The sequence below is a fragment of the Streptomyces endophytica genome (assembly GCF_026153355.1).
Lineage (GTDB): Bacteria > Actinomycetota > Actinomycetes > Streptomycetales > Streptomycetaceae > Streptomyces > Streptomyces endophytica.
This window is the reverse complement of record NZ_CP110636.1, coordinates 2,872,232-3,102,917: the sequence shown is the minus strand read 5'-3', so window position 1 is coordinate 3,102,917 and position 230,686 is coordinate 2,872,232. Positions and strand designations below refer to the sequence as shown.

Sequence of the window (230,686 nt, the reverse complement as noted above, 5' to 3'; positions counted from 1 at the left end):
ACGCAACGGCAAGGGCACCGCCCACGGCAGCAGCGGCAGCAGTCCCACAAACGCTCCCGCCTGACGAACAGAATGCTGGTCGCCGCGGCCGCGCTCCTGCTGGGCGGCGGCGGCCTCGCAGCGGTCGCGACCACGGCGCTGGCCGGCGGCTCCGACTCGGAGCCGGCAGCCGGCCACCAGCACACCGTCCTGGCCAGCACGATCTCCTGTCCGGACGTGGGGATACGGCTCCGCCAGGTCCCGCACAGCGCCCAGCTCCAGGTCTCCAAGGGCCTGGCCACGCTCGACCGGCAGGTGCACGACGCCTACCACCGGATGATGGAGGGCAGCGGCAGCACCGTCCTCACCCAGCTCAAGCAGCAGCGGCAGCGGACCATCAACACGATGATCACCGCGATCGCCCGGGACGCCAAACGGCCGTCGTACCTGTGGAAGATGAGCGGCTGCACCATGAAGCCCGCCGACGAGGGGGCGGGCACCGGCGGCCACGACTCGACGAAGTCCACCCAGGACGGCTGGTACCAGGGCCAGCAGCCCCCGCAGCCCCAGGACGGCGGCCAGCAGCAGAGCCAGCAGCCGGGTCAGGACGGTGGCCAGCAGCAGAGCCAGCAACCCGGTCAGGACGGCGGCCAGCAGCAGGGCCAGAACGGTGACCAGCAGGGCCGGCCCGGCGGGCCCTCCCCCGACGACTTCGTCGACATCACCGCCGTCCAGCCGAACGCCGGGAACCCGCCGTTCGCCGCGCCCCAGGGCGGCAACGCCACGACCGGCACCTTCACCACCGAGTGCGGCCGCAACGAGGAGGGCCACTTCAACCCCGACAACGTCATCGTCACGCCGGGCGTCAGCAACGGCGCCCACCACACCCACGACTACGTCGGCAACAAGACCACCGACGCCTTCTCCAGCAACGACTCCCTCGCCGCCTCCGACACCACCTGCACCAACGGCGACCAGTCCACCTACTACTGGCCGGTGCTGCGCAAGCTCGACGGGAACGCCGAGCAGAAGCCGGGAGCCGCCCAGGACGCCAACGTCGGCTCGGTGCTGACCCCGGCCACGGTGACCCTCACCTACCGCGGCAGCCAGGCCGGCCAGGTCCAGGCCATGCCCCGCTTCCTGCGCATCATCACCGGCGACGCGAAGGCGTTCACCAACGGCACGAAGAACGCCAACGCCTCCTGGTCCTGCACCGGTTTCGAGGACCGCCAGCTGAAGGACAAGTACCCGCTCTGCCCCAACGGCTCGCAGGTCGTCCGCACCTTCGCGTTCCAGAACTGCTGGGACGGTCAGAACATCGACAGCGGCAACCACCGCGACCACGTGGCGTTCTCCGACCAGAACGGCAACTGCCCCAACAACTTCCGGGCGATCCCGCAGCTGGTCGAGCGGATCACCTACGACGTCCCGCAGGGCGCCAGCTTCGCCGTCGACAGCTTCCCCGAGCAGCTGCACAAACCCGTCACCGACCACGGCGACTTCATCAACGTGCTCTCGGACGACTTGATGAACAAGGCGGTCTCCTGCATCAACAGCGGCCGCAAGTGCCAATGATCCCCTGATGCACCAGGGCCCCGGGGCGGCTGTCCGCCCCGGGGCCCTCGCACGCGGGCCGGCCGCCCTCGGGGCCGGAACCGCGGTCATCGGTGCGTGGGATCACTCACCCCGCACGGCCGGACGGCACGTTCCGCTGGTCGTCCGCCCGGTCCACGGAGTCCATGAACGCCAGCATCCGCTCGTTGACCAGGTCCGCGTGATCGATCTGCGGCCCGTGACCGGTCGCGGAGACGATCTCGGCGCGGGCCCCGGGAATCACCCGCGGCACCCGCTCGACCTGCCGCTTCGGGTGCAGCAGCAGGCTCCGCTTGCCGAGCACCAGATACAACGGGGTGCGGATGGTGCGGAGTTCGTCCTCGGACAGCGGCAGCGGGGCCGGGCGGCGGATGCGGAAGGCACGGACGCCCGCCCGGATCATCGTGCGCAGTTCCGGCACGATGAGGACCGGCTGCTCCAGCCACTTCGCCAGCATCGGACGCAACGCCCGCGGCGCCGAGGTCGCGAAGAGGCTGATGAAGATCCAGACGAAGAAGCGCAGCCCCACCTTCTCCAGGCCGCCCGGGTCCAGCGGCGTGACCGAGGCGAGCCGGCCGGGCGCGCGGTGCGCCTGGTTCAGGACCAGCCACCCGCCGTACGAGGATCCGACCAGGTGCACCCGGTCCAGACCGATCGCGGCCAGCGTCTCGTCCAGCCACCGCGCGGCGTCCTCGGGCCGGTGCAGGGGTTCGCGGTGCACGCTGCGGCCCGCGTCGCCCGGGGTGTCGATCGCGTAGACCGTCCGCTCGGCGCTGAGCGCGGGGGTGTTCGGGTACCACATCGCGGAGCAGCTGCCCGATCCGTGCACCAGGACGACGGGCGTGCGCCGCGCCGCGGCGGGGTCCGCCGGGCCGTACCGGTAGACGTGCGTGGTGCCGTACCCGGTCTCCACGTCGAACTCTTCACGGAGGGGCGCACCGAGGGCGTAGACCGCATCACAGGCCGCGAAGTAGCGGTCGCGCAGGGTGTCGTTCACATAGCGGCCGACATCGGCCCGGCTACGGGTCGTGGACGGGGACACGGTCACCTCCGGGGGTGTCTGATTTTCGTGATACGACCGTACCACGTTGTTGATACGGCGGTATCATCAAAATCGATCCCCGGGCCCCCGCCCGGTCACGGAACCCACGAGCGGAGACAACACCCCATGCCCAAGCGCGTGGACCACGCAGAACGCCGCACCCAGATCGCCGAGGCCCTCGTCCGGGTCGCCGGGCGGCGCGGTCTGCACGCCGTCGGCATGCGGGACGTGGCCGCGGAGGCCGGCGTCTCCCTGCGGCTGGTGCAGTACTACTTCGAGACCAAGGAGAAGCTGTTGCTCCACGGACTGGAGCACCTGGCCGCCCGCTTCGGCGAACGCGTCGCCGCCCGGGCCGGCTCCACCGGCGCACCCGCAGGCCCGCGCGCCACCGCGGAATCCCTGCTCCTGGCGTCCCTCCCCACCGACGAGGAGAGCCGCACCTTCCACCTCGTCTACACCTCGTACGCGGTGCTGTCCGTGACCGAACCGGCCCTCGCCGCCCAGCCGTTCCTCCAGCGGCCCGGCGCCGCCGAGGACGCCCTGACCGACCTGCTCCGCCAGGCGCAGGCCGCCGGCCTCACCCGCCCCGGCCTCGACGCCCGCACCGAAGCGATCACCCTCCTCGCCCTCGCCGCCGGCCTCGGCACCAGCATCCTGGTGGGCCACCGCACCCCCGACGCGGCCACCGCGGTCCTCCGGCACCAACTGGACCGGGTCTTCGAGGGGAGGAGCGGGGCTGACGGAGGCGACGCATCCCGGGTGGTCGGCGCGCCCCGGCAAGTACGGCGGCCCCGCCCCGGATACCGGGACGGGGCCGCACCCGACGGCGGGCAGCCGTCGTCAGATCAGCGGACGCACCAGGCGGTGCCGCTCACAACCCTTGCGCTCACAACCCTTGCGCTCACAACCCGTTGACCCGGGCCTCCCGGGCCACGCCGAGTGGTCGTATCGAGGAGGCGACGGCGCGGCGCGGCGGCCGGCGCGGGCGCGGTAGGAGCGGACGTGGGCCATCAGGCGGCGGCTGCGAAGGGCCATTTCGAGTTCGAAGCGGGTGCGCGGGTCACGGAGGACCGGGCCGAAGAGCTTCTCGATCTGACGGAGGCGGTAACGGACCGTCTGCGGGTGGACATGCAGGAGTTTCGCCGCCTCCGGGGCGCCGCCGCCCTCCAGCCAGGCGAGCAGGGTGACTTCCAGGCGTTCGCTCTGACGGGGGGTCAGCTCCTCCAGCGGGCCGAGCCAGCGGGAGGTGAGGGCGTCGGCGAGGGACTCGTCCTGGAGGAGGAGCAGGGCGGAGAGGTGGTCGTCGACGAAGGCGGGGCGGGCCTCCGGACCGACCCGGCCGGGACCCAGCGTGAGGAGGTAGCGGGCCCAGCGGAGCGAGGAGGCGGTGTCGGTCGCCGGTACGGCGTGGCCGACCGCGGCGGCGCGGCCCTTGAGGGCGGCCTCCAGCCGGGCCCGGGTCTGGGTGGCCGGGTCGGGCACGAAGAGACAGGTGTAGCCGTCGACGGTGCCGATGAGCGCGTGGCCCAGTGCGGCGGCGAGTTGCGGCGCCTCGGCGGGCGTGGCGAGGACGACGGCCTGGAGGGTGTCCGGGACCGGCCAGCCGGCCGCGCGGGCCAGGTCGCCCACCCCCTCCTCGGGGGTCTCTCGTTGGCCGGCGAGCACCTCGAACAGATCCTGGCGGGCCCGGGCCACCGGCATCGGCGTAACGACCGACGACAGGGCCGGACGTTTACTTTCCGACTCTTTTTGGTAACCCAGAACTGTCAGCAGCGCCTGTTCCAGGGCCCATTGGGCCTCTTCTACAGGGGTATCGCCGAGAAGTGCCGCCAATGCGGGAAATCCGCGTTGCAACTCCGCGACGACCTCCTCGGCGAGGCCCGGGAGTGCATTTCTCACTACCCGGGTCCACTCGCCTCGGGTCGCGACCAGATGCGGTTCAGGAGATCACACATCAGCTACCTCGATCCTGGCGGGGATGGGGGTTGGACTGGGGAAGGGCGCCCCCGTGCGCCTGACTGGGCATCATCCGGAGTCCCCCGGCGCGATCGCGACGCCGCTGCAGGAATTTGTCACAGCGCGATAAACCTTACGAAAGCCTGAACGCGCTCGTAGATGCTTTTGCACATCCGGTTTAACGGCCCTGTGTATCCACCCGGTTACGGAATGTTTAGTGTTACCGGGGTCACCCGCACAAAAGCCCCGCAATAGCTTCGGGCAAATACCCCGCCGACGGAATTTCACCGGAATTCGCGTCCCGCACCCGTGCCCCGACACCGGGAGGTCCGATGTCCGCACCGCGTTTGCAGACCCGTCAGAGCCGCCGCGCCGCACACCGCGCCCGGCCCTCGCCGGACCGCATGCGCGCCCGGCGGCCCCCGAAAGAACCCGGGCCGCCGGGCCGTCGTACGCCCGGCGGCCCCGCCCCGACCGCCCTGCTGCGCCCGGCACTTCCGGCCGCGCTGCTGCTCTTCATCGCCGTCACCCTGCACTCCGGCGCGATGGACACCCTGATGCGCTTCCTGGACTTCGGCGCGGGGGTCCTCGCGCTGGTCTCGCTGTCGGTGACGGTCCTCTGGGGCCTCGCGGCCACCGACCGCATGGTGCTGCAGACCGGCCACCGGCTGCTCGCCCAGGCCGTGCACCGCGGCACCGGTGTCGCCGGACTCGGCTTCCTCGGCCTGCACATCTGGGTCAAGATCGCCGAGGGCCACACCACAGGGGTGTCCGCCGCGGTGCCCTTCACCGACGGCGCCCGCCCGGGGCTCATCGGCCTGGGGACGCTCGCCGCCTACGTGTTCGTCGCCGTCGCGGTGACCGGCGCGGTGCGCGGTGCGTTCACCGGCATCGCGGCCTCCCGCTGGTGGCGGGCGCTGCACATGAGCGCGTACCTGGCGTGGGGGCTGGCGCTGGTACACGGCCTGAAGTCGGGCCGTGCCGCGGCCGGCTGGGCGCTGGCCGGATACGCCATCTGTCTCGCCGCGGTGGCCGTACGACTGGCCCTGCGGCTGCGCGATGCCCGCAACAACTCAGGAGAACTCCCATGACCGCCCCCGCCCCCACCCGTCTGCTGCCGGCGCTGCCCGCGCCGGAGCCCGTACCGACGCTGGCGTCGTTCGGCCCTCCGCGGCTGCTGGCCGGGCTCGACGAGATGCCGCGCATGGACCGGGTGGCGCATCTGGCCCGGCACGGCAGCCTGCCGCAGCTCACCGCGCCGGAACTGGTGGCCCTCGCCGAGGACATCGACCTGCGCGGCCGCGGCGGCGCCGGCTTCCCGTTCGCCCGCAAGGTGTCCGCGGTGCTGGACGGGATGCGGCGCGCCGAGGGCAAGGCCGCGGTGGTCGTCAACGGCAGTGAGGGCGAGCCCAGTTGCCTCAAGGACACCGCGCTGCTGCTGCACGCCCCGCATCTGGTGCTGGACGGCGCGCTGCTGGCCGCCGACGCGCTCGGCGCCCAGGAGGTCGCCCTGGGGGTGACCCGCACGGACGTGGAGGACTCGGTGCGGCGGGCGATCGCCGAACGGGGCCCGGTGCGGCCGGCCTTACGGGTCACCCTGCTGACCGAGCGGTTCGTCACCGGCGAGGGCAGCGCGATGACCAACGGGCTGGGCGGCGGCCCCGGACTGCCCTCCGGCCGCAAGATCCGCTCCAGCGAGCGCGGGCTGAACGGGGTGCCGACGCTGCTGTCGAACACCGAGACCTACGCCCAACTCGCCGTGGCGGCCCGGCTCGGCGCCCTCGGCTACCGGACCGCGGGCCTGCCCACCGAGCCGGGCACCCTGCTGCTGACCGTCGCCGGCAACCGGGTGGTGGAGGTCCCCTACGGCGTGCCGCTGGCCCGGGTCCTGGCGCTGTGCGGAATGGACCAGGGTCAGGGCGTGCTGATCGGCGGCTACCACGGCACGTTCGTCTCCCCCACGGACGCGCTCACCGTGACGCTGTCCCGGGACTCGCTGGCCGAGTGCGGCGCCGTCCTGGGCGCGGGCGCGGTGCTGCCGCTGCCCTACGACACCTGTCCGGCCGGGGAGACGGTACGGGTCGCGCAGTGGATGGCCGCCGAGTCCGCCGGGCAGTGCGGTCCGTGCGTCCTGGGCCTGCCGGCCCTCGCCGACCAGCTCGACCTGGCCGTACGGGGCGGCGGCGAGGCCGCCCTGGAAGCCGTGCAGGGCCGTATGCGGGCGGTCGAGAAGCGCGGCGCATGCAGCCACCCGGACGGCACCTCGCGGTTCGTGGCCTCGGCCCTCGCCGCCTTCCCCGAGGAGTTCGAGCGCCACGCGCGGGGGTTCGGGTGCGGCCGCCCGGTGACCGGAGCGCTGCCGGTCACCGGGCACCGGCCGGCGCCCGCCGCGCTGCCCGCGCCGGTGCCCGCCCCGGCCAAGCCCGCCGCCCCGCCGCAGGAACGGCTGCTGGTCGACTGGACGCTGTGCCGCGGCCACGGCCTGTGCGCGGACGTCGTGCCGGGCGTCATCAAGCTCGGTCCGGACGGCTACCCGGAGCGGGCCAACATGCCGCTGCCGGCCCGGATGCGGCGCCGGGCACAGCTCGCGGTACGCCGCTGCCCGGCCCTCGCCCTGCGCGTCCAGGGCGGCAACTGACCGTTCCAGCACGGTTTTTGGCCGACGGAGAAAAACTTCGCGCGGCTTGAACGCCGGACGCCCCCGAGGCCGTATCCCCGGGCGACGGCAACCGACCGGCAAGCAACGCACCACCTCACCCATCGACTTCGCCCAACGGCATTGGAGACACCATGATCACTCGACGTCGTGCGGGACTCGCGGCCGCCGCGGTCGCCACCCTGGCGCTCACCGCCGCCTGCGGCAGCAGCGACAACCAGAGCGCCGGAACGACCACCACCGACAACGTCCAGCCCGCCGGCCAGGGCACCAGCGCCTACGGCTACGGCTCCTCCGGCTCCGGACAGGGCAGCGACGGCTACGGCGGGCAGGCGGGCGGGGACAGCGGCAAGCCCGCGGCGACCGGGCCCAGCGCCGGGACGCTGGCACTGCACCAGGACGCCAAGCTCGGCCCGGTCGTCACCGACTCCAAGGGCATGACGCTCTACCGCTTCGACAAGGACACCGCCGAGCCGCCGAAGTCCAACTGCTCCGGCTCCTGCGCCACCACCTGGCCCCCGGTGCCGGCCGACGGCTCCTCGGCCCCCGCGGGCATCGCCAAGAGCGCACTGGGCTCGGTCACCCGCGCCGACGGCACCAAACAGCTGACCATCGGCGGCTGGCCCGCCTACCGCTACGTCAAGGACACCAAGGCCGGCGACACCAAGGGCCAGGGCGTGGGCGGCACCTGGAACGCGCTGACCGCCGAGGGCAAGAAGGCGGTCGCCCAGGAGCCCACGGACGTCTCGGTGCTCAACCAGCCCGAGCTCGGCCAGATCCTCGTCGACGGCAACGGCATGACCCTCTACCGCTTCAACAAGGACAGCGCCTGGCCGATGAAGTTCGGCTGCAACGACGCCTGCCTGGACACCTGGAAGCCCGCCAAGCCCGCCGACCGCTCCAAGCTGAAGGGCATCGCCCCCAAGCTCATCTCCACCGTCACCCGCCCCGACGGCATCCGCCAGCTGGCCGTCGACTGCTGGCCCGTCTACACCTTCACCGGCGACAAGCAGCCCGGTGACATCAACGGCCAGGGCAAGATGGGCCTGTGGTTCGCGGTCTCCAAGGACGGCAAGAAGCTCACGACGACGCCCTGACCGGTTCGGCCTCCCCCTCCGGGAACTCGTCGTCCACCGCCAGCACCTCGGCGTCCGGCCGGTCGTCCGCCTCCCGCGGCCCGAGCCAGGTGACCGCCAGCGCCACCGCCAGATTCACCGCGAGCCCGACGAGCCCCGCATTCATCCCCCACACCGGGTCGTGTCCCCCGAAGACCAGGACACAGACCAGAGCGAACCCCGCCACCAGGCCGCTCACCGCGGCGAGCCACGTCAGCCGCCGCCACACCAGCCCCAGCAGCAACATCGGCACGAGCTGCGCCATGCCCTCGTACGAGATCAGCGACAGCCGGACCAGGGTGTTCGGGGCGGTGTACGTCAGCACCAGGGCCAGCGCACCGGCCGCCACCACGACCACCTGCGACCACAGCTTCTGCCGGGTCGCCAGGCGCGGTACCGCGCCCAGCACGCTCCTCCCCCACATCGTGCCGATGACCAGCATGAACACGGCCATCGGCACGATGGAGGAGAGCGCCGCGGCCACCCCGATCAGGCCCACGGCCCAGGCCGGAAGGGAGTCCACCACCAGCTTGAACAACGCCAGATTGGAATCCGCGCCGGTCAGCCCCGGCACCACGAACAGCGCCGCCAGCCCCAGCAGCATCGGCACGAACAACAGCACGTTGTAGAACGGCAGATACATCGCGTTGCGGCGCAGCGCCTCGGCGTTGCGGGCACCGAGGTAGCCGGCCACGGTCGTCGGGAAGATCACGACGGTGAGGGAGTTGACGACGGTGGTGGTGACGAACCAGACCTGCCCCAGCCCGCCCGAGGCGTGCCCCGGGAACGTCAGCCACTGCGCCTTCTCGGCGGTGACCCGGTGCAGGAACTCCCCGTAACCGCCGAAGTAGTGCAGCGGCACGTACACCACGAGGAAGCCGAGAGTGGCGATGACGAGAACGTCCTTGAGCACCGACACCCAGGCGCTGCCGCGCAGCCCGCTGACCACGACGAACCCGCAGGTCACCGCGAACCCCAGGAAATACGCCCAGTTGAGGCTGATCGTCCCGTACGAGATGGTCGAGACGACCACGCCCATGCCGGTGATCTGCAGCTGGATGTACGGCAGCAGGCACACCGTCGCCAGGACCGCGACCGCGGCGCCCAGCCAGGGACGGCGGTAGCGGTGGGCGACGATGTCGGTGATCCCGACGAGACCGTGCCGGCGGGCGTAGGCCCACAGCATCGGCCCGACGACGTACCCGAGCGCGTAGCCGCAGGACATGTACGCCACCACATAGAGCACCGGCGCACCGAAGTTGTAGCCCCAGCCGGCCGCGCCGAGGTAGCTGAAGCTGGTGTAGCTCTCGCCGGCCATCAGCACCCAGATGAAGACGGTGCCGAGACTGCGGCCGCCCACGGACCACTCGGCGAGCCCGCCGCCGGAACCCCGGCCCCGGACGGCCAGCAGCCCGAGTACGACGGTGACGACCATGAACCCGCCGAACAGGGCGGTGGAAACGGTCGCGTTCACAGGCCCTCACCACCCCGGCCCCGCGCCCGGTCACCGCGCCGCGCCAGCCACACGGCCAGCGGGGTGGCGAGGGTCGCCACCAGCATCCAGAAGAACAGGAACGGCAGCCCCAGCACGGTCGGCGCCACACGGTTCGCCGCCGGCAGCACCGCGAGAAAAAGGACGTAGGGCATCAGCAGCCACAGGAGTGCGGGGCGGCGCGGTCTCTGTCTCACGGAGTCATTGTCGCTCCCACGTACTTGGCCGTCCCGCCGTGGTGGTTTCTCGCCGTTGCGCGCTTTGCGGCGCCCCGCACGTACCTGTCTGCGGCGCCGCGGGTCGTCTCGCCGTTGCGCCTGCGGCGGGCTGGGTTGTGGTGGTGCGGTGACGGACCTCCGGGGCCGGTTGTGTGGACTGCTGACGCTTTACGTCCACACAACCGGCCCCTCCGGCCCGTCCCCTCCCGTGAAGGGGGAAGAAAACGACGGTGGGGGTGCACGTAATGCCCACCCGCGCCCAGCCAACAGACAACGCACGCCCCCAACCAGCTCTTACCTCCCACTCACGGGAGGGGCTGGACCGGAGGACGAAGTCTGGAGGGCCGGCACCGCACCCGAAAACACCACGCCCGCCGCCAGGCGCAACGGCGAGACGACCCGCGGCGAGAGAGACGGGTACGTACGGGGCGCCGCAAAGCGCGCAACGGCGAACAAGCCCCGCGGCGGGACGGCCAAGTACGTGGGAAGTCACCCAAGCGCATGCGACACCGTATAGATCGCCAGCCCCGCCAGCGCTCCCACCACCGTGCCGTTGATGCGGATGAATTGGAGGTCGCGGCCGATGTGGGCCTCGATCTTGCGGGATGTGTGGGTGGCGTCCCAGCCGGCCACCGTGTCGGTGATCAGGGACGTGATCTCGTGCTGGTACGTCGTCACGACGTAGACCGCCGCGCCCTCCAGCCAGCCGTCCACCTTGGCCTGCAGCCGCTCCTCGTCGGACAGTCGGCGGCCCAGGGAGAGCAGTGCGGCCCGTACCCGGAGCCGGAGTTCGCTGTGTTCGTCCTCCGCGGCGGCGACGATCATCGCGCGGACCGCGGCCCAGGCGGAGGCGATCAGGTCCTGGACCTCGCCGCGGCCGAGGACCTCGGACTTCAGGTGCTCGACCCGGGTCCTGGTGTCCGGGTCGGTCTGCAGGTCGTCCGCGAAGTCCCGCAGGAAGCGGTCGATGGCGGCGCGGGCGGGGTGCTCGGCATGTCCCGCATCTCGGTGACGAAGCGCAGCAGTTCCTTGTAGACCCGGTCGCCCACCTTGCGGTCGACGAACCGGGGCGTCCATCCGGGGCGCCGCCGGAGACCGCCGCCATGACGGAGTCGCCGTGTTCGACGAGCCAGTCGTGGGCGCGGGCGACGACCAGGTCCACCACCCGCCGGTGGCCGCCCTCGGCGACGACCTTCTCCAGCATGGTGCCGAGACCGGGCGCGATCTCCTGGGCGTCCGCGCGGCGGGTGATCGCCTCGCCGACCACCGCCTGGACGTCGGAGTCGCGCAGTACAGTCAGCGCGCCGCGCAGCGCGGTGGAGAGTTCGGCGGTGACCCGGTCCGCGTTCCGCGGCTCGGCGAGCCAGCCGCCGAGGCGGCGGCCGATGCCCACGGACCGCAGCCGGCGGCGGACGACCTCGGCGGAGAGAAAGTTCTCACCGACGAAGTCCCCCAGACTCTGTCCGAGTTGGTCCTTTTTCGTGGGGATGATGGCGGTGTGCGGGATCGGTAGTCCCATGGGCCGTTTGAACAGTGCGGTGACCGCGAACCAGTCGGCCAGCGCACCGACCATGCCGGCCTCCGCGGCCGCCGCGACGAACCCGGTCCAGCCGCCCGCACCCGTGCGGCCGGCCCACGTCGCCAGCGCGTAGACCACCGCGACGGCCAGCAGCAGACCGGTGGCCAGCGCCTTCATCCGGCGTACGGCGTGCCGCCGCTCCTCGTCGGCGGCACCGTAGACGAAGCCGCCGGCCGGCGCCACCGGGCCGCGCGGCGCCACGTCCCCCGCCGACGCCCTGTCCGTTCTCGTGCGTTCCATCCGCTTCACCGCTCCCGCCGTGCCCCCCACCACTCCCACGGCCTATGCTGCGCCGCGGGTCCGGCCACCGGTCCGGCCGTATGTCCCACTGTGACCTACTCCTGGAGCCAACCACGAGTTCCCGGCACCCGCCGGGACCGGCACCGAGCGGGGCGCCGGGCGGCTCCCAGGAGGTCCGTGGGATCATGGGGGACCGACCGGACGCCAACGGTGCCGCTGCCCACCCGCTGCCCTTGCCCGCCCGGAGCCTGGAGCTCCGCTTTCCCCAGGAGACCCCTCCCGCATGAAGAAAAGTGTGGGTTACGCCCTGCTCGCCGGCCTGGCGGCAGTGGTGGCGCTGATCTCGGCCGCGATATTCGCCGGCTTCGGCGGTACGGACGGCGGACCGGACAGCTCCCCGCACAAACCGCGCGATCCCGCCGCACCGGCGGTTTCCGGGCAGTGGGTCGGCACCTGGTCGGCGGCCGCGGCGGCGGCCGAGCCCGGCACGCTGGACGGCTACGCGGGGATGTCGATACGCAACGTCGTGCACACCAGCGTCGGCGGCTCCGGCGTCCGCATCCAGCTCTCCAACCTCTACGGCACCCGGCCGCTGGTGGTCAGCCACGCCTCGGTGGCCCTGGCCGCGGCCCCCAGCGACCCCACCGCCGCGGACGGCACGATGCGCCGGCTGTCCTTCGGCGGCAAACCCGCGGTGACCATCCCCGCGGGCGGCGCGGTCACCAGCGACCCGACCCGGCTGAAGGTCCCCGGCGACGCGGACCTCCTGGTCACCACGTACTCCCCCTCCCCGTCCGGCCCGGCCACCTACCACCCGTACGCCCGCCAGACCTCCTACCTGGCGCGCGGCGACCGCGCCGAGGACGGCACCGGCGCCGCCTACACCGAGCAGAGCCCCTACTGGCGCTATCTGACCGGGGTCGACGTGTGGAGCACCGAGGCGCAGGGCTCGGTGGTCGCCATCGGCGACTCGATCACCGACGGCATCACGTCCACGGCCGGCGCCAACCACCGCTGGACGGACTTCCTGGCCGCCCGGCTGCGCAACGAGCCCGGCGCACCCCGCTACGGCGTCCTCAACCAGGGCATCAGCGGCAACCGCCTGCTGGTCAACGGCAGCCGCTTCTCGCCGAACAACGGCCCCAGCGTGCTGTCCCGCCTCGACCGCGACGCGCTCTCCCGCACCGGCGTGAAGGCGGTGATCGTCGAGATCGGCCTGAACGACCTGTTCAAGTCCCCACGCCAGCTCGACCCGCAGAAGATCGTCGCCGGCATGCGGCAGATCGTCCGGGACGCGCACTCCCGCGGCCTGCGGGTCACCGGCTCCACCCTTACGCCGTTCGGCGGGCACCGCGGTTACTCCGCCCAGCTGAACTCGGTCCGCGAACGGGTCAACCACATCATCCGCTCCGGCACCGTCTACGACGAGGTCGTCGACTTCGACAAGGCCCTCCGCGACCCCGCCGCCCCGGTCCGCCTCCGCCCCGTCTACGACTCCGGCGACCACCTCCACCCGAGCGACGAGGGCTACCGCGCCATGGCCCGCACGGTCGACCTCGACCTCCTCAGGCAGTCCGCCCCGGCGTCGCTGTAACACCTGTTCCGGCACGATGCGCCGTCCGGGTGGTCACCTCTCCGCCGGGCGGGCCCTGAAGGGCGGCCGGCTCAGCCGAGTTCCTTGCGGTGGGCGCGGTCCTCGGACTTCAGGCGGCGGCGTTCCTCCTTCAGGCGGCGCTTTTCGGAGGCGGGCAGTTTGCGTTCGACGCCGACGCCGCCCATCAGCGCCAGGCCCCGGACGATCACCCGCGGGCGCCGGGGTCGCCGGGGACACCGTCCTCGTGGGAGTCGAAGCCGCCCATGATGCCCAGCCCCCGCACGTCGACCTCGACGCCCGGCGGCACGACGACGTTCACGCCGCCCATGAACGCCCAGCAGTCGATCACGATCTCCGACGCGGCGAAGTCGGCCTCGCGCAGGTCGATCTCCCCGCCGCCCATGCAGCAGACCGCGGTGAAGCGGCGGCCGATCGTCCAGCGGCCCTTGCGCTGGAAGCCGCCCAGGACCGCCAGGCCCTTCGTCGAGCCGCGGGCGTCGCCGACGATCCGGCCGGCCCAGGAGCCCACCGCGGCGGTGTCCTTGTGCAGCGACACGGGGGCCGGATGTGCGGGGGCGGATGCCGTCGCGGCCGGCAGGTCGGCGGTGAGCGGCGCCAACTCCCCGTACGTACGGGCCAGATAGGCGGCTTCCAGCCGTTCGTCGAACTCCGCCATCTCCAGCCGCCCCTCCGCGAGGGCGTCCCGCAGGATCTCGGCGACCCGGTCACGGTCGGCGTCGGAGGCACGCAACTCGGCGGCGGAGGCCCGCGGCACCGGGAGGTCGTCAGTCATACGGACAGGGTAAGTGGCGGTGGCGGGCGGCGGGCCGGTACGTATCCCTCCCGTCCCGCCTCGCCTCCTCACGCCGGGGCGCCCTGGCCGTCCGGCGTGCGGCGGCCGGGCTCGGCGCCGGTCGCGCCGCGGGCGTACAGCTCGGCGATCAGCGACTCGACGTCCGGTTCGCGCAAGGACAGGTCCACCAGCGGATAGCGCTCGGCGACCGCGGTGACCAGCGGCGCGGCGCTCTGCGCCGCCGGGAACACCAGCCACTGCCGGGGCCCCTCCACCCGGACCGTTCGGGCGCCGGGAACGCCCTCGATGGGCGGCAGTTCGCGTTCCAGGTCGACCACGAGGGTGCGCTCGCCGTCGGCCGCCGCGCGCAGCCCGTCCAGCGCGCCGTCGTAGACCAGCCGGCCGTGGTCGATGACCATCACCCGGCGGCACAGCTGCTCGATGTCGGTCAGGTCGTGGGTGGTGAGCAGGACCGTGGTGCCCCGCTCGGCGTTCACCTCGCGGACGAACTCCCGCACCTTCGCCTTGCTGACGACGTCGAGCCCGATGGTCGGCTCGTCGAGGTAGAGCACCTCCGGGTCGTGCAGCAGGGCCGCCGCGATGTCGCCGCGCATCCGCTGCCCGAGGGAGAGCTGCCGCACGGGTACGGCCAGCAGCGGGGCCAGGTCGAGCAGTTCGACGCAGCGCGCCAGGTTGGCGCGGTAGACGGCGTCGGGGATGCGGTACATCCGCCGCACCAGCTCGTAGGAGTCCGCGAGCGGCAGGTCCCACCACAGGGTGGTGCGCTGGCCGAAGACCACCCCGATCCGGCGGGCGAGCCGGGTCCGTTCACGGGCGGGGTCGAGCCCGGCGATCCGCAGCCGGCCGCCGCTGGGCACCAGGATGCCGGTCAGCATCTTGATGGTGGTGGACTTGCCGGCGCCGTTCGGGCCGATGTAGCCGACCATCTCGCCGCGCGGCACCTGGAAGGTGATGCCGTCGACGGCCCGCACCTCCTCGCGCACCCGGCGCAGCCGGCCCGCCTTGCGCCGTACCGTGAAGACCTTTTCGATGCCGCGGACGTCGATCAGCGGCTCCGGGCCGGTGCCGGCGGGATCCGTCATCCTGGGCTTCCTTTCGGGGAGTTGGGTCGTACGGGGAACGTGGCCGACGTGCCGTCAGCTGCCGGTGCTGCGGTAGCCGCGCAGGCCGTAGCGCCAGGCCAGCGCCGCGCCCGCGCACATCAGGACGGCCACGGCGGGGCCGAGGAAGTCCACCCAGCCGGGCAGGCCGAGCGGGTCGGGGCGGCCCAGCAGGCGCAGGGCGGGCAGCCAGTTGACGAAGGCCAGCGGGACGACGAAGGTGACGCCGCGCACCAGGTCCTTGGCGAACACCGTCGGCGGGTACTGCAGCAGCGCGTTGCCGCCGTAGGTGAAGGAGTTCTGCACCTCGGCCGCGTCCTGCGCCCAAAACTGGAAGGCGGCGCCGGTGGTGAAGACCGCCCCGAAGATCGCCGTACCGCAGACCGCCATCAGCACCACCAGCAGCACCCGCCCCACCGTCCAGTCCACCTCCAGCCGGGTCACCGACCAGCCGAGCACCAGCAGCGCCTGGGAGATCCGGCCCAGCCGGCGCAGCGCGAACCGGTCGGCGGCGACCTGCGCGAACACCGGGGCGGGGCGCAGCAGCAGGACGTCGAGGGTGCCGTCGCGCACCCGCCGGCCCAGCCGGTCCATGCTGCCCAGCAGCAGGTCGGCGAGGCCCAGCGAGAGCCCGGACGTGCCGTACAGGAAGGCCACTTCGGGCAGCGAGAAGCCGCCCAGCGCGTCGATCCGCGAGAACATCAGCAGGATCGCGACGAAGTCCAGTGCGCAGGCGGCGAAGTTGCCGACCGCCATCATCACGAACGAGGCCCGGTAGGCGAGCGTCGAGCGCACCCACATCCGCACGATCAGCCCGTACGCGTACAGCCCTGGGCCGCGGCCGCCCGCCACCCGTCCCGGGCCGGGATCCGCCCGCCGTCGTCAGCCACCGTGCACCACCACCCGGCGGGTCGCCGCGGACTGCACCAGCCGCCCCAGCGCCAGCAGCCGCCCCCCCACGCCGCCTGGAACACCAGCCCGCGCAGCAGCGCGCCGCCGCTGCGCGCGCCGATCAGCACATCGGCCGGCACCTGGAGGATCGCCGCCCACGGCAGCAGCTGGACCACCTCCCCGAATCCGCCGGGGAAGACCCGCAGCGGCAGCAGCATCCCGGAGAAGAACATGCAGGCCAGCCCGCTGATCAGGGACAGCCCCGAGCCGTCCAGCAGCCAGAACGACGCCAGCGCCACCAGATAGCGCAGCCCGAAGCTGACCACGATCCCCAGCAGCACCGACAGCAGGAACCAGCCCCAGGTCAGCGCGTCCCCGGGCAGCGCCAGCGGGAAGACCAGCGCGCCCACCGCCATCGGCACCACCCCGCGGCCGATCAGCTGCATCCCGGCCCGGCCCAGGTCCGCGGCCAGCCACCACAGCTGCAGGTCCGCCGGCCGGTACAGGTCCACCGCGACGTCACCGGTGCGGATCCGCTCCTGCAGCTCCTCCAGGCCACCGCCGCCCATCAGCGCGGCCGCCGCCAGCAGCGCCTGCGCGACCCAGACGAAGGTCAGCGCCTGCGCCTGGCCGTAGCCGCCCAGATGCGGCCGCTCGGCCCACAGCGCGACGAAGGTGTACGCCACGATGAAGCCGAAGACGGTGTTGGTGAACACCCCGGCCGCCGTCGCGACCCGATAGGTGGCGTACCGCCGGAAGCTGCCGGCCGCCACCGCCATGCACCACACGCATCCTCACCCGGCCCGTTCTCGTTCCCGTTCGGACGGCAAAGCACCGGAGCCTAGGTCGTGGGCGCGGCGGGCACCATCGAATTACCACCCGTCCGGGTGAGCCATGGGCGCCATTCGGCCGGTCCGGTGGCGGGAACAGGTGCGCGCCAACCCCGCTGAACGGGACACATGATGCGAAAGTTTCCCCACGGGCAACAGGTGCTTTTCCGGCGTACGGTGCACATCCCCCGACACGAGACCGTTCCGCCGCGGTACAACCCTCGGCGGTGGCCGAGGAGTCCATACCGACATGAGCGGACATCGCACAGTCTGGCGGCGGGCGCTGCCCAGCTGGCGCACGGTACTCGGCACCGTGCTGGGCTTCCTGCTGCTCGTCATCGGCGCACTGATCGCCGGCTACCTGCTCGTCGACATCCCGCCCGCCAACAGCGCCGCCAAGGCCCAGAGCAACGTCTACCTCTACTCCGACGGCTCCGAACTGGCCCGTGACGGTGACGTCAACCGGCAGAACGTGACGCTCGGCCAGGTGCCCAGGTCCGTCCAGCAGGCCGTGCTGGCCGCCGAGGACCGCGACTTCTACTCCGAGTCCGCCGTCGACCCGGCCGCCATGCTGCGGGCCGCCTGGAACACCCTCACCGGCAAGGGCAAGCAGTCCGGCTCCACCATCACCCAGCAGTACGTCAAGAACTACTACCTCGCCCAGGAGCAGACCCTCACCCGCAAGGCCAAGGAGTTCTTCATCGCCGTCAAACTGGACCGGCGGGTCAGCAAGGACAACATCCTCGAGGGCTACCTCAACTCCAGCTACTACGGCCGCAACGCCTACGGCATCCAGGCCGCCGCCCAGGCCTACTACGGCGTCGACTCGGCCAAGCTCACCACCGCCCAGGGCGCCTACCTCGCCGCGCTCCTCAACGCCCCCAGCGTCTACGACGTCACCGCCCACCCCGCCAACACCCCACGCGCGCTGGCCCGCTGGAACTACGTCCTGGACGGCATGGTCAAGCAGAAGTGGCTCGCCCCCGGCGAACGCGCCACGATGCGCTTCCCGGTGCCCCGGCCCGCCCGCACCTCGCCCGGACTGACCGGCCAGCGCGGCTACCTCGTCGAAGCGGTCAAGGACTACCTCACCGACCACCACATCCTCGACGAGGACACCCTGCGCGCCGGCGGCTACCGCATCACCACCACCCTCAACAGACGGCGCCAGAACGCCTTCGTGCGCGCGGTCGACACCCGCCTGATGGACCGGCTCGACGACTCCCGCCCCACCGACGGCTACGTCCGCGCCGGCGGCGCCTCCATCGACGTCCGCACCGGCCGGGTCGTCGCCCTCTACGGCGGCATCGACTACGCCAAGCAGTACGTCAACAGCGCCACCCGCCGCGACTACCAGGTCGGCTCCACCTTCAAGCCGCTCGTCTTCGCCTCCGCCGTGCAGCACCACGCCACCACCCAGGACGGCGACCCGATCACCCCGAACACCGTCTACGACGGCGACAACAAGCGGATGACCGTCAGCCACGGCCACGCCACCGGATTCGCGCCCGCCAACGAGGACGACCGCTCCTACGGGCCGATCACCGTCACCGAGGCCACCGACAAGTCCGTCAACGCCGTCTACGCCCAGATGGGCGTCGACGTCGGCCCGGACAAGGTCAAGGACACCGCCGTCGACCTGGGCATCCCCGCCGACGCCCCCGGCCTCGCCGCCTCCCGCGGCGCGATCGCCCTGGGCACCGCCACCCCCAGCGTCCTGGACATGACCCAGGCGTACACCACCCTCGCCCGGCACGGCGAACGCCGCCCGTACACCCTCATCGGCAAGATCACCAAGGGCGAGGAGGAGATCGAGCTGCCCGACCGCGAGACGACCACGGCGATCCCGCGCGAGGCCGCCGACACCACCACCTCCATCCTGCGCAGCGTCGTCGACGGCGGCACCGGCACCGCCGCCCAGGCCGCCGGACGCCCCGCGGCCGGCAAGACCGGCACCGCCGAGCAGGACAAGGCGGCCTGGTTCGCCGGCTACACCCCCGACCTGGCCACCGTCGTCGCCGTCCTCGGCCAGCACCCGGAGACCGCCGCACAGGAGCCGCTGTACGGCGCCGCCGGCCTGGACCGGGTCAACGGCGGCGACTTCCCCGCCCAGATCTGGGCCGACTACACCGCGGCCGCCCTGCGCGGCCGCCCGGTCCACGACTTCGACCTCCAGCTCGCGGACGGCGCCGAGCCCGCACCGTCGACGGAGCCCTCCGACAGCGAGTCGCCGTCCCCCAGCGACTCCGCCCCGCCCTCCCCCGGGCCGTCCGACTCCCCGACCCGGCCCGCCCCGACCACCGGCCCGCCGACCCCGCCGACCACCCGGCCGCCCTCCCCCACCTTCCCGACCCCGACACCGCCGACCACCGAGCCCACGGCGGAGTTCCCCACCGCGGGCCCGGACGGCGACGCACTGAGCCGGCGGCTGCGCGCCCGATGGGGCATGTGACGCAGGCCGGGAGCCGAGGAAGGGGGCAGGTCAGGTCAGTGGCCGGACGTCGCCTTCAGACCGACCACGGCCACCAGCAGCAGACAGATGAAGAAGATCCGGGCCGCCGTGGCGGGCTCACCGAGCACCACCATCCCGACCACCGCGGCACCGGCCGCCCCGATGCCGACCCACACCCCGTAGGCCGTACCGATCGGCAGGCTCCGGGCCGCGTACGACAGCAGCAGCATGCTGACGACGATGCCCGCACCGGTGAACAGGCTCGGCCACAGCCGGGTGAACCCCTCGGTGAACTTCATCCCGATCGACCAGCCGACCTCCAGCAGACCGGCGACCACGAGCAGGACCCACGCCATGACGGCACCTCCGTGAACCTCAGCTTCAACAGGGGTGCGTCGTCTTGTCCTGACCCGGTACGGCGCGTCTCGTCGGGTCCTTCGAGGCTAGCAAAACGGGCAGACCCGGGCAGCGGAACGGGCGGTGACCCCGGTCACCGCCCGCACTCGTCCTGCGTACCCGCCGCCACCGGCTACAGATACAGCCCCGTCGCGTCGTCCGCGCCCTCCAGCCGCTCCGCGGCCACCGCGTGCAGATCCCGCTCGCGCATCAGCACGTACGCCACACCGCGCACCTCGACCTCGGCCCGGTCCTCCGGGTCGTACAGCACCCGGTCGCCCACCTCGACGGTCCGCACGTTCTGCCCCACGGCGACGACCTCGGCCCAGGCCAGGCGCCGGCCGACCGCCGCGGTCGCGGGAATGACGATGCCCCCCGACGAGCGGCGCTCGCCCTCGGGGATGTCCGTCCGGACCAGCACACGGTCGTGCAGCATCCGGATCGGCAGCTTGTCGTGGGTGTCCTTGGTGTTATTCGGGCTCACGCCATGACCGTACCTGGCCCGGCGCCCCGATCACGCACCGCAGCCCGCATCGGCCCGGCCACCGACCCCCCGCGCCGCGGCTCGACCGCGCCGCTCAGCCGCGCCGACCGGCCCGCCGCTCAGCCGCGCCGCCTGGCCCGCAGCGTCAGCAGCCCCACCACGGCCACCCCGACCAACGCCACCGGAACGATCCGCTCCAGCCGCGGCGCCCCGTCCTCCGACACCAACTGCCCCCGCACGTCCGCGAGCGCACGGTGGGTGACCACATACGCCCGGCCCGCCGTACGGTCCACCGCCGACATCGCCTTCGCCTTCGCCTCACCCATGATCGTCTTCGGGTGCAGCCGCACACCGATCTCGTCGAGCGTGACGGCGAGCTCCTGCCGCCTGCGGACGATGTCCGCCTCGATCTGCGCCGGGGTCCTGGCCTCCGCCACCGCGCTGCCTCCGTCGTCTCGCGCCATTCGATGATGGACAGTCTGTCAGCTCACACCCGCGCGCGCCCCACAGCACCCCCGTTTCGCGCGCCCTGCAGGCCCCACACGCCCCGGCTGTCGGTCCCGGTGGCTAATGTCGAAGGCGTACCGATCCCGCTGACACCGCCGTACGAGGAGAGCCATGAGCGAGCGACTGCAGCCCGGCGACACCGCCCCCGCCTTCACCCTGCCCGACGCGGACGGCAAGCAGGTCTCGCTCGCCGACCACAAGGGCCGCAAGGTCATCGTCTACTTCTACCCCGCCGCCCTCACCCCCGGCTGCACCAAGCAGGCCTGCGACTTCACCGACAACCTCGACTTCCTCACCGGCCACAGCTACGACGTCATCGGCATCTCCCCCGACAAGCCGGAGAAGCTCGCCAAGTTCCGCGAGAAGGAAGACCTCAAGGTCACCCTCCTCGGCGACCCCGACAAGACCGTCCTGGAGAGCTACGGCGCCTTCGGCGAGAAGAAGCTCTACGGCAAGACCGTCACCGGCGTCATCCGCTCCACCGTCATCCTCGACGAGGACGGCAAGGTCGAACGCGCCCTCTACAACGTCAAGGCCACCGGCCACGTCGCCAAGATCATCAAGGACCTCGGGCTGTAACCCCTCACGGGCCAGGGGCAGGCACCGCCAGCCCCACCGCCGCCCGGTCCGGCAGCTCCAGCACGGCCTCGGCGCCGCCCTCCGCGGCGGCGCCGAAGTCCAGCCGCGCCCCCAGCACCTCCGCCTGACCCGCCGCGATCGTCAGCCCCAGACCGTGCCCGGTCCCCCGCTCCGGCGCCGCCGTACGGAACCGCCGCGGCCCCTCCGCACACAACTCCGCCGGATAACCCGGCCCGTGATCCCGCACCACGATCCGCGACCCGGCCACCACCACCTCGATCGGCGGCTTCCCGTGCTTGGCCGCGTTCGCCAGCAGATTCACCAGCACCCGCTCCACCCGCCGCCGATCCGTCTCCACGATCCGCGGCTCCCCCTCCACGGACACCGACACCTCGTCCACCCCACGCTGCCGCGCCGCCCGCTTCACGATCCCCCGCACCAACGACGGCAGCTCACACGCGTCGAGATCCGCCCGCTCCACCCCCGCGTCCAGCCGCGACACCTCCAGCAGATCCTCCACCAGCCGCCGCATCGCCTGCGCCCGGTCCCGGACCATCTCCACCGCCCGCGGCTGCGGCAACAACTCCGCCGCCGCCACCAGACCCGCCACCGGCGTCCGCAACTCATGCGCCACATCCGCCGTGAACTCCCGCTCGGCCTCCACCCGCGCCGCCAACGACGTCGCCATGTGATGCACGCTCCGGCCCAGCTCCGCCACCTCGTCCCGGCCGTTGCTCGCCAGCGCATCCGCATCCGGCGGCTCCCCCGCCGCGATCCGCCGCGCCGCCGCCGCACTGAGCCGCAACCGCCGCGACAACCGCTGCGCCACGAACCACGACACCACCGCCATCAACGCGACCGTGCCACACCCCGCGATCAACAACGCCCGGTCCAACGCCACCTGCGCCGGATCGTCATCCGGATACGCCGCCGACACCGACAACGACCGCGCCGGCCGGCCCCCCGCACCGTCACCGACCCCCGTCGCCGCCCACACCCGCGGATCCTCACCACCACTGACGTACGTCCCCGAACGGTTCTTGAACACCGCCTCCCGCAACGGCCCCGGCAACGTCGCGTCATCCAGCTGCGCACCCAGCGCCAGCGTCCCGTCCCGCTCATAGATCTGCAGCGCCGAACTCAGCCGGTCGTCCTGATACGACCGCGCCGAACGCTCCCGCTCCGCATCCGCTATGTGGTGCACGGCAAACCCGAGCACCACCACAGCCAGCGCCGTCATGCACGAAATGGCCAGAGCGATCCGGCCTCGAATCCCCATCACGCGAGGTTGTACATCTCCGTCGTGTCCCCGAGCGGCGTCGACCCCTCGTACGTCACCTCAAGCCCCGTGAACGCCAACCCGCCGTCCACCGGCTTCGGGTTGTACAGCCGGAACGTCGCCGGAAAACCCGAATCCGTCCCCACACCGGCGGCGGTCTTCTCCACCTGCACCACACCCACCCCCAGCGCATCCCGCGCCCCGTACTTCTTCCACGTGATCGCGGTCGCCACCATCCCCGCGTCCGCACACGTCAACGTGATCACCTGCGGCTTCACCTCGGGCTCCCCGATACCGCAGTCCCGCACCCCCGGCAGACCCCCCGACTGCTTGGCGTCCTCCTTGACGTCCTGCACCGCCGCCGTCTTCGGCGCCGCGTCCACCGCCGACGCCCGGTCCGACACCTGGCCGAACCACACCCCACCCGCCGCCAGCACCGTCACCACGACAAAGGCCACCAGCGCGGTACGCCCCGCACCCAGCGGGACCCTTCGCGGTCCGTCATCACGATCTCCTCCCGGGGACCACACCCCGAACCCCACCAGCAAACACGACTGCCACGCCCGACGCCGCCACTCTCCCGCCCCCGCCACACAGGCTGATTGCCCGAATACTGCGGTCACCGCGCGGCTGTGTACCAGTCCTGTAACAAGCACCGCCGCACCCCTGGCGCACCCCCGATGATCCGCCCCATCCACCCCGGACGGCCCACCCACACGTGACGTACGTCGCTTCATCCCACCAGAGTGGTTTGATCCGCGCTCCACTGCGCAGGCGCACCTGTCGTATCCGTCGCACCCCGCCGCGCCCCCGCGCGCCGACCGACCGAGAGGACCGCCTCGTGCCGACCGGTAGCACAGAAGCCGAACGCGCTCCCGACCAGGACCGGGAAGCGCTCAAGCGCCACCGGTGGCTCTTCCGTGCCGTCGCGCGGCGAAGAAATCCCCGGCTCCGGCGCACCGACATCACCGTCACCGACGAGCGCGTCGTCAAGCGCGCGGTGAAGGCCGCCGCCCTCGGCAACGCCATGGAGTGGTTCGACTTCGGGATCTACAGCTACCTCGCGGTCACCATCGGCAAGGTCTTCTTCCCCGGCGGCAGCGACACCACCAGCCTGCTGTCGTCCTTCGCCACCTTCGCCGTCGCCTTCCTCGTACGGCCCCTCGGCGGCGCCTACTTCGGCCCGCTCGGCGACCGCATCGGCCGCAAGAAGGTCCTCGCCCTCACCATGATCATGATGGCCCTGGGCACCTTCTGCATCGGCCTGATCCCCTCCTACGACACCATCGGCTTCTGGTCCCCGGCCCTGCTCATCCTCTTCCGCCTCATCCAGGGCTTCTCCACCGGCGGCGAATACGGCGGCGCCTCGACCTTCATCGCCGAATACGCCCCCGACAAGAAGCGCGGCTTCTTCGGCAGCTTCCTCGAACTCGGCACCCTCATCGGCTACACCGGCGCCGCCGGCATCGTCCTGCTCCTCACCACCCTGCTCGGCGACGACGCGATGAACTCCTGGGCCTGGCGCCTGCCCTTCCTCATCGCCGGCCCGCTCGGCCTGGTCGGCCTCTACCTGCGGGTCAAGCTCGACGAAACCCCCGCCTTCCAGAAATTCGAGGCGTCCCTCACCCACAGCGCCACCGGCTCCGTCGTCGAGGCCGAAGCGGAGTTCTCCCACCTCTCCGAGAACGCCCCGAAGAAGAAGCTGGGCGAGATCTTCGCCCAGCAGTGGCCCACCCTCATCCTCTGCATCGCACTGGTCGGCGCGTACAACATCACCGACTACATGCTGCTCTCCTACATGCCGACCTACCTGACGGACACCCTCCACTACGAGGAGTCCCACGGCCTGCTCATCCTGCTCGGCACGATGATCGCCCTGATGTGCGTCATCTCCTCGGTCGGCAAACTCAACGACCGCTACGGCCGCAAGCCCCTCCTGATGGCCGGCATGCTCGGCTTCTTCCTCCTGGCCATCCCGGCCTTCCTGCTGGTCAAACAGGGCACGATCCTCACGGTCTGCCTCGGCATGGCCCTCCTCGGCCTCTCCCTGGTCTGCCTCCTGGGCACCATGTCCGCGGCCCTCCCCGCCCTGTTCCCCACCAACGTCCGCTACGGCTCCCTCTCCATCGGCTACAACCTCGCGGTCTCCCTCTTCGGCGGCACCACCCCGCTCGTCATCACCGCCCTGATGGACGCCTTCGGCAACAACGTGATGGTCCCCGCCTACTACACGATGGGCGCCGCCCTCGTCGGCGTCATCGCCGTCGCCTGCATGAAGGAAACCGCCCAGCAGCCCCTCGACGGCTCCCCACCCTCGGTAGCCACCAAGGAAGAGGCCGTCGAACTCATCACCGCCCAAACCCAGGAACCCCGCTTCTGACCCCTGCTGACCGCTGCGCATTCCCCTCCTGACCCTGCGTAACCGCCTCGGCGTTCGATCGTTGTTCTGTTCGAGCGAGCACCGGGGCGGTTCCGGTGCGGGAGGGGATGGCGTCATGCCGGTAAGTCCGTACACCAGGGAGCGACTGGAGGCCGCGGCATCGTCGTCGCGGACGCTGTCGGAGGCGTTGGGGAAGTTGGGGGTGGAGGCGAAGGGGGCGAAGCGGAACTACCTCCGGGAGCGGATGAAGAAGCTGGGGGTCGACACGTCGCACTTCGAGCGGGAGGGGGTCAAGTGGACGAAGGAAGTCCTGCACGAAGCGGTCGCCGCCTCCTCGAACATGTGCGAAGTCCTGCGCCGTCTCGGACTTGAGGTCGTCGGCGGTCACCACACGCACATCAGCCGCCGGATCAAGGCGTACGGGATCGACACCTCGCACTTCCAATTCCCCACCCAGCGCGGCAAGCAACGGCGCCGCCGGACGCCTGAGACCCTGCTCGTCGAGCAGCCGGCCGCACAGGCTCGGCGCATTCCGAGTGACCGTCTCAAGTGGGCGATGAAGGCCCTGGGCGTCCCTGAGCGATGTGCGGGCTGCGGTAGGGAAGCAGTCTGGCGAGGACGCCCGCTGCCTCTTGAGGTCGACCACATCGACGGCAATTGGCGGGACAACCGGATCGGGAACCTGCGGTTCCTCTGCCCCAACTGCCATTCCACAACGGACAATTACCGAGGACGTGGAAAGGGTCGCACCGGAGGTGCTGCCGCATGAGCAGCCATGTGGAGTACACCCGCGAACGGCTGGCGGAGGCGGCCGCTCACTGTTCCGACATCGACGAGGTCATCACCTTCTTAGGTACCCGGCCTTACGGGTCCCTCCGTCGCTACCTGCTGAGGCGATTCGCTCATTTCGACATCGACATCGCCCACTTCCGCCCCTATGGGCGGTCCGCCCGACCCACACCTGAGGAGTTGCGCGTTGCGGTCGCCGAGTCGGTGTCCATCGCCGCGGTGCTACGCCGCCTGGGGCGGCCGGACACCGGTGCACAACGAGCTCACTTGCGCAGATGGGTCGCCGACGACCAACTGACGACTGAGCACTTCCTGGGGCAAGGGCATCAGCGCGGAAAACCGGGCGCGACTCCCCTCAAAGGTCCCGAAGAGATCTTGGTTGCGCACGACCGGAGGCACCGAACGCGAACCCGTCTGCTACGTCGTGCGCTCCGCGAGGTCGGCGTACCCGAGAAGTGCGCCGACTGCGGTGTCGCTCCTGAGTGGCTCGGAAAGCCGATGACGCTGGAAGTCGATCACATCAACGGGGACTGGCACGACGACCGTCGCGAGAACCTGCGATTGCTGTGCCCGAACTGCCACGCCGTCACTACCACCTGGTGCCGAGGCGGTCCACGACGGACCTAATGATGGAGGTCTCCCTACGGACATGCGGCTCCGCCCAGTAAAGTAGCCCGCAGCACATGCGCCCGTACGCCAACGGCTGAGCGGCGATCTTTAGGTGGTCGTGTCTGTCGGTTCGAATCCGACCGGGCGCACAGGTTGGACAGGCCCCGCACCTTCGATTCATAGGTGCGGGGCCTGCTCCGTTAAGTCAGCCCAACAACTCCCGCACCACCGGAACCAGCGCCCGGAACGCCTTCCCCCGGTGGCTGATGGCGTTCTTCTCGTCGGGGGTGAGTTCGGCGCAGGTCCGGTCCTCGCCGAGGGGCTGGAGGATGGGGTCGTAGCCGAAGCCGCCGGTGCCGGTGGGGGTGTGGCGGAGGGTGCCTTCGAGCGTGCCCTCGACGACGCGTTCGGTGCCGTCCGGGAGGGCGAGGGCCGCGGCGCAGGCGAAGTGGGCGGCGCGGTGTTCGTCGGCGATGTCGGCGAGTTGGGCGAGCAGGAGGTCGAGGTTGGCCTGATCGTCGCCGTGCTTGCCGGACCAGCGGGCGGAGAGGATGCCCGGGGCGCCGCCGAGGACGTCGACGCAGAGGCCGGAGTCGTCGGCGACGGCCGGGTGGCCGGTGGCCTGGGCCAGGGCGTGCGCCTTGAGGAGGGCGTTCTCGGCGAACGTGACGCCGGTTTCCTTGACGTCCGGGATCTCGGGATAGGCGTCGGCGCCGACGAGTTCGACGTCGAGGCCGGCCGCGTCCAGGATGGCGTGCAGTTCGCGGATCTTGCCGTCGTTGCGGGTGGCGAGGATCAGGCGTCGGGAGGTCGCGGGGCGTCCGCCGGTTTCTGGCTGCATGGGCCGATTATCCCGGGCGCGGTACCGGGAGGTGCCCCGGGCCTGGTACTGGTACCGGGAGGTGCCCCGGGCGGGGCACCACCGCCGTACGCCGGTCGACCCGCCGGTCAGCCCGGGGTGCAGATCTTGGTCATCTGGCTCGTGCCGTCGACGATCGGCTGGATGTCGGGGGCCTTGTTGTTCTCGATGTCCTTGCGGGCGTTCTTGATGCCGGTGTTGGTCTTGTCGATGGCCTTGGACAGTTCGGGGTCGTTGGCCTCGCTGCTGAGCTTGCGCAGGTTGCTGTCGATGTTGTCGAGGGCCTGCTGGGTCTTCTTCGGGTCGACGAGGGCGTTGTCCGCGGCCTGCTGGAGTTTGTCGACGGCGTTGACGACGGAGGTGGCGGTCTTGGCGCAGTCCACGGCCTTCTGGACGGCTCCGCAGGAGGAGAGGAGCGGGACGGTGAGGGTGGCGGCGGCTAACGCGGCGAGGGCGACGGGGGCGGGGCGGCGGAGGGTGCGGGGGGCCATGGGGTGCGTTTCCTTCCTCGGCGGGGCATGGGCCGGGGCGGGCGCCCCGGGTCATGTACAGGCAAAGGAGGAAACGCGGGGTGGGGGCTTTTTGGTTGCCCGGTGGCCTGGTGGCGGCGTGATCCGGCCGGCGGACGGCGGGGCGGGGGCGCGATCCGGCCACGGGTCGCGCCCCCGCCCCCGCGGGGCCCCGGCAGGAACCCCGCTCACCACACCTCTCGCGTCAGAGCGTCCGCGTCAGAGCGTCCGCGTCAGAGCCCCCCACGTCAGAGCCCCCGCGTCAGAGCGTCCGCTCCAGCGCCGTCCGCTGGATGGTGTCGAGTTCGGTGCAGCCGCTGACCGCGAGGTCGAGGAGGGCGTTGAGTTCGTCGCGGGCGAAGGGGGTGGCCTCGGCGGTGCCCTGGACCTCGACGAAGCGGCCGTCGCCGGTGCAGACGACGTTCATGTCGGTCTCGGCGCGGACGTCTTCCTCGTAGCAGAGGTCGAGGAGCGGGGTGCCGTCGACGATGCCGACGCTGACCGCGGAGACGGTGCCGGTGAGCGGCTTGCGGCCGTGCTTGACGAGCTTCTTGTGCTGGGCCCAGGTGATGGCGTCGGCCAGCGCGACGTAGGCGCCGGTGATCGCCGCGGTGCGGGTGCCGCCGTCGGCCTGGAGGACGTCGCAGTCGAGGACGATGGTGTTCTCGCCGAGGGCCTTGTAGTCGATGACGGCGCGCAGGGAGCGGCCGATGAGGCGGCTGATCTCGTGGGTGCGGCCGCCGATCTTGCCGCGGACGGATTCCCGGTCGCCGCGGGTGTTGGTGGAGCGGGGCAGCATCGAGTACTCGGCGGTGACCCAGCCCTCGCCGGTGCCCTTGCGCCAGCGGGGTACGCCTTCGGTGACGGAGGCGGTGCAGAAGACTTTGGTGTCGCCGAAGGCGATGAGGACGGAGCCTTCGGCGTGCTTGCTCCAGCCGCGTTCGATGGTGACGGGGCGGAGCTGTTCGGGGGTGCGGCCGTCGATGCGAGACATGGCGTAGACCCTATCGGGGAATGGCGAAGGCCCCGTTCCGGGCGGTGGGACGTCCGGGTGCGGGGCCTTGGGAGGGTGAGCGGGGCGCGGTCGGGGCCGGCCCGGCGGGCTCAGGTCCTCACATCATGTCTTCGATTTCGGCGGCGATGGGGTCGGCGTCGGTGCCGATGACGACCTGGATCGCGGTGCCCATCTTGACGACGCCGTGGGCGCCGGCGGCCTTGAGGGCGGCCTCGTCGACGAGGGAGGCGTCGGAGACCTCGGTGCGGAGGCGGGTGATGCAGCCTTCGACCTCTTCGATGTTGTCGAGTCCGCCGAGGCCGGCGACGATCTTCTCAGCCTTGCTGGCCATGTCCACTCCTGCTTGTCTCGGCCGCCGGCGATTCCGCCGTGCGGTTTTCACACCGTAACGCACGTTCAGCCCAACTATGTGGGCGTTTGACCGCTGTCTGACGAAGGATGGCGATCACCGGGTGGGCGATCACCGGGACAGAGATCACGCGACGGCGGGCGCGCGTTCGGCGCTCACCGTCAAGTGGTCTACACCACCAGTATGCGGTACGCAGCGGGCCGGCCGTCGACGGGGCGGCTGCCGGGAGGACGGCGCGGATGAGTGCGGACGCAGCGACGGCGGAGCCGAGGAGGAACCGGGCGTCGGACCTCTTCCAGGGGCTGCAGAAGATGGGGCGGAGTCTGCAGCTGCCGATCGCGGTCCTGCCCGCGGCGGGGATCCTCAACCGCCTCGGGCAGCCGGACGTGTTCGGCGCGAAGGGACTGGGCTGGGACGCGGTCTCCAAGGTCATGATGGGCGCGGGCAGCGCCCTCCTCGACGGCGCCCTCGGGCTCCCCCTTCTCTTCTGTGTGGGCGTGGCCATCGGCATGGCCAAGAAGTCCGACGGCTCCACCGCTCTTGCCGCCCTCGCCGGCTTCCTCGTCTACTACGGCGTCCTGCGGCAGTTCCCCAAGGTCTGCGCCGGCGGCGCGAAGTCCGTGCCCGGGGTCGGCTGTGTGGCCCCGGACGCGACGGCCACGGCGTTCACGTACCAGAATCCCGGCGTGTTCGGCGGCATCGTCATCGGGCTGCTCGCCGCCTTCTTCTGGGCCCGCTACCACCGCACCAGGCTCGTCGACTGGCTCGGCTTCTTCAACGGCCGCCGACTGGTCCCGATCATCATGGCCTTCGTGGCGATCGCCTTCGCCGCGCTGTGCCTGTGGGTCTGGCCGCCGATCGGAGACGCGCTGGAGAGCTTCAGCCGATGGCTCAGCGACCTCGGCTCCTGGGGCGCGGGCGTCTTCGGCGTGGCGAACAGAGCGCTGCTGGTGATCGGGCTGCACCAGTTCCTCAACGTGCCCATCTGGTTCCAGTTCGGCAGCTACACCAAGCCGGACGGCACGGTGGTGCACGGCGACATCAATATGTTCCTGGCGGGCGACCCGAACGCCGGCCAGTTCACCTCGGGCTTCTTCCCGATCATGATGTTCGCGCTCCCGGCGGCCGCCCTGGCGATCACGCACTGCGCCAAGCCGCACCGCCGCAAGGAGGTCGGCGGACTGATGCTCTCCGTGGCACTGACCTCGTTCGTCACCGGCATCACCGAGCCGATCGAGTACTCGTTCCTTTTCATCGCACCGCTTCTGTACGCGGCCCATGCGCTGCTCACCGGTGCCTCCATGGCGGTGACCTGGGCGCTGGGGGTGCACGACGGCTTCAGTTTCTCGGCCGGTCTGATCGATTACGTCATCAACTGGGGGCTGGCGACGAAACCCTGGTTGATCATTCCGATCGGCCTGTGCTTCGCCGCCGTCTACTACCTCATCTTCCGTTTCGTGATCACGAAGTTCGACCTCCGGACACCGGGGCGCGAGCCGGACGAGGTGGGGGACGCGATGGAGCGGGAGAACGTGAAGTAGCGGCGGGCGCGTTCGGCGCGCGGGGCCTCGGAAAGGGCCCGTGGGGCCGTGAGCAGGGCGTTTCGGGGGCCGGTCGCCCTGTGGTCCACACCACTTGGAAGAATGGATTCCTTTATCCCCTGGCTACATGCTAAGAATGGTCTAAACCACCGGTGGTGTAGACCAAGGTGTAGACCAACCAGCGGGCCTCCCCCCTTCGTGTGCCCGCTTCACCAGGAGGAATCCGATGAGTTCGGCCACCGCCGCGAAGGCGGCCCCCGCGAAGAAGCGGGGCTCCGGCCTGTTCCAGGGCCTGCAGAAGATCGGCCGCAGCCTCCAGCTGCCGATCGCCGTACTGCCCGCCGCGGGCATCCTCAACCGCCTCGGCCAGCCGGACGTCTTCGGCGAGAAGGGCCTGGGCTGGATCGACGTCAGCAAGGTCTTCGCCGCGGCCGGTGGCGCGGTCTTCGACAACCTGCCGCTGCTGTTCTGCATAGGCGTGGCCATCGGCTTCGCGAAGAAGTCCGACGGCTCCACCGCGCTCGCCGCCCTGGTCGGCTTCCTGGTCTACAGCAACGTCCTCAAGGCGTTCCCGGTCACCGAGGGCCACATCGAGAAGGGCAAGTGGGTCGAGCCGGTCGTCAACAACCCCGGCGTCCTCGGCGGCATCGTCATGGGCCTGCTCGCCGCGGTCCTCTGGCAGCGCTACCACCGCAAGCAGCTGAAGGAATGGCTGGGCTTCTTCAACGGCCGCCGGCTCGTCCCGATCATCATGGCGTTCGTCGGCACCGCCGTCGGCGTGCTCTTCCTCCTCGTCTGGGAGCCGGTCGGCAGCGCCATCGCCGGCTTCGGCGAGTGGATGACCGGGCTCGGCGCGGCCGGTGCCGGCCTCTTCGGCCTGATCAACCGGGCGCTGCTGCCGATCGGCATGCACCAGTTCGTCAACACCGTCTCGTGGTTCCAGCTCGGTGACTTCACCGACGCCGCGGGCAAGGTCGCGCACGGCGACATCGGCCGCTTCTTCGCCGGCGACCCGTCCGCCGGCCAGTTCATGTCCGGCTTCTTCCCGATCATGATGTTCGGCCTGCCGGCCGCCGCCCTCGCCATCGCGCACGCCGCCCGCCCCGAGCGCCGCAAGGCCGTGCTGGGCATGATGATCTCGCTCGCGCTGACCTCGTTCGTCTGCGGCATCACCGAGCCGATCGAGTTCTCGTTCATGTTCATCGCCCCGGTGCTGTACGCCATCCACGCGGTGCTGACCGCCGTCTCGATGGCGCTGACCTGGGCCCTGGGCGTGCATGACGGCTTCACCTTCTCGGCCGGCTTCATCGACTACGCGATCAACTGGAACCTCGCCACCAAGCCCTGGATGATCATCCCGATCGGTCTGGCCTTCGCGGTGGTCTACTACGTGCTGTTCCGCTTCGCGATCACCAAGTTCAACCTGACCACCCCGGGCCGGGAGCCCGAGGAGGAGGTCGAGGACCTGACGAAGGCGTAGCCGCCGCGCCCACGGGCGTCCGGCCCCGCCACGCGAAGGCCCCGGAACCAGCTGTGGTTCCGGGGCCTTCGCGTGTGCGGCGTGAGCCGGTCCGCCCGCTCAGATCTCGTAGGCCGTGCCCGCCCGGGCGACCTCGACCGGCCCGTCGTAGACCTTCTGCGCGTCGCGGACGCTGATCTCCGGGTCGGTCCACGGCGGGATGTGGGTGAGCACCAGCCGGCCGACGCCCGCCCGCCGGGCGTGCTCGCCGGCCTCCCGGCCGTTGAGGTGCAGGTCCGGGATGTCTTCCTTGCCGTAGGTGAACGACGCCTCGCACAGGAAGAGGTCACTGCCCGCCGCCAGGGAGTCCAGCGCCTCGCACGGCCCGGTGTCGCCGGAGTACGTCAGCGACCGGCCGTCGTGCTCGATGCGGAAGCCGAACGCCTCCACCGGGTGGCTGACCCGCTCGGCGTGGATGGTGAACGGCCCGACGGTGAACGTGCCGGGCGTCAGCGTGCGGAAGTCGAAGACCTCGCTCATCGCGCCGTCGTGCGGCACGTCGGCGTGCGCGGCCGTGAGCCGCCGCTCGGTGCCGGCCGGCCCGTAGACCGGCATCGGGTCGCAGCGGCCGCCGTCCGGGCGGTAGTAGCGCACCACGAAATAGCCGCACAGGTCGATGCAGTGATCGGCGTGCAGATGCGACAGGAGCACGGCGTCCAGGTCGTACAGGCCGGAGTGGCGCTGCAGCTCGCCCAGGGCGCCGTTACCCATGTCGAGGAGCAGCCTGAAGCCGTCGGCCTCCAGGAGGTAGCTCGAACAGGCCGATTCCGTCGAAGGGAACGACCCCGAGCATCCGACGACAGTGAGCTTCATACGGGGGTGAACCTCCGTGGGCGGGGGCGGCGGCCGGCGGTCCGTGCGGGTACTCCCGGCGGGGCCTTTGCCGGGTGCTGCCGGGTCTTGGGCGTTCTGTGCGGTGCCCACGAGCGTAAGGCGCAAAAGGTCCGGTGGCTCCTCCGGCGGGGCGAGCTGTGGGCGGAATCACCAGTCCGGGCTGACGGCCCGCACGGCCGTGCGACGCCCGCCACGAGAGCCCCGTCGCCGGCCGTACGACGCCCCGCCCCGGCACGCCGTTACCGGCGCGTACGCCGTGCGCTGCCGGGCCCGCCCCAGCCCCCGCTGGAGCGGCCCGGCGCCGGGGTCCCGCTACGCCCAGAGCTGCCCGTGCAGCGTGGCGATCGCCGCCTCGGTGGACTCGGCGGTGTAGACGCCGGTCGAGAGGTACTTCCAGCCGCCGTCGGCGACGACGAAGACGATGTCGGCGGCCTGCCCGGCGCGGACCGCCTTCCGGCCGACGCCGATCGCGGCGTGCAGCGCCGCGCCCGTCGAGATGCCGGCGAAGATCCCTTCCTCGGCGAGGAGTTCGCGGGTGCGGCGGACCGCGTCCTCGGAGCCGACCGAGAAGCGGGTGGTGAGCACCGACTCGTCGTACAGCTCGGGGATGAAGCCCTCGTCGAGGTTGCGCAGGCCGTAGACCACGTCGTCGTAGCGCGGTTCGGCGGCCACGATCTGGACGCCGGGGACGTGCTCGCGCAGATAGCGGCCGACGCCCATCAGGGTGCCGGTGGTGCCCAGGCCGGCCACGAAGTGGGTGACCGAGGGCAGATCGGCGAGGATCTCGGGGCCGGTGGTGGCGTAGTGCGCACCGGCGTTGTCGGGGTTGCCGTACTGGTAGAGCATCACCCAGTCCGGGTGCTCGGCGGCGAGCTCCTTGGCGACCCGGACGGCCGTGTTGGAGCCGCCGGCCGCGGGCGAGGAGATGATCTCGGCGCCCCACATGGCGAGCAGCTCGCGCCGCTCGGAGGAGGTGTTCTCCGGCATGACGCACACGATGCGGTAGCCCTTGAGCTTGGCCGCCATGGCGAGCGAGATGCCGGTGTTGCCGCTGGTGGGCTCCAGGATCGTGCAGCCGGGGGTGAGCCGGCCGTCCTTCTCGGCCTGCTCGATCATGTGCAGGGCCGGGCGGTCCTTGACCGAGCCCGTGGGGTTGCGGTCCTCCAGCTTCGCCCAGATGCGGACGTCCTCGGAGGGCGAGAGGCGCGGGAGGCGGACGAGAGGGGTGTTCCCGACCGCCGCCAGCGGGGAGTCGTACCGCACGCTCAGACCATTCCGCCGGCGACGGCCGGCAGGATCGTCACGCTGTCGCCGTCGGCCAGCTTGGTGGAGATGCCTTCGAGGAAGCGCACGTCCTCGTCGTTCAGGTAGACGTTCACGAAGCGGCGCAGCTGCTCGCCCTCGACGAGGCGCTCGCGGATGCCCGCGTGCCGGCTGTCGAGGTCGGCGAAGAGGTCGGCGAGGGTGTCGCCGGTGCCCTCGACGGCCTTCTGGCCGTCGGTGTAGGTGCGCAGGATGGTCGGGATTCGGACCTCGATGGCCATGGGAGAGCTCCTGGGGAGTCGGTGCGGTGGCGGGTGCGGTGCGTCCCGTCGCACGGCGGCGGATCAGCCGGGTGGGCGGCGGGTGACGCGGGAAGTGCGGAAGTGCGGGTGCCGGCGGCGCGCGCCGCGCGCCCGGGCGGGCCGGGTCAGCCGGCGGCGCAGCGCGGACAGATGGCGCTGGACAGGCGGCACAGATCGACGTGCAGCCGTGCGGCTCCGCAGCCGAACGCGCCCAGCAGGGCCGATGCGGAGCGACGCGTGGCGAGCGGAGCGAGCAGCAGCATGCCCGGCCTCTTCTCGCTCACGTCGTGGTCAACCATGCGGGCATCGTATCGATTCCCGGTCCGGGTATTGGAACCACGTCCCATCATGCGGACGGTTGGTGTACGCCAGTTGGGACGCGATCTTCCCGGGCCGCCGCACGGCCCGGTGCGCGCACCCGTACCGGCCCTCCCACCGGGCCGGGAGGAACAGGTCAGGAGTGCCGGGTCAGGAATACCGGGCCGGGAGAACCCGGTCAGGAGTACTCCGCCACGATCTCGACCTCTTCCTCGGTGACCGTGCCGTCGACGATCCGGAACGAGCGGAACTGGAAGGGCCCGGCGTCGTCGGTGTCGGCGGTGGAGACCAGCACGTAGTGGGCGCCGGGCTCGTTGGCGTACGAGATGTCGGTGCGCGAGGGGTAGGCCTCGGTGGCGGTGTGCGAGTGGTAGACGATCACCGGCTCCTCGTCCCGGTCATCCATCTCGCGGTAGAGCTTGAGCAGGTCCGAGGAGTCGAACTCGTAGAACGTGGGCGAACGGGCGGCGTTCAGCATCGGGATGAACCGCTCGGGGCGGCCACTGCCGGCCGGGCCCGCGACCACGCCGCAGGCCTCGTCGGGGTGGTCCTGGCGGGCGTGCTCGACGATCTGGTCGTAGAGGGCCTTGGTGAGGGTCAGCATGGCGCCAGAATAGACACGCGGGCCGGTGCGTACCGAAGAGTGGTACGCACCGGCCCGCATGCTGGACAGCCGGTCCTGGCGGCCGTCCGGCGGCGCCGGACGCCCGGTCGGTCAGCCCTGGTTCGCCGGGGCCTCGACGGCGTCGGCGGCGTCAGCGGCGGCGGCGTTCTTGCGCTGGATGCACAGGTAGCCCACGCCCATGATGAGCGCCCACACGGGAGCCGCGTACAGCGAGATCCGGGCGTCCGGGTCGACGCCCATCATCACGATCACCATGGCGATGAAGGCCAGCGCGAACACCGAGGTGTACGGGCTGCCGGGGGCCTTGAACTCGGACTGCGGGAGCTCGCCGCGGTTCGCCTTGGCCCGGTAGCGCAGCTGGGAGAGCAGGATGACGATCCAGGCCCACATACCGGAGATGGTGGCGAAGGAGACGACGTAGTTGAACGCGTCGCCGGGCCACTGGTAGTTGATCCAGACGCCGGCCAGCATCATCGCGACGGAGACGCCGGTGCCCCAGGTGGGCAGGCCGTTCTTGCTGAGCTTGGTGAAGAACTTCGGGCCCTGGCCGTTCAGCGCCAGGTCGCGCAGCATCCGGCCGGTGGAGTACATGCCGGAGTTGGCCGAGGAGAGCGCGGCGGTCAGCACGACGAAGTTGACGATGCCGGCGCCGGCGGGCAGGCCGATCTGCTGGAAGGCGGCGACGAACGGGCTCACGCCCGGCTTGAAGGCCGTCCAGCTGACCACGGACAGGATGATGATCAGCGCACCGATGTAGAAGAGGCCGATCCGCCACGGCACGGTGTTGATCGCCTTGGGCAGGACCTTCTTCGGGTTCGTCGCCTCACCGGCGGTGACGCCGACGAGTTCGACGGCCAGGAAGGCGAACATCACGATCTGGAGCGTCATCAGCGTGCCGCCGATGCCTTGGGGAAGAACCCGCCGTGGGACCAGAGAAGGGTGAACGAGGCGGTGTCACCGGCGTCGGAGAAACCGAGGGTGATCACGCCGATGCCGATCAGGATCATGCCGATGATCGCGGTGACCTTGACCATCGAGAACCAGAATTCGAGCTCACCGAAGAGCTTCACCGAGATCAGGTTGATGCCGAAGAGCGCGACGGTGAAGACCAGGGCCGAAACCCATTGCGGTATGCCCTTGTTCCAATACTGGACATAGGTGGCCGCGGCGGTGACCTCGGTAATTCCGGTGACGACCCAGAAAAGCCAGTACGTCCAGCCGGTCACAAAGCCGATGAACGGGCCGAGGAATTCCCGGCCGTATTCCGAGAAAGACCCGGAAACGGGCCGGTACATGAGCAGTTCGCCCAGGGCCCGCATGATGAAAAAGATGACCAGACCGACGATGGCGTAGGCGAGGATGATGCTCGGCCCGGCCATCGAAATAGCCTTGCCCGCTCCCAGGAACAGGCCCGTACCGATGGCGCCACCAATGGCGATCATCTGGATCTGCCGGTTGCCCAGACCCCGCTGGTAGCCCTCTTCGGGAGCCTTTCCAGCTGCCTCGTTGCCGTCGTGCTGCTTGTCGACCTGCACAGAGGTCATGAGTGGTGCGCCTTTCTCCATACCGACCCGGTCTGTCCGGATCGGGTCCCGATCCCCCCGGATGGAGTCCTGCACGCCGACGGTCGGCCGGCTCAGCGCTCCCGCGGCGACAAGGATGGCGTCACGCGCGGCAGGTCGTGAACATTTATCACGGCGTTACGTTGATCGCCTAGGGATGAGATACGTCACACCACGGGCAAATTGGGACAAGAGGTGCGAATGTCAGCGCACTGCACGGCCTGGTGTGACGCGATCGTTATCCGGATTTGAGCCTCCGCTGAGCGAACACTGCTCCCCCAGCACACCCGGATCCGTCGGGCGATATGCCCGACTCCCTCCCCTTCGGGCGGCCATCCACCTGCCGCCCGCCCCCGACGCGTGGCCGAATCCGGCACCACGCACCCTCACGGGCCGGTCCGCCCGCTCTCGGCAACCGGGCTCCCGGCCCCCCGCAAGGAGATTTCAGGCCGTCAGCGACTCGACGAGCGTCTCCTGAAGCCCGCCCAGCCACAGGTACGCCATCACCATCGGCTTGCGCGGATCACTGTCCGGCAGCCGCAGCAGCTCGCCGCCGTCCTCCTCGTCCGTGACCTCCAGGCGCGTGCCGATGGCCAGCCTGAGGTCGTTGAGGGCGCCCAGCCACTGCCGGCACTCGTCGGCGGTCAGCCGCAGCACCGCCGGATCACCACCGGACGGCGAGAGGGTGTCCAGCGCCCGGATCAGCGCAAGGGCGTCGGTCCGCTTACGGGCCCGCAGATCGTTCTCCGTATAGCGACGGAACTCCGCGGCGGCGGCGCGCACGTCGTCGTCCGGGACCAGGTCCGGGCCGCCGTAGGCATCGGGGAAGAGCCGGGCCAGGACCGGGTCGGCGGGCGGCTCACTGGGGCCGTCGTTGAACACCGACGCCAGCAGGTCCTCCCCCTCGTCGCCGGCGGGCTGCTCACCCGGCCCGATCAGCTCCATCAGCTGTACGGCGAGGCTGCGCAGGATGGAGATCTCGACCTCGTCGAGCGGTACCGCCGCGCCGCCGTCGGGCAGCGGCTCGAAGTGTCCGGTCATCGGCGGTCCTGCTGCAGGGTCGCCCACAGGCCGTAGCCGTGCATGGCCTGCACGTCCCGTTCCATTTCCTCGCGACTGCCGCTGGAGACGACCGCGCGGCCCTTGTGATGGACGTCGAGCATCAGCTGGTGCGCCTTGTCCTTGGAGTAACCGAAGTACGTCTGGAAGACATAGGAGACGTAGCTCATGAGGTTGACGGGGTCGTTGTGGACGATCGTGACCCACGGGACGTCCGGCTCGGGCACCTCGAAGGGGGCCTCGCTCGACTCGGGACGCTCGATCTCGACCGGCACACTGAGCGTGCAGTGATGCGGCCGGAGCGTGATCGTGGGTGACGGGTGGGCGCTCACACGCCCCATGCTGCCACCCGGGGGCCTGCCATGCACAAATGCCCCTCACCTGGGCCGTGTCGGGGAGAGCCGGGGAGACTCGGGGAGAAGGGGCCGGGCCGGGGCGGGAGCCGAGATCGGGCCGGCACGGGCGTCGGGGTCAGGGTCGGAGCGGGAGCCGAGATCGGGCCGGCACCGGCGTCGGGGTCAGGGCCGGGGCAGGAGCCGGGATGGGGCCGGTACGGGGGTCGGGGTCAGGGCCGGCGCGAGAGCCTAGATCGGGCCGGGTTGGGGTCAGCGGGGGAGTCGAAGCCGGGCCCGTACGCGGGCCGGATCGGCACCTCACCCACTATCGTCAAAGTGACGAGTATTGGGGGTAGCATCTCCTTCATGAACACAGCAGACCTGGGGCTGCCGGTGGCCGTGCCGTCGACTGCGCTCTTCACCGACCAGTACGAACTCACCATGCTGCAGGCCGCGTTGCGGTCCGGCACCGCGGACCGGCGCGCCGTCTTCGAGGTCTTCACCCGCCGGCTTCCCGAGGGCCGCCGCTACGGCGTGGTGGCCGGCACCGGCCGGGTGCTCGACGCGGTGGAGAACTTCCGCTTCGACGACACGATCCTCGACTTCCTGCGCCAGCGCGGCATCCTCGACGAGCCGACGCTGGCCTGGCTGGCCGACTACCGCTTCCGCGGCGACATCTGGGGCTACCCCGAGGGCGAGACCTACTTCCCCGGCTCGCCGGTCATGCGCGTCGAGGGCACCTTCGCCGAGGCCGTCCTCCTGGAGACGGTCATCCTCTCGATCCTCAACCACGACTCCGCGGTGGCCGCGGCCGCCTCCCGGATGGCGGTCGCCGCCGGCGACCGCCCCCTGATGGAGATGGGCGCCCGCCGCACCCACGAACTCTCCGCCGTCGCCGCGTCGCGCGCCGCCTACGTCGGCGGCTTCCACGTCACCTCCGACCTGGCCGCCGGCTTCCGCTACAACATCCCACCGTCGGCACCAGCGCGCACGCCTTCACCCTCCTCCACGACACCGAGCGCGACGCCTTCACCGCCCAGGTGCAGACCCTCGGCAGCGGCACCACCCTGCTCGTGGACACCTTCGACGTCGCGGAGGCGGTGCGCACCGCAGTCGAGGTGGCCGGCCCGGACCTGGGCGCCGTCCGCATCGACTCCGGCGACCTGCTGCTGATCGCCCACCGGGTGCGCCAGCAGCTGGACGAGCTGGGCGCCGAGAAGACCAGGATCGTGGTCACCAGCGACCTGGACGAGTACGCCATCGCCTCGCTGGCCGCCGCCCCGGTGGACGCGTACGGCGTCGGCACCCAGCTGGTCACCGGCAGCGGACACCCGACCTGCTCGATGGTCTACAAGCTGGTCGCCCGCGCTGACAGCAACGCCCCGGGCGCCCCGCTGCGGCCGGTCGCGAAGAAGTCGATGGGCGCCAAGTTCTCGGTCGGCGGCCGCAAATGGGCCGCCCGCCGGCTCGACGAGTACGGCGCCGCGGAGGCCGAGGTCATCGGCACGGGGCCGGTCCCGGCGGAACTGGCGGACCACCAGTTGCAGGTGCCGCTGGTGACCGGGGGCGAGGTCGTGGCCCGCGAGCCGCTGGACGCCGCCCGCGACCGCCACATCGCCGCCCGCGCCCGCCTGCCCCTGTCGGCCACCCAGCTGTCACGCGGCGAGCCGGTACTGCCGACGGAGTTCGTGTGACCCGTTGCGTATGACCCGTTGCGCGTGACCTGTTGCGTGTCACCCGTTACGTGTCACCCGTTGCCCATGACCTGTTGCGTGTGACCCGTTGACCTGGGACGCGGTCGCGTGATCTGAGAGGCGGTCGCGTCGGCCTGTACTGCTGACCTCGACTGACCTCGACTGACCTCGGCTGACCTCGGCCCGGCCGCCTGTTGGCCTCTTCCATAGCCGCCGCCTGTCGGCCTCTTCTGCATCCGGCCTGTTGAGGGGGTCTGCTGAGGGGCCCGTGGAGGGGTCTCGCTTGATGCCCGCGGCGGGGGCTCTCTTGATGGGGCGCCTGGTCTTGCTTGGGCCGGGCGGGCCTCCTTCTTTTCCGGCAACGATTACGGAGCGTGATTTGTTTCTCGTAAGATATCACAGTGTGTAGCTGCCCGAGGGTGGGATGGTGGGGCACTCCCGGAAATGCCCGGCAGTGGCTACCCTCGGTCACACCACCGCTCCGCGCTCCGCGCCCTCTTACCGATTCCCAGCCGGAAGGCACGCACCATGCACCGGGCATTGATCGTCGTTGACGTGCAGAACGACTTCTGCGAGGGCGGCAGCCTCGCGGTGGCGGGAGGTGCGGATGTCGCGGCGGCCATCACCGATCTGATCGCCGAGACCGCCGGCAGCTGCTACCGCCACGTCGTGGCCACCCGGGACCACCACATCGACCCGGGCGACCACTTCTCCGACCACCCGGACTACGAGCACTCCTGGCCGGTGCACTGCGTGGCCGGCACGGAGGGCAGCGGCTTCCACCCGAACTTCGCCCCGGCCATCGCCTCCGGCGCGATCGACGCGGTCTTCGACAAGGGCGCGCACTCCGCCGCGTACAGCGGCTTCGAGGGTGCCGACGAGAACGGCACCGGGCTCGGCGACTGGCTGCGGGCGCACGACGTCACCGAGGTGGACGTGGTCGGCATCGCGACCGATCACTGCGTACGGCGGACCGCACTTGACGCGGTGGGGGCCGGGCTGCGTACGCACGTGCTGCTGGACCTGACCGCGGGGGTGGCCGCCCGTACGACCGAGCGGGCGCTGGAGGAGCTGCGGGCGGCCGGCGCGGAGCTGACGGGCAAGCCGGTCGTTCTGGGCGGCTGAGCGCCGGCCGGCGGCGGCCCGGGCGGCCGAGCGGGCCGCCGGCCGGACCCAACGGACCGGACGCCGGACGCCGGAAGCCGGAGAAGAGCAGGCCGGACGCCGGACCGGAAGCCGGAGAAGAGCGGGCCGGACGCCGGACCGGAAGCCGGGGAAAAGCGAGCCGGACGCCGGACCGGAAGCCGGAGAAGAGCGGGCCGGACGCCGGACCGCGCGGACCGGACGCCGGGCGCCGGACCGCGCGGACCGGGTTCCGGGACGCTGTACGCCCGACGCGCACCCCGCCGCGGCCCCACCCGGCCCGCGCGTCCGCGCTGGCCCCGCTCCCCTGCGCCTCAGGCCGCCGAGGCCGGTCTGTCCTCGTTTCCCGTGGGCAGGGGGCCCGTATCGGGAGTCGTGTGCGGTGCGCGGGTCGGGTGGACCGGGCGGGGGCGCCAGAGGGCGCGTATGGGGTGCCAGGACTCGGTGTCGTCGTCGGGGGTCTCGCGCCAGACGAGGCCGTCGGGGTGGTGCAGGACGGCCGTGACCTCGTCCGGGGTGGGCGGCTCGGTGTTGCCGCGGAGGTAGACCGCGCGCAGGCCGAGGTTGCGCAGCCTGGTCAGGGCGCGCTGGCGGTTCACGGCGTGCACCAGGACCCGGACCCGGCAGCCGCACTCGTACGGGCCGGAGCGCGGGCCGTGGGCCGGTCTGGGCAGGGACAGGGCGACCACCACGCTTCCGCCGGGAAGCCTGGTGAAACCGCCACCGGACATGTGCATATCTCCCCCGTGAGACTTGGCGTCAACAAGGAACTGTAGGACGCATCTAAACGCTAATCGGCCGCCGCCCGCTAGGGGGCGACGGCCGATCGGGCGTTGACCTGCTGGTTTTATCTTTTATTTACCGGCAGGGGCGACCTTGATCGTCACCGTGGAGCCGTCCCAGGCCTCCTTGGTGATCTTGATCCGGGTGTTGGTGTCAGGAACGATCACACCGCCGGTCGGGTTCGTCTTGTCGTAGTAGACGCCGTGCCGGTCGTCGAAGAGCGTGACGCCCTTCTTCGAGCTGATCTTGACCGGTGCGCCGTCCTTGTGGAGGGTCAGCGCGTCGGTCCGGAACCGGGTGAAGGTCGAGTCGTAGGACTGGAAGCGGTTGCGCATCAGCGTGCCGTCGGCCCAGTGCTCGGCCGTCGGGTGCGCGTCGACCGGGAGGATCAGGCCGTGGCCCGGGTGCTGGCCGACGTTGTTGTCCGCCTGCGAGGTGTCCCACAGCCAGATCAGCACGCCGTTCTGGAAGGGGAAGTGCTCCACCCAGGTCGGCTTGGCCGTCCGCCAGCCGAAGTTGTACGGGCCGACCTTGAGGGTCTTGTCGTACGACACGTACTGGCGGTTCTCGGCGATGTAGTACTGCGGGTAGTCCTTCGTGAAGGACCCGCCGATGCGCGAGAAGCCCTTGCTGGTCCAGCCGTTGTCGTCGCCCTCGGCGTTGTCGCTGAACAGCGGCGTGCCGTCGGCGACCACGCTGATGCTGTCGGCCGCGAAGCCCTTCTGGGCGGCGCCGCCGTCGGTCTGGTAGCGGAAGCGCAGGTCGATCTTCTTGCCGGCGTAGGCGTCCAGCGGGTAGACGAGGTCCTGGTAGGCGGCGACGGTGCCGGTCAGGGCGGGCTTGTCGCTGCCGTCACGCGGGATGGCCTTGCCGCCCGCGGTGCCGTCCAGGGCGGTCCAGTTGGCGCCGCCGTCCGTGGAGACCTCGGCGTAGAGGAAGTCGTAGTCCTTCTCGATGTCCCACCAGCCCTTGAGGTTCAGGGAGGCCTTCGCCTTGCCGGTGAGGTCCACGGAGCGGGTGAGGGTGTTCTTCAGGTCGTCGCCCATGCCGCTCCACCACTGCTTGGAGCCTTCGGCGGGCGGGACGATGTCGGTCTTGACGGCCTTGGCGGGCAGTTCGACGACCACCGCCTGCTTGTCCTTGGTGTTGTACTCGGCGACGCCCAGCTTGTGGCTGGACTTCGTCGCGGCCTTCGCCTTGGCGTAGTTGAGCCAGCCCAGCTGCAGCTTGTCCCAGGCGCTCATGTCGCCGGGCAGGTCGCCGATGGCGTCCTTGCCGGTGCCGAGCCAGGAGCCGCCCGACATCAGCGACCAGAAGTCGACGGAGGACTCGCCGGTGCCGGTGGTGTCGTACTCGTCCGGCAGGCCCAGGTCGTGGCCGTATTCGTGGGCGAAGACGCCGAGGCCGCCGTTCTCCGGCTGCATGGTGTAGTCGCCGACCCAGATGCCGGTGTCGCCGATCTGCGTGCCGCCGGCCTTGTTGGCCGCGGGACCGGTCTTGCCGGCGTCGCTGCCGTACGCGTACCAGCGGTGCGCCCAGATCGCGTTGGTCTTCTGGACGCCGCCGCCGGCGGACTCGTCCTCACCGGCGTGCACGATCTGGAAGTGGTCGATGTAGCCGTCGGGCTCGTTGAAGTTGCCGTCGCCGTCGTGGTCGTAGCGGTCCCACTGGTCGTACTTGGCGAGGTCGGCCTTGATCTGGGCGTCGGTGCGGCCCTTGGCCTTCTGGTCCTTGGCCCACTGGTTGACGCCGTCGCGGATCAGGTCCCAGGCGTTGGCGCAGTTGGTCTGGCCGCAGTAGTTGGAGCCGTAACGGGCCTCGTTCCAGTCGACCTTGACCCAGTCGGAGACCTCGCCGTCGACGGAGTAGCGGCCCGAGGACTGCTTCTCGTAGTACTTGGCGAGCGACTGCTTCTTCTTGTCGTGCGAGAAGTACAGGTCCTGGAAGTGCTTCTGGTTGTAGTCCTTCTGCCAGGCCGTGCTGTTGTCCTTGGCACGGTCCGGCTGGGCTATCTGGTTGTGCGCGGGGCCGGGGTCGCCGCCGTACTTCTTGATCGGGGGCTTGGGGCCGTCGCCGTCCGGGTCGAACATCGTGGTGTTGTCGACCTTGTCGCCGAAGTCCACGAGGATGGTGAAGATCTTGTCGGTCTTCTGCCGGGCCAGCTCGACGTACTTGCTGCGGCCGAGCTTGACGACCTTCGAGCCGCCCCGGTCGGTGGCCTTGGCCTTGCCGGAGATGACCTGCTGGAGCGCCTCCTTGCGGGCGGTCTCCTGCCGGTCGCTGTAGGGACCCTTGAGGTCGTGGTCCACGTTGCGCTCGGGCGCCGGGTCCTGGTGCCGGGCGACGGGCGACGGGCCCTGTGCGTCGGCCATCGCCACCCCGGAAGACAAAGCGGCCGCCCCGATCACGGCGATCGCCGTGGCCAAGGCGGCCGGTCTGAACGGTCTTCTCTGGTCTCTCACTTGGAGCGGTCCTCCCCTTCGAACACGGTCACTGTTCGAGGGCATTCGACCGGAAGTACGGGGGAAAAGACAGGTCTTGACTTGGTCACGTCAGCGACGTACGTTAACCGGTCCGCCGATTTCGGGTATCGGACAGCTGTCCGCATGGTGAACACGCCGGTCGGGCAGCGAAGTTGGGGACAGAGCGGAAGAACCGGGTCCGGATAACCGGCGCAGAAGCCGGGCGTATATGCCTGCCGGGCATGCGCCCCCTTTGTCAACAGCCAGGACGCTCCCGCACATACGTTCACGCGCTTGCCGTGTGCGCCCCCTGTGCCTCCGCGCGGTGGGTTAGGTCACGCTTACTTGCCGTTCCGCTCGGGCAGTAAGGACCGTAGGCTCGTGTGATGGCGCGCCCTTGACCGACACTTCCTGCCGACCCTCCGAGGACGGATTCCGCCATGCCTCGTCCTACCGCAACCCAGCTCGCCTACGGTTCGGCCACCGTCTTTCTCTCCACCCTCGCGATGCTGCTGCTCTCGCAGACGCAGACCGGGATCGGGGTCGCGGTCATCGCCATCGCCGGACTCGGGCTCGGCCTGCTGGTCGCCATGACGGCGCCGATGCCCGGAGTGTCCCGGGTCGTCCGCCGGCACGTCGTACGGGCCAAGTCGCCCGCCGCGCCGGCCCCTTTGAGGGCCGTGCCGTCGCCGTACGACCGGGTGCCGCGGCCGCGGCTGACCGAGACGGCCGGCGCGCCGGAGGCCCGGGTCGGCGAACACTCACGCTGAACGCCGAACACCGAGCCCGGAGCGCCGAGCGCTGAACGACGAGCGCTGAACGACGCGCTCGGAGTTACCGCGGCTCCGTGGAGACCACCACCGTTTTCGCCGCCTTGTCGTGCAGGCACTGCTGGTACGGCTTGTCCCATGTGCACCACAGGACGTTGACCAGCCAGAAGATGAAGCCGCAGCACGGCACGATCTCCGGCAGGGTGTAGACGGCGGCGCGGATCCAGGCCGCCTGGCCGGTCGGGATCGAGCCGTTCGCGAGCATCGCCACGCGGATCTTCATCGCCATCTTGCCGACGGTCTGGCCCCGGTTGGCGAGCATCAGCCCTTCGTAGATCAGATACGCGAGCATGGTCACGCCCGACACCGTCGACTGCCGGCCGGCCTCGACGCTGCTGGTGCTGAAGTAGTCCACCCCGCCGACGATCACGGTCATGATGATGGACACCGGGACGCCGATGAGGATCGCGTCGATGATGCGCGCGACCAGCCGGCGGCCGCGGTTCGCCAGCGGCGGCATACCGGCCAACGGATCGGCGCCGTACCCGCTGCCGTAGGGGTCACCGTAGGGGCCGCCGCCGTACGGGGGCCCACCGTACGGCGGCGTCCCACCGGGAGGCGTGCCGCCAGGCGGCGGGGGCCCACCCGGGGGCGTGCCGCCTGGAGGCGGGGGCCCACCCGGGGGCGTGCCGCCCGGCGGTGGGGTTCCGCCCGGCGGTGGGGTTCCGCCTTCGCCGCCGCCCGTGCCGCCGCCCTGCGGTGCGTTGTTACGGGGGGAGCCGTTGCCGGGCTGGTCGGTGCTCATGGCCCGAGTCGACCGCTTGTCGCCGCCGGCCGCATCCGGCGAAGTCCGTTCGGGGGACGGATTCCGGTCGGGCGGATCAGTCACGGCCCGGGCGGCGGGCGGATCGGTCGCGGCCCGGGCGGGGGCGGATCAGTCGGCGGCGACGAACGTCCGGGCCAGCTTGTCGTGCCAGCACTGCCGCCACGGCCGGTCGAACACGCACCAGACGACGTTCACCACGCCGATGGCGAGGACGCCGAGCAGGCTGTAGCAGAACCAGCGCTTGAGCGCGGCGGCGAGCATCGGGCTGTCATGGCTCTCGATGTCCAGCACCCGTACGCCGCACAGCTTCTTGCCCAGCGTGCGGCCCCACTTGAGGACCGGCAGCGCCTCGTAGAGCGCACCGCCGATGAGCAGGACGGCGAGGATCGTGGCGAAGACCGGGGCGGTGGTGCCGTCGATCAGATAGACCGTCACCTGACGGCCGGACTGCCGGGCCGCCTCGACCTTGGCGTCGATGTGGTCGGTGACGGTGCCCCACATCGGGACCGCGACGGCGGCGGTGACGGCGCCCAGCACGAGGGTGTCGATCAGCCGGGCGGCGAGCCGGCGGCCGAGTCCGGCCGGGTGACCCTGTGCGGCCTGGGCGGCCGCGAAGAAGGGGTCCGCGGCGCTCGGCGGCTTCCAGGGGATGACGCCCTCGGCGCCGGCGCCCTGGGCGGGCCCGGAGGCCGGAGGCGCGGCGGCGGGGGGCGTGGACGGGGTGGGCGCGGCGGCGTGCTGCGCCGGGAAACCGGCCGGGGGCTGCTGCCCGCCGGGGGCCGGCTGAGCCTGCTGCGGGGCCGGGTGCTGCGGTGCGGGGCTCTGCTGGGCCGGGGTCTGCTGGGCCGGGGTCTGCTGGGCCGGGGCGCCGACGGACGGCAGCGACTGCGGGGCGCCGCCGGGCGTCGGGGAGGCGTTGCGGCCGCCGCCCGCGACGCGGATCGCCATGGTCTCGTTGCCCTTGGCGGGCGCGGCGGCGCCGGGGCGTACCGCGCGGATCGCCGTGGTGCCCTGGTCGCCGGATTTCCCGCGGCGGGCGGCCGGGTTGACGGCGCGGATGGCGACCGTCCCGTCGGACGGGGCGCCGGGTGCGGGCGTCGCGGAGGAGGGCGTGCCGGGCACGTCGCCCGACGCGGGGTCGGCGGCGGGCTGTTCGTCGCGCTGCGGGGGCACCGAGCCCCAGGAGGCGGCGCCGGACGGGGTGCCGGCGGGGGCCTGGTCGGGGGCGCCCCAGGAGATGCGGCGGTCGGTCTCGTTGCCGAAGCCGCTCTGCCGGGAGGCGTCGGCCTGCCAGGCGGAGGCCGGTTCCGGGCTGGTGCCGTGCAGCCGGGCCGGGTCGTCCCAGCCCGCGGCGGCGGGCCGGGCCTCGACCTCGCCGCTGCGGCGCACCACGGGCAGCCCGGCGTCGCCGGCGGCCGGCTCGTCCTCGTCGAGGAAGACCGGGCCGGTCTCCTCGACGGCGGGGGTGGTCGGCGGGGCGGCGCCGGGCGGCGGCGCGGGCATCGCCTCGCCCTCGGCGGGGGCGGGGCGGCTGGTGCCCGGCACCCATGCGGCACCGTTCCAGTACCGGATGTAGCCGGGGATGGACGGGTCCGGGTAGAAGCCTGGCGTGGGGCTGCCGCCGGCGGATCCTGAGGTAGGGGCGCTCATGTCCGAAGTCCCGTATCTGTACTCGGCCTGGTGGGTGTGGGGTGCAGTCTGCCGCAACGCGGCGTCCACATCTATCAGACCCCGGGGCACGACGGTGCCCGTGCCCGCCTCCGACCACCTGGAAGAGGCCCGGGAAAAAAGTTGTACGAAGTCGTGTAAGAGTCCGGCACTTGGTGCCTCTCTCCTGGTGCGGGCCCGCTCCCAGGGCGTCCGCGGAGACGGGATCGGAGAGGCGGACCTCATGCACACCGTGGTGGAACGAGAACTGGAACTGGGCCTGGTGCTGTCCCCGGAGCGCAGCGTTCCGGTGCCGGCGCGGCTGACGTACCGGACGAATGACCCCTACGCCGTCCATGTCACCTTCCATGTCGGTTCGGACGCGCCGGTGACCTGGACGTTCGCCCGTGAGCTGCTCGTGGAGGGCGTGTTCCGGCCGTGCGGTGAGGGTGATGTGCGGGCGTGGCCGGTGAAGGTGGACGGCCGGAGCCTGGTGTGCATGGCGCTGGACTCGCCGGACGGGGAGGCGCTGCTGGAGGCGCCGGCGACGGCGGTCTCGGCGTGGCTGGAGCGCACGCTGCGGGTGGTGCCGCCCGGGGCGGAGCAGGGGTATCTGGGCCTGGACAAAGGGCTGAGCGAGCTGTTCGCGATGGCCTCCCGGGACGAACCGCGGCCGGGCGGCGAGTCGTCCGGCTGGTCACCGGACGACTCGCCGGAGCCGGGGGCGTAGCGGCCGGGCGGGGGACGGGGAAGGCCCTCCCCCGGCAGGCCGGTCGGTCAGCCGCGGTAGGTCTCCAGCAGCCGCAGCCACACCTCGCTGATGGTCGGGTAGGCGGGGACCGCGTGCCAGAGCCGCTCGATGGGGACCTCGCCGGCCACTGCGACGGTTGCCGAGTGCAGCAGTTCGCTGACGCCGGGGCCGACGAAGGTGGCCCCGAGCAGCACTTCACGGTCCAGGTCGACGATCATGCGGGCGCGGCCGCGGTAGCCGTCGGCGTACAGGAAGGCGCCGGCGACCGCGCCGAGGTCCTGGTCGACCACCTGGAAGCGGTGCCCGGCGCGTTCGGCCGCGGCGGCGGTCAGGCCGACGGAGGCGGCTTCGGGGTCGGTGAAGACGACCTGGGGTACGGCGCGGGTGTCCGCGGTGGCGGCGTGCGCGCCCCAGGGGTCGGATTCCAGGATGGGGACGCCGCGGGCGCGGGCGGCGATGGCGGCGCCGGCGATCCTGGCCTGGTATTTGCCCTGGTGGGTCAGGAGGGCGCGGTGGTTGACGTCGCCGACGCCGTAGAGCCAGCCGCCGGTCACGCCGGAGACCCGGCAGGTGTCGTCGACGTCGAGCCAGGAGCCGGGCGCCAGGCCGACCGTTTCGAGGCCGATGTCGGCGGTGCGCGGGGCGCGTCCGGTGGCGATGAGCAGTTCGTCGGCGACGATGTCGTCCCGGCCGGCGCCGCCCGGTCCGCCGGGGCCGCCGGGGGCGTCGAGGACGACGGTGACCGGGCCGCCGGGGATCTCCCGGCGGACCTCGCGGACCTCGGTGCCGGTGCGCAGGTCGACGCCGGCCTCGGTGAGTGCGGCGGCGACGAGCTGGCCGGCGAACGGTTCCATGCGGGGCAGCAGTCCGTCGCCGCGGACCAGGAGGGTGACCGAGGCGCCCAGGGCGCGCCAGGCGGTGGCCATCTCGACGCCGACGACGCCGCCGCCGACCACGACGAGGTGGCCGGGTACGGCCTGGGAGCTGGTGGCGGCGCGGCTGGTCCAGGGGCGGGCCTCGGCGAGGCCGGGGACGGGCGGGAGGACCGGGCGGCTGCCGGTGCAGACGGCGACCGCGTGCCGGGCGGTGAGGGTGCGTTCCCCGTCGTCGACGACGACGCGGCGGGGTCCGGCGAGCCGGCCGTGGCCGCGGACGAGGTCGATGCCGGCCGAGTCGAGCCAGCGGACCTGTCCGTCGTCCTTCCAGTGGGCGGCGACGGCGTCCCGGTGGGTGAGGACGGCGGGGGCGTCCAGGGAGCCGTCGGCGGCGCCTTGGAGGCCGGGGACGCGGCGGGCGTCGGAGCGGGCGGTGACCGGGCGGAGCAGGGCCTTGCTGGGCATGCAGGCCCAGTAGGAGCATTCGCCGCCGACCAGTTCGCTCTCGACGATGACGGCGCTCAGGCCGGCGGCGTGGGCGCGGTCGGCGAGGTTCTCGCCGGTGGGTCCGGCGCCGAGCACGATGACGTCGTAGGCCTCGTCGGCGGCCGGGGTCGTGGGGGTCGCTGCCATCGGCTCTCGCTCCCTGTGGTGGGCGGGGCGGCCCGGCGGGCCGCGGGAAGGGCCGCGGGGCCGGGTCCCTTCTGGCCATCCTCTGCCCGCGGGGCCGTCCCCGCATCCGCCGCGGTGACGTCTCCGTACGCCCGCCGGTCCGGCACCGTGTAGGCCCGCCGGCCGGTCGGCGCGTCCGTGCGGCGGGCCGTCACCTGGCGGGCGCGCCGGCCGGTCGGCGCGCCGGTCCCGCCGTCACGGGGTCCGGCGTTCGACCGCTTCCTTGGCCTCGGCGAGTCCGGAGCCGGTCAGCTCGCGGTGGAGCTTGATCGCCTGGATCTTCTTGCCCTGCGCCAGCAGTGCGTCGATCTCGGCGAACCGGGCGTCCTGCGGCTCCTCGATGCCGGCGTGCGCGAGGAGCAGATCCACCTTCTGCTCCAGCCGGACGAGTCGCCGCTCCACCATTTTGGAGCGGCGGTCGGTGGAGGAGGACACGACGGCGAGGGCGAGGACGACGAGGGCTATACCGGGAAGCAGGTTTTCCATGGCGGAAACTCTACGGTCGGGGGCGGCATGGGCACGACAGGGGCGCAACCCCCTTGCCGGTCAGAACAGTTTGCCGGGGTTGAGAATGCCCTGGGGGTCGAAGACCTGCTTGATGTCGCGGTGCAACTCCATTGCCACCGGGCCGAGTTCGCGGGCCAGCCAGTCCTTCTTCAGCAGGCCGACGCCGTGTTCGCCGGTGATGGTGCCGCCCAGGCGCAGGCCGAGCGCCATGATCTCGTCGAAGGAGGCCCGGGCGCGCCGTTCCTCGTCGGGGTCGGCCGGGTCGAAGCAGACCAGGGGGTGGGTGTTGCCGTCGCCGGCGTGGGCGCAGACCGCGATGGTCAGGCCGTACGTGTCGGCGATGGCGGTGGCGCCCTCCAGCATGGCGGCGAGCTGGGTGCGGGGGACGCACACGTCGTCGATGAGCATGGCGGGCTTGAGGCGTTCCAGGGCGGTGAAGGCGAGCCGGCGGGCCTGCAGCAGCAGGTCGGACTCGGCGGCGTCCTCGGCGGGCACGACCTGGGTGGCGCCGGCCGCCTCGCACAGCGCGCCGACGGCGGCGAGGTCGGCGGACGGGTCGGGGGTGTCGAAGGCGGCCAGCAGCAGCACCTCGGTGGACTCGGGCAGGCCCATCTGCGCCAGGTCGTTGACGGCGCGGACGCTGGTGCGGTCCATCAGTTCCAGCAGGGAGGGGGCGTGGCCGCGGGCCATGATCTCGCAGACGGCCCGTCCGGCGTCCGCCACGGACCCGAACTCGGCGACCAGGGCGAGCTGTTGGGGCGGGTTGGGCTTCAGGGCGAGGGTGGCGCGGACGACGACGCCGAGGCTGCCCTCGGAGCCGACGAAGAGCCGGGTGAGGTCGTAGCCGGCCACGCCCTTGGCGGTGCGGCGGCCGGTGGTCAGGAGGCGGCCGTCGGCGAGGACGACGTCGAGCCCGAGGACGTACTCGGCGGTGACGCCGTACTTGACGCAGCACAGGCCGCCGGCGGCGGTGCCGATGTTGCCGCCGATCGTGCACATCTCCCAACTGGAGGGGTCCGGCGGGTAGTAGAGGCCGTGTTCGTTGACCGCGCGGGAGAGGACGGCGTTGATGACGCCGGGTTCGACCACGGCGAGCCGGTCGGCGGGGTTGATCTCCAGGATGCGGTCCATCTTCACCAGGGACAGCACGATGCAGCCGTCGGTGGCGTTGGCGGCGCCGGACACCCCGGTGCGCGCGCCCTGGGGGACGACCGGGACACCGAGGGCGGTGGCCGTCCGCATCACGTGCTGGACCTGCTCGACGGTGCGCGGCAGGACGACGGCGGCGGGCTTGCCCGACGCGCAGAAGTTGGCCATGTCGCGGGCGTAGGAGCCGGTGACATCGGGGTCGGTGAGGACGGCGTCGGCGGGGAGCCCGGCGCGCAGGTGTCCGATGAGGTCCATGCGGTAAGCCTCGCATCCGTGGGCCGTACACGGAAGATCGTGTACGGCCCACGGGGCGGCGGGACGGGCGGCGCGCAGCGCTGTCTTCTGGGGGTGGAGGTCGGGAGGCGGGCGGGCGGGCCGCCGGTCAGAGGTTGCCGCGCTTGGCCTGTTCGCGCTCGATGGCCTCGAAGAGGGCCTTGAAGTTGCCCTTGCCGAAGCCGAGGGAGCCGTGCCGTTCGATCATCTCGAAGAAGACGGTCGGGCGGTCCTGGACGGGCTTGGTGAAGATCTGCAGCAGGTAGCCGTCCTCGTCGCGGTCGGCGAGGATCCTCAGTTCGCGCAGTTCCTCGATCGGCACGCGGGTGTCGCCGACCCACTCGCCCAGGGTGTCGTAGTAGGAGTCCGGCACGTCGAGGAATTCGACGCCGGCGGCGCGCATCTGCCGGACGGTGCCGACGATGTCGTTGGTGGCCAGCGCGATGTGCTGGACGCCGGGGCCGCCGTAGAACTCCAGGTACTCGTCGATCTGGGACTTCTTCTTGGCGATGGCCGGTTCGTTGATCGGGAACTTGACCTTCTTGGTGCCGTCGGCGACGACCTTGGACATCAGGGCGGAGTATTCGGTGGCGATGTCGTCGCCGACGAACTCCTTCATGTTGGTGAAGCCCATGACCTTGTTGTAGAAGCCGACCCACTCGTTCATCCGGCCGAGCTCGACGTTGCCGACGCAGTGGTCGACCGCCTGGAAGAACCGTTTCTTCGGGGGCTCGACGACCGGGCCGGCGGTGACGTACCCGGGCAGGTAGGGGCCGTCGTAGCCGGTGCGCTCGACGAGGGTGTGCCGGGTCTCGCCGTAGGTGGCGATGGCCGCGAGGACGACGATGCCGTGCTCGTCCTTGAGCTCGTAGGGCTCTTCGAGGCCCTTGGCGCCGTGTGCGACGGCGTACTCGTAGGCGGCCCGGGCGTCGGGGACCTCGATGGCGAGGTCGACGACGCCGTCGCCGTGGGCGGCGACGTGGTCGGCGAGGAAGCGGCCCCGTTCCGTGACGGGCTTGACGACGGAGGTGAACACGAACCGGGCGCCGCCGGATTCGAGCACGTAACTCGCGGTCTCGCGGCTGCCGTTCTCCGGTCCGGAGTAGGCGACGCGCTTCATGCCGAAGGCGGTGGAGTAGTAGTGCGCGGCCTGCTTGGCGTTCCCTACGGCGAAGACGACCGCGTCCATCCCCTTGACCGGGAAGGGGTCCGCCTGCCGAGCCGAGCTGGGGGTGAGGGGCTGGGTGTGCATCGTGGTGTCTGCCATGGCCGCAGAGTCCCTCCGATCCACAAGATGCGCAATAGTTTGTGGAACCATTGGGCACTCTGTACAGCAAGCGCGCGACCGAGCCGGGCTATCTGTACATGATGACCATCGAAAACGAGGGAGTGAACATTGGCGATCGATCATCTTGACGGGGCACTGCTGGAGCTGCTCGCCATAGAGCCGCGGATCGGGGTGCTGGAGGCGTCCCGGCGGCTGGGCGTGGCGCGCGGGACGGTGCAGGCCCGGCTCGACCGGCTTCAGTCGAATGGAGTGATCCGCGGCTTCGGGCCCGAGGTGGACCCGGCGGCCCTCGGCTATCCGGTCACCGCGTTCGCGACCCTGGAGATCAAACAGGGCCAAGGAAATGACGTACGGGCCCACTTGACCACCGTTCCCGAGGTGCTGGAGCTGCATACAACGACGGGACACGGGGACATGCTCTGCAGGCTCGTCGCTCGCTCCAACGCCGATCTGCAGCGGGTGATCGACCTGGTTGTGGGCTTTGATGGCATTGTGCGGGCTTCGACGGCAATCGTGATGGAAAATCCGGTTCCGTTGCGGATCATCCCGCTGGTGAAACAGGCATCGGGAGACTGACCGAGCGAGGAGACCGACGGTGAGCTTCTGGGAGTACGTCGGCACCCGGCACGCCCAGCTGCTGACGGATGCGTATCAGCACGCCAGCGCGGTGTTCCAGTGCATGGTGATCGCCACCCTGATCGGCGTGTTCCTCGGCGTGGTGACCTACCGCAGCGAATGGGCGGGGTCGCTCGCCACGACCACCACCGCCACCGTCCTGACCATCCCGTCGCTGGCCCTGATCGGTCTGCTGATCCCGATCGTCGGCCTGGGCGTCGCCCCGACCGTGATCGCGCTGACCCTGTACGGGCTGCTGCCGGTGGTCCGCAACGCCATCGTGGGGCTGCGCGGGGTGGATCCGGCGCTGGTGGACGCGGCCAAGGGCATCGGGATGTCGCGGGCGGCCCGGCTGTTCCGGGTCGAACTACCGCTGGCCTGGCCGCCGATCCTCACCGGCATCCGGGTCGCCACACAGATGCTGATGGGCATCGCCGCGATCGCCGCGTTCGCCTCCGGCCCCGGCCTGGGCAACGAGATCTTCCGCGGGATCGCGTCACTGGGCAGCGCCAACTCGCTCAACCAGGTACTGGCCGGCACGGTCGGCATCGCCGTGCTCGCGCTCCTCTTCGACGCCGCGTACGTCCTGATCGGACGCCTGACCATCTCCAGGGGGATCCGTGCCTGAGACGACCGACCAGCCGGCGGCACCCGCCTCCGGCGCGAACATCCGGCTGGAGAACCTCACCAAGACCTACCCGGGCAACCCCACCCCGGCGGTGGAGGACGTCTCCATGGAGATCAAGGCCGGCGAGACGGTGATCTTCGTGGGGCCGTCCGGCTGCGGCAAGTCCACCACCCTGAAGATGATCAACCGGCTGATCGAGCCGACCTCGGGCCGGATCCGGATCGGCGACGAGGACGTCACCGACATCGACCCGGTCAAACTGCGCCGCAAGGTCGGCTACGCCATCCAGGCGTCCGGCCTGTTCCCGCACATGACCGTCGCCCAGAACATCGCCCTGGTCCCGAAGATGATCGGCTGGTCCAAGAGCCGGACCAAAAGCCGGGTCGAGGAGATGCTCGACCTGGTCGGGCTGGACCCCGGCGAATTCCACGACCGCTACCCGCGCCAGCTCTCCGGCGGGCAGCAGCAGCGGGTCGGGGTGGCCCGGGCGCTGGCCGCCGACCCGCCCGTGCTGCTGATGGACGAGCCGTTCGGCGCGGTCGACCCGATCACCCGCGACCACCTCCAGGACGAGCTGATCCGGCTCCAGCACGAACTGCACAAGACCATCTGCTTCGTCACCCACGACTTCGACGAGGCCATCAAGCTCGGCGACCGCATCGCGGTGCTCCGGGAGCGCTCGCACATCGCGCAGTTCGACACCCCGGAGGCGATCCTCACCAACCCGGCGGACGACTTCGTGTCCGGGTTCGTCGGCGCCGGTGCCGCCCTGAAACGCCTCAACCTCACCCGGGTACGGGACGTGGGCGTGGTGGACTTCCCCACCGCCGGGATCGACGACCCACTGGAGTCGATCTTCGACCGGCTGCGGGCCGGCGCGCACAACGAACTGCTGCTGCTGGACCGCAACCGCCGCCCGTACAAATGGCTGCGCCGCAGCGACCTCGCCCGCGCCAAGGAGACCCTGGCGCGGGCCGGCACCCTGGTCACCGACACCGTCACCCGGGACGCGACGCTGCGGGACGCCCTGGAGGCGGTGCTCACCGACAACGCGGGCCGGGTCGCGGTCACCGGGCGGCGCGGCGAGTACATCGGCGTGGTCGACATGGAGACGCTGATGAACAACGTCCACGAACTGCTGGAGGCCGACCGCCTGGAGGCCGTCGAGCACCAGCACGAGCTCCGGGAACAGCGCGCCCACCTCACCCAGCGCGAGCAGGAGGGCCTGGACGAGGCCGGGGGGAGCAGGGCATGAGCACCCCCGACGGCCCCGGCGGAGCCCGCGACGGCAGCCGGCCGCGGCCCGCGGGCAGCGGCCCGGCGCCCGGCGGGCGCGGGGCGAGCGACCACGAGGCGTTCGCGCTCCGCGACAACGTCGAGATGGAGCAGCGGGAGCTGGCCGCCGGTGAGGCGCCCACCCCGTCCGCGGCCCGCGGCGGGCGGCGGATCAGCTGGCAGAAGTGGACGTTCATGCCGGCGTTCCTGTTCTTCGCGCTGCTCGCCACCTGGCTGTGGTTCCGCGGCGCGCAGCTGGACTCGATCGCCCATCAGGCGGTGGACGACGGCAAGGTGTGGCTGGCGCTGCGCCAGCACATCGTGCTCACCGCCGTGTCCACGTTCTTCGTGCTGATCATCGCGATCCCGCTGGGCATCGCGCTGACCCGGTCGCGGCTGCGCCGGGCCACCCCGTTCGCGATGGCGGTCGCCAACCTCGGGCAGGCCGTCCCGGCGCTGGGTCTGCTGATCCTGCTGGTCATCTGGCTGGGCATCGGCGCCCGTTCGGCGATCGTCGGCATGGTGATCTACGCGGTCCTGCCGGTGCTGGCCAACACCATCGCCGGGCTGCGCGGCATCGAGCCGACGCTGACCGAGGCGGCCCGCGGCATCGGCATGTCCCCCACCGGCGTGCTGACGAAGGTGGAGCTGCCGCTGGCCGTGCCGCTGATCCTGGCCGGGGTGCGGACCGCTCTGGTGCTGAACGTGGGCACCGCGACGCTGGCCACGTTCGGCGGAGGCGGCGGCCTGGGCGATCTGATCTCGGCGGGCATCGTCACCCAGCGGATGCCGGTGCTGGTGCTCGGCTCGGTGCTGACGGTGGCGCTGGCACTGCTCGTCGAATGGCTGGCGTCGCTCGCCGAGCTGCTGCTGCGGCCGCGCGGGCTGGAGGTGGCCACATGAGGCGTACGCCCCGCTTCCGCCGCCCGGGACCGCGCCGGGCGGTGGCCGCCGCGCTGCTGGCCGGGCTGTTCGCCGCCGGCTGCGGCCTGGTCAGCGGCAGTGCGATGACCGACAACGTCCGGCCGGGCCCGAACGCCGGCTACCCCGACCGGCCGCTGACCGGGGCGCAGCTGACGGTGACGTCGAAGGAGTTCACCGAGCAGATCGTGCTCGGCCAGATCATGGGCCTGGTCTTCCAGGCCGCCGGCGCCAAGGTCATCGACAAGACCAGCATCCAGGGATCCATCGGCGCCCGGGAGGCCGTGAAGTCCGGCACCGCGGACGCCGCGTACGAGTACACCGGCACCGGCTGGATCACCTACCTCGGCCACACCAAACCGGTCGTCGACCCGCAGGAGCAGTGGCGGGTGGTCCGCGACGAGGACCGGAAGAACGGCCTGGTCTGGCTGCCGCCGTCGAAGCTGAACAACACGTACGCGCTGGCGCTCAACCCCGCCAACCAGAAGAAGCTGGGCGTGCACACCCTCTCGGACGTCGCCGCGCTGTCCCACAAGAACCCGGGCGCGGTGACCCTGTGCGTGGAGAACGAGTTCGCCACCCGCAACGACGGCCTGCCGGGCATGGCCCGCGCGTACGGCATGCAGGTGCCGTCCGGCAACGTCCGCAAGATGACCGGCGGTGTCGTCTACACCGAGACGAAGAAGGGCACCTGCGCGCTGGGCGAGGTCTTCACCACCGACGGCCGGATCAAGGCGATGAACCTGCAGGTCCTCGCCGACGACAAGCACTTCTTCCCGAACTACAACGTCGCGCCGGAGATCAACGCGGCCTCCCTGAAGAAGTACCCGGCGATGGCCGAGGTCCTCGCCCCGGTCACCCGCGCGCTGAACAACACCGTCGCCCAGGAACTGAACCGCAAGGTGGACGTCGACGGCGAGGACCCCCACCAGGTGGCGAAGGTCTGGCTGCTGCGGGAGGGGTTCATCAGGGAGGGGTAGACCGCGGCCGGGTAGTGGGGGGCTCGCCACGGTAGTGGGGGCCTCGCCACGGCGGTGGGGGGCCGCGCCACGGCGGTGGGGGCCGCGCCCCGGCCGTGGGAAATGCCCTCTCCCCCACCCCACCAGGCCGGGAATACCCCTCCCCGCCCTCCCGTTGTCGGCCCCGAGGGGGCGCTTCGGTCCCCTACGGGAAGTGTTCGGCTGCCCCTTAGGTACTCAGCAGCTGGGAACCCGGCCGCCGTTCCGGAGGGCCTTGAGGGCCTTGACCGCGCCGTCGAGGGTGGTGACGGAGACCAGCCGCATGCCGCGGGGCAGCTCCGCGCGGGCGTCCGCGCACTCCTTGCGGGGCACCAGGAAGACCGTCGCCCCGTCGCGGCCCGCGGCCTGGGTCTTCAGTGCCACCCCGCCGACCGCCCCGACCTCGCCGTCCGCGCTGATCGTGCCGGTACCGGCGATGGTCCGGCCGCCGGTCAGGTCGTGGCCCGCGCCGTCGCCGGCCAGCTTGTCGACGATGCCGAGCGCGAACATCAGCCCGGCGCTGGGCCCGCCGACGTCCGCGAGGCTCAGCTTGACCTTGACGTCCTTCGGGGACCTGCCGAGCTGCCCGAGCGCCGCCTCGGTCGCGCTGTCCTGCGACTCCTTCATCTGCCGGGCGTTGTGCTCGGCGATCTCCTCGGTGTTGTTGCCCACCGGGTAGACCGCCTCCCTGGGCATCACGGCCTCGTCGGAGCGGAACCAGCCCTTGAGGATGTCCGCCAGATGGACGGAGGCGTCCGGGCCGGTGGCGACGATCGAGGTCATCCGCAGCTGCCCGCTGGTCTTCCGGGTGCCCGCCCCGCTGATCGTGATCACCGGTTTGCCCTTGTCGTCGCCGAGGACGTTCGCCGTCATGCCCGGATACGCCACCGAGAACGGCAGCGGAGCCAGGGCCGCGGTGACGAGGAGGGCGAGGACGAGGGCGGTGCAGACCGCCAGGGCGCGGGCGCGGGAAGACACCCCGCCACCCTAATTGACCCCCGCCCCACCAGGCCCGTAAGCCGCTGCGGGCTCACCACACGGCCACCGGCCCTTCACACTCCGGTACGGACGGCCCGCGCAGTACGGAGGGTCCGGGCACCACGACCGGCCGGGGCGGCACGGACGGCCCGCCCGGTACCGCTCAGCGCAGCGCCTCGGACACCTCGCGGGCGGCGTCGATCACCCGCGCCCGACGCGTTCGGAGACGGTGTCGGAGAGCATCACCACGCCCACGCTGCCCTCGATGCCGCTCACCCCGAGCAGCGGCGCCGCCGCACCGCTGGCGCCGGCCTCCAACTCCCCGTGCGTCAGGGCGAGTCCGGCATCCTGGAGGCGTCCCTGGCGGGCCTTGAGGATCGCCCGCCCGGCGGCCCCGCGGTCCAGCGGATGCCGGAAACCGGCCCGGTAGGCCACGTGGTAGTCGGTCCAGGTCGGCTCCACCACGGCGACGGCCAGCGCTTCGGTGCCGTCGACGAGGGTGAGGTGCGCGGTGGCGCCCACGTCCTCGGCCAGTGACCTGAGCGCGGGCAGCGCGGCCTCTCTGACCAGCGGATGAACCTGCCGGCCCAGGCGCAGGACGCCCAGGCCGACGCGGGCCCGGCCGCCGATGTCGCGGCGCACCAGGGCGTGCTGCTCCAGGGTGGCCAGCAGTCGGTAGACGACGGTGCGGTTGACGCCGAGCTTGTTGGACAGCTCGGTGACGGTCAGCCCGTGGTCGGTATCGGCGAGGAGTTTGAGGACGCGCAGCCCTCGGTCGAGCGTCTGGGAGGTCTCTGCGGTCACGACGCCCTCCTGGTGTGAGTGGCGGCGCTCGGCACGGCACGCTGCGAGTCCCGGAGCAGCGCGCGCAAGAGGCCGCCGGCCGCATGGCACCGGCTGCGCTCCGCGGCGGCGCTGCCACGGGGCGTGTGCGTGACCGGGACAGTAGCGAGCCAGTCCGGTCAGCGGAAGAGTCCGTCCAGAATCCGGGCTTCCGCGCCCGCAATATCCCGTTTGGTCCGCCCAGAACGGCCTCAGCAGGGCTTCAGCGGGGCATCCGATGTTTCAGCGAGGGCTACGAGGTGAACCGTCCGTGACGCACGGCCGGGGCGGCCGGGGACGACGCGCCGCCGGCCCGGGACCCGGTGCGGCCGTCCGCCGTACCGGGCCCCGGACCGACGGATCTCACCGCGCCCCGGCCCGGGGCTCACCGCCCGCGCCCCGGCCCGGGGGCTCACCGCATCCGCGTGGCCCACTCCCGTACCTTCTTGATCCGCTCGTTCAGCTGCCCGGCGGTGGCCTCCGCGCTCGGCGGCCCGCCGCACACCCGGCGCAGCTCGGTGTGGATCACCCCGTGCGGTTTGCCGCTCTGGTGGACGTACGCCCCGACCAGCGTGTTCAGCTGCTTGCGCAGTTCCAGCAGCTCCTTGTGCGTGACCACCGGCCGCCGCTCGGCCGGGATCTCCAGCAGATCGGCCTCCGAGTCCGGCTTCTTCCGGCTGTGCGCGATCTGCCGGGCCTGCCGCTTCTGCAGCAGCAGCTGCACCTGGTCGGGCTCCAGCAGCCCCGGGATGCCGAGGTAGTCCTGCTCCTCCTCGCTGCCGGCGTGCGCCTGCATGCCGAACTCGGCGCCGTCGTAGAGCACCCGGTCGAAGACCGCCTCCGACTCCAGCGCCTCGAACGAGAACTGCTCCTGCTCCCCGGTGTCCTCGTCCTGCTCCTTGTTCGCCTCCTCCATCTCCTTCTCGGATTCGGCGTACGGGTCCTCCTCGCCGTCCTTCTTCGGCTTGTCGAGCACGTGGTCGCGCTCGACCTCCATCTCGTTGGCGAAGCCGAGCAGCATCGGGACGGTCGGCAGGAACACCGAGGCGGTCTCGCCGCGCTTGCGGGACCGTACGAAGCGGCCCACGGCCTGCGCGAAGAACAGTGGCGTGGAGATCGTCGTGGCGTACACGCCCACCGCCAGCCGCGGGACGTCGACGCCCTCCGACACCATCCGCACCGCCACCATCCAGCGGTCCTGCGAATGCGAGAAGTCGTCGATGCGCTGCGAGGCGCCGGAGTCGTCGGACAGCACCAGGGTGGCGCCGCTTCCGGTGATCTCCCGGATCAGCTTGGCGTACGCCCGGGCCTGCTCCTGGTCCGAGGCGATCACCAGCGCGCCGGCGTCCGGGATGGACTTCCGTACCTCGGTCAGCCGCTGGTCGGCGGCGCGCAGCACGTTCGGCATCCAGTCGCCGCGCGGGTCCAGCGCGGTCCGCCAGGCCTGCGAGACCGCGTCCTTGGTCATCGGCTCCCCGAGCCGGGCCGCGATCTCGTCGCCCGCCTTGGTGCGCCAGCGCATGTTGCCGCTGTAGGAGAGGAAGATGACCGGCCGCACGACGCCGTCGGCGAGCGCGTTGCCGTATCCGTACGTGTAGTCCGCGGACGACCGCCGGATGCCGTCGTTCCCCTCCTCGTACGTCACGAACGGGATCGGGTTGGTGTCGGACCGGAACGGCGTACCGGTCAGCGCGAGCCGCCGGGTGGCCGGCTCGAACGCCTCCAGGCAGGCCTCGCCCCACGACTTCGAGTCGCCGGCGTGGTGGATCTCGTCGAGGATCACCAGGGTCTTGCGCTGCTCGATCCGGTTGCGGTGCAGCATGGGGCGGACGCCGACGCCCGCGTAGGTCACCGCGACGCCGTGGTACTCGCGGCCCAGCGGGCCCGCGCTGTACTCCGGGTCGAGCTTGATCCCTATCCGGGCCGCCGCCTCCGCCCACTGCTTCTTCAGGTGCTCGGTCGGCGCGACGACGGTCACCTGCTGCACGACGTGGTGGTGCAGCAGCCACGACGCGAGGGTGAGCGCGAAGGTCGTCTTACCGGCCCCGGCGTCGCGACGGCGAGGAAGTCCTCGGCTGCGTCTGGATGTACCGGTCCATGGCCGCCTGCTGCCAGGCACGCAGCTTGTTCGCGGTACCCCAGGGGCCCGCCCCGGGAAGGCCGGGACAGGTGATGGTTGTTGGTGGCGCTGGTGGTGGTAGTCACGGTCTCCGTCGGCTGAACTCGGCTCTCGGCAACCGCGCCAGCGTACCGGGGGTGCTCCCACGTTGTCGGCCGTCCCGCCGTGGGGGTGCTCGTCGTTGCGCTGTGCGGCGCCGCGTACGTCGTCGGCCGTCCCGCCACGGGGCCTGGTCGCCGTTACGCCTGGCGGCGGGCGTGGTGTTGTCGGGTGCGGTGCCGCCCCTCCGGACTTCGTCCTGCGGTCCGGCCCCTCCCGTGGGTGGGGGTTTCGTGGGGGCGGCCCCGGTCCCTTCGATGACTGTGACCTTTTCCACACGTGGTCACCTGACCTGCGCCCGCCAGCCGAGTACGTGGGGGTGTGAACAGCGCGTGGCGGGAGGCCCGAAGTCATGGACTCCTCCGGTGGCCCCCTTAGCCTCGGCCGGCGTTGTCCACGGACGGAGAAGGAACTCCTATGCGACACAGGCTTGTTGGGGCCCGCGCGGTGCGTACGGTGGCCGTGCTCGCGGCCCTGTTGGTCGGGCTGCCGCCCTCGGTGGGATCGGCCTCCGCCGCTCCGATACCGCCCGCTCCCGGTCACCGGCTGGTGCCTCGGTACGAGGGGGCGCCGGCCGTCGCCGAGCCGTTGCCCGCGGGGCAGGCGCCGCCGCAGCACCCGTTTCTGGCGCCCAACGGGCGGGCCGGTATGCACGGGGACGGGCCAGCAGTGACACCCATCCGTTCCCGGTCCGCTCGGTGTCCGGCCCGCCGTGCGCAGCGAGAAGATGGCCGCGCTCGGCGGTGAGTGCGCGACGGTGACCTTCGACTCGGGTGGCCGGATCCTGACGGTGTGCGGCACCTTCCAGGGGTTCCGGCTCAAGCTGCTGGACCCCACGTCCCTGGAGACGCTCGCCGAGTACGCGCTGCCGCAGCGCCCGTCCACCGTCGAGGCGATCACCCGGCTGGACTTCTCGAAGATCTTCAAGGACACCTCGGGAGGGGCCTACTTCTACCTCGACAACGAGGACCGGGTCGTGCTGGCCGACTCCCGGCAGCACGTGCTGCGGCTGTCCCATGCCCGGGCCGCCGACGGCAGCTGGCACTTCGCCCTGGACGACGACTGGGACCTCACCCCGTACGTGCCGCACGACTGCGTCGGCTGGACCAACCTCCACCCGCGCGGCGAGTGCGACCCGGTGACGTCCGTGCAGCCCGACTGGGACGGCCGGATCTGGTGGGTGACCCGTAAGGGACGGATCGGCACCATCGCCCCGGGGAACGGCACCGTACGGGCCGTCCGACTGGACGGCGAGGAGATCCAGAACAGCTTCTCGGCGGCCGGGGACGGCGTCTCCGTCGTCTCCGACCACGCCCTCTACAGCCTGCGCGCGGACGCCGGCGGCACCCCGCGGATCCAGTGGCGGCGCACCTACGACCGCGGTACGGGCGGCAAGCCCGGGTCCGTGAACCAGGGCTCCGGCACCACCCCGACCCTCCTCGGCGACGCCGCCCACCCCTACGTGGCGATCACCGACAACGCCGACGACCGGATGAACGTGCTGGTCTACCGGCGCACCGGCCCGGACGCCGGCCGCCTGGTCTGCAAGGTCCCGGTGTTCGCCGCCGGCGCCTCCACCACGGACAACTCCCTCATCGGCTACGGCAACAGCCTGGTCGTCGAGAACAACTACGGCTACGAGAACGTCACCTCGCTGCTCCTGGGCAAGTCGGTGGTCGGGGGCATCACCAGGGTCGACATCCGGCCGGACGGCAGCGGCTGCGACACCGTCTGGGAGAGCACGGAACGCTCGCCGTCCACCGTGGCCAAGCTGTCCACCGCCAACGGGCTGCTGTACCACTACACCAAGGACCCCAACCGGCTGGGCATCGACGCCTGGTACCTGACCGCGATCGACTTCCGCACCGGCACGACCCGCTGGAAGCGCCTGACCGGCACCGGCCCGCTGTACGACAACAACTGGGCCCCGATCACCCTCGGCCCGGACGGCACCGCCTACGTCGGCGTCTTCAACGGCCTGGTGGCCGTACGCGACACCGCACCGCCCACCTGACCGCACCCCGTTTGTTGCCCCGTGTTGCGCCGTGTTGCAGCCTCGTGGCAGCCCGCCCCGCACCCTTGCCGGGCCCCCGTCCCGCGGCCTAGAGTCGGGAGCACACCGCAACCCGGCCGTGTGCCCGAGTGGTTCAGGGGCTCGCCTGCAAAGCGAGTTACGTGGGTTCGAATCCCGCCACGGCCTCCGAGTGACAGCGAAGCGGCCCGCCATCTCTGTGGCGGGCCGCTTTCGTGTGGGGTGGTTACTGCTGGATCACCTGGGCGACCGCCGCCTGGGGGCGGATGGGGAGGCGGCCGATGGGGCGGCCGGTGGCGGCGCGGACCGCGGAGGCCACGGCGGCCGGGGAGGTGACGACCGGGACGGCGCTGGCGGGCTTGGCACCGAAGGGGGCGACCACGTCGCGTTCCTCGACGAGCTTGACGATGCGGATGTCGGGGGCGTCGAGCGCGGTCGGCAGGGCGTAGCCGGTCAGGTCGGGGTGGCGGACCTGGCCGCGGGTGGTGCGGAGGTTCTCCATCAGGGCGGCGCCCAGGCCCTGGGTGACGCCCGCCTCGATGCGGGTCCGCAGCTGGGCGGGGTTGAGGATCCGGCCGACGTCCTGGGCGACGGTCATCTCGACGACCCTGATGGTGCCCAGTTCGATGTCGACGTCGGCGACGCAGCGGATCGCGCAGAACGCCAGGCCCACGAACGCGTCGCCCTGGCCGCTGTCGTCGAGCGGCTCGGTGGGGTGCGGGCGGCACTGGGCGGTGGCCCAGAGCTCCTTGCCGTCCAGGGCCTCGGCGACGGTGGTGCTGAGCACGCCGTCGTACGAGGTGATCTTGCCGTCGCTGATCTGGAGGAGCTCGGTGGACATGCCGAACTTGTGGGCCAGCGGCTGGAGGAGCTGGGTGCGGACCATCTTTGCGGCCCGCTCGACGGCGCCGCCGGAGACCCAGGTGTGGCGGCCGTGGCAGGCCGGGCCGGCCGGGGGCTGGTCGGTGTCGACGCCGGCGACGTGCACCTCGTCGACCCCGAGGGTCTCCTGGACGATCTGCCGGGCCAGGGTGGAGAAGCCCGAACCGGTCTCCACGGCGGCGCAGATGACGGTCGCGACCGAGCCGCTGACCTTGACGGTGGCGGTGGAGACCTCGTCGGTGCCCTCCGCGCCGAGCATGTGCACCATGCCCAGTGCGTAGCCGACGCCGCGGCGCACCGCGCCCGGTTCGCCCGCGCCCTCGGGCCCGCCCGGCAGCAGCCATTCCGCTTCGGGGGCGTCCTTGGGCAGTTCGGGCAGCGGCGCCTCCTTGACGGCGAGCAGGAGCTCGGCCACCGGGGCGGGGCAGGTCACCGTCTGGCCCGTGGGGAGCAGATCGCCGGTGGCCATGACGTTGCGGAGCCGGATCTCGTGCGGCTCCAGGCCCAGCCGGGCGGCGAGCTTGTCCATCTGGCCCTCGTAGGCGGCACAGACCTGCATCGCGCCCTCGCCGCGGACGTGGCCGGACGGCGGGTTGTTGGTGCGTACCGCCCAGCCGTCGACGACCGCGTGCGGGACGACGTACGGGCCGCAGGCGAAGGAGACGGCGGCGGCCAGCGCGTCGGCGGAGGTGTCCGCGTACGCCCCGGCGTCCATCAGGATCTGCGCCTCGACCTTGACCAGCCGGCCGTCGGCGTCCGCGTGGTGGCGGTAGCGCAGCAGCGTGGGGTGGCGGTGGGCGTGGGCGAGGAAGGACTCCTCGCGGGTGGCGGCCAGTTTGACCGGGCAGCCGGTGCGCAGCGCCAGCAGGCCGAGCGGGAGCTGGATGCCGGGGTCCTCGCGGTCGGCGGTGGCGCCGGGGACGCCGGTCACCACGACCTTGACCTGGTCGGGGGTCAGGCCGAAGGAGGCGGCGGCCAGGTCGCGGTCGGTGTGCGGGTCCGTGGAGGCGGTGTAGATCTCCACGCCGCCGTCGGGGCGGGGCACCGCGAGTCCGGCCTCGGCACCGATGGGGGCCGGGTCCTGGCGGCCGATCCGGTAGAGGCCCTCGACCATCACCTCGCCCACGGCGTCGGCGTCACCGAAGCGGAGCGGGATGTGCCGGATGAGGTTGCCGTCGGGGTGCAGCGGCTCGGCCTCGAAGGCGAGCTGGGGGTCGGTGACCGGCTCCAGGACCTCGTACTCGACGGCGATGGCGGCAGCGGCCAGCCGCGCCGTGTCGGGGTGGTCGGCGGCCACCGCGGCGATCGGCTCACCGTGGTGGCGGATCTCGTCCTTGGCGAACACCGGGCGGTCGGCGGTGCCCCGGCCGTGGCCGGCGTCCCCGGGCACGTCCTCGTGCGTGACGACGACGCGGACGCCGGGCATCTCGGCCGCGTGCTTGGTGTCGACGGACAGGATCCGGGCGCGCGGGTGCGGGGAGCGCAGCACGGCCGCCCACAGCAGGCCCTCGGCCCACAGGTCGGCCGCGTACGGGAAGGTGCCCTCGGTCTTCGCCGCCGCGTCGGCGGACGGCAGGGAGACGCCCAGGCCGCGGAGCGGCGTCTCGTCGGGCAGCTCGACGCCCGCGGCGGGGGTCGCGGTGACGGCGCCGGCGCCCTCGGACGTTCCGGTCATGCCGTGCCTCCCGGGTGCGGATCCTGGTCGTGCGGGGCGTGGCCCATGGGGTCGGCGGGGCCCGCCTGGTGGGGGATGCGTGCGGTGTCCGCCGGGGGCGCCCCGGTCTCGTCGTCCGCCGTCCCGTAGGCGGCCGCGGCGGCCTCCGCACGGGCCTTGACGACCTCTTCGACGGCGTCCAGCACGCCGCGGTAACCGGAGCAGCGGCACAGGTTGCCGCACAGCGCCTTGCGGACCTGCAGTTCGTTGGGGGCGTGGTTGCCCTCCAGGAGGTCGTGCACGGTCATCGCCATGCCCGGTACGCAGAAGCCGCACTGCACGGCACCGGACGCGGCGAGCGCGCGCTGCACGTCGGAGGGCACGCCGTTCTCCGCGAGCCCCTCGACGGTGCGGACCTCGCTGCCGGCCGTGGTGGCGGCGGGCACCAGGCAGGAGGCCACCAGCCGCCCGTCCACCTGGACCGAGCAGGCGCCGCACTCCCCCTGGGAGCAGCCGTCCTTGGCCCCGGCCAGGCCGAGCCGCTCGCGCAGCACGTAGAGCAGCGATTCGCCGATCCAGGCGTCGGTGACCGGGCGGTCGATGCCGTTGACGCGCAGCACGTAGGACGCGGCGGGGTGTTCGTCGTGGGGGGCCGGGTCGTCCGCGAGGAGGGACGGGGCGCCGGACGGGTCGTCGTCCCCCGGGGCGGCGGCCGCGTCCTCGGGGCGGGCCGGTCGTCGGGGGCGGTCGGGGACTCGGAGGCCGTGGGGACCGTTCCCTCGTCGGCGGACTCGTCGGGCACATCCGGCGAAGGCGACGAAGCGGGCGCGGCGGACGGCTCCGGGGCGGCGCCGTCCGTGGCCGCGGTGAACTCGTCGGTGTGCTCCGGCTGTTGTGCGGCGTGGTCCGGCCGCTCGTCGTGCTCCGGCTGCGCGGCCGGTTCGCCGGCCTCGGGGGACGCCCAGCCGTCGCCGACGGCGGCCGGCGGTGCGGGCGCGTCCGCCGCGGCGTCGTGGTGGTGGTCCGTCACCGCGTCGTCGTGCGGCGGCCGCTCCGTCTCCGCGGCGGGCGGCCACTGGGCGAGCGCGTCGGCGGGCAGCGACCAGTGGCCGGTCGCGCCGGCGGCCGCGGGGTCCGGCCCGGCGACATGGTCGTGGCCCGGCGCCCGGCCGTGGTCCGCGAGGCCGTTGCCGGGCGCGTAACCGCCGTTCAGGGGGCCGCCGTAGGGATCGTCCGCCGAGGGTGCCGGGGCGGCCTCCTGGGGCTCCTCGGCGGTCGCCGGGGCGCCGCTGGTGGCGCTCAGGCCGGCGGTGAAGTTCCAGTGGCCGGTGTGGGCGGCGTCGGCGGTGTCCGCCGGGGTGGCGGCGCTCTCGTACGCGCCGGAGCCCGGGTAGCCGCCGGCCTGGTAGCCGGCGCCGTTGGTGCCCGTGAGGCCCTGGTGTCCCGGGTGGCCCTGCTGTCCCGGGTGGCCGGTCAGCCGGTCGTCGTCGACCAGGTATTCACCGGACTCCTCCAGTCCGTCGTCCGCCGCCGGGATGCTCCAGGAGGCGGCGGCCTCGGAGCTGCCGGCCACCGGCCACTCCACGGTGTCCGGGCCCCACGGCCGGGCGGCCTCGGGCGCGGCGCTCTGGTAGATCGCGGAGCCGCCCTGGTGGCCGGGGTCGTGCGCGGGCGCGCCGTATCCGGTGGAGGGGTCGGCGTAGCCGGCGGCCCGGTCGGTGAACGGCATGGTCCACTGCCCGGTGGCCGCGGGGTCGGCGCCCGTTTCGGGGGCCTGCGGCGCGGCCGCGTGCGGGGTGAACGACGCCGGCGGGGTGTAGCCGTGACCGGGCGCGGCGAGCGGGTCGGCTCCCGGGGTGGGGTAGCCGGGCGTACGGCCGCCGTAGACCCCGGTGGTGAAGCCCTCCGGGAGCTGGACGAAGGCCGTGGCCTCGGACTCGTACTCGCCGCCCTGCGGCAGTGGCTGCCAGCCCTGGTCGGCGTGCGGCTGCTGCGGATGACGGTGGTCTTCGCTCACGAGAGCGCCCTCCCAAGTGCGCGGCGGGCCAGGGCTGCCACCGTACGGCGCAGGTGCAGCGCGGCCGGCGGCAGGGTCGCCGGTTCGGAACCGTCCTCCGGCGGGGCCGGGTCGGGGATGCAGGCGGCGGCGACGTAGTCCCCGAAGGCTGTCAGGGCCTCGGGCACCAGGCCGCGTTCGCCGTCCCAGTCGATGAGCGAGGCCACCCACTGCTCGGCCTCCAGGGGGCGCAGCGGCATCGCGGCGACCGCGCCGACCGCGCAGCGCACCCCGCGCCGGGCGGGGTCGAGGACCAGCGCCACCGACGCGGTGGCCCGGCCGGGGCCGGTGCGGCCGGTGGCCTTGAGGAATGCCTGTGGGGCGTGCAGCAGCGGCACCCGTACGAAGCCGACGAGTTCGCCGGGGTGCAGCATCTCGTGGCCCGCCAGGAGGTGGCTGACCGGGATCTCGCGCCGGGCGCCCCCGGGGCCGGCGATGATCACGGTGGCCTCCAGGGCGGCGAGCACCGGAAGCGTGTCGCCCGTGGGGGCGGAGGTGACGATGTTGCCGCCGAGGGTGCCGGCGTTGCGGATCTGCGGGGGGCCGGCCGCGCGCGCGGCGGCGGCCAGGCCGGGGATGAGGGCGGCGAAGTCGGGGCGTCCCATACGGGCGAGGGTCAGGCCGGCGCCGAGCAGCGCGTGGCCGTCCAGGTACTGCCAGCCGCGGATCTCGCTGATCCGGCCGAGGCCCACCAGGGCCGCGGGTCTGAGGAGTCCGGCGTTGACCGCCGCCATGAGGTCGGTGCCGCCCGCGACGGGCACGGCGGCGGGCATGGCGGTGAGTGCCGCCACGGCCTCGTCGAGCGAGGCCGGCAACGTCACCGTGTGCGACGCGTGCGGTGCGTGCGTGGTCAAGCCAGCTGCCCCTTCCCCGGTGGTGTCCCGGCAGTTCCGCTCCGCCGTACGGTACGTGCTCACAGCCCGGACGTGGCAACTCTGGCACATCTTCCCGGACCCTCGGCGCGAGGGTCCGCGAAGGGACGATCCGTCCCCGGACAGGGTGCTGGTCCGGATTCGTCCGCCACCGCCGGTGAAGTCCGCGGTCGGGCCCGCCGGCGGGACGTGGTGCGGGTGCGCCCGGGCAGGGCGCACGCCGTCGTACGGCGGTGCTCGGTACGGCGGTGCGGGGAGGAACCGCCGTGTGTACCACCGTCCCAGGGTCCGGCCGTACGGGCGCCCTCCTTGCACCGGGGCTCACACGTTTGGGGGCGCCCCGTCGATCGGGCGTCCGAGCACCCCGGGACGTTTCTGCCAGGGGCGGGGGCCGCCGGGCGGCCGGTAGTCGACGCCGAGGGCGTCGAGGCGGCCGTAGTGGGCGGCCATCCGGCGGGTGAAGTCCTGGTAGTCGCGGCCGGCCGGGGCGGGCAACCGGGACCAGGCGACCTCGGCGAACGCGGTGAGCCGGGGGAAGACCTGGTAGTCGAGGCGCTGCTGACTGTCCATGACCTCGGTCCAGGCGTTGGCCTGGGTGCCGAGGACGTGCGCGGCCTGTTCGGACGTCAGCTCCGGCGGGACCGGCTCGAAGCGGTAGACGTCCTCCAGGGTCCGTACGTAGCCGATCGGCACCGGCTCGTCCGGGGAGGGGTCCTGGCGGTGGTCCAGGTAGACCTGCTGTTCGGGGCACATGACGACGTCGTGGCCGGATTTGGCGGCCGCGACCCCGCCGGCATAGCCCCGCCAGGAGGACACCGCGGCTCCCTCGGCAAGGCCGAATTCTGTCGTCTCACCTCCGGGCGCTCGGATCCCCTGTCGACACTCCTCGTCGAGCGGTCGCTCGTTCCTCGCTCCCTCCTCCTCGTCGCTTTCGACAGGGGCGCGCCCTTCGGTTCGACTCCCGCCCTCCAGGATCTCGTCCCAGCCGATGAGCCGCCGGCCGCGGTCGGCGAGCCAGCGGTCGAAGTGCCGGATGAACCAGCTCTGCAGCTCGTCCTCGCCGGCCAGCGACAGTTCGGCGATCCGGGCCTGTGCGGTGGCGGAGGCCCGCCACTGGTCCTTGGGGCACTCGTCGCCGCCGATGTGCACGAAGCGGGACGGGAAGAGCTCGAGGACCTCTTCGAGGACGTGCTCGTAGAACCGCAGGGTGGTGTCGGTGGGTGCCAGTACGTTGGAGTTGACGCCCCAGGTGTCCCAGACCTGCAGGGAGGTGGTGTCGATGACGTCGGTGTTGCCGAGTTCCGGATACGCGGCGATGGCGGCCTGCGAGTGTCCGGGGACGTCGATCTCGGGGACGACGGTGATGTGGCGCCGGGCGGCGTAGGCGACGATCTCGCGGATGTCGTCCTGGGTGTAGTGGCCGCCGTGCGGGCGCTCGTCCCAGAGCGGGGAGGCCCGGTGGCCGAGTTTGGTGCGGGCGCGCCAGGAGCCGGTTCCGGTCAGTTTCGGGTAGCGCCGGATCTCCAGGCGCCAGCCCTGGTCGTCGGTCAGGTGCAGGTGCAGGACGTTGAGTTTGTGCGCGGCGAGCAGGTCGAGGTAGCGCAGCACGCCGTCCTTGGGCAGGAAGTGCCGGGCGACGTCGAGCAGCATGCCGCGCCAGCCGAAGCGGGGCCGTCCTCGACGGTCAGTTGCGGGAGGACGGCCGGCTGCCCGGGGGTGAGCGGGGCGCGGCGGAAGGCGTGCGGGCCGAGGAGCTGACGGAGCGTCTGGGCGCCCCAGAAGACACCGGCCGGGCCGCCGCCGGTGATCCGTACGCCCCAGCGGGCGTCGGCCTCCAGGCGGTAGCCCTCCGCGGGCAGGGCCGCATCGAGGGCCAGGGCGAGGGTGTCGGTGGCGTCGGCGGAGCCGGGCGGCAGCGGCAGGCCGAAGGCGTCGCCGAGGGTGGTGCGCAGCCAGAGCGCGGTGTCCTCGGTGCCGGGTGCGGCGGCGAGCGCGGTGTCCGGGCCGAGCCGGACGGTGCCGCCGGGGGCCGCGTCGATGCTCAGCGGCGCGGGGATCAGCCCGGCACCCGGTGGGGGCGGGGTGCCCGGGTCGGGTGCGGGAGGGGTGCCCGGGGCCGGTCGTGCCGCGGGGTGTCCGGGTGGTGCGTGGGGCCGTCTGTGTCCGGCATGCCGTCAGTCCTCCACCACGCCCCCGGGTCCGGGACCGGCCGGCGCTGTAGGCGTACGGAGAGCACCTGCCCGTGCCGCGGGCGGTGTCACGGGCAGTGTCGCGGTCGATGCTGCCATCCGCCGGTACGCGGAGGCCGGTCATCCGGCCATCAATCCGGCCAATCTCGTCGCCCGGCCTGCCGTCGGCACGCCGTCCCGGGATTCCCGCGGGGAGCCCGCGAGGAGGGGCCGGTGCTTCCCGTACGGGCGGCCCGGTGCCGGCGCCCGGGTGTGCGGGCACGACGGCGGGCCCGGGCCGCGAGGGCTCCGGGCCCGTGCCCGCGGCGAGCGGGCGGCGGCGGTTACTTCTTGCCGCCGTCCTTGCCGCCCTTGTCCTTGTCGCCACCGGCGCCCATGGACTCGTAGATCTCCTTGCACATGGGGCAGACCGGGTACTTCTTCGGGTCGCGACCCGGGACCCAGACCTTGCCGCACAGCGCCACGACGGGGGTACCGTCGAGCGCGCTCGCCATGATCTTGTCCTTCTGGACGTAGTGGGCGAAGCGCTCGTGGTCGCCGTCGCCGTGCGACACCTGCGGTGTCGGCTCTACGAGGGTCCCCGTACCTGCCCCGCGCTCGGGCTCAAGAGTGCTCATAGCTGCCAAGGGTACTCACGCCCGCGACGACCCGGGAGCGACGGCCCGCCGCCCGGGTGGAGCGCGGGACCCGCCACCGCGACGCCCGCCGCCGGACCCGTCCGGGCCTCCGCTCGGTCCGCCCGCGGGGGCCGGGCGACACCTCCGCTCAGGAGGCCACCGCCAGCCCGCCGCGGTCGCCGGAGGTCAGGCCCAGCGTCTCGGCGAAGGCCAGCGCGGCCTCCGGCCGGACCTCGTACCAGGAGTCCTTGTCGCAGACCGCGTCGAGCAGCGCGGCGACCTCCGGCGCGCCGACCGTACGGGCCTCGGCGGCGGCGATGAAGGCGCGGACCGCGTCGGCCGCGTCGACCTCCGTCTCCGTACGGGCCACGAGGTCGTCGACGATCCGGCCGATCGACGCGTCACCGGGGGCGGCCCAGCTCATCGCCATCTCCAGGCCGTCGTCCGGCAGCTTCTCGGGATACGGGGCGCGCGCCCAGGCGCCGTCCTGCCACCAGTAGACGAACCCGAAGAGGTTCCCCTGGGCGTCGTCCTCCAGCTGCTCCCAGGGCAGCCACTCGGGGCCGCCGGCCAGGAAGTCGATCTGGCGGTCGCCGCTGTGGGTGTAGCTGCCGTCCGAGTCCTGGCCGCAGAGCAGCGCCCGGCCGCCGTCGTACAGCTTCAGCCGCCACCAGTAGCTGCCGCCGCCGTTCCAGCACTCCAGTCCGTGCTTCCCCCAGGAGAATTCGTCCCAGTCGTCCACCGCCGCGGCGACCACCGCGAGCGTCGCGGCCCGCGCCCACAGCCGCTCCGGATGGTCCAGATCCCCGGGCACACTCGGCCTGTGCATGGCACTCTCCCCCGCTGTCCTGCACGGCCCCGCCGACGCGGCCGCGCACCGTCCCCTGTCAGTCGAACCATAGCGACGGGCACTGACAATTCCTCATGACGAAGCCGTCACAATAATCCAGCGCTCAACAAAAATCCGGCGTTCCGCGGGACCTGCCCCACGACCGGCCGACCGGCCCGCGCGATCAGTTCAGCGACGGGTCGTCCGGGTACGTGGCCACCATCGCCAGCTCGTTGCGCTGCCGCCGCAGGACCGCGCGCCACAGCTGTTCCGGGTCGGGCGAGGAGACGTCGCCCGGTTCGGACTCGACGACGTACCAGGCGCCCTCGACCAGCTCGTCCTCCAGCTGGCCCGGCCCCCAGCCCGCGTAGCCGGCGAAGATCCGCAGGCTGCCGAGCACGGCCGCGAGGAGCTCGGGCGGGGCCTCCAGATCGACCAGGCCGATCGCGCCGTGCACCCGGCGCCAGCCCAGCGGCTCCTCGGCGGGCTGGACGCCCGCGCGGTCGGCGACCTGCGCGCCGGCCGTCTCCCCCGCCTCGGCGCCGGGACCGGCACCCGTACCCATGGGGGGCGTGCCGCCCTCACCGAAGGTCCCGCCGGGCACGACCGCCACCCCGAGTGCGGAGTCCAGCGAGACCGGGCCGCCCTGGAAGACCACGCCCGGCTCACCGGTCAGCGCGGCCCAGGGCGCGAGGATGTCCGCTACGCCCACCGGGGTGGGGCGGTTGAGGACCACGCCGAGGGAGCCCTCCTCGTCGTGGTCGAGGAGCAGCACCACCGCGCGGTCGAAGTTCGGGTCCGCAAGCGCGGGCGTCGCGACGAGCAGCCGGCCTGTGAGCGAGGACACCTCGGTCATGGCCACATGATCCCGCACTTCTGCCCCGAGCGGGGAGTCAAAGCCGTGACCGGTGCGAGCGCAGGGCAGGGCGTACGGCGGCAGCCCCGGCGCACGACCCCGCCCCCGGAAGTGCACCCGCCCCAATCCGACTTCCTCACAGTGCATTTAAGACAATCTGGGGCTTTTCCGCCAAAAGGCGATTACAGATCAAAGGGTGACCGTAGCCGAGCGTGTTGTGACAAAGCCATTACACGCTCAGAGGCTGCACGGGCTTACGGGCACCCCTCGGACGCCCTTACCATTTCTGCTTGGCCCTGCCCGTCTCCAGGAACGCGAGATCCATGACCGTCTCTACTGACGACGTACTGCTTGTCCACGGCGGCACCCCGCTGGAGGGCGAGATCCGGGTTCGCGGTGCGAAGAACCTTGTGCCCAAGGCCATGGTCGCCGCCCTGCTCGGCAGCGGACCCAGCCGGCTGCGCAACGTGCCCGACATCCGCGACGTACGCGTGGTGCGCGGACTGCTGCAGCTGCACGGCGTCACGGTCCGCCCGGGCGACGAGCCCGGCGAGCTGGTCCTCGACCCGTCGCACGTGGAGAGCGCCAACGTCGCCGACATCGACGCGCACGCCGGCTCCTCGCGGATCCCGATCCTGTTCTGCGGCCCGCTGCTGCACCGCCTCGGCCACGCCTTCATCCCGGGCCTGGGCGGCTGTGACATCGGCGGCCGCCCGGTGGACTTCCACTTCGACGTGCTGCGCCAGTTCGGTGCGAAGATCGAGAAGCGCGCCGACGGGCAGTACCTGGAGGCGCCGCACCGGCTGCGCGGCACCAAGATCCGGCTGCCGTACCCGTCGGTCGGCTCGACCGAGCAGGTGCTGCTGACCGCCGTACTGGCGGAGGGCGTCACCGAGCTGTCGAACGCCGCCGTGGAGCCGGAGATCGAGGACCTGATCTGCGTGCTGCAGAAGATGGGCGCGATCATCTCCATGGACACCGACCGGACGATCCGGATCACCGGTGTCGACAAGCTCAACGGCTACACCCACCGCGCCCTCCCGGACCGCCTGGAGGCCGCCTCCTGGGCGTCCGCGGCGCTCGCCACCGAGGGCAACATCTACGTCCGCGGCGCGCAGCAGCGGTCGATGATGACCTTCCTCAACACCTTCCGGAGGGTCGGCGGCGCCTTCGAGATAGACGACGAGGGCATCCGCTTCTGGCACCCGGGCGGCTCGCTCAACGCCATCGCCCTGGAGACCGACGTCCACCCCGGCTTCCAGACCGACTGGCAGCAGCCGCTGGTCGTCGCCCTGACCCAGGCGTCGGGCCTGTCCATCGTCCACGAGACGGTCTACGAGTCCCGCCTCGGCTTCACGTCCGCCCTCAACCAGATGGGCGCGCACATCCAGCTCTACCGGGAGTGCCTGGGCGGCTCGGCCTGCCGCTTCGGCCAGCGCAACTTCCTGCACTCCGCGGTGGTCTCCGGCCCGACCAAGCTGCAGGGCTCCGACCTGGTCATCCCCGACCTGCGCGGCGGTTTCTCGTACCTGATCGCGGCGCTGGCGGCGCAGGGCACCTCCCGGGTGCACGGCATCGACCTGATCAACCGCGGCTACGAGAACTTCATGGAGAAGCTCGTCGAGCTGGGCGCCCACGTGGAGCTGCCCAACGGGGCACTGAGCCACTGACGACGCCCGGGCACGTGGGCGCGCCGCGCCCACGCCCGTACCACCACGCCTGAGGGGCGGCCACCGGTCCGGTGGCCGCCCCTCAGGGCTGTCAGGGGGCCGCGCGCGCCGCGGGACGGCCCGGGAGGTGCCGGGCGCCGTTTCCGGCCCCGTACGGCCGCGGAGGCGCCCCGGAACGGCCGCCCGGGCGGCCGCGGCAGGGGTGCGCGGTGCGCGGGTACGCAGAAGGCGGCCGCCCCCGTCGGGGCGGCCGCCTCGTTATGCCGGGTCAGAGCTTCACTTGCCCTTGGCGGCTTCCTTGAGCTTGGAGCCCGCGGACACCTTCACGCTGTAGCCGGCCGGGATCTGGATCGGGTCGCCGGTCTGCGGGTTGCGCGCGGTGCGAGCGGCACGGTGGGTGCGCTCGAAGGTCAGGAAGCCGGGGATGGTGACCTTCTCGTCGCCCTTGGCGACGACCTCGCCGGTCACCTCGGCGAGGGCGGCCAGAACGGCGTCGGCGTCCTTGCGGGTCACCTCGGCGCGATCGGCCAGAGCGGCCACCAGCTCACTGCGGTTCATGTTTGTACTCCCGTGTTCTTCTTGCCAATGAGGCGTGCCACGCGGCGGAGCCGCATGTTGGGCACAGCGAAGCCGATGCTGCCAGGGTCCTAGGACAGTCCCCGGACCCGGGTCTGCCTGCCAGACCCTCGCGCCCGAATACGCATCCTGCCCCTACCTGCGGCAGTAAAGCCAATCCGGCGCCCTGGCGGGTCACACGAAAAGCGCCACTGCCACGCGGTGGTGACGTTCCGCATCGTTCCGCTCCTGGCCGGATCCCCAGGATGGCGGATTGCTGCCCGCCACCCTATGGGGGCCGTCGTGACGGCGTGTCCCGCGACGCGCCGTCGTCAGACCGTCGTGGCCGTCGTCACAGCCGGGTCGCTGCCCTTGGCCGCCTCCCGCACCGCACCGGCCACCGCACCCGCGACCTTCTCGTTGAAGACGCTGGGGATGATGTAGTTCGGGTTGACCTCGTCCTCCAGGACGACGTCCGCGAGGGCGCGGGCCGCGGCCAGCATCATCTCGGTGTTCACCGTACGGGAGTGGGCGTCCAGGAGGCCGCGGAATACGCCGGGGAACACCAGGACGTTGTTGATCTGGTTCGGGAAGTCGGAGCGGCCGGTGGCCACGACGGCGGCGGTCTGCCGGGCGATGGCCGGGTCGACCTCGGGGTCGGGGTTGGCGAGGGCGAACACGATCGCTCCCTCGGCCATCTTCGCGACGTCGTCGCCGTCGAGGACGTTGGGCGCCGAGACGCCGATGAAGACGTCCGCGCCGACCACGGCCTCCTTGAGGGTGCCGGTGACGCCCTCGGGGTTGGTGTTGTCGGCGATCCAGCGCAGCGCGGAGTCCGGGTCGGCGTCGACCAGGTCCGTGCGGCCGGCGTGCACCACGCCGTGGATGTCGGCGACGACGGCGTGCCCGACGCCGGCGGCCAGCAGCAGCTTGAGGATGGCGGTGCCGGCCGCGCCGGCGCCGGACATCACGACCCGGACGTCCTCGATCTTCTTGCCGACGACGCGCAGCGCGTTGGTGAGCGCGGCGAGCACCACGATGGCGGTGCCGTGCTGGTCGTCGTGGAAGACCGGGATGTCCAGCGCCTCGCGCAGCCGCGCCTCGATCTCGAAGCAGCGGGGCGCGGAGATGTCCTCCAGGTTGATGCCGGCGAAGCCCGGGGCGATGGCCTTGACGATCTCCACGATGGCGTCGGTGTCCTGGGTGTCCAGGCACAGCGGCCAGGCGTCGATGCCGGCGAAGCGCTTGAAGAGGGCCGCCTTGCCCTCCATGACGGGCAGCGCGGCCTTGGGGCCGATGTTGCCCAGGCCCAGGACCGCGGAGCCGTCCGTGACGACCGCGACGCTGTTGCGCTTGATCGTCAGCCGGCGGGCGTCCTCGGGGTTGTCGGCGATGGCCTGGCAGACCCGGGCGACGCCGGGGGTGTAGACCATGGAGAGGTCGTCGCGGTTGCGGATCGGGTGCTTCGACGACATCTCGATCTTGCCGCCGAGGTGCATCAGGAATGTACGGTCGGACACCTTGCCGAGCGAGACGCCCTCGATGCCGCGCAGCTTCTCGACGATCTCGTTCGCGTGCGCGGTGGAGGTCGCGGCGATGGTGACGTCGATCCGGAGCTTCTCGTGGCCCGACGCGGTGACGTCGAGGCCGGTGACCGACCCGCCGGAGGACTCCACGGCCGTGGTGAGCTGGCTGACGGCGGTGCCGCTCGCGGGTACTTCCAGTCGCACCGTCATCGAATACGAGACGCTAGGCGCCGTTGCCATGGCCGACTTCCTCTGCTTTCCCTGGTTTCTCTCTCAGCGGCTCCGCGGCCCAGAGGTACCCGGGTCGGGAGCGCGTCGTCCGATCGTCCCACCTACCAGCCGGTACACGGTAACCAGCTACAAATTTCGGAAAGACACTTCCACCATACGAGAGATGATCGGGCGAGTGGAAGCCCTTCACGGAAGAAGCCTTCCGGGCGGCGCGTGCGGACCACCACGCTCCGGCACCCGACGGCGGGCGGACGACGGCCGCGGGCCACAACGGCCGCGGGCGCCCTCCCGGAGGAAGGGCGCCCGCGGCACACACTTAAGACACCGACCCGCCATGCTCGCCTCGCGGCAAGTGGTCGCTCGTAGCGACGATGGTTGGGCCCGGGGGCTTGGATCGAGCCGGTGCCTCACCCAGGCTAACAAACCATCTCCGGAAGCGAATCCCGTCGCGGGGTACGGATTTCAGGTCCCCCCGTACGGCCTCCGCCGGGCTCAGTCCCGCAGCAGGTCGGGCACCCCGGCCGCGTCCGGCTGGTCGCGTCCGGCGGACAGCACGGTCAGCTGCTGGGTGGCGCGGGTCAGCGCCACGTACAGCACCCGCAGCCCGGCCGGGGACTCGTCGGCGATCTCGGCCGGCGACACCACCAGCGTGGCGTCGTACTCCAGTCCCTTCGCCTCCAGGGAGCCCAGCGCCACCACCCGGTCTCCGAGCGGGGCCAGCCAGCGGCGGGCCTGCTCGCGGCGGTGCATCGCCACCACGACGCCGACCGTGCCGTCCACCTCGCCCAGCAGCCGCTCGGCCTCCGCCGCCGTCGCGGCGGCCAGCGCGGACTCGCCGGCCGACCCGGCGCCGTCCCCGACGAGCGCGAAGCGCGGCCGAAGGCCCGTCGAACGGACCGCCTTCGGGGACTGCATGCCGGGCATCGCCAGCGCCAGCACCTTGCCGGCCAGCTCGGCGATCTCCGCCGGGTTGCGGTAGTTGACGGTGAGGGTGAAGCGGCGGCGCGGGCGGGTGCCGAGCGCCTCGTCGCGGGCGGCGGCCGCCTCGTCCGGGTCGGACCACGAGGACTGCGCCGGGTCGCCGACCACGGTCCAGGTGGCGTGCCGGCCGCGGCGGCCGACCATCCGCCACTGCATGGGCGTCAGGTCCTGCGCCTCGTCGACGATCACATGGGCGTAGTCGGTGCGCTCCTCCTCCAGGCGCTCGCGCCGGCCGCGGCCACCGCCGTTGCGGTCCGCGTACGTCGTCAGCTCCTCCAGGCCGGTCAGGTGCTCCAGCGGGTCGGCCTCGCGCGGGCGGGCCGGGCGCATCGGGGCGCCGAGGATCTGCTGCAGCTCGTCCAGCAGGGCCACGTCGTGCACCGACAGCGGGCCGTGTCCCGAGGCGTCCAACCGGCCCAGGGAACGGGCCAGTTGGCGCACCTCGCGGGGGTTGAGGACGCGGCGCGCCCAGCGGCCCAGCAGCTTCTCGTCGGCCATCGCGGCGAGCACGCCGCGCGGGGTCAGCTCGGGCCACCAGGCGTCCAGGAACTCCTGGAACGAGGTCTCGGTGGTGAGGTCCTCGTCGAAGCCCGCACGGGCCTCGGCGACGAGCTCGGGGTCGGTGTAGCGGCGGCCGGCGCCCGACCGGGACCACAGGGCGTCCAGGATCAGCCGGCGGGCCCGGGGGCGCAGCAGGTTGACCGGCGCGGTGCCGCCGAGCGCGGACTGCCGGATGGCGCGCAGCTCGTCGGCGTCCAGCTCGATCCGGGAGCCGAAGGCGACGACCCGGAGCCGGTCGGTCCGTACCGCCGGCGCGGTCTCCTCGTCGTCGCCGAACGCGAGCTGGCCCGCCGGGCACTGGGTGGGCGCGGCGCCGGCCGGGGACAGGTCCAGGGCGGCCCTGGCGGCCTTGCGCAGCAGCTTCTGCATCCGCGACGAGCCCTTGATGCGGGCCACCGCCGGCGGGTCGTAGGCGGTCGCCTCGGCGCCGTCGACGAGCGAGCCGAGCGCCCGGATGGCGACCTGGCCCTCCTCGCCGAGCGACGGCAGCACGCCCTCGGTGTAGGCGACCAGCAGCGGCGTCGGGGAGACGATCAGGATGCCGCCGGCGTAACGGCGGCGGTCCTGGTAGAGGAGGTAGGCGGCGCGGTGCAGGGCGACCGCGGTCTTGCCGGTGCCCGGCCCGCCCTCGACCTCGGTGACGGAGGCGGCGGGCGCCCGGATCACCATGTCCTGCTCGGCCTGGATGGACGCGACGATGTCCCGCATGGTGTGGCTGCGGGCCCGGCCGAGCGCGGCCATCAGCGCGCCGTCGCCGATCGCCGGGAGCTCCTCGCCGTCCAGCGTGGCGGTGATCTCCGGGCGCATCAGATCGTCCTCGACGCCGAGCACCTTGCGGCCCTTGGAACGGATCACCCGGCGGCGGACGACCCGGCCGGGCGCCACCGGGGTGGCGCGGTAGAAGGGCGCGGCGGCCGGCGCCCGCCAGTCGATGACCAGCGGGGAGTAGTCCGCGTCGAGGACGCCGAGCCGGCCGATGTGCAGCGTCTCGGCGATCCTGGCGCGGTTGTCCACGATCGCGCCCTCGGCGGGCTCGACGGAGGTGTACGCGCCGTCCGGGCCCTTCTTGCCGTCCTTGCCGAGGAGCAGGTCGATCCGCCCGAAGAGGAAGTCCTCGTACTCGGAGTTCAGCCGGTGGAGATGGACACCGGCCTGGAAGACCTGGGCGTCACGCTCGGCGAGCGCGCCGGGCGTGCCGACCTGGCCGCGCTTGGCGGCGTCGTCCATGAGGAACTCCGCCTCGTGGATCTTCTCCTCGAGGCGCCGGTAGACGCGGTCCAGGTGCGTCTGCTCGGCGTCGATCTCGCGGGCGCGAACCGATTCCGAGGCGTGGTCCGGTGCGTGCGTGGCGTTGTGCGCGGCCACCCAGGCCCCCTTCTGCTGTGCGTAGGGCAGCCGTCAACCGTACGCGAACCGGGCACCGTGCGCACCTGGTGAGAAGGACAAATCCGGGCGGATTCGGTCGGATGTTGATGCAAACCGTTACTTCGGGCGTCCGGGGCGGTCACTGGAGAGGGGTGGCGGGGCCCGCTCCCCCGCTCCTGACCGCCCGCTCCGGGCAGCTCACGCCTTGACCGTGGCCAGCTTCCTGCCCTCCAGGGTGCTGATCTCGAAGTGGTCGATCTCGTTCCGGTCGAGTGCGGCGCCGCCCGCCGCGTACAGGGGCTCGCGGTTCCACTTGGCCGCGCTCCCGGGGATGCCGTAGCCGCCCTCGGGGACCGCCCAGGTGGTGACGGTCTGCCGGCGGCCGTCCTTGCCGACCGCGATCAGGGAGCAGCTGAGCGGGCCCTTGACGTGGGCGAGTTGGAGGACGACCTGGGTGCCCCAGGGGCGGGCCGACATGGACACGCCCGCGGAGACCTTGGTGTCCGGGTCGACGGAGTGGACCTGCTCGCCCTCGGCGTACTGGGCGCGGACCGCATTCGCCAGCGGGGGCGCCGCCGTCGGCGGCTGCTCCGTACCGCCCTTGACGACGGAGACGGCGGCCAGCGGCCCGCCGACGATCAGCACGACGGCCGCGGCGACCAGGAACAGCCGGCGGCGGGCCCGGCCGCGGCGGGTGACGGCGACCTCGTCGAGCAGTCCGCCGAGGAGCCGGGGCCGGGGACGGCGGTGAGCGTGTCCGGGGTGGGGGCGGACTCCTTGAACTCGGCCAGCACCGGAGTCAGGCCCATGAGTTCCTCGAGTTCGGCCGCGCACCGGTCACAGCCGACGAGATGCCTCTCGAACCGTTCGGCGTCGGCGGCGTCCAGGACGCCCAGCGCATAGGCGCCGACGTCGCTGTGCCGGTCCGGCTGCGTGGGCGGGATCACTCCGTCACTCCTCGTTCCTCGAGCGAGAGCTTCAGGGAGCGCAGCGCGTAGAAGACCCGGGACCGCACGGTCCCTGCCGGTACGCGCAGCACCTCCGCTGCCTCGTTGACCGTACGCTCCTTGAAGTACGTCTCCACGAGGGCCTCTCGATGGGCCTGGCTCAGATCGCTCAGCGCCTCGGAGATCGTCATCGTGCGCAGCGCCCGGTCGATCACGTCGGCGGCCGGCATCGTCTCCAGGGGTGTCGCGTCGACCTCTTGGGGTCTGGCCTTCCGGCTGCGGTACCCGTCGATCACTATGCGCCGGGCTACGGTCACCAGCCAGGGCCGGATCGACCCGGTGGCGCGCTGTAGTTGATCGGCGTTGCGCCAGGCACGCACCAGCGTCTCCTGGACCACGTCCTCCGCGCGGTGCCGGTCGCCCGCCACCAGCCGCAGGACGAAGGCGAGGAGCGGGCCCGCGTGCTCGTCATAGAGGGCTCGCATGAGCTCCTCTTCAGGTGTCGTCCTGTCTGCCACGACGGCATCCTTACGCACTCCAACTCCCGGGTCGAGAGCCCGGATCACCCAAGATCGCCGGGGACCTGGCCATGAATCGGACTTGCGGTGAGGAGTACGGACGGGACGGGCGGGGTGTTCAGCGAATGGCGAGAAATTTTTCCGGCCGTCCCCGCGGTCACGACTCCCCGGCCGCGCACCCCGCTCCCGCGGCCGCGCACCCGGCCGCCCCGGCAGGGAACGGGCCGGGCGCCCCGCCGCACTAGTCCGCACCCAAACCGGTTACGCCACGCCGTACTTGTCCGCGCCCAAACCCGTTACGCCACGCCGTACTTGCCCACGCCCAAACCGGTTACGCCACGCCGCATTCGTCCGCGCCCAAACCGGTTATGCCCCGCCGTATTTGTCCGTGTCCGCGTGCGGGTCCAACGACAGCCGGTACCCCCGCTTGACCACCGTCTGGATCAGCTTCGGCGCGCCCAGCGCCACCCGCAGCCGGGCCATCGCGGTCTCCACGGCGTGCTCGTCCCGCCCCGACCCCGGCAGCACCCGCAGCAGCTCGGCGCGGGAGACGACCCAGCCGGGGCGGCGGGCCAGCGCCCGCAGCAACGCCATGCCGGCCGGCGGCACCGGCCGCAGCGCACCGTCCACCACGACCGCGTGCCCGCGGATCTCCAGCCGCCGCCCGGCCACCGGCAACGGCCGTACCCGCCCGGGCAGTTCGCGGCACAGCAGCTGCACCAGCGGTCCCAGCCGGAAGCGCTCCGGCTGGAGCGTGGGCACGTCCTCGGCCTCCAGGGGCAACGCGGTCACCGGCCCCACACACACGGGCAGCACCCCCTGCCGCAGCGCCGCCAGCACCTCCTCCCGGATGCCGCGCTCCTCGGCCCGGCGCAGCAGCGACGCGGCGGCGGGTGCGCTGGTGAACGTCACCGCGTCCAGGCCGCCGCCGACCACCGCGTCCAGCAACCGGTCGACCGGACCGAGGTCCTCCGGCGGCATCCAGCGGTACACCGGGACGCCGATCACCTCCGCGCCGCCGGCCCGCAGCGCCTCCACGAACCCGGGCAGCGGCTCGCCGTGCAGCTGTACGGCCACCCGCCGCCCGGACACCCCTCCGCCAGCAGCCGGTCCAGCACCTCGGCCATCGACTCCGAGGCCGGGGACCACTTCTCGGTGAGCCCGGCGGCCCGGATCGCGCCCCGTACCTTCGGGCCGCGCGCGAGCAGTTCGACGCCGGTCAGCCGGTCCAGCAGCGCCTCGCCCAGCCCCCAGCCCTCCGCGGCCTCGATCCAGCCGCGGAACCCGATGGCCGTGGTGGCCACGACGACGTCCGGAGCCTCATCGATCAGTGCCCGGGTCACCGCGAGCAGTTCGGTGTCGTCCGGCAGCGGCACGATGCGCAGCGCGGGCGCGTGCATCACCTGGGCGCCGCGCCGCTCCAGCAGGGCACCGAGCTCCTCGGCCCGCCGGGCCGCGGTCACGCCGACGGTGAAGCCGTCCAGCGGCCGCACGGGGGCGGCACCGGGCCCGGCTTCCGGACCGGTTCCCGGGACGGTCCCTCGTCCGGTTCCCGGCCCGGGTCCTGGCGCGGCTTCCCGGGTGCCCGGGGTCCCGTGGGTTCCCTGGGGTGCCTGGGGTGCCTGGGGTCCCGCTGCCGGCCCGGTGGCGGGTGCCGTCCGTGGCTCCCGCTCGCCGTGCTCCTGTTGCTGCTGCTCGTGCATGGTCGTCCCGCTCCGCCCAGAGTGGTTGTGCTGCATGGCGCTCCCCGCCGCCGCGGCCCGGGCGACGGGTGAGTTCCGGGATGCCGAGTCCCAAGACCCCGAGATCCCGAGAGATCCCAAGCCCCCGAGATCCCGAGAGATCCCTGGACCCCGAGAGATCCCGGAATCCTGAGACCCCGAGATCCTGAGATCCCGACATTCCGGCGTCCCCGGGTCTCCGGCCCCCCGGGCCGAGGAGCCGTGTCCCGGGTGCCGAGGTCCGGAAGCCACTGGTGTCCAGCCTGCCGACAGCACATGACAGTCCCGGTCCTCCAGTATTTCCCGCGGGTTACGCCGCTGCGCGGCCACCACGGGCACCCGGCCGCGCACCAGCCCCACGCCGCCTCACACCTCGGCGTGGACCGGCCGCCGCTCCGCCTCCCCGGCCGCCGCACCCGCGCCCGCCCGCTCCGTACGCCGTGCGCGCGCCGCCGGGCGCAGGTATACGGCCCAGGTCACCACGGTGCACACCGCGTAGCAGATCAGGAACGACACGAACGCCGGCGTACCCGACCCGGTGGCCAGGAACGACTGCCGGAAGGCGAGGTTGATGGCCAGCCCGCCGAGCGCGCCGACCGCGCCGATCAGCCCCATGGCCGCCCCCGACAGCCGCCGCCCGCTGGCCTCGGCCGCCTCCCCGGTCAGCCCGCGCCGGACCGCCTGCGCCTGGAAGATCCCGGGATCATCTTGTACGTGGAGCCGTTGCCGAGCCCGGTCAGCACGAACAGCGAGATGAAACCGACGAGGAACACCGGCAGCGACCGCACCGCCGACGCGTAGATGACCACCCCGGTGGCCAGGGCCATCGCCAGGAAGTTGCCCAGGGTGATCCGGGCGCCGCCGAACCGGTCCGCCAGCCGGCCGCCGACCGGCCGCACCAGCGACCCCAACAGGGGCCCGATGAACGTCAGCGACGCCGCCTGGAGGGGCGTGCGCGCGAACTGGTTCTGCAGCACCAGCCCGAACGCGAAGCTGTAGCCGATGAACGACCCGAACGTGCCGATGTACAGCACCGACATCACCCAGGTGTGCGGCTCCCGCGCGGCGTCCAGGGCCGCTCCGGTGTCGTTCCGCACCGGCGCCAGGTTGTCCATGAACAGCGCCGCGAGCACCGCCGCGACCACGATCAGCGGCAGGTAGACGGCGAGCACCAGCCGCGGCTGCGCGGCCCCGGCCGTACCGATCACCAGCAGCCCCAGCAGCTGGATCACGGGGACGCCGATGTTGCCGCCGCCGGCGTTCAGACCCAGCGCCCAGCCCTTCTTCCGCAGGGGGTAGAAGGAGTTGATGTTCGTCATCGAGGAGGCGAAGTTGCCGCCGCCGACGCCCGCGAGCGCCGCGATCACCAGGAACGTGGTGTAGGAGGTACCCGGCTTCATCACCACCGCGGCCGCCGTCGCCGGCACCAGCAGCATCAGCGCGCTGATCACCGTCCAGTTGCGCCCGCCGAACCGCGCCACCGCGAAGGTGTACGGCACCCGCAGCACCCCGCCCACCAGGGTCGGCATCGCCACCAGGAAGAACTTCCCGGCCGGATCGAATCCGTACTCCGGCCCCATGAACAGCACCATCACCGACCACAGGCTCCAGATGGAGAAGCCGATGTGCTCGGACAGTACGGAGAAGGCCAGGTTCCGCCGGGCGACCCGCGCCCCGGTCTCCGCCCAGAACGTCTCGTCCTCGGGCTCCCACCGCTCGATCCACCGCCCGCCCCGCCGCGTACGGCCGGCGGGGCCGGCTGGCGTGGGGGCGGTGGTCGTGCGGTCCGTTCGGTTTCGCCAGGGCTGTCGCCGCTGCCTTCACTGCTGGTGCTGTCGCTACGGGTGCCTGCCGCGGCCTCGGCCGTCATCGCGCCTCCCAGGGGGTCGGGTCCTCCCTTCGAAGCTAGGGACGGCGGGTTTCCGCACCGTGGCAGCAGGTGACCGCGGCGAAACCTTGCGCTCACGCGCCACCGGGCCCGTGCGTGAGCGACCGCGGACACCGGGGCGTACATGCCGGACGGAGTCACACCGAAGTGCCTCGCACGCCCCCTGACACCACTCGTTCGAGGCAATGGCAGGTGGCCTGGACACTGTCAGCATTTTCGTCGAACGCAAAGAGTAATCGAGTGAGCACACTTCGTATCGACGATGGTGCGGGTGTGCCCGGAGAAGAGCGAAGGGAGTGAACCATGCAGGACACACAGGAGGTGCCGGCCGCCACCGCCACCGCCACCGCCACCGCCACCGCCTACGAGGCTCCGCAGCTCATCGAGGTGGGCGGCTTCACCGACCTGACGCTCGGATTCTCGGGCTACCACTGGGACGGCTGGGCCGGCCGGGCCGGCTTCTTCGGGTGGTGACGAACGGCGGCCCTGCCGGGCCCGGGCCCCGGGTCCGGCAGGGCTGTGGCCGACGGTCCGGCGGCAACGCCCCTCCCCCTATGGACAGGTATCCCGTGGACTTCCTCGTCTTCCCCGACCATCCCGCCACCGACGCCCTCTGCCGGCAGCTGCCCGCCGAACCGCCCTTACAGATCCTCCGCCACCCCTCGGGCCGCCCCTGGATCGTGGGCCGATGGTCGGCCGACCAGATCCTGACGGCGGAGGCGGGCCCGCGCCGCGCCGTCCTCCTCGGCACCACCTCCGCCCGCCCGGACACCCTGGCCCGGCTGCTGCACGGCCCCGACGGCCTGGACGGCCTCGCCCGGCGCACCCGCCAACTCCCCGGCAGCTACGCCCTCCTGGCCGCCATCGGCCCCGACCTGCGCTGCCAGGGCGACCTCGCGACGGTCCACCAGCTCCACCACGCCCGGATCGGCGGCATCACCGTCACCGGCAACCGGCCCCAGGACCTGGCGGCGCTCGCCCGCCGCGGCCACCGGCGGACTGCCGCCCGGTGCCCCCGGCACCGGCCTGCTCGACGAGGAATCCCTCGCACTGCGGTTGCTGTTCCCGTTCGCCCCGCTCCCGCTCGCCCTGCGCCCGCTGTGGCGCGCGGTACCTGCCGTCCCCCCGGCCACCACCTCACCGTGGACGCCAACGGACAGCCCGCCGTGGCCCGCTGGTGGCAGCCACCGGAACCGGACGTCCCCCTGGAGCGCGCCGCCGAGACCGTACGCCAGGCCCTCAGCGACGCCGTGGCGGCCCGTACGCACCGCGCCCGACGGCAGAACGAACAAAACCGACTGGACAACGAACAGAACCGACTGCACAAACAGCACGGACAGCACGGGCAGCACGGGCAGCACGGGCAGCACGGGCAGCACGAGCGGATCGAGCAGCACGAACGGATCGAGCAGGCCGATACGGGCGGGACCACGAGTGGAAACGCGTACGGGGCCCCGATCCGTCCCACCCTCAGCGCCGACCTCTCCGGCGGCACCGACTCCACGGGCCTGTGCTTCCTCGCCGCTCAGGAGGACGTCCGGCTGATCACCACGTCCTGGGTGTGCCGCGATCCCGGCAAAGACGACACAGTGTGGAGCGCCCGCAGCGCTGCCCACCTGAGCGCCGCCGAACGCCAACGCGAACGCGCGGCGGGCCCGGGCCCCGGAGCCGGCGGGGACCCGCGCGGAGAGGGGGACACGCCCCACGCCAAGGGCAAGGAGAAAGGCAAGGGCAAGTACAGGGGCGAGCGCGGCGGGGCGGGCGCGCACCGGACCAACGGAGCGGGCACGGGCGGGAACAGGGGCGGAAGCGGGGGCCGGGGCAGGGGCAGAGGCGGGGGTGCGGACAACGGCCCGGCATCGCGGTCACAGCCCCAGGCCGGCGAACGCCTCTCCCTCCCCTACGCCGACGCCCCCACCTGGTACACCCCGCCCCACCACTCCCTGCACCCCGCCGCCACCGACCCGGCCGCCCCGCTCGCCCTCTTCCGGGAGGCCGCCCGGATCGCACACCAGGCCCGTCTCGTCGCCACCCGCGGCTCCCGGCTGCACCTCGTCGGCGTCGGCGGCGACGAACTCTTCTCCCACCGCCCGGCCGCCCTCAACTCCCTTGCCCGCAGCGACCTGCGCACCGCCGCCCAGCGCGCCTGGACGGCACACCACCTCTGCCGCTGGAAGACCTCCGAGACCCTGCGCACGCTGCTGGGCGGCCGCCCGTATCCGCGCTGGCTGGCCGGCAGCGCCTCCCGGGTGACCGTCGGCGGCGATCCCCGGACCTGCGGCGCCGACTGGGAGGTCCTGCCCAGCCTGCCGCCGTGGGCGCATCCGGACGCCGTCGCCACCGTCCGCCGGCTGCTGCGCGAGGCCGCCGCCGAGGCACCCGAACCGTTCGCGCCGCTGCGCTGCCAGCACGACATCGTGCGCGCCGCCGTCCGCTCCGGGGAGATCGTCCGCGGCGCCGTCGCCCTCACCGCCCCGCACGGCGTCGGCTACGAGGCGCCGTTCCTCGACAACGCCGTCATCGACGCGGCGCTCACCCTCCGGCTCGCCGACCGCGCCCGGGCCGGCGTCTACAAGCCACTGCTGACCCGTGCGCTGCGCGGCGTCGTACCCGACGCGGTGCTCGGCCGCGGCACGAAGGGCGAACACAGCGCCGAGGTCTACGCCGGACTGCGCGCCCACCGCGGCGCCCTGTCCGCGCTCTGCGACGACTCCCTCCTCGCCGAACGCGGTCTGATCCGCCCCGCCGTCCTCCGGCACCACCTGACGTCGCTCCAGCCGCCACCCGACGCCCTGCGCGCACTGGACCCCACCCTCGCCACCGAGTACTGGCTCCGCGCAGTCAGCCCGACGCACATCCCCGGGCCGTCCCGCCCCACACCGGCACTCCCCTCCTCGCCGTTCACCGCGCCGCCCCTGTCCACACCGGCCCAAGGCACCCCATGACCCTCGCACTCGCCCCGCACGTCACCAGTACCCGCACGGCCGACGGCACGGTCCTGCTCGACACCCGCACCGGCCGCTACTGGCAGATGAACGCGACCGCCACCCTCGTCCTCGACCACCTCCTCGCCGGCGGGACGTGCCGGACCGCCGCCGCAGCACTGCGCGCCCGCCACCCGTCCGCGGGCCACCACGCCGAGCCCGACGCCCGGGCCCTGCTGGACTCCCGCTCACCGCCCGGCTGGTAATCCCATGAGCCACCCCGTCTCCTTCGAGCCCCACGCTCACCTCACCATCCGCGAACGCTGCGCCGCCCACTGCGCCGTCACCGCCGCCCGTGCCCTGTCCCGCCTCTCCCCGCACCGGCTCTGCCGCCTGCTGGAACGCCTCCGGCGCGGCGCCCGCCCCGCCACCGTCCCGGAAGCCCTGCGCGCCCGCCACGCCGTCGTCACGGTCAGCAGACACTGCGCCGGCAACGGCTGCCTCCCCCGCTCCGTGGCCACCGCCCTCCTCTGCCGCCTCCGCGGCCACTGGCCCCAGTGGTGCACCGGCGTACGCACCCAGCCGTTCCGCGCCCACGCCTGGGTAGCCGTCAACGGCCACCCCGTAGGCGAACCCCCCGGCACCTCCCTCTACCAGCCCCTCCTCACGATCCCGCCCCTACCCGAACCTGGGGGCTCCGCTTCGTAAGCCCCCTCCCCCAACTCGCCACCTCCGGGGGCTCCCCCTCCCCCCTCCCCCCTACCGCCCCCGCACGCCCTCACCCTCACCCACACCCACACCCACGCCCATCACGGCGGCATCCTCCCGGGGGAGCCAGGCGTCCTCCGGAACCGCCAACCAGTCGTTCTCCCCTGCCAGTTCGTGCACCGCAGCGCGCAGGGCGGTCAGGCCGGGGTGGTGCAGGTCGCGGCGCCACACCATCGAGAGGGGCGACAGGGGTACGGGGTCCACGACCGGCCGCAGCACCATCCCCGGTACGTCGATGAACTCCACGCTCGCCAGTACCGACCACCCCCGTTTCCGCACCACTCGTACGAACTCCCGCGAGCCCTCGATCTCCGGGAACGGCTCGGCCATCGCGATACCCCGCCCCGCGAACAGCCGGGCCGCCAGCTCCGTCCACTCCTCGGTCTGCGGATTCCCGGCAGCCGCGTAGAGCGTCTCGCCGGCCAGCTCCGCGAGCGGAACCTCGGGCCGCGACGCCAGGGGATGGTCCTCCCGCAGCAGCACAGCCATCGACTCCAGACGGACCGGCTGGTGTGCCAGACCGGACCGGACGGCGGGTGGCAGGCCCGCGTAGCGCCCGAAGGAGACATCGAGCCGCCCGGCGGCAAGCTCTGCCGCCGCCCCCGTCAGCCCGCTGTGGAAGCGGGCCACCAGCTCACAGCTGTCCGGCACCCTCTCCCTGGCGTCCTCCAGCACCCGGTGCGCGGTACCGATCGGCACCCCGACATCGACCAGCAGCGGCCGCTCGGGCACCGGCCGGAAGGCCGCCGCCAGGTCCTCGTGGGCGCTCAACACCCGTCGGGCGTACGGCAGTAGCCGCTCGCCGTCGGCCGTGAGGGCGACCTGGCGGGTCGTCCGTACGAAGAGTGCCGTGCCCACCTCCCGCTCCAGTCGCCGGATGTCGCGGCTCAGGGCCTGCTGGGCCACGTAGAGCCGGGCCGCGGCGCGGGTGAAGTGCAGTTCCTCGGCTACGGCGGTGAACGCCCGGAGCAGTCGCGGATCGATATCGAACGGCATCGGGTCATCCTTGCAGCGCCCCCTCCGCCCTCGGCCCCTGTAGTCCCGGAGTCTCGGCGACCGCCCGCCGGCTCATGGACTCGTCGGCCGGTGCGGCCTTGCCCTTTCCACCTCCCGCCGACCCCGACCACCTCGCCCTGGCCCCGTCCACCTCCCGCGACCCCGTCCACTTCCTCCCGACTCCCGTCCGCCTCCTCCCGACTCCCGTCCGCCTCCTCCCGACTCCGGGCTCCCGGCCCCCAGCCCCCCGGCTCCCCTGCTCCCTGCTCTCGACTCCCCATCTACATCGTGAGTGCGTGAATGGGCTCTGATCAGGTGTTGGACGGGTGAGGGAAGGGGCCGGGATCGTAAGAGCGTGATCCTTTTCCTTGCTGCCCGTCCGGTGACCGCTCGGCCCGTACGGCCGGTTCCGCGGCGGCGTTCCCGGCGCCTTCGGCTCTTCACCCCTTACCGGCGGATCTTTGCCGTCCCCGGCGCCCGGGCGTTCACCGCCGCCAATCTGCTGGCTCGCCTGCCCATGGGCATGCTCAGCGTCAGCGCCGTCCTGATGATCAGCGGCTCGCGTGGCTCCTATGCGCTGGCCGGGGCCGTCACCGCGACCGGGCTGGCGGCGACCGCACTGGTCGGACCATGGACCGCCCGGATGGTCGACCGCCACGGCCAGGCCCGTATCGCCGTGCCGGCGACCGCGCTCGCGGTGCTCGGGTCGCTGTCGCTGCTGCTGTGCGTACGCTTCGGCGCGCCCGACTGGGCGCTGCTCGCCTCCTACGCCGCGACCGCCACCACACCCAACACCGGAGGGATGTCCCGTGCCCGCTGGGCGCACCTCTTCTGCGACGACCCGGCTGCCCGGCACACCGCCAACTCCTTCGAACAGGCCGCGGACGAGCTGTGTTTCATGCTCGGGCCGGTGCTCGCGACGCTGCTCTGCACGGCAGTCGCGCCCGAGGCGGGCACGGCGGTGGGCGCGGCCCTGCTGCTGAGCGGGGTGCTGGTCTTCGCGGCCCAGCGCCGCACGGAGCCGCCGGCAGCCGGGCGGGCTGCCGCCCGTGCCGGCGGGGTCCGCTCTCCGCTGCGGCGGCGGGGCATTCCCCCTCTGCTCGGCACGTTCCTGTGCACCGGCGCGATCTTCGGGTCGATGGAGGTCGTGACCTTGGCCTACGCCGACGGCCTCGGGATGCGGTCGGCCGCGGGCGGGCTGCTGGCCCTCCAGGCGGCCGGGTCGTGCGCGGCGGGGCTGCTCTACGGCGTACTGCGTCCGGCGGGCCGGAGCGGGCGACGGTTCCTGATGTGTGTGGGTGCGATGGCCGTACTGATGCTGCTGCCCCTCCTCGGGGCGTCGACCGGGCACCCGGGGGCGCTGGCCGCCGCACTGCTGGCCGCCGGGATGGCCACCGCGCCGACCATGGTCACCGGTATGGACTGATCCAATCCCGCACTCCGGCGGCTCAGTTGAATGAGGGGATGACGCTCGCCGTGACGGCTCTGCTGGGTGGTATCGGGGCCGGTTCGGCGGCGGGGGGCTGGGTCGTGGACCACGTGGCGGGGGCGGGGATCGCGTACGGAGTTCCGGCCGTGGCCGCCGGGCTGGCCGTGATCCTTGCTCTGCCGACCGCCGTCGCCACCCCGTCGTCCGTCGCTTCCTCCGCCATCGGAGACCGGGAGCTGGGCTGAGGTTGCACGCTGTGATGTGTTCATGGACTCAGCGTGACGGAGTCGGGGCGGACATACATCAACCCGGAGGTTGTCATACCGAGGGTTGAGGGGCGCAGTACGCGAGGGAAAACCCGAAGGACGAGAAATCCGCGAAAGGGAGCCCGGAGGACAGAGGGAAGAAGAGGAGGAGAAGGAGAACGGGAACGGGAGAGAAGAGAAGAGGATGGAGAGGAAACAAAAAAGCAGCTGCCCCGGCGGGAACTCGCCGGGGCAGCTGCTTCACATGGGATGAGTGGAGATGGCGGGAATCGAACCCGCGTCCAACGGTGCGGAAACAGGGCTTCTCCGAGTGCAGTTCGCTGCGATTTTCTCAGCCCCGGAGATCACGCGAACAAGTCTCCGACGGGCTCAGTCACTGTTTGATTTCCTCCTGCACCCCGTGACCGGGTTCAGGAGTTTAGTCCCCTAGCTGATGCCAGGATCCGGGTCGGGAACAGCCCCGGGCTGACACTTCGCAAGTCGCTACTTAGGCAGCGAGGGCGAAGGAATCGCGCTTGGTGTTGGCGATTATTGGTTTCGGCCTGTGGTTTACGAGATCATGGCCGCTTCCTCGACTCGCTTCCCCTGCTTCGACATCCGCTGTCGAAACCGATCATCCCCATGTTGATTTATCAAGACGAACCCCGGCGCCTACACCATGACGCCTGCGGTTCCCGCACCCTCTGTGGGATGCGGAGCCATCGTACGTGAACAACGCCCGAGGTTGCCAGCGTATTCCGCGGGCCACCGCCCGGCCGGAACCGCCCACGCCCCGCCCGCACGGGCCCACCGGCCGGATGCCGGGCTCACTCCCGCCCGCCGGGCTCGCTCTCGCCCGCCGGCCCGGGCCCGCTCGCGGCGTGCCCGCCCGTCGGCCGGCCGTGGTCAGGCGCGCTGACGGCGGCGGGCCGCCGAGATCGCACGGTCGGCCTCGCGGCGGTCCTGCTGCTCGCGGAGGGTCTGCCGCTTGTCGTACTCCTTCTTGCCCTTGGCCAGCGCGATCTCGACCTTGGCCCGGCCGTCCTTGAAATACAGGGCCAGCGGCACGATCGTGTGGCCGGTCTCCTGGCTCTTGGACTCCAGCTTGTCGATCTCGAAGCGGTGCATCAGCAGCTTCCGCTTGCGCCGGGCGGAGTGATTCGTCCAGGTTCCCTGGGCGTATTCCGGGATGTGTACGTTGTGCAGCCAGGCCTCGTTGCCGTCGATCTGGACGAATCCGTCGACCAATGACGCCCGACCCTGACGCAGCGACTTCACCTCGGTGCCGGTCAATACCAGCCCGCACTCGTAGGTGTCCAGAATGTGGTAGTCGTGCCGCGCCTTCTTGTGCTGCGCCACGAGCTTGCGCCCGGGGTCCTTGTCCTTGCCCTTTTGCTTAGCCATAGTGCGGCCATTTTCGCACTATGTGCCGGTCCCGAGGCCACTCAATACCGTGCGGGCCCGCCGCTCGGCATGGTCCTCGACGACCAGGTCGGGGGTGAGCCCGGTGTCGTCGACGGTCCGGCCGGAGGGTGTGCGGTAGTGGCCGACGGTGAGCTCGGCCACCGAGCCGTCGGGCAGCCGGCTGGGCATCTGCACCGAGCCCTTGCCGAAGGTCGGGGAGCCCACCACGATGGCCCGGCCGCGGTCCTGGAGGGCGCCGGCGAGCAGTTCGGCGGCGCTCATCGTGCCGCCGTCGACGAGGACGACGAGCGGCAGGCGGGTGTTCCCGCCGCGCCGGGCGTACAGGGCGCGCTGGCTGCCCCGTACGTCGTAGGTGGCGACCAGGCCGCCGTCGAGGAAGGCGGAGGCGGTGGCGACGGACTCGGTGACCAGGCCGCCCGTATTGCCGCGCAGGTCGAGCAGCACGCCGCCGTGCGGGGAGGCGCCCCGGACGGCGCGGCGGACCGCGGCGCCGGTGCCCTTGGCGAACGAGGTGATCTTGATGCGGGTGGGGCCCGGGCCGGCCGGCCGGTCGACGGTGACGTTGCGGGTGCGCAGCCGGATGCGGTGCAGGGTGAGGCTCCACCGCCGGGTGCCGCGCTGAAGGTCGAGGCGTACCGGAGTGCCGGCGCCGGCGGCGGGCGTACGGGAGCCGTTCGGGGCGTTGCCGCGGAGCCGGGCGACGGTCTCGGTGACCGGCTGCCCCTGGGTGGTCCGGCCGTCGATGGCGCGCAGCCGGTCGTGGACGGCGATACCGGCGCGGGCGGCGGGGCTGCCGGGCTGCACCCGGGAGACCTCGGTGCGGCCGCCGGCGAGCTGCCGTACCCACAGGCCGACGCCGACGTAGGCGCCGTCCAACTGCTGCTGGAAGTCCTCGAACTCGCCCTCGGTGTAGATCGTCGACCAGCGGTCGCCACTACGGCTGACGACCTCGGCGGCGGCCTGCGAACCGGACTTGCCGTCCTCGATGGCTTCGGTGGCGGCCCGCTCGACGGCCGCGCGGTCGGCGGTGGCGGCCTCCGGAGGGCGCGCGCCGGACGCCGTGCGCTTCGGGATGCCGTGGCCCACCGCACCTTCGGCCTCGTCGCTCCAGGTGCCGGTCACCGCGCCGGTGGCGAGCACCCCGGCGAGGAACAACGTCAGGGCCGCCCCGCGGCGGTAGCGGCGGGGCCGGTCGTACGAACACGGGCCCGACATGCCGGTGAGTCTAGGGGACGAAGGGGCGCCGTACGGCGAGTTGACCGTACGGCGCCCCTTGGCAAAGCTCACACCTTGAGGTACTTGCGCAGTGCGAAGAACGCGGCGAGCGCGGGCATCAGCAGCCCGATCAGGAGGACCAGCGGGAGCACCGCCGCCACCGAGTCCCAGCCGATGAAGTTGATCACCTGGATCTTCTTCGCCAGCCAGTTGTTGACGAGGAGGTACTTGCCGCCGACGATCAGCACGCAGGCGAACGCGGCGCCCAGCAGGCCCGCGATCGCGGCCTCCAGGATGAACGGCATCTGGATGTAGAAGCTGGATGCCCCCACGAGCCGCATGATGCCGGTCTCCCGCCGACGGCTGAACGCCGACACCCGCACGGTGTTGACGATCAGCATCAGCGCAACGACGAGCATCAGGCCCATCACGCACAGCGCGGCGATGTTCATGCCGTTGAGCAGGTTGAACAGCGGCTCGACGGTGTCGCGTTGGTCCTGCACCTCCTGGACACCGGGCCGCTCGGAGAACGCCGACTTGATGACCTTGAACTTCGTGGGGTCCTTCAGCTTGACGCGGAACGACTCGGGAAGCTGGTCGGGCGTCACCAGGCCGGCGACGGGGGTGTCGCCGAACTGCTCCTTGTAGTGCTTGTAGGCCTGGTCGCTGGACTCGTACTGCACGTTCTGCACGATCGGCAGCCGGTTCAGCTCGGCCTTGATGTCGTCCTTCTGCTGCTGGGTGGCCGCGCCCTTGGCGCAGTTGGCGCCGGTCTCGGCGTCGTTCTTGTTGCAGAAGAAGATGGAGACGTTGACCTTGTCGTACCAGTAGCCCTTCATGGTGCTGACCTGGTCGCGCATCAGCAGCGAGGCGCCGAACAGGCCGAGCGAGAGGGCTACGGAGACGATGACGGCGAAGGTCATCGTGAGGTTTCGGCGGAGACCGACGCCGATCTCCGACAGGACGAACTGGGCGCGCATGGCGTCCTTTCAGTACTGGGGGCCGTACACGCTTAGTGCTGGTAGCCGTACACGCCGCGCGACTGGTCGCGTACGAGACGGCCCTTTTCGAGTTCCATGACCCGCTTGCGCATCTGGTCGACGATCTGCTGGTCGTGGGTGGCCATGACCACCGTGGTTCCGGTCCGGTTGATCCGGTCCAGCAGCTTCATGATGCCGACCGAGGTCTGCGGGTCGAGGTTGCCGGTGGGCTCGTCCGCGATGAGCAGCAGCGGACGGTTGACGAAGGCCCTCGCGATGGCGACGCGCTGCTGCTCACCACCGGAGAGCTCGCCCGGCATGCGGTCCTCTTTGCCGCCGAGGCCGACGAGTTCGAGGACCTCGGGGACCGTCTTGCGGATCTGGCCGCGCGGTTTGCCGATGACCTCCAGGGCGAAGGCGACGTTCTCCCCGACGGTCTTGTTGGGGAGCAGTCGGAAGTCCTGGAAGACCGTGCCCACCTGGCGCCGCATCTGCGGGACCTTCCAGTTGGAGAGCTTGCCGAGGTCCTTGCCGAGGACGTGCACGTGGCCATGGCTGGTCCGCTCCTCGCGCAGCAGCAGCCGCAGGAAGGTGGACTTGCCGGAGCCTGAGGAGCCCACCAGGAAGACGAACTCGCCGCGCTCGATCTCGAGCGAGACGTCCCTGAGTGCAGGACGGTTCTGCTTCGGGTAGGTCTTGGAGACGTTGTCGAATCGGATCACTGATGCACCACGGTCGACCTGGATAGGGGCACGGGCTGCCGAGTTGCGGCTCCCGTCGGTGTGCGTGACCATACGCGAACCTCGCGCGGCGGTGCAGTCGGCGTAGGGGGTTGGTGTGGTTCTTCACGGCACCTACGGGGACAAAAGGGCGCACAATCCCGGGGCGCGCGCCGTTCCGCCGGGGAGCTGGCACAGTGGAAGAGGGAACCAATGCCCCCTCCGGGGCGTTGGTGCAGTGGAGAAGGAGGTCGCATGACGTACGACCGACTGGTGTGCGCCAACTGCGCGGCCCCTGTGAGTGAGGGCCGCTGCCCCGTGTGCCGGGCGAGCAGGGAACGGCTCCAGCAGCAGGCAGGCGGCGTGTTCGCCCAGCTCAGCCCGGCGATGCTGGTGGCTTTGATGGTCCTGCTGCTCGCGGTGGGGCTGCTGCTGCACCAGACCGTCTGACGGCGCTCGCCGCAGCCCGGTGGCCGGGTGGAGGTTTGAGCGGGCCGCCATTCCGTTACGTAGTGCTTACGGCGCTGTTCGCCCGGTGACGGTCGGCAGGTGGAATGCAGTGGCCGGGGATATTCAGCGGCCGGAAATGCGCCGAGGGCCCGGGACGCGTGTGCGTCCCGGGCCCTTGTGGTGCCGCGTCAGCGTCAGGCCGCTGCCGCGCCGCCGCCGTTCTTGTTGATCAGACGGGGCAGCATACGGAAGCCGACACCGCCCGCGATCATGGTGGCCGCGCCGATCAGCAGGACGGTGGTGCCGGAGGAACCGGTCTCGGCCAGCTCCCCGCCCTTCGCCTGCTGCTTGGCCTGGCCGGGCGTGTCAGCGATCTGCTCCTTGCCCTTGCCGGGCTGCTCGACCGGCTTGGAGCCCTCGTTGTCGGTGCCGGTGCCGGTGGAGTCGCCGCCGGTGTTGCCACCGCCGTTGTTCCCACCGCCGTTGTTGCCGCCACCGTTCTGGCCGCCGTTGTGGCCGCCACCGTTGTTGCCGCCGTCCTGGCCGCCGTTGTTGCCGCCGGCCTGGCCGCCGTTCTGGCCACCGTTCTGACCGCCGGCCTGGCCGCCGTTCTGACCGCCCGCCTGGCCGCCGTTCTGGCCACCGTTCTGGCCGCCGTCCTGGCCGCCATTCTGGCCACCGTCCTGGCCGCCGGCCTGACCACCGTTGTCGGTGCCGCCGTCGTCCGAACCGCCGATCTCGCCGCCGGCCTGACCGCCGTCGTCCGAACCGCCGATCTCGCCGCCGATCTGGCCGCCGTCGTCCGAGCCGCCGACCTGACCACCGTTGTCGCCACCGGAGTCGCCGCCGGTGTCGCCACCGGAGTCGCCGCCACCGATGATCCCGCCGATGATGCCGCCGATGATCCCGCCGTCGGAGCCGCCGGTCTCACCCGGGCTGGCGGCGGAAGCGGCGCCGGCGGCGGTGAGCGACGCACCGGCCGCGATCACCGCACCAGCTGCAATGCGCGCCACGCGCAGCCGCGTCTTCTTCGTCATGTACTGCTACCCCCAGTAGCTGAACTCGTCATGGGTGCACCGCTGCACGGGGCGACCAGCGCTGGGGGTAGGCGAGTTCCGGCCACGAATGCCGACTGGCCACTCATCTCCCCGTTACTGCACGCGCCCCGGAACATACGCATGCCGCGCTCAGCCTTCCCACTACGGCCGGTAACGTCAAGGCCGAATAAAGGCCCGATGCCCGAATTGCTGAGAGTTGGGCGGTACATGGACATACGACTGTGACCAAACCGCCACAGCAAAAACAACTGCCTCCGTGACGGAGGCAGTTGTTTCGGTGTCAGAAGGCCCGTGCGCGGGGCCGTGGGGCTACTTCTCCTGCTGCTTGCGCCAGCGGATTCCGGCCTCCAGGAAGCCGTCGATGTCGCCGTCCAGCACGGCCTGCGGGTTGCCGACCTCGAACTCGGTGCGCAGGTCCTTGACCATCTGGTACGGGTGCAGGACATACGAACGCATCTGGTTGCCCCAGGAGTTACCGCCGTCGCCCTTGAGCGCGTCCATCTTGGCCTGCTCCTCCTGGCGGCGGCGCTCAAGGAGCTTGGCCTGGAGGACGTTCATCGCGGTCGCCTTGTTCTGGATCTGCGAGCGCTCGTTCTGACAGGAGACGACGATGCCGGTCGGGATGTGCGTCAGCCGGACCGCGGAGTCGGTGGTGTTCACGCCCTGGCCGCCGGGGCCCGAGGAGCGGTACACGTCCACCCGCAGGTCGGACTCGTCGATCTCGATGTGGTCGGTCTGCTCGACGACGGGCAGCACCTCGACGCCGGCGAACGACGTCTGGCGGCGGCCCTGGTTGTCGAACGGCGAGATGCGCACCAGGCGGTGCGTGCCCTGCTCGACGGAGAGCGTGCCGTAGGCGTACGGGACGTTGACCGCGAAGGTGGTCGACTTGATGCCGGCCTCTTCCGCGTACGAGGTCTCGTAGAGCTCGGTCTTGTAGCCGTGCCGCTCGGCCCAGCGCAGGTACATCCGCTGGAGCTTCTCGGCGAAGTCGGCGGCGTCCACGCCACCGGCCTCGGCGCGGATGTTGACGACCGCCTCACGGGAGTCGTACTCGCCGGAGAGGAGGGTGCGGACCTCCAGCTCCTCCACGGCCTTGCGGACGTCGGCCAGCTCGCCCTCGGCCTCGGCGCGGGCGTCCTCGTCGCCCTCGGCCTCGGCCAGCTCGAAGAGCACCTCGAGGTCGTCGACCCGGCCCCGCAGCTCCTCGGCACGGCGCAGCTGGCCCTGGAGGTAGGACAGCTGGCTGGTGACCTTCTGGGCGCTCTCGGGGTCGTCCCACAGGGACGGCGCCGCCGCTTGTTCCTCAAGCACGGCGATGTCGGCCCTCATCTTGTCGAGGTCCAGGACGGCCTCGATCGACCCCATGGTCGAGGAGAGGGACTTCAGCTCTTCGGATACATCGACGACTGCCACGCACCCAGCCTAACGGCTACCACGGCGAACCTGACCCGGCCCCGGCAGGACGGGCCTGCCGGGGCCGGGCCGGAAGCCGCCCCGGGGCCCGCGTCAGGGGGTCTCCTGCTCCGACTGGTGCACGCCCGGCGGGGCCTCGCCGCCGTCGTCGTCCCCGGAGGCCAGCCAGCCGCCCAGACCGGCCGCCACGACCACCACGGCGGCGGCCGCGCCCAGCTTGATCCGGCGGCGGCGCACCGCCTCCGCGGAGCCCCGGTGGCGCGCCGAGCCGGCCCGGCGCTCCCCGGCCGCCCGCGGGGCCCGGGCGGTTCCGTGGGCGCCGCCGGCCAGCTCGTCGGGGCCGGGCACCCGCATGCTGGTGTGCGTCTCCCGGTTGGAGTCCGGCGCGGAGCCCTGCACCAGGGGGACGGCACCGCGCTGCGGGACGGTCTCGCCCGCCGACGGGTAGAACGGTTCCTCGCGGGTCCCCGGGGCCGCGCCGTCCGGCTCGTCGTCCGGGTGGTCGCTCTCCGGCTCGTCGATGTCCAGCGGCGGCATCCCGGCCAGCCCCGGCAGCAGCTCCCGCAGCCGGGCGGCCAGCTCCGCGGCGCGCAGCCGGGACGCCGGGGCCTTGGCCAGGCACTGCAGCAGCAGCTGCCACAGCTCGTCGGGGATGCCGGGCAGCGGTGCCACGCTCTCGGTGACGTGCCGGCGCAGGACGGCCCCCGGGTGGCCGCCCCCGAAGGGCGTGAACCCGGCGAGCAGCTCGTACAGGACGGTCGCGAGGGCGTAGATGTCCACCGAGGCGCGCGGCGGCAGGCCCTCGATGATCTCCGGGGCGAGGTAGTCGGGGGTGCCGATGACCCTGGTGGCGTGGCTCCTCCCCTGGGCCGCGGGTCCCTGGGAGAGGGTCCGGCGCGGCGAGTCGACGAGCCGGGCGATGCCGAAGTCGGTGAGCAGCGCGGGGTGCGCGCCACCGGGGCCGAGCGGGCCCTGCATGTCCAGCAGGACGTTCTCGGGCTTGACGTCGCGGTGCACGATCCGTGCGGCGTGCGCGGCGGCGAGCCCGTCGGCGACGTCCGCGACGATCGCGACGGCGGCCTCCGGGGCCAGCCGGCGCTCGCGCTCCAGACGGGTGCGCAGGTCGGTGCCGCGCACCAGGTCCATCACCAGTGCCAGGTCGTTGCCGTCGACGACCAGGTCGCGGACGCCGACGACATGCGGGTCCGCAAGGCCCAGCAGCGCCGCCCGCTCCTGCACGAAGCGGCCGACGAGCTCCTGGTCGGAAGCGAGGTCCTCACGCAACAGCTTGATGGCCACGGCCCCTTCGGGCCCCTCGCCCAGCCATACCGTGCCGGCACTGCCGCGCCCCAGGATCTGGTGGGCGGTGTACCGGCTGCCGATCTTCCGTGCCAAAACTGCTCCGACGTGTCGGGCCCCCGAGCGTCCTGCGGGGGCTGAGGTTGGCGTCAAAGCTACGCGGATGCCACCGGGTTCCGTGCCCCGGAAGGCGGCAACCTTCACTTCTGAGAGCGAAATTGCCCGCCAGAAGTCGACAAATCCACTGAGCCGCCCCGGGACCGGCGGTCCGGGGCGGCCGGCGTCAGCCGCTGAGCTTGTTCACGAAGCGCTCGACCTGGTTGTACACGTGCCCGATCTGCGCGAAGAAGCCGCGGGTCGTGCCGATCCACTCCTGGAGCGGGGTGAGCTCCCAGATCAGCCACGCGGCCACGAACAGCAGTATCAGCGTGACCAGGCAGCCCTTGAGGCAGCCCAGGCCGGGGATCCGCATCGGGTTGGCGCTGCGCTGACGGGGCTCGCGCCGCGGCCGGGGCTCCGGGGCGGGCGGCCGCTGCGGCTCGTACCGCTGCGGCGGCGGCTCCTGGCGGCGCTGCGGGGCCTGCGCGTAGGGCGCGGGGGCCGGCTGGCGGTACGGGGGCTGCTGCGGCGGCTGCTGGGGCGCGGCCTGGCGGCGCTGCGGACGGCGGCGCAGCGGGTCCTCGTTCGGGTCCAGGTACTGGACCTGCGTCTGCTCGTTGCGGTCCCGGGCGGCACGCATCTGGGACTCCCACGGATGGGGCCCGTCGGGCGCTTGCGCACCCACGGGCGGCGCGCCGGCCGGCATGGGCGGCACCGGCGGCATCGCCCGGGTCGGATCGGCGCCCTGGCCGCCCGGGACTCCCGGAGCGCCCGTCGAGGGCAGCACGCTGGTCGCCGCGGCCGGGTCGTACGACCCGGCACCGGACGGGAGGACCTGGGTGGGGTCGGCGTCGCCGCTCCCCTGGCCGCCGTCGGTGCCGGGGACGGTGGCGGGCGCCGGGTCCGGGGCGAGCAGTGCGGCGACGCCCAGCGCGGCCTCGGCCGCGGCCGGGGTGGCGTGCACGCCGATGCCGGTGGCGACGGTGCGCAGCGCACGGGCGAGGTTCTCGGCGCTGGGCCGCTCCTCGGGGCGCTTGCGCAGACAGCGCTCTATGACGGTCCACAGCGGCTCGGGGAGCGTGGAGGGGCGGCGCGGCTCCTCGCTCAGGTGCCGGTGCAGCACCTCCAGGGCCGTCGATCCGGCGAACGGCGGGCGGCCGGTCACCAGCTCGTACAGGAGGATGCCGGCGCCGTAGATGTCCACCGCGGAGGTCTGCGGGCGGCCCTCGGCGGACTCCGGCGCCACATAGGCGGGGGTGCCGACGAATTCGTGGGTGCGGGTCAGGCCCGGGGAGTCGGCGAGCCGGGCGATGCCGAAGTCGGTCAGCATCGGGTGCATCTCGCCGCCGCCGTCGGACCCGGCGAGCAGGACGTTCGCCGGCTTCAGGTCGCGGTGGACCACGCCGTCCGCGTGGCTGGCGGCCAGCGCGTCGGCGATCTGGGCGGTGAGCAGGGCGGCCGCCACCGGGCTGAAGGGGCCGTTGTCGCGCAGATAGCGGTGCAGATCCGGTCCGTCGACCAGGTCCATGACCAGCGCGAGCAGATCGCCCTCCACGACGAGATCGCGGGTGCGGACGATGTTCGGGTGGGTGAGCCGCAGCAGGACGGAGCGCTCACGCAGGAAGCGCATCACCACGTCGGCGTCGTGCGCGAGCTCCTCCTTGAGGACCTTGATCGCGACCGTCTCACCGGGCTCTCCCGCCACGGCGGCCTCGGCGCCCGCCGTCTCCCGCTGGCGGGCACGCCAGACGGTGCCCGTGGCGCCGCGTCCCAGCGGCTCCTCAAGCAGGTACTTGCTGCCTACCGGCCGCACGTCATGCGCTCCCTGGTCGTGGTGGATCTCCTGCCGGCCCACCGGACCGGCCGTTCGGCTCCGCGCCGTCCGGTCATGGTCACCGTCGCGCGGTCCGTCCGATCCACTGTAGGGCCTGCGGCCCGCCGCGCCGTCGCACAAGCTTTTCGGTCCGGCGGTCCGGGCTCGTGGGAAGACGCACGTTCCGGGCGGATGGTTGCGTGCCGCCCGCCGCCGCGCGCGGACCGGCGCACCTCCCGGACGGGGACGATTCGGAGCTGATCACGACGTTCCGAATCCGCCCGGACACGGCCCGCAACCAGCCACTTTTTCGTCCGGACACGACAAAACAAGATCACGGAGTGGCGGTCGGCGGGCGTGTTGTCAGTCGCAGGTGCGAGGATGCACCCAGCACGAAGCGGTGGGGGCGCGCGGCCTTTGTCGCGACGTGCACCTGGGACTTGTCCGTGCCGACGTGCCCGGGCGGGCGGGGGAGCGAACGGCCCCTGCCGGCCCCTGGCAGAAGGGACCGTTGACGGCGATGCAGATCCGGCTGACCGTCCTCGGGCCGCGCAGCGGCCCCACCACACGGGCCTGCGACGTGCTCGTGACGGCCCCCGCCGGGACCGCGCTGGCGGCGGTCGCCGGCTCCCTCGCGGCATCCGTCGCGGGTCCGGCCGCGGACACCGGCGCGGGCGGCGGCAGCGGCCCGGTCGTGCTCTACGCCGGCACCGAACGCCTCGACCCGCAGCGCGCCGCGCTCGGCGAGCCACCCCTGATCGACGGCGCCGTGCTCTCCCTCCAGGGCCCCGGCCCCGCCCCGGCACACGGCCTGCCGCACGGCACCGCACGGCTGCGCGTCATCTCCGGACCCGACGCCGGCGGCGTCCATCTGCTGCACGGCGGCCAGATCCGCATCGGCCGCTCCGCCGACGCCGACGTCCCCCTCGACGACCCGGACGTCTCCCGGCTGCACTGCGCCGTGACCGTCGAACCGGACGGCTCGGTCCACGTCGCCGACCTGCGCTCCACGAACGGCACCGCCGTCGACGGCACCGGCCTCGGTGACCTGCCCGCCCCGCTCCCGCCCGGCGCCCTGCTGCGCATCGGCGAATCCACCCTCCGCCTGCAGCCCGCCCCCACCACCCCGGACCCCGCCCTGGAGGCCACCCCCGACGGCGAGGGCCGGCTGCGCATCTCCACAGGGGCGGGAGACGGGTACGCGAGGATCGCGGAGGCTCACGAAGGTGGCGGGACTGGCGGAGCTGATGGGGCCGAGGCAGCCGGGGCGCTCGGTGCACCGGCACCGGCACCGGCTTCCGGATACCCCCCGGCGATGGGCCCGGGACCGGCCGTCCCCGTGCCCGCTCCTCGTACGGACTGGTCACCGGACCCGGCCGGCCGGCGCGACACCCCACTGCGCGGCACCCCGGCCGGACCGCCGCACCCGGACGCCGCCACGGCTCATGGGCTGGGCCACGGCCCGGCCCTGGGAGCCGGACCCGCCAGCCACGCGCAACCGCACGGCGAACGCCCGGACCGCGCGCATCCCGACCGCGCGCACCTCGACCCACCGGGCCACGAGTATCCGTACGGCGAGCACCCGGCCCCCGGGTACCGGGACGACGCCTCGGCTGCCGGCGCCCCGGACCGTACCCACGGCATCCGCAGCGAGGACCGCACCCACGGCGGACAGCAGAGCCTGGCGCCCGCCGAGGACGCGGCAGACGCGGCAGAGGGCGCGGCGCGTTACGGCGCCGCGCCCCGCAAAAGCGGCCGCCGCGGCGGGATCGGCGCCTGGGCACGCCGGCTGACCGGCGGCCGGCCCACCGCGGAAGGGCCCTACGACGACCTCCCGGCGTCCGACCTCCCGGCAGCGGGGCTCTCGGCGTCCGGCGCACCCCAGGCCTCCCCCGTAGTACCGCCCGGTGACGGAGCGACGTCCCCGGCCGCCTCCGGGACCGCCCCGGACGAACGGTGGCCGGACGCCGCCGCCATCCTGCTCACCGCACTGGGCCCGGGCCCCCGGCTCTGGGAGCGCGGCCCGGACCACCCCGACACCCTCACCGTCCGGCTGGGCACGGCCGGCCGCGACGGCGGCCGCACCGCCCTGCCCGTCACCATCGGGCTGCGCCGGGCCGGTTCCCTCGGCCTGGCCGGGCCGCGCGCCCGCCTCGCCGGACTCGCCCGTTCCGCCATCGCCCAGCTCGCCGCCCTGCACTCCCCCGCCACCCTGGACATCGTGCTGATCAGCACCGACCGGGCGCGCACCACCGAGGAACGGGTCGCTGACTGGTCCTGGCTCGGCTGGCTGCCACACCTCCGTCCGGCCCACGGCCAGGACTGCCGGCTGCTGCTCGCCCATGACAAGGAACAGGCCACCGCCCGCACCGCCGAACTCATGCGACGGCTCGACGACTGCCCGCTCGGCCCCGGCTGGGCCAGCGCCGAACGCGCCGAGATCGCCCTGGCCGCCGCCCGCCACCAGGGACCGTTCACCCTCCTGATCGTCGACGGCGACCCCGGCTCGTCCGCACTCCGCGAGACCACCGCGCGGCTGGCCACGGCCGGCGCGGCCGCCGGCGTCCACCTCCTCTGCCTGGCCGAAACCCCGGCCGCCTCCCCCGCCTTCCCCTCGCCGCCACGTACGAGGCGGCCCGGGCCGCGTCGCCGGCCTTCGGGGAGTGCGGCGCGGTGGCCGTCCTCAGCGGCGACGTTGCCACCGCGGTGCGCGTCGTCCAGCCCGGCTCCGGGCCGAACGGCACGATCGCCACGGTCGACGCGGTCTCCGCCGCCTGGGCCGAGCGGTTCGCCCGGGCCCTGGCGCCGCTGCGCGAGGCCGAGACCACCACGGCCGGCGGCGGCCGCGCGACGCCCCGCGCGGCCGTCCCGCTGCCCGCGACGGCCCGACTCCTGGACGAACTCGGGCTGGCCCGCGCCACCCCCGCCTCCCTGATGGCCCGCTGGGCCGCCACCCTGGACGCCGACCGGCCCGGCGCCACCGCCGTACTGGGCGCCGGACCGCACGGACCGGTGTGCGCCGACCTGGCCGCCGAGGGCGCCCCCTCCTCGTCCAGGGCCCCGCCGCCGGCGGCAAAACCGAACTCCTCCGCTCCCTGGCGGCCTCCCTCGCCGCCGCCGACCGCCCCGACCTGCTGTCCCTGGTGCTGGTGGACGGCGGCGGCACCGACCGCGGCGAGGGCCTGCGGGTGTGTACCGACCTGCCGCACGTCACGACGTACCTCGCCGCGTCCGACCCGGTCCGCATGCGCGAGTTCGCCCAGGCCCTCTCCTCCGAACTCAAACGCCGCACCGAAATACTGTCCGGCACCCCCTTCACCGAATGGCGCGCCACACACCTCCCGTCCCCCCGCGTCATCGCCCCCGCCGCACCACCGAAGGCCGCACGGGAGAAGGCCGTACCGCTGACAGCCGTACGGGCGAGGCCCGCGCCGCGCAGGGAGCACCAGGTGCCGGCGCCCCAGGCGGCGGCGCACAAGGGGGCGGCGCACCAGGCACCGTTGCACAAAGCACCGGTGCACAAGGTTCCGCGGCCACCGCACCGCAAGCCCGTACCTACGGCACCTACGGCGAGACGCACACCGAGAGGTACGACGCGCCGCCGACGCGCCGCCCCCCGAGCCCGGCGCCCACCGCGACAACGCCTCCCACAACCCCGCCCCCGACCCCTCCCAGCCCTCCGGAACCGCCGACTACACACCGTACGGAAATCATCACGGAGAGCAGGAACTTATCACGCTCCGTAATCGTTGCCGTAACGAAGGAGGCGGCACAGCGGCGGCGGAGCCCTCCGACACCGGCACCCTGGCGAGCACGGGCACCCTCCGTCTCCGCTCCCGCCCCGGAGCCCAGACACCCACCCCAGCCACCTCCGAACCCGACCCCGACGCCACCCCCGCAGCCGCCCTGCCCACCCCGCCGACCCCACGGCCCCGATGCCGCGCCTCTTCATCCTGGTCGACGACTTCGACGCTCTGGTCGCCCCGGCGCTCGGCAGCCCCGGCCGCCCGGCCGCCGGCTCCGTGGTGCGCGCACTGGAGGCGGTGGCCCGGGACGGGGCGGCGCTCGGCGTCCACCTCATAGCCTCGACCGGCCACCCGGACCGCACGGCCGACACCGCAACCAGTGAACTTGCCGCACTCCGCGTCGAGTTGGGCACGTCGGACGACGCGTCCGAGCCCGCCCCGGCCGGCCGCGGACGGCTCCTCCGCGCGGCGGACGGCTCCGCCACTCCGTTCCAGGCCGGCCGGGTGACCGGCCGGATACCCCGTACGTCCACGCTCCGGCCGACGGTCGTCCCGCTGGAGTGGCAGCGGATGGGCGATCCGCCGACCCGCCGCCCGCTGCGCGAGCTGGGCAACGGCCCGACGGACCTCGCCCTGCTCGCCAGCGCGCTCCAGCGAGCCGCCCAGTCCTCGGGGGCACCACCCGCGGCCCCGTTGGTGTGAGAGCATCCTCCGCCCTTCAACCTGCGCCGCACGGTGATGTGCGGTGCGCGTCGAATCGTCGAACCGGGGTTTGGGGTGGCCGTAACAGCACCATTACGAAAGGTGAGTTGGCGCCGGACGCGGTATTGCGGAGGCCGGGGGTGGGGCGTAGACCTGTCGCACACCGTGTCGGGCTGGGCGCGGGCCGACGTGGTGCGGGGCGGCCGGTAGCCGCGTGACGGCGGCGCACAGCGGCGCCCCGTGGCATCCAAGGTGACGTCCGAGGCGGCGTCCAGGGTCACCCGGAGCCGCGCCGGCACGGCATCGGCAACATCGGCAGGTATCGGCAACATCCGCAGGCATCGGCAGGTCACAGGGCACGGGCGCGGCAGATCGCAGGAACGCAGTTACGTCGGAACGCCGGAACGTCGGGCCGGAACGCCGGAACGTCGGGCCGGAACGTCGGAACGTCGGAACGCAGTTACGTACTACCGCACTTGCGCCACCACAGCAGTGCCTCGCAAGCAGTGCCTCGTCGCAGGCAGTACCTCGCACCATCGCATCTCGGCACCATCGGATCTCGGCACCATCGCACCTCGTACCACCGCAGCAGCACGATGGCGGCTCCCTGGGAGTCGCGTGCGAAGAGTCCGCGGCAGGTCACAGCATCGGTCGCGGAACCGGCTACGAAGTCGCGGAACCGACTACGAGCCAGAGCCAGAGCAATCCAGCAATCCAGTGAGCCAGTGAGCCAGCGAGTGAGCGAGCAGTCCAGTAAGCCAGTGATCCCGTGAGCCAGCGAGTCGGGGATCCGTAGCGGTCCGCAGGTACCGCGCGATGCGGATCGCGCGTCTCCGTGTGGCGCAGGTTGAGGGTATGGGCGGCATTGAGGGAATTGGGGGTTTGGGGATGACGAGTCGAGGGATGGGTTTGCGGCGGCGGGGGGCGGCCGGGGTTGTGGTGGGGGTGGTGCTGGCGGTGGGGGTGGCCGGTTGTGGGAGTGGTGGGGGCGACGGGAAGAAGGGTGACGGGGGTGGGGCGACGGGGGTGAGCGGAATGCCGTGACGGTGCGGTTGCCCAAGTTGGCGGGGCAGCGGCTGCAGGTGACCGCGGTGTGGACCGGGGCGGAGCGGGAGAACTTCGTCAAGGTGCTGGACGAGTTCGAGAAGCGCACCGGGGCGAAGGTGGATTTCGTGCCCAGTGGCGATGACATGGCCGGATTCATCGGGTCGAAGATCGCCGGGGGCGGGCCGCCGGATGTGGCGATGCTGCAGCAGGTGGGGGTGCTCAACGAGTTCGCCGGGAAGGGCTGGTTGAAGCCGCTGGGGCCGGAGGCCAAGGCGCAGTTGGCGAAGAATTACAGCAAGGGGTGGCGGGACCTCGGGGCGCACAAGGGCACCGAGTACGGGGTGTATTTCAAGGCCAGTAACAAGTCGCTGGTGTGGTACAACGCGCAGGCTTTCGGGAATGCCGGCGTGAAGGAGCCGAAGACCTGGGCGGAGTTTCTGAAGGCGGCGCGGACGATTTCCGAGTCGGGGGTGCCGCCGGTCTCGGTGGGCGGGTCGGACGGCTGGACGCTGACCGACTGGTTCGAGAACATCTATCTTTCGCAGGCCGGGCCGGAGAAGTACGACCAGCTGGCGCAGCACCGGATCCCTGGACGGACGCCTCGGTGAAGCAGGCGCTGTCCACGCTCGGGCAGCTTTTCGGGCGTAAGGATCTGCTGGCGGGTGGTAATGCGGGGGCGTTGCAGACGGATTTCCCGACGTCGGTGACGCAGACGTTCAGTGGTGGTGACGCGCCGAAGGCGGCGATGGTGTCGTCGGCGGATTTCGCGGCGGCGAATATTTCGCAGACGAAGGCGAAGATCGGGTCGGACGCGAAGGTTTTCCCGTTCCCGGCGGTGGGTGCGAAGTCGCCGGTGGTGACGGGCGGGGATGTGGCGGTGGCGCTGAAGGGCGGTAAGGCGGCGCAGGCGCTGCTGACGTTCCTGGCGTCGACGGATGCGGCGCGGATCTGGGCGCAGGCGGGTGGGTTCATTTCGCCGAACAAGGCGCTCGACCGGGCGGCGTACGGGGATGCGGTGATGCGGAGGATCGCGGGGGCGCTGATCGCGGCCGGTGATGATTTCCGCTTCGACATGTCGGATCAGGCGCCGGCGTCGTTCGGTGGGAAGCCGGGTCAGGGTGAGTGGAAGGACTTGCAGGACTTCCTGAAGAACCCGAAGGACGTGGCGGGGACGCAGACGCGGTTGGAGCGGGACGCGGTCAAGTCGTTCGGCGGGTGAGGGGAGTTGAGCGGCCGGCGAATCTGCCGCCGGCCGTTCCTTCCTCTTTCCCCCTCTCCCCCTCTCCCCCTCTCCCCTCTTTCCCGCTCTTTTCCTGTACCTCTCAGCTCCCTTGCCCTTCTTGGCTCCATTGCCGTTCTTGGCTCCATTGCCCTTGTTTCCTGTGCCGTTTCGCCTGTGCCGGGGGATTGTCACGATGAGCAGCAGCAGGTCCGCGGAAGTCAGTAGCAGTACGGCGACCGTCAGTGGTGGGCGGCGTGTGACGGGGACGCGGCGGTGGGTGGCTGCCGGGTTCTTGTTGCCGGCGTTGGTGTTGTTGGGTGCGCTGGTGGTGTATCCCATCGGGTTTTCCGTGTACCGGAGTCTGTTCGATGCGTCCGGTGACGGGTTCGTGGGGTTGGGGAATTACGGGGCGTTGTTCGCGGACGACGGGATTCGTACCGCGTTGCGGAACAACGTGGTGTGGGTGGTGGTGGCGCCGACGGTGTCGACGGCGCTGGGGTTGATCTTCGCGGTGCTGACGGAGCGGGTGCGTTGGGGTACGGCGTTCAAGCTGGTCGTTTTCATGCCGATGGCGATTTCGATGCTGGCGGCGGGGATCATTTTCCGGCTGGTGTACGACCAGAATCCGGAGCGTGGGGTGGCCAACGCGGTGTGGGTGGGGGTGCATGACACGTTCGCGGAGCCGGCGCCGTTCCCGGGGGCGAGGCCGCGGCCGAACGGGGTGCTGCGGCCGTCGGGGGGCGGGGCGTTCAGTACGGGGTCGGTGGTGCGTGCGGGGTCGGTGGTGATGCTGCCGTTGGTGGCGGTGCAGCAGGACGATGTGCGGGGTGCGCGGCCGGCGGCGGGTGCGGTGGCGCGGCCGGGGAGTGTGACGGGGACGGTGTGGCTGGATTTCACGCGGGGTGGTGGGGGCCGGCCGAATGTGGTCGACGGGCCGGAGAAGGGGCTGGCCGGGGTGACCGTGGAGGCGGTGCGGGGCGGCCGGGTGGTGGCGTCGGCGCGGACGGCGGCGGACGGGACATTCGTGTTGCCGGGTGGGGCGGCGGACGGGGCGCGGTTGCGGTTGCCGGCGGGGAATTTCGCGGCGGCGTACGGCGGGGTGGAGTGGCTGGGGCCGGCGTTGGTGACTCCGGCGATCATCGGGGCGTATGTGTGGATGTGGGCGGGTTTCGCGATGGTGTTGATCGCGGCGGGGCTGGCGGGGGTGCCGCGGGAGTTGTTGGAGGCGGCGCGGGTGGACGGGGCGGGTGAGTGGCAGGTGTTCCGCCGGGTCACGGTGCCGTTGCTGGCGCCGGTGCTGGTGGTGGTGCTGGTGACGCTGATGATCAATGTGCTGAAGATCTTCGACCTGGTGTACATCATCGCGCCGGGTCGAGTCTGCGGTCGGCGAATGTGCTGGCGTTGCAGTTGTTCCAGTCGTCGTTCGGGACGGATGTCAATGAGGGGCTGGGCAGTGCGATCGCGGTGTTCCTGCTGCTGCTCGTGCTGCCGGTGATGTGGGTGAATCTCCGGCGGATACGGAAGGAGCGTCGTCGATGACCGCGGTGGAGGGGGTCGCCCGGGCCGGTGGCGGGGCGGGTGTGGTGGGGCGGGTGCGGCCGTCTTTGGCGGCGCGGCTGGTGGCGCGGGCCGGTGGTGGTGCGGTGCGTGTGTTCCTGGTGCTGGTGGCGTTGTTCTGGTTGATGCCGTCGGTGGGGTTGTTGTTGTCGTCGTTGCGCAGTCCGCAGCGGATCGGTGAGTCGGGCTGGTGGCGGGTGTTCGCGGAGCCGGCGCAGATCACGTTCGACAATTACGGCCGGTTGTTGTCGAACGGCAAGGTGATGGGTTCGCTGCTGACGACGGCGGAGATCACGGTGCCGGCGACGGTGCTGGTGGTGGTGATCGGGGCGCTGGCGGGTTATGCGTTCGCGTGGATGGATTTTGCGGGCCGGGACGGCTGGTTCCTGGTGGTGGTGGGGTTGCTGGTGGTGCCGGTGCAGGTGGCGCTGATTCCGGTGGCGAAGTTGTTCGGGGCGGTGGGGCTGTTCGAGACGACGGCGGGGGTGATCCTTTTCCACACGGCGTTCGGGTTGCCGTTCGCGGTGTTCCTGTTGCGGAATTTCTTCGCGGAGATCCCCCGGGAGTTGTTGGAGGCGGCGCGGCTGGACGGGGCGGGTGAGCTGCGGCTGTTCACGCGGGTGGTGTTGCCGTTGGGGGGTCCGGCGATCGCGTCGTTGGGGATCTTCCAGTTCCTGTGGGTGTGGAACGACATGCTGGTGGCGTTGATCTTCGCGGACAGTGGGAGTCCGCCGATCACGGTGGCGTTGCAGCAGGAGGTGCGGCAGTTCGGGAACAACATCGATGTGCTGGCGCCGGGGGCGTTTCTGTCGATGGTGGTGCCGTTGATCGTTTTCTTCGCGTTCCAGCGGCAGTTCGTGTCCGGGGTGATGGCGGGCGCGGTGAAGTGAGGGGTGGTGGGCGCGGCGGGACGGGGGCCGTGTGCCGTACGGCGTACGGGGTGGTTTGCGGGTCGTGCCGTTGTTATCCCGCGTTCATGTCCGTCCCCCTACGATGTCGGTCACTGCCGTGAAACGCATGGTGCGACGGGGCTCCGTCGTGGAGACTGCGTAGCGGTGCCGGTGCGTTCTCCGTGCCGGACGAGGGTGTGCCCGCCCCTGCGTGGGCGGGGCCCGTGCGCCGCCCATACCGGGGCCCGGGCGTGTTCATAACTGCACACTCCGTATAACTCCACACTCCGTATGCGTCCGTATGTGTCCCCCCACATCGCTTTGCCTGTTGCATTCCGCCTACGTTCCCGACCGTCTGGAGACGGACCGCACATGACTGCCCCCACCGCAGACCAGAGTGCCGAGCAACTCCCGCGCCCTGTCCGGTTGTCCGAGGTGAAAGGCTGGTTCTTCACTGCCGATCAGCTGCTGTTCGACTGGTTCCTGGCGTATCAGCAGGCGCGTTCCGAGTCGGGTGATCTGCTCGAACTGGGCGCGTACATGGGCAAGAGCGCGATTTTCCTCGGGGCGCGGCTGGGCGCCGGGGAGCGCTTCACGGTCTGCGATCTCTTCGATTCGCCGGCCGAGGACGCGTCGAACTCCAAGGAGATGAAGAAGTCGTACGCGTCGCTGACGCGGCGGGCTTTCGAGGCCAACTACCTGTCGTTCCATGATGAGTTGCCGACCATCGTGCAGGGGCTGAGTTCGATCGTCAGCGAGCACGTCGAGAAGGGCTCGGTGCGGTTCGCGCACATCGACGCGTCGCATCTGTACGAGCATGTGCACGGGGACATCCTGGCGGTGCGGGAGTTGCTGACCGGCAGTGGTGTGGTGGTGCTGGACGACTACCGCGCGGAGCACTGTCCGGGGGTGGCGGCGGCGACGTGGCAGGCGGTCGCCAATGAGGGGCTGCGGCCGATCTGCATCACGGGCACGAAGTTCTACGGGACATGGGGTGATCCGGAGCCGCTCCAGAAGGCGCTGGTGGGGTGGATCGCGGAGCGCGGTGACATCTGGCACGAGGTGCAGTACGTGAACGGGGCGCCGCTGGTGCGGTTGAGCGCGAAGGGTGCGAAGGAGCCGGTGCAGCCGGTGTCGCGGCACCGTGCGGCGCCGGCGGCGGCCGCGGCGGGTGCGGTGCGCCCTGAGGCGGCGGTGCCGTCCGGGCCGGCGGTGCGGGCGGGGCGGCGGGCGCCGGTGCCGACGCGGGCGACGGTGCGGAAGGTGGCGCGGGAGGTGCTGCCGCCGATCGTGGCGCGGGCGCTCGTGAAGGCCCGTAAGCGGGCGCGGGGGCGCTAGGCGTTCACTGGTCGAAGGGCCGGGGCGGGCTGCCGTGAGGGCGGCCCGCCCCGGCTTTCGTGTGCGCCGGCGCCCGTGCCCCGGGTACCTGCCCGTCCCTACCGCGGTACCTGCCCCACCAGGACGAACACGTTGGGGCGCAGCAGCATCCCGGCGGGGCGGGGCAGGGGGTGGGAGTAGGTGCGGCGGACGGTGAGGCCGGCGGTGGCGGCGAAGGCGCGCAGCAGGGTGAAGTCGGTGAAGCGGACGGGTGGGGGGCCGGTGCGGTGGCCGGCTTCCTGGGGGGTGATGAGGAGGACGCCGCCGCCGGGCCGTACGTAGGGGACGTAGGCGCGGAGGAGTTCTTCGGCCTGTTCGTCGTCGAGGTGCTGGAGGACGTGGGCGGTGAGGAGGGCGTCGAAGGCGCCGGGGCGGGCGTGCGGGCCGGCGAGGAAGGCGTCGGGGGTGTAGGCGGTCAGGCCGCGGGTGCGGCAGCGGGCGACGGCGTCGGGGTCGTGGTCGATGCCGACGCTGCCGGGGGTGCAGCCGGCGAGGGTGTCGCCGTCGCCGCAGCCGATTTCCAGGACGCGGCCGGCGCCGATGCGCCGTAGTTGCCGGCGGTAGGGGGTGTGGGCGGGTAGCAGGCGGGCGAGGCCGGGGCGGCTGGGTTCGGCGGGGAGGCGGGCGGTGGAGGCGGCGGGGCGGTGCGGTGGGGCGGGGGTGCGGGGGGTGCGGGGTTCGCCGGTGGGTGGTTGGGCATCCGGGCTGTCGGTGGGGGCGGGGCTGTCGGTTCGGCCGGGCATCGGGACGCGGTCACCTTCCCTGGGACGCGGCGCGGGGGCGCCGTAACGCTGCGCGACGGGTGTACGGCTTCGGGTCTACGGCATGGGCCGGGGCGGGGTGGCGGCGGCGCGCCGACCCGGTGGGCGGAAGGTCTCCGGGCGGGCGGTGGGGTGCGGGCGGGTGGTGCGGCCGCGGGCGGGGGCTCACCCTTTCAGCGCAGATCCGGTGACCGTGCCGCCGGTGGTGAGTTGAACGCCCACAAGAGACAGGAAGGGCGTGGTCCGTCTATGAAGCCCCGGCTCACCGTCGTCGTCCCGGTTCCTCGTGGTGCGGGGGCGGAGGGGAATCTGGAGGAGTGCCTGGCGTCGGTGGCGGCGCAGACGCTGGCGGAACTGGATGTGGTGCTGGTGGAGGGCGGGCCCGCGGGTGGGGGCCCGTCTTCTGCTGTGGCGCATGCCGCCGCGGAGCGGGATCCGCGGTTCCGGATCGTGCATCTGGCGGGCGGTGAGGTGCCGGGGTGCGGTGCGGCGCGGAACGCCGGTGCCCGGCACGCTTTTCCGCACACCGGTTATCTGGCGTTCCTGGACGCGGACGATGTGCTGCTGCCGCGGGCATACGAGGATCTGGTGGGGTTGCTGGACCGGTCGGGGGCGGATCTGGCGACGGGCAATGTGTACCGGCTGGGGGCGGCGGGGCGGAGTCAGTCGGCGCGTCATCCGGCGGGCCGGCAGACGGTGCTGGGGACGCATGTGACGGAGGATCTGACGCTGCTGGCGGATTCCTTCGCCCGGAACAAGGTGTTCCGCCGGGAGTTCTGGGACCGGCACGGTTTCGCCTTCCCGGAGGGCGAGTGGTGCCTGGACGAGGCGGTGACGGTGCCGGCGCATTTCCTGGCCGGCGCGGTGGACGTGCTGCGGGAGCACGTGTGTTACTGGCGGCTGCCGGAGGGTGCGGCGCGGCACCGGCGGCCGGATCCGCGGGGGGTGCGGGACCGGTTCGCGGCGGTGGCGGCGATCCGGCGGTTCCTGGGTGACGCGGCGCGGCCGCAGTTGCACGCGTACCGGCGGGATTACGACCGGTTCCAGCTGACGGAGGGGCTGGCGGATCTGGTGGCGGCGCTGCCGGGGGCGGCGCCGGAGACCCGGACGGCGTTCCTGGACTGTGCGCGGGACTTCCTGGCGGGGGTGGATCCGCGGGTGTTCCCGGAGCTGCCGGTGGAGTTGCGGATGCGGTGGTATCTGGTGCGGGCGGGGCGGGCGGCGGATCTGCTGACGTTGCTGCGGCACGAGGCGCGGAATCCGGCGGGGTTCGCGGTGGCGGGGCCGCCGTTGCGGCGGCGGGCGGTGGTGCCGGTGAGTCCGCCGCTGGAGTTGCCGCCGGGCGTGACGCGGCTGGGCCGGGAGGACTTCCCGGTGTGTGCGCGGGTGCGGGAGGCGGTGTGGCGGGACGGGGTGCTGGTGCTGCGGGGGCACGCGTACGTGCGGAACGTGGACGCGGCGCACCGGCACACGGTGGGGGTGCGGACGGCGGTGCTGTCGTGCGGGCGGCGGCGGATCGTGCTGCCGCTGCGGACGGTGGCGATGCCGGAGGCGACCGCGGAGTCGGGGCAGGAGCTGCACTGTTACGACTGGTCGGGGTTCGAGCTGCGGGTGGATCCGGCGCGGTTGCGGCGGGGCGGGCGGTGGGAGGAGGGGACTGGTCGGTCGGGCTGGTGCTGGCGTCGGCGAGCGGGGTGCGGATGGCGTCGCCGGAGGCGCCGGAGGCGGGTTCGGGGGCGGCGCCGGTGGTGTGCGAGGTGGCGGACGAGGGGCCGCGGGGCGTGGTGCGGGTGACGCCGTGGTACGAGGACGGGCGGCTGCGGCTGTCGGTGGCGCGGCGGACGCGGTGGCTGGCGGGGCACCGGTCGGTGGCGGCCGGTGCGCTTCAGGTGTCGGTGCGGGCGCCGGGGCCGGTGCCGTCGGGGCTGCGGCTGACGCATCAGGGGACGGGCACGGTGGTGTCGTTCCCGGCGGGGACGGAGCCCGCGGAGGGCGGTGAGGTGACGTTCCGGGTGCTGGCGGAGGCGGTGGCGGCGGCGCGTCCGCCGCGGGACGGGGCGCCGGCGCTGATCCCGCCGGCGCATACGGAGAGCTGGCTGGCGGAGCTGGTGCTGCCGGACGGCGCCACGGACCGGGTGGCGTGTGATCCGGCGCTGGAGCCGGTGGGGTATCCGCTGCCGCACGGCCGGGAGCTGGTGGTGGCGGCCGGTCCGGCGGGGGATCTGGTGCTGCACGACCGGACGCCGCAGCCGTATGCGGACCGGGTGCTGTGGCGGTCGGACGGGACGCTGCTGGTGGCGGGCGGGTTGCCGGCGGCGGCGCCGCACGCCACGGAGCTGGTGCTGAAGCACGGGGTGCATGCGGCGGAGCTGACGTTTCCGGTGACGCACGACGAGGGCCGGTTCCACGGGCGGCTGCCGCTGGGGGCGTTGCCGTCGCTGGCCGGGCCGGTGCCGCTGCGGGAGGGCGGCTGGTCGCTGCACCTGCGGGAGCGGGGGGCGGTGGGGTCGCCGCTGGACGCGCCGGTGCGGCTGGCGCCGCGGGTGCTGGACGGGCTGCCGGCGTCGTGCACGGTCCGGGGGAAGCCGCTGGTGGTGGACCGGCACCGGGGCGATGAGCTGCTGGTGGTGGCGGGGCCGGCGGTGCCGGCCGCGGACCGGGGCCCGTACCGGCGGCGGTTGCTGCGGGAGCAGCACTATGTGCTGCACCGTTCGCGTCCGCTGCGGGACACGGTGCTGTACAGCAGTTTCGGTGGCCGGTCGTACGGGGATTCGCCGCGGGCGGTGCATGAGGAGCTGGTGCGCCGGGGGATGGACGTGGAGCATCTGTGGGCGGTGCGGGACGCGCAGTCGACGGTGCCGGGGACGGCGCGGGCGGTGGTGGTGGGCAGCGCGGAGTGGCACGGGGCGCTGGCGCACAGCCGGTGGGTGGTGACGAACACGCATCTGCCGTGGTGGTTCACGCGGCGGGGCGGTCAGCGGATCGTGCAGACGTGGCACGGTACGCCGCTGAAGCGGATCGGTGCGGATCTGGCGGGGACGCTGTGTGCGGGGCTGGCGCATCTGGCGCCGCGGCCGCGGGTGAGCCGGCAGTGGAGCGTGCTGCTGTCGCCGAACGGGCACAGCTCCGCGGTGCTGCGGTCGGCGCTGGGGTTCGCGGGGCGGGTGCTGGAGACGGGGCTGCCGCGGACGGATGTGCTGTTCGCGGCGGACCGGGAGCTGCGGGCGGCGGCGGTGCGGGAGCGGCTGGGGCTGGAGCCCGGCCGGCGGGTGGTGCTGTACGCGCCGACGCCGCGGGACGACGTGGCGTACGACGCGCGGCACCACCGGTTGCCGCTGGCGCTGGACGTCGATCTGGCGCGGCGGGAGCTGGGGGACGGGCATGTGCTGCTGGTGCGGGGGCATCCGCTGGTCGCGGACCGGCTTCCGGGGCACCATGCGCCGTTCGCGGTGGACGTGTCGGCGTATCCGGACGCGATGGAGTTGCTGCTGGTGGCGGACGTGCTGGTGACGGACTACTCGTCGCTGGCGGTGGATTTCGCGAACACCGGCCGGCCGATGTTGTTCCTGACGCCGGATCTGCCGCATTACCGGGACGCGCTGCGGGGGTTCACGCTGGATTTCGAGGCGCGGGTGCCGGGGCCGTTGTTGTCGTCGACGGGTGAGCTGGTGGAGGCGCTGGGTGATCTGGAGGCGGTGGCCGCGGCGAGTGCGGAGGCGTACGCGGATTTCCGGGAGGTGTTCTGCCACCGGGACGACGGTGGTGCGGCGGGGCGGGTCGCGGACGTGATGGAGCGGTGAGGGTTGCCGGTCCGCGGCAAGGTGATGGCGCGCGGATCGGCATCGCACGCCATTCGCGTCGTTACAGCATGTGCAGGGGTCCGCGGCGGGCTGTCGGGTCCTTGCGCACCCGAGCCCGGTGCTCTGCCCGGTCACGAGACGGCAATACGGCGGAAAAGCGGGGCGAGGAGTGCAACCGCTCGGCGGGTTTCGCCCTCTGACCCATCGGATATGGGTTCGGATCCCGCTCGCGCCAAGAGATGCTGTCGACACGAAATGTAGATTTAGTGACTGTGAAAGAAGCCCCTGAGCAGCTGCCGGGGCCCACCATCACGCCCTCCGCGCAGGTCAGCATCGTCGTCATCGCGTTCAACGATGCCGGCCATGTCGGTGATGCGGTGCGTTCCGCGCTCGCTCAGGAGGTTCCCGGTGACACGGTCACCGAGGTGATCGCGGTGAACGACGCCTCCACCGACGGCACCGGTGCCGCCCTGGACGATCTGGCCCGTACCGAGCCGCGGCTGCGGGTGATCCACCGCAGTGAGAACAGCGGCGGCTGCGGCACGCCCCGTAACGAGGGTCTGCGGGCCGCGACGGGCCGGTTCGTGATGTTCCTGGACAGTGACGACGTGCTGCCGCCGGGTGCGGTGCGGGCGCTGCTGTCGGCGGCGCTGCGGTACGACGCGCCGGTGGTGTCGGGTGCGTGCGTGCGGCGGGAGCTGCCGGCGCGGCGGGACGTGCCGTGGCAGCCGGGTCTGTACCGGGAGGCGGCGGTGCACGAGCCGGCGGAGGCCAGTCCGCAGCTGGTGCGGGACACGCTGTGCGTGAACAAGCTGTACGAGCGGGAGTTCCTGGCGAAGCACGCGATCGCGTTCCCCGAGGGCCGGTTCACGTACGAGGACTTCGTGTTCACCGCGCAGGTGCTGGCGGCGGCGCCGCGGATCGCGACGGTGCCGGACAGCGTCTACGTCTGGCATGTGCGCCGGTCGGCGGCGCGGCAGTCGATCTCGCTGAACCGCAAGGACGTCGCGAACTGGGAGGCGCGGATCGCGGCGCACCGGGCGAGTGTGGAGATCTTCCGGGAGGCGGGGTCGCCGGTGCTGGCGCAGGCGGCGGCCACCAAGTTCCTCGATCATGATCTGCGGATGTACGTGCGGGAGCTGCACACCCGTGGTGCGGACTACCGGGCGGAGTGGTGGCGGCTGACCCGGGAGTACCTGGGGGGTTTCGACGAGGCGGCGCTGCGGGCGGCGCGGGCGCCGTCGCGGTGGCTGGCGCGGGTGGTGCTGGCGTCGCCGGCGCCGCGGGACCTGGACCGGATCACGCAGCTGGCGAGCCGTCCGGGGCGGCTGCTGCCGCCGTACGCGGAGTCCGGCGGGCGGGCGGTGTGGTCGCCGGACCTGCCCGAGGTGGAGCTGGACGCGCTGGGCACGAAGCCGATAGGCCGGCTGCCGGTGACGATCGACGCGGAGCCGTCGGTGGGCGGCCGCAGTGTGCTGCGGCTGCGGGTGCACGACCTGTACGGGCGGCTGGCGGCGGCGGGCCCGGAGAGCATCGATGTGGAGCTGCGGCGGCGCCGGGACGACCGGCGGGGCCCGGTGCACACCGCGACCCTGACCCGGGCGGCCGCGGGCGCCTCGGGGAGTGCGGCGGTGTGCTGGACGGCGGAGGTCGTGCTGGACCTGGAGGCGCTGACCGAGGGGACCGGCAGGGCGGCGGCCGATCCGGAGCCGTGGGACCTGATGGCGCGGGTCAGCTGTGCCGACGGGGCGGGTTTCCGGGCCGCGCTGCGGGCGACCGGGCCGGGGCTGCGGCGGCGGGTGCTGCCGAGCCGGCGGCACACGGTGCTGCTGGTGCAGCCGTACGCGACGACGGGCGGTGCGCTGTCGCTGCGGGTGGCGTCGGGGCTGCGCAGCGTCTGGCGGATCGCGGCGCGCCGGCTGCGCCGCTGACCTTGTCGTTGTCCGACTTCCTCGCTCCTAGGATGGGCGTCATGTCTTACTTGATCACGGGTGGTGCCGGTTACATCGGCTCCCATGTCGTACGGGCCCTGCGGCAGGCGGGCGAGCGGGTCGTCGTGCTGGACGACCTGACGACGGGCGTGGCCGCCCGGATTCCCGACGACGTGCCGCTGGTCGTCGGCTCCACGCTCGACCGGGCGGTGCTGGACACGGCGATCGCCGAGCACGGCGTGACCGATGTGGTGCATCTGGCGGCGAAGAAGCAGGTCGGCGAGTCCGTCGAGATGCCGCTGCTGTACTACCGGGAGAACGTGCACGGGCTGCAGACGCTGCTGGAGGCGATGGCGGCGGGCGGCGTGGCCCGGCTGGTGTTCTCGTCGTCGGCGGCGGTGTACGGCATGCCGGACGTGGAGCTGGTGACCGAGGACACCCCGTGCCTGCCGATCAACCCGTACGGGGAGACGAAGCTGGTCGGGGAGTGGATGGCGCGGGCGGTGGGGAAGGCGCACGGCATCTCCACGGCCTGTCTGCGGTACTTCAACGTGGCCGGTGCGGCCGCCCCGGAGCTGGCCGACACGGGCGTCTTCAACATCGTGCCGATGGTGTTCGAGCGGCTGACGGCGGGTGCCGCGCCGCGGATCTTCGGTGACGACTACGACACGCCGGACGGCACCTGCATCCGCGACTACATCCATGTCGCCGATCTCGCCGAGGCGCATGTGGCGGCGGCCCGGAAGCTCGCCGGGCCGGGCCCGGTGCGGGACCTGACCCTGAACATCGGGCGCGGCGAGGGCGTTTCGGTGCGCGAGCTGATCCGTCTGATCGCGGAGGTCACCGGGTACGAGGGCGTGACGCCCGAGGTGACGCCGCGCCGGCCGGGTGACCCGGCGCGGGTGGTGGCGGCCGCCGACCGGATCGGCGCGGAGCTGGGCTGGAAGGCCCGGCACGACGTGCGGGACATGGTCACGTCGGCGTGGGCGGGCTGGCGCCACCACCACCCGGAGGCCTGACCCCGGGCGGGCCGGCGGGTCCCGCCCGGTCGGCGGGGCCCGGCCGGCCCGCGGGTCCCGGCCGGTCGGGGCGGTCAGCGGGTGGTCAGCGGATACGACGTCCGCCCGGACGCCTCGTCGATCTCGTCGTGGGCCTTGGTCAGCAGTTTCATCGCCAGTTCGTTGAGTGCCCTGGCCCCGGCGACCTCCTCGCCGACCCGCGGCTGGTTGGAGTCGGCGGGGTGGCGGCTGGCGTACCCGTGGGACCGGACCTCGGTGCCGTCCGGGAGCCGCACGAGGGCGGCCGCGCGCGTGCGGTGGTTGTCCTCCTCGAATTCCATCTCGACGTGCCATCCGACAGCTGTCTGCAGCATCACCATCACCTCCGGAACCGCTCCTACCAGAGTGCTCCCGCCGGGCGGCGGGTGCACGGTGTGGCGGCTCATTCCGGGGCGGTCAGCCGCAGGTGGAGGTGGCCGTGCGGGCGGGAGAGGAACAGGGCGGCGGTGGCCGGGCCGGGCGGCAGGGGGCGGGGCGAGGTCGGCGGCGGACAACGGGGTTTCGGGGACGAGCCAGGCCGCACGGTGGACGGCGGGGCCCGGGGCGCCGTCCGTGGTGGTGCCGTGTCCGGTGACGGCGATCTTGAGGCCCCAGATGCCGTCGGCGAGGGGCGCGCCGCCGGCGGCGGTGGCCGGGTCGAGTTCCGCCTGCCAGTGGCCGTCCGCGTAGTGGGCGGGGAGGTGGTGGGTGGCGCCGGCGCGGTGCAGGACGAGGGTGACCGCGGTGGTGTCGAGGTGCGGCAGGGCGGCGGTGCCGGCCAGGCGGAGGACGGTGCCGGTCCAGTGGCGGCCGGTCAGCCGCTGGCGCAGGACGACCCGGTCGGTGAGGTCGTAGCAGGCGTCGGGCAGCGGGTGGTGCGGGTCGCGGAAGTACGGGTAGCGGGCGTGGACCCGGCCGTCGGGGTCGACCTGGGTGGGGACGGGTCCGGTGTCGGCGCGGACGACGGCGGCCAGTGCGTCGTCGTCGCCGGCGTCGAGGCAGTGGGCGCGCAGCCGGAGGCGGGGCGGCAGGGCGGTGCGTATGCGGTCGGTGAGGTAGCGGCGGACGAGGGGCGGGCGGCGGCCGTCATCCGGTGCCGGCCGGCGGGGGTGCGGGCGAGGTAGGCGGGGCCGAAGGGCATGAGGATCTCGCCGTGGAAGTGACGCGTCATCAGTTTGTCGCGGTCGGGGCCGGGCGGGACCTCGGCGGCGACGGTGTCGAGGACGTCGCCGATGTAGTGGAGGTAGTCGGGCCAGTCGACGTCCTGGCGGCTGGCGTTGCTGTCGTCGGCGCGGCCGTGGAGGTAGTAGCAGTCGTAGTCGGCGAGGACGGAGACGGTGCGGGCGCGCAGCAGCGCTTCGATGCCGAAGGGGAGGTCCTCGCCGAGCAGGCGGCCCTCGACGAAGCGCAGCCGGTGGGTTTCGAGGAAGGCGCGGCGGAAGAGTTTGTAGGCGGCCAGGGACCAGTAGACGGGCGAGTCGAAGACGGAGACGGCGGGGCTGGTGGTGCGCAGGTCGACCGGGGCGGCGCGGCCGTCGGCGCCGACGATGCGGCCGTAGACGACGTCGGAGCCGTGGGTCTGGGCCATGCGGGTGAGGCGGTCGAGGGCTTCGGGGCCGAGGCGGTCGTCGGAGTCGAGGAAGAAGACGTAGTCGCCGGTGGCGCGGTCCAGGCCGGTGTTTGCGGGGTTTGCCGGCGCCGCCGGAGGCGTGCTGGCGGACGACGGTGAGGCGGGGGTTGCGGCGGGCGGCGTCGGTGAGCCACTCGGTGCTGCCGTCGGTGGAGCCGTCGTCGACGGCGATGATCTCGATGCGGTGCGGGTCGAGGGTCTGCGCGAAGACGGAGCCGAGGCAGCGGTCGAGGTAGGGCAGCGTGTTGTGGACGGGCACGATCACCGAGACGGCCGGGGTGGCGCGGGTCATCGGTGTGGTGCGGGGGTTGTCCTCGGTGTCCCTCGGCATACGCAGTACTCCAGCGAGGCAAAACAGACTATTAAGACATATAACGTTGACTGAACGTTCGCCGACCGTGGAGGAGTGCCGGTGGCTCCGACGCCCGCCACCCCCCAAGAGGCGCTCCGGCCCCGGGAGGTTGCCCGGCCGCTGCCCGGAGGGGACCGCCCGGCGGCGGACCGGCCGCCACGACGGTGGACCGCCCCCTGGACGGCGGCGGCGCTGTCCACGGTGGCGTACTGCCTGGGGCTGGCCGTGTACGGCAGCTACCCGTTCGGGCCGCGCTCGCGCGCCGTCAACGACCTCGGCAATCAGTTCGTGCCGTTCCACGCCCGGCTCTGGGACCTGCTGCACGGCCAGGCCGCCGGCGATCTGTTCTTCAACTGGAGCAGCGGATACGGGGTGCCGTTCCTCGCGGACTTCCTCACGTATCTGATGAACCCGTTCTCGCTGCTCGTCGGCCTCTTCCCGCGCGCGGCGGCGGACCTTCCGGTCTTCCTGGTCACGCTGTGCAGCATCGGCCTGGCCGCCGCCCTGATGACCGTCCTCCTCGGCCGGCTGCACCCCGGCTCCGGGACGCTGCGGGCGCTTTTGTCGGTGGGCTACGCGCTGTGCGCCTGGGTGCTGAACGACGGTGCCGCGGACCCGATGTGGATGTGGGGGCCGGTGGCGCTGCCGCTGCTGGGGATCGCCGCGGACTGGTGCCTGCGGCGCACCCGCTGGGTGGCCGGGACGCTGCTGGTCGCGCTGGCCTGGGCGGGCAACTTCTACACGGCGGCGATGGCCACCCTGGCGACCGGGCTGGTGCTGGCGGTGCGGCTGGGCACGGCGGCCGGGATGCCGCCGGGCGCGCGGCTGCGGGCGGCCGGCCGGGCGGTGACGGCGACGCTGGCCGGGATCGGGCTCGCCGCGCCCGTCCTGACCGTCACCCTCCGGGCCAGCCGGGCGGCCCAGCCCGCTCCCCCGGTCTCCTACGAGGCGCGGCCCCCCGTGCTGTACCAGCTGGCGCAGCTGCTGCCCGGCGGCCACGGCGGGGTGCCCACGCCCAACATCTTCATCGGCGTGCCGGGGCTGCTGCTGGTCGCCGCCTTCCCGTTCGTCCGGGCGGTGCCGGTGCGGGCCCGCCTCGCCTGGTACGCGCTGGCACTGGGGGTGGCCGTCTCGTTCGTCTGGCGGCCGACGATCCTGCTGTGGCACGGGCTGGCGCTGCCCAACGGCAGCCCGTACCGGGCCGCGTTCGTGCTCAGCGGGATCCTCGTGATGATCTCCTGGCTGGCGCTGGCGCACCGGCCCCGGGCCGGCGAACTGGCCGCCGGCGGGGCGCTGGTGGCGCTGCTGGCGTGGGCGTGCCGGGACCAGGGGGCGGTCGGTGCGGCGACCTGGATCCTGGTGGCCGGCGGCGGCACCGCGGCCCTGGCGGCGCTGACCGCGCTGGCGGTGCTGCCCACCGCCGGCCCCCGGACCGGCCCGCGGACCGCGCTCACCGCGGCACTGGCCGGCACGGTGCTGCTCACCTCGTCGTACACGGTGTTCTCGGTGACGGCCGTACGGGGCAAGATCGCCTGGTTCCGGCCCAAGATCACCATGACCCGGGCGTCCCTGGCGGCCCGCGCCGGCCTCGCCGCCCGCGACGACTGGCCGCGCTCGCGCACCGACCCGGGGCCGCACGAGTTCGCCAACAACGACCCGCTGCTGCTCGGCGGTGAGGGCGGCGCCTACTACAGCAGTTACGTGCCCGCGGCCACCGCCCGCGCCCTGCGGGACCTGGGCGCCGGCTGGTACATGAGGGGCCGTCACACCCTCAGCTTCGAGGACCCGGTGGGCCGGGCCCTGATGGGCGTCGGCAGTTCGCTGCTCCCCGCGCCGCAGGACCCCCGCGGCCACTTCACCGTGGACCGCGCCCGCCCGGCGCCGGCCCCGCTGCTGACCGTGCGCGGCCGCCTGGCGGCCCCGCCGCGCGGCCCGGAGAGCGTGTTCGCGCGCCAGGAACGGGTGCTGGGCGCGGCCGTCTACGAGGTGCCGGAGCTGACACCCACCGCGGGCACCGCGCCGGTGCGCGGACGCGGCGGCTGGCTGCTGCCGCCGTCCGCGCTGCCCGCCGCGGCCACGCCCCTGGCCGGCCCGAACGGCGCGGGCACCACCTTCACCGCCCGCTGCACCCGCGGCGGCACCGTGGTCTGGTACGCGCCCTGGTTCTGGGGCCAGGTCAGCGGGCTGGGCGCCCGCACCAAGGGCATCGGCCGGGCGGACACCACCGCCAACCCGGTGCGGGTGCTGGGGCGGGTGCCGGACGACGGGACGGTCGCGGTGCGGTTCATCGGCCGGGGCAGCCAGTGGCTGCCCGCGCGCCCGCTGGGCTGTCTGCCGCCGGGCGCGCTGGACCGGGCGGTGCGCGCGCTGCGCGGGCCGGTGGCGCTGACCGCGGGCGGGCACCGGCTGACCGCCCGGCTGCCGCGCGGCAGCCGGGGGCACGCGGTGCTGGCGCTGCCGGCCGTCGCGGGGTGGGGCTGTGCGGTGGACGGCGGGCCGCGGCGCGCGCCGGCCTCGCACGGCGGGCTGCTGGCGGTACCGCTGCGGCCCGGGGCGACCCGGCTGACCTGCACGTACCTGCCGCCGGGCCTGCGTGCGGGGCTGGCGGCGAGCGGCGCGGCCGGGCTGGCGGCCGGCGCGGTGGCGGTGGGGGGCCAGCTACGGGGCCGCGGCCGGTCCCGGCGTCGCACCACCAAGGAGACCCGCGGATGAAGCTCTCCATCGTCGTCCCCTGCTACAACGAGGAGGCCGTGCTGGCCCGCTTCGACGAGGCGGTCCGGGCGGTCCTCGCCCGCCTCGGCGTCGCCCACGAGCTGTGCTACGTCGACGACGGCAGCACCGACGGCACCCTGGCCCGGCTGCGCGGCCTGGCCCAGCAGCACCGGGGCACCACCCGCTACCTGTCGTTCAGCCGCAACTTCGGCAAGGAGCCCGCCATGCTGGCCGGCTGCGGGCGGCCACCGGCGACGCGGTGATCCTGATGGACGCCGACCTGCAGCATCCGCCGGACCTCATCGAGAAGATGCTCGACCTCTACCAGCTGGGGCACGACCAGGTCGTCGCGCGGCGCAGCCGGGACGGCGAGCGGCGGCTGCGGTCCGCGCTGAGCCGCTGCTACTACCGGGCCGTCAACACCTGGGTCGACGTCGAACTCGCCGACGGCGTCGGGGACTTCCGGCTGCTGTCGCGCAAGGCTGTGGACGCGCTGCTGGCACTGCCGGAGTACAACCGCTTCTCCAAGGGCCTGTTCTCCTGGATCGGCTTCGACACCGTCACCTTCGACTACCGCAACGCGGTCCGGGAGGCCGGCGAGACCAAGTGGCGGCTCGGCGCGCTGGTCAACTACGGCATCGACGGGATGCTCTCCTTCAACAGCCGGCCGCTGCGGCTGGCCATCTACGCCGGTCTCGGCCTGGCCGGGCTCGCCGCGCTCTACACCCTGTGGATCGTCGCGGCGGCCGTCGTCGGCGGGGTCACCGCGCCCGGCTATGTGACGCTGGTGGCGATCATCGTGGGCCTGGGCGGGCTGCAGATGGTGATGCTCGGGCTGATCGGCGAGTACATCGGCCGGATCTACCACGAGGCCAAGCGGCGCCCGCACTACCTGGTCAAGGAGGGCAACGCCGCCGAGGCCGCGCTGAGCGCCGCCGCCGGGCCCGCGGACGCCGCCACCGCCGGGTCGCAGGCCGGCTGATGGCCGGCCGGTCCGCGGGCGGGGGCTGGGCCCAGCCGGTGCGCTTCGCCGTCGTCGGCGGAGTCAACACCGCGACGTTCTACGCCTGTTACCTGCCGCTGCACCGCCTGCTGCCGTACTTCGCCGCCTACAGCCTCGCCTTCGCGCTGAGCATGACCGGCTCGTTCCTGCTCAACACCTACTTCACCTACCGCACCCGCCCGAGCTGGCGGAAGTTCCTGCTGTTCCCGCTGACCCAGGTCACCAACTACGGCATGCAGAGCGCCGGGCTGGTGGCGCTGGTCGGCTGGTGCGGGATGAACAGCGCGCTGGCGCCGCTGGCCGCCGCCGCCTTCGCGCTGCCGGCCGGCTATCTGGTCTCGCGGCGGATCCTGCGGCCGCCCGCCCGGTCCGGCACGGCAGCCGGGGCCGTACGCGGTACCGCCGGTCAGGCCGGGGCGTCACCGGTCCGCTCCGGCGACCCGCTCTGAGGCCGCCAGGCGCCGAACAGCGCGGTCTGCCCCACCGACGTCTGCCGGGCCGCGTACAGCCGGCCGTCGGTGCCCAGCACCACCACCACCGCCCGCCCGGCGGCGTCCTGCGCGACCCCGGCCGCCGCGGAGTGCGACACCCGGCCCGGCTGCCACGGCTTGGGGGCGTCCTGGGCCATCGCCACCCGCACCTCGCCGGTGTCGTCCCGGGCCGCGACGACCATCCGGTCCCCGCTGCCCACCGGGGCCGCCGCCACCCGCCCGTAGCCGCCGACCGGCGCGCACTGCGCCGCCACCCGCCAGCCGCCGATCCGCCGGTGCCGCTCGGCGATCAGCACCTGCGCGGTGACCGAGCGGCGGTAGACGGCCCGCACCACGCCGTCGGCCAGCGGGACGAGACTGACCGGGCCGCCCGGCTGCGGCAGCCCGGTGGCCGCGGCCGGCCGCGGTATCTGCCCAGGCTCCTTCGACACCCAGTGCGCCACCGTGCCGATGCCCGGCGCGACCACGTGGAGCAGCCCGTCGGAGTCCACACAGGCGTCCAGCCCGTCGACGACCTGCGGGGACGCCTTCAGGGTGCTGACCGTGCCCTCCAGCCGCTCCCACCGCGTGAAGCCCGTGCCGCCGGGGCCGGCGCGGTGCGCGATGTTGCCGTCCCAGGTGCGGACGAAGACGTGCACCGTGCCGTCCGGGGCGGCCACCGCCGCCGGGAAGCCGATCTCCAGCGAACGCTCCGGATCCGGGTCCGGTGAGCCCAGCGACTCCCAGCGGCCGAACAGCGGCGTGCCGTCCGGGGCGGTGCCGCGCTGGGCCGCGGTCATCAGCTCGCGGCGGTGCACGGCGGTGCGGCCCGGCAGCACCGTGCGCGAGGCGAACAGCTGCAGCGGCCCGTCGGGGCGGCGCACCGCGTGGATCTGCCCCTGCAGCATCGCGCCGCCGGCCGGCACCGGTGCCCCGAACCGGCCGCTGCCGGGGCGGGTCTCGGCCCAGCAGTACGCGGTGCCGCCGAGCACCGCGAAGGCCGCCAGCCGGCCGTCCTGCGCGGGCCGGAGCCAGGCGTTGGAGCCGGGGGCGCGCAGCCGGGTGGAGCGGGTCCAGTCGCGGGAGCCGCCGTCCAGCGCCGAGCCGCCGACCTTGCGGTCACCGCAGCCGGCCGGGTCGCCGCAGCGGCGGTGGTCGGCCCAGCCGTACACCGACAGCAGCCGGGCCTTGCGCCGGGCGGCCTTCAGGTCGACGTCGTTGGGCAGCGCGGACGCCTCGTAGCCGAGGTAGTTCTCGACGATGGGCGGGCGGCCCCCACGGGCCAGGTAGGCGGCCAGCGCGGCCTGCGCGAAGTAGGCGGAGGCGGTGTGGTCCTGGTGGTCGTAGTAGCGCAGCCCGGCCAGCCGGGGGTCGCGGTCCGGGCCGGCCGGCGGCCGCTTGCGGGAGTGCACCGCGTTGGGGTCCAGGGTGCGCACCACCGTGGGGCGGGCCCGGTCGAGCACCGCCACCAGGGCCGCGACGACCTGGGCGCGGCTGTAGAGGAACTGGTGCCGTACGGGTGAGCCGGCCGGGCGCAGGGTGGGCAGGAAGGGCGTGGCGCCGAGCCACAGGCCGCGCAGGCTGGTGGCGCGGGCCTGCCAGACCGCCCGGGCCTCCACCAGTTCCAGGAACAGCAACTGCTGATTCGGGGCGGCCTGGAGGGTGTGCAGTTCGGCCTGGACGTCGGGGAGCAGGGATATCGCGGTCAGGTGCCACGGGGCGGCGGGGTCGCCGAGGGCCATCTCGGCGTGCGCGGCACGCAGTCCGTTGGTGCGGGCCCGGGCGAAGGCGGGCCGGTTCCTGGGGACCCGATCGGCGTACGCGGCGTGCCTGCTGACGTTGTGTCCGTCGGACTCGCCGCCCGTGAGGCAGACGGTGACCGAGCGGGCCCCGGCGCGGACGGCCTGCTCCAGGTCGGGGTTCATGAAGTACAGGCCGTCGTCCGGATGGGCGATGACGTGCAGGAAGGACTGGTCCGCCGGGTCGACCAGGAGCGGCCCGGAGCCGGCCGGTTCGCCCGTCCGGGGGCCCTCGTCCGCGACGTGGGCCCAGACGCCGGTGCCCGCCGCCGCGGCGAGCAGCCCGCCGCCGGTGAGCTGGAGCAGCCAGCGGCGGGTGACACGGGGCGGGCGCGGCGGTGACACATCCTCAGTATTCGGTGGGCCGGGACGGACCGCTCGTCCGAAAGCGGTGACCGGGGCGCATTCCACCCGCCCGAAAAGTCGCCACTTACGTGCATCCGTGATGAGCGCCACAGAACTTTCAGGTTACGAACAACAACCTTTTCGGGTGAACGGCGGTCAGGAGGGTCGACAATGCATAGAACCCCTTTGGGGCTTTTTTGCGTTCTGTACTCAGCTCGTCACGAGGAGTAAGCACCGCATGTCCGAGACAGTCCTCGACCCCGTCGTACCCCGCTTCAGCATCATCGTGCCCGTGTTCAGAGTGCAGGGCTTCCTGCGCGAGTGCATGGACTCGGTGCTGGCGCAGGACTTCACGGACTTCGAGGTGATCGCCGTCGACGACTGCTCGCCGGACCGCAGCGGCGCCATCCTCGACGAGTACGCCGCCCGCGACGAGCGCGTAGAGGTCCTGCACCTGCCGGAGAACGTCGGCCTGGGTCTGGCCCGCAACGCCGGCCTGGAAAAGGTCCGCGGCGAGTACGTCCTCTTCCTCGACAGCGACGACACCCTCGTGCCCGGCGCGCTCGGTGCGCTGGCGGAGCGGCTGGACACGACCGGCAGCCCGGAGATCCTGATCTTCGACTACGCCCGGACCTACTGGGACAGCTCGGTCCGCCGCAACCTCCTCGCCGACCGGCTCGACGAGGCCGGCGCGCCCAGCTTCACCCTCGCCGAGCGCCCCGAGATCCTCGACCTGCTGCAGATCGTCTGGAACAAGGCCTACCGCCGCGACTTCATCGAGGAGCACGGCTTCACCTTCCCGGTCGGCTACTACGAGGACGCCCCCTGGACGTTCTGCACGCTGATCACCGCGCGGTCCATCGCGGTCCTCGACCGGGTCTGTCTGCACTACCGCCAGCGCCGGCAGGGCGGCAACATCCTGCGCACCACCAGCCGCAAGCACTTCGACGTCTTCGACCAGTACGACCGGGTCTTCGCCTACCTCGACGCCCACCCGGAGCTGTCGCGCTGGCGCCCGCACATGTTCCGCAAGATGATCGACCACTACCTGACGGTGCTGGACAAGCCGGGCCGGCTGCCGCAGAACGCCACCGCCGAGTTCTTCCACCGCGCCGCCCGCGACTACCGCCGGCGGCTGCCGGCCGGCTTCGTCCGGCCCGCCGGGGTGGCCGGCGGCAAGTACGCGCTGCTCGCCAAGGACGCCTACCCGGCGCTGGCCGGCCTCAAGGTCGCCGGCAAGGTGCAGCGCACGGTCCGCAAGCACGCCGGCAAGAAGGTCCGCCAGGCCAAGAAGAAGGCCATGGACCTGCGCTACCAGGCCCTGCTGCGGCAGCCGCTGGACGAGAACCTCGCGGTCTACTCCGCGTACTGGAACCGGCTGCCGGCCTGCAACCCGCTGGCGATCTACGAGAAGGCCAAGGAGCTCGCCCCGCACGTCCACGGCGTGTGGGTCGTCAAGCAGCAGCTGGTCGACTCCGGCGAGATACCGGCCGGCGTCGACCACGTCGTGCTGAACTCGCCGCGCTACTGGGAGGTCATGGCCCGCGCCAAGTACCTCGTCAACAACGTGAACTTCGCGGACGGCGTGGTCAAGCGCGAGGGGCAGGTCCACCTCCAGACCCACCACGGCACCCCGCTGAAGTCGATGGGCGTCGACCAGAAGCGCTACCCGGCCGCCGCCAAGGGCATGAGCTTCCGCAAGCTGCTGGCCCGCGCCGACCGCTGGGACTACTCGCTCTCCTCCAACCAGCACACCACCGAGCAGTGGGAGCGGGTCTACCCCTGCAACTTCGAGTCGCTGGACGCCGGTTACCCCCGCAACGACGTCTACTACCGGGCGAGCGCCCAGGACGTCCTGGACATCCGCGAGCGCCTGGGCGTCGCCCCCGGCAAGACGGCGGTCCTGTACGCCCCGACCATGCGCGACTACCAGGTCGGCTACGTGCCGCGGCTGGACCTGGAGAAGATCTCCCGCGAGCTCGGTGAGGACTTCGTCCTGCTGGTGCGCACCCACTACTTCTACGACCAGGACACCCGCCTCCAGGAGCTGCAGGAGCGCGGCGCGATCATCGACGTCTCCGGCCACCCGGTCGTCGAGGAACTGTGCCTGGCCGCCGACGCCCTGGTCACCGACTACTCGTCGATCATGTTCGACTACGCCAACCTCGACCGGCCGATCATCAACTACACCGACGACTGGGACACCTACGTCCGCTCCCGCGGCGTCACCTTCGACCTGCTCTCGGGCAAGCCGGGCGACACCCCGGGCGTGCTCGCCACCACCGAGGACGAGCTGATCGACGCCTTCCGCAGCGGCCGCTGGGACGACGAGCGGGCCACCGAGCTGCGCGCCGCGTTCCGTGCGCGGTTCTGCCAGTGGGACGACGGGCACGCCGCCGAGCGCGTGGTCCGCCGGGTCTTCCTCGGCCAGGAGACGGCCCCCGAGCCGCTGCCGCAGGAGGAGCGCACCGTGGCCCCGGCCCCCGCACCGCGGCCGCCGCGGCCGGCCTGGTGAAGCTCCCCGCCCCGCGCACGTCGGCGGACGACGCCGCGGCCGGATCGGGCACCTCGGGCCCGTCGGGCGCCTCGGACGTCGAGATGGCGGGCTGAGGCCCCGGCCGACGCCGCACACCCCGGGCACAGACACCACTGCCCCCGGCCGTCGTTCCGGCCGGGGGCAGTGGCGTACGTACACGGGGGGCGCCGGCTCCGCTCACTCCGCCCGAGCGTCACTCCGCCCGAGCGCCGCCGCCCCTTCTGGCATCCTCGACGTTTCCCGCGGGAATACCGCCCCGCGTCCCCCGGTTGTGGCCCCGCAGGGGGCCCTCGCGACCCCTACGGGATCCGTTCGCCCCCGCCCTAGGTAATTCCCCCACCCCGCCCCGCCTCCCCCGCCGGCTCCACTCACTCCGCCCCGAGCGCCGCCGCCACCGAGCCCGCCAGGGCGTCGAGGTAGCCCTTGGGCAGCTCGTCGCGTACGACCAGCAGCCGCCAGTACAGCGGGCCGGTCAGCAGGTCCAGCGCGAGGCGGGTGTCCACGTCCTGCGGCAGCTCGCCGCGCGCCACCGCGCTGGCCACCACCGCGGCCGCGACGCCCTCCTGGCTGTCGTGCAGCGCCGCCCGCAGCGCGGTCGCCAGCTCCGGGCTGCGCGCCGCCTCCGCCAGCAGGTCCGGGATGATCTGCGACGCCATCGGGTGCCGCAGCGCCCGGGCCGCGACCTCCAGCAGCATCCGTACGTCCCCCGCGCAGCGACCCGGTGTCCGGGGTCGGCAGGCCCGCGGCGGCCACCGCGGAGACCACGTCCAGGACGAGGTGCAGCTTGGAGCGCCACCGCCGGTAGACGGCGGTCTTCCCGACGCCCGCCCGGCGGGCGATGCCCTCGATCGACATCCGGGCGAAGCCCACCGCCGCCAGCTCCTCGAAGACCGCCGCCCGGATCGCCTCGGTCTTGTCCTCGCGCAGTACCGCGGCGCCCGCCGGGGCGCGCCGGCCCGCCGCGGGGTCGTTCCCGTTGCCGTTCTTTGCCATGGCTTGAGCCTAGCGTCACGACGCTACGGTTGCGTTTCGACGCGAGCTCCCTTTAGTGTCGGCGTCGCGACGATACGGACCCGTTCCGTCGTCGCACTCCGTTTCTGCGGCCCCCGTACGCAAGCGAAAGCGGCCCCATGCCCCAGACCCTCACTCCCCCGGCCCCGGCCCCGGCACGGGTGCCCGACGCCGGCACCGGCACCGCCCCCGACCCCGAGCTGCGCGCGCTGGCCGAACGCCACGGCCTCACGGTGAGCGGTGCCCGGCCCTCGCTGACGGAGTACACCCGTCAGCTGTGGCAGCGGCGGCACTTCATCACCTCGTTCGCCACCGCCCGGCTCACCGCGATGTACACCACCGCCAAGCTCGGGCAGCTCTGGCAGGTGATCACCCCGCTGCTCAACGCCGCCGTCTACTACTTGATCTTCGGTGTGCTGCTCGACACGAGGAAGCACGTCCCGGACTTCATCCCGTTCCTGGTGACCGGCGTCTTCATCTTCACCTTCCTGCAGAACTCGGTGATGACCGGCACCCGGGCGATCTCCGGCAACCTGGGCCTGGTGCGCGCCCTGCACTTCCCGCGGGCCTGCCTGCCGATCTCGTTCTGCCTGGCGCAGCTGCAGCAACTGCTGTTCTCCATGGGCGTGCTGGCGGTCATCCTGCTGTGCTTCGGACAGCTGCCGACCTGGTCATGGCTGCTCGTCCTGCCGGCGCTGACCCTGCAGTTCGTGTTCAACACGGGTCTGGCGATGGTGATGGCCCGCCTCGGCTCCCGGACCCCGGACCTGGCGCAGCTGATGCCCTTCGTGATGCGGACGTGGATGTACGCGTCCGGCGTGATGTTCAGCATCAGCGTGATCCTCCAGGGCAAGCACCTCCCGAAGATCGTGGAGCTCCTGCTCAACGCCAACCGGCGGCGGTCTACATCGACCTGATGCGCTTCGCGCTGATCGACAGCTTCACCGCGAAGCAACTGCCGCCGCACGTCTGGGCGTTCGCGGCCGGCTGGGCGCTGGTGGCCGGTATCGGCGGCTATGTGTACTTCTGGAAGGCTGAGGAGCGGTACGGACGTGGCTGAGGTCATGACGGAAGAGATCAACGGCGTGCGGCCCACGGCGGCCGCCCAGGAACGGATCCCGACCGTGATCGCGGACGATCTGCACATCGTCTACCGCGTCTACGGCACGGGCGCGGGCAAGGGCAGCGCCACCGCGGCGCTGAACCGCATCGTCCGCCGCAAGCCCTCCACCGGCGTGCGCGAGGTCCACGCGGTCAAGGGCGTCTCCTTCACCGCCTACCGCGGGGAGTCGATCGGCCTGATCGGCTCGAACGGCTCGGGCAAGTCCACCCTGCTCAAGGCGGTCGCCGGTCTGCTGCCGGCCGAGCGCGGCAAGGTCTACACGCACGGCCAGCCCTCCCTGCTGGGCGTGAACGCGGCCCTGATGAACGACCTGACCGGCGAGAAGAACGTCGTCCTCGGCGGTCTGGCCATGGGCATGTCGCGCGAGCAGATCCGGGAGCGCTACGACGGGATCGTCGACTTCTCCGGCATCAACGAGAAGGGCGACTTCATCTCCCTGCCGATGCGCACGTACTCCTCGGGTATGGCGGCCCGGCTGCGGTTCTCCATCGCCGCGGCCAAGGACCACGACGTGCTGATGATCGACGAGGCGCTGGCCACCGGCGACCGGGCGTTCCAGAAGCGCTCCGAGGCCCGGATCCGCGAGCTGCGCAAGGAGGCCGGCACGGTCTTCCTGGTCAGCCACAACAACAAGTCCATCCGCGACACCTGCGACCGCGTGCTGTGGCTGGAACGCGGCGAGCTGCTGATGGACGGCCCCACCGACGAGGTCATCGAGGCCTACGAAGCACAGACCGGCAAGTAGCCCGCTCCGTAAGCGGGTTCGGCAGGTGGCCCGCCTCGCCGGAGACCGGCACGCCGCCCGCGCGGCAGCCGCAACGGGAACGGCCCCGGAGCCTTTCGCTCCGGGGCCGTTGCCGTACGCGCCGTACGACCGGCGGCTCAGCTGTGCGTACGCAGCAGGGTGCGCATGGTCCGCATGGCGACGGAGAGGTTCGCCAGGTCGAAGCCCTCCGAGCCGTGGATCTCCTCCAGCGTCGCCCGGGCACGGCTGAGGATCGCCGCGTTGGCCTGCTCCCACGCCTTGAACCGCTGCTCCGGCGTCGAGGTGCCGTTGCCCACGGACAGCACGTCCGCGGTCAGCGCCGCGTGCGCCGCGAAGAGGTCCTCACGGATCGAGGCGCGGGCCATCGACTGCCAGCGGTCGTTGCGCGGCAGGTCCAGGATGCGGTCGAGGAGCTGGTTGATCCGCAGCCGGTCCCCCAGGTCGTAGTAGACCTCGGCGACCTCCAGCGGCTCCTTGGCCAGCCGGTCGGCGACCGCGACGATGTCCAGCGCCGGGAAGACCGACGAGAAGCCGGACACCTGGACGGCCAGCTGCTCGGGCACGCCCGCGCCGGTCAGCTCCTCCAGGATCGTCTCGAACCACTCCAGGTCGCTGCCCTGGAGCAGCTTCGGCAGCTGCGCCCAGACCTCCCCGACCCGCTCGGAGAAGAAGTCGATGGTCTCCGACAGGGCCAGCGGCTGCGGGCGGTTGTTGAGCAGCCAGCGGGTGCCGCGCTCGACCAGCCGGCGGGAGTGCAGCCGGATCCGGGTCTGGACGTCGGCCGAGACGACATTGTCGAGCGCCTCGACGTCGTCCCAGACCTGGTTGAGCCGGAAGATCGCGCGGGCCGCGGTGTGCGCCCGGACGACCTCTTCGAGGGAGGCGCCGGTCTCCTCCCGCATCCGGTGCAGGAAGCTCGTACCGCCGGTGTTGACGGTGTCGTTGACCAGCACCGTCGTGACGATCTCGCGGCTCAGCGCGTGCCCGTCGACCTGCTCGGGGAACCGCTCGTAGAGCGCCGAGGGGAAGTAGGCGTGCAGCAGCCGCTCGAGGTACGGGTCATCGGGCAGCCCGGTCTGGATCAGCGCGTCGGCGACGGTGATCTTGGTGTAGGCCAGCAGCACCGCGGTCTCGGGCTGGGTCAGGCCGCGGCCGGCGCTCAGCCGCTCGCGGATCTGCCGGTCGGTGGGCAGGAACTCCAGCGCCCGGTCGAGGTGGCCGTCCCGCACCAGGCGGCGCATGAACCGCTGCTGGGCGTGGAGCATGCTGGACGACTGGGCGAGGGCCAGGGCCAGGGCGGTGTTCTGCGCGTAGTTGTTGCGCAGCACCAGCGCGCCGACCTCGTCGGTCATCTCGGCCAGCAGCTTGTTGCGCTGCTTGACCGTCATGTCGCCCTCGGCCACAACGGCGTTGAGCAGGATCTTGATGTTGACCTCGTGGTCGGAGGTGTCCACACCGGCGCTGTTGTCGATCGCGTCGGTGTTGATCTTCCCGCCGGCCGTGGCGAACTCGATCCGGCCCAGCTGCGTCAGACCCAGGTTGCCGCCCTCGCCGACGACCTTGACCCGCAGGTCCTCGCCGTTGACGCGGATGGCGTCGTTGGACTTGTCGCCCACGTCGGCGTGCGACTCCACCGAGGACTTCACGTACGTGCCGATGCCGCCGTTCCACAGCAGGTCGACCGGCGCCTTGAGGATGGCCCGCATCAGATCGGCCGGGGTCATCTTCTTCACGCCGGCCTCGATGCCGAGGGCGGCCCGCACCTGCGCGTTGATCGGGATGGACTTGGCCGAGCGCGGGTGGATGCCGCCGCCCTGCGAGAGCAGCTCGGTGTTGTAGTCCGCCCAGGACGAGCGGGGCAGCTCGAAGAGCCGGCGGCGCTCGGCGTACGAGGTGGCCGCGTCCGGGTTGGGGTCGAGGAAGATGTGCCGGTGGTCGAAGGCGGCGACCAGCCGGATGTGCTCGCTGAGCAGCATGCCGTTGCCGAAGACGTCACCGGACATGTCGCCGACGCCGACGACGGTGAAGTCCTCGGTCTGGGTGTTCACACCCAGCTCGCGGAAGTGCCGCTTCACCGACTCCCAGGCGCCGCGGGCGGTGATGCCCATGCCCTTGTGGTCGTAGCCGGCGCTGCCGCCGGAGGCGAAGGCGTCCCCGAGCCAGAAGCCGTAGGACTCGGCGACCTCGTTGGCGATGTCGGAGAACGTCGCGGTGCCCTTGTCGGCGGCGACGACCAGGTACGTGTCGTCCTCGTCGTGCCGGACCACGTCCTTGGGGTGGACGACCTCGCCGCCGACCAGGTTGTCGGTGATGTCCAGCAGACCGGAGATGAAGGTCCGGTAGCAGGCGATGCCCTCGGCCAGCCAGGCGTCCCGGTCCTGCGCCGGGTCCGGCAGCTGCTTGCCGACGAAGCCGCCCTTCGCGCCGACCGGCACGATGACGGTGTTCTTGACCATCTGCGCCTTGACCAGGCCGAGGATCTCCGTACGGAAGTCCTCCCGGCGGTCCGACCAGCGCAGACCACCGCGCGCGACCTTGCCGAAGCGGAGGTGGACGCCCTCGACGCGGGGGGAGTACACCCAGATCTCGTACGCCGGGCGGGGCGCCGGCAGGTCGGGGATGGCCTGCGGGTCCAGCTTCATCGACAGGTAGCCGTGCGGCGCGCCCTGGCGGTTCTTCTGGTAGTGGTTCGTGCGCAGGGTCGCCTTGATGACGGTCAGGAAGGCCCGCAGGATGCGGTCCTCGTCCAGGGACGCGACCTGGTCCAGGGCGCCGTCCAGCTCCTCCAGCAGCCCGTCGGTCAGCTCCCGGCCGGCGCTCTGCCGCTCCGGGGACATCCGCGCCTCGAACAGCGAGACCAGCAGCCGGGTGGTGTGGACGTTGTTGGCGAGGGTGTCCTCCATGTACGTCTGGCTGAACGTGGAGCCCGCCTGCCGGAGGTACTTGGCGTAGGCCCGCAGCACCATCGCCTGGCGCCAGTTGAGGCCGGCCCGGAGAACCAGCTTGTTGAAGTTGTCGCTCTCGGCCGCGCCGGTCCACACCGCGGTGAAGGCGTCCTGGAAGCGCTCGCGGGCGTCGTCGCCCTTGATGTGCTCCGGCATCCGCAGGCCGAAGTCGTAGATCCAGGCGCGGCTCGCGTCGGCCAGCCGCAGCTCGTGCGGGCGCTCGTCGACGACCTCGACGCCCAGGCGGTTCAGGCCGGGCAGCACCCGCGACAGCGAGACCTGCTCGCCCCTGCGGTAGATCTTGAAGCGGCGCTCGCCGGGGCCGGCGCCGACCGGCTCGTAGAGGCTGACGGAGAAGTCCTTGCCGGGCTCCTCGGTGAGCTTCTCCAGGTGCGTCAGGTCGGCGACCGCGCTGCGCGGGCTGTTGTCGGCCTTGTAGCCCTCGGGGAAGGCGTGGCTGTAGCGGCGCAGCAGCTCGGCGGCGCGCTCCTCGCCGACCTCGGCGGTCAGGGCCTCGCCGAACCCGTCGGACCACGAGCGGGCGGCCTCCACCAGGCGGCTCTCGATGCGGTCCGCGTCGGCGTCGGTGAGGTCGGGAAGGGTGGACCCGGCCGGGACGCGGATGACGAAGTGCAGCCGGGACAGGACGGACTCGGTGTTCCAGGCCGTGAAGTCGACGCTGGTGCCGCCCAGCTCCTCCTTGAGGATCTCGATCAGGCGCAGCCGGACGGCGGTGGTGTAGCGGTCGCGCGGGAGGTAGACCAGCGCGGAGTAGTAGCGGCCGTACTCGTCCTGGCGCAGGAAGAGCCGCAGCCGGCGCCGTTCCTGGAGGTAGAGGACGCTGGTCGCGATGGACCGCAGCTCGTCGACGGGCGTCTGGAACAGCTCGTCGCGGGGGTAGGTCTCCAGGATCTGCAGCAGGTCGCGGCCGTCGTGGCTGTCCGGGCTGAAGCCCGCGCCGTCCAGGACCTCGGCGACCTTGCGGCGGATGACCGGCACCCGGCGCACCGACTCGGTGTAGGCGGCCGAGGAGAACAGGCCCAGGAAGCGCCGCTCGCCGATGACGTTGCCCTGCTCGTCGAACTTCTTGACGCCGACGTAGTCGAGGTAGGACGGGCGGTGGACGGTGGCGCGGCTGTTGGCCTTGGTGAGGATCAGCAGCTTGTGCTCGCGGGCCTTGGCGCGGGCGTCCGCGGGCAGCCGGTTGAAGGACGGCGAGACCGGGTGGCCGGCGTCGCTCTCGCGGTGCGGCGGGTCGGCGCGCAGGATGCCCAGGCCGGTACCGGGGACCGCGGTCAGCACGTCTTCCTGGACGCCGCCCTCACCGGGCGCGGAGTCCAGCTCGTACTCGCGGTAGCCGAGGAACGTGAAGTGGTCGTCGGACAGCCACCGCAGCAGCTCCTGGGCCTCCTCGACCTCCAGCTCGCGCAGGTCGTCGGCGAGCGGCTCCTTCGGCAGCTGGTCGGCGATGCGCAGCGCGCCGGCGCGCATCTTCTCCCAGTCCTCGACGGCCTCGCGGACGTCGGAGAGCACCCGCAGCAGATCGGCGGTGATCTGCGTCAGGTCCTCGCGGTCGGTCTCGCGGTCGATCTCGACGTGGATCCAGGACTCGGTCACCGCGTCGTGCGGCAGCTCGGCGGCCTTGGTCTTGCCGTTGCCGTGGGCGTCGCCGTTGGTGTCGAGGAGCTCGATGAGCTTGCCGGCGACGTCGCGGCGGACGGTGACCTGCGGGTGGATGACGACGTGGATGCCGCGGCCCTGCCGGGAGAGCTCGTTGGTGACCGAGTCGACCAGGAACGGCATGTCGTCGGTGACGACCTCGACGACGGAGTGGCTGCAGGTCCAGCCGTTCTCCTCGACGGTCGGGGTGTGCACCCGGACGTTGGCGGTGCCCTGCGGGCGCGACTCCGCGAGGCGGTAGTGCGAGAGCGCGGCGCCGAAGACGTCGACCGGGTCGCGGTCGATCAGGTCCTCGGGGGCGGTGTGCAGGTAGTAGCGCTGGAGGTATCCCGCGAGGGTGTCCGGGTCGAGCCCCCCTACCGGGTGCTTGCCCCGGCCGGGCTGCTCTCAACGACCCGGGCGGCCCTGGCGAGCAGCTCGGTTTTGGCTTCGTCCAGCTTGGTCTGCATGTCCTCTGGCTCCTGTCGCGCGCCGTTGCGTGACGTTGTGGAAGAACTGTGTGGAAGCCGCACAACGCCGTGACGCGGGAAGTCCTGTCACTGCCGGCGATGTACCGCGATGAGGGGGGGCCGTGCCGTTGTCGACATTCTCGGACGAAGTCGGCAGCAAGTGTCGGCCGCAACGACCAGCGACCGCCCGGTCACAGATGTGTCCCGGGCGCACGGCAGGGGCCTCGACGCCCCCGCGGGTTATCGCGCTGATCACGGTGCAAGGCTATCGCTCTCGATACGGGTGCCGTCATGGGCCGTGGGAGTACAAAACCTCTGCCCGAACTTAGCCCTTCTGGACAACGTGCCGCCGGGGTGGCGTATGCGTGGCCGGCGGGCGATGTGCCGGGGTGGCCTCCCGCCGGGCCACCGAAGCCCTACGCCATCATGACGCCCGCCAGCTCCACGGCCTCGGCGAGCGTGTCGACCACCGGGACTCCCGGGACCGCGGCGGTCTCCAGGCTGGCGCGGCTGTGCGAACCGCCCGTGTAGAGCACCGCCGAGGCGCCCGCCTCCCGCGCGGCCACCGCATCGTCCACCGCGTCACCGATCACGACCGTACGGCCCGGGTCGACCTCGGCGAGCGCCGCCAGGTGGCGCACCATCTGCGCCGCCTTCGTGCCCCCGGACGGCCCGGTCCTGCCCTCGACCAGCACGAACCGCGACTCGATCCCGAAGCCGCGGACGAGGGGTATCAGCTCGTCGTGCCCGAACATGCTGAGGATCGACTGGCTGCCGCCGGCCGTCTGCCACGCCTCCAGCAGCAGGTCCACGCCCTCGGCGAGCCCGCACGCCAGCCGGTGCTCGGAGTAGTGCCGGTGGAACGTCTCGTCCATCACCAGCCACTCGGCCTCCGTCGGCAGCCGCCCCATCAGCCGCTCGTAGAAGCGCGGCACCGGGACGCAGTACAGCTCTCGATACACCTCCAGCGTGATCGGCTCCAGGCCGATCTCGGCGAAGGCGGAGTTGGTCGCCCCGATGACGGCGTCGATGTCGTGGAACAGCGTGCCGTTCCAGTCCCAGACGATGTGTGTCGCGTACTTCCCCATGCTTTCCCCAGGTCGCTTCCCGTGCCCGGACCTCTTGTGCGGCCCGTGCACCTCCCTGAAGAAAAAGTACCCGGGCCCACTGACAACGCGACCCGGACGCCGGCGACGGCCCGTGCGGGCCCGGCCGCCGCGCGCGCCACACCCCGACCGCGCCCCGCGGCCTCCGGCGATCCGGCGACCCGGCGACCCGGCGACCCGGCGACCCGGCGACCCGGCGATCCGGCCTCAGGCGATCAGCTGGGGGATCTCCTGCACCCCGAACCACATCAGGTCGTGGTCCTCGGCGCCGTCCACCGTGAACTGCGCGTCGTCGTCGCCCTGGTCCGCCGCGCCCAGCGCCGCCGCGGCCGCCGCGACGTCCGCCTCCGCGTCCGTGGCGTCGACGTGCACGGCGGCGGCCTTCGACAGCGGCACCGGCCCGGGGAGCCGCACCTCACCGAGCCCCGACGGGTCGAGCCCGCGGTCCGGGTCCGGCACCGCCGCGCCGTCCGGCACGTCCACGGCCACCACGACCCGCCGCCGCGGGGTCTGCGGGTGGCCGGCGAGCTGGCGCAGCGACGCCTGGGCCGCGCGGTTCAGCGCCGCGTACTCCAGCTCCTCGATGTCGTCCGAGACGTACCACTCGCGCAGCGCCGGCGTGACGGCGAACGCGGCCAGCGGGCCGGGGCCCAGCTCACCGTTCTTGTGCGCCTCTGCGAGACCGGAGAGGGTCAGGGGGACATAGACGCGCATGGCAGCCGCTTCCGCTCGTTTCACTCGGTGTGAGGGACTGTCCCGCCAGCATACGGGCGGGAGTCCCCCATCGTGCCGCCCGTACGGCCCCTCCACGACCCGGTCCGGCGGCCCCCGGCAGCGGTCCGCAAAGGCTCTGTGCCGGGCCGCGCCACGGAAGAGTGAATCCGGCGCCCCCGTACCGGGCCGGTTCCCGCGCCTTGCCGCCGTTCCGCTGCCGCCGATACGAAGATCCCCACCGGAAAGCTACCGCCCAGTAATCGGGCTGGGAACGAAGGGGGAACTCATGAGCAGGGACGACACCATGACCGGAAGCGAGATCCTGCCAGGGGGCGAAACCGGAACCGACGGCCCCGCCGCGGCGACGGACACACCCCCACCACCACCGGGCACCGCTCCGGCCGGCACACGGGGCGGCGGCCCGACCGTCCCCCGCCCCCGGCGGTCCACCCCGGCAGGCCGCGGCCCCCTCGGCCCGGCCGGCAGCGGACCCGGCGCACGCGGGCGCCGCCCCGGTACGACGCGCCGCGGGCCCGTCCCGCCGGCCGCGGGCCGGCCCGTACCGCCCCGCTCCCCACCGTCGGGGCCCAGCGCCGGGCACAGGAGGGCCGGCCGCACCTCTGGTTCGCCCACCAGCTGGTGCTCACCCTCAGCGGGCAGCGCCCCGTCCACGCCCTGCTGGGGCATGCGCTGCCCGCCGCCTACGACCGGCTGGCGGAACTCGCCCCGCAGGCACCACTGCGGCCCGTCCTGGGGCCGGGCCGGCGCGGGCCCGTGCCGACCGTCCGCGAGTGCGGGCTGTGCCGGCCGCGACGCGGCGTCATCGAGGCGTTCGCCCGGATCACCACCGGCGAGCGGCTGCGCGCCCTGGCCTTCCGGCTGGAGCTGGGCGCCGACTCCCGCTGGCGCTGCGCCGCCCTCGACATCGGTCCGGGCCCCGCCCTCCCGGGCCCGGCGTCATGACCCGGCCGTCCGCAGACGAAAGCGCCCCGGCCGGTCTCCGGCCGGGGCGCCCCGCACGGTCCGGGCCGGGCGTGCTCCGCCCGGCCCCGGTCACCGTCCCGTACTCACTTCTTGCGGCGCCGTCCGCCGCTCTTCTGGGCCTTGCGCCGCTCCGCGCGGGTCAGCCCGTCCGCCTCGGAGCGGGCCGGCCCGCCCGGCTCCTCGTCGCTGATGAAGTCGCCCTCGATGACGCTGCCGTCACCGTCCACCTTGGGCGCGGTGAAGTGCAGCCGGTCCGGGCGCTGCGGCGCCTCCAGTCCCTTGGCGTGGATCTCGGGACGCCCCGCACCCGCGGGCACCGCCTCCTGGGCGGGCAGCTCCGCGGCCTCCTCCACCGGGACCTCCTCGACCTGCTGCTCCACCTGGACCTCCAGGTTGAACAGGTAGCCGACGGACTCCTCCTTGATGCCCTCCATCATGGCGGTGAACATGTCGAAGCCCTCGCGCTGGTACTCGACCAGCGGGTCCTTCTGGGCCATCGCCCGCAGGCCGATGCCCTCCTGGAGGTAGTCCATCTCGTAGAGGTGCTCGCGCCACTTGCGGTCCAGGACGGACAGCACGACCCGGCGCTCCAGCTCGCGCATGATGTCCGAGCCGAGCTGCTCCTCGCGGGCCGCGTACTGCTCGTGGATGTCGTCCTTGACGGCGTCGGCGATGAACTCGGAGGTCAGGCCCGCGCGGTCGCCGGCCTCCTCCTCCAGCTCCTCGACGGTCACCTTCACCGGGTAGAGCTGCTTGAACGCGCCCCACAGACGGTCCAGGTCCCACTCCTCCGCGAAGCCCTCGACGGTCTCCGCCTGGATGTAGGCGTCGATGGTGTCGTCCATGAAGTGCTTGATCTGCTCCTGCAGGTCCTCGCCCTCCAGGACGCGGCGGCGCTCGCCGTAGATGACCTCGCGCTGGCGGTTGAGCACCTCGTCGTACTTCAGGACGTTCTTGCGGGTCTCGAAGTTCTGCTGCTCGACCTGCGACTGGGCGGAGGCGATCGCCCGGGTCACCATCTTGTTCTCGATCGGGACGTCGTCGGGGACGTTGGCCATCGCCATGACCCGCTCGACCATCTGGGCCTTGAACAGCCGCATCAGGTCGTCACCGAGGGAGAGGTAGAACCGCGACTCGCCCGGGTCGCCCTGACGGCCGGAGCGGCCACGCAGCTGGTTGTCGATCCGGCGCGACTCGTGCCGCTCCGTGCCGAGCACGTACAGCCCGCCGAGCTCCTTGACCTCCTCGAACTCCGCCTTCACCGCGGCCTCGGCGCGCTCCAGGGCGGCGGGCAGCGCGGCCGCCCACTCCTCGACGTGCTCGACCGGGTCGAGCCCCATCTGGCGCAGCTCCGCCTCGGCGAGGGTGTCGGGGTTGCCGCCGAGCTTGATGTCCGTACCGCGGCCGGCCATGTTCGTGGCGACCGTGACGGCACCCTTGCGGCCGGCCTGGGCGACGATCGACGCCTCCCGGTCGTGCTGCTTGGCGTTGAGGACCTCGTGCGGCACGCCGCGCTTGTTGAGCTGCTGGGAGAGGTACTCGGACTTCTCCACGGACGTCGTGCCGACCAGGATCGGCTGACCCTTGCCGTGCTTCTCCACGATGTCCTCGACGACCGCGTCGAACTTCGCGGGCTCGGTGCGGTAGATCAGGTCCGCCTGGTCCTTGCGGATCATCGGCCGGTTCGTCGGGATCGGGACGACGCCGAGCTTGTAGATCTGGTGGAACTCGGCGGCCTCGGTCATGGCCGTACCGGTCATGCCGGAGAGCTTGTCGTAGAGGCGGAAGAAGTTCTGCAGGGTGATCGTGGCGAGCGTCTGGTTCTCGTCCTTGATCTCCACGCCCTCCTTCGCCTCGATGGCCTGGTGCATGCCCTCGTTGTAGCGGCGGCCGGCGAGGATACGGCCGGTGTGCTCGTCGACGATCATGACCTCGCCGTCGATGACGACGTAGTCCTTGTCGTTCTTGAAGAGCTCCTTGGCCTTGATGGCGTTGTTGAGGTAACCGACGAGCGGGGTGTTGACCGACTCGTAGAGGTTGTCGATGCCCAGCCAGTCCTCGACCTTGCTGACTCCGGACTCATGGATGCCGACGGTCCGCTTCTTCTCGTCGACGTCGTAGTCGCCGGTCTCCTCGACGCCGCGCTGCGGGTTGGCCGCCTCGCCGCGCTTGAGGCGCTGCACCAACTTGGCGAAGTCGCCGTACCACTTGGTGGCCGAGTCCGCCGGGCCGGAGATGATCAGCGGCGTACGGGCCTCGTCGACGAGGATCGAGTCGACCTCGTCGACGACCGCGAAGTTGTGGCCGCGCTGGACGAGTTCGTCCTGCGACCAGGCCATGTTGTCGCGGAGGTAGTCGAAGCCGAACTCGTTGTTCGTGCCGTAGGTGATGTCGCAGTTGTACTGCTCGCGGCGCTGCGCCGGCGTCATGTCGGCGAGGATGCAACCGACCGTCAGGCCCAGGAACTTGTGGACCCGGCCCATCATCTCGGAGTCGCGCTCGGCCAGGTAGTCGTTCACCGTGATCAGGTGGACGCCCTTGCCGGACAGCGCATTGAGGTACGTCGGGAGGGTACCGACCAGGGTCTTGCCCTCACCGGTCTTCATCTCGGCGACGTATCCCAGGTGCAGGGCCGCGCCGCCCATCAGCTGGACGTCGTAGTGGCGCTGGCCGAGGACGCGCTTGGCGGCCTCACGGACCGTGGCGAACGCCTCGGGGAGCAGGTCGTCGAGGCTCTCGCCGTCGGCGTACCGCTCCTTGTACTCGTCCGTGAGCGCCCGGAGCTCTGCGTCGGAGAGGGCCGCGAAGTCCTCCTCGATGGAGTTGACCTGGCCCGCGATGCGGTGCAGTTTGCGCAGGATCTTTCCTTCGCCTGCACGCATGATCTTCGTCAAGACGGACACTTGGGCTGGTCTCCTTGCCGGTCGGGCCTGCACGGTCGAGTGCGCGGGCGCGGCATTTTTCCAAGGGGGCAGGCCCCGCCGCAACGGCCATCGTAAGGGAGGACGCCGCCGGGCCGGGAGGTCCGCCGCAGCGAACCCCGCCTTCCCCTCCTCACGTGAACGCACGAGCCCGCGAGAAGGTGCCGGACAGGTGCCGGGAATCACGCGAAAACCGTTCGCGGCGCCTTGCGCAGACTTGCAGACTCAGGCCATGAAGCCCGTCACCCTCACGACCGAGCGCCTGGTGCTGCGCCCCTTCGAGCCGTCGGACGCGCCCGCGGTCCACGCCGCCTGCCAGGATCCCGACATCCCGCGCTGGACGGCCGTGCCCTCACCCTACGGTCTGCGGGACGCAGAGCAGTACGTCGGCACGGCCGTCCCCGAGGGCTGGCGGGACGACATCGCCTACAACTTCGCCGTGGTCTCCCGGGCCGACGGCGCCCTGATCGGCTCGATGGGCCTGGTCCGCCTCACCCAGTTGCGCACCCCCGAACGCCAGGCCGAACTGGGCTACTGGACCGCCAAGGAGCACCGCGGCCGCGGCTACACCGTCGAGGCCGCCCGCGCGGTGCTGCGCTGGGCCTTCCGCGAGCTGGGCGTGGAGCGTATGGAGTGGCTCGCCGAGGCCGGCAACGAGGGCTCCCGCGCCGTCGCCCGCGCACTGGGCTTCCAGATGGAGGGCACCCTCCGCGCCAAGCTGGTGCACGAGGGCACCCGCCGGGACGTATGGATCGGCTCCCTGCTCCCCTACGACCCGGCCGGGTACCCGGACACCGACGGGACGGACGCCGCGGGCACCGACGGGACGGGCCGCCCCGCGGCGGACAGGACGCCGTACCTGCCCTACCCGCACTGAGCGATCCCCGCTGTCTCCGCAGGTCACAGGCTTCTGCCGGGCGTTGTCAGTGCCCGCCCCTACGCTGTGCGAACATGACCGCCGCCACACAGCCACCGCACCGGCCGAAGCCCGTGACCGCCCTCTCCCGCGACGACGCCCGCCGCCTGGCGCTGCGGGCGCAGGGGCTCCTGGGCGCCCCGGACCGCCGGGCGGGCGTCCGCGGTGTGCTGCGCCACCTGGGCGCGGTGCAGCTCGACACGATCTCCGTGCTCGCCCGCTCGCACGAGCTCGTGCCGTACGCCCGGCTCGGCTCCGTCGGCCGCCCCGCCGTCGAGGCCGCCTACTGGAGCACGGCCGACGGGGGCACGCCCGCGGCCCGCCCCACAGCTTCGAGTACTGGTCGCACGCCGCCTGCATCCTGCCCATCGAGGAGTGGCCGCACTTCGCCTTCCGCCGCCGCGCCCGGCGTGCGAAAGGTCACCGCTGGCACGTCATGAAGGACTCCGAGCGGTCCTGCGCCGCCGTCCTGGCCCGGCTCGCGGCCGACGGCCCGCTGACCACGTCCGAGCTGGGTGGCGGCCGCAACGGCGGGGAGTGGTGGGACTGGTCCGAGACCAAGATCGCCGTCGAGTGGCTGCTGGACACCGGCGACGTGGTCTGCACCGAGCGGCGCGCCTGGAAGCGCGTCTACGACCTCGCCGAGCGCGCCGTCCCCGCCGAGCTGCTGCACGACGACCTCGACGACGCGGAATGCCTCCGCCGCCTGGTCGCCCAGGCAGGTACGGCCCTGGGCGTGGCCACCCGCGCCGACCTGGCGGACTACCACCGCCTGAAGGGTGAGCAGGTCGATGCGGTGATCGCCGACTCCGGGCTGGTCCCGGTCGAGGTCGAGGGCTGGACCAAGCCCGCCTGGGCCGATCCCGCCGCCCTGGCCACCGCACCGCGCGGCCGGCACCGTACGACCCTGCTCTCCCCGTTCGACTCCCTCATCTGGGACCGGCCGCGCACGGAGCGGATCTTCGGCTTCACCCACCGCCTGGAGGCGTACGTCCCCGCCCGCAGCGGATACACGGCTATTTCGCGATGCCCCTGCTGGCCGGCGGGCAGCTGGTCGGCCGCGTCGACCCGGCCCGCGAGGGCACCACCCTCGTCGCCCGCCAGGTCTCGATGCGCGACCGCAAGGCCGTCGCCCCCATGGCCGGGGCCCTCCAGGAGGCCGCGACCTGGGTCGGCTGCGACACCGTGCGCGTCGACCGCTGCGACGACCCACAGCTCGCCGCCGCCCTGCGCGCGGAACTCATACGCGGGGGCGCTTAGGGAGGGCGAGGGCTCCGGCCGGTCAACGATGCCCGGCCGCCGGAGCCCGGTCAGCCGATCACGGTCAGTGGATCGGCCAACGGGACTCGGCCAAGGGTCTCGGTCAGCGGGACTCGGTCAGCGGATCTCGAGGATCTTCTCCCGCATCGCGTAGACCACCGCCTCCATCCGGGAGTGCAGCTGCAGCTTCTCCAGGATGTTGCGGACGTGGTTCTTCACGGTGTTCTCGGAGATGAAGAGTTCCTTGGCGATGTCGCGGTTGTTCATGCCCGTGGCGACGAGCTTGAGGACCTCCAGCTCACGGTCGGTGAGCCGGGGCGCCGGCACCAGCCGGCGCTCGTCCGTCCGCTGGATCATCGACTTGAACTCCGTCAGGAGCTTCGACGCCATCGACGGGCTGATCTGCGACTGGCCGTCCGCGACCGCGCGGATGGCGGTCGCCACCTCGTCGGTGGAGATCTCCTTGAGGAGGTAGCCGGTGGCGCCGGCCTTGATCGCGTCGTAGAGATCGGCCTCTTCGTCGCTGATCGTGAGCATGATGATCTTCGCGCTGGGGGCCACCTCCTTGATGGAGGTACACGCCTCGATCCCGCCGCGCTTGGGCATCCGTACGTCCATCAGCACGATGTCCGGCAGCAGATCAGCGGCCTTGTCGACCGCCTCCGCACCGTCCCCCGCCTCGCCGACGACCTGGATGTCCTCTTCCTGGGCCAGCACGATCTCCAGGCCCCGCCGGAAGAGCGCGTGATCATCCACCACCAGGACCCTGATCGGCTCCTTGCGCGGCACGCTCACGGACCGGCCGGCGCCGTCGTCGCCCCCGACTCCGCTGTCGTCGTCCGCGTCACCGCGCACGGGCCCGAAACTTTCCCCCATGGATCCTCCCCGTCAACTACTCGGCCGGAAGGCCAGAGCTTGGAAATAAGGCTGGTTGACAACAGCCCCCTGCGGCCAGCCCGATCAACGCCATACGACCGCCTCCCCGGCATGTCGCCGTTTGGTGCCCACATGCTGCCTGGCTGGCACAAACACTATACGGCTTCAACTCCTGCTATCTCCGGGCACGATGGTGCCCCCGGGCGTACGCCGGGGGCACCGAGCGGGTGGGGTTCAGCCGCCCAGCGCGCCCCCTGCGCCGCCGGGCTCCTCCTCCCCGAACGAATCGGGGTTCAAGTGGATGACGCCATAGTCGTATGCGTGCCGCCGGTAGACGACACTCGGCAGCTTGGTGTCGGCGTCGACGAAGAGATAGAAGTCGTGTCCGACCAATTCCATCTCGTTGAGCGCCTGGTCGAGCGACATCGGTGCGGCCGAGTGGGTCTTCTCGCGGACGATCAGGGGTCCTTCACCCTGGACGTCGATCGATCCCATCCTCGTGGTCGGCACCGACTCTTCGGCTTCGGTGGCGAGTTCGCCGTTGGTGTTGAGGCTCGCGACGCCGGGGACGCTCACGGCGACCTCACTCGCCGGGATGCGGCCGTTGCCGCGGCGTGAGAAGCGCTTGTCGTGCTGCTTGCGCAGGCGCGCCTCCAGCTTTGCGGTAGCCAGGTCCAGCGCGGCGTAGGGATCGGCTGCGGCCGCCTCGGCCCGGACCACCGGGCCACGGGAGCGAAGCGTGATCTCCACTCGGTCGGAACGGTCGGCCTGCCGCGGGTTGTGCTCCTTGGACACCTCGACGTCCAAGCTGATCACCTTGGCGTCGAGCTTCTGGACTTTCTCCAGCTTCAGCTTCTCGGCCACGTGCTTACGGAACCGCTCGGGCACCTCGGTCTTGCGGCCCTTGACGACGATGTCCACGCAGAACTCCGTTCCCGGTCGCACCGCTCAGCAAGCGGGGCGATTCCTTCTTGCACCAGGCTCCGGTGGGTGCCGAAGCCTCGGACTTGGCACTTTCACCTCCTCCTCCCCACACGGCACGATCTCCACTCCCCCATTTTTCAGGGTCGCCGCTGGCGCCCCTGAACGCATCCATCGCGACATCCGAGGCAAAACGTCCGCCAAGTCCTCACAACCGAACATAGCTCTCCTGGGCTGTTGTCGGCACCCCCTCGCAGCCCTCGGGTCCGTTTGAGTAATTTTTCCTCCTCAACTACTTGCCTGTTGAAATTCCTACTTGCCGGTTGAATTTCTCCGGCGCCCGGCAACGCCGTGATAGATCTCGGCGATGCCGGAACGACTGGCGGGGGTGCCGTCACGCCTGCGGGACGTGCGGGGGCCGCCGCGGGGCGTGCGGGGGCCGCTGCCAGCGGTGCCGGGGCCGTTGCCGGCCGTGCCGGGGGCACTGTCGGCCGTGCCGGGGGCTCCGGTACTGGGATTGCTGCCGGGGACGCCGTCGACCGCGCCTGAGGCGCCAGTACTGGGGCTGCGGCCGGTGGCAGAACTACTGCCGGTGGGACCGTTGCGGCCGGTGGCCATGCTGCGGCCAGTGGCCGTGCTGCGGCCAGTGGGGTGCTCGAAGCTGCTGGTGGGCGCCGCCACCACCGCCGCGCCGATCACCCGGCCACCCGCCGCCGTAACGGCCCGGGCCGCCTCGGCGAGCGTGGCCCCCGTCGTGACCAGGTCGTCCACCAGCACCACTCGCTGCCCGCTCAGCAGCCGCTCGGCCCACGCCGCACCCCCAGGGCCCCGGCCAGATTCGCCAGCCGCTCCGGGGCGCTCAGCCCCGCCTGGTCAGCCACGGGGCGGAGCTGGTGGAGGGCGGGGAGGACGTGGGCTCTGGGTGGGGCCCCCGCCCCCTCCCCCGCCCCCGTCCCCGCCGCCGCAGCAGCAGCAGTCGAAGCAGCCGCCGTAGCCGCCAGCCCCGACCGGCGCAGCTCGCGGGCTGCCGCCAGGGCGATCCGGCGCACCGGATCATGCCCCCGGCCCGCCACGGACCTGCGGGCCGAGGGCACCGGCACCAGCAGCAGCGGCTCACCGCCGCGCCACAGCCCGCGCACCGCCCGGCCAGTACCCACCCCAGCGGCCCGGCCAGCCGCAGGGCACCCCGCTCCTTGTGCGCGAGCAGCACCGCCCGCACCTCGTCGGCGTACGGCGCGCCCGCCCACACCCCGGGCAGCCCCGGCGGCGCCGGCCGCGGCCAAACTCGCCGTGCCCCTCGGCCGTCCCTCCCCAGCGCCCGACGGCACCGACCGCACAGTTCCGTACGCGGTCGGCCACACCCCGCACAGGCCACCGGCAACACCAGGCCGGCCAGTTCGCGCCACACCCCTGCATGGATCCACTGTCCCGCGGTCCACCGGCGCCCACCACCCCTGTGGATAACTCCGCGGACCGGCCGTCGGCCGCGTGCCGTCAGCGCGAACCCGCTGGTCACCGGCGGTCACGGGACCACGTGGGATCAAGAGGCCACGCGCGATCAGGGGACCACGCGGAATCACCGGAGCCAGGCAAACGGACCAACGAGGCCGACGGACAAGACCGAAGGACAAGATCGACAGACAAAGCCGACCGACCAGGCCGTCCGACCAGACCGACCGACGACGCGGACCGACAAGCCCGAGGAAACCGAAAACAACCAAGGAACCAAAGGAACCAGAGGAAGGAACCAGAGGAACCAAAGCCCGCGAAGGAGCAGAGGCGGATCGTCACCCGGGATAGACCGGTGCCGTCCCGTCCTTCGCCACGGTCTTCCAGTTCGCGTCCGGAGGCAGCCGCACGATGCCTTCCGTGGCGTCGGCGATCAGCGGTCGGGTCTCGTCCTCCGAGGCCGCCACCGCCTTCACGCCGTTGACCCCGGGCAGCGTCTGCGCGTCGGAGGCCGAACCATCGGTCTCCATGAACTGCATCTGCTGCACCCCGCCGGACTCCCGGCCGACGACCACCAGCCGGCTGCCGCCCGCCCACGAGGCGGCCACCACGTCCTCCAACTGCGGCGCGATCGGCCGCAGTTCCTCCACCGACAGCACCGGATGCGCCGAGCTGCCGCGGCGCTCGACCCGGCCGAGCTGCAGCGTGGTGCGCCCCTTGTCCTCGACGAGCATCGCGATCCGGATGCCGTCCGCGGCCACCTTGATCGCCTTGATCCGCCGTCCGCCGAGGCCGGGCACCGCCACCCGCTCCGGGTCGCCCTTGCCCTCGCGCATCCGCAGCAGCCGGGAACCGTGCGCATCGCGGTCCGCGACCCACAAGTCCCCCAGGCCGTCCCAGCTCGGCGCGGTCAGGCCCTCGTCGGGGTTCTTGGCCGAGCCGGTGCTCGTCATCAGTGGCGCGCCACGCTCGATGCCGTCCTCCAGGGCGGCCACGTACAAGGAATGGCCGTCGCTCGACACCCCTGCCGCGGTGTTCTCACCGCGCGAGATGGCCACCGAGCGCAGCGGGGTCTTGCCGGTGCCGAACGCTCCGCGCACCGGCGTCGGTTCGGTCGCCGAGTCCGACATGGCGACCACCTTGTGGTCGGCGTCGATGAAGTACTCCTTGGCGAAGTGCCCGGTCAGCGGCGACGGCGCGAAGTCGCGTTCGGCCTGGTCCTGGGAGAGCGTGCACAGCGAGTTGCCGTTGTTGTCCTGGAGTTCGACCTCGCTGATCTTCGAGGCGCGCGTCATGTCCTGGACGGTGAAGAAGAGCTGAGCCGCCATCCGCCTGCACTGGGTGGTGTCGGTGCTCACCGCCTCCTTGCTGAGCTTGACCCGCAGGCCGTTGGAGTCGTCCAGCGCCAGGTCGTGCGCGGCGAGCCGGGTGCCGGGCGGGAACGCCGAGGTCGTCACCTGGTTCAGCCAGTCGGTCGGCCCGGACAGCAGCGCCTGCACACTGGCCGTGATCGGCTTTATCCGCTGGCGCAGGTAGACCGGGTCCGCGACGAGCACGTCGCGGCTGGCCTTCGGCTCCTCCGACTCCGACTCGTAGGAGGCGAAGTAGTACTTGTTGACGGAGCGGTAGATGCGCTGGAAGTCGGACAGCCCGAGCACCACTCCGTTCGGCAGCCGGTCGATCCGCCACTGGCCCCCCTCCTTGATGAGGTGGATCGTCTGGCGGTACGGCCGCTCCTCGGGGTGTACGCGTGGTTGTCGTCCACCGCCGCGATCTGGCTGCCGGACAGCGTGACGGAGTAGCCGTTGGCGTCCTCGCGGTTGGGCTGCACCTTCGGTTCGGGTTTGGGCCGTTCCTGGAGCACCTTGGTGACCTGGAACGGCCGCCAGGTACGCCGTGCCGACTTGGCCAGGTACTGGGTGGCCGTGCGGAAGTCCGCCTCGTCGCTGGTCGTCGCGTCGAGGAAGCTGCGCACGATGTTGGTGGGCTGGGCGCCGTCCTGCGGGGGCACGCCGTAGACCCGGACCTGCGAGTCGCCTTCGGAGCGCGGCGACTGGTCGACCGCCGTGACGTCGCCGTTGTCCGGCATCGAGGCGCAGCCGGCGAGCAGCACGGACGCGCCCCCGAGCAGCGCCAGCTTCCACGCCGGCCCGCTCGTCCTACGGGCTTGGTGACGGGTGTCCTCCGACGGGTGCTGACCGGCGCGCTTCCGGGACGTGGCTCCCACCCCGCGCTCGTTTCCGCGCTCAGTGTCCACGCCGTCCGCCTTCCCGTTCCCCACCCCGTCCGGTGTCCTGCTCGGGCCCGCCTCGGGGGACCGTTTCGTCGGTGTGCGCGCCTTCGTCGTGCGCGGACCGTTCGCTCCGTGCGCCCCCGCTCTGCGGCACCACGCGGGTTCCGTCCCCGGGCAGCGCCGTGGGATCGGCGACCGGCCGGGCCGACGACGATGCGGAGCCGAGCGATGCCGTGCCACCGGGCTGCGCGGTGCGCGCCTGGACGGGGATCGTGGAGGCCTTCTGGCCGGCCGTGGCACCCGTCTGTCCGGCGCCGGCCCGGCCGGCGAGGTTACGCCGGGAGTCCTCCGGCTCCAGGGGTATCGGGGACCCGCGCAGCGGCTCGCCGGCCGTACGGGGCAGCGTCAGCCGGAACTGGGAGCCGCCGCCCGGCTCGCCCCATGCCTGGAGCCAGCCGCCGTGCAGCCGGGCGTCCTCGACGGCGATGGACAGGCCGAGTCCGGTGCCGCCCGTGGTGCGGGCCCGGGCCGGGTCGGCGCGCCAGAAGCGGTTGAAGACGCGGGTGGCCTCGCCGGGCTTGAGCCCGACGCCGTAGTCGCGCACCGCGACGGCCACCGCGCCGCCACTACGGCTGCCCGCGGACGCCAGCCGTACGACGACGTCGCGGCCCTCGCCGTGTTCGACGGCGTTGACGACGAGATTGCGCAGCACCCGCTCCACGCGGCGGGGGTCGGCCTCGGCGATCACCGGCTGCTCGGCGCCGCGCACCACGATGCGGCTGCCCTTGCGCTCGGCGAGCGGTTCGGCGCCCTCGATGACGCGGTGCACCACATCGCGCAGGTCTATCGGCTCGGCCTCCAGCGCGGCCGCACCGGCGTCGAACCGGCTGATCTCCAGCAGCTCGGCGAGCAGCGACTCGAAGCGGTCGAGCTGGCCGCGCAGCAGCTCGGCGGAGCGTGCCGTGGCGGGGTCGAACTCGTCGCGGGCGTCGTGGATGACGTCGGCCGCCATCCGCACCGTCGTCAGCGGCGTCCGCAGCTCGTGCGAGACGTCGGAGACGAAGCGGCGCTGCATCCGGGACAGCTCCTCCAGCTGCTGGATCTTGACCTGGAGGTTCTGCGCCATCTTGTTGAAGGACTCGCCGAGCCGGGCGATGTCGTCCTCGCCGGTGACCTTCATCCGCTCCTGGAGGAGGCCGGCGGCCAGCCGTTCGGAGATGCCCGCGGCCATCCGTACGGGCGTGACGACCTGCCGCACCACCAGCCAGGCGATCGCGCCGAGCAGGATCACCACGAAGACGCCGGCCGTCGCGAGGGTGCCCGTCACCAGCTTGAGCGACTCCTCCTCCTGGCTGAACGGGAAGAGGTAGTAGAGCTGGTACTGGTTGCTGTTGACGTCGTTGAGCCGCTTGCCGATGATCAGCGCCGGCACGCCGTCGTCCGAGCCGATGCGCTTGATCTGGGTGTACTGCCGGAACGTGCCGGACTTGGTGTCCAGCTTCCGCCGCAGCTCGGCCGGTACGCTCCGCTCCGGATCGACGTCCCCGGAGGCGCGCGGCCCGCGGGTGCCGGGGCTGGAGTCGCCGAACGGCTCGTCGGAGTCGGAGCTGAGCGCCACTACGGAGAAGACGCCCTGGCCGCCGCTGGCGAGCTGTTGGACGAGGCCGGTCAGCCAGGTCGCGGAGTCCTGGGTGCCGCGGTTGCCGGTCCGGGCGGTGTCGTCGGTGCGGGTGTCGTCGGCGCCGTCGGCCATCTTCTGGGCGACGCTGAAGCCGCCCACGGCCTGGCTCTGCGCGGCCTGCGCCTTGGCCGTGAGCAGGCCGTTACGGACCTGGCCGACGACCACGACGCCGAGCAGCAGCACGACGGCGAGGGACATGAGCAGGGTGGTCGCCACGACCCGCAGCTGGATGTTGCGGCGCCACAGTCGCAGGGCGGGCAGCAGCGGCCGCCGCACCCACCGGCTGAAGAGCCGCAGCAACGGGTGGACCGGGCCGCTCACCGCGCCGTCGGGCAGCAGCTGGCCACCGCGCAGCAACCGAGCAACCAATCTTCCCGAAAAGGACATATCACCCGTCACGCTGACGGTGCGCCCCCGCTTTCCCTCCGGGGCCGAACCGTCCCGGACCATCTCAGCTGGGCCCGGCCTTGTAGCCGACCCCGCGCACGGTCACCACGATCTCCGGACGCTCCGGATCCCGCTCGACCTTCGACCGCAGCCGCTGCACATGGACGTTGACCAGCCGGGTGTCCGCGGCGTGCCGATAGCCCCAAACCTGCTCCAGCAGCACCTCACGGGTGAACACCTGCCACGGCTTGCGCGCCAGCGCCACCAGCAGATCGAACTCCAGCGGCGTCAGCGCGATCGACTGCCCGTCGCGCTTGACCGAGTGGCCCGCCACATCGATGACCAGGTCACCGATCGCCAGCTGCTCGGGCGCCGGCTCCTCCGAACGCCGCAGCCGCGCCCGGATCCGGGCCACCAGCTCCTTGGGCTTGAACGGCTTGACGATGTAGTCGTCCGCGCCCGACTCGAGCCCGACCACCACATCGACCGTGTCGCTCTTGGCGGTCAGCATGACGATCGGCACCCCGGACTCCGCGCGGATCAGCCGGCACACCTCGATGCCGTCCCGTCCGGGCAGCATCAGGTCGAGCAGGACGAGATCCGGCTTGGTCTCACGGAAGGCGGCAAGGGCCTTGTCACCGTCCGACACGAACGACGGTTCAAAGCCTTCGCCACGCAGCACAATGCCGAGCATCTCTGCCAGTGCGGTGTCGTCGTCGACGACCAGGACGCGTCCCTTCATTCGGCCATCATCCCATTACCTGATCGTGACTTACTCCATCGTGACGTGGAACACACCTCCGCCAGCCGGTCCCGGGTGACCGGGGAGACCACTCCGGCCTCCGTCACGATCGCCGTCACCAGCTCCGGCGGAGTCACGTCGAAGGCCGGGTTGTAGGCCTGTGCGCCCAACGGCGCCACCGGCACACCGGTCCCCGGGACCGCCCCGGCACCCTGTGCCGCCGGCAACGAGAACTCCGTCACTTCCTGCCCCGGCCGCTGCTCCACCTCGATGTCCGCACCCTCCTCGGTCTCCAGATCCACCGTGCTCGTCGGCGCCACCACCACGAACGGAACGTGGTGGTACTGCGCCAGTACCGCCAGCGGATAGCTGCCGACCTTGTTGGCGACCGAGCCGTCCGCCGCGATCCGGTCGGCACCTATCAGCACCGCGTCCACCTCACCACCGGCGAACAGCGACCCGGCCGCCCCGTCCGACAGCACCGTGTACGCCATACCGGCCCGCGCCGCCTCGTAGGCGGTCAGCCGCGCCCCCTGCAACAACGGCCGCGTCTCGTCGACCCACAGCCGGCGCAGCTCACCGGCCCGGTGCGCCGCCAGCGCCACCGCCAGGGCGGTGCCCTCGCCCCCGGACACCAGCGCGCCCGTGTTGCAGTGCGTGAGAATCCGGTGACCGCCGCCCGGCAGCAGCTCGCCCAACAACGCCATACCGTGCTCCGCCATCCGCGCACTGGCCGCGATGTCCTCCGCGTGCACGGCCCGGGCCTCGACCAGCGCCGCGGCCGCCGCCTGCGGCGCTCCGGCCCCGTGGGCCACCGCCGCCCGGTACGCATCCGCCGCCCGCCGCACGCCGTACCCCAGGTTGACCGCGGTCGGCCGGGCCTGCGCCAGCGCCTCCACGGCCTCTTCCACATCGAAGCCCCGCGCCGCGGCCAGTGCCACGCCATAGGCGCCCGCGATACCCAGCAACGGCGCCCCCCGCACGGCCAGCGAACAGATCGCCTCGACCAGCGCCGGCACGTCCGTACAGACCAGCTCGACCTCTTCCACCGGCAGCCGGGTCTGATCAAGGAGGACCACGACAGGCCCCTCCGGCAGCTCCTCCCAGCGCAGCGACGGGATCGTGAGCGTCCTGGCGCCCACCTCGGATACCTCGTACTGATCGCCCATCCCCTCAGTCTGCCGTCGACCGCCCCTCGAACAGAAGGTCCTCTCACTCTCAGGGCCCGGGTACACAACGCACGGCGCCATGACACGATGACTGCCACCGCGGACCCCGGACCCCGGCCGCCACGGCGGGCCGGCAGCAAGAAGGAGCGACGATGAACAACTCTCCGGGCTGGGCCTCGCCCGGATCCACCCCCTCCGACGAGCCGGGCCGCGGCACACCGGAGCAGCCCCACCAGACCGCGGGAACGGACGACCCTCCCGGCGCCGCCGAGCAGCCGACCCCGCCGAACTGGTCCAAGCAGCAGCCGCCCGCCGGCCAGTGGTCGGCCCCCGCCGGCATCCCCAGCCAGACCGGTCCCGGGGACCACAGCGGCCGGCCAACCTCCGGCGACCGCGCCCGCGCCTCGTCCGGCACCGGCCGGCCCGGCTGGGGCGGCCACCACCCGGCCCCCGGCCCGCAGGCCCCGTGGGGCTGGTCCCCGGTGCCTCCGGCGGCCAAGCCCGGCGTCATCCCGCTCCGCCCGCTCGGCGTCGGCGAGATACTCGACGGCGCGGTCGCCACCATGCGGGCCCACTGGCGCACCGTGCTCGGCATATCGCTGATCGTCGCGGTGGTCTCGCAGACCGCCATCACCGTCGTCACCGGCCTGTGGTTCCGGAACGCCGGCCGCGCGCCCTCGATCTCCAGCAGCAACGTCCCGCCGGTCCGCGAAACCATGCGCCAGGCCGGGAACTCGCTCGCCGGAACCGCCCTCACCTCGGTGATCGGGCTCCTCGCCACCATCATCGCCACCGGACTGCTCACCATGATCGTGAGCCGCGCCGTCCTCGGCCGTTCCGTGACGGCCGGCGAAGCCTGGCGCGACGCCCGCAGCCAACTCCCGCGCCTCCTCGGCCTGCTGGTGCTGCTGCCCCTCCTCATCACGGCCGTCTTCGCCGTCGGCCTGACCCCCGGCCTCCTCGTCACCGCCTTCGCCACGCTGGACCTGGGCCTGCTCCTCACCGTGTTCGGCGGGATCGCCGCCTCCGCCGTCGGCATCTGGCTGTGGGTCCGCTACAGCCTCGCCTCCTCCGCGCTGATGCTGGAGAAGCAGGGCGTCATCGCCTCCATGCGACGCTCCGCCAAGCTCGTACGCGGCTCCTGGTGGCGGGTGCTGGGCGTCCAGCTGCTGGCCTACCTCCTGGTCGCCATCGTCGAGTTCATCATCCAGATCCCGGCCACCATCGTCGCCTTCGTCATCGGTGGCGAGAGCATCCTGGACTGGGCGAACGGCACCAGCGACAACACCGGCTGGTCGTTCCTGATCGTGCTGGGCATCGGCGCCGTGATCAGCTCCACCATCACCTTCCCGATCAGCGCCGGCGTCACCGCACTCCTCTACGTGGACCAGCGCATCCGCCGCGAGGCCCTCGACCTCGAACTGGCCCGCGCCGCCGGCCTCCCCGGATACGGCGCCAACGCCCCCACCGACGCACCGGCCGCAGACGTCCCGGCCGCACACGTTCCGACCGCCACCACTGCGGACGACGCCGGTCCCGACGCCGCACCGGGAAGCTGATGCGGTGACAACAGGGGGGAACATGGCCGCGCTCGGGTCACTCACAGCGCGCTCCGACGACGACATACCGGTGCGGACACCGCGCCTCCCCGCCCGCGAGGCGGCCGAGCGCGAACTGTCCGACCCCCGGTACCACCAGCACGACCCCAACCCGATCCAGCGCGCCCTCGACTGGCTCTGGGACCGCGTCAACGACCTCTTCGGCGCGGCAGCCGGCGCCACACCGGGCGGCTGGATCGGCCTCCTCGCCATCGCCACCTTCGTCCTGCTGCTCGTCGTCGCCCTCCGGCTGCGCCTCGGCGCGGTCCGCCGCACCCCGACCACCAGCGGCGCGCTCTTCTCCGACACTCCCCGGACCGCCGCCGAACACCGCGCGACCGCCGAACGGCACGCCGCCGCAGGCCACTGGAGCCAGGCCGTCCAGGACCGCATGCGCGCCCTCGTCCTCTCCCTCGAGGAACGCACCCTGCTCACCCCCGCCGCCGGCCGCACCGCCGACGAGGCCGCCTCCGAGGCCGGCCTGACACTCCCCCGGTACGCCGACCAACTCCACACCGCCGCCCGCACCTTCGACGACGTCACATACGGCGGCCGCCCAGGCACGGAACAGGCATACGCCTTCCTCACCACCCTCGACACCGAGCTCCAGCAGGCCAAGCCCGACCTGGCCACCACCCCGACCAGGAGCCGCGGATGACCACGGCCGCCCCGGAGACCCCCGCGCCCTCGCTCACCGCACGCCGACTGTGGACCCGCTCCCGAGGTCCCCTGGCCGCGCTGCTCCTCCTCGTCATCAGCGGAGTGATCCTCGCCGCCCTGCAGTCCGGTGAACAGCACGGCCGGCTCGACCCCCGCTCGGCGGACCGCTCCGGCAGCCGTGCGCTGGCCCGGCTCCTCGCCGGCCAGGGCGTCTCCCTCCAGGTCGCGACCACCTCCGAGGAGGCGGCCCGAGCATCCGGCCCCGGAACCACCCTGCTCATCACCGACCCCGATGTCCTGACGCAGAAGCAGCTGACGGCCCTGCACACCGCAACGGCTCACACCGCCGGACGCACCGTCCTGCTCACTCCGGGCTCCGCTTCCCTCTGGACCTTCGCCCCAGGCGTCCAGGCCCAGCCCGCAACGAGCATCTCCCCGCGCAAGCCCGCCTGTTCCCTGCCGGACGCACACCGCGCCGGCAGCGTGCTCCTCGGCGGCCTCCGCTACACCACTTCCGACGCGCGCACCGACCGCTGCTACCCCGTCAGCGGCCGGCCCACCCTGCTTCGCCTGCCGTCCGCCGGCAGCGGTCGCGACACCGTCCTCCTCGGCTCCGCCGACTTCCTCACCAACCAACACCTCGCCGAGCACGGCAACGCCTCGCTCGCCCTTCAACTCCTCGGTGCTCACCACCATCTGATCTGGTACCTCCCCTCCGTGAGCGACCCGTCATCCGCTCATGACCAGCGCAGCTTCCTCGATCTCATCCCCACCGGCTGGAGCTGGGCCCTGCTCCAACTGACCATCGCCGCCGGCCTCGCAGCCGTCTGGCGTGCCCGCCGACTCGGCCCCCTCGTCCCCGAAAGACTCCCCGTCACCGTCCCCGCCGCCGAGACCACCGAGGGTCACGCCCGCCTCTACGAACAGACCGGCGCCCGCGACCGGGCCGCCACCGTCCTGCGCTCCGCGACCCGCACCCGGCTCGCCCCCCTCCTCGGCGTACCCCCCACACAGGCCCACGCTCCAGACCGTCTTCTCCCGGCCCTCCACACCCACTTGACCGTCCGCGCTGGCACCGGGACAGATCTCCACACCCTGCTCTTCGGCCCGGCCCCCGCGGACGACCGGGCCCTGGTGCAGCTGGCCGACCAGCTCGACGCACTCGAATCCTCGATCGTTTCCCAAGAGAGGCACGCCCCCCGTGAGCACCCCGACCGCTGACAGCGCCCGAGCCTCCCTCGAGGCCCTGCGCACCGAGATAGCCAAGGCCGTCGTTGGCCAGGACCCCGCCGTCACCGGGCTGGTCGTCGCCCTCCTCTGCCGCGGTCACGTACTCCTCGAAGGCGCCCCAGGTGTCGCCAAGACCCTTCTCGTACGCGCCCTGTCGACCGCCCTCGAACTCGAGACCAAGCGGGTGCAGTTCACCCCTGACCTGATGCCGAGTGATGTGACGGGCTCACTGGTCTACGACGCCCGCAGCGCGGAGTTCTCCTTCCAGGCGGGCCCCGTCTTCACCAATCTGCTGCTGGCCGACGAAATCAACCGCACGCCACCCAAGACCCAGGCATCCCTGCTGGAAGCCATGGAAGAGCGTCAGGTCACGGTCGACGGCACAGCCCGCCCCCTCCCCGAGCCGTTCCTGGTCGCCGCCACGCAGAACCCCGTGGAGTACGAGGGCACCTATCCGCTGCCCGAGGCCCAACTCGACCGCTTCCTCCTGAAGCTGACGGTCCCTCTTCCCGAGCGGCCGGACGAGATAGACATCCTCACCCGTCACGCGGCCGGCTTCAGCCCCCGCGATCTGAACGCCGCCGGACTTCGCCCCGTCGCTTCCGCCGCCGACCTCGACGCGGCCCGAGCCGCCGTCGCGAAGACCTCGGTATCCCCCGAAGTCACCGGCTATATCGTCGATATCTGCCGTGCCACTCGCGAATCCCCCTCGCTCTCTCTCGGCGTCTCCCCCCGAGGCGCCACTGCCCTGCTTTCCACGTCACGCGCCTGGGCGTGGCTCATCGGCCGCGACTATGTCACCCCTGACGACGTGAAGGCCCTTGCTCTCCCCACGCTGCGCCACCGCATCCAGCTCCGCCCCGAAGCGGAGATGGAAGGAGTCACCGCGGACTCCGTGATCAACGCCGTACTCGCACATCTCCCCGTCCCCCGCTGAGGCGACACCGTGACCCTCACCGGACGCACCGCCCTCGTCTCCGCACTCGGAGCCCTGTTCGTCGGCTTCGTGCTGCCCAGCTGGCTCGGCATCGCGATCGTTCAACTCGCCTTGCTGATAGCAATTTTGTGCGACCTCGCGCTCGCCGCGCCAGTCCGAAAGCTCCATTTCACCCGAACTGGTGAAACAACCGTTCGACTAACAGGTGAAGCCCACACCCACCTCACCCTCACCAACCCGAGCCGTCGTACGCTGCGCGCCCACGTCCGCGACGCCTGGCCCCCGAGCTCCTTCCACCCCGGCTCGGACATCGCCGCCTCCCGGCACACCGTCCGCATCCCCCCAGCCGAGCGCCGACGCCTGACGACCACCCTCCACCCCACCCGACGCGGCGACCACCACGCCGTACGCGTCACCGTCCGCTCCTACGGCCCCCTAGGCCTGGCAGCGCGACAGGGCAGCCACCGCGTCCCGTGGACCCTGCGCGTCCTGCCCCCCTTCACCAGCCGCAAGCACCTCCCCGCCAAGCTCGCGCGGCTCCGCGAACTCGACGGCCGCACCAGCCTCCTGACGCGCGGTGAGGGCACCGAATTCGACAGCCTCCGCGACTACACCCCCGGCGACGACACCCGCTCCATCGACTGGCGCGCCTCCGCCCGGCGACAGGACCTCGCCGTCCGCACCTGGCGCCCCGAACGCGACCGCCGCATCCTTCTCGTCCTCGAGACCGGTCGCACCTCGGCCGCCCGTATCGGCGACATCCCCCGCCTCGACGCCTCCATGGACGCGGCCCTGCTGCTCGGCACGCTCGCCGCACGTGCCGGCGACCACGTCGATCTCCTCGCCTACGACCGCCGCATCCGCGCCTCCGTACAGGGCCGCACCGCCCGCGATCTTCTCCCGGCCCTGACCGACGCCCTTGCGCCCCTCGAAGCCGAACTCGTCGAGGCGGACGCCCGCGGCCTGGCCGCCGAAATCCATCGCCGCACCTCGCGCCGTTCCCTGATCGTCCTGTTCACCGGCCTGGACGCGGCCCCCGTCGAAGAGGCCCTCCTGCCCGTCCTGCCCAGCCTCACCCAGCGCAACGAAGTCATCGTCGCCGCCGTAGCCGATCCCCGTATCGAGGAAATGGCCGCCGGCCGCCACTCCCCCCAGGCCGTTTACGCCGCAGCAGCCGCAGAGCAGGCCATCGCCGCCCGCCGCCGCACCGCAGACCGCCTCCGCCGCCAGGGCATCACCGTCATCGACGCCACCCCGGCCCACCTGGCCCCCGACCTGGCAGACGCCTACCTCACCCTGAAGTCCACCGGCCGCCTGTAAAACGCCCCTCGCGCATCGAGCACCCCCTCACCTACAGCCAGCGCGGCCGGAGACCACCCGGCGCCCTCCGCACGGCGACCGCTCTCGCTCGTACGTGGGGAGAGCACACCACTCTCCAGTGCCCAGCTGTCTGTGAGCCCCGCAGCTGGAGAGTGCTGGTGACCAGCCTTGGTGAGTGGACTCGGCTCGGGCAGCACCCACCGCACGCTTCCACCGCCGGCGCCACGAGCTTAGGACGAGTACGGCCTGGAGGGAACGGAAGCCGAATGAGATGCCCCACCGCGTACCGTCCACCCACCGATCCTGAACGCAGAAAAGCCCCGCACCATAAGGTGCGGGGCTTCCCACAAAGATTGTTCGGCGGCGTCCTACTCTCCCACAGGGTCCCCCCTGCAGTACCATCGGCGCTGAAAGGCTTAGCTTCCGGGTTCGGAATGTAACCGGGCGTTTCCCTAACGCTATGACCACCGAAACACTATGAAGTTAACCAACCGGAGCATGACTCAACGGTCGTTACTTCAGAACCTACACAGTGGACGCGAGCAACTGAGGACAAGCCCTCGGCCTATTAGTACCAGTCAACTCCACCGGTTACCCGGCTTCCATATCTGGCCTATCAACCCAGTCGTCTACTGGGAGCCTTACCCTCTCAAGGAGGTGGGAGCCCTCATCTCGAAGCAGGCTTCCCGCTTAGATGCTTTCAGCGGTTATCCTTTCCGAACGTAGCCAACCAGCCATGCCCTTGGCAGGACAACTGGCACACCAGAGGTTCGTCCGTCCCGGTCCTCTCGTACTAGGGACAGCCCTTCTCAAGACTCCTACGCGCACAGCGGATAGGGACCGAACTGTCTCACGACGTTCTAAACCCAGCTCGCGTACCGCTTTAATGGGCGAACAGCCCAACCCTTGGGACCGACTCCAGCCCCAGGATGCGACGAGCCGACATCGAGGTGCCAAACCATCCCGTCGATATGGACTCTTGGGGAAGATCAGCCTGTTATCCCCGGGGTACCTTTTATCCGTTGAGCGACGGCGCTTCCACAAGCCACCGCCGGATCACTAGTCCCTACTTTCGTACCTGCTCGACCCGTCAGTCTCACAGTCAAGCTCCCTTGTGCACTTACACTCAACACCTGATTGCCAACCAGGCTGAGGGAACCTTTGGGCGCCTCCGTTACCCTTTAGGAGGCAACCGCCCCAGTTAAACTACCCACCAGACACTGTCCCTGATCCGGATCACGGACCCAGGTTAGACATCCAGCACGACCAGAGTGGTATTTCAACAATGACTCCACACCAACTGGCGTTGATGCTTCAAAGTCTCCCACCTATCCTACACAAGCCGAACCGAACACCAATATCAAGCTATAGTAAAGGTCCCGGGGTCTTTCCGTCCTGCTGCGCGAAACGAGCATCTTTACTCGTAATGCAATTTCACCGGGCCTATGGTTGAGACAGTCGAGAAGTCGTTACGCCATTCGTGCAGGTCGGAACTTACCCGACAAGGAATTTCGCTACCTTAGGATGGTTATAGTTACCACCGCCGTTTACTGGCGCTTAAGTTCTCAGCTTCGCCATGACGAATCATGACTAACCGGTCCCCTTAACGTTCCAGCACCGGGCAGGCGTCAGTCCGTATACATCGCCTTACGGCTTCGCACGGACCTGTGTTTTTAGTAAACAGTCGCTTCTCGCTGGTCTCTGCGGCCACCACCAGCTCAGAGTGCAAGACTCATCACCAGCAATGGCCCCCCTTCTCCCGAAGTTACGGGGGCATTTTGCCGAGTTCCTTAACCATAGTTCACCCGAACGCCTCGGTATTCTCTACCTGACCACCTGAGTCGGTTTAGGGTACGGGCCGCCATGAAACTCGCTAGAGGCTTTTCTCGACAGCATAGGATCATCCACTTCACCACAATCGGCTCGGCATCAGGTCTCAGCCTTAACGTGTGACGGATTTGCCTACCACACGGCCTACACCCTTACCCCGGGACAACCACCGCCCGGGCTGGACTACCTTCCTGCGTCACCCCATCACTCACCTACTACAAGTCTGGTTCGTCGGCTCCACCACTCCCCTACGCTCCGAAGAGCTCAGGGCGGCTTCACGGACTTAGCATCGCCTGATTCAATGTTTGGCGCTTCAAAGCGGGTACCGGAATATCAACCGGTTGTCCATCGACTACGCCTGTCGGCCTCGCCTTAGGTCCCGACTTACCCTGGGCAGATCAGCTTGACCCAGGAACCCTTAGTCAATCGGCGCACACGTTTCCCACGTGTGTATCGCTACTCATGCCTGCATTCTCACTCGTGAACCGTCCACAACTCGTTTCCACGGCTGCTTCACCCGGCACACGACGCTCCCCTACCCATCACAGCAGACGTTGGTCCTAATGCTGCAATGACATGACTTCGGCGGTGTGCTTGAGCCCCGCTACATTGTCGGCGCGGAATCACTTGACCAGTGAGCTATTACGCACTCTTTCAAGGGTGGCTGCTTCTAAGCCAACCTCCTGGTTGTCTCTGCGACTCCACATCCTTTCCCACTTAGCACACGCTTAGGGGCCTTAGTCGATGCTCTGGGCTGTTTCCCTCTCGACCATGGAGCTTATCCCCCACAGTCTCACTGCCGCGCTCTCACTTACCGGCATTCGGAGTTTGGCTAAGGTCAGTAACCCGGTAGGGCCCATCGCCTATCCAGTGCTCTACCTCCGGCAAGAAACACACGACGCTGCACCTAAATGCATTTCGGGGAGAACCAGCTATCACGGAGTTTGATTGGCCTTTCACCCCTAACCACAGGTCATCCCCAGGTTTTCAACCCTGGTGGGTTCGGTCCTCCACGAAGTCTTACCTCCGCTTCAACCTGCCCATGGCTAGATCACTCCGCTTCGGGTCTTGGGCACGCTACTCAACGCCCTATTCGGACTCGCTTTCGCTACGGCTTCCCCACACGGGTTAACCTCGCAACATACCGCAAACTCGCAGGCTCATTCTTCAAAAGGCACGCAGTCACGAGAACAAGGCAAGCCTTGTTCCGACGCTCCCACGGCTTGTAGGCACACGGTTTCAGGTACTATTTCACTCCGCTCCCGCGGTACTTTTCACCATTCCCTCACGGTACTATCCGCTATCGGTCACCAGGGAATATTTAGGCTTAACGGGTGGTCCCGCCAGATTCACACGGGATTTCTCGGGCCCCGTGCTACTTGGGTGTCTCTTAAACGAGCCGTTGACGTTTCAGCTACGGGGGTCTTACCCTCTACGCCGGACCTTTCGCATGTCCTTCGCCTACATCAACGGTTTCTGACTCGTCCCACAGCCGGCAGACTGCAGAAAAGAGATCCCACAACCCCAACCACGCAACCCCTGCCGGGTATCACACGTGACTGGTTTGGCCTCATCCAGTTTCGCTCGCCACTACTCCCGGAATCACGGTTGTTTTCTCTTCCTGCGGGTACTGAGATGTTTCACTTCCCCGCGTTCCCTCCACACTGCCTATGTGTTCAGCAGCGGGTGACAGCCCATGACGACTGCCGGGTTTCCCCATTCGGACACCCCGGATCAAAGCTCGGTTGACAGCTCCCCGGGGCCTATCGCGGCCTCCCACGTCCTTCATCGGTTCCTGGTGCCAAGGCATCCACCGTGCGCCCTTAAAAACTTGGCCACAGATGCTCGCGTCCACTGTGCAGTTCTCAAGCAACGACCAGCCACCCACCACCCCAACCCGAAGGCTGAGTTCACTGGGGCCGGCATCGCGAAGGTCCGGACTCACAGTCCGTACCCTCAGATACCCAACAGCGTGCCCGACACCCTTGACCAACGAACCGCGTTCCACGCCGAAGCAGTACTAACGCTCGTTCTCTCAAGTGTGCCGAGTAGTCAACGTTCCACCCATGAGCAACCAGCATCAGACACTCGCTGATGTACTGGCCTCTGACCCGGACAAGTCCGAGTAAGAAGTGCTCCTTAGAAAGGAGGTGATCCAGCCGCACCTTCCGGTACGGCTACCTTGTTACGACTTCGTCCCAATCGCCAGTCCCACCTTCGACGATTCCCTCCCACAAGGGGTTGGGCCACCGGCTTCGGGTGTTACCGACTTTCGTGACGTGACGGGCGGTGTGTACAAGGCCCGGGAACGTATTCACCGCAGCAATGCTGATCTGCGATTACTAGCAACTCCGACTTCATGGGGTCGAGTTGCAGACCCCAATCCGAACTGAGACCGGCTTTTTGAGATTCGCTCCACCTCGCGGTATCGCAGCTCATTGTACCGGCCATTGTAGCACGTGTGCAGCCCAAGACATAAGGGGCATGATGACTTGACGTCGTCCCCACCTTCCTCCGAGTTGACCCCGGCAGTCTCCTGTGAGTCCCCATCACCCCGAAAGGCATGCTGGCAACACAGAACAAGGGTTGCGCTCGTTGCGGGACTTAACCCAACATCTCACGACACGAGCTGACGACAGCCATGCACCACCTGTACACCGACCACAAGGGGGACCCTGTCTCCAGGGTTTTCCGGTGTATGTCAAGCCTTGGTAAGGTTCTTCGCGTTGCGTCGAATTAAGCCACATGCTCCGCTGCTTGTGCGGGCCCCCGTCAATTCCTTTGAGTTTTAGCCTTGCGGCCGTACTCCCCAGGCGGGGAACTTAATGCGTTAGCTGCGGCACGGACGACGTGGAATGTCGCCCACACCTAGTTCCCAACGTTTACGGCGTGGACTACCAGGGTATCTAATCCTGTTCGCTCCCCACGCTTTCGCTCCTCAGCGTCAGTATCGGCCCAGAGATCCGCCTTCGCCACCGGTGTTCCTCCTGATATCTGCGCATTTCACCGCTACACCAGGAATTCCGATCTCCCCTACCGAACTCTAGCCTGCCCGTATCGAATGCAGACCCGGGGTTAAGCCCCGGGCTTTCACATCCGACGCGACAAGCCGCCTACGAGCTCTTTACGCCCAATAATTCCGGACAACGCTTGCGCCCTACGTATTACCGCGGCTGCTGGCACGTAGTTAGCCGGCGCTTCTTCTGCAGGTACCGTCACTTTCGCTTCTTCCCTGCTGAAAGAGGTTTACAACCCGAAGGCCGTCATCCCTCACGCGGCGTCGCTGCATCAGGCTTTCGCCCATTGTGCAATATTCCCCACTGCTGCCTCCCGTAGGAGTCTGGGCCGTGTCTCAGTCCCAGTGTGGCCGGTCGCCCTCTCAGGCCGGCTACCCGTCGTCGCCTTGGTAGGCCATCACCCCACCAACAAGCTGATAGGCCGCGGGCTCATCCTTCACCGCCGGAGCTTTCCACACGGAGGTCATGCGACCCCGCGTCGTATCCGGTATTAGACCCCGTTTCCAGGGCTTGTCCCAGAGTGAAGGGCAGATTGCCCACGTGTTACTCACCCGTTCGCCACTAATCCCCTCCCGAAGGAGGTTCATCGTTCGACTTGCATGTGTTAAGCACGCCGCCAGCGTTCGTCCTGAGCCAGGATCAAACTCTCCGTGAATGCTTCCGGGTACTCCCGGTGAACACTCGCGTTGAGCGGAACCAGAGGGAGGAATAATCCCTCGGTTCACAGCGTCCTCGCTGTGTTTTTCTTCAAAGGAACCTCGTCACCAGACCATCCGGTCCGGTAGACGGGGTATCAACATATCTGGCGTTGACTTTTGGCACGCTGTTGAGTTCTCAAGGAACGGACGCTTCCTTTGTGCCTGTTTCACCAGGCTCTCCGGGCGCTTCCCTTCAGTCTTGCGTTTCCGACTCTATCAGATCCTCGCGGTCCTGATTGTCGCCGGCGCGTTTCGGCCTTTCAGCTTCTTCGCGGTTCCAACCTTACCAGATCCGTTTCCGTCTCCGGTGCCCTGTTGGAGCGGGCTCGGCCGCTTCGCTTTCGCTTTTCGGCCTTTCCGACTCTATCAGATCTTGTTCGTTCCGTTGACCGGTCCGAATTCGTTTCCGATTCCCCGTCGGAGGGGGTTAGCCTTTTGGCTTTTCCGACTTTATCAGAAGCGTTTCGGGCGAATTGAATCGGCCGGGGCTTCCGGTAAGTGGTCGGTTGCGCTTCGTCGAATTCAGGATTCTGGGCGAAGCGGAGAAGAGACTAACCGTCGCTGATGAACTTGTCCAGTTCGTTGCAACCGTTCGAATCTACCTCCCCCGGCTGCTCGTGTCAACGGTCGCCGGGGCGAAGAGGAGATTAGCAGGTCAGCGAGGCTCTGCGCACATCACGCGGCGGTGGGGAGGGTGGCGTCGCGATCGGCGGGGTCGAGGTCGCCGGTGGCGCCGGCGCGTACCGCGCGGCCGCCCAGCACCTGGACGTAGAGCAGGAAGGCCAGCTCGGTGGCGGTGCCAATGCCGATGCGGGCCCAGGTGGGCAGGGCTGAGGGGGTGACGAAGGCTTCGAGGGCGCCGGAGACGAAGAGGACGGCGGCGAGTCCTATGGCCACGCCGAGGGCCGAGCGGCCTTCCTGGGCCAGGGCGGCGCGGCGGGTGCGGGGGCCCGGGTCGATGAGGGTCCAACCGAGGCGGAGGCCGATGCCGGCGGCGATGAAGACGGCGGTCAGCTCCAGGAGGCCGTGCGGAAGGATCAGGCCCAGGAAGGTGTCGAGGCGGCCGGCCGAGGACATCAGGCCGATGCCGACGCCGAGGTTGAGCATGTTCTGGAAGAGGATCCAGAGGACGGGGAGGCCGAGGAAGGCGCCGAGTACCAGGCACATGGCGACGGCCTGGGCGTTGTTCGTCCATACCTGGGCGGCGAAGGCAGTGGCGGGGTGGCTGGAGTAGTACGTCTCGTACTCGCCGCCGGGGCGGGTCATGGCGCGGAGGTCGTCGGGGGCGCCGATGGCCGCCTGGACCTCGGGATGGGCGGCTATCCACCAGCCGAGGAGGGCGGCCACCACGGTGGAGAGGACCGCGGTGGGGACCCACCAGTGGCGCAGGCGGTAGACCGCTGCCGGAAAGGCGGTGGTGAAGAAGCGCGCGGTGTCCCGCCAGGACGCCTTGCGGGCGCCGGTGACCGTACTGCGGGCGCGGGCCACCAGGGAGGTCAGGCGGGTGGTCAGTGCGGGGTCGGGGGCGCTGGAGAGGAGGAGGGAGAGGTGGGTGGTGGTGCGTTGGTAGAGGGCGACCAGTTCGTCGGCCTCGGTGCCGGTGAGGCGGCGCTTGCGGTGCAGGAGGGCGTCGAGGCGGTCCCATTCGGCGCGGTGTGCCGCGATGAAGACATCGAGGTCCATACGGGGTTCGCTCCTCGTAGCGCCGTGGTGGGTGAGTGCGCAGTCAGCTTGGCAGACTGGCCGGGCCCGGCGTGGTGCGGGCGGGGTTTCGGGGAGCGAGAGGGAGTGGGCGCGGCGTGAGTGAGCTCGTCACGGGTGAAGCGGTGGTGCTGGGGCTGCGGCCGGCGAGGCTGCCGAGCCGGGGGCTGGCGATCGCCGTCGATGTGGCCGTGGGCTGGAGCGTGTACATCGCGGTGTCGATGCTGCTGGTCAGCGCGACGTCGTCGATGGACAGCGCGGCGGTGGCTGCCGTGTCGGTGGCGGCGTTCCTGTTGGTGCAGGTCGGGATTCCGATCGTGATCGAGACGCTGAGCCACGGGCGGTCGCTGGGCAAGGTGATCTGCGGGCTGCGGGTCGTACGGGAGGACGGCGGGCCGATCCGGTTCCGGCACGCGCTGGTGCGGGGTGCCATGGGGGCCATCGAGATCGTGCTGACCATGGGGGTGGTGGCGGCGATCGCCTCGCTGGTGTCAGCGCGGGGGCGCCGGGTGGGGGACGTGTTCGCCGGGACGCTGGTGATACGGGAGCGGATGCCGGCGGCCGAGGTGGGGGCGGCGCTGCCGCCGCCTCCTCCGTGGCTGGTGGCGGAGCTCGGGGCGCTGGATCTGTCGCGGGTGCCGGACGCGTGGTGGCTGACCCTCCGGCAGTACCTGGCACGAATGGGGCAGCTGGACGCGCAGGTCGGGGCGGCGATGGCGGGGCGGCTGGCGGAGGATCTCCGGGGGTTCACCGGAGTGCCGGTGCCGGCGGGGGTGCATCCGGCGGCGTACCTGGCGGCGGTCACCGGGGAGCGGCAGGGGCGGGAGTCGCGGCGGGCGTTCGGGACGGCGCCGGCGAGTCATGGGGCCTACGCCTCACCGTTTGAGCCTTCGGGAGTTCCGGCTGGGGCTGCGCCGGGGGCTTCCTGGTCGTCGCCCTCGCTGCCGGCCTCGCCGCCGGCTTCCGGTCCCGCTCCTTCTTCGGCTCCCTCGGCGCCGGGGGCTCCCGGGCCGGCTGCCCCGTCTGAGTCGCGGCCGCCCCGTACGGGGTTCGCGCCGCCGATGTGAGGGCGGGGCGGCGGCCGGCTCAGGCCGGCTCAGGCCGGCTCAGGTGAAGGTGGACGGCGGGGATTCGAGGGATTCGAGTTCGATGCCGGGGGCGGAGAGGACCACGTCGCCGGTGAGGTGGACGGTGTGCTGTTCGCCGGTCTCCAGGTCGTTGACCTGGTACTCGTCCGCGATGAGCGGGGCGTTGTCAGTGGCGTGTGGTGTGCTGTTGAGCAGGGCCCAGGACTGATCGAGGGTGCGGGGCGCGAGGACGGGGGGTGTGAAGGCGACGAGGCGGGCGCGGACGGCGCCGGCGCCGAGGGCCGGGCGCAGCAGCCGGGCGGTGGCGATGAGGAAGGCGGGGGACGCGCCGGTGAAGGCGTGGGCGCGGGCGTTGCCTTCGGTGGCGTGGGTGCCGGTGGGGTCGGTGCGTACCCAGGTGACGCCGTCCAGGGCGGCGCCGCGGACCTGCCAGGCGGAGGCGTGGAGTTCGAGCCGGATGGGGCGGCCCAGGTCGTCGAGGGTGAGGTCGACGGAGCCGATGTGGTCGCCGGAGGGGTCGGTGATCTGGGAGACGTAGCGCCAGCCGGAGGGGCCGGTGGCGCAGTGGAAGTGTTCTTCACCGAGGGGGGTGTGATCGTGCGGATCGTGGAGGGAGTAGCGGCCGCGGGGCATGAGGGGTGCAGTCCTTCGAGCGGCGACGGTTCGGTGCGTCGGGGGCGGTGCGGTGCGGGGCCGGTACGGGCCAGGCCCCCGCCGTGAAGGGCGAGGGCCTGGTCAACCGGCTGCTGGAGCGTGGTGCTCGGTATCAGTAGCGGTAGTGGTCGGGCTTGTACGGGCCCTCGACGGAGACGCCGATGTAGGCGGCCTGGTCCGGGCGGAGCTCGGTGAGCTTGACGCCCAGGGCGTCGAGGTGGAGACGGGCGACCTTCTCGTCCAGGTGCTTGGGCAGCACGTAGACGTCGGTCGGGTACTCCTCCGGCTTGGTGAACAGCTCGATCTGGGCCAGCGTCTGGTCCGCGAAGGAGTTGGACATCACGAAGGACGGGTGGCCGGTGGCGTTGCCCAGGTTCAGCAGGCGGCCCTCGGACAGCACGATCAGGACCTTGCCGTCGGGGTGGGTCCAGGTGTGGACCTGCGGCTTGACCTCGTCCTTGACGATGCCGGGGAGCTGCGCCAGGCCGGCCATGTCGATCTCGTTGTCGAAGTGGCCGATGTTGCCGACGATCGCCTGGTGCTTCATCCGCGCCATGTCGGACGCCAGGATGATGTCCTTGTTGCCGGTCGTGGTGACGAAGATGTCGGCGGTCTCGACGACCTCTTCGAGGGTGGTGACCTGGTAGCCGTCCATGGCGGCCTGCAGGGCGCAGATCGGGTCGATCTCGGTGATGATGACGCGGGCGCCCTGGCCGCGCAGGGACTCGGCGCAGCCCTTGCCGACGTCGCCGTAGCCGCAGACGACGGCGGTCTTGCCGCCGATCAGGACGTCGGTGGCGCGGTTGATGCCGTCGATGAGGGAGTGCCGGCAGCCGTACTTGTTGTCGAACTTCGACTTGGTGACGGCGTCGTTCACGTTGATCGCGGGGAAGAGGAGCTCGCCGTCGCGCTGCATCTCGTAGAGACGGTGCACGCCGGTGGTGGTCTCCTCGGTGACACCGCGGATCTCCGAGGCCAGCTTGGTCCACTTCTGCGCGTTCTCGGCGAGGGTGCGGGTGAGCAGCTCCAGGATGGCGCGGTGCTCGTCGCTCTCGGCGGTCTCGACGGCGGGGACCTTGCCGGCCTTCTCGTACTCGACGCCCTTGTGGACGAGGAGGGTGGCGTCGCCGCCGTCGTCCAGGATCATGTTCGGGCCGCCGGTGGGCGAGTTCGGCCAGGTCAGCGCCTGCTCCGTGCACCACCAGTACTCGTCGAGGGTCTCGCCCTTCCAGGCGAAGACCGGGACGCCCTGGGGGTTGTCCGGGGTGCCGTTGGGGCCGACGGCGATGGCCGCGGCGGCGTGGTCCTGGGTGGAGAAGATGTTGCAGGACGCCCAGCGGACCTCGGCGCCGAGGGCGACCAGGGTCTCGATCAGGACGGCGGTCTGCACGGTCATGTGCAGCGAGCCGGTGACACGGGCGCCGGCCAGCGGCTGCGCGGCGGCGTACTCCTTGCGGATCGCCATCAGACCGGGCATCTCGTGCTCGGCGAGGGTGATCTCCTTGCGGCCGAAGGCGGCGAGGGACAGGTCGGCGACCTTGAAGTCCTGGCCGGTGGCTGCTGTCGTCATGCGGGCTGCTCCTCGAAGCGTCGCGTGGTTTCGGGCTGGGCAGTCTGCGGCGCGGGCTGGGGTTTGCCAGCGGTAGCTGACGGAAGGAGCGTACGCAGAGGCCGAGTCGCCTCTCCGGACACACCTGTCCCCTGGCCGCAGCGCAGTCCGTCGGAGGCCCTCTCTCCCTCGGCCGGTCCGCGGGGCGGGCCGACCGACCGCCATCAGCAGCGACGTCTGGCACTGGTCACGAATCTACACCGATCGGCCCAGTGAACCCCAGCCCGGAGGGGGCCGGAAGGGCCGGTTCCGTGCGGTCCCGGCCAGGACGGGGCGGCCGACCGGCGGGTGGTCCGGGTGCCGCAGAGGGGCGGCGTGGGGCGGGAGGGCACAGGTCGCGGGGCGGATCCGGGCGGTACGTGGCGCCGGAGGCGGAGAGCCGGCGAGGGGCCAAGAGGCGTGTGCGCAAAGGGTGGCGAGGGGTGCGGAACGGTCGGTGCGACGGCGCGCGAGGGGGAACGGAAGGTGTGGCGGGAGGGCTGTGCGGAGGCGGGGTCGTCATGCAGGATGCCTGGAGCGCGAGAGCCAGAACGTCTGCACGACCGCGCATGTTCGTGAGGAGAACCACGTGACCACGAGTCCAGCTGATCCCCCGAGGGCGCGGGGACGGACGGGCAGGGGCTGAAGCTGCTCGCAGTGACGGCCTGCCCGACCGGGATCGCCCACACGTATATGGCCGCCGAGAAACTGACCCGGGCGGCCCGGTCGCTCGGCCATCAGATCAAGGTGGAGACGCAGGGTTCCATCGGGGCTGAGAACGTACTGTCTGACAACGATGTCAGAGACGCGGACGGGATCATCATCGCGGCGGACAAGGACGTCGACCGCGGCCGGTTCGCCGGCAAGAGGGTGCTGGCGGTCGGGGTCGCCGAGGGCATCCACCACCCCGAGCAGCTGATCGAGCGGGTGCGGAGCGCGCCGGTGTACGGGGGTCGGGACGGCGGTGACGCCGGTTCCGGCGGCCGTGCGGCGGCCGCGGCGGCGACGGCGTCCGGAAGCGGCGGCAAGGAACGCAGCGTCACGTACAAGGCGCTGATGAACGGGGTCAGCTACATGATCCCGTTCGTGGTGGTCGGTGGGCTGCTGATCGCGATATCGCTGGCGCTGGGCGGGCATCCGCAGGCGGACGGCGGTCTGGTGATCCCCGACGGCTCGTTCTGGAAGCACGTCAATGACGTCGGGGTCATCGGCTTCACGCTGATGGTGCCGATCCTGTCCGGCTACATCGCCTACGCGATCGGCGACCGGCCGGCGCTGGTGCCGGGCATGATCGGCGGCTGGATCGCCAATACGGGCGCGCTGTACGACTCCAAGACGGGCGCGGGGTTCATCGGCGCGATCGTCACCGGATTCCTGGCCGGCTATCTGGTGCAGTGGATCAAGAAGGTCAGGGTCCCGAAGTTCGTCCAGCCGATCATGCCGATCATCGTGATCCCGATCGTGGCGACCACGGCGCTCGGGCTGTTCTTCATCTACGTGATCGGCAAGCCGGTCGCCTGGGTGTTCACGCACCTCACGGGGTGGCTCGGCGGGATGACCGGGTCGAGCGCGATCCTGCTCGGCGCGATCCTCGGGCTGATGATCGCGTTCGACATGGGTGGTCCGGTCAACAAGACCGCGTTCCTGTTCGGCGCGGGGCTGATCGCGTCCGGTAACCAGACGGTGATGGGCATGTGTGCCGCGGCGATTCCGGTCATGCCGCTGGGGCAGGGGCTGGCCACGCTGGTCCGCCGTCGGCTGTACTCCGAGCAGGAGCGCGAGACGGGTATGGCGGCGCTGTTCATGGGCCTCTTCGGGATTTCGGAGGGTGCGATTCCGTTCGCTGCGGCCCGGCCCGCCCAGGTCATTCCGGCGAACATGCTCGGTGGCGCGGTGGCCGGTGCGGTCGCGGGGATGACCGGGGTGACGGACGCGGTGCCGCACGGCGGGCCGATCGTGGCGGTGCTGGGGGCGGTCGGCGGGGTGCCGGCGTTCTTCCTCGCCGTGGTGATCGGGGCGGTGGTCACGGCTCTGACGACGGTGACGCTGGTGGATCTTTCGGAGCGGCGGAAGGGCGGGGCGGCTGTCGCGGCGGGCGCTGCGTCTGGTGTTGGGGGCGCTGCGTCAGGTGCTGTGGGCGCTGCGTCAGAGGTTGTGGGTGAGGTGGCTGTGGTGGGCGAGATCGCTGGGGTGGTCGAGCCGGTCGCGGTTGGCGGGGCGGTTCCGGTCGGCGGGGCGGTTCCGGTCGGCGGGGCGGGGGTGGCTTCTTCTGCTGCTGGAGCTGGGGTGACTGCTGAGACTGCTGGGGGGCGTGCTGAGGCCGCCGAGTCGGCTGCGGCTGCGGCTGCGGCGGCTGTTGGGGCTGCTGAGTCGGCTGCGGCGGCTGTTGGGGCTGCTGAGTCGGCTGCCAGCGTCCCGGGTGACGTTCCCGCTGACCCGGGTGACGTCCCCGTTGAGGTGCTCTCGGGGTATCTCACCGCGGAAACCGTCAAGACGGAGCTCGCCGCCGGCGACAAGGAAGCGGCGATCCGCGAGATGGCGGAACTGGTGGCGGGCACCGGCCGGGTGACGGACGTGGCCGAGCTGGTGCGGGTGGCGCTGGCGCGGGAGGCGCAGGGCACCACCGGGCTCGGTGAGGAGATCGCCATTCCGCATGCCAAGACGGACGCGGTGAGCGCGCCGGTCGTCGGGTTCGCGCGGTCCGCGGAGGGGATCGACTGGGGTTCGCTGGACGGCACGCTGGCCCGGCTGGTCTTCCTGATCGCGGTGCCGGAGGCGGCGGCCGGGGAAGAGCATCTGCGGATCCTGGCGCTGCTGTCGCGGAAGCTGATGGACGCGGACTTCCGGGCGCGGCTGCAGGAGGCGGCGGATGCGGAGGCGCTGCTGGGCGTTCTCGGGGAGATCCAGTAAGGGCCGGGAGGTCCAGTAACGGCCGGGAGATCCAGTAGGGGATCCGGAGGTCGGGGCTGGGGAGGTCCCGTAGGGCGGGGGCGAACGGATCCCGTAGGGGGTGCGAGGGCCCCCTCGGGACCGTCAACGCGGCGGCAACGGGGAGGTATTCCCGCAGAGGGGGCAGTGCAGATGAGTGGGCCCCCGCGCTCCACTTCAGGGGAGTGCGGGGGCCCGCCCGTGATCAGGTGTCAGGCAGTGCCTGCGGTTCAGTGGCCGCCCGGGGTCTTGGCCGGGTCGGGGCCCTTGGCGGCGGTCGTCTCGTCGTAGATGTCCGGTTCGAGGTAGATGACGCGGGCGATCGGGACGGCCTCGCGGATGCGGGCCTCGGCGGCGTTGATGGCGTCGGCGATCTGGGTCGCGGTGTCGTCGTGCCGGACCGCGATCTTGGCGGCGACGAGCAGTTCCTCGGGGCCGAGGTGGAGCGTGCGCATGTGGATGACGCGGGTGACGACGTCGCCGTCGGCGACCGCGGCGCGGATCTTGGCGACCTGCTCGGGGCCGGCCGCCTCGCCGAGCAGCAGCGACTTGGTCTCGGCGGCCAGGACGAGCGCGATCAGCACCAGCAGCGTGCCGATGCACATGGTGCCGATGCCGTCCCAGATGCCGTTGCCGGTGAGGAGGGTGAGGCCGACGCCGCCCAGGGCGAGCACCAGGCGACCAGGGCGCCGAAGTCCTCCAGCAGCACGACGGGCAGCTCGGGGGCCTTGGCGCGGCGTACGAACTGGGTCCAGGTCTGCCTGCCGCGCAGCTCGTTGGACTCCTTGATGGCCGTGCGGAACGAGAAGCCCTCGGCGATCACGGCGAAGACCAGGACACCGATCGGCCAGTACCAGCCCTCCAGCGGGTGGGGGTTGTGGACCTTCTCGTAGCCCTCGTAGAGGGCGAAGACGCCACCGATGGTGAACAGGACGATGGAGACCAGGAAGCCGTAGATGTAGCGCTCGCGGCCGTAGCCGAAGGGGTGTTCCTCGGTGGCCGCGCGCTGGGCCTTCTTACCGCCGAGCAGCAGCAGGCCCTGGTTGCCGGAGTCCGCGATGGAGTGCACGCCTTCGGCCAGCATCGAGGACGAGCCGCTGAAGGCGAAGGCCACGAACTTCGCTGCGGCGATCGCCAGGTTGGCGCCCAGCGCCGCAACGATCGCCTTTGTCCGCCTGATGCGCTCATGAGTGCCGCATGTCCCTTCCGTCGACGGGGCTCGCCGCTTTACCGCCCCTTTAATGCTGTGCGGCGGTCATTGTTGCAGCCCGGCGTCCGGCGGATGCGGGGAGGCCACCTGGCGGACGGACTCCCGTGCGGTCCCAGGGCGGACTCCCCGTGCGGTCCCGGTCGCGCTGCGCCACCATGGAGGCGTGCCGCCGGGGCCGCGCCCCGGCCCTACGCCACCACCGTCGCCCGGAAGAGCGTGCCCTCCCCGCTGAGCGTGATCCGCTCGCCGGCCGGTACGAAGGCGGACTCGCCCGGGCCAGGGCCAGTTCGGCCGGTCCCTCGGCCGGTTGCCCGTCCCGGTCGGCGTGGAGCCGGACCGTGCCCGCCGTGCACAGCAGGATCTGCGGGGTCGCGGAGGCGAGCGGGTGCGGGGCGGCGCCGGGGGCGAGGACGAAGCGGGAGAGCCGGAACTCGTCGACGGGGGTGTCGTAGACCTCCTCGCCGCCGATGTCCTCGGGGCGGAGGACGCCCGCGTCGCCGGCTTCGAAGCGGACCACCCGCAGGAGTTCGGGGACGTCGACGTGCTTGGGGGTCAGCCCGCAGCGCAGCACGTTGTCGGAGTTGGCCATCAGCTCGACGCCGAGGCCGCTGATGTAGGCGTGCGGGATGCCGGCGCCGAGGAAGAGGGCCTCGCCGGGCTGGAGCCGGACGTGGTTGAGGAGCATGGCGGCGAGCACGCCGGGGTCGCCGGGGTAGTGGTGGGCGAGGCCGGCGTAGGCGGCGTAGGCGTCGGCGTGCGGACCGCCCTTGGCCGCGAGTTGGCCGGCGGCGACGGCGGTGCGCTCGACGGTGTCGGAGATGGCGTGGTGCTCGGCGCTGAGGACGGCGGTGAGGACCTCGCGCAGTGCGTCCGCCTCGGGGCTGGCGCGCAGGATGTCGACGTACGGCGTGAGGTCGTCGACGCCGAGGTCTTCGAGGAGGTCGGCGGTCTGTGCCGGGTGCCGGAAGCCGCACAGGCCCTCGAAGGGGGTGAGGGCGCAGATCAGCTCGGGCTTGTGGTTGGCGTCCTTGTAGTTGCGGTGCGGGGCGTCGAGCGGCACGCCGCGCCGCTCCTCGTCGGCGAAGCCCTCGCGGGCCTGGGCCAGGTCGGGGTGGACCTGGAGGGAGAGCGGTGAGCCGGCGGCGAGCAGCTTGAGCAGGAAGGGCAGCCGGGGGCCGAAGGCGCGGACGGCGCCGGGGCCGAGTTCGGCCTCGGGGTCGGCGTCGATGATCTCGGCGAGGGAGCGGGGGCCGGTGCCGCGGTCGAGGCGGGAGGGGGCGCCGGGGTGGGCGCCCATCCACATCTCGGCCTGGGGTTCGCCGGTGGGTGCGGTGCCGAGGAGCTCCGGGATGGCGGTGGCGGAGCCCCAGGCGTAGGGGCGCACGGTGTTGGCGAGGCGGTCCATGGGGTGCTGCTTCCTGACGTCGTACGGGGCGGCGGGCGGGCGCGCGGGGTGCGGCTCGCGGGCCCACGGGTGCGGGCCGGCCGGCCCGGGCGTGCGGGCCGGCCGCCAATGATCACTCGGTGCCGGCGAGCGCCAGGTAAACGGCACCGAAATCCGCGATGGCGAGTAGTTCCGCGGCCATCTCCAGCTCGCTGCCGGGGCCGGGCTGGAGTTCGGTGAGGGCGGTGTCGCGTTCCTCGGCGAGGGTCTGGGCGGCGCGGGTGGCGGACAGCGTGCCGGGTTCCTGGTCCCGCAGCAGCACGACGCGGGCGTGCAGGGTGGTCGCCGTGGGCTGTTCGACGCGGTCGCGGAAGAAGTCGTCCGGGTCGGTGCCGGGGGCGAGGGCGCCGGCGAGCAGGGTGCGGTGGGTGGTGAGGGCCTCGGGGAGTTCGGCGGCGAGGGCGGGGCGGCCGGCGAGGCCGGCGAGTTCGGTGGCGAAGTGCCGGCCGACGGCGTGCGCGACGGTTCCTTCGGTCCAGATGAGCGGGAGCGCGTCGGCGAGGTGGGCGGCGAGGGCCTTGCCGGGGTTGGAGTACGTGGGGATGGCCGGGCCGCAGCGTTCGGCGAGGTGGTCGAGGCGGTCGGCGAGTTTGCCGAGGGCGTCCTGCGGGGCGCTGATCAGGCCGATCCGGTCGGCGAGCGAGAGCATCGGGATGAGGACGGACCAGAGGGTGCCGGGGGCGGCCGGCGGGGCGCCCTCGACGTCGAACTCGGCGTCGTAGGCGGTGGTGGCGAGCGGGACGGCGAGGCCGCGGGCCTGGATGACGGCGTCGGCGAGCGGGCCGCCGGCGGGGGTGACGGCGACGACGGCGCAGCCGCGGCGGTAGGCCTGTTCGACGAGTTCGGCGAGGCCAGGGTCGGCGGCGTCCGGGCCGGCGAGGAGCAGCAGGTCGAGCGGGCCGGCCCAGCCGGGCAGCGTCCAGCGCAGCGCGCCGGGCAGCGGGGCGACGCCGGTGGGCTGGATGAGGCTGACCGGGCAGCTGCCGCCGCTGAGGGCGCGCAGCAGGTCGGCGACGCCGGCCGCGGCGGGTCCGGGGCCGGCGACGAGGACGGCGCGCGGCCGTCCGTCGGGGGTCAGCTCGGGGATGCCGGATTCGGCGGCGCTCCGGGCGGCGGTGCGGGCCCGGGCGCCGGCTTCGGCGACGCCGCGCAGCAGGCCGAAGCGGTCGGCGCCAGCCAGTGCGTCAGGGGTGTCGAGGAGGGACTCGTCGAGCATGGTGGGCGCGGCCTCCGATCGCCGGTGCGGGCGGGTTGTGCCGGGCGGTGCCGGACCCGCGGGCCCGGCGGGCCCGGGTCAGGCGGGGCGGCGTGCTTCGTCGACGAGGAGTACGGGGATGCCGTCCCGGACGGGGTACGCGAGGCCGCAGTCGCCGGAGGTGCAGATCAGCTCGGCCGGGTCGGTGCCGGTCCGGTCCTCCAGGGGGGCGTGGCACGCCGGGCAGGCGAGGATCTGGATCAAGCTGGCTTCGACCGGCATGGGCGCTGCTCCTTCGGGTGGTTGCGGCGTGGCCAGCGTACCGCCGGTGGGGCGGGCGCGGCCTGCTCGGCGGGGTGTGGCGGGACGGGCGGGGCGGGTGCCCCGCCCGTGGGAGGGTCAGCCGCGGATGATCGCCAGGGCCTCGTCGCGGACCCGGGCGACGGTGTCGGCGTCGCGGGCCTCGGCGTTCAGGCGCAGCAGCGGCTCGGTGTTGGAGGGCCGGACGTTGAACCACCAGTCGTCGGCGGTGACGGTCAGGCCGTCCAGTTCGTCGAGGGTGATGCCCTCGCGGCCCTGGTAGGCGGCCTTGATCGCGGCGAGCCGGCCGGCCTGGTCGTCGACGGTGCTGTTGATCTCGCCGGAGGCGGCGTAGCGGTCGTACTCGGCGACCAGCTGCGACAGCGGGCGGTCCTGGCCGCCGAGGGCGGCGAGGACGTGCAGGGCGGCGAGCATGCCGGTGTCGGCGTTCCAGAAGTCGCGGAAGTAGTAGTGCGCGGAGTGCTCGCCGCCGAAGACGGCGCCGGTCTTGGCCATCTCCTCCTTGATGAACGAGTGCCCGACGCGGGTGCGGACCGGGGTGCCGCCGTGCTCCCTGACGACCTCGGGGACGGACCAGGAGGTGATGCAGTTGTGGATGACGGTGGAGCCGGGGTGCTTGGCCAGCTCGCGGGCGGCGACCAGGGCGGTGATCGCGGACGGGGAGACCGGGTCGCCGTTCTCGTCGACGACGAAGCAGCGGTCGGCGTCGCCGTCGAAGGCGATGCCGAGGTCGGCGCCGGTCTCGCGGACCCGGGCCTGGAGGTCGACGATGTTCTTCGGGTCGAGCGGGTTGGCCTCGTGGTTGGGGAAGGAGCCGTCCAACTCGAAGTACAGGGCGTCGAGTTCGAGCGGCAGCCCGGCGAAGACGGTGGGGACGGTGTGGCCGCCCATGCCGTTGCCGGCGTCCACGACGACCTTCAGGGGGCGGATCGCGGTGAGGTCGACCAGGCTGCGCAGGTGGGTGCCGTAGTCGGCGAGCACATCGCGTTCGCCGATGGTGCCGGGGGTGGCGGCCGGCTCGGGGGCGCCCTCGTCGGACCAGCGCTCGACCAGGGCGCGGATGTCGGCGAGGCCGGTGTCCTGGCCGACCGGGGCGGCGCCGGCCCGGCACATCTTGATGCCGTTGTACTGGGCGGGGTTGTGCGAGGCGGTGAACATGGCGCCGGGCAGGCCGAGGGAGCCGCTGGCGAAGTACAGCTCGTCGGTGGAGCACAGCCCGATCAGGGTGACGTCGGCGCCGCGGGCCGCGGCACCGCGCGCGAAGGCCCCGGCCAGGCCCGGCGAGGAGGGCCGCATATCGTGTCCGATCACGATCGCGTCCGCGCCGGTGACCTCGACGAAGGCCGCGCCGAACAGCTCGGAGAGCGGTTCGTCCCACTGGGTGGGGACGACACCGCGTACGTCGTATGCCTTGACGATGTGCGACAGGTCGGTCACGGGCGGTCCTCCTGGGGTGTGTTCGGGACCTCCCAACCTATCCGCTTTTCGGCTGCGCATTGCGGTGCCTCCCACGTACCCGTCTGTCCCGCCGCGGGTGTTGTTCGCCGTTGCGCCTGCGGCGGGCTGGGTTGTGTTGGGTGCGGTGACGGGCCTCCGGGGCCGGTCGTGTGGACTGCTGACGCTTTACGTCCACACAACCGGCCCCTCCGGCCCGTCCCCTCCCGTGGGAAGGGAAGTTGAGGCCGGTGGGGGCGTATGTGATGCCCACGTGCCCGCAGGCAACAGACCAGGCCCGCCCCACGAGAAACTCCCCACCACGGGAGGGGCTGGACCGGAGGACGAAGTCTGGAGGGCCGGCACCGCACCCGACACACAACGCCCGCCGCCAGGCGCAACGGCGAACAACAACCGCGGCGGGAGAGACGGGTACGTGCGGGGCGCCGCAAAGCGCAACAGCGAGCAACAACCGCGGCGGGACGGCCAAGTACGTGGGAGGACGCGATCAAGGCTCCGGGGACCGGAGTACGCGGAGGTGGCCTCGGCGGGCCACCTCCATGGGGGCGCGGTCGCCGGGTGGGGCGTCCGCGCCGGCCGCGCGTTCGCGTTCCTGGGGGCGGGCGGCCTCGCGGACCGCGTTCGCCAGGGCTTCGAGGTCGTCGCCGCTGGGGCGGGCCGGGCCGGAGTCGATGGCGAGGCGGACGACCTCCCAGCCGCGGGGCGCGGTCAGCCGCTCGGAGTGCTCGGCGCACAGGTCGTAGCAGTGCGGTTCGGCGTAGGTGGCGAGCGGTCCGAGCACGGCGGTCGAGTCCGCATAGACGTACGTCAGCGTTGCGACGGCGGGGCGGCCGCACGCAGTGCGCGAACAGCGACGTACAGGGCTCACGACGTTGGACGGTACCGCACTCTTGAGCGGGCCGCGACGACTCTCCCCCGGCTCACCCAACCGTGTCGTCCCGCTTCGTCCGATGCGTCTGACCTGCACCCGCTCGGCCCGTCCTGGGGCGGGTGGGGCGGGGCGGTCGGTGCGCGGGAGGGAATACCCTCATGAGTTAGTGCATTTCCGGCCATTCGGCGGGAGTTCCGCGATCTGATGTGGGGAGGGAAACGAAACCGATCCGGACCGGTCCGGTCAGCCTGCGACATGCCGCGTCTTGTGGCGGTCTGCGGATTCCGGCGGTCCGTGACGGCTACGCTCGATGCTGATGGACAGGCCCGTACCTCCCCGACCGGCGGAGCCGCGGCTCCGCCGCCGCGACCGTCACGGCCGCGGCATGCGCGGCCCGATCGCGCCGCCTCAGGTGCCGCTGTCGGTGACCCGCGCGGACGCCTTCGTGGATCTCGTCTACGACTCGCGGGACCGGCTGGAGCGGCGCTGGCCGCAGCTGGCCCAGGTCGACTTCCTCGTGGTCGAGGTGCCCGGCTTTGGGCCGGACGGCGGGGAGGGGGCGGTCGACGAGGAGAGCGTGCCGCTGGGGCGGGTGCTGCCGGCGGCGGGCGGACATCGCGACCGGATCGTGATCTACCGGCGGCCGGTGGAGATCCGTACGAAGAGCCGGGACGAGCGGGCGCTGCTGGTGCACGAGGTGGTCGTCGAGCAGGTCGCCGATCTGCTGGGGCTGGCTCCGGAGTCGGTGGACCCGCGCTACGGGCAGGAGTGAGACCGTAGCGCGGGGCCCGCGCGTCAGTCGGTGAGCAGGGAGAGGTCCTGGCCGGCGGTGGGGACCACGACCGAGCCGCGGTCGTCGGGCAGCGGCTGGACGGTGAAGGCGGGCACGCCGCCCTGGGGCGGGCGAGCATCCGGGCCGCGTAGACGGGGCCGCTGCCGGACTCGGGCTCCACGGTGAGGGCGTAGCTGCCCTTGAGGCCCTGGGGGCGGGGCGGGTCGATGTCGAGGGTGGTGCCGCCCTTGACCGTGTACGTCTTGGTGACCGGGGTGCCGCCCTCGCTGCCCGCGGAGGCGGTGACCTTCACCTTGGCGTCCTTGCCCTTGTCAGTGGCGACCAGCGACAGGGTGCTGCCCTTGGCGCCGTTGTCGGCGGCGGTGGCCCGCTTCTCCACCGGGCGGGTGGCCGGGATGAAGGCCATCTCCTGGTTGCCGCCCTTGCCGCGGGTGACCCGCAGGGCCGCCGAGACGGGGCCTTGGCGCCGGGGTCGGTGGGGGTGAGCACCAGGGAGCCGGCCTCGCCCTTGGTGACGTCCTTGAGGTCCACCGCGGTGGTCATGCCGCTCTTGAGGTGCAGCGTCTCCAGTCCGGCCGGGGTGATCAGGCCGGTGGGGGTGGCGAGTTGCACCTTCAGGTCGGCGTCGGCCTCTCCGGGGGCGAGGGCGACCAGCCGGACGGAGGTGGCGTCCTTGGGGATGCCGGGGAGGACCACGCTCGGGGCGGGGTCGGCGGCGGGCGGCAGCCAGTCGCTGCCGAGCTTGCTGTCGGTGGCCTGGACGGCGGCGCCGATCCGGCCCTCGCGGGCGAGGACGTGGAGGGTGGCGTTGGTGGCCGGGCGGGTGGTGAGGGTGGAGAGCAGGACGGGGACGGTGGTGTGCGGGGGGACGGTGATGTCCTCGCCGGCCGAGCCGCCCAACGAGCCGTCCTTGCCGTGGAGTTCGAGGTCGACGACGGCGGGGGTGTTGTCGGGGTTGGTGAGGTGGACGTAGTCCTGGCGGTCGGCGGCGGTGCTGACGCCGGGGAACCAGAACGTGGTGTCGGGGGTGGGGCAGCTCAGCCCGAGCAGACCGCGGCCGGCGCCGGCCGCGACGGTGGTGGTCTGCTGGACGGTCCAGCCGGGGGCGAGGGTGCCGTCGGCCGCGCCGACGAGCGCGGGGGCGTCGGCCCGGTCGGTGGACGTGGTGACCGGCTTGCCGGCCTGCCGGAGGGGGACGACGGGCTTGGTGTCGGTGGGCGGGACGGCGGTCCGGCCGGTGTCCGCGGTCTTGGACGTGCCGCCCTTCTTCTTGCCGTCCTTCTTGCCGTCGCCGGCGCCGGCGGCCTTCACGGTCCCGGCGGGCAGCAGCTGCGCGGTGCCCTTCTTGGTGTCGGCGCCGGCCGCGGCGCCCTGGGGCGCGAAGGCGGTGTAGGTGGTCTCGCCGACCTCCGAGGAGGTGGGCGGGGGGCAGAGCAGCGCGGAGCGCTGGACGGGCAGCCGGGTGGCGCCGCCAGGGGTCTTCGGGGTGCCGCCGGGGGCCGCGACGGCGGCGATGCCGGTGACCGCGGCCAGCGCGGCGGCCGCGCCGATCAGGGACGTCATGGTGCGCTTCACTGCTGGTCGCTCCCGTCACGGCGCGGCTCGGGGTAGGAGCCGGGGGGCCCGGAGTACCCCGGGTACACGGTGCCGTCGTCGTAGGGCTGTTGCTGGGGCTGCGGCGTGCCGTCCGGGTACGGCTGCTGGGCGTAGCCGTACGGGTCGTAGGCGCCGGCCTGGTAGGGGTCGCCGGGGTAGGTGCCGGTGGGCTGGTACGGGTCCGCCTGCGGGTACTGGCCGCCGTACTGCGTGCCCTGGTACGGGTCGTAGGGCTGCTGCTCGGCCGCGTGCTGGCCGGGGGCGGCCGCCCAGTCCTCGTAGGAGGGCTGCTGCGGTACGGCCGCGTACGGGTCGGCGGTCGCGGCGGGGTCCTGGGGGGCCGCCGGGTCGGTGGCCGGGGCGGGCGGCTCCTCGCCGGTGCGGGCGTCCGGGATGCCGGGGCCGGCCGGGTCGGGGGTGCCGGCGGCTTCGGCCTCGGCCTCGGCCTGGGCGCGCAGCCGGCGGGCGCGGCGGCCGTCGCCGGTGGCCGCGGCGGCCTGGGCGGCGGCGGTGTCCTCGGGCAGGTCGTCGTCGATCTCGCGGCGGCGGCCGGGCAGGGCGAGGACGACCAGGACGACGGCGAGCAGGCCCTGGGCCCACAGCCAGAGGGTGTGGCCGAGCGGGTTCTCGTGGGTGAGGTCGAGCCGGCCGCCGTTGGAGGGCAGGGTGAAGCCCTGGGCCCAGCCGTCGACGGTGACGGGCTTGAGCGGGGTGCCGTCGAGGGTGGCCTGCCAGCCCGCGTCGGCGGAGTCGGCCAGGCGCAGCACCCGGCCGGCGGGTCCGGCGGGCAGCTTGGTGTGCGCCTCGACGGGCCCGGCGGCGACGGCCGTGGGCGCGGCGGCCTCGCCGGCGGTGGTGCCGTCCTGGGCCTGGGGCGGGACGATCGAGACCCGGGAGACCCGGCGGTCGACGCGCCACAGGGCGCTGCCGTCCTCCTGGCTGAGCCGGGTCAGGCCCGGGGTGGCGTCCAGGACGCGGCCCATCTCGCGCGGGGCGCCGCTGCGGACCAGGACGTAGCGGACCGCGTAGCCGCCGAGCTGGTTGGTCTGGTCGGCGCCGGAGCCGGCGACGAGGTGGGCGACGATGCTGCCGAACCGCTTGTCCTCGCCGGCCTCGGCGGCCAGGTCGGCGTCGCCGAGGCGGGCGCCGGAGCCGCGGACGAGGGTGTAGGAGACGTGGCCGGGCGTGCCGTCGAGGACGAGGGTGCGGGGCCGGTCGGCGCTGCCGGACTCCTCGGCAACGAACGCCGGGACCTGGTCGGGGCCGCGCCGTTGGAGCGGGCCGGCCGCGCCGCTGATCATCCAGCTGACCGCGGCGTAGAGCGGGGCGAGCACGGACGCCAGGGCGATCAGCACGGCGACCGGCTGCTTCCAGCCGAAGCCGAGGCTGGCCATGCGGGTGCGGATGCCCTCGGCGCCGAGCGCGGCGGCGCAGAGCAGGGCCAGGCCGTAGACGAGGACGGCGGGGCCGGTCCAGCCGGAGCCGTTGCCGAGCGCGGCGAAGAGCAGGCCGGTGAGGGCGACGGCCCAGGCGGTGCGGATGGCGAGCTGGCGGGCGTCGCGCAGGGTCGCGGCGAGCGCGGCGAGCACGATGCCGAGGAGCAGCAGCCCGCCGGTGGCCTTGGGGCCGCCGGGGCTGAGCCCGATGAGGTCGAGGACGGAGGCGGAGCCGGTGCCGTAGTCGAGGCCGGCTTCCTGGAAGAAGCGGGACGGGTGGGTCAGCAGGGACAGCGACCAGGGGGCGAGCACGACGAGCGGGGCGAGGACCACGGCCAGGAACCGCAGCCCGTAGCTGACGATCTGGTCCCGGCTGCCGTCAAGGAGCCGCAGCACCAGCAGGCCGACGCCGAGGAGCACGGCCATCGGCCAGACCACGGGGGTGAAGGCCGCGGTGAAGGTGATCAGCAGGGCGTACGCCCAGGTGGCGCGCCAGCTGGGGCGGGTGCCGAGGGGGAGCCGGAGTCCGCTCGCGGCGATCGCGGCGCGTGCCATGAGGGGCAGCACGATCGCGAGGACGGCGGTGCCGAGCCGGCCGCCGGCCAGTGCGCCGGCCGCGGCGGGCAGGAAGGCGTAGGCGATGCTGCCCCAGGCCCGCAGCAGCCGGGAGGCGACCAGTGGGCGGGAGGCGAAGTAGGCGGTGAGGCCGGCCAGCGGGACGGAGCAGACCAGCAGCAGGGTCAGCGTGAAGCCGGTGGAGCCGAGGAAGGCGCTGGAGACCAGGGCGACGACGGCGAGGTAGGGCGGTGCGGCGGCGCCGTCGCCGGTGCCGACCGCGTGCCAGCTGTCGAGGTACGCCGACCACAGGTCGGAGACGCTGCCGGGGGCGGGCAGCAGTGCGCCGCCGCTGAGGGCGCCGGAGCCGAGCAGTCCGCGGCAGGCGATCAGCGAGACGACCAGCAGGACGAGGAAGAGGACCGGGGCCGGTTTGCGGGCGATCCGCTTGAGCCGGGCGAACTGCTCGATCTCCAGGAAGTCGGCGTCGTCGCCGCCGGGCCCGGATTCGACGGCGCCGTGCCGGCCGGCCGAGGCCACGTCCGGGGCGGCCCGGCCGGAGAGGTTGCCGGCGATCTGCTCGACGGTGGCCCGGACGGTCGCGCCGGGCGGCGGGAAGAGCGGCCGCAGCTCGCTCGCCTCGACCGCGGGGCGGCCTCTGCGTTTGCGGGCGGCGAGGATCTTGCCGGGCCGCAGCAGGGTGCCGAAGAGGCCGGCGAGTTCGTCGAGGGCCTGGCCGGGGACCTTGCCGACGAGGTAGGCGAGGACCCGCAGGAGGGTGCCGAGCAGCAGCCGCAGCAGGACGTACGGGAGGAGGGCGCCGCGGGTGTTGGTGAGCAGGGTGTAGACGGCGCCGGCCTTGTCGACGCGGTGCGGGTTGGCGACGGAGCGGCCGACGCAGTCGATGGGGCGGCGTTCGCGGGCGGCGGCCTCGGCGTGCCGGAGGACCGCGTCCGGGGCGACGAGGACCTGGTGGCCGGCGGCCTGGGCGCGCCAGCACAGGTCGACGTCGTCGCGCATCAGGGGCAGCCGGCGGTCGAAGCCGCCCAACTGCTCGTAGACGTCGCGGCGGATGAGCATGCCGGCGGTGGAGACCGACAGCACCGGGCGGACCTGGTCGTGCTGGCCCTGGTCCTGTTCGCGGCGGTCCAGGCCGGTCCAACGGCGGCCGCTGCGGGCGATGCTGACGCCGGCTTCGAGCAGCTGGCGGCGGTCGTACCAGCTGCGAAGCTTGGGGCCGACGATGACGGCCGAGGGCTGGCGTCGGCGACCCGCAGCAGTTCGGCGAGGGCGTCCGGCTCGGGCGCGCAGTCGTCGTGCAGCAGCCACAGCCACTGGACCGGTTCGCCGTGCGGCAGTTCCGGCATGTCGTAGGCCTCGTCGCGCCAGGTGCGGCTGACCGGGTCCCAGCCGCTGGGGCGGCGCAGGTACGGCAGGTCGTCCGGGCCGAGCACGGGGGCGGTGCGGACCGCCTCGTCGACGGCGGTGCCGAATCCGGAGCGGCGGGCGAGGTGCAGTACGCGTTCGTCGCCGAGGGATTCGCCGAGCAGCTGCGCGGAGTGGTCCGCACTGCCGGTGTCGGCGCCGATGGCGTTCTGCACCGGGCGTTCCTGGCCGAGGAGGCCGGTGAGCGCGTCGGGCAGCCAGCGGGCGCCGTCATGGGAGACGATCACGGCGGTGACGACGTGCCGCGGGAACTCTGGCGTGGCGGCTGCATATGAGGCGGCCTGCGCCGCCGACTGGCTGTGCACGGACATCGAGGTACGGGCCCTCCGGACCCGGGAGTTCGAAGGCCCACGGCGAAGCCGCTTGAGGCCCCGCCCCCGGAAGACACTGCGACGGACTACGAGGCGACGCGCGCGCCCCGGTGGGCGGCGGCGCATCTCGGACGGGGCCCCACACTAATGGTTCGCGCCGGTGCCCCGACCGGGCCCGTACACAGCAGTCCGCCTCCGGCGCCCGGTGCGCTGGAGGCGGAGTGTTCGCTATAGGGGGATATGGGGAGTTGGGGCGGTGCGGCGGCGGGGTCCGAGAGACCGCGCGCCCTGGGCAGGGGTGGCTGACTCGTCACGGTCAGACGGCGGCCTTCTTGAGCCGGCGCCGCTCGCGCTCCGACAGACCGCCCCAGATACCGAAGCGCTCGTCGTTGGCGAGGGCGTATTCGAGGCACTCGGACCGGACTTCACAGGCGAGACAGACCTTTTTCGCCTCGCGGGTGGAGCCACCCTTCTCCGGGAAGAAGGACTCGGGATCGGTCTGGGCGCACAGTGCGCGCTCCTGCCAGCCGAGCTCCTCGTCCGCCTCCTCGACCAGCAATTCCTGGAACAGCTCGGTCATGTGCGCCCCTCGTCTGTCTTTACGTCCCCGTGATCAAGCCGTGATCGATTTCGGCTGAACGACACGAGTGAAATTACAAGTGTGGTGATCCGGGCCAGTCAAGCCGAGATCTGCTATTGAGCCTCTTATTCACTCGGCGGAACCAAGCGGATGCGGAAAGTGTTCAAATCAGTAAAAACCAGGACACTTCCCCGGGCGCGCCCCCCGGCACGTCCGTGTCATCCATGGAGACGTGATCAGGCGGCGTTCGCGTTGCACCCCGCGCGCCGAAGCGGGGAAGATCACAGACGGATCACGGGACCGCAACGGCGTTTGGAGCAGCGGTTGCCGGTCGATGTCTCCGCGTCCAGGACTGCACAAACCTTTCTCCGGCCGGAGTAACCGGATGCGGTGAAAGATTCGCGGCAAACCCGACATCCGGTTGACATTGCGCCGGGAACCCGGTCTCCTTGACCCCATGCCAGTGACTGCCGCGCCCCGACTGACCCGTGCCTACGGGTCACTCTGCGCTGCGCAGGCTCGCTGTCGCTGTTCCAGCTGTTGATGCCACTGAGCTCCAGCTTCTCCGCTCGCACCACCCCGCAGCGCCCCGCATTTCCCGCCCGCGCCGCGCACCCCACAGGGACCGCCCGCGCCGGCCGCACCCTCCCCCCGGCTACGACGGGGAGGTCCCCCCAGCTCTTCCGCCGAGGAACTCGAAACCGATGAACAGCGACGTCCAGATCGCCGGCGACCCGCTCGCCATCCCCACCTCCTGCCGCCCGTCCCCGCGCACCCGGACACCGTCGCCGGCTTCGTCGGGCTCGCCCGCGCCATCGCCGCGGACCGCGCCGCCTGGGCCCCGCTCGTCCGCTACGACGCCACCACGCGCTGGTACCACCGGCTGCGCACCGGCCCCGGCTACGAGGTGTGGCTGCTGAGCTGGCTCCCCGGCCAGGGCAGCGGACGGCACGACCACGGGCGGTCCTCCGGCGTACTGACCGTCCTGGAAGGCGAGTTGACCGAACACGGCCCCGCCGGACCGCGCGCCCTCGCCGCCGGCACCCAGAAGGTCTTCGCCCCCGGCTACGTCCACGAGGTCGTCAACGACTCCCTGACGCCCGCGGTCAGCCTGCACGTCTACTTCCCCGGTCTGACCGAAATGCCCATGCACGACGCGCCCCACTGCTCCACGGCGACACGGGAGACCACCCCGTCCTGAGCCCGGGCCGCCCGCCCCTCATCGAGCCGGCCTTCGGCTGACACACTGCCCACCCGTCGCCCGACCACCGCCCCTCATCGAGTCAGCCTTCGGCTGACACACTGCCCACCCGTCACCCGACCACCGCCCCTCATCGAGTCAGCCTTCGGCTGACACACTGTCGTTATGCGAATCGTGGTTCTGGCCGGCGGTATCGGCGGCGCCCGCTTTCTGCGGGGACTGAAGGCAGCGGCTCCGGACGCGGACATCACCGTCATCGGCAACACCGGTGACGACATCCACCTGTTCGGCCTGAAGGTGTGTCCCGACCTCGACACCGTGATGTACACGCTCGGTGGCGGCATCAACGAGGAGCAGGGCTGGGGCCGCGCCGACGAGACCTTCCGGGTCAAGGAGGAACTGGCCGCCTACGGCGTCGGCCCCGAGTGGTTCGGCCTCGGCGACCGGGACTTCGCCACCCACATCGTGCGGACCCAGATGCTGGCCGCCGGCTTCCCGCTCAGCGCCGTCACCGAGGCGCTCTGCGCGCGCTGGCAGCCCGGCGTGCGGCTGCTGCCGATGTCCGACGACCGGATCGAGACCCACGTCGCGATCGAGGAGGACGGCGAGCAGCGGGCCGTGCACTTCCAGGAGTACTGGGTGCGGCTGCGCGCCTCCGTGGACGCGCGGGCCGTCGTCCCGGTGGGCGCCGAGCAGGCCAAGCCCGCGCCCGGGGTCCTGGAGGCCCTCGGGGAAGCCGACGTCATCCTCTTCCCGCCGTCCAACCCCGTCGTCAGCGTCGGCACCATCCTCGCCGTGCCCGGGATCCGCGAGGCGATCGCGGACGCCGGGGTGCCGGTGATCGGGCTCTCGCCGATCGTCGGGGACGCGCCGGTGCGCGGCATGGCGGACAAGGTGCTGGCGGCGGTCGGCGTGGAGTCCACCGCGGCGGCGGTCGCCCGGCACTACGGTTCCGGGCTGCTGGACGGCTGGCTGGTCGACTCCGTCGACGCCGGCGCGGTGGCCGAGGTCGAGGCGGCCGGGATCCGCTGCCGGGCCGTACCGCTGATGATGACCGACCTGGACGCCACGGCCGCGATGGCGCGCGAGGCGCTGGCGCTGGCCGAGGAGGTCCGGGCGTGACCGGCGACGCCGACGTGCCGGCGTACCGGGTCTGGGCGCTGCTGGGCATCGGCGAGGTGCGGCCCGGCGACGACCTGGTGAAGCTGATCGCGGCCGCGGCGACCGCCGACGGCACGCCCCAACTCGCCGACGGCGACGTGCTGTTGGTGACGTCGAAGATCGTCAGCAAGGCCGAGGGGCGGATCGTCGAGGCCACCGACCGCGAGGCGGCGATCGACCGGGAGACCGTGCGGCTGGTCGCCCGCCGGGGCACGCTGCGGATCGTCGAGAACCGGCAGGGCCTGGTGATGGCCGCGGCCGGCGTCGACGCCTCCAACCCCCGCGGGCACGGTCCTGTTGCTGCCGGAGGACCCGGACGCCTCGGCGCGCGCCCTGCGGGCCGGGCTGCGCACCGAACTCGGCGTGGACGTCGGCGTCGTCATCAGCGACACCTCCGGGCGGCCCTGGCGCAGCGGTCTGACCGACGTCGCCATCGGGGCGGCCGGGGTGCGGGTGCTGGACGATCTGCGCGGCGGCACGGACGCGTACGGCAATCCGCTCAGCGCGACCGTGGTGGCCACCGCCGACGAACTCGCGGCGGCGGGCGACCTGGTGAAGGGCAAGGCGGCCGGGCTGCCGGTCGCGGTGGTGCGCGGGCTGGGGCACGTCGTCGAGGAGACCGGTGACGGGGCGCGGGCGATGCTGCGCGGCGCCGCGGACGACATGTTCCGGCTGGGCACCTCCGAGGCGGTACGGGAGGCGGTGACGCTGCGACGTACGGTGCGGGCCTTCACGGACGACCCGGTGGACCCGGGGGCGGTGCGGCGCGCGGTGGCCGCGGCGGTCACCGCACCGGCGCCGCACCACACCACACCCTGGCGGTTCGTCCTGCTGGAGTCCGCCGAGGCGCGGGCGCGGCTGCTGGACGCGATGCGGGACGCCTGGATCGCGGACCTGCGCGGCGACGGCAAGTCGGAGGAGTCCATCGCCAAACGGGTGCGGCGCGGCGACGTGCTGCGGAACGCGCCGTATCTGGCGGTGCCGTGCATGGTGCTGGACGGCGCGCACAGCTATCCGGACGCGCGGCGCAACGCGGCGGAGCGGGAGATGTTCGTCGTCGCCCACGGGGCGGGGATCCAGAACTTCCTGGTGGCGCTGGCGGGCGAGCGGCTGGGGTCGGCCTGGATCTCCTCGACGATGTTCTGCCGGGACGTCGTACGGGAGGTCCTGGGCCTGCCCGGCGACTGGGAGCCGATGGGGGCGGTGGCCATCGGGCGTCCGGCCGAGGCGCCGCGGGCGCGGGCGGCACGGAGCGCGGACGACTTCGTGGTCGTGCGCTGAGGCGGCCCCTGACCGGACCCCGCCGGGCTCAGAGGCGGGCGATATCGCCGACCGGGAACCGGGGGGCGCGCCGCGGCGGGGTGATCCCGGAGAGCAGGATCAGCCGGGCGGCGCGGTGCCGCTGCCCGGCGTACGGCGCGAGGAGTTCGAGCATCTCCGCGTCGGTCGTGCCGCGGCGGCCGGTGAGGGCGTAGCCGATGATCTTCGGGAGGTGCAGATCGCCGACCGTGATCGCGTCCGGGGCGCCCAGGGCGCGCTGGAGCGTCTCGGCGGCGGTCCACGGGCCGATGCCGGGGATCGCCGTCAGCCGGCGGGTGGCGTCGGACAGGTCCATCCGCGCGGCCTCCTCCATCCGGCGGGCCACGCGTACGGCGCGCAGGATCGCGGTGGAGCGCTTGGCGTCCACGCCGGCGCGGTGCCACTCCCAGGAGGGGATCAGCGCCCAGCCGCGCGGATCGGGCATCACCCGCAGCCGCTCCCAGGGGCCGGGCGCGGGCTCGCCGTGCCGCTGGAGCAGCAGGCGCCAGGCGCGGTACGCCTCGTCGCTGGTGACCTTCTGCTCCAGGATCGACGGGATCAGCGATTCCAGGACCAGGCCGGTGCGGGCGAGCCGGACGCCGGGGTGGCGGCGGCGCGCTTCATGGACGATGCGGTGCCGGGCGGTCAGCTGCGCCGGGTCGTCGTCCTCCCCAGCAGCTGCGGCAGCCGGTCGAGCAGCCACTCGGCGCCGGGGCCCCAGGCCTCGGCCACCACCTCGCCGTCGGCCGGGCGGGCCGCGACGCACAGCGTGCCGGGTCCCTGGGGCGTGCGGCAGGCGCGCCAGATCTCCCCGCCTCGCACCGCGAAGGCCGGGTCGCCCGGGCCGCGCTGCAGCACCCCCAGGGTGCGGTGCAGGTCGTACGGGCCGGAGGGGACCCAGGTGCGGGCGGGCATGCGGCCAGAGTAGGCGATGGGGGTGACAGCGGGCGGGGAGCGGGACGCCGGGGGCGCGGGCCCTTAGGTGTGGGGCGAACGGATCCCGTAGGGGACGCGAAGGCCCCCTGCGGGGCCTCAACAGGCCGGGTGGGGGCGGTATTCCCGGCATTCCGGCCACCGGGCCGGCCCCGCTACTGGTCCGACGAGAAGCGCACCGACCGGCCGGGATCTCCGCGTCGCACCAGATGCGGATGCCGTCGCGGAGTTCGTTGTCGGCGCCGATGCGGGCGCCGTCGCCGATGACCGCGCCGTCGAGCACCGTACGGGCGCCGATGCGGGCACCCGCGCCGATCAGGGAGTCGCGGATCACGGCGCCGGGTTCGACGACCGCACCCTCCAGGACGGCGCTGCCGTCGAGCTCGGCGCCGGCGCCGATGACGGTGCGCGGGCCGACGACCGTACCGCCGGTGAGCTTGGCGTCCGGGGCGACCTCGGCCGTCTCCAGGACGAGGCGGTCGCCGCGGCGGCCGGGCACCGCCGGGGACGGGGCGCGGCCCAGGACCAGGTCGGCGGAGCCGCGGACGAAGGCCTGCGGGGTGCCGAGGTCCAGCCAGTACGTGGAGTCGACCATGCCCTGGAGGTGCGCGCCGTCGGCGAGCAGCCCGGGGAAGGTCTCGCGTTCGACGGAGACCGGGCGGCCGGCCGGGATGGTGTCGATGACCGACCGGTTGAAGACGTAGGCGCCGGCGTTGATCTGGTCGGTGACGATCTCCTCGGGCGTCTGCGGCTTCTCCAGGAAGGCGGTGACCCGCCCGGTGCCGTCGGTGGGGACGAGACCGAAGGCGCGCGGGTCCTCGACGCGGGTGAGGTGCAGGGAGACGTCGGCGCCGGAGGTGCGGTGGGTGTCGACCAGGGCCTTGATGTCCAGGCCGGTGAGGATGTCGCCGTTGAAGATCAGGACCGGGTCGCCGGGTGCGGAGTGCAGCCGTTCGGCGACGTTGCGGATGGCGCCGCCGGTGCCCAGCGGTTCCCGCTCGGTGACGTACTCCAGGTGCAGCCCGAGCGCCGAGCCGTCGCCGAAGTACGGCTCGAAGACCTCGGCGAGGTAGGAGGTGGCCAGGACGATGTGCTCGACGCCGGCGGCCCGGGCGCGGGCCAGCTGGTGGGTCAGGAACGGCACGCCGGCCGCCGGGACCATGGGCTTGGGCGTGTGCACCGTCAGCGGCCGCAGCCGGGTGCCCTTGCCGCCGACCAGGAGGATCGCTTCTGTCACCTGTCGTCTCTGCTTCCTGCTGGGGTCGGCCGGTCGGCGGACCAGTGTAGGCAGACGGGCCCCCGGCCGGCCCCGGCGGAGGGGCGGGTTCCGGCCGCGGGCGGACGCCGTCATCCCAAGTCGTGGTCGCTAAGACGTGTCTGCCGCAGGAACGGTTCAGTGGTGCCCGGGACGACCCGGAAGGCCCCTTCCTCCTCGTCCTCCGGCCGGCGGCCGTCTCCCGTCCCCGGGAGTGCCCCCTGCCGGTATCCCGTTCAGCGCCCCTGGAGTTGCGCGGCGGCGAGCCGGGTGGCGGCGAGTTTGTTGTAGAGGTGGTTGCCGGGGCAGTCGGTGGTGAAGCCGTCGCGTGGCCGGAGATGACGTGCAGGCCGACCTTGGTTCCCTTGGGATAGCGGTTGCCGCCGCTGGAGACCATCTGTGCGGTGGCGCGCGGATCGGCGTTGGACAGGCCGAGCTTCCAGGCCGTCAGGTGGGCGACCGCGGCGAGGGCGGCCTTGGGCGGTTCGGTGTCGGTGAAGGTGCCGAGGACGGCGATGCCGGTGGAGTCGTTGTTGAAGCCGAGGGTGTGGGCGCCCATGACGGGCTTGGCGACGCCGCCGGCGCGGCCTCGTAGACCGTTCCACACTTGTCGATGAGGAAGTTGTAGCCGATGTCCCGCCAGTGGTTGCTCTTGACGTGGAAGCGGTACATGGCGCGGATCAGCTTGGGGGCCTGGGCGCAGGTGTAGTTGTTGCCGGAGCCGCTGTGGTGGACGAAGGCGGCGCGCACCGCGTGGGTGTAGAGGAACGACTTCTCGCGCAGCTTCTCGTTGGCGCCCCAGCCGGCCCGGGTGACGATGCGGGGGCGCGGTCCGACGTAGGTCGGGCCGGCGGGCCGGCCGCCGCCGGCCGCGGCGATGTCGGCCTGGGAGGCGGCGCGGTCGAGGGCCGGGATCTCGGTGGCGCCGAGCGGGGCGAGGGCGGCGTTGGCGACGGAGGCCGCGGTGGCGTCGGGGCCGAGGGGGGCCGGCGGGCCCTGGACGCTGCGCCGGGCGGGCGGGGCGCTGCCGGGGTCGACGAGTTCGAGGCGCAGTCCGCGCGGGACGGCGACCGGTGCGCGGTTGCGGGTCTGCGGGGTGATGCGCAGTTGCACGGCGTCGGAGTCGCCGACCCACAGGGGCGCGGTGCTGCCGCGGACGTCGCTGCCGTGGCGTTCGGCGGCGTCGAGGTCGGGGGCGTCGTCGTTGTGGGTCTGGACGTCCTGCCAGCCGGACCAGGCGCCGGTGCGGGTGGCGCGGGTGCGGACCTGGACCCGGCCGTGGAGTGCGGCGCCGGCGTCCTCCCAGACGACGCCGAGCAGGGAGAACGGCCGTACGCTGCGGGCCGGCAGGCCGAGGGTGCGGGGCACCGGGGCGGTGGGGTGTCGCGGTCGGTGGGGCGGGGCGCGCCGGTGCCGAGGGCCGTGACCGGCAGGGACTGGGTGCTGCCCGGGAGGTCGGCGGTGCGCGCCGCGGCAGGGCCGGGTGGCCGGCCGGCGGCACCGGCGTCCGGCGCGAAGGGCAGGGCGAGGGCGGCGGTGCACGCCGCGCCGAGGCAGCTCGCGAGGAAGGGGCGCATGGACAGCATCGTGAACACGGGCGGCGGCAACGCGCCAACGGTGACCTGACGGGGCATCGGCCGATCCGGTGGCCCGGGCCGGCCGGGCCCGACCCACCGTCAGCGGCCGCCGCGCGTACCCTTGCCGCGATGAACGCCATCGATCGCACCCCGCCGACCTGCTGGGTTCCGCGCTCGCCGCGGACCCGGCCCGCCCGCTGGTGACCTTCTACGACGACGCCACCGGCGAGCGCGTGGAACTGTCCGTCGCGACCTTCGCCAATTGGGTGGCCAAGACCGCCAACTACCTGCAGGGCGATCTGGCCGCCGAGCCCGGTGACCGGCTCGCGCTGCTGCTGCCGGCCCACTGGCAGACCGCCGTCTGGTTGCTGGCCTGTGCGTCGGTGGGCGTGGTGGCGGAGGTCGGCGGAGATCCGGCGGCCGCGGATCTGGTGGTGGCCGGTCCGGACCGGCTGGCGGAGGCGCGGGCCTGTTCCGGGGAGCGGGTGGCGCTGGCGCTGCGTCCGCTGGGCGGGCGTTTCCCGCAGCCGCCGGAGGGGTTCGCCGACTACGCCGTGGAGGTGCCGGGGCAGGGCGACCGGTTCGTGCCGTTCGTGCCGGTGGAGGCGGCTGCGGCGGCGCTGGTGGTGGCCGGGGAGGAGCTGACCGGCGCGCAGGTCGTGGACCGGGCGCGGGCCGATGCGGCCGCGGCCGGGCTGCCCGCGGCGCCCCGGGTGCTGTCGGGGCTGCCGTACGACACCTGGGAGGGCCTGTCGTACGGGCTGTACGGGCCGCTGGCGGTCGGTGGCTCGGTGGTGCTCTGCCGGCACCTCGGCGCGCTCGACGCGGCGGCCGAGGCGGCCCGGGAGACCAGCGAGAAGATCACGTTCCGGGCGCCGCGGGCGGCCGGATAGCGCCTGTCGCGGGGGTTCCCCGGAGGCGCTCCCCGTCCGGCGGACCGTGGGGGCCCAGCGCAGGCCCGGGCGCCGGTTTCCGTTCATGCTCGTGAGATACGTACGACCCGGCGCGGGTTCCGTCCGTCCGTCGTGACGCGGGGCCCGCACGGGCGCTACGCCGACTCCGTGAGGATGGACGCACAGGTGACCGAGACCCCCGAGCCCCCAGGTTCACCGGCTGGGCCGAGCGCCCGGGCAGGGGGCCGGGGCCGCGGCGCACCCCGCCGGACGGGCGCTGGCGGCGCCGGCTGGTGTTCGGGGCGGTCGGGGTGCTGCTGGCCGGGGCGGGTGCCGGCGGGGCGCTGTACGCCAAGCTCAACGGCAACATCCACACCGACAACGACGTCGAGGCCGAGCTGCGCAAGTGGGAGTCGGAGCGGCCGCCGGCGGGCCCGCCGAACGCGCAGAACCTGCTGCTGATCGGGTCCGACAGCCGCACTGGCGGCAACAGCGCGTACGGCCGGAGCAGCGGCCAGCGGTCGGACACCACGATGCTGCTGCATCTGGCGGCGGACCGCAGGAGCGCCACCGCGGTGAGCATCCCGCGGGACCTGGTGGTGGAGGTGCCGCACTGCAAGGGGGCCGACGGGCGGGAGACCGGTCCGCAGACGACCCAGTTCAACTCGGCGTTCGCGTACGGCGGGGCGGCCTGCACGATCCGGACGGTGGAGAAGCTGACCCGGATCCGGATCGACCACTACATGATCATCGATTTCGTGGGCTTCAAGCGGATGGTGGACGCGGTGGGCGGGGTCGAGGTCTGCCTTCCCCGGCCGGTCCGGGACGTCGAGGCGCACCTCGATCTGCCCGCGGGCCGGCAGACGCTGCAGGGCGAGGCCGCGCTCGGATACGTACGGGCCCGCAAGAGCCTGGGTGACGGCAGTGACACCGAGCGCATGGAGCGCCAACAACGATTTCTTGGTGCTCTCGTGAAGAAAGTGCAGAGCAATGGTGTCCTGCTGAATCCGACCCGGCTGTATCCGGTTCTGGATGCCGCGACGAGTTCGCTGACCACGGACGGCGGTCTGGCTTCGCTGCGCGGGCTGTACGAATTGGTGCGCAGCACTCGCGGCATTCCGACCGGGCGGGTGCAGTTCCTGACCGTGCCGCGCCGGGAGTACCGCCTCGATCCCAACCGCGACGAGCTGGTGGAACCGGATGCCGACCAGCTCTTCGGGCGGCTGGGCAGGGATCTTCGGGTGACCGTGCGGCCGGCGCCGGGCGGTGCGGAGCGGCCGGTGCGGTCCGGGGGCGGGGCGCCGGGCGGTGGGTCGCCGGACGACAAGCCGGGCCCCGAACCCTCGCCTTCGGCGGGTTCAGGGCCTACCTTTCCCGGTACGACGGCGGAGCGCGGGATCTGCGAATAAAGATGCCGCAAAGTACGCCCGGCGACTCGAATGGATTGGGCGGATTGCCCAGTTGTAGGGAAGTGGAATTTGTCACGCGCGTCGCGTGGCGCTGAACTGGGCGGATAGTGTGAGCGATCCGGTCCGCACATTGCCGGACCGATGACCATGCACCTTTGACCATGCACCTTTGACCATGCACTGCACGATCGACCTACCCGAGCGCCTTGAGGGGATGGCGCCGCGTGGCACCGACGGAGGACTCAAGGCACCGTGGACGCGCAAGGCCGTGGGCAGGCGGGCGACGACAACGTGGATCCCGCCGATCAGTGGGTGTTCGATCCGAACACCGGCAATTACGAGCTGCGGCTTGACCCGGCCGGTCAAGCCCCCGCTCGGCCCTCCAACCCCAAGGCCCCCGGGTCCAGACGCGCCGCGCGGCGGCCGGGTGCCGGGGACGACACCGACACCCGCCCGCTGCCGACGCAGCGCGGGCGCCGCGGTGAGCGGGGCGAGGACGGTGCTGACGGGCGTCCGGCCGGTGGCCGGGCGGCGGCGCGGCGGGCGGCCGGGCGTACCGCGACCGGCTCGCCCTCGGTGGCGGGTCCGGCGAGCCGCCGCAAGCGCAAGCCGAAGGCGTCCGGGAAGAAGAAGGCGCTGTACTGGACGGCCGGCGTGGTCGGCTTCGTCCTTGTCGCCGGCTGCGGCGGCGCGTACTACCTGTACCAGCAGCTGGACGGGAACATCTCCAAGGTCGACGTCGGCGTGGAGAACGATGCGGTGTCCGACGGCCGGTGAACCTGCTGATCATCGGCACGGACTCCCGGTCCGGCAAGGGCAACTCCGGTTACGGCGACGCCGGGAGCGTGGGGCACGCGGACACCACGATCCTGATGCACATCTCCAAGGACCGGTCCAACGCCACCGCGCTGAGCATCCCGCGCGACCTGATCACCGACATCCCGGACTGCCCGACGGCGCAGAAGGACGGCTCGAAGAAGGTCATCCGCGGCGAGCACCAGGTGCGCTTCAACACCAGCCTGGGCCAGGAGGGCCGGGACCCCGGCTGCACCTGGCGCACCGTCCAGAAGCTCACCGGCCTGAAGGTCGACCACTTCATGATGGCGAACTTCAACGCGGTCAAGGAGCTGTCCGAAGCGGTGGACGGTGTCGAGGTCTGCGCCGGCAAGGACATCGACGACCCCAAGTCGCACCTGCACCTGAAGGCCGGCCGGCACATCGTCAAGGGCGAGCAGGCGCTGGCCTTCGTCCGCACCCGGCACGCCGTGGGAACCGGCAGCGACCTCAGCCGAATCCAGTTGCAGCAGCAGTTCCTCAGCTCGCTGATCCGCAAGCTGAAGTCGAGCGCGTTCTCCAGCCCCGGCAAGCTCTACGACGTCAGCCAGGCGGCGACCAAGGCGCTGACCGTCGACACCGGCATCGGTACGGCCGGCAAGCTGCTGGACTTCGGCAACGACCTGAAGCGGGTCAACCTCGACAAGATCACCTTCGCCACGGTGCCGGTGCTGGACAACCCAACGACCCGGCCACCGTCATCCTGGACAAGGCGAAGGCGGACCCGCTGTTCGCGATGGTCCGGGCCGACCACCAGCTGGCGAAGAAGCACAAGGGCAAGAAGGGCTCCGCATCGGCCAAGAAGGCCCCGCCGGAGCTGGTCCGGGTCGATGTGACCAACGGCGGCGGGCCGATCGGCTCGGCCCAGGAGACCGTGGACTGGCTGCAGAACAGCAAGGGCGCCCGGCTCTCCACCAACGCCGGCAACGCCCCGCAGAAGCTGGCCGCCACCCGCCTCGAGTACGCCCCCAACCAGGCCGACCAGGCCGCCGCACTGGCCGACTGGATGGGCCTGCCCAAGAGCGCGCTGAAGAAGTCCGCGCAGGACGCCGGTGACCGGGTGCCGATGAAGCTGATCCTCGGCAAGGACTTCAAGGCACCGGGCACACCGATCTCGGCGCCGACCGAAACCCGGACGGGGTGCAGAACGTCAACGCAGACGACAAGAACGTCTGCGCGAAGTAACGAACGTGACCCGGCCGCCCGCACAGCGGCCGGGAAGCACCAACCGGACTGACAACGGGGGAGGGCCCAATGCGGCAGAGCAGTGTGCGTGGTGACCGATCACGCCGGCGACGGCAGCCGGAAGCACAGGAACTGGGCTGGGACGACAGCCTCTACGAGAACAAGGGGCTGCCGCCGGACGCGCCAGGCTGGACGCCGCCGGAGGGCGGCGAGGTGCCGCCCGGCGACGGGGACGGGCCCGAGGAGGCCGGCGGCCCCGCAAGGGGGGCCGGCCGCGCCGCAAGAAGGGCCGCAAGGTCCTCCGTTGGACCGCGATATCCCTCGCCGTCCTGATAGCGGGCACCGCGGGCGCCGGCTACTGGTACTACGAGCACCTCAACGCCAACCTCCGCAAGGCCCCGCGGTCCCTGGGCGGCAACGGCCTGAAGAAGCCGGACCCCAACGCGTTCGGGCAGAGCCCGCTGAACATCCTGCTGCTCGGCTCCGACGGCCGGAACAGCAAGAAGAACATCGAGCTCGGCGGCGCCCGGCAGGACGCGGACCGCAAGCCGCTGGCCGACGTCCAGATGCTGGTGCACGTCTCCGCCGACCGCAGCAAACATGTCGGTGGTCTCCATCCCGCGGGACACCCGGGTGACGATCCCCAAGTGCACCGACCCGAAGACCCACGAGGTCTTTCCGCAGACCACCGCGCCGATCAACGAGTCGCTCCAGCACGGCGGTCCGGGCTGCACCCTCTCCACCTGGCAGGAGCTCACCGGCGTCTACATCGACCACTTCATGATGGTCGACTTCTCCGGCGTGGTGGACATGGCGGACGCCATCGGCGGCGTCCCGGTCTGCGTCCGGGCAACGTCTACTCGCACGACAGCAGGGGCCACGGCAGCGGCCTGAAGCTCACCAAGGGCACCCACTACGTCAAGGGCGTCCAGGCGCTGCAGTGGCTGCGCACCCGCTACGGCTTCGAGGACAACACCGACATCGGCCGGGCCAAGGCCCAGCACATGTACATGAACTCGATGGTCCGCCAGCTGAAGAAGGGCACCAAGCTGTCCGACCCGGGACAGCTGCGGGACCTGGCGGAGGCCGCGACCCAGGCGCTGACCGTCGACGACGGGCTGGACACCGTCAAGAAGCTCTACGACCTGGGCGGTGACCTCAGCCGGGTGCCGACCAAGCGCATCACGATGATCACCATGCCCTGGCAGTACGGCCCCGGTGAGCGCTACGTCCTGCCCAAGCCGGCGACGCGGACGCGACGTTCGCGATGCTGCGCAACGACACCGCGCTCGACGGCAAGGACGCCAAGAAGAAGCCGGCGCCCGACCCGAAGGCGTCAACTCCCAAGAACAGCTGAAGATTGTCGTGCAGAACGGCACCAACAGCACGGTGACCGGTCCGGCCTCCGGCCGCGCCAACGACATCCAGCACCAGCTGGCCGGGCTCGGCTACTCCGCGGCCGCCACCACCACGGTGCTCACCAGTCAGGCCGACACCACCCTGACGTACCACGGCGCGGACCGGCGCGGCGATGCGCTGGCCGTCGCCAAGGCCCTCGGGCTGCCCAAGAGCGCGGTGCGGGAGTCGAGTTCGGTGAGCGGGCTGCAGCTGGTGATCGGCAACGACTGGCGGGCGGGCACGGCCTACCCGAAGACGTCCGGCAACGACAAGCCCGCCGACAAGGCGCCCGCCAGCGCGGACGCCCTCAACGGCGAGTCCAAGGGCTGCATGCAGGTGAACCCGGACTACACGTTCTAGCCCTGTCCCGCGCTTCGACGTGCGAGCGGCCGCCGCTCCGCCGGATGGAACCGGTGGGGCGGCGGCCGCTCGTCGTCGTGTCGTCGGCCGGGGTCAGTCCGTGGGCGTCGCCGCCGGGGCGACGACGGCCGGGCGGCGGCTGACGATGACCTTCCTGGCCAGCGCGCGGGGGCTGGTCAGGAAGCCGAAGCCCAGCACATGTGCATGGTGGCCAGCGCGACGGGGATCTGGGCGCGGGCCTTCAGGGAGAGCCCCTTGCCGGCGGGCAGCGAGCCCGCGGTGATGGCCGCCAGATAGCCGGCCGGGACGACGAGGCCCATGGGGTGACGGCGGCGCCGACCACCAGGCCGGCCGCGATCGCGCAGACCGCGGTCGGCGGGGCGAGGTAGCGCAGGTTGATCGAGCCGGCGTGGTAGCGGGCCACGACGTGGCGCCACTTGCCGTAGTCCTTGTACTGCTTCGCCAGCGCCTTGATGCTCGGCCGGGGGCGGTACTGGACCTTCAGCTCGGGCGAGAACCAGATCTGGCCGCCGGCCTCGCGGATGCGGAAGTTCAGCTCCCAGTCCTGGGCGCGGATGAACTCCTCGTTGTACCCGCCCTGCTGTTCCAGGGCCTCGCGGCGGAAGACGCCGAGGTAGACGGTTTCGGCGGGGCCCGCCTCGCCGCCCGTGTGGAAGGCGGCGTTGCCGACGCCGATCCGGGAGGTCATCGCGGCGGCCACCGCGTCCTCCCAGGCGTTCTCGCCCTCGGCGTGCATGATCCCGCCGACGTTCGCGGCGCCGGTCTCCTCCAGGAGGCGGACCGCGGTGGCGATGTAGTTGCGGGAGAGCATGCCGTGCCCGTCCACCCGGACCACGATCGGGTGCCGGGACGCCTTGATCGCGGCGTTCAGGGCGGCGGGGGTGCGACCGGTCGGGTTGGGCACGGTGTGCACCCGGGGGTCCTCGGCCACCAGCTCGGCGGCGATCTCGTCGGTACGGTCCGCGGAGGGGCCCAGGGCGATCACCACCTCCATCTCGCCGGCGTACTCCTGCTCCAGGATGTGCCGGACCGAATTGCGCAGGTGACGTTCCTCATTGAGCACCGGCATGATCACGGAGACGGCCGGGGCTGCTGCTGCGGCATGGTTCCTCGGGGGTACGGCCCGTGACGGAGCCGCCGGGGCGGCAGCGCCCGCCGGGAGACTGCAGAATCGCGCCTCACGTTACCGCGAATGGCGGACCGGCCCGGACGCAGCCGGGTGGCCGGCCGGCGGATGCCCGGCGTGTGGTGCTTTGCACCAGATCATATGGGCCTACCGTGTTCTCGCCGGTTCCGTCCGTACCGCGGAGGTGTCCCCCGTGACCGCGCCGTTCCGCTCCGCCCGCCGGGCCGACCGCTCCGGCGCGCACCGCCGCCCGCGGGCCCGCGCTGGGGCTGCGGATCGGCGCGGCCACGTCCCTGCTGCTGCTGTCGGCGAGCGGGGTGGGGCACGCCATGGTCACCGGCGTCGAGACCGGCATCGGCCGGGTGGACGCGTTCCAGGGGATGAGCAACCGGCCGGGGGCGGCGACGGGCTGAACTTCCTGGTCGTCGGCACGGACGGGCGGGACAAGCTCACCCAGGAGGAGAAGGAGAAGTACCACCTGGGCGGCCAGCCGTGCCATTGCACGGACACCCTGATGCTGGTGCACCTGTCGGCCGACCGGGACCGCGCCAGCGTCGTCAGCCTCCCCCGGGACTCCTACGCCGAGGTGCCCGCCCATACGGACGCGGCCACCGGCCGGGCCCGCGCCGCACACCGATCAAGCTGAACGCGGCCTACGCCGAAGGCGGCCCCAACCTGACCGTGCGGACCGTCGAGCACATGACGGGCGTGCACATCGACCACTATCTGGAGGTCGACTTCACCAGCTTCATGCGGACCGTGGACGCGGTCGGCGGGGTGGAGATCTGCACCGTACGGCCGCTGCACGACAGCTACACCGGGCTGAACCTGCCGGTCGGCAAGGCGCAGCTCAACGGCGGGCAGGCGCTGCAGTACGTGCGCTCGCGCCATATCGACGGCTCCGCGGACCTCGGCCGGATGCAGCGCCAGCAGCGCTTCCTGGCCGCCCTGATCCACAAGATCACCTCCTCCGGGGTGCTGATGAACCCGATCCGCTTCAAGGACGTCGCCGACACGATGCTGTCGTCCGTCCGCGCCGATCCGGGGTTCGAGGCGAACGACCTGGTCGACCTCGGACAGGCGATGCGCGGCTTCACCCCGTCGTCGTCGGAGTTCACCTCCGTCCCGCTGGGCGACGTGGCGCAGCCGGTGCCGGGGTCGGCTCGACCGTGCGGTGGGACCCGGTGCGGGCGCCGAAGCTCTTCGAGGCGATCCGCGAGGACCGGCCGCTCGCGGAGCACCCGGACCGGCACCGGCCGCGCGCCGCGGTCGTGGACGTGCCGCCGGGCCGGGTGCAGGTGCAGGTCGACAACGGCAGCGACCGGGCCGGGCTGGCCACGGCGGTGGCCCGGGAGCTGCACGCCACCGGGTTCGCGACGGTCGGCCCCCCGGGCAACTCCAGGCTCGGCCGGCTGGCCCGTACGGTCATCGCCTACGACCCGCGCTGGAACCGCTCGGCCCACTCGCTGGCCGCCGCGCTGCCGGGCGCCGAGCTGCGGCGGTGACCGGGCAGGGACCGGTGATGCGGGTGACGGTCGGACAGGACCACGAGGCGGTCCACCGGGTGCGGGCCGAGGAACCGTCGCCGCCGGCGGGCGCGTCTCGGCGGTCACCGGCGACCAGGCGGTGTGCCCATGAGCGAGCGAAGCGAGGCCCCGGCATGAGTGTCCCCGCGCCCCGCCGCACCCCGGCCGCGCCGCCCGCCAACCGCCCGGACGCCCGCCGCCGGGTCCGCCGCGCGTTCGTCGCGGCGGCCGCGCTGTGCTGGTCGCGGCGACCGCCGCGCGGCACCGCCGGCACCCGCCGCCCCGACCGGCTGCGGCGACCTGGTCCGCGGCCAGCTGTGCCTGCGCGGCCCGGTGGGGTCCGACGGGACGTACACCGCGACCTACCGGCGGCACGGCGCGGCGGCCGGCCTCGGGAAGATCCCGGTGCGGCTGGGCTACCAGCGCAAGAACACCCGGATCACGGCGTTCCCGGCTGGTTCGGCACCCGGTGGACCCGGCACGGCGCGGTCACGCTGAGCGGCCGGGTGGAGATGCTCGCGGACGAGTGCATCCGCGGCGTCATGGAGCACGCGGAAACCGTCTACGTCACCAAGTGGAGCTGCGGCTGACGCCCGGCGGGCGCCACGGACCTCCTCGGAAAGGTGCACCTCGTGTGGCAGGTAGTGCTGGGCATCACCCCCACCACGGTGGCGCTGTTCCTGATCGCGGCGCTGGCGCTGGCGACGGGGTTCGCCCTGTGGACCGCGCTGTCCCCGGCCGGCCCGCGCCGCGCACCACCGCCCGGGTGCTGCTGGCCGGCTGGCTGCTGCTGCTCCTGGTGGCGACGCTGGCACCGGCCCAGCCGATCGGCTCGGGGGACGCGACGGTGTGGTGGCGGCCCGGTGAGGGGCTGTTCGAGCTGGGCGCCCAGCTGGAGCCCGGGGAGCTGGCGATGCTGGTACGGCGGCAGACCGCCAACGCGGCGCTGTTCGTGCCGGTGCCGCTGCTGCTGCGGTTCGCGGTGCCGCGGGTCCCGGTCGCGCTGGCGTTCCTGCTGGGGGTCGGGCTGTCCCTGGTGATCGAGACGGCACAGCTGCTGATGCGGGCCGGCCGGATCGCCGACATCGACGACGTGCTGTGCGCGGCGGCCGGCACCGTGATCGGGGCGGGGCTGGCGCTGCTGGGGCAGCTGGCGGTGGCCGCTATGCGTCGTCGAGGCCTTCCGCGGCGCGCCGTTCGCGCAGCTCCTTGATGGCGCGGCGCCGGGCGAGCCGGTGCGTACGGCGGATCTGCGCCTCCTGGTAGCGGCGCTTGTCCCGCTCGGTCTCGGGGATCACCGGCGGCACCGGGCGCGGCTTGCCGTGTTCGTCGACGGCGGCGAAGACGAGGTAGGCGGAGCCGACCTGCTGGGCCGGGCTGGACTCGTTCCAGCGCTCGGCCAGGACCCGTACGCCGACCTCCATGGAGGAGCGGCCGGTCCAGTTGACCTGGGCGCGGACGTGGACGAGGTCGCCGATCCGGACCGGCTCCAGGAAGGCCATCTCGTCCATGGAGGCGGTCACCGCCGGCCCGCCGGAGTGCCGGCCGGCCACCGCGCCCGCGGCATCGTCGACCAGTTTCATGATCACGCCACCGTGCACCGACCCGAGGAGATTCGTGTCGCCGGCCGTCATGATGTGGCTGAGCGTGATGCGGGACACGGAGGTGGGCTTGCCCACCGGTTCACGATCGGGGTCGCTGTCGACTGGTTCGGTCATGCGCCCCAGCCTAAGCGGCTTCGCTTCCCACGTACTCGGCCGTCCCGCCGTGGGTGTTGCTCGCCGTTGCGCTTTGCGGCGCCCCGCACGTACCTGTCTGCGGCGCCGCGGGTCGTCTCGCCGTTGCGCCTGCGGCGGGCCAGGTGTTGTTGGGTGCGGTGACGGGCCTCCGAGGCCGGTTGTGTGGACTGCTGACGCTTTACGTCCACACAACCGGCCCCTCCGGCCCGTCCCCTCCCGTGAGAGGAAAAGTTAAGGACGGTGGGGGCGCACGTAACCGTCCACATACGCGCAGGCAACAGACCAGGCCCGCCCCAACCAGCTCAGAAACTCCCACTCACGGGAGGGGCTGGACCGGAGGACGAAGTCTGGAGGGCCGGCACCGCACCCGACAACACCACGCCCGCCGCCAGGCGCAACGGCGAGCAAGCCCCGCGGCGGGAAAGACAGGTACGTGGGAGGCGCCGCAAAGCGCGCAACGGCGAGCAAGACCCGCGCCGCCGCAGACAGGTACGTGGGGAATGACACAAAGTGCAACCGGTACGTGGGGAGGTTCCGGAATCGTAGATTCCGTTCGTGCAGGTCGGAATGGTCACGGGCCCTTGCGATATGCGGCGGAACGCCGCCGTCGCTTTGCATCAGGTCTGCAACAGGCCTGGCCCGATCCCGCACCCGCCCTATGGGACGGGCCCTGGGCCGTGCACACTGCCCGGTATGAATGAGTGGCCCAACGGATGGTCCGGCGAGCGGAACGGCAACGGGTACGGGCGCGGCAGCGGCGCCGACCCGGAGGGGGCGCGTGCCATGCCCCAGGTGCGGCGTGACGCGGCACCCGGCTATCGGCGACAGGAGCCCCCGCTGCCGCCGTCGATGTCCCCGCGCAGGGGCGCGACCGTGCCGCCGCAGCAGTCCCAGGGCTACGACGACGCGTACGACGGTTACAACACCGGCCAGGTCTACGGAGGCGGCGGCGGTGGCGGGGACCGCTACGACGACGGCTACGGCGGCGGGCGGCCGCGGCCGCGCTGGGGCCGGCGCATCAAGTGGACGATCATCACCCTGGTCGCCGTCCTGGCGGTCGCCTCGGTCGCCACGTACTTCTGGGCCGACGGCAAGCTCCGCCGCCAGGTCGACCTCAGCAAGGTCATCGACCGGCCGGAGACCGGCGACGGCACGAACTACCTGATCGTCGGCTCGGACAGCCGCGAGGGCATGTCCGCCGAGGAGAAGAAGAAGCTGCACACCGGCTCCGCCGAGGGCAAGCGCACCGACTCGATGATGATCCTGCACGACGGCAGCAACGGCCCGACGCTGATCTCGTTGCCGCGTGACTCGGACGTCGAGATACCGTCCTTCGTCGGCTCGGACTCCGGCAAGAAGTACCCGGGCACCGGGCGGCACACCAAGCTCAACGCGGCCTACGCCGAGGACGGCCCGGAGCTGCTGGTGCGCACCGTCGAGGCCAACACCCACCTGCACATCGACCACTACGTGGAGATCGGTTTCGCCGGCTTCGCCAACATCGTGGACGCCATCGGCGGTGTGGAGATGGACATCCCCAAGGCGTTCAAGGACAAGTGGTCCGGCGCCGACTTCCCGGCCGGCAAGCAGACCCTCAACGGCCAGCAGGCGCTCGCCTTCGTCCGCACCCGGCACGCCTTCGCCGGCAGTGACCTGGACCGGACGAAGAACCAGCAGAAGTTCCTGTCGTCGCTGGCCAGCCAGACCGCCACGCCGAGCACCGTGCTCAACCCGTTCAAGCTCTACCCGGTGATGGGCGCCGGCCTGGACACGCTGATCGTCGACAAGGACATGAGCCTGTGGGACCTGGGCGAGATGTTCTTCGCGATGAAGGGCGTGACCAGCGGTGACGGCAAGTCGATGAACATGCCGATCTCCGGCTCCACCGGCGGCAACCTGGTGTGGGACAAGGCCAAGCTGCAGCAGCTGGTCCAGCAGCTGAACAACGACGAGAAGGTCACGGTCAGCAGCAACTGACGCAGGGACCCGGCCACGGGAAGGGGCCCGGACCGCGACGGCGGTCCGGGCCCCTTCTTGTGTGCCGTGGTGCTTACTGGGGCAGGTTGCGCGCCATCACGATGCGCTGGACCTGGTTGGTGCCCTCGTAGATCTGGGTGATCTTGGCGTCCCGCATCATCCGCTCCAGCGGGTAGTCGCGGGTGTAGCCGTAGCCGCCGAGCAGCTGGACCGCGTCCGTGGTGATCTCCATGGCGGCGTCCGAGGCGTAGCACTTGGCCGCGGCGCCGAAGAAGGTCAGGTCCTCGCCCTTGCCGCCGGCCGAGATCCGCTCAGAGCGGGCCGCCGCGGCGTAGGTGAGCTGACGGGCCGCCTCCAGCTTCATCGCCATGTCGGCGAGCATGAACTGGATGCCCTGGAAGTCGCCGATCGGCTTGCCGAACTGCTTGCGCTCCTGGACGTAGCCCTTGGCGTAGTCCAGCGCGCCCTGGGCGATGCCGAGCGCCTGGGCCGCGATGGTGATGCGGGTGTGGTCCAGGGTCTTCATGGCCGTGGCGAAGCCGGTGCCCTCCTCGCCGATCATGCGGTCGGCGGGGATGCGGACGTTGTCGAGGTAGACCTCGCGGGTCGGGGAGCCCTTGATGCCGAGCTTCTTCTCCGGGGCGCCGAAGGAGACGCCCTCGTCGCCCTTCTCGACGACGAAGGCCGAGATGCCGCGGGAGCGCTTCTCCGGGTCGGTGACCGCCATCACCGTGTAGTACTCGCTGACGCCGGCGTTGGTGATCCAGCGCTTGACGCCGTTGAGGACGTAGTCATCGCCGTCGCGGACGGCCTTGGTCTTCATGCCGGCCGCGTCGGAACCGGCGTCCGGCTCGCTCAGGCAGTACGAGAACATCGCGTCGCCGCCCGCGAGCGGGCCCAGGTACTTCTTCTTCAGCTCCTCGGAGCCGGAGAGGATCACCGGCAGCGAGCCGAGCTTGTTGACGGCCGGTATGAGGGAGGACGAGGCGCAGACCCGGGCGACCTCCTCGATCACGATGACGGTCGCCAGCGCGTCGGCCCCGGCACCGCCGTAGGACTCCGGTACGTGGACGGCGTGCAGGTCGTTGGCGACCAGCGCGTCGAGCGCCTCCTGCGGGAAGCGGGCCTCCTCGTCCACCGCGGTGGCGAACGGCGCGATCTTCGCCTCGGCGAGCGAGCGCACCGACTCGCGGAGCATGTCGTGCTCCTCGGACGGCCGGTACAGATCGAAATCAGCGGATCCCGCCACTAACTCTCACTCCCCTGTGAGCTCCGGCAGCGCTAACTACCGTTAAGTAACCCTTTACCTCTCCGGATTCTAGGCGCCGGGCCCGGCCTGCGGATACGTGAGGTTGCCGACAGTTACGGTCCTGCCCGCCGCACGACTGGAGTAGGCCATTCGCCTCGCGACTATGCTCGGTCCGGCCGTTTTCGTCAGCATGCGTCTGGAGCACCCATGGCCCTCAAGATCACCGTGATCGGCACCGGCTACCTCGGCGCCACCCACGCCGCAGCCATGGCCGAGCTCGGCTTCGAGGTGCTCGGGCTGGACGTGGTCCCCGAGAAGATCGAGATGCTGCAGCGCGGCGAGGTCCCGATGTACGAGCCGGGCCTCGCGGAGCTGCTGCGCCGCCATGTCGCCGGCATCGAGGGCTCCACCGGGCGGCTGCGCTTCACCACCTCCTACGAGGAGGCCGGCGCGTTCGGCGACGTCCACTTCGTCTGCGTGAACACCCCGCAGAAGCACGGCGAGTACGCCTGCGACATGAGTTACGTGGACAGCGCCTTCGACGCGCTGGCGCCGCATCTGACCCGGCCCACGCTGGTCGTCGGCAAGTCGACGGTGCCGGTGGGCAGCGCGGCCCGCCTCGCCGAGCGGCTGGCGGCCGCCGCCCCGGCCGGCCGGGCGGCCGAGCTCGCCTGGAACCCGGAGTTCCTGCGCGAGGGCTTCGCGGTCCAGGACACCCTGCACCCCGACCGCATCGTCGCCGGTGTGGCCGGCGAGAAGGCCGAGGAGCTGCTGCGCGAGGTCTACGCCAAGCCGATCGCCGAGGGCTCGCCGTTCATCGTCATGGACTACCCGACGGCCGAGCTGGTGAAGACCTCCGCCAACTCCTTCCTGGCGACGAAGATCTCCTTCATCAACGCGATGGCCGAGGTCTGCGAGGCGGCCGACGGCGACGTGGTGAAGCTCGCCGAGGCGATCGGGCACGACGACCGGATCGGCAAGAAGTTCCTGCGGGCCGGCATCGGCTTCGGCGGCGGCTGCCTGCCGAAGGACCTGCGGGCGTTCATGGCCCGCGCCGGTGAGCTGGGCGCCGACCAGGCACTGACCTTCCTGCGCGAGATCGACTCGATCAACATGCGACGCCGCGGCCACATGGTCGAGCTGGCCCGGGACGCGGTCGGCGGCGGCTTCCTCGGCAAGCGCGTCGCGGTCCTCGGCGCGACCTTCAAGCCGGACTCCGACGACGTACGGGACTCCCCCGCACTCAACGTCGCCGGCCAGATCCACCTCCAGGGCGGCCAGGTCACCGTCTACGACCCCAAGGGCATGGAGAACGCCCGCCGGCTCTTCCCGACGCTGGGCTACGCGGACACCGCGCTGGAGGCGGTGCGCGGCGCGGACGTGGTGCTGCACCTGACGGAGTGGCGCGAGTTCCGCGAACTGGACCCGGCAGCACTGGCCGAGGTCACCGCCGAACGCCGCATCCTGGACGGCCGCAACGCACTCGACCCCCAACTCTGGCGCAAGGCGGGCTGGACCTACCGTGCCCTCGGCAGGCCTCGGGCTTAATCTCCCCACGTAGCTGGCCGTCCCGCCGCGGTTGTTGCTCGCCGTTGCGCGCTTTGCGGCGCCCCGCACGTACCTCGCCGTCCCGCCGCGGGTCGTCTCGCCGTTGCGCCTGGCGGCGGGCATGGTGTTGTCGGGTGCGGTGCCGGCCCTCCAGACTCCGTCCTCCGGTCCAGCCCCTCCCGTAGGTGGGAGTTCTTAGCTGGTTGGGGGCGGGCCTCATCTGTTGGCTGCCCGTGCGTGGGCATTACGTGCACCCCCACCGTCCTTCACTTCCCCCCAACGGGAGGGGACGGGCCGGAGGGGCCGGTTGTGTGGACGTAAAGCGTCAGCAGTCCACACAACCGGCCCCGGAGGCCCGTCACCGCACCCACCACAACCCAGCCCGCCGCAGGCGCAACGGCGAACAACACCCGCGGCGCCGCAGACAAGTACGTGGGGAAAACCGCTACACCCGCTTCGCGCGGTACGTCCGCATCTTCGCCCGGCTCCCGCAGACCGCCATCGTGCACCAGCGGCCGCGGGCGGCCGGGCTGCGGTCGTAGAAGGCCCAGCGGCAGTCGTGGGCCTCGCAGACCTTGAGGCGGGTCCAGGTGCCGTCGGCGACCGCGGTCGCCATCGCGGCGGCGATGTGGGCCGTGAGGTGGGCGGCGCCCCGGAGGCCGTCGGCGGGGCGGAGCGCGGGGTGGCCGTCTTCGGCCACGGCCAGCACCAGGGGGGCCTCGGCCAGCAGCCGGTTCAGCGTGCGGGCGGCCGGGGTGGGGAGCGGGCTGCCCGTGGTGTGGGCCAGGCAGGCCGCGCGCAGCGCCTCTCGTAGGCACTGGAGGCTCGTCAACTCGTCGCCGTCCAGGGCGAGTTCAGGGAACCCGTGGTCACGCAGGAAGGCGCGCGGACCGCCGTCCGCACTCAGCGTGTCCGCGCCGGTCTCGATGTCGAGGGTGTTCACCAGGTCCTGCACGAGGAGCAGGGAATCCGGGGCCGTTCGGGATGCCACCTTGCAATGTTACCGATAGCTGCCATCATGCAGTAACGAAGTTACCGGTTGAACGCGCATGGAGGTAACGCCATGATCACGCTCGGTGTCACCGTGCTGGACTGTCCCGACCACGCCGCGCTCGCGGAGTTCTACGCGCAGATGCTCGGCTGGCGGGTGACGGACGGCGAGGACGACGACTGGATCGAGGTCGCCGGGCCGAACGGGCGGACCCTGGCCTTCCAGCGGGTGGAGAGCGGCTACCGGCCGCCGCAGTGGCCGGGTCAGGACGTGCCGCAGCAGCTGCACCTGGACTTCGACGTGGCCCGGGCGGACATCGACGAGGCCGAGCGCAAGGTCGTCGGGCTGGGCGCGAAGCTCGTGCAGCACGACGAAGGGGTGCGCGACTTCCGGGTCTATCTCGACCCCGCCGGGCACCCCTTCTGCCTCTGCCTCAAGTAACGGCCGCGGTCAGCCGTCCAGTTGCCCGATCGTCGCGTGGGACGGGCCGCGCCGCTGCCGCTCGGCGCGCGCCACGTCCTCCGCGGCGCGCAGCGTGCGGACCGCGTTCTTCCAGGTCAGCTTGGCCAGGTCGGCCTCGGACCAGTTGCGGTCCAGCAGTTCGGCGATCAGGTTCGGGTAGCCCGCGACGTCCGCCAGGTCGTCGGGGGTGAAGGCGGTGCCGTCGAAATCGCCGCCGATGCCGATGTGGTCGACGCCGGCGACCTCGCGCATGTGGTCGAGGTGGTCGGCGACGGTCGCCGCGGTGGCCCGCGGCCGCGGGTTGGCGGCCTCGAAGGCCCGGTGCACCGCCATGCCCTCCTCCGTGGTGTCGAGGTGGTGCAGGCCGTGGGCGCGCATGTTCTCGTCGGCCCGCCGCGTCCATTCCACCGCCTCGGGCAGCACGAACTTCGGCACGAAGGTGGCCATCGCGATGCCGCCGTTGGCGGGCAGCTGGGCCAGCACGTCGTCGGGGACGTTGCGCGGGTGGTCGCAGACGGCCCGCGCGGAGGAGTGCGAGAAGATCACCGGCGCGGTGCTGACCCGCAGGGCGTCGCGCATGGTGTCCGCGGAGACGTGCGAGAGGTCGACCAGCATCCCGCAGCGGTTCATCTCCCGGACGACCTCCTCGCCGAAGGCGGACAGGCCGTCGTGGCGCGGCTCGTCGGTCGCCGAGTCCGCCCAGTCGATGGTGTCGTTGTGGGTGAGCGTCATGTAGCGCACGCCCAGCTGGTGCAGGGTGCGCAGGGTGGCGAGCGAGTTGTTGATGGAGTGGCCGCCCTCGGCACCCATCAGGGAGGCGATCCGGCCCTCGGCGCGGGCCGCCTCGATGTCGTCGGCGGTGTGCGCCAGGCGCAGCGCGTCGGGGTAGCGGGCGACCAACTGCCGTACCACGTCGATCTGTTCCAGGGTGGCGCTGACCGCGGTGTCGCCGGCGTAGTCGGCGCGTACGTAGACCGACCAGAACTGCGCGCCGACCCCGCCGGCCCGCAGCCGCGGCAGGTCGGTGTGCAGGGTGGCGGACTGGTCGGTGGCGATGTCGCGCCGGTCGAGGTCGTAGCGGACCTGCTCGCGCAGTGCCCACGGCAGGTCGTTGTGTCCGTCGACGACGGGCCAGCGGGTGAGCAGCTCCCGGGCGGTCTCCCGGGAGCTGCTCACTTGGCGCCCCCGAAGCCGAAGCCGTTGGGGGTGGCGACCTTGTTGCGCAGCCGGCGGCCCTTCTCGGTGGCCTGTTCGTTGAGCTCCTGCTGGAACTCCCGCATCCGGGCCTGGAGTTCGGGGTCGTGCGCGGCGAGCATCCGGGCGGCGAGCAGCCCGGCGTTGCGGGCCCCGCCGACGGAGACGGTGGCGACCGGCACACCGGCCGGCATCTGCACGATGGACAGGAGGGAGTCCATCCCGTCCAGGTACTTGAGCGGTACGGGGACGCCGATGACGGGCAGCGGGGTGACCGAGGCGAGCATTCCGGGGAGGTGGGCCGCGCCGCCCGCGCCGGCGATGATCACCTTCAGGCCGCGGTCGGCCGCGTTCTCGCCGTACGCGATCATCTCGCGGGGCATCCGGTGGGCCGAGACGACGTCGACCTCGTGGGGCACCTCGAACTCGGCGAGGGCCTGGGCGGCGGCCTCCATGACGGGCCAGTCCGAGTCGGAGCCCATGACGATGCCGACCAGGGGGCTTGCAGGGGAAGTCATTCGGTGATCGTTCCTCGCAGGTAGCCGGCGGCGTGCGCGGCGCGCTCGCGCACATCCGCCAGGTCGTCGCCGTAGGTGTTGACGTGCCCGACCTTACGGCCGGGCTTCACGTCCTTGCCGTACATATGGATCTTCAGCTGCGGGTCCCGTGCCATGCAATGCAGGTACGCGTAATACATGTCGGGGTAGTCGCCGCCGAGGACGTTGGCCATCACCGTCCAGCGGGCGCGCGGGCGCGGATCGCCGAGCGGGAGGTCGAGCACGGCACGGACGTGGTTGGCGAACTGCGAGGTGATCGCGCCGTCCTGGGTCCAGTGGCCGGAGTTGTGCGGGCGCATGGCGAGCTCGTTGACGAGGATCCGGCCGTCGGCGGTCTCGAAGAGCTCGACGGCCAGGTGGCCGACGACGCCGAGTTCCTGGCCGATCCGCAGCGCGAGTTCCTGGGCCTGGCCGGCCAGCTCGGGGTCGAGGTCGGGCGCCGGGGCGATCACCGTGTCGCAGACGCCGTCGACCTGGATGGACTCCACGACCGGGTAGGCGACGGCCTGGCCGTGCGGGGAGCGGACGATGTTGGCCGCGAGTTCGCGGGCGAAATCGACCTTTTCCTCCGCAAGGACGGGCACCCCGGCACGGAACGGCTCGGCGGCCTCCTTGGAGGATCGCACGACCCAGACGCCCTTGCCGTCATAGCCCCCGCGGACGGTCTTGAGGACCACGGGAAACCCGTCGCCCTCCTCCGCGAACCGCGCCACGTCCTCGGGGTCCGTCACGATGCGGTGGCGCGGACACGGTGCGCCGATCGCGTCCAGCTTCGCCCGCATCACGCCCTTGTCCTGGGCGTGCACCAGCGCGTCGGGACCGGGGCGGACGGGGATGCCGTCGGCCTCCAGGGCCCGCAAATGCTCGGTGGGGACGTGCTCGTGATCGAAGGTGATCACGTCGCAGCCGCGGGCGAAGGCGCGCAGGGTGTCGAGATCGCGGTAGTCGCCGATGACGACTTCGCTGACCACCTGGGCCGCCGAATCCTGCGGGGTGTCACTGAGGAGCTTGAACTTGATGCCGAGGGGGATACCCGCCTCGTGGGTCATACGGGCGAGCTGACCGCCGCCGACCATGCCGACTACCGGGAACGTCACGCCCCCCAGGGTATCCGTAAGCCATCGTTCCGCCTGACCCGGCCTTGGATGATCCTCCGAGTTCGTACGTTCGAAGATCGCCGGTGGAAGATCACCACCGGTCGTTGGTCCCGGGCCGGGGCAGCCGGTACGGGGCGGTGCCCGGTGCCCGGCGCGGGCCCGGCGAAGGGGAGGCCGGATGGAGAACAGCGACATATCCCGGGGCGGCAGGACGCTGGTGATCGCCATCGCGATCGCCGCGCTGCTGATCGCCCTGCACTCCGTTTTCAGCCAATTGTCCGCGCCGAAGGTCTACGGGCCGGACGACACCGAGATCGCGGTGTCCGCCGGCGACCGCTTCAGCGTGGCGGTCCCCGACGACCCCGGCGGCTTCCACTGGATCGTCGCCGCGCCCCGGCCCGACCCGGCCGTACTGCGGCCCGCCGGCGCCCACGAGGCGAACGGCGGCGCCGGCCCGGCCCGCTACCTCGACTTCGAGGCGGTCCGGCCGGGGCGTACCGACTTACGTCTGGTGCGCTGTCGGCGCTGCTCGGCGGGGGCGGCCGACGAGCCGGGGGCCCGCACCCTCAACTTCCGCGTCACGGTCGGCTGAGCGCTTCCGGCGGGCGTGGTTAGCATGAGGGTGCGGACCAAGGTTGACGGCCGCGGACACCGCCCACGACGGGGAGCTGAACGAGCACCATGAGTGAACGGAGCGCACTGCGGTCGAGGCTGGAGGCGCTCACCCGCGAAGTGGTGAAGTTCGGTGCCGTCGGGGGCGCCGGCGTCGTGGTCAACTTCCTGGTCTTCAACCTCGTACGGCACCTGACCGAGGTGCCCGTGGTGCGGGCGAGCATCATCGCCACGGTCGTGGCGACCGGCACCAACTACATCGGCTACCGGTACTTCACCTACCGGGACCGCGACAAGCAGGGCCGTACGAAGGAGCTGACGCTCTTCCTGTTGTTCAGCGCGGTCGGCCTGGTGATAGAGAACGGCCTGCTCTACATCGCGACGTACGGCTTCCACTGGGACACCCCGCTGCAGAACAACTTCTTCAAGTTCCTCGGCATCGGGCTCGCCACGCTCTTCCGCTTCTGGTCCTACCGCACCTGGGTCTTCCGCACGCTGCCGGCCCGCGAGGCGATAGAGACGGCCGAGTCGTTCCTCGCCGAGGACGCGGACGCGCCGCACCGCACCCCGCACGTACGGCGGCCCGCCTCCCGCAAGTAGCCCGCCCGCGGCGCCCGCAGCGCCCGCGGGCGTCACTCCTCGGTGAGCTCGGCCTCCCGGGCCAGGAACAGCGCGAAGACCGGCGGATGCTGCTGCAGCAGTTCCAGCCGCCCGCCGTCCGCCTCCGCCAGGTCCCGTGCGACGGCCAGTCCCAGTCCCGTGGAGTTGCGGCCGGAGACGGTGCGTTCGAAGACCCGGGAGCCGAGGTCCGGCGGCACCCCGGGCCCGGCGTCGGTGACCTCGACGACGGCCTGGTTGCCGGTGACACGGGTACGCAGCGCGACCGTGCCGTCGCCGTGCATCAGGGAGTTCTCGATCAGGGTGGCCAGCACCTGGGCGACCGCGCCCGGGGTGCCGACGGCCCGCAGGCCCTTCTTGCCGGAGCGGACGATGGCCCGCCCCGCGCTGCGGTAGGCCGGCCGCCACTCCTCGATCTGCTGCTTGACGACCTCGTCCAGGTCGAAGGCGACCGCGGAGCCGCTGCGCGGGTCGCGGGAGTTGGTCAGCAGCCGCTGCACGACGTCGGTCAGCCGCTCCACCTGGGCCAGCGCGATGGTGGCCTCTTCCTTCACGGTGTCCGGGTCGTCGGTGAGGGTGATCTCCTCCAGCCGCATCGACAGCGCGGTCAGCGGCGTCCGGAGCTGGTGCGAGGCGTCCGCGGCCAGCCGCCGCTCGGCGGTCAGCATCCGCGCGATCCGCTCGGCACTGGCGTCGAGCACGTCGGCGACCCGGTCCAGTTCCTGTACGCCGTAGCGGCGGTGGCGCGGGCGGGGGTCACCGGAGCCGAGGCGCTCGGCGGTCTCGGCGAGGTCGGTCAGCGGCGCGGTCAGCCGGCGGGCCTGGCGGACCGCCAGCACGACGGCCGCCAGGATCGCCAGCAGCGCGACGGCCAGGATGACCAGCAGCGTCCGGCCGATCTCCGCACTGATCGTGGACCGGGACTCCTGGACCGTGACGGATTCGCCGCGGTCGCCGCGCACGGTCGACTGGATGACGTTGCCGGCGGGGCGCTGCCCGATCTCGATCGGCGGTTTGCCGGGCACCTTGATCTCGGCGTGCCGCTTGGCGGTGATCTGCTCGGAGAGGACGTCGGGGGTGATCTTCTCCCCGCTGCCGAGCCGGCTCTCCACTATCCCGACCAGCCGGACCGCCTCGGACGCCACGCTCTCCTGCGCGCCGGCCTGGATCGTCCGGGTCTCGACGATGACGAGGGAGACGCCGAAGACGGCGATCACGACGAGGACCACGGCGAGCGTGGAGTTGATCAGGCGGCGGCGCACGGGCCCCTAGCTCTTTTCGAAGCGGAAGCCGACACCGCGGACGGTGGCGATGTAGCGGGGGTTGGCGGCATCGTCCCGAGCTTCTTGCGGAGCCAGGAGATGTGCATGTCCAGCGTCTTCGTGGACGACCACCACGTGGTGTCCCAGACCTCGCGCATGAGCTGGTCGCGGGTGACGACCCGGCCGGCGTCCCGCACCAGGACCCGCAGCAGGTCGAACTCCTTCGCCGTGAGCTGGAGTTCCTCCTCGCCCATCCAGGCGCGGTGCGATTCGACGTCGATGCGGACGCCGTGGGTGGCCGGCGGCTGCTGGGGCTCGGCGGTGGAGCCACGGCGCAGCAGGGCCCGTACCCGGGCGAGGAGTTCGGCGAGCCGGAAGGGCTTGGTGACGTAGTCGTCGGCGCCGGCGTCCAGGCCGACGACGGTGTCCACCTCGTCGGCGCGGGCGGTCAGGACCAGGATGGGGAAGGAATGGCCTTCGTTGCGCAGCCGGCGGGCGACCTCCAGGCCGTCCATGCCGGGCAGGCCCAGGTCCAGGACGACGAGGTCGATGTTGCCCTGGAAACCGGCGTCGAGCGCCGTCGGGCCGTCCTCGCGCACCTCGACTTCGTAACCCTCGCGGCGCAGGGCGCGGGCGAGCGGCTCCGAGATGGACGCGTCATCCTCGGCGAGCAGTACACGGGTCATGGGCCGATGGTAGTCCGATGTATCCGGCCCGAGGGGAGGACCAGCACGGATGGCCGACGGCGGACCGTTCCTGCAGCGTGGCCTGCGGCGCACCCGTGCGGGACGGGCGCGCGCGGTCGCCCGGAGGGGCGCACGCGGTTCCCCACTTCAGTGTGAGCGTTGTCTCACGGGCCCCAACGGGGGCGGTTCGAGTCGTATGGTGAACGAACGTCCAACGCACAACCAACGGGACCGTGACGCTCAACTGACGTCACCGGTCCCTGTTGTGTGCGGGGCTGGCACCACCAGCCCTGGTACACAGTGATTGACCTGTCGACCGGGTCCACCGCGCGAGCAGCACGGGGGGCGTGGATCCCGGTGTCGGACCGTCCTGCCGGTGCTGCCTTCGATGAACGGCGTGCGCACCGACCCCCCCGGGCGTGGGGGCGGGCATGTCCGCACCGGTGCCGGTCATCCCCCCACGGGCGCGTTACGGCCTTCGCGCGCGTCCCGAGCAGCAAGGAACCATCATGGCGTCCAGCCTGACGAAGGGCGCTGCCCAGCAGGGAACCCCTGTGAACGGCGGCAAGACCTTCTTCGGCCACCCGCGCGGACTGGCCACGCTCTTCATGACCGAGATGTGGGAGCGCTTCAGCTTCTACGGCATGAAGGCCCTACTCCCGCTGTACCTGATCGCGCCCGGCGGCATGCACATGCAGGCCACGACGGCCACGGCGATCTACTCCGTGTACATGGCGATGGTCTACCTGCTCGCCATGCCGGGCGGCTGGATGGCCGACCGTTTCTGGGGGCCGCGCAAGACGGTCGCCATCGGTGCCTGCGTCGTCATCGCGGGTCACATCACGCTCGCCCTGCCCAGCGCGGCGACGTTCTTCGCCGGCCTCATCCTGGTGGCGCTCGGCTCCGGCCTGCTGAAGGCGAACATCTCCACGATGGTCGGCCACCTCTACGACGGCCCGGAGGACCCGCGCCGTGACGGTGGCTTCACGCTCTTCTACATCGGCATCAACCTCGGCGCCTTCCTGGCCCCGCTGACCATCGGCACCGTCGGCGAGAGCGTCAACTGGCACTTCGGCTTCACGCTCGCCGCGGTCGGCATGGCCCTCGGCCTCGCCCAGTTCCTGCTCGGCACCCGCCACCTGAGCGCCGAGAGCGACGTCGTGTCGCAGCCCGCGTCGCCGCAGGAGAAGGCGTCCGTGCTGCGCAAGGGCCTGGTCTGGCTGATCGTCGCGGCCGTGTTCTACACCCTGCTCGGCGTGACCGGTAACTTCGCCAACTGGGCGCTGATGCCGATCACCATCGCCGGCCTGATCATCCCGATCGCCGTGCTGTTCCGCATGAAGCGCGACAAGGAGCTCTCGGAGCTGGAGCAGTCCAAGCTCTCCGGCTACATCTGGTTCTTCGTGGTCGCCGCCGTCTTCTGGATGATCTACGACCAGAACGGCTCGACCCTGTCGATCTTCGGTGAGGGCTCGACCACCAACGACCTGCTGGGCTTCCACTTCCCGACGTCCTGGTACCAGTCGCTGAACCCGATCTTCATCATGGCGCTCGCCCCGGTGGTCGCCTCCGGGTGGCTGTGGCTGAACAAGCGCGGCAAGGAGCCGAGCACCGCCGTCAAGTTCGCGTCCAGCCTCGCGCTGATCGGCATCTCGTTCGCCGTCTTCCTCTTCCCGCTGCTGGACACCGCGGCCAACGGCGGCAAGGTCAGCCCGATGTGGCTGGTGGCGATCTACTTCATCCAGACCATCGGTGAGCTCTGCCTCTCGCCGGTCGGCCTGTCGGTCACCACGAAGATGGCGCCCGCCAAGTACAGCTCCCAGATGATGGGTGTCTGGTTCCTCGCGGTCACCGCCGGTGACTCCGTGGCGGGTCTGCTGACCTCGCCGCAGCTGAACGTCGACCTGAACACCTCCAGTTCGGTCGCCGTCGAGGCCGCCCTCGCGGTCGTCGCCGGCGTCGGCATCTGGATGTCCCGCAAGCGCGTCAAGCAGCTGATGGGCGGCGTCAACTGACGCCTGCCGGTCCCGGACAGCGGAAGGGGGCGTCGCACCGCCGGTGCGACGCCCCCTTCGTCGTGCGGTGGACCTGCCGGGTCAGCGCAGCCGTGCCCGGCGCCGCGGCAGGAACGTGAACACCGCGCCGCCCAGCAGGACGGCCGTGCCGGCGAGCAGGCCGAGCGCGGTCAGCGCGCTCCGTCCGTCCGCGCCGGTGTGGGCCAGCTCGCCACCGCTGCCGCCGCTGCTGCCCGAGCCGCCGGCCGATCCGGTCGCGCTGCCGCCGGACGCCGTACCGCCGCCGGACGCCGTGGTCCCGCCCGTGGAGCCGCCCGACGAGCCGCCGGAGGTGCCGCCCGGCTGCGCCGCGGTGTCGAGGGTGAGCGAGGCCCCGGGGTCCTTCTCCGGGGTGCAGGTCGTCGTCGTGCCCAGGGCGTTGACGGTGAGCACGCCCGGGCTGAGCGTGGCCTTGCCGGTGGCGCCCGGTGTGTAGGTGCCCTTCAGATCGGGGATCTCGATCGGGTCGCCCGACTTGATGGGCGCGGCGTTGGCCGGGCCCTCCACCTTGACCGTTCCCTTGTCCGCGCCGCCCACCTTGACGTCCATCGACGGCTTGACGGAGCCCTTGGGGATGTCCGCCGGGCTGTTCATCACGGACTTCTTGAACTGCACCGTCAGGTCGTAACCGCCGCCCTTCTTCACGGCGTTGATCTGTACCGGGGAGGTCGCCTTCTTGTCGCCGATGGGCGTCTTGCAGGCGTAGGGGACCTGGATCTCCTTGCCCTTGTACGCGGTGCCGTCGGGGTCACCTCCGGAGCCGCCGGTCGAACCGCCGGCGCTCGAACCACCGGTGGCCGAACCCCCGGTGGCGCCGCCGCCCGTGGTCCCGCCCGCGGTGCTCCCGCCGGTGCTGCCGCCCGTCGTGCCCGAGGTGGTCCCGCCCGTGCTGCCGCCCGTCGTGCCGCCCGTACTGCCACCCGTCGTGCCGCCGGTCGTCCCGCCGGTGGAGCCCCCGCCGTCGGTGACCTTGATCGTCACCGCGGGCTTCACCTCCTCCTTGGGCGAGCACTTGGTGTCCGTGGAGATCGGCCGGTTGACGTTGATGTTGTAGAAGCCGGGGTCAGCGTGACCTCACCGGGCTTGGTCAGCTTGAGCTTGCCCGTCATGTCGGACAGCTTCATCGGGCCGCCCTTGGGGATCGGCGGGTTCTGCCGCGGCCCCTGCATCGCCAGGTCCCCGGTCTGCGCTCCGGCCACCTTGATCGTGCCGGTCGGCTGGACGGTGTCCTTCCCCAGGTCGAGGATGTCGGGGTTCTTGGACGCGCCCTCGACGGTCTTCCAGACCACCGCGATCTCGTCCCCGACCTTGGCCGTCGCGGGCGCGCTGACGTCCACCTTCGTGGTGCCCTCGATCGGCGGCAGCCCCGATATCGGCGGCGGCAGACACTCCGTCTTGTACGAGACCTCCGCTGCCTCGGCCGCACCGGCCGCGGCCATGATGCCCGCTCCCGCGAGCGCCAGCGCGGCCACCGAGGCCACCGCGGCTCTCCTCCGTTGCCTCATCACGCAGAACCTTTCGACGTCGGTCGTTCGGTTGATGTGGTGGTGGACGGTGCGGTGTCCGGGGTGAACCACGGCAGCGCGGCACGGTCGCCGGCCGGCGTGGTACGACGGGTGCGGATGCGGGGGCGGGCGTGACCTGCCGTGCGGCGCGGGCGTACCCGGTCCACGACCGCCATGCCGATACGGAACACGGCGGTCGGGACCACGACGCACAGCAGCACCCAGAAGAGCGTCACGCCCCAGGGCCGGTCGACGCCCCACGGCTGCTCGGCCAGCACCTTGCCGCCGTATTCGAGGGAGACCAGATAGTCCCCGTGGGCGCCGGCCGCCAGCTCGACCGGCAGCTTGACCTGGACCTTCCTGCCGGGCGGTACGGTCCCCCGCCACTGCTGCTCCTCCCACTGCGGGGCGAAGACGCCGTGCGAGGTGCCGACCCGGAAGACCGGGTTCCGGGCCGGCGCGGAGCCGAGATTGCCGACCGTGACGGTCAGTTCACGCTGCGGCGGGGCGCCGAACCAGGTGAGTAGTCCGCTGCTGCCGGCCAGCCGCGGCGGGGACAGCACCGCCAGCCGGCCGCCGGTGCGCTCCCTCGGCAGCGGCGCCACCGGGTGGCCCGCCACCTTGAACGCGGCGTCCGCGGCTGCCGCCGCCCCGGTCACCGTCGCCACGTGCACCACGCAGGGGCAGGGCTTGGGCGGTTCGGCGACCGGCAGGCGCTTGCGGAAGGCGCCGTGCGCGTCGGTGGTGACCGCCCGGCCGTCCCCGTTGGCACAGGAATTGGTCCCGCCGATCATGTTCTGCCCGCAGATCAGCAGGGTGAGCAGGGCCTCGGGCCGCCAGCCGCGCCCGCTCACGGTCAGCGTGCCGCCCTTGCCGGCCTCCTTCTGGGAGAGCTGGACGGTGGGACGGCCACCGGGCGCCTCGGCCGGCGCCGCGGCACGGGCGGTACCGGCCGCCGACGGGGCCAGGACGAGGGCGGCGGCGAGGGCCGTGGCGACGGCCGCGGGCAGGGCGGCCGTCGGCGCGGGCCGCTCGTTCCCACCGCCGCTGCCGCCTCCCCCGCTCCGCCGCTCGTCCCGCTCGTCCCCGCGCTTGCGCCGGCGTCGCCGCCGTACGGACAGCAGGCCGGCCGCGCCCGCCACCGGGACCAGCGCCGCCCCGGCCGCGACGCCCCACGGGACGACGGTGTACGAGGCCGTGACGGCGTCGTGCGCACCGCCGCCCGCCGTCACCGTGAGCCGGAGGTCCACCGCGTCCAGGGCCGGCGGATCGGGCCAGTCCTCCGCCAGACGGGCCCGCTGACCGGGCGCCAGCGTGCGCGGCAGGGTGTGTGCGGCGCGCCGCAGCACCGGCCCGAGGAGGCCGTCGGCGCGCACCGCCAGCCGCGGCGTGAGCACCGTGTTGCCGCGGTTGACCAGCGTGTAGCGGATGACCGCCGCGCTCCCCCGCCGCTGCACCGACACGTCCTCGGCGGTCAGCGCGGACAGCGCCGGGCCGGCCACCCGCAGGTGGACCGGTACGGTGCGCCGGACCGCGGGCCCGCCGTGCCGCGCCGGTCCGCCGGTCGCCGTGATCGTGCCGGGGTGGTCGCCCGGGGCGGCGTCGCGCGGCACGGTCACCGTGAACGGGACGCTCGCCCGGGTCCGCGGCGGGACCGTGACCCGTCCCGCGGCGAACCGCAGCCAGGCACCGGCGCCGCCCGTCCCGCCGCCGGTGCCGCGCAGCCGTACGGTGACGGCCCGGCGGGTGGGGTTGCCGAGCGACAGCCGGTCCGCCAGCACCGTGCCCGGCGCCCCCTCCAGGTAGAAGTACGGGCGGTCCTGCGCGCTCGGTGCGGCGCCGCGACCGGGGGCGGGCGCGGCGGACCAGCCCGGCCCGGCCGGCGTGGCGGGGCGGGCCTGGGCCGCGGCGGGGCACAGCAGTACCGCTGCGGCCGCGAGGACCGCACCGCTGACCGCGGGGCGAGGACGGAACGGCATCGGCGGCTCCTGGTACTCGTGGTGCACAGGCTGCACGTGGTGCGGAAGCTGCGGTCCGGTTCAGACGCGCTGGTGACGGCGGGTCAGCCAGAGCACTCCGGCCGCGCCGGCCAGCAGCACCGTGCCGCCCAATGTGCCCAGCGCCACCGCGGAGTCGGCCGGTCCGGTCTGCGGCAGTTGTCCGCCGGAGGAGCCGCCCGTGCCGCCGGAACCGCCGGTGGCCGCACCGCCGCTGCCGCCGGAGCCCTTCACGTCGAGGGTGAGCGAGGGCTTGGGGTTGTTGCTGGGGGTGCAGGTGGTCGTGGTGCCGAGCGCCTTGATGGTGAGGGTGGCCGCGGTGAAGGTGACCTTGCCGCTCGCCTTGGGGGTGTACGTCCCGCTCAAGTCACTGATCTTGATGGGGGTGTTGGCCGGAATCGCCCGGTCGTTGGGCGGCCCGGAGACCGGGACCGTACCGCTCTCCGCGCCGCCCAGCTTGATCAGCGCGCTCGGCTTCATGGCGCCCTTGCCCAGCTCGACGGGGCTGGAGGACACCCCCTTCTGGAAGGACATCACGAGTTTGTACGCGCCGCCGCTGGGGGTGCTCTTGATGTCGATCGGCGAGACCGCGCCCTTGTTCCCGATCGGCGTCTTGCACTGGTAGTTGACGTCGACGACCTCGGCGTGGGCGGCCGGCGCGGTGAGCAGCACCGCGGACCCCGCCGTCATCGCCACGGCGGCGGCGAGGCCGGCCGCCCGGCGCGGTCGCCGGCCGTGCTGTGCGTAGAAGCGGGCCACTGTCCGTTCCCCTTCTCCCGGTGGGCGCACCGCCGACTGTTCCTGACGGCACATCAGATTGGCCGCTCAAGGTACGCCGGGGACCTTGCGAGGGAAGGCACAGCACAGCCCCGATCGGTCCGGGGCTGCACCGGCGGGCACATCCGGCCGCCCGGCGGTGGTGAACACGGGCCCGGGAACGGCAAAAGCGCGGGCCCGCGGACCCGCGCTCCTCTTCCGCCGTGGCCTCGGTCAGGCCGGTGCGGCGAGCTCCGCCCAGACGGTCTTGCCCGTGCCGTCGGGGTTGCGCACCACGCCCCAGTCCAGGCAGAGCCGCTGCACGATGAACATGCCGTGGCCGCCGGGGCGGCCGGGCGGTGCGGGCTGCGCGGCGCCGGCGAGCCCGCGCCGAGGTCGGTGACCTCCAGCCGCAGCATCTTGGGTGTGCAGCGCAGCCGCAGCTCCTCGGGCCCCTCGGCGTGCAGGCAGGCGTTGGTGACCAGCTCCGAGACGACGAGCAGCACGTCCTCGGCGGCGGCCCGCTGGTCGGCGCTGGCGGCCGGCAGCCAGCCCCAGTCGTGCAGGGCCTGCCGGGCGAAATCACGGCCACGTGCCACGGCGCCCCGGGTGCCCGCCAGGCGCAGCCGGCGGATCTGGCCCGCCGGCATGGCGGCGGACGGAACGGCGGCGGAAGCACCGGCGCCGCCCGGCTCCGGGCCGAGATCGCCCGGCGGGTACGGCCGGGTGGTGCTCATCAGCGCTTCACCTCACCGATTCGCCTATTCACGGAGAACAGATAGCGGACTGCTTGCAACGGATTCAGATGTCTCCTGCCCGACCGGACCGTGAGAACACCCACTTCTTGGGTACGGAAGTTGTGACACGGACTACGCGCCCGGAACAGATCGTTCCGGACACCGTCGTCAGGTCACTCGGCCAGGGCCGCATCGACGGAATCGTGCACCGTGAAGACTGCCTCGGCGCCGGTGATCTCGAAGACCCGGGCGACCACCGGTTGCATCCCGGCCAGATGGACCCCGCCCCCCTCGGCCTCCGCCTTCAGGCGCGCGCCGAGCAGTACGTTGAGGCCGGTGGAGTCCATGAATTCGAGCTGTGAGCAGTCGACCACCAGGCGTGCATAGCCGTCATCCACACAGCCTTCGAGTGATTCCCGCAACAGATCCGCGGTGTGGTGATCGAGCTCACCTGTGACCGTCACGACAGCGCTTGCGCCGTGATGGCGGATCTCGACGTGAAGCCGGCCCCGGCTTGCACTGCCGACCGTCCCGCGGTCCATGCGAAGCGCACCCCTTTTGCTGTCTAGACGGCTGGATTGCTTGCGACTGCGCTCGTCGAACCCTACGCCTTCCTGACGCGCGCCGGTAGCCGAACAATCCGCATATTGCCCAATATACGGACAACGCTTACTTGCCATCTTCCAGCAAAGACAGGTAGGCGTAGAAGAACACATTCGCAACGGCCGGCTTTGGAGGCGCCGCACACCGAAGGCTTCACGTAGAGGCATCGGCAGCCATATGCCGAGAACGATGGAGGAGACCATGTCACCCCGGCTCGACGAACTGCGTACCGACGACACCCGACAGTCCGCATCGTCGACATCCCCGTCCGACCCGACCGGGCACATCCCTTCCCAGTCGATCGCTGCCGAATCCGATCCGGCGGTTTTTCCTGAGATCGACGATCTGCCCGAGATCCCGCCGTTCGACGAGGTGGGTCCGGTGGACGCGAGGGCTCTGTCCAAGACCCTCTTCGAGCGGCTCGAATCGCTTGAGGAAGGCACCCACGAATTCGCGTACGTCCGCAACACCCTGGTCGAGCTCAACCTCGCCCTGGTGAAGTTCGCGGCCTCCCGCTTCCGCTCCCGCAGCGAGCCGATGGAGGACATCGTCCAGGTCGGCACGATCGGCCTGATCAAGGCGATAGACCGCTTCGAAATCAGCCGCGGGGTGGAGTTCCCGACGTTCGCGATGCGACCATCGTCGGCGAGATCAAGCGCTTCTTCCGTGACACCAGCTGGTCGGTGCGCGTCCCGAGGCGTCTGCAGGAACTGCGGCTGGACCTCGCCAAGGCGGGCGACGAACTCGCGCAGAAGCTGGACCGCGCCCCCACGGTGCACGAACTCGCCGAACGTCTCGGCATCACCAGGGACGAGGTCGTCGAGGGGATGGCCGCGAGCAACGCGTACACCGCGAGCTCGCTGGACGCCCAGCCCGAGGAGGACGACAGCGAAGGCGCGCTGGCGGACCGGATCGGCTACGAGGACCACGGACTCGAAGGCATCGAGTACGTCGAGTCGTTGAAGCCGCTGATCGCCGAACTCCCGCCGCGCGACCGGAAGATCCTGTCCCTGCGCTTCGTGGCGAACATGACGCAGTCCGAGATCGGCGAGGAGCTGGGCATCTCCCAGATGCACGTCTCCCGTCTGCTCTCCCGCACGCTCGGCCGGCTCCGCAAGGGGCTGATGGTCGAGGAGTGAGGACCGCGGTCGCCCCTGCCGGTCCGCGCGGCCGGCACCGCCCGCGCGGAGGAGGGCCCGCCCCGGGATACCGGGACGGGCCCTCCTCCGCGTCTGCCGGCCGTCAGGGGCCGTGCGGCGTCAGACCAGAACTCCCTTGTGCCACACCGCCGAGACGAGCGGGACGCCCGGGCGGTAGGCGAGGTGGACGTGGCTGGGCGCGTCCAGGAGGGCCAGGTCGGCGCGGGCACCGGGGGTGATGCGGCCGACGTCGGTGCGGCGCAGCGCGCGGGCGCCGCCCGCGGTGGCCGACCAGAGCGCCTCATCGGGGGTCATGCCCATGTCGCGGACGGCCAGGGCGATGCAGAACGGCATGGAGCTGGTGAAGGACGACCCGGGGTTGCAGTCGGTGGACAGCGCGACGGTGGCGCCGGCGTCGAGCAGCGGACGGGCGTCGGGCCACGCGGCGCGGGTGGAGAACTCGGCGCCGGGCAGCAGCGTGGCGACGGTGTCGGACTGGGCGAGGGCGTCGATGTCCGCGGGGCTGAGGTGGGTGCAGTGGTCGGCGGAGGCGGCGCCGAGCTCGACCGCGATCTGCACGCCGGGGCCGTGGCCGAGCTGGTTGGCGTGCACCCGCGGGGCGAGGCCCCGGGCCTTGCCGGCGGTCAGGATCGCGCGGGCCTGGTCGCCGTCGAAGGCGCCCTTCTCGCAGAAGACGTCGATCCAGCGGGCGTGCGGGGCGCAGGCGTCCAGCATCGGGCCGGTGACCAGGTCGACGTAGCCGGCCGGGTCGTCCGCGTAGTCGGGGGAGACGATGTGGGCGCCGAGGAAGGTGACCTCGTCGGTGTGCGCGGCGGCGATGCGCAGCGCCCGGGCCTCGTCCTCGACGGTCAGGCCGTAGCCGGACTTGGTCTCGAACGTGGTCGTGCCCTGGCGGAGGGCCTCGGCGAGGTGGCGGGTGAGGTTGGCCTCCAGTTCGCTGTCGGTGGCGGCACGGGTGGCGGCGACGGTGGTGCGGATGCCGCCGGCGGAGTAAGGGCGCCCGGACATCCGGGCGTTGAACTCCTCGGTGCGGTCGCCGGCGAAGACGAGGTGGGAGTGGGAGTCGACGAAGCCGGGGATGCCGGCCCGGCCGGCGGCGTCGACGGCGTTGTCGGTGGCGGGTGCTTTGCTGGAGGCACCGACCCAGGCGATGCGGTCGCCGTCGATGACGACCGCGGCGTCCTGGATCAGACCGAGGGGGCCTTCACCGAGGGAGGGGTCGTTGGTGACGAGCTGGGCGATGTGGGTGATGGCGGTGGTCGGCGCGGAGGTCGTCGTCATCGCGGGGGTGTTCTCCTTCAGCCGCGTACGGCGGCGATGGATTCGGCGAGGGCTGTGGGCACGTCGGGGACAAGAGTGTGCACACCGTCCCGGACGATCTGCCGCCCGCCGACGATGGTGTGTCGCACGTCCGCCGCGGAGGCGGCGAATACCGCCGTTTCGGCGGCCAGCCGGGGCAGTGGTCCGGCGGTGCGTACGGAGTCCAGTGCGATCGTGGTGAGGTCGGCGAGCGCGCCGGTCTCCAGGGTGCCGGCGTCGTCCCAGCCGAGGGCGGCATGGCCGTCGGCGGTGGCGGCGCGCAGCAGGGCGGCCGCGGTCCAGTGCCCGCGGGTGCGGGTGCGCAGCCGCTCGTCGAGTTCCATGGCGCGGGCCTCTTCGAGCAGGTCGATGACGGCGTGGCTGTCGCTGCCGAGGGACAGCGGGCTGCCGGCGCCCTGGAGGCGGGCGGCCGGGCCGATGCCGTCGGCGAGGTCGCGCTCGGTGGTGGGGCACATGCACACGCCGGTCGTGGAGCCGCCGAGCAGGGCGATGTCCTGGTCGGTGAGGTGCGTGGCGTGCACGGCCGTGGTGCGCCGGCCCAGCGCGCCGTGGTCGGCGAGCAGTTGGGTGGGCGTGCGGCCGTGGGCCGCGCGGCAGGCGTCGTTCTCGGCGGTCTGCTCGGAGAGGTGGACGTGCAGGGGGGCCTGCCGTTCGCGGGCCCACTCCGCGACGGTGCCGAGCTGCCCGGCGGGCACGGCGCGTACGGAGTGGATGGCGGCGCCGATGCGGACGTGCTCGCGGTCCTCCTTGAGCGCGTCGGCGCGCTGCGCCCAGCGGTCCGCGGTGCCGTCGGAGAAGCGCAGCTGGTGCCGGTCGGGCGGGGCGCCGAAGCCGGACGAGAGGTAGGCGGTGTCGAGCAGGGTGATGCGGATGCCGGCGTCCGCGGCGGCCGCGATCAGCGCCCCGCCCATCGCGTTGGGGTCGTCG

General features: G+C 72.0%; 145 protein-coding genes, 2 tRNA genes, 3 rRNA genes, 1 other RNA gene, 41 pseudogenes and 1 riboswitch (1 of these 193 only partly in view). Of the genes and pseudogenes, 78 read left to right on the top strand and 114 right to left on the bottom strand.

The genetic code is table 11. From position 1 onward, the window contains the following. The first annotated feature begins 72 nt into the window (after positions 1–72). Positions 73–1,554 (top strand): DUF1996 domain-containing protein, encoded by a 1,482-nt coding sequence (locus OJ254_RS13975; RefSeq protein WP_265362585.1) that lies wholly within the window; start codon positions 73–75, stop codon positions 1,552–1,554. A gap of 106 nt (positions 1,555–1,660) precedes the next feature. On the opposite strand, the gene OJ254_RS13970 is transcribed toward OJ254_RS13975, so the two are convergent. After that, a complete protein-coding gene (locus OJ254_RS13970; protein WP_265362584.1) occupies positions 1,661–2,620 on the bottom strand; it encodes an alpha/beta fold hydrolase in 960 nt (319 codons plus the stop codon). Between the two features lie 120 nt (positions 2,621–2,740). On the opposite strand from OJ254_RS13970, the pseudogene OJ254_RS13965 reads away from it, so the two are divergent. Then, positions 2,741–3,343 (top strand): annotated as a pseudogene (locus tag OJ254_RS13965) (TetR/AcrR family transcriptional regulator); the annotation flags it as partial. A gap of 111 nt (positions 3,344–3,454) precedes the next feature. Here the strand turns inward: OJ254_RS13965 and OJ254_RS13960 are convergent. Then, the gene (locus OJ254_RS13960; protein ID WP_265362583.1) at positions 3,455–4,309 is read right to left on the bottom strand and encodes a PucR family transcriptional regulator; all 855 of its coding nucleotides are present in this window, start codon (positions 4,307–4,309) and stop codon (positions 3,455–3,457) included. Between the two features lie 593 nt (positions 4,310–4,902). Between OJ254_RS13960 and OJ254_RS13955 the strand changes: the two genes are divergently transcribed. From OJ254_RS13955 to OJ254_RS13945, 3 genes are all read left to right on the top strand, one after another. After that, positions 4,903–5,661 (top strand): hypothetical protein, encoded by a 759-nt coding sequence (locus OJ254_RS13955; protein ID WP_265362582.1) that lies wholly within the window; start codon positions 4,903–4,905, stop codon positions 5,659–5,661. Then, complete coding sequence (locus tag OJ254_RS13950; protein WP_265362581.1) at positions 5,658–7,208, top strand: NADH-quinone oxidoreductase subunit NuoF family protein; 1,551 nt, start codon at positions 5,658–5,660, stop codon at positions 7,206–7,208. The genes OJ254_RS13955 and OJ254_RS13950 overlap by 4 nt, the downstream gene beginning before the upstream one ends. Before the next feature lie 152 nt (positions 7,209–7,360). Further along, complete coding sequence (locus tag OJ254_RS13945) at positions 7,361–8,323, top strand: SCO0930 family lipoprotein (protein ID WP_265362580.1); 963 nt, start codon at positions 7,361–7,363, stop codon at positions 8,321–8,323. Here OJ254_RS13945 and OJ254_RS13940 read toward each other — a convergent pair. The 3 genes and pseudogenes from OJ254_RS13940 to OJ254_RS13930 form a co-directional block, all read right to left on the bottom strand. Then, positions 8,307–9,815 carry a sodium:solute symporter family protein gene (locus OJ254_RS13940; RefSeq protein ID WP_265362579.1) on the bottom strand — a complete coding sequence of 503 codons (1,509 nt, stop codon included), beginning with the start codon at positions 9,813–9,815 and terminating at the stop codon, positions 8,307–8,309. The two genes, OJ254_RS13945 and OJ254_RS13940, sit on opposite strands and share 17 nt — an antisense overlap. Continuing rightward, a complete protein-coding gene (locus tag OJ254_RS13935) occupies positions 9,812–9,988 on the bottom strand; it encodes a DUF3311 domain-containing protein (RefSeq protein WP_265365149.1) in 177 nt (58 codons plus the stop codon). The genes OJ254_RS13940 and OJ254_RS13935 overlap by 4 nt, the downstream gene beginning before the upstream one ends. Positions 9,989–10,540: 552 nt before the next feature. Next, positions 10,541–11,870 (bottom strand): annotated as a pseudogene (locus OJ254_RS13930) (DUF445 domain-containing protein). 283 nt (positions 11,871–12,153) lie between these two features. Between OJ254_RS13930 and OJ254_RS13925 the strand changes: the two are divergent. Next, positions 12,154–13,464, top strand: a complete 1,311-nt coding sequence (locus tag OJ254_RS13925) for an SGNH/GDSL hydrolase family protein (RefSeq protein WP_265362578.1) — start codon at positions 12,154–12,156, stop codon at positions 13,462–13,464. 77 nt (positions 13,465–13,541) lie between these two features. Here OJ254_RS13925 and OJ254_RS13920 read toward each other — a convergent pair. The 4 genes and pseudogenes from OJ254_RS13920 to OJ254_RS13905 form a co-directional block, all read right to left on the bottom strand. Continuing rightward, a pseudogene (locus tag OJ254_RS13920) lies at positions 13,542–14,257 on the bottom strand (DUF1707 SHOCT-like domain-containing protein); the annotation flags it as partial. Between the two features lie 68 nt (positions 14,258–14,325). Further along, positions 14,326–15,360: an ABC transporter ATP-binding protein gene (locus OJ254_RS13915; RefSeq protein ID WP_265362577.1), complete on the bottom strand. Its 1,035-nt coding sequence runs from the start codon at positions 15,358–15,360 to the stop codon at positions 14,326–14,328. Between the two features lie 54 nt (positions 15,361–15,414). After that, on the bottom strand, positions 15,415–16,179 hold the full coding sequence (locus OJ254_RS13910; RefSeq protein ID WP_265365148.1) for an ABC transporter permease: 765 nt from the start codon (positions 16,177–16,179) through the stop codon (positions 15,415–15,417). A gap of 81 nt (positions 16,180–16,260) precedes the next feature. Further along, positions 16,261–17,048 (bottom strand): annotated as a pseudogene (locus tag OJ254_RS13905) (ABC transporter permease). A gap of 301 nt (positions 17,049–17,349) precedes the next feature. Here OJ254_RS13905 and OJ254_RS13900 point away from each other — a divergent pair. After that, a complete protein-coding gene (locus OJ254_RS13900) occupies positions 17,350–19,551 on the top strand; it encodes a transglycosylase domain-containing protein (RefSeq protein ID WP_265362576.1) in 2,202 nt (733 codons plus the stop codon). Positions 19,552–19,586: 35 nt separating this feature from the next. On the opposite strand, the gene OJ254_RS13895 is transcribed toward OJ254_RS13900, so the two are convergent. From OJ254_RS13895 to OJ254_RS13885, 3 genes are all read right to left on the bottom strand, one after another. Further along, positions 19,587–19,907: a DMT family transporter gene (locus tag OJ254_RS13895; protein WP_265362575.1), complete on the bottom strand. Its 321-nt coding sequence runs from the start codon at positions 19,905–19,907 to the stop codon at positions 19,587–19,589. Positions 19,908–19,940: 33 nt separating this feature from the next. Beyond that, positions 19,941–20,008: riboswitch (guanidine-III (ykkC-III) riboswitch) on the bottom strand. Positions 20,009–20,080: 72 nt separating this feature from the next. Then, positions 20,081–20,383 carry a GroES family chaperonin gene (locus tag OJ254_RS13890; protein WP_051798423.1) on the bottom strand — a complete coding sequence of 101 codons (303 nt, stop codon included), beginning with the start codon at positions 20,381–20,383 and terminating at the stop codon, positions 20,081–20,083. 167 nt (positions 20,384–20,550) lie between these two features. Beyond that, entirely contained in the window at positions 20,551–20,868 is a 318-nt protein-coding gene (locus OJ254_RS13885; protein ID WP_265365147.1) for a DUF3618 domain-containing protein, read from the bottom strand. A 181-nt stretch (positions 20,869–21,049) separates the two neighbouring features. Between OJ254_RS13885 and bcp the strand changes: the two genes are divergently transcribed. Continuing rightward, positions 21,050–21,517, top strand: coding sequence for a thioredoxin-dependent thiol peroxidase (gene bcp / locus OJ254_RS13880; RefSeq protein ID WP_265362574.1), 468 nt, complete (start codon positions 21,050–21,052; stop codon positions 21,515–21,517). A 4-nt stretch (positions 21,518–21,521) separates the two neighbouring features. On the opposite strand, the gene OJ254_RS13875 is transcribed toward bcp, so the two are convergent. Together OJ254_RS13875 and OJ254_RS13870 are read right to left on the bottom strand one after the other, a co-directional pair. Beyond that, positions 21,522–22,796: a sensor histidine kinase gene (locus OJ254_RS13875; RefSeq protein ID WP_481004776.1), complete on the bottom strand. Its 1,275-nt coding sequence runs from the start codon at positions 22,794–22,796 to the stop codon at positions 21,522–21,524. Beyond that, positions 22,796–23,254: a hypothetical protein gene (locus OJ254_RS13870; protein WP_265362572.1), complete on the bottom strand. Its 459-nt coding sequence runs from the start codon at positions 23,252–23,254 to the stop codon at positions 22,796–22,798. Before OJ254_RS13870 ends, OJ254_RS13875 begins: the two co-directional genes overlap by 1 nt. Positions 23,255–23,637: 383 nt before the next feature. Between OJ254_RS13870 and OJ254_RS13865 the strand changes: the two genes are divergently transcribed. From OJ254_RS13865 to OJ254_RS13850, 4 genes are all read left to right on the top strand, one after another. Next, the gene (locus OJ254_RS13865) at positions 23,638–25,176 is read left to right on the top strand and encodes an MFS transporter (RefSeq protein ID WP_265362571.1); all 1,539 of its coding nucleotides are present in this window, start codon (positions 23,638–23,640) and stop codon (positions 25,174–25,176) included. Positions 25,177–25,291: 115 nt separating this feature from the next. After that, positions 25,292–25,945 (top strand): HNH endonuclease signature motif containing protein, encoded by a 654-nt coding sequence (locus OJ254_RS13860; RefSeq protein WP_265362570.1) that lies wholly within the window; start codon positions 25,292–25,294, stop codon positions 25,943–25,945. Next, positions 25,942–26,592, top strand: coding sequence for an HNH endonuclease signature motif containing protein (locus tag OJ254_RS13855; protein ID WP_265362569.1), 651 nt, complete (start codon positions 25,942–25,944; stop codon positions 26,590–26,592). Before OJ254_RS13860 ends, OJ254_RS13855 begins: the two co-directional genes overlap by 4 nt. Positions 26,593–26,650: 58 nt before the next feature. Beyond that, positions 26,651–26,723 (top strand) — tRNA-Leu (locus OJ254_RS13850). A 56-nt stretch (positions 26,724–26,779) separates the two neighbouring features. Here the strand turns inward: OJ254_RS13850 and rdgB are convergent. From rdgB to OJ254_RS13830, 4 genes are all read right to left on the bottom strand, one after another. Further along, positions 26,780–27,415, bottom strand: coding sequence for an RdgB/HAM1 family non-canonical purine NTP pyrophosphatase (gene rdgB / locus OJ254_RS13845; RefSeq protein ID WP_265362568.1), 636 nt, complete (start codon positions 27,413–27,415; stop codon positions 26,780–26,782). 107 nt (positions 27,416–27,522) lie between these two features. Beyond that, on the bottom strand, positions 27,523–27,924 hold the full coding sequence (locus OJ254_RS13840; protein ID WP_265362567.1) for a hypothetical protein: 402 nt from the start codon (positions 27,922–27,924) through the stop codon (positions 27,523–27,525). Positions 27,925–28,204: 280 nt separating this feature from the next. Further along, positions 28,205–28,936 (bottom strand): ribonuclease PH, encoded by a 732-nt coding sequence (gene rph, locus OJ254_RS13835; RefSeq protein WP_265362566.1) that lies wholly within the window; start codon positions 28,934–28,936, stop codon positions 28,205–28,207. A gap of 118 nt (positions 28,937–29,054) precedes the next feature. After that, positions 29,055–29,294 carry a PTS sugar transporter subunit IIB gene (locus OJ254_RS13830; protein WP_261951214.1) on the bottom strand — a complete coding sequence of 80 codons (240 nt, stop codon included), beginning with the start codon at positions 29,292–29,294 and terminating at the stop codon, positions 29,055–29,057. A gap of 251 nt (positions 29,295–29,545) precedes the next feature. On the opposite strand from OJ254_RS13830, the gene OJ254_RS13825 reads away from it, so the two are divergent. Next, positions 29,546–30,847, top strand: coding sequence for a PTS transporter subunit EIIC (locus OJ254_RS13825; RefSeq protein WP_265362565.1), 1,302 nt, complete (start codon positions 29,546–29,548; stop codon positions 30,845–30,847). Between the two features lie 226 nt (positions 30,848–31,073). After that, complete coding sequence (locus tag OJ254_RS13820) at positions 31,074–32,327, top strand: PTS transporter subunit EIIC (RefSeq protein ID WP_265362564.1); 1,254 nt, start codon at positions 31,074–31,076, stop codon at positions 32,325–32,327. Between the two features lie 99 nt (positions 32,328–32,426). Here the strand turns inward: OJ254_RS13820 and OJ254_RS13815 are convergent, their stop codons facing one another. The 8 genes and pseudogenes from OJ254_RS13815 to clpS all read right to left on the bottom strand — a co-directional run bounded on the left by OJ254_RS13815 (position 32,427) and on the right by clpS (position 38,661). Then, the gene (locus OJ254_RS13815; RefSeq protein ID WP_265362563.1) at positions 32,427–33,179 is read right to left on the bottom strand and encodes an MBL fold metallo-hydrolase; all 753 of its coding nucleotides are present in this window, start codon (positions 33,177–33,179) and stop codon (positions 32,427–32,429) included. Between the two features lie 333 nt (positions 33,180–33,512). Then, positions 33,513–34,463, bottom strand: a complete 951-nt coding sequence (locus OJ254_RS13810; protein ID WP_265362562.1) for a PLP-dependent cysteine synthase family protein — start codon at positions 34,461–34,463, stop codon at positions 33,513–33,515. Positions 34,464–34,465: 2 nt separating this feature from the next. After that, positions 34,466–34,744, bottom strand: coding sequence for a MoaD/ThiS family protein (locus OJ254_RS13805; protein ID WP_265362561.1), 279 nt, complete (start codon positions 34,742–34,744; stop codon positions 34,466–34,468). 146 nt (positions 34,745–34,890) lie between these two features. After that, positions 34,891–35,064 carry a putative leader peptide gene (locus tag OJ254_RS13800; RefSeq protein WP_199816418.1) on the bottom strand — a complete coding sequence of 58 codons (174 nt, stop codon included), beginning with the start codon at positions 35,062–35,064 and terminating at the stop codon, positions 34,891–34,893. A gap of 197 nt (positions 35,065–35,261) precedes the next feature. After that, complete coding sequence (locus OJ254_RS13795) at positions 35,262–35,687, bottom strand: M67 family metallopeptidase (protein WP_261951207.1); 426 nt, start codon at positions 35,685–35,687, stop codon at positions 35,262–35,264. Positions 35,688–35,798: 111 nt separating this feature from the next. Further along, positions 35,799–37,252, bottom strand: a pseudogene (locus OJ254_RS13790) (amino acid permease). Between the two features lie 462 nt (positions 37,253–37,714). Continuing rightward, positions 37,715–38,311 (bottom strand): DUF2017 domain-containing protein, encoded by a 597-nt coding sequence (locus OJ254_RS13785; protein ID WP_265362560.1) that lies wholly within the window; start codon positions 38,309–38,311, stop codon positions 37,715–37,717. Continuing rightward, positions 38,308–38,661 (bottom strand): ATP-dependent Clp protease adapter ClpS, encoded by a 354-nt coding sequence (gene clpS / locus OJ254_RS13780; RefSeq protein WP_051733358.1) that lies wholly within the window; start codon positions 38,659–38,661, stop codon positions 38,308–38,310. Before clpS ends, OJ254_RS13785 begins: the two co-directional genes overlap by 4 nt. 369 nt (positions 38,662–39,030) lie before the next feature. Here clpS and OJ254_RS13775 point away from each other — a divergent pair. Both OJ254_RS13775 and OJ254_RS13770 read left to right on the top strand, forming a co-directional pair. Further along, positions 39,031–40,358, top strand: a pseudogene (locus OJ254_RS13775) (nicotinate phosphoribosyltransferase). A 528-nt stretch (positions 40,359–40,886) separates the two neighbouring features. Next, positions 40,887–41,483 carry an isochorismatase family protein gene (locus OJ254_RS13770; RefSeq protein WP_261951204.1) on the top strand — a complete coding sequence of 199 codons (597 nt, stop codon included), beginning with the start codon at positions 40,887–40,889 and terminating at the stop codon, positions 41,481–41,483. 332 nt (positions 41,484–41,815) lie between these two features. Here OJ254_RS13770 and OJ254_RS13765 read toward each other — a convergent pair whose 3' ends face one another. Together OJ254_RS13765 and OJ254_RS13760 are read right to left on the bottom strand one after the other, a co-directional pair. After that, positions 41,816–42,232, bottom strand: a complete 417-nt coding sequence (locus tag OJ254_RS13765) for a hypothetical protein (protein WP_265362558.1) — start codon at positions 42,230–42,232, stop codon at positions 41,816–41,818. Positions 42,233–42,355: 123 nt separating this feature from the next. Continuing rightward, a complete protein-coding gene (locus OJ254_RS13760; protein WP_265362557.1) occupies positions 42,356–44,746 on the bottom strand; it encodes an immune inhibitor A domain-containing protein in 2,391 nt (796 codons plus the stop codon). Positions 44,747–45,186: 440 nt separating this feature from the next. Here OJ254_RS13760 and OJ254_RS13755 point away from each other — a divergent pair, with 440 nt between their 5' ends. Beyond that, positions 45,187–45,516: a hypothetical protein gene (locus OJ254_RS13755; RefSeq protein WP_265362556.1), complete on the top strand. Its 330-nt coding sequence runs from the start codon at positions 45,187–45,189 to the stop codon at positions 45,514–45,516. A 64-nt stretch (positions 45,517–45,580) separates the two neighbouring features. On the opposite strand, the gene OJ254_RS31045 is transcribed toward OJ254_RS13755, so the two are convergent. Both OJ254_RS31045 and OJ254_RS13745 read right to left on the bottom strand, forming a co-directional pair. After that, positions 45,581–46,036 carry an RDD family protein gene (locus OJ254_RS31045; protein ID WP_341483611.1) on the bottom strand — a complete coding sequence of 152 codons (456 nt, stop codon included), beginning with the start codon at positions 46,034–46,036 and terminating at the stop codon, positions 45,581–45,583. 414 nt (positions 46,037–46,450) lie between these two features. Further along, positions 46,451–47,992: an RDD family protein gene (locus tag OJ254_RS13745; protein ID WP_265362554.1), complete on the bottom strand. Its 1,542-nt coding sequence runs from the start codon at positions 47,990–47,992 to the stop codon at positions 46,451–46,453. A 241-nt stretch (positions 47,993–48,233) separates the two neighbouring features. On the opposite strand from OJ254_RS13745, the gene OJ254_RS13740 reads away from it, so the two are divergent. Further along, positions 48,234–48,719, top strand: a complete 486-nt coding sequence (locus OJ254_RS13740) for an SsgA family sporulation/cell division regulator (RefSeq protein ID WP_265362553.1) — start codon at positions 48,234–48,236, stop codon at positions 48,717–48,719. Between the two features lie 47 nt (positions 48,720–48,766). Here OJ254_RS13740 and OJ254_RS13735 read toward each other — a convergent pair whose 3' ends face one another. The 4 genes from OJ254_RS13735 to hppD all read right to left on the bottom strand — a co-directional run bounded on the left by OJ254_RS13735 (position 48,767) and on the right by hppD (position 53,483). Continuing rightward, positions 48,767–50,248, bottom strand: coding sequence for a dihydrolipoyl dehydrogenase family protein (locus tag OJ254_RS13735; protein ID WP_265362552.1), 1,482 nt, complete (start codon positions 50,246–50,248; stop codon positions 48,767–48,769). A gap of 234 nt (positions 50,249–50,482) precedes the next feature. Further along, positions 50,483–50,773 (bottom strand): ribosomal protein L7/L12, encoded by a 291-nt coding sequence (locus OJ254_RS13730; protein WP_265362551.1) that lies wholly within the window; start codon positions 50,771–50,773, stop codon positions 50,483–50,485. Between the two features lie 60 nt (positions 50,774–50,833). After that, on the bottom strand, positions 50,834–52,198 hold the full coding sequence (locus tag OJ254_RS13725) for an FAD-binding oxidoreductase (RefSeq protein ID WP_265362550.1): 1,365 nt from the start codon (positions 52,196–52,198) through the stop codon (positions 50,834–50,836). A 127-nt stretch (positions 52,199–52,325) separates the two neighbouring features. Continuing rightward, positions 52,326–53,483, bottom strand: coding sequence for a 4-hydroxyphenylpyruvate dioxygenase (gene hppD, locus OJ254_RS13720; RefSeq protein WP_265362549.1), 1,158 nt, complete (start codon positions 53,481–53,483; stop codon positions 52,326–52,328). Between the two features lie 129 nt (positions 53,484–53,612). On the opposite strand from hppD, the gene OJ254_RS13715 reads away from it, so the two are divergent. The 5 genes from OJ254_RS13715 to OJ254_RS13695 are packed head-to-tail and all read left to right on the top strand — an operon-like array spanning position 53,613 to position 57,923. Next, on the top strand, positions 53,613–54,080 hold the full coding sequence (locus OJ254_RS13715) for an Lrp/AsnC family transcriptional regulator (protein ID WP_030414526.1): 468 nt from the start codon (positions 53,613–53,615) through the stop codon (positions 54,078–54,080). A 19-nt stretch (positions 54,081–54,099) separates the two neighbouring features. Next, positions 54,100–54,747, top strand: coding sequence for an ABC transporter permease (locus OJ254_RS13710; protein WP_265362548.1), 648 nt, complete (start codon positions 54,100–54,102; stop codon positions 54,745–54,747). Between the two features lie 46 nt (positions 54,748–54,793). Continuing rightward, entirely contained in the window at positions 54,794–56,002 is a 1,209-nt protein-coding gene (locus OJ254_RS13705) for a betaine/proline/choline family ABC transporter ATP-binding protein (protein ID WP_423836013.1), read from the top strand. Then, positions 55,999–56,925 (top strand): ABC transporter permease, encoded by a 927-nt coding sequence (locus OJ254_RS13700; RefSeq protein WP_423835887.1) that lies wholly within the window; start codon positions 55,999–56,001, stop codon positions 56,923–56,925. Before OJ254_RS13705 ends, OJ254_RS13700 begins: the two co-directional genes overlap by 4 nt. After that, the gene (locus OJ254_RS13695) at positions 56,922–57,923 is read left to right on the top strand and encodes a glycine betaine ABC transporter substrate-binding protein (RefSeq protein WP_265362546.1); all 1,002 of its coding nucleotides are present in this window, start codon (positions 56,922–56,924) and stop codon (positions 57,921–57,923) included. Before OJ254_RS13700 ends, OJ254_RS13695 begins: the two co-directional genes overlap by 4 nt. A 216-nt stretch (positions 57,924–58,139) precedes the next feature. Here the strand turns inward: OJ254_RS13695 and OJ254_RS13690 are convergent, their stop codons facing one another. The 3 genes and pseudogenes from OJ254_RS13690 to OJ254_RS13680 all read right to left on the bottom strand — a co-directional run bounded on the left by OJ254_RS13690 (position 58,140) and on the right by OJ254_RS13680 (position 61,946). Beyond that, on the bottom strand, positions 58,140–58,919 hold the full coding sequence (locus OJ254_RS13690; RefSeq protein WP_265362545.1) for a S16 family serine protease: 780 nt from the start codon (positions 58,917–58,919) through the stop codon (positions 58,140–58,142). Between the two features lie 163 nt (positions 58,920–59,082). Beyond that, positions 59,083–59,723 (bottom strand): annotated as a pseudogene (locus OJ254_RS13685) (IclR family transcriptional regulator). Between the two features lie 430 nt (positions 59,724–60,153). Further along, positions 60,154–61,946, bottom strand: a pseudogene (locus OJ254_RS13680) (DEAD/DEAH box helicase). 430 nt (positions 61,947–62,376) lie between these two features. Between OJ254_RS13680 and OJ254_RS13675 the strand changes: the two are divergent. Both OJ254_RS13675 and OJ254_RS13670 read left to right on the top strand, forming a co-directional pair. Then, positions 62,377–63,973, top strand: a pseudogene (locus tag OJ254_RS13675) (hypothetical protein). 114 nt (positions 63,974–64,087) lie between these two features. Further along, positions 64,088–64,159, top strand: a tRNA-Cys gene (locus OJ254_RS13670). A 58-nt stretch (positions 64,160–64,217) separates the two neighbouring features. On the opposite strand, the gene OJ254_RS13665 is transcribed toward OJ254_RS13670, so the two are convergent. From OJ254_RS13665 to OJ254_RS13625, 8 genes are all read right to left on the bottom strand, one after another. Continuing rightward, entirely contained in the window at positions 64,218–66,548 is a 2,331-nt protein-coding gene (locus tag OJ254_RS13665) for a xanthine dehydrogenase family protein molybdopterin-binding subunit (protein ID WP_265362543.1), read from the bottom strand. Next, positions 66,545–67,081, bottom strand: coding sequence for a (2Fe-2S)-binding protein (locus OJ254_RS13660; RefSeq protein ID WP_341483610.1), 537 nt, complete (start codon positions 67,079–67,081; stop codon positions 66,545–66,547). The genes OJ254_RS13665 and OJ254_RS13660 overlap by 4 nt, the downstream gene beginning before the upstream one ends. Positions 67,082–68,540: 1,459 nt before the next feature. Continuing rightward, the gene (locus OJ254_RS13650; protein ID WP_030805807.1) at positions 68,541–69,437 is read right to left on the bottom strand and encodes an FAD binding domain-containing protein; all 897 of its coding nucleotides are present in this window, start codon (positions 69,435–69,437) and stop codon (positions 68,541–68,543) included. A 339-nt stretch (positions 69,438–69,776) separates the two neighbouring features. Then, a complete protein-coding gene (locus tag OJ254_RS13645; protein WP_265362541.1) occupies positions 69,777–71,105 on the bottom strand; it encodes a beta-N-acetylhexosaminidase in 1,329 nt (442 codons plus the stop codon). Beyond that, the gene (locus OJ254_RS13640) at positions 71,003–71,494 is read right to left on the bottom strand and encodes a glycoside hydrolase family 20 zincin-like fold domain-containing protein (protein ID WP_265365145.1); all 492 of its coding nucleotides are present in this window, start codon (positions 71,492–71,494) and stop codon (positions 71,003–71,005) included. Before OJ254_RS13640 ends, OJ254_RS13645 begins: the two co-directional genes overlap by 103 nt. 473 nt (positions 71,495–71,967) lie before the next feature. After that, positions 71,968–72,261 carry a DUF3039 domain-containing protein gene (locus OJ254_RS13635; RefSeq protein WP_037809130.1) on the bottom strand — a complete coding sequence of 98 codons (294 nt, stop codon included), beginning with the start codon at positions 72,259–72,261 and terminating at the stop codon, positions 71,968–71,970. 148 nt (positions 72,262–72,409) lie between these two features. Next, positions 72,410–73,090: a hypothetical protein gene (locus tag OJ254_RS13630; RefSeq protein ID WP_265362540.1), complete on the bottom strand. Its 681-nt coding sequence runs from the start codon at positions 73,088–73,090 to the stop codon at positions 72,410–72,412. A gap of 184 nt (positions 73,091–73,274) precedes the next feature. Next, on the bottom strand, positions 73,275–73,946 hold the full coding sequence (locus tag OJ254_RS13625; protein WP_265362539.1) for a YqgE/AlgH family protein: 672 nt from the start codon (positions 73,944–73,946) through the stop codon (positions 73,275–73,277). Positions 73,947–74,269: 323 nt separating this feature from the next. Here OJ254_RS13625 and murA point away from each other — a divergent pair, with 323 nt between their 5' ends. After that, complete coding sequence (murA, locus tag OJ254_RS13620) at positions 74,270–75,616, top strand: UDP-N-acetylglucosamine 1-carboxyvinyltransferase (protein WP_265362538.1); 1,347 nt, start codon at positions 74,270–74,272, stop codon at positions 75,614–75,616. Between the two features lie 276 nt (positions 75,617–75,892). Here the strand turns inward: murA and OJ254_RS13615 are convergent, their stop codons facing one another. The 8 genes and pseudogenes from OJ254_RS13615 to OJ254_RS13585 form a co-directional block, all read right to left on the bottom strand. Next, positions 75,893–76,174, bottom strand: coding sequence for an HU family DNA-binding protein (locus tag OJ254_RS13615; RefSeq protein WP_006605312.1), 282 nt, complete (start codon positions 76,172–76,174; stop codon positions 75,893–75,895). Between the two features lie 329 nt (positions 76,175–76,503). Next, positions 76,504–77,937 (bottom strand): NAD-dependent malic enzyme, encoded by a 1,434-nt coding sequence (locus OJ254_RS13610; RefSeq protein ID WP_265362537.1) that lies wholly within the window; start codon positions 77,935–77,937, stop codon positions 76,504–76,506. A 483-nt stretch (positions 77,938–78,420) separates the two neighbouring features. Continuing rightward, positions 78,421–80,835, bottom strand: a complete 2,415-nt coding sequence (locus OJ254_RS13605) for a HelD family protein (RefSeq protein WP_265362536.1) — start codon at positions 80,833–80,835, stop codon at positions 78,421–78,423. Between the two features lie 198 nt (positions 80,836–81,033). Beyond that, on the bottom strand, positions 81,034–81,480 hold the full coding sequence (locus OJ254_RS31040; protein ID WP_341483609.1) for a hypothetical protein: 447 nt from the start codon (positions 81,478–81,480) through the stop codon (positions 81,034–81,036). Next, entirely contained in the window at positions 81,474–81,782 is a 309-nt protein-coding gene (locus OJ254_RS31035; protein WP_341483608.1) for an anti-sigma factor family protein, read from the bottom strand. Before OJ254_RS31035 ends, OJ254_RS31040 begins: the two co-directional genes overlap by 7 nt. Continuing rightward, positions 81,779–82,318: a sigma-70 family RNA polymerase sigma factor gene (locus OJ254_RS13595; RefSeq protein ID WP_261951178.1), complete on the bottom strand. Its 540-nt coding sequence runs from the start codon at positions 82,316–82,318 to the stop codon at positions 81,779–81,781. Before OJ254_RS13595 ends, OJ254_RS31035 begins: the two co-directional genes overlap by 4 nt. A gap of 348 nt (positions 82,319–82,666) precedes the next feature. Beyond that, positions 82,667–83,793, bottom strand: a pseudogene (locus OJ254_RS13590) (uroporphyrinogen-III synthase). Between the two features lie 594 nt (positions 83,794–84,387). Next, positions 84,388–85,742, bottom strand: a pseudogene (locus OJ254_RS13585) (nitrate/nitrite transporter). Between the two features lie 470 nt (positions 85,743–86,212). Between OJ254_RS13585 and OJ254_RS13580 the strand changes: the two are divergent. From OJ254_RS13580 to OJ254_RS13565, 4 genes are all read left to right on the top strand, one after another. Continuing rightward, complete coding sequence (locus OJ254_RS13580) at positions 86,213–86,383, top strand: lasso RiPP family leader peptide-containing protein (RefSeq protein WP_265362535.1); 171 nt, start codon at positions 86,213–86,215, stop codon at positions 86,381–86,383. Between the two features lie 80 nt (positions 86,384–86,463). Then, on the top strand, positions 86,464–88,854 hold the full coding sequence (locus OJ254_RS13575; protein WP_265362534.1) for an asparagine synthase-related protein: 2,391 nt from the start codon (positions 86,464–86,466) through the stop codon (positions 88,852–88,854). Next, complete coding sequence (locus tag OJ254_RS13570) at positions 88,851–89,099, top strand: lasso peptide biosynthesis PqqD family chaperone (RefSeq protein ID WP_265362533.1); 249 nt, start codon at positions 88,851–88,853, stop codon at positions 89,097–89,099. Before OJ254_RS13575 ends, OJ254_RS13570 begins: the two co-directional genes overlap by 4 nt. A 4-nt stretch (positions 89,100–89,103) precedes the next feature. Further along, the gene (locus OJ254_RS13565; protein ID WP_265362532.1) at positions 89,104–89,541 is read left to right on the top strand and encodes a lasso peptide biosynthesis B2 protein; all 438 of its coding nucleotides are present in this window, start codon (positions 89,104–89,106) and stop codon (positions 89,539–89,541) included. A gap of 51 nt (positions 89,542–89,592) precedes the next feature. On the opposite strand, the gene OJ254_RS13560 is transcribed toward OJ254_RS13565, so the two are convergent. Beyond that, positions 89,593–90,597: a LysR family transcriptional regulator gene (locus tag OJ254_RS13560; RefSeq protein ID WP_265362531.1), complete on the bottom strand. Its 1,005-nt coding sequence runs from the start codon at positions 90,595–90,597 to the stop codon at positions 89,593–89,595. Positions 90,598–90,952: 355 nt separating this feature from the next. Here OJ254_RS13560 and OJ254_RS13555 point away from each other — a divergent pair. Then, positions 90,953–92,271 (top strand): annotated as a pseudogene (locus tag OJ254_RS13555) (MFS transporter). Between the two features lie 272 nt (positions 92,272–92,543). Here OJ254_RS13555 and ssrA read toward each other — a convergent pair. The 5 genes from ssrA to ftsE all read right to left on the bottom strand — a co-directional run bounded on the left by ssrA (position 92,544) and on the right by ftsE (position 96,613). Then, positions 92,544–92,913: a transfer-messenger RNA gene (gene ssrA, locus OJ254_RS13550) on the bottom strand. A 264-nt stretch (positions 92,914–93,177) separates the two neighbouring features. Then, complete coding sequence (gene smpB, locus OJ254_RS13545; RefSeq protein ID WP_265362530.1) at positions 93,178–93,675, bottom strand: SsrA-binding protein SmpB; 498 nt, start codon at positions 93,673–93,675, stop codon at positions 93,178–93,180. Between the two features lie 18 nt (positions 93,676–93,693). Continuing rightward, a complete protein-coding gene (locus OJ254_RS13540; RefSeq protein ID WP_265362529.1) occupies positions 93,694–94,911 on the bottom strand; it encodes a S41 family peptidase in 1,218 nt (405 codons plus the stop codon). A gap of 68 nt (positions 94,912–94,979) precedes the next feature. Beyond that, a complete protein-coding gene (gene ftsX, locus OJ254_RS13535; RefSeq protein WP_265362528.1) occupies positions 94,980–95,891 on the bottom strand; it encodes a permease-like cell division protein FtsX in 912 nt (303 codons plus the stop codon). A gap of 32 nt (positions 95,892–95,923) precedes the next feature. Continuing rightward, on the bottom strand, positions 95,924–96,613 hold the full coding sequence (ftsE, locus tag OJ254_RS13530; RefSeq protein WP_265362527.1) for a cell division ATP-binding protein FtsE: 690 nt from the start codon (positions 96,611–96,613) through the stop codon (positions 95,924–95,926). 252 nt (positions 96,614–96,865) lie between these two features. On the opposite strand from ftsE, the gene OJ254_RS13525 reads away from it, so the two are divergent. Next, positions 96,866–97,060 carry a hypothetical protein gene (locus OJ254_RS13525; protein ID WP_261951167.1) on the top strand — a complete coding sequence of 65 codons (195 nt, stop codon included), beginning with the start codon at positions 96,866–96,868 and terminating at the stop codon, positions 97,058–97,060. Between the two features lie 194 nt (positions 97,061–97,254). Here the strand turns inward: OJ254_RS13525 and OJ254_RS13520 are convergent, their stop codons facing one another. The 4 genes from OJ254_RS13520 to OJ254_RS13505 form a co-directional block, all read right to left on the bottom strand. After that, positions 97,255–98,097 carry a hypothetical protein gene (locus OJ254_RS13520; protein WP_265362526.1) on the bottom strand — a complete coding sequence of 281 codons (843 nt, stop codon included), beginning with the start codon at positions 98,095–98,097 and terminating at the stop codon, positions 97,255–97,257. 330 nt (positions 98,098–98,427) lie between these two features. After that, entirely contained in the window at positions 98,428–99,534 is a 1,107-nt protein-coding gene (gene prfB, locus OJ254_RS13515; protein WP_265362525.1) for a peptide chain release factor 2, read from the bottom strand. A gap of 93 nt (positions 99,535–99,627) precedes the next feature. Next, the gene (locus OJ254_RS13510) at positions 99,628–100,929 is read right to left on the bottom strand and encodes a serine/threonine-protein kinase (RefSeq protein ID WP_265362524.1); all 1,302 of its coding nucleotides are present in this window, start codon (positions 100,927–100,929) and stop codon (positions 99,628–99,630) included. A gap of 187 nt (positions 100,930–101,116) precedes the next feature. Continuing rightward, entirely contained in the window at positions 101,117–102,745 is a 1,629-nt protein-coding gene (locus OJ254_RS13505) for a serine/threonine-protein kinase (RefSeq protein WP_265362523.1), read from the bottom strand. A gap of 520 nt (positions 102,746–103,265) precedes the next feature. Here OJ254_RS13505 and OJ254_RS13500 point away from each other — a divergent pair. The 6 genes and pseudogenes from OJ254_RS13500 to OJ254_RS13480 all read left to right on the top strand — a co-directional run bounded on the left by OJ254_RS13500 (position 103,266) and on the right by OJ254_RS13480 (position 113,247). Next, positions 103,266–106,491, top strand: a pseudogene (locus OJ254_RS13500) (FHA domain-containing protein). A 78-nt stretch (positions 106,492–106,569) separates the two neighbouring features. Continuing rightward, a pseudogene (locus OJ254_RS31590) lies at positions 106,570–107,193 on the top strand (cell division protein FtsK); the annotation flags it as partial. A gap of 903 nt (positions 107,194–108,096) precedes the next feature. After that, a pseudogene (locus OJ254_RS13495) lies at positions 108,097–109,459 on the top strand (ABC transporter substrate-binding protein). Between the two features lie 259 nt (positions 109,460–109,718). Further along, positions 109,719–111,001: pseudogene (locus OJ254_RS13490) on the top strand (carbohydrate ABC transporter permease). Next, complete coding sequence (locus tag OJ254_RS13485; RefSeq protein WP_265362522.1) at positions 110,998–111,909, top strand: carbohydrate ABC transporter permease; 912 nt, start codon at positions 110,998–111,000, stop codon at positions 111,907–111,909. The pseudogene OJ254_RS13490 and the gene OJ254_RS13485 overlap by 4 nt, the downstream one beginning before the upstream one ends. Before the next feature lie 372 nt (positions 111,910–112,281). Then, a complete protein-coding gene (locus OJ254_RS13480) occupies positions 112,282–113,247 on the top strand; it encodes a class I SAM-dependent methyltransferase (RefSeq protein ID WP_265362521.1) in 966 nt (321 codons plus the stop codon). A gap of 98 nt (positions 113,248–113,345) precedes the next feature. On the opposite strand, the gene OJ254_RS13475 is transcribed toward OJ254_RS13480, so the two are convergent. Further along, positions 113,346–114,029 (bottom strand): class I SAM-dependent methyltransferase, encoded by a 684-nt coding sequence (locus OJ254_RS13475; RefSeq protein ID WP_265362520.1) that lies wholly within the window; start codon positions 114,027–114,029, stop codon positions 113,346–113,348. A gap of 267 nt (positions 114,030–114,296) precedes the next feature. On the opposite strand from OJ254_RS13475, the gene OJ254_RS13470 reads away from it, so the two are divergent. From OJ254_RS13470 to galE, 4 genes are all read left to right on the top strand, one after another. Then, a complete protein-coding gene (locus OJ254_RS13470) occupies positions 114,297–115,841 on the top strand; it encodes a glycosyltransferase family 2 protein (protein WP_265362519.1) in 1,545 nt (514 codons plus the stop codon). Then, entirely contained in the window at positions 115,748–117,847 is a 2,100-nt protein-coding gene (locus tag OJ254_RS13465; protein ID WP_265365144.1) for a CDP-glycerol glycerophosphotransferase family protein, read from the top strand. Before OJ254_RS13470 ends, OJ254_RS13465 begins: the two co-directional genes overlap by 94 nt. 272 nt (positions 117,848–118,119) lie before the next feature. Next, positions 118,120–119,778 (top strand): glycosyltransferase family 2 protein, encoded by a 1,659-nt coding sequence (locus OJ254_RS13460; RefSeq protein ID WP_265362518.1) that lies wholly within the window; start codon positions 118,120–118,122, stop codon positions 119,776–119,778. 41 nt (positions 119,779–119,819) lie between these two features. Further along, positions 119,820–120,797, top strand: coding sequence for a UDP-glucose 4-epimerase GalE (gene galE, locus OJ254_RS13455; protein ID WP_265362517.1), 978 nt, complete (start codon positions 119,820–119,822; stop codon positions 120,795–120,797). Positions 120,798–120,871: 74 nt separating this feature from the next. Here the strand turns inward: galE and OJ254_RS13450 are convergent, their stop codons facing one another. The 3 genes and pseudogenes from OJ254_RS13450 to OJ254_RS13440 all read right to left on the bottom strand — a co-directional run. Next, positions 120,872–121,150, bottom strand: a complete 279-nt coding sequence (locus OJ254_RS13450) for a DUF1876 domain-containing protein (RefSeq protein ID WP_265365143.1) — start codon at positions 121,148–121,150, stop codon at positions 120,872–120,874. Positions 121,151–121,629: 479 nt separating this feature from the next. Beyond that, positions 121,630–122,487 carry a glycosyltransferase family 2 protein gene (locus OJ254_RS13445; protein WP_265365142.1) on the bottom strand — a complete coding sequence of 286 codons (858 nt, stop codon included), beginning with the start codon at positions 122,485–122,487 and terminating at the stop codon, positions 121,630–121,632. Positions 122,488–122,566: 79 nt separating this feature from the next. Continuing rightward, positions 122,567–122,737: pseudogene (locus tag OJ254_RS13440) on the bottom strand (glycosyltransferase family 2 protein); the annotation flags it as partial. A gap of 120 nt (positions 122,738–122,857) precedes the next feature. On the opposite strand from OJ254_RS13440, the gene OJ254_RS13435 reads away from it, so the two are divergent. The 3 genes and pseudogenes from OJ254_RS13435 to OJ254_RS13425 all read left to right on the top strand — a co-directional run bounded on the left by OJ254_RS13435 (position 122,858) and on the right by OJ254_RS13425 (position 126,961). Continuing rightward, a complete protein-coding gene (locus OJ254_RS13435; protein ID WP_265362516.1) occupies positions 122,858–125,509 on the top strand; it encodes a YfhO family protein in 2,652 nt (883 codons plus the stop codon). Next, positions 125,506–126,491 (top strand): annotated as a pseudogene (locus OJ254_RS13430) (glycosyltransferase family 2 protein). The gene OJ254_RS13435 and the pseudogene OJ254_RS13430 overlap by 4 nt, the downstream one beginning before the upstream one ends. Further along, complete coding sequence (locus tag OJ254_RS13425) at positions 126,491–126,961, top strand: GtrA family protein (RefSeq protein WP_265362515.1); 471 nt, start codon at positions 126,491–126,493, stop codon at positions 126,959–126,961. The pseudogene OJ254_RS13430 and the gene OJ254_RS13425 overlap by 1 nt, the downstream one beginning before the upstream one ends. Here OJ254_RS13425 and OJ254_RS13420 read toward each other — a convergent pair. Continuing rightward, positions 126,919–129,126 carry a PIG-L family deacetylase gene (locus OJ254_RS13420; RefSeq protein ID WP_265362514.1) on the bottom strand — a complete coding sequence of 736 codons (2,208 nt, stop codon included), beginning with the start codon at positions 129,124–129,126 and terminating at the stop codon, positions 126,919–126,921. The genes OJ254_RS13425 and OJ254_RS13420 overlap by 43 nt on opposite strands. Positions 129,127–129,364: 238 nt before the next feature. Between OJ254_RS13420 and OJ254_RS13415 the strand changes: the two genes are divergently transcribed. Next, a complete protein-coding gene (locus OJ254_RS13415; RefSeq protein WP_265362513.1) occupies positions 129,365–131,641 on the top strand; it encodes a bifunctional glycosyltransferase/CDP-glycerol:glycerophosphate glycerophosphotransferase in 2,277 nt (758 codons plus the stop codon). A gap of 389 nt (positions 131,642–132,030) precedes the next feature. Here OJ254_RS13415 and OJ254_RS13410 read toward each other — a convergent pair. Further along, positions 132,031–132,655, bottom strand: a pseudogene (locus tag OJ254_RS13410) (TetR/AcrR family transcriptional regulator). Positions 132,656–132,792: 137 nt separating this feature from the next. Between OJ254_RS13410 and OJ254_RS13405 the strand changes: the two are divergent. Together OJ254_RS13405 and OJ254_RS13400 are read left to right on the top strand one after the other, a co-directional pair. Then, positions 132,793–133,733 (top strand): annotated as a pseudogene (locus OJ254_RS13405) (ABC transporter permease). Between the two features lie 4 nt (positions 133,734–133,737). After that, positions 133,738–134,541 carry an ABC transporter ATP-binding protein gene (locus OJ254_RS13400; RefSeq protein ID WP_265365141.1) on the top strand — a complete coding sequence of 268 codons (804 nt, stop codon included), beginning with the start codon at positions 133,738–133,740 and terminating at the stop codon, positions 134,539–134,541. 137 nt (positions 134,542–134,678) lie between these two features. Here OJ254_RS13400 and OJ254_RS13395 read toward each other — a convergent pair. From OJ254_RS13395 to OJ254_RS13385, 3 genes and pseudogenes are all read right to left on the bottom strand, one after another. Beyond that, positions 134,679–139,636: pseudogene (locus OJ254_RS13395) on the bottom strand (NAD-glutamate dehydrogenase). Between the two features lie 416 nt (positions 139,637–140,052). Next, positions 140,053–140,724, bottom strand: a complete 672-nt coding sequence (locus OJ254_RS13390) for an HAD family hydrolase (RefSeq protein WP_265362512.1) — start codon at positions 140,722–140,724, stop codon at positions 140,053–140,055. A 225-nt stretch (positions 140,725–140,949) separates the two neighbouring features. Next, positions 140,950–141,456: a DUF6912 family protein gene (locus tag OJ254_RS13385; protein WP_265362511.1), complete on the bottom strand. Its 507-nt coding sequence runs from the start codon at positions 141,454–141,456 to the stop codon at positions 140,950–140,952. A 639-nt stretch (positions 141,457–142,095) separates the two neighbouring features. Here OJ254_RS13385 and OJ254_RS13380 point away from each other — a divergent pair. Continuing rightward, the gene (locus tag OJ254_RS13380) at positions 142,096–142,419 is read left to right on the top strand and encodes an Rv3235 family protein (protein WP_265362510.1); all 324 of its coding nucleotides are present in this window, start codon (positions 142,096–142,098) and stop codon (positions 142,417–142,419) included. Positions 142,420–142,523: 104 nt separating this feature from the next. On the opposite strand, the gene secA is transcribed toward OJ254_RS13380, so the two are convergent. Further along, complete coding sequence (gene secA, locus OJ254_RS13375; protein ID WP_265362509.1) at positions 142,524–145,343, bottom strand: preprotein translocase subunit SecA; 2,820 nt, start codon at positions 145,341–145,343, stop codon at positions 142,524–142,526. A gap of 250 nt (positions 145,344–145,593) precedes the next feature. Between secA and OJ254_RS13370 the strand changes: the two genes are divergently transcribed. Continuing rightward, positions 145,594–146,238 (top strand): GNAT family N-acetyltransferase, encoded by a 645-nt coding sequence (locus tag OJ254_RS13370; RefSeq protein WP_265362508.1) that lies wholly within the window; start codon positions 145,594–145,596, stop codon positions 146,236–146,238. Between the two features lie 74 nt (positions 146,239–146,312). Further along, positions 146,313–147,537: pseudogene (locus tag OJ254_RS13365) on the top strand (winged helix-turn-helix domain-containing protein). A gap of 117 nt (positions 147,538–147,654) precedes the next feature. Here OJ254_RS13365 and OJ254_RS13360 read toward each other — a convergent pair. From OJ254_RS13360 to mtnA, 7 genes and pseudogenes are all read right to left on the bottom strand, one after another. Then, the gene (locus OJ254_RS13360) at positions 147,655–148,413 is read right to left on the bottom strand and encodes a response regulator (protein ID WP_261951141.1); all 759 of its coding nucleotides are present in this window, start codon (positions 148,411–148,413) and stop codon (positions 147,655–147,657) included. 234 nt (positions 148,414–148,647) lie between these two features. Beyond that, positions 148,648–149,334: a ribosome hibernation-promoting factor, HPF/YfiA family gene (gene hpf, locus OJ254_RS13355; protein ID WP_030416868.1), complete on the bottom strand. Its 687-nt coding sequence runs from the start codon at positions 149,332–149,334 to the stop codon at positions 148,648–148,650. 654 nt (positions 149,335–149,988) lie between these two features. Continuing rightward, positions 149,989–150,730: pseudogene (locus OJ254_RS13350) on the bottom strand (ComF family protein); the annotation flags it as partial. Positions 150,731–151,121: 391 nt separating this feature from the next. Continuing rightward, positions 151,122–153,040, bottom strand: a pseudogene (locus OJ254_RS13345) (LpqB family beta-propeller domain-containing protein). Further along, positions 153,030–155,147: an MtrAB system histidine kinase MtrB gene (gene mtrB, locus OJ254_RS13340; protein WP_423835886.1), complete on the bottom strand. Its 2,118-nt coding sequence runs from the start codon at positions 155,145–155,147 to the stop codon at positions 153,030–153,032. Before mtrB ends, OJ254_RS13345 begins: the two are co-directional and overlap by 11 nt. Before the next feature lies 1 nt (position 155,148). Continuing rightward, complete coding sequence (mtrA, locus tag OJ254_RS13335; RefSeq protein WP_030416996.1) at positions 155,149–155,826, bottom strand: two-component system response regulator MtrA; 678 nt, start codon at positions 155,824–155,826, stop codon at positions 155,149–155,151. Beyond that, positions 155,823–156,995 (bottom strand): S-methyl-5-thioribose-1-phosphate isomerase, encoded by a 1,173-nt coding sequence (gene mtnA / locus OJ254_RS13330; protein WP_265362506.1) that lies wholly within the window; start codon positions 156,993–156,995, stop codon positions 155,823–155,825. Before mtnA ends, mtrA begins: the two co-directional genes overlap by 4 nt. A 152-nt stretch (positions 156,996–157,147) precedes the next feature. Here mtnA and OJ254_RS13325 point away from each other — a divergent pair, with 152 nt between their 5' ends. From OJ254_RS13325 to OJ254_RS13305, 5 genes are read left to right on the top strand one after another with little or no spacing between them, the layout of a single operon-like run. Beyond that, positions 157,148–158,554 (top strand): DUF7847 domain-containing protein, encoded by a 1,407-nt coding sequence (locus OJ254_RS13325; protein ID WP_265362505.1) that lies wholly within the window; start codon positions 157,148–157,150, stop codon positions 158,552–158,554. 22 nt (positions 158,555–158,576) lie between these two features. Further along, a complete protein-coding gene (locus OJ254_RS13320) occupies positions 158,577–159,251 on the top strand; it encodes a DUF4129 domain-containing protein (RefSeq protein ID WP_265362504.1) in 675 nt (224 codons plus the stop codon). Then, positions 159,248–160,474 carry a DUF4350 domain-containing protein gene (locus OJ254_RS13315; protein ID WP_265362503.1) on the top strand — a complete coding sequence of 409 codons (1,227 nt, stop codon included), beginning with the start codon at positions 159,248–159,250 and terminating at the stop codon, positions 160,472–160,474. The genes OJ254_RS13320 and OJ254_RS13315 overlap by 4 nt, the downstream gene beginning before the upstream one ends. After that, the gene (locus OJ254_RS13310; protein ID WP_265362502.1) at positions 160,455–161,420 is read left to right on the top strand and encodes an AAA family ATPase; all 966 of its coding nucleotides are present in this window, start codon (positions 160,455–160,457) and stop codon (positions 161,418–161,420) included. The genes OJ254_RS13315 and OJ254_RS13310 overlap by 20 nt, the downstream gene beginning before the upstream one ends. Positions 161,421–161,429: 9 nt before the next feature. Beyond that, positions 161,430–162,740: a DUF58 domain-containing protein gene (locus OJ254_RS13305; protein WP_265362501.1), complete on the top strand. Its 1,311-nt coding sequence runs from the start codon at positions 161,430–161,432 to the stop codon at positions 162,738–162,740. A 355-nt stretch (positions 162,741–163,095) separates the two neighbouring features. Here OJ254_RS13305 and rrf read toward each other — a convergent pair. From rrf to OJ254_RS13285, 4 genes are all read right to left on the bottom strand, one after another. Continuing rightward, positions 163,096–163,212: ribosomal RNA gene (gene rrf, locus OJ254_RS13300) — 5S ribosomal RNA — on the bottom strand. A gap of 76 nt (positions 163,213–163,288) precedes the next feature. Beyond that, positions 163,289–166,407, bottom strand: a 23S ribosomal RNA gene (locus OJ254_RS13295). 306 nt (positions 166,408–166,713) lie between these two features. Beyond that, a 16S ribosomal RNA gene (locus OJ254_RS13290) occupies positions 166,714–168,242 on the bottom strand. The 16S, 23S and 5S rRNA genes sit together here, the layout of an rRNA operon. A gap of 718 nt (positions 168,243–168,960) precedes the next feature. Then, positions 168,961–169,968 carry a stage II sporulation protein M gene (locus tag OJ254_RS13285; RefSeq protein ID WP_265362500.1) on the bottom strand — a complete coding sequence of 336 codons (1,008 nt, stop codon included), beginning with the start codon at positions 169,966–169,968 and terminating at the stop codon, positions 168,961–168,963. A gap of 116 nt (positions 169,969–170,084) precedes the next feature. Here OJ254_RS13285 and OJ254_RS13280 point away from each other — a divergent pair, with 116 nt between their 5' ends. Next, on the top strand, positions 170,085–171,053 hold the full coding sequence (locus tag OJ254_RS13280) for an RDD family protein (protein ID WP_265362499.1): 969 nt from the start codon (positions 170,085–170,087) through the stop codon (positions 171,051–171,053). Between the two features lie 39 nt (positions 171,054–171,092). On the opposite strand, the gene OJ254_RS13275 is transcribed toward OJ254_RS13280, so the two are convergent. Both OJ254_RS13275 and ahcY read right to left on the bottom strand, forming a co-directional pair. Beyond that, on the bottom strand, positions 171,093–171,707 hold the full coding sequence (locus OJ254_RS13275) for a hypothetical protein (protein ID WP_265362498.1): 615 nt from the start codon (positions 171,705–171,707) through the stop codon (positions 171,093–171,095). Between the two features lie 133 nt (positions 171,708–171,840). Beyond that, positions 171,841–173,298 carry an adenosylhomocysteinase gene (ahcY, locus tag OJ254_RS13270; protein ID WP_265362496.1) on the bottom strand — a complete coding sequence of 486 codons (1,458 nt, stop codon included), beginning with the start codon at positions 173,296–173,298 and terminating at the stop codon, positions 171,841–171,843. 711 nt (positions 173,299–174,009) lie between these two features. On the opposite strand from ahcY, the gene OJ254_RS30745 reads away from it, so the two are divergent. Beyond that, positions 174,010–176,226 carry a fructose-specific PTS transporter subunit EIIC gene (locus OJ254_RS30745; protein WP_279350651.1) on the top strand — a complete coding sequence of 739 codons (2,217 nt, stop codon included), beginning with the start codon at positions 174,010–174,012 and terminating at the stop codon, positions 176,224–176,226. A 248-nt stretch (positions 176,227–176,474) separates the two neighbouring features. On the opposite strand, the pseudogene OJ254_RS13255 reads toward OJ254_RS30745, so the two are convergent. The 6 genes and pseudogenes from OJ254_RS13255 to OJ254_RS13230 form a co-directional block, all read right to left on the bottom strand. Next, a pseudogene (locus OJ254_RS13255) lies at positions 176,475–177,432 on the bottom strand (cation diffusion facilitator family transporter). A 210-nt stretch (positions 177,433–177,642) separates the two neighbouring features. Continuing rightward, a pseudogene (gene manA, locus OJ254_RS13250) lies at positions 177,643–178,859 on the bottom strand (mannose-6-phosphate isomerase, class I). A 112-nt stretch (positions 178,860–178,971) separates the two neighbouring features. Further along, positions 178,972–180,114 carry an SIS domain-containing protein gene (locus OJ254_RS13245; protein ID WP_265362495.1) on the bottom strand — a complete coding sequence of 381 codons (1,143 nt, stop codon included), beginning with the start codon at positions 180,112–180,114 and terminating at the stop codon, positions 178,972–178,974. A 78-nt stretch (positions 180,115–180,192) separates the two neighbouring features. Then, on the bottom strand, positions 180,193–180,375 hold the full coding sequence (locus OJ254_RS13240; protein WP_261951126.1) for a Trm112 family protein: 183 nt from the start codon (positions 180,373–180,375) through the stop codon (positions 180,193–180,195). A gap of 117 nt (positions 180,376–180,492) precedes the next feature. Next, positions 180,493–181,851, bottom strand: coding sequence for a phosphomannomutase/phosphoglucomutase (locus OJ254_RS13235; protein WP_265362494.1), 1,359 nt, complete (start codon positions 181,849–181,851; stop codon positions 180,493–180,495). Between the two features lie 505 nt (positions 181,852–182,356). Beyond that, a complete protein-coding gene (locus OJ254_RS13230; protein WP_265362493.1) occupies positions 182,357–182,797 on the bottom strand; it encodes a DUF3499 domain-containing protein in 441 nt (146 codons plus the stop codon). Positions 182,798–183,125: 328 nt separating this feature from the next. On the opposite strand from OJ254_RS13230, the gene OJ254_RS13225 reads away from it, so the two are divergent. Beyond that, positions 183,126–183,512, top strand: a complete 387-nt coding sequence (locus tag OJ254_RS13225) for a metallopeptidase family protein (protein WP_341483606.1) — start codon at positions 183,126–183,128, stop codon at positions 183,510–183,512. A gap of 23 nt (positions 183,513–183,535) precedes the next feature. On the opposite strand, the pseudogene OJ254_RS13220 reads toward OJ254_RS13225, so the two are convergent. The 3 genes and pseudogenes from OJ254_RS13220 to OJ254_RS13210 form a co-directional block, all read right to left on the bottom strand. Beyond that, positions 183,536–185,108, bottom strand: a pseudogene (locus OJ254_RS13220) (DUF5719 family protein). Further along, positions 185,105–188,877, bottom strand: a pseudogene (locus tag OJ254_RS13215) (glycosyltransferase). The pseudogenes OJ254_RS13220 and OJ254_RS13215 overlap by 4 nt, the downstream one beginning before the upstream one ends. 316 nt (positions 188,878–189,193) lie before the next feature. Next, positions 189,194–189,457, bottom strand: coding sequence for a WhiB family transcriptional regulator (locus OJ254_RS13210; protein ID WP_003983763.1), 264 nt, complete (start codon positions 189,455–189,457; stop codon positions 189,194–189,196). Positions 189,458–190,161: 704 nt separating this feature from the next. Here OJ254_RS13210 and OJ254_RS13205 point away from each other — a divergent pair. The 3 genes and pseudogenes from OJ254_RS13205 to OJ254_RS13195 all read left to right on the top strand — a co-directional run bounded on the left by OJ254_RS13205 (position 190,162) and on the right by OJ254_RS13195 (position 193,100). After that, positions 190,162–190,658: pseudogene (locus OJ254_RS13205) on the top strand (cysteine dioxygenase). 165 nt (positions 190,659–190,823) lie between these two features. Then, the gene (cofD, locus tag OJ254_RS13200) at positions 190,824–191,780 is read left to right on the top strand and encodes a 2-phospho-L-lactate transferase (RefSeq protein WP_265362489.1); all 957 of its coding nucleotides are present in this window, start codon (positions 190,824–190,826) and stop codon (positions 191,778–191,780) included. Next, a pseudogene (locus tag OJ254_RS13195) lies at positions 191,777–193,100 on the top strand (coenzyme F420-0:L-glutamate ligase). Before cofD ends, OJ254_RS13195 begins: the two are co-directional and overlap by 4 nt. A gap of 28 nt (positions 193,101–193,128) precedes the next feature. Here the strand turns inward: OJ254_RS13195 and OJ254_RS13190 are convergent. The 3 pseudogenes from OJ254_RS13190 to OJ254_RS13180 all read right to left on the bottom strand — a co-directional run bounded on the left by OJ254_RS13190 (position 193,129) and on the right by OJ254_RS13180 (position 196,883). Next, positions 193,129–194,033 (bottom strand): annotated as a pseudogene (locus tag OJ254_RS13190) (DNA-3-methyladenine glycosylase family protein). A gap of 173 nt (positions 194,034–194,206) precedes the next feature. After that, a pseudogene (gene manB, locus OJ254_RS13185) lies at positions 194,207–195,288 on the bottom strand (mannose-1-phosphate guanylyltransferase). Between the two features lie 254 nt (positions 195,289–195,542). Then, a pseudogene (locus tag OJ254_RS13180) lies at positions 195,543–196,883 on the bottom strand (peptidoglycan recognition protein family protein). Positions 196,884–197,012: 129 nt separating this feature from the next. On the opposite strand from OJ254_RS13180, the pseudogene OJ254_RS13175 reads away from it, so the two are divergent. The 6 genes and pseudogenes from OJ254_RS13175 to OJ254_RS31020 all read left to right on the top strand — a co-directional run bounded on the left by OJ254_RS13175 (position 197,013) and on the right by OJ254_RS31020 (position 202,962). Continuing rightward, a pseudogene (locus tag OJ254_RS13175) lies at positions 197,013–197,776 on the top strand (TIGR03089 family protein). A gap of 293 nt (positions 197,777–198,069) precedes the next feature. Beyond that, positions 198,070–199,185: an LCP family protein gene (locus OJ254_RS13170; protein WP_265362488.1), complete on the top strand. Its 1,116-nt coding sequence runs from the start codon at positions 198,070–198,072 to the stop codon at positions 199,183–199,185. Between the two features lie 252 nt (positions 199,186–199,437). Beyond that, positions 199,438–201,204, top strand: a pseudogene (locus tag OJ254_RS13165) (LCP family protein). A gap of 600 nt (positions 201,205–201,804) precedes the next feature. After that, a complete protein-coding gene (locus OJ254_RS31030) occupies positions 201,805–202,098 on the top strand; it encodes an LCP family protein (protein ID WP_341483605.1) in 294 nt (97 codons plus the stop codon). Further along, a pseudogene (locus OJ254_RS31025) lies at positions 202,044–202,181 on the top strand (hypothetical protein); the annotation flags it as partial. The gene OJ254_RS31030 and the pseudogene OJ254_RS31025, both read left to right, overlap by 55 nt. A gap of 388 nt (positions 202,182–202,569) precedes the next feature. After that, positions 202,570–202,962 carry a LytR C-terminal domain-containing protein gene (locus OJ254_RS31020; RefSeq protein ID WP_341483604.1) on the top strand — a complete coding sequence of 131 codons (393 nt, stop codon included), beginning with the start codon at positions 202,570–202,572 and terminating at the stop codon, positions 202,960–202,962. Between the two features lie 93 nt (positions 202,963–203,055). Here OJ254_RS31020 and OJ254_RS13155 read toward each other — a convergent pair. Then, positions 203,056–204,052, bottom strand: a pseudogene (locus OJ254_RS13155) (glycosyltransferase family 2 protein). 198 nt (positions 204,053–204,250) lie between these two features. Between OJ254_RS13155 and OJ254_RS13150 the strand changes: the two are divergent. From OJ254_RS13150 to OJ254_RS13140, 3 genes and pseudogenes are all read left to right on the top strand, one after another. Further along, positions 204,251–205,747, top strand: a pseudogene (locus OJ254_RS13150) (LCP family protein). Positions 205,748–205,773: 26 nt separating this feature from the next. Beyond that, on the top strand, positions 205,774–206,133 hold the full coding sequence (locus OJ254_RS13145) for a hypothetical protein (RefSeq protein ID WP_265362487.1): 360 nt from the start codon (positions 205,774–205,776) through the stop codon (positions 206,131–206,133). 220 nt (positions 206,134–206,353) lie between these two features. Next, the gene (locus OJ254_RS13140) at positions 206,354–206,848 is read left to right on the top strand and encodes a VanZ family protein (protein WP_265362486.1); all 495 of its coding nucleotides are present in this window, start codon (positions 206,354–206,356) and stop codon (positions 206,846–206,848) included. Here the strand turns inward: OJ254_RS13140 and OJ254_RS13135 are convergent. Then, entirely contained in the window at positions 206,799–207,353 is a 555-nt protein-coding gene (locus OJ254_RS13135; RefSeq protein WP_265362484.1) for an acyl-CoA thioesterase, read from the bottom strand. The genes OJ254_RS13140 and OJ254_RS13135 overlap by 50 nt on opposite strands. A gap of 714 nt (positions 207,354–208,067) precedes the next feature. Here OJ254_RS13135 and OJ254_RS13130 point away from each other — a divergent pair. Next, positions 208,068–209,351, top strand: a complete 1,284-nt coding sequence (locus tag OJ254_RS13130; RefSeq protein WP_265362483.1) for an LCP family protein — start codon at positions 208,068–208,070, stop codon at positions 209,349–209,351. 73 nt (positions 209,352–209,424) lie between these two features. On the opposite strand, the gene OJ254_RS13125 is transcribed toward OJ254_RS13130, so the two are convergent. Then, positions 209,425–210,600: an acyl-CoA dehydrogenase gene (locus OJ254_RS13125; protein ID WP_265362482.1), complete on the bottom strand. Its 1,176-nt coding sequence runs from the start codon at positions 210,598–210,600 to the stop codon at positions 209,425–209,427. Positions 210,601–210,807: 207 nt separating this feature from the next. On the opposite strand from OJ254_RS13125, the gene OJ254_RS13120 reads away from it, so the two are divergent. Further along, positions 210,808–212,148 (top strand): UDP-glucose dehydrogenase family protein, encoded by a 1,341-nt coding sequence (locus tag OJ254_RS13120; protein WP_265362480.1) that lies wholly within the window; start codon positions 210,808–210,810, stop codon positions 212,146–212,148. Between the two features lie 445 nt (positions 212,149–212,593). Here the strand turns inward: OJ254_RS13120 and OJ254_RS13115 are convergent, their stop codons facing one another. Further along, positions 212,594–213,139 carry a CGNR zinc finger domain-containing protein gene (locus OJ254_RS13115; protein ID WP_265362479.1) on the bottom strand — a complete coding sequence of 182 codons (546 nt, stop codon included), beginning with the start codon at positions 213,137–213,139 and terminating at the stop codon, positions 212,594–212,596. 72 nt (positions 213,140–213,211) lie between these two features. On the opposite strand from OJ254_RS13115, the gene OJ254_RS13110 reads away from it, so the two are divergent. Then, positions 213,212–213,580, top strand: coding sequence for a VOC family protein (locus OJ254_RS13110; protein WP_265362478.1), 369 nt, complete (start codon positions 213,212–213,214; stop codon positions 213,578–213,580). Positions 213,581–213,589: 9 nt separating this feature from the next. Here OJ254_RS13110 and OJ254_RS13105 read toward each other — a convergent pair whose 3' ends face one another. The 3 genes from OJ254_RS13105 to OJ254_RS13095 are packed head-to-tail and all read right to left on the bottom strand — an operon-like array spanning position 213,590 to position 216,449. Further along, positions 213,590–214,777 (bottom strand): dipeptidase, encoded by a 1,188-nt coding sequence (locus tag OJ254_RS13105; protein ID WP_265362477.1) that lies wholly within the window; start codon positions 214,775–214,777, stop codon positions 213,590–213,592. Continuing rightward, a complete protein-coding gene (gene purE / locus OJ254_RS13100) occupies positions 214,774–215,313 on the bottom strand; it encodes a 5-(carboxyamino)imidazole ribonucleotide mutase (protein WP_265362476.1) in 540 nt (179 codons plus the stop codon). The genes OJ254_RS13105 and purE overlap by 4 nt, the downstream gene beginning before the upstream one ends. Then, positions 215,310–216,449 (bottom strand): 5-(carboxyamino)imidazole ribonucleotide synthase, encoded by a 1,140-nt coding sequence (locus tag OJ254_RS13095; protein ID WP_265362475.1) that lies wholly within the window; start codon positions 216,447–216,449, stop codon positions 215,310–215,312. Before OJ254_RS13095 ends, purE begins: the two co-directional genes overlap by 4 nt. A 178-nt stretch (positions 216,450–216,627) precedes the next feature. Between OJ254_RS13095 and OJ254_RS13090 the strand changes: the two genes are divergently transcribed. Together OJ254_RS13090 and OJ254_RS13085 are read left to right on the top strand one after the other, a co-directional pair. After that, positions 216,628–217,041, top strand: coding sequence for a protease inhibitor I42 family protein (locus OJ254_RS13090; RefSeq protein WP_265362474.1), 414 nt, complete (start codon positions 216,628–216,630; stop codon positions 217,039–217,041). Between the two features lie 89 nt (positions 217,042–217,130). Next, positions 217,131–217,661: a GtrA family protein gene (locus OJ254_RS13085; RefSeq protein ID WP_265362473.1), complete on the top strand. Its 531-nt coding sequence runs from the start codon at positions 217,131–217,133 to the stop codon at positions 217,659–217,661. 32 nt (positions 217,662–217,693) lie between these two features. Here the strand turns inward: OJ254_RS13085 and OJ254_RS13080 are convergent, their stop codons facing one another. Then, the gene (locus OJ254_RS13080; protein ID WP_265362472.1) at positions 217,694–218,941 is read right to left on the bottom strand and encodes an ATP-binding protein; all 1,248 of its coding nucleotides are present in this window, start codon (positions 218,939–218,941) and stop codon (positions 217,694–217,696) included. A 6-nt stretch (positions 218,942–218,947) separates the two neighbouring features. Then, positions 218,948–219,627, bottom strand: a pseudogene (locus OJ254_RS13075) (response regulator transcription factor). 509 nt (positions 219,628–220,136) lie between these two features. Here OJ254_RS13075 and OJ254_RS13070 point away from each other — a divergent pair. Then, the gene (locus OJ254_RS13070; protein WP_265362471.1) at positions 220,137–221,642 is read left to right on the top strand and encodes a peptide MFS transporter; all 1,506 of its coding nucleotides are present in this window, start codon (positions 220,137–220,139) and stop codon (positions 221,640–221,642) included. A gap of 81 nt (positions 221,643–221,723) precedes the next feature. On the opposite strand, the pseudogene OJ254_RS13065 reads toward OJ254_RS13070, so the two are convergent. From OJ254_RS13065 to OJ254_RS13045, 5 genes and pseudogenes are all read right to left on the bottom strand, one after another. Then, a pseudogene (locus OJ254_RS13065) lies at positions 221,724–223,186 on the bottom strand (hypothetical protein). Continuing rightward, on the bottom strand, positions 223,186–224,196 hold the full coding sequence (locus tag OJ254_RS13060) for a hypothetical protein (RefSeq protein ID WP_423836012.1): 1,011 nt from the start codon (positions 224,194–224,196) through the stop codon (positions 223,186–223,188). Before OJ254_RS13060 ends, OJ254_RS13065 begins: the two are co-directional and overlap by 1 nt. A gap of 1,029 nt (positions 224,197–225,225) precedes the next feature. Continuing rightward, entirely contained in the window at positions 225,226–225,942 is a 717-nt protein-coding gene (locus tag OJ254_RS13055; RefSeq protein ID WP_265362470.1) for an LPXTG cell wall anchor domain-containing protein, read from the bottom strand. A 53-nt stretch (positions 225,943–225,995) separates the two neighbouring features. After that, positions 225,996–226,589, bottom strand: a complete 594-nt coding sequence (locus tag OJ254_RS13050; RefSeq protein WP_481005552.1) for an ATP-binding protein — start codon at positions 226,587–226,589, stop codon at positions 225,996–225,998. Between the two features lie 260 nt (positions 226,590–226,849). Next, positions 226,850–227,218 (bottom strand): STAS domain-containing protein, encoded by a 369-nt coding sequence (locus OJ254_RS13045; protein ID WP_030416081.1) that lies wholly within the window; start codon positions 227,216–227,218, stop codon positions 226,850–226,852. Between the two features lie 262 nt (positions 227,219–227,480). On the opposite strand from OJ254_RS13045, the pseudogene OJ254_RS13040 reads away from it, so the two are divergent. Then, positions 227,481–228,418, top strand: a pseudogene (locus OJ254_RS13040) (RNA polymerase sigma factor SigF). A gap of 120 nt (positions 228,419–228,538) precedes the next feature. Here OJ254_RS13040 and hutI read toward each other — a convergent pair. Beyond that, positions 228,539–229,720, bottom strand: a complete 1,182-nt coding sequence (gene hutI, locus OJ254_RS13035; RefSeq protein ID WP_265362469.1) for an imidazolonepropionase — start codon at positions 229,718–229,720, stop codon at positions 228,539–228,541. Positions 229,721–229,737: 17 nt separating this feature from the next. Continuing rightward, positions 229,738–230,686, bottom strand: the 3' portion of a protein-coding gene (locus OJ254_RS13030; RefSeq protein WP_265362468.1) for a formimidoylglutamate deiminase. 410 nt of this gene lie beyond the right edge of the window; 949 of the gene's 1,359 nt are visible here — the last part of the coding sequence; its start codon lies off the right edge, out of view; its stop codon occupies positions 229,738–229,740.

What these genes read in the sequence shown, in the direction of transcription:
- OJ254_RS13975 (WP_265362585.1), top strand. Translation starts at nt 73, where the DNA reads ATGCTGGTCGCCGCGGCCGCGCTCCTGCTGGGCGGCGGCGGCCTCGCA.
- OJ254_RS13955 (WP_265362582.1), top strand. Translation starts at nt 4,903, where the DNA reads ATGTCCGCACCGCGTTTGCAGACCCGTCAGAGCCGCCGCGCCGCACAC.
- OJ254_RS13950 (WP_265362581.1), top strand. Translation starts at nt 5,658, where the DNA reads ATGACCGCCCCCGCCCCCACCCGTCTGCTGCCGGCGCTGCCCGCGCCG.
- OJ254_RS13945 (WP_265362580.1), top strand. Translation starts at nt 7,361, where the DNA reads ATGATCACTCGACGTCGTGCGGGACTCGCGGCCGCCGCGGTCGCCACC.
- OJ254_RS13935 (WP_265365149.1), bottom strand. Translation starts at nt 9,988, where the DNA reads ATGCCCTACGTCCTTTTTCTCGCGGTGCTGCCGGCGGCGAACCGTGTG.
- OJ254_RS13925 (WP_265362578.1), top strand. Translation starts at nt 12,154, where the DNA reads ATGAAGAAAAGTGTGGGTTACGCCCTGCTCGCCGGCCTGGCGGCAGTG.
- OJ254_RS13915 (WP_265362577.1), bottom strand. Translation starts at nt 15,360, where the DNA reads ATGACGGATCCCGCCGGCACCGGCCCGGAGCCGCTGATCGACGTCCGC.
- OJ254_RS13910 (WP_265365148.1), bottom strand. Translation starts at nt 16,179, where the DNA reads ATGTGGGTGCGCTCGACGCTCGCCTACCGGGCCTCGTTCGTGATGATG.
- OJ254_RS13900 (WP_265362576.1), top strand. Translation starts at nt 17,350, where the DNA reads ATGAGCGGACATCGCACAGTCTGGCGGCGGGCGCTGCCCAGCTGGCGC.
- OJ254_RS13895 (WP_265362575.1), bottom strand. Translation starts at nt 19,907, where the DNA reads ATGGCGTGGGTCCTGCTCGTGGTCGCCGGTCTGCTGGAGGTCGGCTGG.
- OJ254_RS13890 (WP_051798423.1), bottom strand. Translation starts at nt 20,383, where the DNA reads ATGCTGCACGACCGTGTGCTGGTCCGGACGGACATCCCCGAGGGCGAG.
- bcp (WP_265362574.1), top strand. Translation starts at nt 21,050, where the DNA reads ATGAGCGAGCGACTGCAGCCCGGCGACACCGCCCCCGCCTTCACCCTG.
- OJ254_RS13875 (WP_481004776.1), bottom strand. Translation starts at nt 22,796, where the DNA reads ATGGGGATTCGAGGCCGGATCGCTCTGGCCATTTCGTGCATGACGGCG.
- OJ254_RS13860 (WP_265362570.1), top strand. Translation starts at nt 25,292, where the DNA reads ATGCCGGTAAGTCCGTACACCAGGGAGCGACTGGAGGCCGCGGCATCG.
- OJ254_RS13855 (WP_265362569.1), top strand. Translation starts at nt 25,942, where the DNA reads ATGAGCAGCCATGTGGAGTACACCCGCGAACGGCTGGCGGAGGCGGCC.
- rdgB (WP_265362568.1), bottom strand. Translation starts at nt 27,415, where the DNA reads ATGCAGCCAGAAACCGGCGGACGCCCCGCGACCTCCCGACGCCTGATC.
- OJ254_RS13840 (WP_265362567.1), bottom strand. Translation starts at nt 27,924, where the DNA reads ATGGCCCCCCGCACCCTCCGCCGCCCCGCCCCCGTCGCCCTCGCCGCG.
- rph (WP_265362566.1), bottom strand. Translation starts at nt 28,936, where the DNA reads ATGTCTCGCATCGACGGCCGCACCCCCGAACAGCTCCGCCCCGTCACC.
- OJ254_RS13825 (WP_265362565.1), top strand. Translation starts at nt 29,546, where the DNA reads ATGAGTGCGGACGCAGCGACGGCGGAGCCGAGGAGGAACCGGGCGTCG.
- OJ254_RS13820 (WP_265362564.1), top strand. Translation starts at nt 31,074, where the DNA reads ATGAGTTCGGCCACCGCCGCGAAGGCGGCCCCCGCGAAGAAGCGGGGC.
- OJ254_RS13815 (WP_265362563.1), bottom strand. Translation starts at nt 33,179, where the DNA reads ATGAAGCTCACTGTCGTCGGATGCTCGGGGTCGTTCCCTTCGACGGAA.
- OJ254_RS13805 (WP_265362561.1), bottom strand. Translation starts at nt 34,744, where the DNA reads ATGGCCATCGAGGTCCGAATCCCGACCATCCTGCGCACCTACACCGAC.
- OJ254_RS13800 (WP_199816418.1), bottom strand. Translation starts at nt 35,064, where the DNA reads ATGGTTGACCACGACGTGAGCGAGAAGAGGCCGGGCATGCTGCTGCTC.
- OJ254_RS13795 (WP_261951207.1), bottom strand. Translation starts at nt 35,687, where the DNA reads ATGCTGACCCTCACCAAGGCCCTCTACGACCAGATCGTCGAGCACGCC.
- OJ254_RS13785 (WP_265362560.1), bottom strand. Translation starts at nt 38,311, where the DNA reads ATGACCGGACACTTCGAGCCGCTGCCCGACGGCGGCGCGGCGGTACCG.
- OJ254_RS13770 (WP_261951204.1), top strand. Translation starts at nt 40,887, where the DNA reads ATGCACCGGGCATTGATCGTCGTTGACGTGCAGAACGACTTCTGCGAG.
- OJ254_RS13765 (WP_265362558.1), bottom strand. Translation starts at nt 42,232, where the DNA reads ATGTCCGGTGGCGGTTTCACCAGGCTTCCCGGCGGAAGCGTGGTGGTC.
- OJ254_RS13755 (WP_265362556.1), top strand. Translation starts at nt 45,187, where the DNA reads ATGCCTCGTCCTACCGCAACCCAGCTCGCCTACGGTTCGGCCACCGTC.
- OJ254_RS31045 (WP_341483611.1), bottom strand. Translation starts at nt 46,036, where the DNA reads ATGCCGCCGCTGGCGAACCGCGGCCGCCGGCTGGTCGCGCGCATCATC.
- OJ254_RS13745 (WP_265362554.1), bottom strand. Translation starts at nt 47,992, where the DNA reads ATGAGCGCCCCTACCTCAGGATCCGCCGGCGGCAGCCCCACGCCAGGC.
- OJ254_RS13740 (WP_265362553.1), top strand. Translation starts at nt 48,234, where the DNA reads ATGCACACCGTGGTGGAACGAGAACTGGAACTGGGCCTGGTGCTGTCC.
- OJ254_RS13735 (WP_265362552.1), bottom strand. Translation starts at nt 50,248, where the DNA reads ATGGCAGCGACCCCCACGACCCCGGCCGCCGACGAGGCCTACGACGTC.
- OJ254_RS13730 (WP_265362551.1), bottom strand. Translation starts at nt 50,773, where the DNA reads ATGGAAAACCTGCTTCCCGGTATAGCCCTCGTCGTCCTCGCCCTCGCC.
- OJ254_RS13725 (WP_265362550.1), bottom strand. Translation starts at nt 52,198, where the DNA reads ATGGACCTCATCGGACACCTGCGCGCCGGGCTCCCCGCCGACGCCGTC.
- hppD (WP_265362549.1), bottom strand. Translation starts at nt 53,483, where the DNA reads ATGGCAGACACCACGATGCACACCCAGCCCCTCACCCCCAGCTCGGCT.
- OJ254_RS13700 (WP_423835887.1), top strand. Translation starts at nt 55,999, where the DNA reads ATGAGCACCCCCGACGGCCCCGGCGGAGCCCGCGACGGCAGCCGGCCG.
- OJ254_RS13695 (WP_265362546.1), top strand. Translation starts at nt 56,922, where the DNA reads ATGAGGCGTACGCCCCGCTTCCGCCGCCCGGGACCGCGCCGGGCGGTG.
- OJ254_RS13665 (WP_265362543.1), bottom strand. Translation starts at nt 66,548, where the DNA reads ATGACCGGAACGTCCGAGGGCGCCGGCGCCGTCACCGCGACCCCCGCC.
- OJ254_RS13645 (WP_265362541.1), bottom strand. Translation starts at nt 71,105, where the DNA reads ATGCTGCTCGACGTCGCCCGGCACTTCCTGCCCAAGGACGGCGTGCTG.
- OJ254_RS13635 (WP_037809130.1), bottom strand. Translation starts at nt 72,261, where the DNA reads ATGAGCACTCTTGAGCCCGAGCGCGGGGCAGGTACGGGGACCCTCGTA.
- OJ254_RS13630 (WP_265362540.1), bottom strand. Translation starts at nt 73,090, where the DNA reads ATGCACAGGCCGAGTGTGCCCGGGGATCTGGACCATCCGGAGCGGCTG.
- OJ254_RS13625 (WP_265362539.1), bottom strand. Translation starts at nt 73,946, where the DNA reads ATGACCGAGGTGTCCTCGCTCACAGGCCGGCTGCTCGTCGCGACGCCC.
- murA (WP_265362538.1), top strand. Translation starts at nt 74,270, where the DNA reads ATGACCGTCTCTACTGACGACGTACTGCTTGTCCACGGCGGCACCCCG.
- OJ254_RS13615 (WP_006605312.1), bottom strand. Translation starts at nt 76,174, where the DNA reads ATGAACCGCAGTGAGCTGGTGGCCGCTCTGGCCGATCGCGCCGAGGTG.
- OJ254_RS13610 (WP_265362537.1), bottom strand. Translation starts at nt 77,937, where the DNA reads ATGGCAACGGCGCCTAGCGTCTCGTATTCGATGACGGTGCGACTGGAA.
- OJ254_RS13580 (WP_265362535.1), top strand. Translation starts at nt 86,213, where the DNA reads ATGCAGGACACACAGGAGGTGCCGGCCGCCACCGCCACCGCCACCGCC.
- OJ254_RS13575 (WP_265362534.1), top strand. Translation starts at nt 86,464, where the DNA reads ATGGACAGGTATCCCGTGGACTTCCTCGTCTTCCCCGACCATCCCGCC.
- OJ254_RS13570 (WP_265362533.1), top strand. Translation starts at nt 88,851, where the DNA reads ATGACCCTCGCACTCGCCCCGCACGTCACCAGTACCCGCACGGCCGAC.
- OJ254_RS13565 (WP_265362532.1), top strand. Translation starts at nt 89,104, where the DNA reads ATGAGCCACCCCGTCTCCTTCGAGCCCCACGCTCACCTCACCATCCGC.
- OJ254_RS13560 (WP_265362531.1), bottom strand. Translation starts at nt 90,597, where the DNA reads ATGCCGTTCGATATCGATCCGCGACTGCTCCGGGCGTTCACCGCCGTA.
- smpB (WP_265362530.1), bottom strand. Translation starts at nt 93,675, where the DNA reads ATGGCTAAGCAAAAGGGCAAGGACAAGGACCCCGGGCGCAAGCTCGTG.
- OJ254_RS13540 (WP_265362529.1), bottom strand. Translation starts at nt 94,911, where the DNA reads ATGTCGGGCCCGTGTTCGTACGACCGGCCCCGCCGCTACCGCCGCGGG.
- ftsX (WP_265362528.1), bottom strand. Translation starts at nt 95,891, where the DNA reads ATGCGCGCCCAGTTCGTCCTGTCGGAGATCGGCGTCGGTCTCCGCCGA.
- OJ254_RS13525 (WP_261951167.1), top strand. Translation starts at nt 96,866, where the DNA reads ATGACGTACGACCGACTGGTGTGCGCCAACTGCGCGGCCCCTGTGAGT.
- OJ254_RS13520 (WP_265362526.1), bottom strand. Translation starts at nt 98,097, where the DNA reads ATGACGAAGAAGACGCGGCTGCGCGTGGCGCGCATTGCAGCTGGTGCG.
- OJ254_RS13485 (WP_265362522.1), top strand. Translation starts at nt 110,998, where the DNA reads ATGACCGCGGTGGAGGGGGTCGCCCGGGCCGGTGGCGGGGCGGGTGTG.
- OJ254_RS13480 (WP_265362521.1), top strand. Translation starts at nt 112,282, where the DNA reads ATGACTGCCCCCACCGCAGACCAGAGTGCCGAGCAACTCCCGCGCCCT.
- OJ254_RS13475 (WP_265362520.1), bottom strand. Translation starts at nt 114,029, where the DNA reads ATGCCCGGCCGAACCGACAGCCCCGCCCCCACCGACAGCCCGGATGCC.
- OJ254_RS13470 (WP_265362519.1), top strand. Translation starts at nt 114,297, where the DNA reads ATGAAGCCCCGGCTCACCGTCGTCGTCCCGGTTCCTCGTGGTGCGGGG.
- OJ254_RS13465 (WP_265365144.1), top strand. Translation starts at nt 115,748, where the DNA reads ATGGCGTCGCCGGAGGCGCCGGAGGCGGGTTCGGGGGCGGCGCCGGTG.
- galE (WP_265362517.1), top strand. Translation starts at nt 119,820, where the DNA reads ATGTCTTACTTGATCACGGGTGGTGCCGGTTACATCGGCTCCCATGTC.
- OJ254_RS13450 (WP_265365143.1), bottom strand. Translation starts at nt 121,150, where the DNA reads ATGCTGCAGACAGCTGTCGGATGGCACGTCGAGATGGAATTCGAGGAG.
- OJ254_RS13425 (WP_265362515.1), top strand. Translation starts at nt 126,491, where the DNA reads ATGGCCGGCCGGTCCGCGGGCGGGGGCTGGGCCCAGCCGGTGCGCTTC.
- OJ254_RS13415 (WP_265362513.1), top strand. Translation starts at nt 129,365, where the DNA reads ATGTCCGAGACAGTCCTCGACCCCGTCGTACCCCGCTTCAGCATCATC.
- OJ254_RS13400 (WP_265365141.1), top strand. Translation starts at nt 133,738, where the DNA reads ATGACGGAAGAGATCAACGGCGTGCGGCCCACGGCGGCCGCCCAGGAA.
- OJ254_RS13390 (WP_265362512.1), bottom strand. Translation starts at nt 140,724, where the DNA reads ATGGGGAAGTACGCGACACACATCGTCTGGGACTGGAACGGCACGCTG.
- OJ254_RS13385 (WP_265362511.1), bottom strand. Translation starts at nt 141,456, where the DNA reads ATGCGCGTCTATGTCCCCCTGACCCTCTCCGGTCTCGCAGAGGCGCAC.
- OJ254_RS13370 (WP_265362508.1), top strand. Translation starts at nt 145,594, where the DNA reads ATGAAGCCCGTCACCCTCACGACCGAGCGCCTGGTGCTGCGCCCCTTC.
- OJ254_RS13360 (WP_261951141.1), bottom strand. Translation starts at nt 148,413, where the DNA reads ATGGGGGAAAGTTTCGGGCCCGTGCGCGGTGACGCGGACGACGACAGC.
- mtrB (WP_423835886.1), bottom strand. Translation starts at nt 155,147, where the DNA reads ATGGTCCGGGACGGTTCGGCCCCGGAGGGAAAGCGGGGGCGCACCGTC.
- mtrA (WP_030416996.1), bottom strand. Translation starts at nt 155,826, where the DNA reads ATGAAGGGACGCGTCCTGGTCGTCGACGACGACACCGCACTGGCAGAG.
- mtnA (WP_265362506.1), bottom strand. Translation starts at nt 156,995, where the DNA reads ATGGGCGATCAGTACGAGGTATCCGAGGTGGGCGCCAGGACGCTCACG.
- OJ254_RS13325 (WP_265362505.1), top strand. Translation starts at nt 157,148, where the DNA reads ATGAACAACTCTCCGGGCTGGGCCTCGCCCGGATCCACCCCCTCCGAC.
- OJ254_RS13320 (WP_265362504.1), top strand. Translation starts at nt 158,577, where the DNA reads ATGGCCGCGCTCGGGTCACTCACAGCGCGCTCCGACGACGACATACCG.
- OJ254_RS13315 (WP_265362503.1), top strand. Translation starts at nt 159,248, where the DNA reads ATGACCACGGCCGCCCCGGAGACCCCCGCGCCCTCGCTCACCGCACGC.
- OJ254_RS13285 (WP_265362500.1), bottom strand. Translation starts at nt 169,968, where the DNA reads ATGGACCTCGATGTCTTCATCGCGGCACACCGCGCCGAATGGGACCGC.
- OJ254_RS13275 (WP_265362498.1), bottom strand. Translation starts at nt 171,707, where the DNA reads ATGCCCCGCGGCCGCTACTCCCTCCACGATCCGCACGATCACACCCCC.
- ahcY (WP_265362496.1), bottom strand. Translation starts at nt 173,298, where the DNA reads ATGACGACAGCAGCCACCGGCCAGGACTTCAAGGTCGCCGACCTGTCC.
- OJ254_RS30745 (WP_279350651.1), top strand. Translation starts at nt 174,010, where the DNA reads ATGGCCGCCGAGAAACTGACCCGGGCGGCCCGGTCGCTCGGCCATCAG.
- OJ254_RS13245 (WP_265362495.1), bottom strand. Translation starts at nt 180,114, where the DNA reads ATGCTCGACGAGTCCCTCCTCGACACCCCTGACGCACTGGCTGGCGCC.
- OJ254_RS13240 (WP_261951126.1), bottom strand. Translation starts at nt 180,375, where the DNA reads ATGCCGGTCGAAGCCAGCTTGATCCAGATCCTCGCCTGCCCGGCGTGC.
- OJ254_RS13225 (WP_341483606.1), top strand. Translation starts at nt 183,126, where the DNA reads ATGCGCGGCCCGATCGCGCCGCCTCAGGTGCCGCTGTCGGTGACCCGC.
- OJ254_RS13210 (WP_003983763.1), bottom strand. Translation starts at nt 189,457, where the DNA reads ATGACCGAGCTGTTCCAGGAATTGCTGGTCGAGGAGGCGGACGAGGAG.
- cofD (WP_265362489.1), top strand. Translation starts at nt 190,824, where the DNA reads ATGCGAATCGTGGTTCTGGCCGGCGGTATCGGCGGCGCCCGCTTTCTG.
- OJ254_RS31030 (WP_341483605.1), top strand. Translation starts at nt 201,805, where the DNA reads ATGTCGGTGGTCTCCATCCCGCGGGACACCCGGGTGACGATCCCCAAG.
- OJ254_RS13135 (WP_265362484.1), bottom strand. Translation starts at nt 207,353, where the DNA reads ATGACCGAACCAGTCGACAGCGACCCCGATCGTGAACCGGTGGGCAAG.
- OJ254_RS13130 (WP_265362483.1), top strand. Translation starts at nt 208,068, where the DNA reads ATGAATGAGTGGCCCAACGGATGGTCCGGCGAGCGGAACGGCAACGGG.
- OJ254_RS13120 (WP_265362480.1), top strand. Translation starts at nt 210,808, where the DNA reads ATGGCCCTCAAGATCACCGTGATCGGCACCGGCTACCTCGGCGCCACC.
- OJ254_RS13110 (WP_265362478.1), top strand. Translation starts at nt 213,212, where the DNA reads ATGATCACGCTCGGTGTCACCGTGCTGGACTGTCCCGACCACGCCGCG.
- purE (WP_265362476.1), bottom strand. Translation starts at nt 215,313, where the DNA reads ATGACTTCCCCTGCAAGCCCCCTGGTCGGCATCGTCATGGGCTCCGAC.
- OJ254_RS13090 (WP_265362474.1), top strand. Translation starts at nt 216,628, where the DNA reads ATGGAGAACAGCGACATATCCCGGGGCGGCAGGACGCTGGTGATCGCC.
- OJ254_RS13085 (WP_265362473.1), top strand. Translation starts at nt 217,131, where the DNA reads ATGAGTGAACGGAGCGCACTGCGGTCGAGGCTGGAGGCGCTCACCCGC.
- OJ254_RS13070 (WP_265362471.1), top strand. Translation starts at nt 220,137, where the DNA reads ATGGCGTCCAGCCTGACGAAGGGCGCTGCCCAGCAGGGAACCCCTGTG.
- OJ254_RS13050 (WP_481005552.1), bottom strand. Translation starts at nt 226,589, where the DNA reads ATGCCGGCGGGCCAGATCCGCCGGCTGCGCCTGGCGGGCACCCGGGGC.
- OJ254_RS13045 (WP_030416081.1), bottom strand. Translation starts at nt 227,218, where the DNA reads ATGGACCGCGGGACGGTCGGCAGTGCAAGCCGGGGCCGGCTTCACGTC.
- hutI (WP_265362469.1), bottom strand. Translation starts at nt 229,720, where the DNA reads ATGACGACGACCTCCGCGCCGACCACCGCCATCACCCACATCGCCCAG.